Here is a 230,686-nt window from a genome sequence, read left to right as displayed (position 1 = left end):
TGAAAATGAAAGTGGTTTAGCATTAATTAAACCGATCCGCAGCTTGTTACCTAGTGCTAAAATTGTGTTGTTGACAGGATTTGCCAGTATTGCAACAGCGGTGGATGCTATTAAACTCGGCGCTGATAATTATTTGGCTAAGCCAGTTGATACACAAACGCTTTTGTCTACTTTACTTGATGGTAGCTCTTTACCTATCGAAACTCATACTATTGACGAAACTATTTTATCGGCAGAGCAAGTGGAATGGCAGCATATTCAACAGGTGTTAAAAGTTAACAAAGGTAATATTTCAGCCACCGCTCGTCAGTTATCTATGCACCGTAGAACGCTACAGCGTAAATTACAAAAAAAGCCTGTTACACAAAAAATATAACAGGCACAAAATAACACAAAACATTATAAGGGTGGAGTTGAGCAGTTAACCTACTTAGAGCATTAATTAAACTGCTAGTGTATTATTGCATAGCTTATCCAAATTCAAATGAGAAACATTAAAACTGCGACAAAATACCGCAGGTGAAGTTACTTTACTCATAAAGCAAAAGTCGTCATCGATTATTCTCAATATACACATATTTATTCGTTTTAATTGTTGATAATACTTAACTTAATCTCTATTCAAGCACTCTGAAATTAAATTGTTAAAGGTGTTAGGTAACAGCATCTTTACAAAATCCGCAATCTTTTAACTTATAAAAGTGGCGAGTTAGCACAAAACACTGTTTTTTTGCTTCTAGTTTGAGTAGATTAAAGCGAATTTATAATAATAAAGATGGATGTAATGGCTGTTTCAAGAGGAGAGTTTAGCTCTCGTTTAGGATTTATTATGGCTGCAGCGGGTTCTGCAGTGGGTTTGGGGAATATTTGGGGCTTCCCTACGCAAACGGCAAGTAATGGCGGTGCGGCATTTGTTTTAGTGTATTTGTTTCTAGCATTTACGTTAGCGTATCCTGCTTTTATGGCTGAGTTATTGATTGGCCGCTATGGTCAAGCGAATGCGGTCACATCGTTACAAAAAATGTCACGCACCCTGTTTCATAAGCGCTTTGCTTTCTTTGTCGGTTTTTCAGGTATTGTTTGTGCCGCATTAATATTAAGCTTTTATGGCATCATTGCAGGTTGGATGATGTCTTATGCGATTGAACCTGTTTTAACAATTACAGGTATTAACAGCGGTGCTGAATGGGTGATCACTCAATCTTTACCACGTAATATTTTATTTACTGGTCTATTTATGTTTTTAACCATTTTTATCATACGTCGAGGCGTTGAAGATGGTATAGAAAAATGGTCAAAACGTTTAATGCCAATGTTAATTACGTTATTAATATTGTTAATTGCCTATGTTTTTACCTTAGAAGGTGCCGATGAAGGCTTGCTTGCTTATCTTAGCCCTGACATTTCAAGAGTATTAGAACCTGGTTTATTGATTAGCGCATTAGGACAGGCGTTCTTTTCATTATCATTAGGCACCAGTGTGATGGTTATTTATGGCTCTTATATTTCTAAAAAGGAAAATTTAGTAACTTTGGGTGCTCAAGTTACCTTAATTGATGTATCTATCGCTTTTCTAGCGGGCTTGTTAATTATACCTGCTATGTATGTTGCTCAGGCGCAAGGCGTTGCAATATTTGCTGAAGACGGTAGTTTAATATCTGGCTCAGGGTTAGTATTTACTGTCTTACCTGCACTATTTAATACGATGGGTTCAGGTGGCTTATTTGTTGGTTTCGCATTTTTCGTTCTAATGTCTATTGCTGCCCTTACTTCTTCTATATCAATGCTTGAAGGCCCTGTGTCATACATTGTAGAGCGCCATGATGTCGAGCGTAAAAAAGCAACAACGTTTGTCGGCATAATTATCTTTCTGATCAGTCTTGCGATTATAAGCAATATCGGTGTGATGTTAGATTTCGTGGCAATATTAGCTACTCAATATGGACAGCCAATTATTGCAATGCTTTGTTGTATTTTTGTTGGTTGGATTTGGCATCGCAATGAAATATTACAAGAAATTCAGCAAGGAAATGAACATGTAGGGTCAAGCTTCTTCTGGAAAATTTGGCCTTGGTATACTAAGTTTGTTTGTCCTACTGCTATTGCAATAGTGTTTATTCATTCCTTATAAGACACAAAACTCTGGACCCTAAAGCTTAGGGTCTAGTTCTTATTTTAGGCCAGTTAAGCGCCCAAGGTTTTCCCATATCCATTAATAGTTGAACGAGTGCTTGTTGAGTAAATAACTCACCGCTTTGTGGACTAGACATAAAATGGTAGCGTTGACCACAATAACTAAACCTTATAGCGTAGGCATGTAAATAGCCGCGATCTGAACGTTCGTTTGAATGGTAATAACTGTCGCCGATGATCGGAGCGCCAATACTATTGAGTGCAACTCTAATTTGATGGGTTTTACCCGTATGCGGTTTGAGAATAAATAAGCGGGTTTTAGACGCTAGAGTATAACTAAAAAATTGTGTAATCGCGGGGTTATTTTGACTACGTGTTAACTTCCACATACCACGGCGTGATTTCACCATGTCGCCTTTAATTAAACCTTGTTTTTTAACGGGCTTTTGGTCACTAAGTGCTAAATAATACTTCTCGATTGTGTGCTGCTCAAACTGTTGTTGAAACCATTGAGCACATGCCAAGGTTTTAGCAAAAATAATGAGACCTGATGTCATTTTATCTAATCTATGAACAGGATAAAGCACTTCAAGATTTAGTTGTTGCTTTACTTGATTAAACAATCCTTGACCTAGATCTGTTTCATCATGAAAATTAACACCTTCAGGTTTATCAATCACAACAAAATCAGTGTTATTATTGATCACTTCTATTGTTATTGAGCTATTATTAACTGACATTAGTTATAAGGCATTGCTAAAAGGTTATCCGCATTTTATCACAGCTTTTCGTTAAACGAATAAATGTGTTAAAACACATACCCAAAAATTATAACCACAAGTTGAACTAAAAAATTAAAAAATACGGTCTGAACAACAGTTAATCTACAATTTCATATATTTTGCGGTATACCGCCATTGAAATGTAATTTTTAACCCTTAAATCTAGGGTACTTACAAAAGCGTAACGCTAAAGGGAATATTTTGTCTCTATCATATACTGAACTACTTTCAGCTTTCGAGTTGGATGATAACATCGCTGCTTTAACTAATTCTGGTTATGGTATTGAACGTGAAGCCCTAAGAGTGTTGCCACAAGGTAAACTGTCAGATAAAGGTCATTATAAGGCGTTGGGTTCAACGTTAACCCATCCTAATATTACTACTGATTATGCGGAAACATTACTAGAATTTATTACGCCGGTGAGCCACTTGCCAGAGCGTACAATTGCACAGCTTGAAGATATTCAAAAATTTACCTTTGGCGAGATAAACGGTGAATTATTATGGCCCATGAGCATGCCGTGTTTTGTTGATTGTGAAAACAATATCGAACTTGCTTATTTCGGTGAGTCGAATATAGGCAAAATGAAAACGATTTATCGCCAAGGCTTAAAAAATCGTTATGGTAGTATGATGCAGGTAATTGCTGGTATTCATTTTAACTTTTCATTCTCACAAGATTTTTGGCTAAAATATCAATCATTTGAACAAAATGAACAACATTTACAAACCTATGTTTCAGACAAATACTTTGCATTACTTCGTAATTACAAACGTTTTTGTTGGCTTATACCTTATTTATACGGTAGCTCTCCAGCACTTTGTCCATCATTCTTAAAAAATAAGAAAACTGACTTACCTTTCAAAAAATCGTCTAAAGGCTATGTATATCTTGAACATGCAACATCGCTTCGCATGAGTGATTTGGGTTATACCAATAGTGAGCAGTCTTCATTGCATATTTGTTATAACGATCTACATGGGTATGTAAAAGGTGTTCAAGAGGCTATCAACATGTCTTCAGATAAATTTGCTGCAATCGGAGTAAAGGTTAATGGTAAATATCAGCAATTAAATGCTAATGTTTTGCAAATTGAAAACGAACTTTATGCTCCAATTCGCCCCAAACAGGTGGCTAAATCTGGTGAAAAACCTTCACAAGCGCTGTTAAATCGTGGTGTAGAATATGTTGAAGTACGTGCATTAGATGTAAATCCATTCTCTCCTACAGGAATAGACCTACAGCAAATGCTATTTTTGGAAGTGTTTTTGGCTTACTGTGCACTTCGCCCAAGCGACACATTAGATGCAGCACAGCAAGAGGTCTTAGATAAAAATATGGATGAAGTGGTTGTTCGGGGTAGAGACCCTGAATTACGCTTAAATGATGAGGGCGTTGAAAAGTCAATAACCGAATGGGGGCAAAGTTTATTTACAGAGATGGCTTCAGCAGCAGCTTTGTTAGATAAAGCTCATACTACACAGAAGTACTCAAAAGCATTAGCCGTAGAACAGGCTAAAATTATTAATCCTAACTTAACGCCTTCAGCAATATTGTTAAATTACTTAACGAAAGAAGAGGGAAGTTTAAGTAAGTTAGCACTAGATAAGGCCCAAGAGTATAAAGATTATTTACAAGCCCGTGATTATCAGTTCTACTCGCATGATTACTTTATCGAGCAAGCTCAATTGTCATTTGATAAACAGAAAGAAATTGAAGAAAGCGATAAAGTAAGCTTCGATGATTTTCTTAAAGGCTACTTTGGAAAGTGATGCTTAAATAGCTTGTTAAATTATTTATTTTTTACAGGTGTTGCTTACCTGTAATGTAAATAAAGCAATCTGTTTGAATTTTAGATAAAAAAAAGCGCGTAAGAAAACGCGCTATAAGAATAGAAAACAGTCCAAGGAAGTTAATTTGCTCTCGTTAATAAGACAAGTAAGACAAGTTTGAATTTTAAAAGTTCCAAATAAAAAAAAGCGCATTATTAAAATGCGCTATAAAAACATGAAACACTAAGGGAAATTAAGCCTCTCATAAAGTATGACTTCATACATCTCATTTAGTTCAAAAAAAAATAAATATTTTTAAACGCCCAAAAAAAAGCGCATTATTAAAATGCGCTAAAAACATGAAACACTAAGGAAATTAAATCTCTCGTAAGTTAAGAGTATGGATATTTCATTTAGTTCCACTTCTTTAATAATAATTAATCTGAATTCGGGATAAGCTAAGTACACCAAAGCTACGATTTAAACGTGATTTAATTGGTATTACATAAGTTCAACCTTGTATAAACACCAAATTAATCGCTGCAAAAATGCACAGTAAAGTTCAACACGCTCTAAGGTCTGGCTGAATATTTCTAAAAACAGGTAAAAAAAAAGCACGTAGTTACGTGCTTTAAAGCTCAAGGGAAATCATAAAATATGTCTTATAAAGTAAGACGAATGTAAACTAAATAAGTTCAAATTAATTAAAATTAATTAAAATTAATTTCAATACTGCATAATTTACTGATTTCTGGCATGATTAAGCCTTCAATGAAGTGGTTTCTGGGCTTAATAAAAACATGCTAAATAAAAAAGTGGTATTTTTAGCGAGTATTCTCGTTATAGGATTATCTAGCTGTGCGACCTCTCCGCCAAAAAACGCTGAAAATTTATGCGAAATATTTAAAGAACATAGAAGCTGGTACTTTGCCGCTAAAGATGTGCGCGATCGTTGGGGCGTACCTATTCATGTGCCAATGAGTATGATGTATCAAGAAAGCTCCTTTAAATCGAATGCTTTGCCTCCTAGAGACTACCTATTAGGCTTTATTCCATGGGGAAGGGTGAGCACTGCCTATGGTTATTCACAAGCTAAAACAATGACGTGGAATGACTATATCAAAGAAACAGGCAATTCAGGTGCAGACCGAGATGACTTTGAAGATGCAATAGATTTTATGGGCTGGTTTATATTTAAGACACAGCAAATTAATAAAATTTCTAAATGGGACGGTTATAACCAATACCTTAATTATCATGAAGGTTGGGGCGGGTTTAAGCGAAAAACTTATAAGAAAAAAGCTTGGTTAGTAAAAGTAGCTCGTACAGTAGACAATAGAGCACGTAAATATAGTGTTCAACTAAAGCGTTGTGAAGCCGATTTAAACAAAAGCTGGATATGGCGCTTGTTCTTTGGATAACTTTTTCAAAGCTACTTGCTTAAAGCTCATTTAGTGGCAAATTAAGTTGTTTTGTTACCTAGTCTGAAAGAATATGCAGAAATATAAAAGTATCAAAAAATATACCAAATTTTCTTATGTTTTTTATACAGCGCATTACTCATCTCAATTTTTATTTTACTTCAATTCTATCTGCATATTTCTTGCCAAAAACGCGATTTTTAGCGTAATTCAGCGCTAAGTCGCATGGCACATATAGTTTAAAAAAATGATAAAAAAAACGTGTTTTTTTGATAAATATAGTTTGCAAAATTAGAATGCTTTACCTGATTGGTCTTGACTTTGTTATCCACAGAAATTGTGGAAAATTAAATTATCGATCATAGCCTGTGGGTAACTTTGTTAATACTTTTGTAAGAAGTGTTAATTATCCACATAAGCATCATAGTTACCCCAGGTTGAAATTTTTGACTTTTTAAACTTGAATAAATAGCGAACGTAATAAGCTTTAATTATCGCGATGGCTTTTATCATAGTATTCAGGAATGACTCGAACTGTTTTGATCATGTTGTCGGTAACGTCAATTATTTCGACAGGATAACCCGCTATACGCACACTTAAATTAGCCTCAGGTATATCTTCTAAATGCTCAAGGATAAGCCCGTTTAAGGTTTTTGGTCCGCTAGTAGGAAAGTGCCAATTCATTTCTTTATTAACATCTCTTACTGTAGCACTACCATCAACAAGGTAGCTGTTATCGGGTTGTTTTGTTACCTCATCAGAGGTTGTTGGTGCCATTGTAGTGGTAAAATCACCTACAATTTCTTCTAAGATATCTTCCAATGTAACTAAACCTTGAATATCGCCATATTCATCGATAACTAGCCCTAAACGTTCTTTTGCATGCTGGAATTTAAGTAGTTGTACATTTAGCGGTGTACCTTCGGGAATAAAGTAGAGCTCTCTAACCGCCCTTAATAAGGTTGCTTTAGTAAATTGATTTTTAGATAAAAGTTTTAAAGCATCGCGCATGTGCACATAGCCGACAACGTCATCTATAGTGTCTCGATAAAGTAAAACTCGGGTATGAGTAGCTTGTGTTAATTGTTTTTGAATTTTTCGCCAGTCTTCATTAATATCAATGCCAACCAATTCACTGCGAGGCACCATAATGTCTTCAACAGTAACGTTTTCAAGGTCAAGAATTCCAACTAGCATGCTTTGATCACGCTCTGGTAGCATTACGCCCGCTTCGTTAACCACCGTCCTCAACTCTTCAGAGCTTAAGCTGTGCTGTTCGCGTTGTTCATGGCTAATTCCTAATAGCATTAATAGGCCATTAGTTATCCAATTAACGGCAACAACTAGCGGATATAGTACCTTAAGTAATACGGTTAAAATTATTGAGCTTGGGTAGGCTATTTTTTCTGGGTAGAGTGCAGCTAAAGTTTTTGGTGTGATCTCAGCAAAAACAAGAATTACTAATGTTAGTATTAACCCTGCATAAAATATCCCTGCATCTCCATATAAGCGCTCAGCGATAATTCCTGCAATAATTGATGCAAAAATATTAACTAAGTTATTTCCGATAAGAATTATCCCAATAAGTTTATCAGGTTGTCTTAACAGCTTACTTACACGGCGTGCGCCTTTGTGTTTTTCTTTCTCTAAATGCCTTAATTTGTAGCGATTAAGTGACATCATGCCTGTTTCAGAACTTGAGAAATAGGCCGAAATGAATATGAGTATGCCTAAAATGACAAACAACATATTGGTTGATATGGTTTCCAAACAGGGGTTCCTAATTTTACCTAATCAATGTACTAATACACTCGATAATCTCTTTATACCCTAAAAGCTAGTATAAGAGAAACTCTTTGACAAATCGACTGCCAAAATATGCCAATGTTAACAATGTTGTGGCAATTATTGTTAAAACAAGTACTCGGTGCCCACGCCAGCCTTTTTTAAAGTGTCCCCATAAAATCCAAGCATAAAATGTGAGCGCTATTATCGATAATACGGTTTTATGTGCATTATCTTTGCGAATAAAGTTTTCAATAAAAACAATGCCTAGAATTTGGCTTGCAAATAAACAAAACGTACCTATTGCAAGAATAATAAATAATTGTCCTTCAACTTGCATCAGTGGAGGCAGGTGATTAACAGCTAGTAAGTTTTTGCTTTTTAATTTCCAATTTATATAGGCCACTTGAAATGCATATAAGGTTGCAATAACAAGAACGCAGTATGCAATAAGCGCTAATGTGATGTGCGTAAATAAAATAGACTGCCCAGGCATAAGCGGTGTTTGGCTATGATGAGGAATGAAAATCATCGCTATTTGCCATATTCCAGCGAAACAATAAGCGACTGGTAAGAGTAAATTTACTTTATAACGTAAGGCCAATACGCTAACGGTTAAACATATAACTAAGCTTACTAAAGAGATAACATTCGGCAGCGCGAAATTAATTTGAGCTTGGCTAAAAATCAGTTGGTTGCTCGAGATCATATGCGCCAAAATCGACACACCAGCAACAGATAAAATTAAAATGAGGTTTGGGCCTTTAGTATGAAAGAGGCGAGTGACTAATAATGCAACACATATAAAGTAACCACACGCTGCAATTATCGCACTGATACTAAAAAGCTCCACTAAATTCTCCGCTATACAATAAGGTAATTATAAAATACTGCCTGATTTTATCAGAATAAAGTCACTAGGCTAGCGTTTTATTATTAATTAACCTGAATTCGGGATAAGCAAAGTTACTCAGTAAGCTATTTTTTAGCCTAGCTACGTTGAATTTGTTGCCAATAGCCCGCTATTGGATCAAAAAATTCGCCTTGATATTCACAAAACTATTAATATTGAGAAATAAAGGTTAGCTTTTTAAACAGTGAATAAAATTAAACTATTAAAAAATAATGTTTTATGTGAGAAAATCAACATTCATTAACCCGAGTTCAGGTTAATTAGCACAATGTTTAGTTTGATCTCAAAGATAATTACTTAAGCCTGGTCAGTAATTAATAGATTTTTGACATTCTGGGTTTTAGTTGTAATAGGTAAATATATACCCATATATCATACAAGGTGCTTAAATTAACTTGCCCTTGAACCAGCGGTTTGAGAAAGTAAACCAATAGGCACTCGAAAATTTACCCTTTCGCTTATTTATAGTGCGCGTATAATAGGGTGCTGTTTTATTTTTGTAATCAACCGCAGAGTTATTCATGTTTGAGAATCTTTCCGATCGTTTAACCAAAACGCTTAAAAATATCAGCGGCCGTGGCCGATTAACTGATGATAATATTAAAGAAACTTTACGTGAAGTCCGCATGGCTTTGCTTGAGGCGGACGTAGCTTTACCTGTAATTCGTGAATTTATTGCGAAGGTTAAAGAAAGTGCAGTGGGACAAGATGTTTCTAAAAGTCTTACTCCCGGTCAGGTATTCGTTAAAATAGTTCAAAAAGAACTTGAAATAGCGATGGGTGAAGTCAACGAAGCGTTAGACTTAAAAGCTACACCTCCAGCGGTAGTGTTAATGGCTGGTTTACAAGGTGCAGGTAAAACGACCTCTGTTGCCAAGCTATCTAAATACCTAAAAGAACGAGAGAAGAAAAAGGTATTGGTTGTTAGTGCCGACGTATATCGCCCAGCGGCTATCAAACAGCTCGAAACATTAGCAAAAGAGGTTGATGTTGAGTTCTTTCCAAGTGATATATCACAAAAGCCAATCGATATTGTAACTGCAGCGATAGATCATGCGAAAAAGCAATTTTTTGATGTGTTAATTGTTGATACCGCGGGTCGCCTTCATGTTGATGCTGACATGATGGGTGAAATACAGCAACTGCATGCGGCAATTAATCCTGTTGAAACCTTGTTTACTGTTGATGCCATGACAGGGCAAGATGCTGCGAACACGGCAAAAGCGTTTAATGATGCTCTGCCTTTAACCGGTATTATTTTAACAAAAACTGATGGTGATGCCAGAGGTGGTGCAGCACTGTCTATCCGACATATAACTGGTAAGCCAATTAAATTTATGGGGGTTGGGGAGAAAATAGAAGCGCTTGAACCGTTCCATCCTGACCGTATCGCTTCGCGTATTCTTGGCATGGGTGATGTATTATCACTTATTGAAGAAGTTGAGCAAAAAGTTGATCGTAAAAAAGCAGAGCAACTCGCAAAGAAAGTAAAGAGCGGTAAAGGTTTTGATTTAGAAGACTTTAGAGAGCAGCTTGTGCAAATGAAAAGCATGGGTGGCATGATGGGAATGATGGATAAGCTTCCGGGGATGGGCAATATTTCAGATAAAGTAAAAGATCAAATGGGCGATAAAGTCACCGTTCAAATGGAAGCTATTATTAACTCTATGACCCCAGGTGAACGTCAACGACCTGAAGTAATCAAAGGTTCTCGTAAGCGTAGAATTGCTGCTGGTTCGGGAACACAAATACAAGATGTAAATAAATTATTAAAACAATTTACCCAAATGCAAAAAATGATGAAAAAAATGTCTGGCAAAGGCGGTATGCAAAAAATGATGCGGTCTATGAAAGGAATGATGCCTCCTGGCGGAATGGGAGGACCAGGCGGCGGTATGTTTGGTCGTTAATTACTGTAAATATTTTTAAATTAATACCATAAGGTGCTTAACTCTTTTAAAGGTGTAAATGTCATTACTTTGAACATTACCTTAAAATAGTTGAGCGGTATATTAATGGTAGTGCAGCATGCAGTTGTGCTACCTTACCTTTACGTCGAATTTCCCTCACGTTTATTCTTGCATATTTTTTATTCATAGTACCGAGTAATACTTGCATTTCGTTTGAAAAAGCGTAGAATACGCGAGCTTTTCTGTTACCTGTGGTTTCAGAAAGTGTCTGGAAATTTTGTTTAACACTTAAATTATATAGAGGACGATATGGTTACCATTCGTTTAGCTCGTGGCGGCGCAAAGAAGCGTCCATTCTTTCAGGTTGTTGTTGCAGATAGCCGTAACTCTCGCGATGGTCGTTTCATCGAGAAAGTTGGTTTTTTCAACCCTTCAGCACAAGGTCAATCGGAAAAAATCCGTTTAGACTTAGACCGTGTCAACCATTGGGTTGGTCAAGGTGCAACTGTATCTGAACGTGTGGCCAAATTAGTTAAAGACGCTCAAGCAGCAGCTTAAATTAACTTTGGTAGGTTTTAGGAGTCATTGTGGAAGAAGTTAAAGAAATTATCCTTGGTAAAGTAGGTGCAGTCTACGGTATTAAAGGTTGGTTGAAGATACATTCATTCACCGATGAACAAGAAGCCATACTTGACTATTTTCCTTGGTCATTAAAATTAGGAAATAATACACAATTAGTAGAAATTACTGATTGGCGTAAACATAGCAACGGACTCATAGTGAAAGTGGGTGGAATTGATGACAGAGATCAAGCGCAAGCGTTGGTTGGCTCAGAAATTCTAGTCAAAGAAACTGCTTTGCCAGACTTACCGGAAGGTGAGTTTTATTGGCGAGACTTAATGGGAATGCAAGTTATAACTTCTTCAGGTTACGACCTGGGGACTGTTTCTGATTTATTAGAGACAGGCGCTAATGATGTACTGGTTGTGAAAGCAAACCGAAATGATGGCTTTGGTAAAAAAGAGCGTTTAATACCGTACCTTTTTGAGCAAGTTGTACAATCGGTAAGCATTGAAAACAAACAAATTTGTGTTGACTGGGATCCAGGTTTCTAACTTGTGAGTAACAGCGTTGAAAAAAGCAAGCTGTGGATAGGCGTTATTAGTTTATTCCCAGAAATGTTTGATGCTATTACTGAGTATGGGGTGACAGGCCGAGCAATTCGTAATGGGTTAATTGAATTTCATAAGTGGAATCCAAGAGACTTTACCCATGACCGACATCGCACTGTTGACGACCGACCTTACGGTGGTGGTCCAGGGATGTTGATGATGGTTCAACCGTTACGTGATGCCATTGTTGCAGCGAAACAAGCTGCAGTAGATAGTGGTGGAAATGCTAAGGTTATCTATTTATCACCTCAAGGACGGAAATTGGACCAAGCTGGTGTACATGAATTAGCACAGCATGACCGACTGATATTTATAGCAGGACGTTATGAAGGTATAGATGAGAGACTAATTGAGTCAGATATTGACGAAGAATGGTCTGTCGGAGATTACGTGTTAAGTGGTGGGGAATTACCTGCTATGAATGTAATTGATGCCGTAGCACGCTTTGTGCCAGGTGTATTAGGTCACAATTTATCTGCTGAGCAGGATTCATTTTCTGATGGCTTATTAGATTGTCCTCATTATACAAGGCCAGAAGTACTTGATACTTCAGCAGGGGATGTTAAATCAGTTCCTAAAGTGTTACTAAGTGGTGATCATGAACAAATTAGGCAATGGCGCCAATATCAGTCACTAGAAAGAACGTGGACTAGACGGCCAGAACTTTTAACTGACCTAGCTCTGACAGTAGAACAGGAAAAAATGCTAGCTTTAATAAAAGCGAAGCAGAGTACTGTTAATAACTGTGACACCTAGGAAGAAGGTAAATATGAGTAAAATTATTGAAATGCTCGAACAAGAGCAATTAAAAACTAATATACCAGCATTCGCTCCAGGCGATACTGTTGTAGTACAGGTTAAAGTAACAGAAGGTGAAAAATCACGTCTTCAAGCATATGAAGGTGTTGTTATTGCTGTTAAAAACCGTGGCATTAATTCAGCGTTCACTGTTCGTAAAATTTCGAATGGTGTAGGTGTTGAACGTGTATTCCAGACACATAGCCCAATTGTTGACTCAATTGAAGTGAAACGTCGCGGTGATGTTCGTCAAGCGAAATTATACTATCTTCGTGAGCGTTCAGGTAAATCTGCACGTATCAAAGAAAAATTGGCGAAAAGATAATTTATTATCCGCTCAATATTTCGTAAAGAAAGATTATAAAAAAAGCCTGAATAAGCAATTATTCAGGCTTTTTTGTTGTTGACTGTATAACTTTTCTTAAAGTATGAAAATACTTACTCGAGCTGTAGTTTTAACCGTTTCATTAATTATGTGATCTACTTTATACGCAGTGAAAACAGTCAAATACAAGACATATATTTTATAACTAGTTATTCAGGGCAATTAAGTTGCTGTATTGTCCACATAAGCTAGATCCATATAGCGATACTAATAAAATAAATAACGCAGCAGTTGATTGTTTTAGTCAGTAGAAATGATCACATAGTTAGTGAAATTTATTAATACTTAGCGAGTACTTTAACGGCATCAGTTACCGCCGCGTCGCTCACATAACCAATTGCATTTGGATCTTGGCTGACCAGCTTAATAACTTCAGCTTCATTATCTAACGCTTTTGGTGCTTGTCCTTTACCAGTGAAGATCAGTTTAGACCAATATGCTTTTATTTGACTTTCAGACTTACCCAGTACATTCTCAACAAAATCTGTTCTCGCCTGTCCACCCGATAAGTCTACTGGTACAGCTTGTGCTCCATCAGGAAAGGTTTTACTTTTTCCTAAGAATACTTTTTTTAAAGCACTTTCGTCTAAACTTGCATTATTTGATGGATGAACGATTATAGTTACAGCTGAGGCGTAAAAAGAAGTAAGCGACAGTACAACGAGCGTATGTTTTAATAATTTGTTCATTTTATTCTCCTAAAATTCGGTGTCTTTTTTAGCGCATAATTTGGGCTTATTAGGGTAATAGTCGTTAGTTTTGACAGTTGATTAATAACGTTAGACCTTAAAGCCTTTAGCAATAACTTCTAAATCGTTTGCTAGATGGGCTAAATCGCCGCTGACACTCGCTAACTCTTTTGATGCTTGATGCGTTTTAGCTGTGCTTGAGCTGATGTCATCAACATGTGTCACAATCTGTTTAGCTGAATCTGACTGTGCTTCCGTAGCGCTTGCAATATCGGCTGTCATTGAATTAATTTGAGCAACGGAACTGGTAATTTCTTTTAAAGATATCCCGGCTGCACTCACTTGTTCAACGCTGTTCTCAGCTAACTCTTTACCACTACTCATGGCATTTACAGCTTCTTTAGCCGCCGCTTGCAGTTTTTCAATTGTTGTTTGAATTTCTATCGTTGAATCTTGGGTTCTAGATGCTAGTGTTCTAACTTCATCTGCTACAACAGCAAAGCCTCGACCTTGTTCACCTGCACGTGCAGCTTCTATCGCGGCGTTTAATGCAAGTAAATTTGTTTGTTCGGCAATACCTCTGATTACATCTAAAATTACACCTACCTGATTTGCATCATTATCTAATTGGTCGATAACGTCTGAAGACTTTTCAACAGTTGCCGCAAGTTGATGAATAGTTGATACCGTTCTTTCAACCACTTCTGCTCCGTGGCTAGAGATTTTTGATGTTTCAGTAGAAGCTGATGCTGCCTGTGCGGCATTGTCAGCAACACTGTGAACACTAATATTTAAATTTTCTACAGCGTCTTTTGCATTTTGGGCACCTTGCTGTTGTGTCATGGTAATCGTGTTAGTTTGCTCAGCTGTAACACTAACTGTTGACGCCATTGTTGACAAAGGTAGGGCAATATCTACCACTTTTTTAATGGTAACTTGTAGTTTCTCAATAAAGCGGTTGAAGTAAATGACAAGTTCGCCCACTTCATCATTTGTTTTAGATTCTAATCTGATGGTTAAGTCACCTTCACCATCAGCCAGATCACGCAGAGAGTTTATTACATTGTTTAAAGAGGATGTGATACCTGCAATAATCGGAATTGCAGCACCAAAGAGTAAAGCAATAGTAATAAAACCCATTACATAGCCAGTGTTGACCAAATCCTCTGCAGATTCATTCGCATAAGAAATATCGCTCTCAAAAATTTCTACGTTTTTCTTATTGAATTGATCAACAGTAGCGGAGACCAGATCGAAAGCATCGCTCATTTCTTTTCCCATCTCAGGGAGCTTTTCATAGTTTATTGTGCCGTCTATCATTCCAAGTGATAAGGTTTTTGCTTGGCTATAATAGTTATCAAATTGGCTTTTCATTGTTTGTTTATCATTGCTAAACTCTGGAGAGATGGCGCCAATCTTATCAATGAGTTCATTAATGTGGCTCGCCAGTTTATTTGCTGTATCAATGGTATCTGCTTCTCCAGTAGTAACAGCACCGCTCAACATTTCAGAGATGCGCACAATTGAAACCGAAACCTCTTTTGAATATTGAACAACAGGAAACTGAACGTCTTTTGCTTTCGAGAGCATCTGTACGTTTTGATTCGCGGTTATAGTTGACAAAGAAAGGTAGAAAATAAAGCTTATTGACCCAATAATAGGGATTAAATAAATTTTCTTGGTTATCGATAATTTGTTTAAGAAATTCATAATTCTGATTCTAAAAAGTGTATCTAACTAAAAGATAGAACATATTTTTCAATTGTCTAAAAAATATTGTGGTTATTTCAACAGATTATTCATTGTATTTAATACCTTGATACATGAAAAGTCTATTTTAAAACATTGGTATTACAGAATAGTTTGCTAGTTTCTATAGCCCACATTATCGATAAATATTGCGAAGCTTTTTAACCTGAGTTAATGAAAGTTAGGTTATATTATTAAATGAAGCTAGGATTTAAGTGTTATTGATACCTATTTTACCTGAATTCAATAATTTAGCTAACTAAATACTAGGGCGCGTTGATCTTTGCTGTACATTTTTGCAGCGATTTATTTGGTGTTTATACAAGGCTGAACTTATGTAATGGGGTTGTTCCCCATAAATAAGTGAAAACGCCGTAGAAAAACCAAAGAGGCGCTGTCTTACGGATACGTTTAAACATGATTTACTTTTCGTTGCTTACACGGAAGTAGGTACTTAGCGTGAGCAGGACGCGGAAGCTGTCTAGCTCATTTATGTAGAATACTACACTTTATTCGCTACGCCTCAATTAAATCATGTTTAATTCGTACAAAATTTGTACTCGAAAGTTCAACACGCCCTAGAGTGTGTTGAGCATTGTGATAGAAATTATATACAAGTTAAACACTGTTAAATCACGGCACAGTCAACCAACTATAGCCTCTCTATATAAATGCACTAGTTAATCATCTTTAGCATAGTTATAGCGAGTAACACATTACATCAACTTTGCGACACAAAGTGCAATAATCGTAAACATGTACAATTTAACACACTGAACGGGTAGTTATAAAGTAAGTCGATGTGTGAATACATTTCTTTGACAGCGTTGTCATTGCTTTTTGCTAATGCAAATCTAAAACAACTTTAAGCGATCTCATACCCAATAATGCAATGCTATTCGACTTTAGTTGAGTAGGCGAATGATTTTAGTTGCTATATGATATTGGCATAACCAATTGAATGAGTTTTAGCAATCTCATGCTTTAAGCATATATTGTTTTAACCATTATAAATAATTACAGATTATAACAAGTTGAAATTGAAGGACTTCACATGAGAGAACTAAAAAGTTGTTATCCGGTGTTAGCACAATCAAAAGCTCACACTCATATTGATGCCGAAACCTATGAAACTATGTATAAGCAATCTATTGAGCAGCCAGATGCTTTTTGGGCCGAACAAGCCGATAAATTTCTTGATTGGTATCAGCCATGGGACGCAGTAAGCGAAGGTGATTTAAAAAATGCAGACATAAAATGGTTTTCCGGCGGAAAATTAAATGTTAGCTATAACTGTATTGACCGTCACTTACCGACAAAAGCAAATGATGTAGCAATAATATGGGAAGGAGATGATCCTAATGACGATAAGAAAGTCACTTATCAAGAACTACATGATAATGTTTGTCGCTTTGCTAACTTGTTAAGAGCGAGGGGTGTAAAAAAAGGTGATCGCGTTTGTATTTATATGCCAATGATCGTTGAAATTGGTTATGCAATGCTCGCTTGTGCTCGAATTGGTGCTGTTCATTCTGTTGTGTTTGGCGGTTTTTCTACTGAAGCAATTCGTTCTCGTGTGATAGATGCTGATTGCCAAGTTGTTATCACCTCAGATGAAAGCTTAAGAGGCGGGCGTGTGATTCCGCTAAAAGCGAATGTTGATGCTGCTGTAGCAGACTGCGACAATGTACACACGGTAATTGTTGTTGAGCGTACAGGCGGCGATGTGGCTTGGAATGATAAGATTGATATTAAATATCAAGAGTCGGTCGCTAATTTACCCGCTGTGTGTGAACCCGAAATAATGGACGCTGAAGACCCACTATTTATCCTGTATACATCTGGCTCTACTGGTACACCTAAAGGTGTATTACATACCTGTGGTGGTTATTTACTTTATGCCGCAATGACCCATAAATATGTATTTGATTATAAAGAGGGTGAAATCTATTGGTGTACCGCTGATGCTGGTTGGATCACAGGTCACTCTTATATCTTTTACGGTCCATTAGCTAATGGGGCAACGACACTCGTCTTTGAAGGCGTACCTACTTACCCAGATGCCGGACGTTTTTGGCAAGTCTGCGATAAGCATAAAGTTAACGTATTTTATACTGCGCCAACAGCTATTCGCGCACTTATGAGTGTAGGTGATGAATTTGTAACCAAATCTAAACTGTCATCTTTACGCCTTTTAGGCACCGTTGGTGAACCAATCAACCCAGAAGCGTGGCATTGGTATTACGAAGTGGTGGGTAAATCAAAATGCCCAATTGTTGATACGTGGTGGCAAACAGAAACTGGCGGCATTTTAATTACGTCGTTACCAGGTGCTGTGGATATGAAACCAGGTGCTGCTGGTAAACCATTTTTTGGTGTTAAGCCGGCTATATTTGATAAAGACGGCAATACACTAGAAGGTGAATGCGAAGGGTTACTCGTAATGACTGGCAGCTGGCCAGGGCAACTAAGAAGTGTATATGGTAATCATGAGCGCTTTTATGAAACTTATTTGAGCCAATACCCTGGTAATTACTTTACTGGTGATGGTGCACGTAGAGATGAAGATGGCTTTTATTGGATTACAGGACGTGTAGATGATGTGTTAAATGTGTCTGGACACCGTTTGGGAACAGCTGAAATAGAAAGCGCCTTAGTATTACATCCTGCTATTGCTGAAGCTGCAGTAGTTGGTTATCCGCATGAAATAAAAGGGCAAGGTGTTTATGCTTATGTCACCTTAATGGGGAATGCAACTGAATCAGACGCATTACTTAAAGAGCTAACAGAGTTTGTCGCTAATGAACTTGGCCGCTTTGCAAAGCCTGACTATATTCAGTATGCGCCAGGTTTACCTAAAACACGTTCAGGCAAAATAATGCGTCGTATTTTACGTAAAATTGCTGAAAATGATCTTGGTACATTAGGAGACACTTCTACCTTGGCAGATCCGACTGTTGTCGATAATTTAATCGCTAATAGGATAGTTCATCGTTAAGCTACATGCCCTAATAAAGTAAACTTTAAAAGCGTCTTTTGACGCTTTTTATTTTTATAACTTAAGCACACGCAGTCTGGGTTAAGTTGCTTTACTCAATAATGTTATTTAAGCGGTATCTGCGCTCTTTTTATCCTCAATAACAAAACATTGGTTTGTAAAAACATTTTGATAAGCGCTTTAATTCCATCTAGAGGCTGTATCAAAAGGGTTAAAGTCATAAATAATAATTTTTAATTAATTTATTGTCATAAAAATCAGGTGATTATCAACCCCGCTAACTCGAACAGAGGTTAAGTACTTTGCAAGTAGCTAAATAGCGTGTAAGATATTCATTACAAAGTAAGTAAACAAAAGTGTACAAAAGAAGAGCTTCATGTTTAAGCAAAATTATCAATATTATTTTTATTATCCTTTCTTTAGCTAAGCCCCGCTTTTAGCTTTATTCATCTATATTTAATTAAAACTCGCTGTAAAAATTGGAACACATTATGTCACAACAACACTCACAATCACCTGCTCATAAGAGTACGTTAAACGATATTCATGTTAATGCTGAAGAGGTGTTAATTACACCAAATGAGCTAAGAGAAGCATTACCTTTACCCGCTAAAGGAAGAGCTTTTGTTGAGTCAGCACGTGAAGTCATTTCTAATATTATTCATAAAAAAGATCACAGACTATTAGTGATTGCAGGTCCTTGTTCTGTGCATGACTTAGATGCGGCAAAAGAATATGCTAAAAAGCTGAAAGTACTACATGATAAATACCAAGACAGTTTATACATTGTAATGCGTGTATATTTTGAAAAGCCACGCACCACCGTTGGCTGGAAGGGACTTATCAATGATCCTCATATGGATGGAACGTTTGATGTAGAGGCAGGTTTAAAAATTGCACGAGAGTTATTGCTTTATTTAACAGAGCTCGGCTTGCCATTAGCCACTGAAGCTTTAGACCCTATTAGCCCACAATATTTAGCAGAGCTATTTAGTTGGTCTGCAATAGGAGCTCGTACAACAGAGTCACAAACACACCGTGAAATGGCTAGCGGATTATCTATGCCGATTGGCTTCAAAAATGGTACAAATGGGAGCTTAGATGTTGCAATAAATGCATTACAGTCTGCAGCGTCTTCGCATCGTTTTATGGGTATTAACCGTAAAGGACAAGTTGCGCTAATAAAAACATCTGGTAACCCTGATGGGCATGTAATACTTCGAGGAGGCTCGAAACCAAACTATGATGCCAAGAGTGTTACTTTGTGTGAAGACTCGCTTTCAAAACAAGGGTTAGTACCAGGTATTGTTGTTGATTGTTCGCATGGGAACTCTAATAAAGACTACCGCCGTCAACCGCTTGTGGCTGATAATGTTTTTGAGCAAATATGCAGTGGTAATAAATCGATCATTGGCATTATGCTTGAAAGTCATCTAAATGCAGGTAATCAAAGTGCAGATTTGCCAAGAAATGAATTAAAGTATGGTGTGTCAGTAACAGATGCTTGTATTAACTTTGCTGAAACAGAAGCCTTGATCGACAATGCAAGTAAAAAACTAGCAACGGCACTTAAGCAACGTATTATTAACTGCTAAATTAACTTATTAAAATTTAGAGCACTATATGGATACAAAGCAGGTAGCACAAAAGCTTTCAGCCTTGAGAGAGCAAATTGATGATATTGACAGCCAGTTGGTACAACTACTGGCTAAACGAAGAATAGTTACTACCAAGGTCGGTGAGCTAAAGTCCAAAGTTGGTATGCCGATATTCGCACCAGAACGTGAAACCGAACTATTAACTAAAAGAAGGGAACAAGCGAAAACTGTTGGCTTGTGCCCCGACTTAATTGAAGATGTTTTACGCCGATTAATGCGAGATTCATATGTTAGCCAAGACGCAAGTGGCTATCGGTGTGTAAATACTGATTGTAACAAAGTAGTTGTTGTAGGGGGAGCAGGTCAATTAGGGCACGTGTTTGTTGATCTTTTTCAGCGTTCTAATTACCAAGTGGCAATTTTAGAGCAAGATGATTGGCAAAATAGCGATACTATTCTAAATGAAGCGAGTTTAGTGATTGTTGCTGTGCCAATACGCTTAACCTCTCAAATTATTAACAAACTTAACAATTTGCCGAAAGAGTGTATTTTAGCTGATATCACTAGTGTTAAAGAGTCACCCTTATATGAAATGCTTAATATTCATAGCGGGCCAGTATTAGGCTTGCATCCAATGTTCGGTCCTGATGTATCAGGACTCATTAAACAAACCATTATAGTGTGTGACGGGCGCGGTGCTGATAAATATCAATGGTTGTTAGAACAATTTAGAGTATGGGGAGCCAAAACGTATTCAGTTGATGCAACAGCGCATGACCAAGCAATGTCTATGGTGCAAGTAATGCGACATTTTTCAACAATAGCCTACGGGTATCATTTAATGACAGAAGGCGCTGATATTGCGCAGCTTGTTGAAATGAGCTCACCCATTTATCGATTAGAATTAATTATGGTGGGCCGTTTATTTGCACAAGATCCAATACTTTACACTGATATTATTTTTGCAGATAAAGACAATGTCGCAATGATGAAACGTTTTGCTTATCGTTTTTTAGAGTTGCTTGAAGATGTAGAAATGTCTGACAAAGCAGCATTTGTTACTATGTTTAATCAAGTGGCTGATTGGTTTGGCGACTATGCCGAGTTATTTTTGCAAGAAAGTAAGGGCATGTTGTTAAAAGCTACCGAGCTTAAAAGAGATTAAATATTACCGCTTTTGCTAGCGTTAGATTTCTTGTAAAATCAATAAAATTTCACTTGCCTGAAATGGGTTAATTATGTTCTTAAACAATCGGATAAAAGTATTTCTTATCGCCTTGAGTTTTACTACTAATAGCTTTGCCAGTGTTGAAAAGCAAAGTGCCAATAAGCCAACAATGGCTATTGGTAATATTAACTCAGAACAATTATTATCCACTTACACAGACTTTAGCCAAGAGTTTGAAGCGTTTAGTGTATCTGAAGCTGAAATGAAACAAGTAGCCGCTTGGCCAAATACAGTAACGATAGATGTGTTTTTTGGCAGTTGGTGTCATGACAGCGTTCGTGAAGTTCCGCGATTACTTAAAGCGGTAAATAAACAAGTAAAAGTGAACTTAATCGGTTTAGACTACCTAAAATCTGAGCCGCTAGGACGAGCCTTACAAGCCGAAATTAAGTTTACACCAACATTTATTGTTTACTTAAATAATAAAGAATTAGGGCGAATTGTAGAGCGACCAACCGGTAGTTTAGTGACCGATATTGATAATTTAATTAAAACGGCAAGCTAGCCGTTTTTTATTGCTGTATTAATACTAAATATTTAACCTGAATTCGGGATAAGCTAAGTACACCAAAGCTACGATTTTTATGCGTATCTGCGTTGCCTGCATGGACGTAGGTACTTGGTTTTTGTCTGGAACTAAAAAAACCGTTAATTTGCTACTAATAGCCGGCTATTAGGTACACAAATCAGCCTTGAACCACACAAAACTTTTAGCATTGGTAGTAAAAGTGCACATAGAACTTGTGAAAAAAAATAATTTAAAGCATTGTAAAACATTACTTTTTCTTTTTTTTGCGCGCATCCATTATCCCGAGCTCAGGTTATTTAGCAAAAAATAAAGTTGATAACAAAAAACTTTACTCAATCACTTAAACAAACAATGTTTAGCGTAGTCTTTTGCTTCTGTAGCTGTCCAATCACCCTTTGGTTTCTCTTTTAATTGCTCACACCATGCTTTAGTGCCAACTTCTGGAGCGCATGCAACAATGGTGAAACAACATAAAAGTAGTAGGATAAGTTTTTTCATTTTTAACTCCATTTAATGGCTAGGTATTATTTATGTGGAATAAAGGTACTAGCAACATTGGCTATTTCGTCAACAGAGTGTTCTAAGGTTGCCATTTGCTCTGCAACAATATCTGTTTGTGACCATGTTTGTTCGATAGTTTGTTTAACAGCTAAAATATGATTGTTCATTTCATCAGAGATGACACTTTGCTCCTCTGCAGAGCTTGCTATTTGATTAGCTGCACTGTTCACTTTTTCTAATTGTTCGACCACTTGGGCTATTTTTATATTTGACGAGTCAGCAGTGGCGACACAGAGCTCTGCTTCTTCTTTATTTTTTTTCATCAAACTAACCCAGTCTTCAATAGTGGCTAACATTAGTGAGAGTCGTTCATGAATTTGCTTAGCAGAATCTTGAGTACGTGAAGATAAGCTCCTTACTTCATCAGCAACAACGGCAAACCCTCGGCCCTGTTCACCAGCGCGAGCCGCTTCTATTGCGGCATTTAAAGCAAGTAAGTTTGTTTGATCAGCAATTGATTGAATGTCTTCCATCAATTCGCCAACACTGTTGGCAGAGTCGGTTAAATTACCAGCGGAGGCTGAAGCACTTTCTACAGCAAGGGCTAAGTGTTTAATTTTACTGGTTGTATCAATTATGCCACTTTTGGCAAGCTCACACTGTTGATAGGTGTCGTCTAATTCATGTGCAACAGAAACTGTACTGTTTGCAATTTCAGACGTGGAGGCTTGCATCTGTTCCATTGCATGACCTAGTAACTCAACTTTGTCTTTTTGTTGGTGTAAATTATTACGAGTAAGCTCAATGCCTGATAATACTTTTGCTAGCACACTTTTTATTGGTGTAGCGGCATCTAAAGTGCGTTCTAAAATGGCTTTAAGTTTGGTTTTGATCATTGAGAAGTTAAAGTCGAAAACACTTGCAGTACCAGTACCAAAGTATACTTTTCGAGAGATAGAATCGTACACTTTTTGTAATTGTTGTGCCCTAATAGCCGTAGGAATTATGTCTTGCCAAAAGATTAGTATGGGGGCCATTGCGCTAAGTGCTGCAATAATGGAAGCAACGATGCCAAGTTTATAAAAAATAATACTTTGTGAAACGAGCGTCAGTAGCACTAAAAAGATAAATTTATGATTTTTGGTTAGCTCAAATGTGGTCCACGAGTTATTGTCATTCAGGCCTTGGTAAATTTTTTGTGCTTGTTTTATTCGAGGTTCAGTAGCTAATTGGCAGATGGTTTGGTAACCAATTATTTTACCCTGTTGGTACTGAGGGGTGATAAAGGCATCAAGCCACTGACTGGCACCTGTCGTGTCAGTAATTCGTAACAATCCTTGCCAAGAATAGCCTTTATTTAGCGTTTCTTGTAACTCTTTAAGTACGTAAGTTGGCATATCGTTATGAGTTAGCGAACTACTGCGCATGCTGAGTAGCTCACTCTCATTGTATTGTGTTAGCTGACAAAAATTATCATTAACATAAGTATACTGGCCAGTGGTGTCTGTTACGTAAATATATTGTACAGTTGACATGCTTTAGAACACTCTTCTTAAATTAACTAGTGCTTAAACCTTTAAGCTAAATTAGTGAATTAGGTTTAAAACTTGTATGAAATACCCACAGAAATATTAGCTTCCATAAATACACTGCTTTCAAATTTGGCATGACATTGCTCAGCTTGACAAAATAAAGTGTCGTCAGGATCAACTAATGTCGCATAGCCTCTAAGCTCGGTAACAAAAGAAAAGTTATCATTAATTTTATATTGGGTACCGATGGCAATGGTGGCTGAGCCATATAATTCTTCGTCGTAATCACTTTTGAAGTACGCCCCCCCTAAACCTATAGACAAGGTAGTAAGGTAGTTTTGCTGGCGAAACTGAGCAATACCATTAAAGTGGGTGTATAGTATATCAAGTGATTGTTTTTCTTGGTTAACATCACTAGTAAAGTCGTGATTAACAAAGTTGATTAATACTTGCCCTTGACCTGTCGGCGTATCTTGCCACGCAATACCTAAGCCTATATTTGTGCCACTTGAAAGCGATAGCGAATTATTACCGGTATTTTGTTCTAGATCAGAGCTACTCATTTGCCCTATCAATGGGGTTATTTCAAAATCAGTTGCTGATGATTTTGCACTTAGTAAGCTTAAACAAATAATAAATGCCGAAAGAAGGTGTTGCTTGGGCATGTTTTGGTATCCTTTTACTGATTTTAGCAGTCTAGATTACTATGGTTAGTGATGTTTTCAAGCTAAAAAATACTTTTATTAGGGTTTAATGATCTATCACAGTATTGTTGGAAGCATTAACATACGAACTTTAATAAGTAGGTTAACCACCATCAGTAATGCACATCACTGATGATGATTATTCTTTTACTTATCAAGTTTAATTACCAAATAACTTACCTAATTCTTTTTTAGCTTTGTCTTTAACTTTGTTTTGTAATTCTTCGTCGTTGAGCTTTTCTGTTAACTTGTCTTTTAATTTATCTTTAAGAATGTTTTTTTGCTCTTTTTTAGCTTCTTTCCAGATCATTGATAAGGCTTCTTTTACAATGTCAGAGCCAAGTTCACTTGCTGGAAGGCCTTCTGGACCACCAATATTTGTTAGATTAATATTAGGTAAGGTAACTTGATGTGCTTTATTGCCAAAAGCCGTTAAGTCAACGGTGAGGTTTGTATTTTCGAGAATAACTTTAGACACCGATATCTTAGGCTCAGCTCCTGTTGAAGCTGTTTTATCTTTTTGAGTGCTTGTGCCAATATTCTTATTAATAATATCTAACAGATCTTGAATATTCGAGTCGCCATTTTCTTTTAGTTGTACAAACGCTTGTGGTGCTTTAATAATAACAGCATCTATAACGATAGGGGTTTTAGTGAGACTTGATAGGTTTATATCAAGTGTGGTTTCCGCTAAGGTAAACGCATTAGGATAGTCGTATCCTGATGGGTTAGGGATTTTTAAACCTTTAATTGTGCCCGAACCTTCTGTTAATGCTATATCTACGGAGCTTACTTTTACTTGTTGCTCTGTAATATTTAAACCCACACTTTCAATTTGTGTTTTAACAAAGTCGTTGAGTGAGCCGTTAGCTAAAAACCATAGTGAACCGCCTAATAGGATAAGTACAACAACTAAAAATGTAGCGAGAATCTTCATATTTAAAAAACCTAAGTTAACGAGTGAATGAATAATAAGGTTATCTTAGCCTGATTTTAATGATTTTGCTTTATCAGGCATGAGAAAACCTTATATTTAAGTGTTGAAAGCACTACTAGGAACGCTTGTTGGATTAATATGCTCGATTGGGTAGCAGCCTAACACTTTGATAAAGTTAGTTTGTGGTGTAATTTCTGCGATAGCTTCTTGTAAAGCAATGCTTTTAATGTTGGCTTCAACATCAATATAAAACATTTCTTCCCAAGGTCTTCCTTGAATAGGGCGAGACTCTAACTTACACATATTTATGCCTTTATCTTTAAGTACTATTAAGCATTCCACTAACGCCCCAGGCTTTTGACCAGTTGCTAACACAATAGCTGTTTTTGCAGGTATTTGCTCAGCTACGTCAATAGCTTTTCTGGCAACTAAAATAAAACGGCTATGGTTTTCACTTTGGTTTGCTATTGATTTTTCCAAGGCGTGTAATTTGTATAGTTTTCCGCCTTCTTCACTGCCAATTACAGCAACTTCATCGCTTTGTAGTTCATAAGCTTGTGCCATTGCATCGGCAGTGCTTTCACAATATTCAATACGAATATTGTGTTGTTTATCTAAGAAATTACTACATTGGGTAAATGGTTGCCCATGCGCGTATATCGTTTTTATCTTATCTAAACGGGTATTTACTGCGGTTAACAGGCAGTGTTCAATAGGCTGTGTAATTTCGCCAACAATGGAAAGGTTGGTGTGCTGTAATACATCATAAACTTCGTTAATACTGCCAGAACTAGTGTTTTCAATTGGTAACATGCCATAGTCAACGTGGCCAGACTCAACTTGTGTCATTATTTCTGCAAAACTTTGACATCCAAATTCAATGATTTTTTCAGCTCTTCGTGAAAAATAACGATGGCTTGCAAGGTAGCTATAGGAACCTTTGTCACCTAAAAAAGCAACGCTTACTGTTGGCATTTCAATATTAGGATTAGCAAGTGTTTGTAAGTATGCTTGTTGATTTAACACAGAGTCTTCAATAATTGTCTGAAAAATACTGGTAACGTAATGTGCATCTAAACCTAATGTTTTACCTTGTTTTATAAGGCGAATAAGCAGTTCTTGTTCACGTTGTTGATCTCTTACTGGTCGAACTTGATGTGCCTTACTTTTAGCAACATTGAGGGTGAGCGAACGACGTTGTGCAAATAAACTTAATAAGTTTTGATCTAACTGGGTTATTTTTTCTCGTATTTTAGTTAAGTCTAGTTCTTCGTTCACGTTTATATTCCTACTTTATCACTTGCTACACAACATAAAAAAACCTCCAATTGGAGGTTTCGTCTTTAAAAAATTTATTCGACAAGAAACTCTCCCTTAGTAAACTAAGGAAAAAAGAAGAGAGTAAAGAGAAAAGTAAATATTCTGTCGTTCATTACCTTACTCTATCTAGGGTCTTGGTTTAGTTCAAGTGTTTATTTATCTATAATCTAAATAACTTAAGTAGAAATTAGCTATTAACTATTAACTATTAAGCCGAAGTTTACTTAAGCTTTAAATAGGTAAACATTGTATAACTATAGCCAGCGTGGTGCCAAAGCCGATAAACCACACTAGTGAACGCAAAGTTCCCCAGTTAAGTAGGTATAAAATGTGATAGCACAAGCGCGCAATAACATGAGTTATAGCAAGTTGTTCTATCAGGCTACCGGTATTATTGGTTGCTATTGCAAGTAACAGTGCTGGTGCAAACAGAATTAACGACTCAAAAGCGTTTTGATGTGCAGCTAAAGCTCTTGCGCCAAAACCTGTGAGTGTTGCTTGTTGAGCTCTAGGGTTATTGTTGTCATATCTCCCTAATTTATTTTGCGCATAAGCAACCGGCCCTTTACTGAGAATTGGCAGTAATATTGTAATAAACAAGCACCAAATTAATATTGACATAGTTTTTCCTTAGTAACTTACTAATGTTAAGTTGTATTGAGTTTTACCCGGTAAAAAAGGTGAAGCTGTCCCTTTTTGCCAGTCGCTATGTCCTTTTTTGTAAAAAGGACTCCATGGATGACTCGATTGACTTGTTGGCATTTGCATTATCCCCGAAGACTCATGTCCTGGAGATACAACCATGCGTTGTGATGCACCAAACGCACGGCCTTGTACTCTTGGCATATAACTATCGCCAGGTAATGCCACTTCTGGCATATCTAACCAATAACCAATTAAAGGTACGCCATTACTTAATGGGTGAGTAATGTTACTAACATTTTGTTGGCCCCAGGTTGCTTCATCTAACGATTGGTTTTCAGTCATTTTATTGATTACTTCTTTAAATGAATCAACAAAGAGCTGTTGCCAATTACTTGCAGGTAACGCGGTATAGTTAGTTGGTTTTTGGGTAATTAATTGCCACAAAGGCGTTTCAATTTGATGTGCTAGCACTGAGAAGTCAAAGCTTTCTGTTGTTGAAGAAAGTGTATCATTTAATTCGCTAAATAATTTATTTCTCAGTGTTATTCGAAAGTTTCGCACGATACGGTAGGCAACTGAATCGACAGAAGCTTTTAGCGTACTCTCCGATTCAATGATGTTTTTTGCTAGTGTCAGGTTGGGGAACTTTTCTAGTGTTTCATCTGTTAGTACTGTTGCCAAAATAAAGTTACGCCAGCGCTTTAAAAACAAAGCGTCATCGTCTAATGCAATAGCAAGTAAATCTTCTTCATTAAAGCGTTGTTTTTCAAAAAGTCGTTGTTTTATTTGGTGACTACGCGCACCCAGTGCATAACCACCGTTGCCAATTACTTCATACATTTTCCCGCCAACTACACGTGAATTAGCGGTCCACAAACGATCAGTGCTTGGGTTTAATACCTTAGGGTATGCCTGTGGTAACAGATATCCTTGCCAAGAGTAATCACCATTGGCCCATGAATGTGGTAAGTCACCAAAGTCAGTGGACTTTTTAGGAATAGCGCCCATAATCGTCCAGCCAATATTGCCCGCACTATCACCAACAACAAAATTTTGCTGAGGAATTCCTGACTTAGCAGCAACTTCTAATGCGTGTTCTGCTGTATGGGTATATTCTAAAGCTTGTGCGTAAAAGTTAACGGCTTGACGGTCGTGAGCTACCCAGCGATAAGCAAGTAAGTTATCAGCGTCCTTTGCACTAATAACAGGCCCCCAAATAGTTTCTTTTGAAATAAATTTAGTAGGTTCTTTGCCTTTAACAGCGATCATGTGACGTTGATAGGTAAACGCTTTATAGCCTTCTGGTGTTAAATATTTGCTTTTATCCGCATTTGTTTCAAGCGCAATAACATCGCTCCAGTCACCATAGCTATTGGTAAACCCCCAAGCAATATGCCCATTACTTCCCGTAACCATTAGCGGTGTTCCAGGTAGTGTTAGTCCAGTAATGTTAATTTGCTTATCCTTATAGGGGTAACTAAATGATGCTCTAAACCAAGTGTTAGGCACACTTAGGCCTAAATGCATATCGTTGGCAACAATAGCACTGCCTGTTTGGCTAATATTACCTGCTACTGCCCAATTGTTAGAGCCTGGCATTTGTTCTGTTTGGTAGTCGGCTAAAGTGGTTGAGTTATACGTTGAATTAGCATTGTTTGACGTTGAGGTTACATTTGGCCATGGTGACTTAGGTAATTTGTTCGGAGAAAAATCATTGCTATTATCAGTATTATCGATAGTGGCATCCCACTGGCTACCTTTGGGGGTTAAAAATGAAAACACTTCGCTACCTAATGATTGATATAAGGTAGCTAAGCTTTGTTCGCGCTTGCCTTTAGCCTCTTGCAAGTCGAGATACATACTCATAATAACTAGTACTGAATCCTCTTCCCGCCACTGCGCTGGCGTTTGTTGTAATAACAAATACTCAAAAGGAGGAGATTTAAGTGCATCTAACCCTGAATTTACGCCTTTAGCATAGGCTTTTAATAATGAGAGTTGCTCGTTGGGTAGGTGATTAATAATATCAATAGCGCGTTTTCTAAAATTATGTAAGCGATTAGACTTGTCGTAAGCTAGTGTCATATCGCCGAATAAACTTGATAATTCTCCAGCGGAGTTTTTTCTAAGTAAATCCATTTGAAAAAAACGTTCTTGTGCATGGATGAAGCCGGTCGCAGTAGCAAGATCTTCTCTATTATTAGCTGTAATTGTTGCAATGCCTTGTGCGTCTCTAGCAATATTAACGTCTGCTTTTAGCCCATAAACGTTTGTTTTACCTTCAAGTAATGGCAGGGAACCGTCTAATTGACTGTAAATCCAAGTAGTAATGATAGCAACAATAAGGCTAGTGATAAAAAGCACGGTAAGAGCTATTCGTTTAAGTGACATCATCTATCTGTTTTTGTTGTAAAATATCTTTGAAGATTAGCCTAGTTTTGCTGTTGAAACAATCAGTAAAATGTTACTAGAAGGCGGGGTGAGAGAAATAAAAGCGCCACTAAGTTTAATATTTGTTGAATTGTTGTTAAATTAAGCAGTTAATAGGTGGTTTAAAAGGCTTTTTGTGTAATAATTGAAGTCATTGTTAGATTTTAAAATAACAATATTTGAACCTTTTTATCAAAATTCAAATATTGCGATGTAGAAAAATAGCTCAATATAAGTAGATTATTTGTTTTCATTTTTAGCCTTATTTGAAATAATTTCCTTTGATATAAATATAACAATTCAGTGCATAGTTGAAGGAAAAGCTATTGTGAAAATAAATAAGTGCCAAGACCGATAGTTTAGAATGGTACTCCGCGGATTATAAAAATTATGAGTGATACAACACCTCGTTATGTTCAAATCGATAATTGGATATTTGAATTAAAAATGGTTAGGGCGTTAAAAGTAGATGAATACGGTAAACCATATTCTGCAATTGCTAATTGTAATATCAACGGCGAAAATATGTATGTTGACGGCTTACTAACAAAAGAAGACGAAGGAATAAGTAAAGAAGACTTTTTAACCTTTCTTAAGTTTTCAAAACAATTAGGATTAAAAGGTTTTTCTTATCATCGTTATCATAACGGTGAATCTTCAGTTAAAGATGCACACATTGATAAGTTAGATTCTTACGAAGACTTTGAAGCACCTGAAGAAAAAGTTGAAACTCAGCAGACAATTCGCTTAGTAAAATAATCTGCTTGCTTTTCAAATGGCAGTTAGAAGTGCTATTGCTATAGCACACTTCTTATTGCTGTTGTTTTAAGTGATTTTGCCTGTTAGTTTACTCATACCTTTGTGAATGAAATTATCAGTATATGGCAATTGTTAGCCCTTGGAAGCAAGACTTTCCTGTTTTTACTACATATCAAGAACTTTGTTATTTAGATAGCGCAGCCACTTGCTTAACACCTAAGCGAGTGGCCGATGCAATGCATTACTATCAATGTCACTTACACGCTAATAGCCATAAAGGCTTATATCAATTAAGTGCGAATGTTACGGCTCAAGTTGAAAAAGCGCGTGAGCGTATTGCAGAATTTATTGGTGCATCTGATCAAAACACTATTGTCTTTACTTCTGGCACGACAGAAAGTATCAACTTAATTGCTTATAGCTATATTGCCTCTAGATTAACCTCTGATAGCAATATTATTATTAGTGCTGCAGAGCATCACGCTAATTTATTGCCTTGGCAACGGTTATGTCAACAAACGGGGGCTTCATTAAGAGTTGCTCCGCTTGATCAATACGGTGTTATTGATATTGCTCAGTTAAAAGCTTTGGTAGATAGCCATACGGCTTTAATTTCTATTAGCCATAGTTCAAATGTTATAGGTAAGATAAACCCTGTCCAAAACATTTGTCAGTTTGGTCGACAAAGAAATATTATTACTGTTATTGATGGCGCACAAGCCGTTTGTCATGGTGGTATTAATGTGGAGGCTATTGGTTGTGACTTTTATGTTTTTTCTGGACATAAAATTTATGGGCCAACCGGATGTGGCGTTTTATATTGCCGTATAAACGTAATAGACCAAATGCAGCCTTATCAGGTTGGGGGTGGCGTTATAGATAATGTTACTTATGAGTCGAGCCGTTACTTATCAGGGCCGTTAAAGTTAGAGGCCGGGTCGCATAACGTAATTGGTATTATTGGACTAGTTGAAGCCATTAATTATTTAGACGATATTGGCTGGCCAGATATTACTCATTATTTAAAGACGTTAAGTGGTTATATGCAAAAGAGTTTATCTCAACTTAACGTGATAAAGCCTGTTGTACCCAATAGCTTTATAACCACTCACTTAGATACACAAGCAACGCCTTATCTTACGAGTTTTCAACTTGATAAAGTACATAGTCATGACGTTGCTAGTATGCTTGATAGTAAAAACATTGCAGTGCGAGCCGGACACCATTGCGCGCAACCCTTACACAAAGCATTAGGAATTAATACCAGTGTTCGTGTATCTTTAGGCTTATATAATGAACGCTCTGATATAGATCGGCTGATAGATGGTTTGGCTCAAACACACAAATTACTATTGATCGAGTAATATAATGGTTGAATCACAACAGTTAACTAACGATACCGCAATGCTATACCAACAGGCTTTGCTAAATCATCATAAATCGCCAGTAGGGTATGAACTTAAGTTTGATGTAAGTCTCAGCGCTGATGGTGTTAATGCGGCATGTGGAGATGAAATTGTTATTCAAGTTCAAGTCAATAAAGGTATTATTACTGCGCTTGGTTTTTCAGGTGATAGTTGTGCTATTTGCCGTGCGTCAGCATCAATGATGTGTCAGTACTTGATTAATTATTCGTTAGCAAAAACTCAAGTTACTATTGATAACGTTATCAATAATATAAACTCTGTAAACGATCACCACGCTAACTTTGAACCTGAATTACAGCCGCTACTTGCAGTTAGAAAATTTCCCATCAGAAAGCAATGTGCTATTTTACCTTGGAATACCTTAGCGCTGGCTATTTCAGCTAGCTGATTATCTAAATTAGACTGGAACTATCGAGTACAATAATGCAAGAAAACTGGCTGCAATTTATTCATTATTTTAATGTTAATGAACGTTATGTGCTTGCAACTATTTGTGCGACTAAGGGCTCTACTTATCGTAAAACCGGCACCATGATGCTGATTTCAGCAAATGGAAACTGTATTGGGTTGCTTAGCGGTGGTTGTTTAGAAGCAGATATCTGTTTACACGCGCAGCAGGCGCTTAATGATAACCAATCTCTTATTATTCAATACGATTTAAAAGCGGATAGTGAGTTGTTATGGGGCTTAGGCTTAGGGTGTGATGGCGCAATCGATATTTTATTACAGCCATTAACGCCAGAAAATAATCATCTAGACTTTGCTAAGGTTATATCGGCCGCTAAAACAAGACAACTAGGGGCTTATTGCCAAATAATAAATACCCTAAAACCAGCAGAAGCATACTTTACTAACACTACTGCTGGCTCAAGTGAGCTTGATGACTTTTTACATAAGCTAAACGCAAAATCTCTACATGATAGCCACATACTTGTAGTACCAATTATTCCACCAATTTCAGTTGTTATTTGCGGTGCAGGACCTGATGCAGAGCCAGTTGCTCAATTGTTATTACAAATGGGTTGGCAAGTAGAAGTATGGGATCATCGTCAGCAATATCTAGATCAGCCTTGCTTTTTGGGCTGCCAACGAAAAAAAATTCGTGCAGAGCATATTAGTGTACATGATTTTGATGGCTTTGATGGCGCAGTTGTTATGACACATAACCTTGAGTCGGATAGCGTTATAGTTGATAAAGCTTGGCAGTCATCACTTTCTTATATTGGTGTATTAGGGCCTAAAGGCCGCCGCGACAAATTAATTACACCTCTAACGTTAACAGAGTCTGAAATTGAGGGGCGATTATATGGGCCTATCGGATTAGATCTAGGCGGGAGAGGCCCGCAAGCGATAGCCTTGTCAATTGCTGCACAAATACAACTACACTTTAGCCAAAACGAAAAACGTAAACAAAACTGTTTCCCTTACATTTACCAAAGGTAATCTCATGAAACCTCTTGCTATTGTTGTTTTGGCAGCAGGATGCTCTAGTCGATTAGGGCAAAATAAACACTTAGTCAGTATTCAAGGGCAAGCGTTAATAACCAAGCAATGCCATGAATTATTACTACTTAATTTACCTATCTATTGTGTAGTCGGTTATCAGGTCGAGCAAGTAAGTGCTGCGCTAAAATCACTGCCGAAAGTTAATGTTTTAGAAAATAAATATTGGACAGAAGGGCTTGGTATTTCTATAGCTTGTGCGACCAAAGCATTACAATCTCAGTATGAAAACTTGATTTTTATACTGGGTGATCAATGGCAATTGAATGCAACTAATGTGCAAGAATTTATTGCCTCGCATAATTTTTCTGAAGACATTATTACTGTTGCTAGCAATCTACCAAGTAACTCAATAAACCAAGGGAAGATCTTACCTTCACAGGTTTCTCCACCCGTTATTTTTAATCAGCGATATTACCATCAATTGTGCTTGTTAGCGGGGGATAAGGGAGCAAAAGCTATAATATCAGCACATTTTTCCCGCATAAACGCGGTTCATTTTCCACAAGCATTTGTTGATCTTGATACTCCAGAACAATTAACTGCGCTAAGGGCACTTTATTCGCGTTAGTAAAGGTTATAGTTTGTTATTAAGGTCTACGCCCCTTGATTTTTGTTGTAGCTTTAAACTTAAAAATTAACTGAATCAAGTTTTTAAATTTCCATTTAGTTGTTAGAATAGCGCCCATTATCAATGTTTGGGTCTGTTAATTAGGATTACCATGGCATCACTTCAAGAACAATTATTAAAAGCAGGCTTAACCACTAAGCAAAAAGCGCGTCAAGCTAATGCTGATAAGCGTAAAAAAAATAAGCAAAAGCGCAGTGGAGCAAATGTGGAAGTTAGTTTGCAAGAACAAGTTAAGCAAGATCTTGAAAAAACAAGATTAGCAAAGCAAGAAAAAGACAACGCATTAAACGAAGAAAAGAAAAAACAGCTTGCGCAAAAAGAGCTACAGCAACGCATATTACAAATTTTAACGAGTCATCAATTTAAAGCGCCACAGGGCGAGTCAGTTTATAACTATAACTTTCATGGCGTTGTTAAAAAACTATATGTAGATGACGTAACCCATAAAGCTCTGGTTAATGGGCGTTTAGCGCTGTGTGGCTTAGATAATATGACTTATGTTGTTACTCGTGAGACTGCAGAAAAAATTTCGACGCTCGATAGTACTATTATTTTGGTTAAAAATGATAAAACAGAAGCAGAGCAAGTCGATGAAAGTGACCCTTACGCAGATTATCAGATCCCTGATGATTTAATGTGGTAATCAATACATTATTTTTAACAACTTTTTGCTGTATTAAACAGCGTAATTTAATTTTGGATTTCTATTTATGTTTATTATTCGCTGGATTGTAGGGCGCGTTATTTTAGTATTAAATTTTATTTTTTCACCGTCTTCACCTAAATTAAGCACAGAGCAACAAGCTGAACTTGACCAAAAACTTGCTCATTTAAGTTTATATCAGTTGCCCGCTTGCCCCTTTTGTGTAAAGGTTCGCAGAGCGATGAAACGTAACGGTTTTAATATTGAATTAAGAAATATTAACCAGCAACTTGCTTATCAAGATGAATTAATTAAGTTTGGCGGTAAACGCAAAGTGCCCTGCTTACGTATTGCCAATAAAGAGGGTACAGATACTTGGCTTTACGAGTCTTCTGATATTGTTGAATATTTAACACAATTTGCTGAAACTAAATCATAAAATTTACAGCATAGTGAATAATATTAGTCGATTGTCAGGTCTGTAATCTATACCCAAGCCAGCTCAATTCCAACTGTAACTCGTATCTTGAGGTGGTTTGGGTAAATACACCAAACTTAATAGGCTAATATTATGCGTATAAAAATCCCCAAAAGCTGGCAACTTACCGCAAACGATGTTACCGACGAATCAGTTTATCGTCAGCGTCGTACTTTATTAAAAAACATGGGGTTTTTAGGCGCAGGGGCATTAATGTCTACACCTGCCCATTCGTTAGATTGGTTCTCTAAATCAGCCAAAAAAACATTTATTACAGAGCCATTAACCTATCTGCCACAAAGCGATAAACAACAAATTCTAACCCCAGAAAGTAAAGTGATTAGTCATAATAACTTTTATGAGTTTGGTGCATCTAAAAGCGACCCAGTTAATAATGCACAGTCGTTTCAAACAAACCCATGGCAATTAACTATATCTGGGCAAGTTGAAAATAAAATAATCCTAGACTACGACGATTTAACACGCTTATTTGCCCTTGAAGAACGTATTTATCGATTACGTTGTGTTGAAGCGTGGTCGATGGTAATTCCTTGGGTTGGATTTCAATTGTCAACACTGCTCGCTAAAGCTAAGCCTTTATCATCGGCAAAATATGTTGCCTTTGAAACTCTTGAAGACCCAGAGCAAATGCCGGGTCAAGCAAGTCGAAGGCTTGGTGGTGGTATAAACTACCCTTATGTAGAGGGGTTACGTATTGATGAAGCTGAAAACCCACTGACATTAATGGCTGTAGGTTTATATGGCAAAACATTACCTCCACAAAATGGTGCACCTATTCGCCTTGTAGTGCCTTGGAAATATGGCTTTAAAAGTATTAAATCAATTGTTGGCATTACCTTATTAGATAAACAACCTCCGACTACCTGGAATCAATTAGCGGCCAATGAATATGGCTTTTATGCCAATGTAAACCCTGGGGTTGATCATCCAAGATGGAGTCAAGCTAGTGAACGCAGAATAACCACTGGAGGCCTGCTGGCGCGAAATCGTATTGATACCCAAATGTTTAATGGTTATGGTGAGCAAGTTGCTCATTTATATAAAGGTATGGATCTTCGGGCTAATTATTAATGCAAAGTCAGTTACGGCAAAAAATTATCGTTGTGAAAGCCGTTATTCATTGTATTTGTATATTGTTACTGGTGAATGAATACTGGCTTGCCCTTAATGATGGTCTTGGTGCTGACCCAGTTGAAGCAGTGTTACATTTTACCGGTATTGGTGCATTAAATTTATTAATTATTAGTTTGAGTATTACACCCGTTATACGCCTATTTAAGTTTACTTCGCTCATCAATTACCGACGGATGTTAGGGGTTTATAGCTTTGTTTATGCGCTGATGCATTTGCTGAGCTTTCTGGCTTTTGAGGTTCAATTTGATTGGCGTTTATTTATTACCGAAATTATTGAGAGGCCTTACATGACTTTGGGTATGGCTGCGATAGTTATTTTGTTGTCACTGACGTTAACGTCAACAGCTCGTGTGAAGCGTAAAATGGGTAAGTCGTGGCAGAAGTTACATAACTGGGTGTATTTAGCCATTATTTTGGCGAGTGTTCACTTTTATATGTCGGTTAAATCAGATGTGGTACAACCCATTATCTATGCGACAATTGTAGCCATTTTATTGTGGTTTCGTCGCAAAAAATTTCAAAAGTATCTTTAACCATCATTTTTAGCAATTCGTTACAACAGCTATGTTGATTATCATGTCTGCTATTTGTCCTAATTATTGGTCAACCTGTCGCAGAACACCGATTGAAAAGCCTTAATCTATTGCTCAGTGCGGTTATTCGTAATATTGTTGAATCCTAAAAATTTATAACGCTATTTCTATTTATCGCACCCATTCGATAAGCTATAAGGGAAAACTACTATGAATAAATATTTACCGTCATTATTAGTGGCGGCGGTGTCAGTTGCATTAACCGGTTGTTTGCAAACTGAAGCGCAAGATGAAAAAGTTGTCATTAATAAAAATCCTTATCCAAGTGCATACAAAGTATTACCGTCGCAAGTTACCTTAATTAAAAATGCTACCGTGTTAACGGGTACAGGCGAGCGTATTGATAATGCTGACGTATTAATGAATAACGGTAAAATTGTTCAAGTAGGCCAAAACTTATCTGATGCGAATGCCTTAGAAATTAATGCCCAAGGTAAATGGGTTACACCAGGTGTGATTGATGTTCATTCACATTTAGGCGTTTATCCTAGCCCTTCAGTTGAATCTCATTCAGATGGCAATGAAGCCACACAGCCTAATACTTCTGAAGTATGGGCAGAGCACGGTATTTGGCCACAAGATCCTGGTTTCCAAGCTGCAAGAGCAGGTGGGGTTACTACATTACAAATTTTACCTGGTTCGGCAAACTTATTTGGCGGTCGTGGCGTAACTTTGCGTAATGTGCCAAGCCATACTATGCAAGGAATGAAGTTCCCAGACGCCCCTTACGGCTTAAAAATGGCTTGCGGTGAAAACCCTAAGCGTGTTTATGGTGGCAAGAAAGTATCACCATCTACTCGTATGGGAAATATGGCTGGCTATCGTATGGCATGGGCTGAAGCAACTGAATATAAACGTGCTTGGGATAAATATGAGTCTGATTATGCTGCGGGTAAAAATCCAGAAGCACCTGCACGTGATATTGAGCTAGACACTTTAAAAAGTGTATTAGAAGGCGAAATTAAAATTCATAATCATTGCTATAAAGCTGAAGAAATGGCGATGATGATTGATTTGGGTAAAGAGTTTAATTACGACTCAGGAACATTCCACCATGCAATTGAAGGTTATAAAATTGCTGATCTTTTAGCTGAAAATGGTAATTGTGCGGCAATGTGGCCAGATTGGTGGGGCTTTAAAATGGAGGCCTTTGATATGGTTCAAGAAAATGTTGCCATTGTCGATGCTGCTAAAAACTCATGCGCTATTGTGCACTCTGACTCTGCCACTACTATTCAACGCCTGAACCAAGAAGCTGCTAAGGTAATGTATCGCGCAAATGATAATGGTTTTGAAATTAAACCAGAACATGCGATTACTTGGATCACAAGTAATGCAGCTAAGTCTTTAGGTCTTGAAGATACGGGCAGTTTAACTGCTGGTAAACGTGCCGATGTTGTTATCTGGAATAAAAGCCCATTCAGTATTTATGCACAGGCTGAGCAAGTCTTTGTTGATGGCGCCAAGGTTTATGATAGAAATGATGAAAAATATCAAGCGAAAAGCGATTTTATGCTAGGTCAGGAATAGAGGAATAACCATGAAAAATTTAACAATATTTAAATCTTCTCTTGTTGCGCTAGCGTTGGCGGCTGCTTCATCAGCTTTTGCTCAAAGTGTTGCTATTACAAATGCTACAGTTCACACCGTAACTGACCAAGGCGTATTAACTAATGCGACAGTTGTTATGGATAATGGTGTTATTACTGCCATTAACCCTGAAAGTGTTAGTGCAGATACTGTCATTGATGCCGAAGGGAAAATACTAACACCTGGTTTTATTGGAGTAATGAACCAACTAGGTTTGGTAGAAGTGTCTGCGGTATCTCGTACTAGAGATGCTGGTGATAAAAAGGCTGATATTACTTTTGATCCAAGTATTGCTTTTAACCCTAGATCAACGCTAATACCATACAGCAGAAAAGGCGGAATTACTTCTAACGTTGTAGCGCCTAGTGGTGGTGATGACATGTTTAAAGGACAAGCATTTGTTGCTGATTTATCAGGTAGCTTCGACAGTGTTATTGAAAAAAATACTGCTGTTATCATTGATTTAGGCTCACAAAGCCGAGGTTCGCGTGTACTAGCACTTCAGAAATTACGGGTTACCTTGGAAGATGCTAAAGATGACTTAGCAAAAGCGAAAAAAGCCAAAAGCAAAAAAGATGATAAAGCGAAAGAGCCTAAGCGCGACGAAAAAGTGATTAATGCATTACTTGCAGGTGAAACTCCGTTAGTTGCATACGCTGATCGTGCGACAGATTTACTTGAATTGATTAATATCAAAAAAGAATTTGGTGTAAACATTGTTGTCTCAGGAGGGGCTGATGCCGTGCTTGTTGCTAAACAGCTTGCCGAAGCAGAAGTTCCTGTTATTGTAAGCAGCATTAGTAACTTACCTAGCAGTTTTGATTCACTTCATTCGTCATTGGATAACGCTGCAAAGCTTAAAGAAGCTGGTGTTAAAGTGTTACTAACTATCAGTGGTGATACTCATAACTTGTACCAATTGCGTTTTGATACGGGTATTGCTGTTGCTAATGGTTTAGCCCAAGAAGATGCCTTAGCTGCTATTACAGCTAACATTGCTGATGTGTTTTCATTTAACGCGGGTCGTATAGCCGTGGGTAAAAAAGCAGATGTTGTTTTATGGACGGCAGATCCTTTTGAAATAAGTACTCAGGTTGATAAAATGTGGATTAACGGTGAGGAAGTAAGTACGCGTAGCCGTCAAGATGCACTGCGTGATCGCTATACCACACCTAGTAATATGCCGCGCGCATACACTAAATAGTTTATATTTCATCAGTTAACTTTAAGCCAAGGGTAACCTTGGCTTTTTTGTTTCTCTCACTGAAAGAGTTAATGAATTCTTTTAGCCTTTATTACACGCTATTACTCCATTACACTGATCATACATAATTAATATTAAGTGCTTTGTAAATGAGTTATATCACATTACTCACTAATGATTTTGGTAAAATTTCTCAATACCAGAAAGCTAATGGTATTGATATTCTTGAAATAAAACATCGCTTATGTGCGGCAAGCATAAGTTTATATGGTGGACAAGTGCTAAACTGGCAGCCTGTAGATCAATTGCCTGTTTTCTGGCTAAGTGATCGCAGTATTTATCAACCTGGAAAAGCAATAAGAGGAGGCATACCCATTTGTTGGCCATGGTTTGGTGCATATAAAGATGCGGGTAATCATGGTTTTGCCCGTCAAATACAATGGCACTTAGACGATATTAAATTAACAGAAAATGAAGTTGTATTAGTTTTTTCAACTGCAGGTGAAAACGTATCTCCATTTTGGCCACATGCATTTAAATTAGTACAGAAAATCTCATTTTCAACTGACTTTACTCAGCAGCTTACGATTGAAAATTTATCTGTTCAATCGGTAAAGTTTACCAGTGCATTACACAGTTATTTTAACGTAAGCTCTCCTAAAAATACGTCAATACAGGCGTTAAATAATGTGTTATTTGACGATAAAGTTTCTTTGTTGAATGATCAAAAAGATACGTTAACTAATTGTGTTGGCCCACTTGATCGAATTTATCATAATCAAAGTGTTCAACAGATTAAAGATATAGGTTGGCAACGAACGATAGAGGTTAAATCAACCCAGTGTGAGCAATGGGTTTTATGGAACCCTGGCCGTAAAATTGCTGAATCTATGACTGATATACATAAAGAGGGAGAAAATGAGTTTGTTTGTTTGGAGGCTGCTAATACAAAGTGGTTAACAATTGCAGGCCATGAAAGTATAACACTTGAACAAACCGTTTCTGTTAGTGCTAATAGCAATGTTACTCCACGATAAGGTGTTGATGAATTAACTGTTGGGTGAAGGCTGTTTTTAAATAAAAGCCACGAGGCAAGGTTAAAAAGGGCTCTCCTTTATGATTAAACGCTTTTGTTTTTGCACTGGCATTAGCCGCTTTGGGTCTTAACTGTAAAATATCACCATGTTTACCATTAATCTGTTCAACTTTTCCTAAAACAATCATATCTGTTAACTCTTGCCAGTCTTGAGCTAATTGCTGTTCTTGCTCTACGGAAGGTGACCAAATAAAAGGTGTTGCAACGATTCTTTCTGCTACAGGAATATGTCGTTCAGAAATAACAGGTACCCAAAGCACACGAGCTAACTTATTTTTCAGGTGACTATTTTGCCAAACAACCCCAGTTAAACCTATTAAGGGGGCAACACAAACAAAGGTGGTTTCAAGGGGTTTGCCTAGGTGGTTAATAGGTAGAGATTTTAATTCTATCCCTAACTCTGGAAAGTCTGGTTCAGGTTTAGAGCCAGCGCTAGCACCAAGCACATGCTCTAACAGTAGTCCTATCCATCCTTTTTCTTTAGTGAGGTTTTTAGGTACTTTAATACCCACCTGTGCAGCTATTTCGCCTAAGGTTAAGCCAGAAAGTGCCTGCGCCCTTTTTAAAAGTATTTGTTCGTTTTCTGGAGCACTGATAGATATCATAATTGTTTTTTGGGTCGCTGAAATTATTAAATTAATTGGATAAACCGATTGATTCACCATGGCTTATTATCCTGAGGGCAACATCATGTTGCAAGTATTGTTCGTTACCTTGTATCTATAAAGTAAAAACGCTTAAGCTTGTTGTTGTAGAATATAGGCTGTATCCAATAGATTGAAAATTAATTCTTTTTTATTACACTCATTCGGAGCAATTATTATTTGCTCAAAAGCCCCGTTTATGGAAGAATCAATTCATAACTAAAATTTACTAGGGGTTCCTGTGATAGATGCCGATGGCTATCGAGCCAATGTCGGCATAGTAATAATCAATGACAGGGGACAAGTATTTTGGGCCAGACGTAATGGTCAGCACTCATGGCAATACCCACAGGGTGGTGTAGATGATGGTGAATCAGCCGAACAAACTATGTATAGGGAGTTACATGAAGAAGTTGGCTTAAAACCTGAGCATGTGACAGTTGTTGCATCGACTAAACATTGGCTAAGATACAAATTACCAAAACGGTTAATAAGGCATGACAGTAAGCCCGTTTGTATTGGGCAGAAACAAAAATGGTTTTTGCTTAAATTAACCGCAAATGAGTCTGCGTTTGATTTAATTCACTCTGACCGTCCAGAATTTGACGATTGGCGTTGGGTTAGTTACTGGTATCCAGTACGACAGGTTGTTTCTTTTAAACGAGACGTTTATCGCAAAGTGATGAAAGAATTTGCTCCTCACACTATGCCTTATTATCGTCCAGAACGTCGTAAACGTAAAAATTGATTATTACTATGTTGTAATACTTACCCAGAAAGTAATCTAATTTCTATGGGTAAAATTATAGCTCGCTAAGTTGCGAGCTATAATTAATCCTCTTGGTATAGTGTAAGTAAAGTGGACTTTCTTTATAAGTATTAATATCTAACACCAAAGTGCTAGCAGAAAATTGCCGTATTACTCTCATTTAGTCTCATTAAATGATCATAGATTAACGTATTAATATCTTTTTACTTCGAGCAAAACTTCAAGGAAACTTATGCTAACAACCTTACGTCGAATAATTTTGGAGTTTAGCCAAGATAGTGAGCTAGAAAATGCTTTGCGCCGTATGGTAACTCGAATTAAGTTAGCAATGAATACGGATTGTTGTTCAATTTATCTTGCTGACTATCATCATCAACATTACATCTTAATGGCTTCAGACGGATTGGCTAAAGCCTCTCTTGGGCAAACAACAATTAACTTTAATGAAGGTCTTGTTGGCTTAGTAGGCCAACGAGAAGAACCTTTAAATATAGCTAATGCTAAAACACACCCTCACTTTTTTCATGTGCCTGAAGTGATGGAAGAAGCGCTAAATGCTTTTTTAGGTACGCCCATAATTCATCAACGTAAAGTGATTGGGGTACTAACTATTCAACAAAAAGCGACCAGAAACTTTAATGAAACCGAAGAAGCTTTTCTGGTTACTCTTGCTGCACAGCTTGCTACTTCATTGTCAAATGCAGAGGCTTCGGGCTTAATCTCAAAACCTAAACAAAATGGTCAATGGTTAAAACCATTAATGGGTGTCGCTGGTGCTGCTGGTGTTGCTATGGCGCCTATAATGGTAGTGCAACTCGTGGCAGACTTAAATACTATTGCCATTGAAAAATGTCAAAACATTCCTTATGAACAACAAAGACTTGAGCAGGCAATTAAAAAAACACTGTTAGACTTTCAAACAATGTCATCTCAGTTAGGAGAGATAATAACCGATAATAGTTTAGACATATTTGAAATGTACAAACAGTTGCTCGATTCGGCAAATTTAGGTGGAGAAATTAAGAAAAAAATTGACAAAAACTGGAGTGCAGAAAGTGCACTAAAGTTAGTTGTTGATAATTATATTTTACAATTTGAGAGCCTAGAAGATAGTTATTTGCGCGAGCGAGCTTCAGATATTAGAGATTTAGGGAATCGACTTTTACTCAACCTTCAGTCGCTTGATGCACAACAACAAGCTTCTCCTGAAGAGTTTATTTTACTGGCTAACGATGTTAGCGCTTCAATGGTTGCAGACTTTCAACATCAAGGGCTTAAAGCTATCGTCTCTTTTACTGGCTCAAATAACTCGCATGCCGCTATTTTAGCCAGAGCATTAGGCGTACCTGCTATTATGGGGTTAGAGCGAGTACCCGTAGGTAAATTAGATAAGCAAGTAGCCATTGTTGATGGCTACAATGGCGAGTTGTTTATAGCACCTAACGACGCCTTAATTCGAGAATATCAGCATTTAATTGTTGAAGAAGGAGAGCTGTTTGAAAAGGTTTTTAGTGTTAAAGACCTACCTAGTATTACCCCTGATGGTAAAGCTATAGAGTTACAACTTAATGCGGGTTTATCACAAGGCTTTGAACATTCTAAAGACAGTGGCGCTGTAGGAATTGGCTTATATCGAACAGAAATTCCGTTTATGGATCGCAGTTTTTTCCCATCGGAACAAGAGCAAACTCTACTTTACCAAAATGTATTAGCTGCTTTTCCTAAGCAGTCTGTAACTATGCGGACACTTGATGTTGGTGGCGATAAGTCGCTACCTTATTTTCCCATAAATGAAGATAATCCATTTTTGGGCTGGCGTGGTATTAGAATTACGTTAGATCATCCTGAAATATTTTTGGTGCAAGTGCGAGCGATGATGCGTGCTAATGTTGGTCACGGTAATTTAGAAATAATGTTACCGATGATTTCCAGTGTTTCAGAAGTTGAAGAAGCTTCTCGACTAATCAACCAAGCTTATTATGAATTGAGCTTAGAGCTTGAAGAAACAAATGACACGCCCATAGTAAAGCCTAAAGTAGGCATAATGATTGAAGTGCCAAGCAGTATTTTTCAACTTAAAGAACTCGCTGAAAAAGTCGATTTTTTCTCCGTGGGCAGCAACGATTTAACCCAATATTTGTTAGCGGTTGACCGTAATAATGCACGAGTGTCTAACTTGTATAGTTCGTATCATCCATCGGTTTTAAGAGCGTTAAATATGATTGCTGAGCAAGCGAACCAGTATCTAGTGCCATTGAGCTTATGTGGAGAATTAGCAAGTGAGCCTGCTGGTGCATTATTATTAATGGCAATGGGCTACGACAAGCTGAGTATGAACCCGCATAATATTTTGCGGATAAAATGGGTGATACGGCATGTTGAATTCAAACGAGCTAAAATTATATTATCTCATGCACTTACCTTTTCAAATGCTAAGCAAGTGCATAATTATTTAAATGAACAGTTAGAGCAACTTGGCTTGGGCGGATTTGTTCGCGCGGGTATGTAGTCATGATAGTTAGCACGTTAATATTTTGTATGTTGCTTGGATGTACTGCTGGATTCCTAGCAGGTTTACTGGGTATTGGTGGCGGATTAGTTATCGTGCCAGCATTAGTATATTTACTGCCTAGCTTAGGCATTCAGGCTGAACTTGTTATGCCTATTTCACTAGCCACTTCGTTGGCTTGTATTATGTTCACTACTATTTCAGCTGCTTGGGCACACCATAAAAACGCTAATATTCCTTGGGCTATTGCTCGTAAATTAATGGCGACAATTGCATTAGGCGCACTTATTGGTGCATACATTGCCGATGCACTTTCTAGCGCCACGTTAACAATAATTTTTGCATTTGCTGTTATTTTACTAGCAACATATATGCTGTTATCAATTCGTGTTGTTAAAGTTAAGCCTATGCCAAGTGATAAGATTATTGAGGCAATTGGCTTGTCTACAGGAACCATTGCCAGTTTAATGGGCATTTCTGGTGGTGCTATTTTGGTACCCGTATTAACTTATTTTTCAATGTCTATCCGCCATGCGATAGGTACTGCTACAATATGTGGTTTTGTCGTTGCCACATTTGGTGCAATGGGGTTTATTATCACAGGTATTGATCAAGAAAATTTACCTGAATGGAGCTTAGGCTACATTTATTTGCCTGCCTTATTAGGGGTGGTAACAACCTCATCATTATTTGCACCGTTAGGGGTTAAATTAGCAGGTAAATTACCCGTGAGAACCTTAAAAAAAATGTTTGCTGCTTTTTTGATTGTTGTAGCAATAAAAATGATATTCAAATAGCGCAATTAACGCGACAATACATTAGAAGTGACACGTAAGAGAAATCAATTATGAAACAATATTTAGCATTATGTCAGCGTATTATTGACGAAGGCACTTGGGTTGAAAATAAACGCACTGGCAAACGCTGCTTAACCGTTATCAATGCTGAATTAAATTATGATGTTGCGGCGAATGAATTTCCTATGATCACCACGCGTAAAAGTTATTGGAAAGCTGCTATTGCAGAATTGCTTGGCTACATACGTGGCTATGATAACGCGGCAGACTTTCGTGCGATAGGTTGTAACACATGGAATGCTAATGCTAACGACAATCAGGCGTGGTTAACTAACCCTCATCGTAAAGGTGAAGACGATATGGGTCGTGTTTACGGTGTTCAAGGGCGACGTTGGACTAAGCCCGATGGCGGTTTTGTTGATCAACTTAAAAAACTGGTTGATGACTTATCAAATGGCATTGATGACCGTGGTGAAATATTGTCTTTTTACAATCCAGGTGAGTTTCACATGGGCTGTTTGCGCCCATGTATGCATACACATACTTTTTCTTTATTAGGCGATACGCTTTATTTAACCAGCTATCAGCGTTCATGCGATGTACCGCTTGGGCTTAATTTTAACCAAGTTCAAGTGTTTGTTTTACTGGCATTAGTCGCACAAATTACTGGTAACAAACCTGGGCAGGCGTATCATAAAATTGTTAATGCGCATATCTATGAAGACCAATTAACATTAATGCGCGATGTACAATTAAAACGTGAACCTTTTGCTTCACCTAAGTTAATTATAAACCCTAAAATCAAGTCATTAAATGACCTAGAAACATGGGTAACTATGGACGACTTTCAGGTAGAAGGTTACGAGCATCACCCTGCTATAGCGTACCCGTTTTCGGTTTAAGTGTATTAAATTAATCTCACTAGCTATTTGACTATTTCTACTGGCTAAAACAATCAACCACTGCGTTGTTTATCTTATATTTATCCTGAACAACTAGTTATAAAAATAAACGCCTTGTATTTGACTATTTTTCCTGCGTATAAAAAAGTAGAACACTTAATTAATGAAACTGGTGTTATACCAGTTTCATTAAGGAGTGTTGAACTTTTCTGTATGTTTTTTCAGTAGCTTATTCGGTATTTATACAAGGCTGAGCTTGTGTTATTGGCGTTGTTCCCTTCAAATAAGTTGAATAATGAAAAGTTAATCAAAGGAGGTTTTTATCGTTATACTTTTATTCATTTTAGGGCACTGAAGAGACTCTTCAAGAGATTGAGTTAAGAGCTTATCCACTTGTAATTCAGACTCTACACTTTCATTATTGATAACTACCCAGCAATTACGAGACTTTATTTTTCCATAATAAAGTGCGGCATCAGCTAAGCTAATTAACTTTGACCACATACTTTGATTGGTCGTATTAATAAATGGGTACTTAACTACGCCAATCGTGCAGGTTACTTTAATGGGTTCAAAATTCGATATTTCAAAAAGCTCTTGATTGATAGAATTTAAGATTCTATCGGCCAATAAGTATATTTCACTTTCTTTATTCAACCGTGCTATATAAACAAACTCTTCCCCACCCCAACGAATAAACAAGTCGGAATCACGAATTGTTTGGTTAATTCTTCGGCTAATTTCAACTAACACTTCATCTCCAGCCTGATGACCATAGTTATCATTAACCTTTTTAAAATGATCAATATCAAAAATATAAATCCCTAAAGAAATATCTTTATCAGCTCGTCTCTCCCTTTCAATGTAAGCTAATTCGCGTTCAATATTTTGCTCTAAATATCGCCGATTACCCAAATTTGTCAGTGAATCCCTTATACTCATTCTTTGATATTGCTCTGCTAATTTCTTTTTTTGACGCCACTGAGATAGGATCAGTAAAACAAAGCAAACTAGAACCACAAAAGATGCAATAAACAATCTTTGCCGACTGGCGTGAGTATTATCTCTTTCTTTTTGTAACTCTTCTTTTTGTTTTAATACAATTGTTTTTAGCTCTGATTCTTTTTGTAGCCTTTTTAACTCGGTATTTGAAGCGGCACTTGAACCTCTGCTTTTGAGCTGCGGCTCAAGTTTAGAAACAAACAGCTGTTTAAACTTTTTTAAACCTTCAAATTGTATTTTTGGGTCCTTAATATCAGTTAGACTCTTATAAATATCAAGTTCAACTTCAATGGTTGTTTTAGGAGCTAAGTTAAAGCAACTGTTTAACGAATGTTTTTTATTCCATTGATATTAAGACAATTCTAAGTAACAAGACAAATAGCGATCTGCTACAGGATTATTTTTTTTACGCCCACCTAATTGAACCATGTAGTTTTTGGATCTATCAAACTGCTTGCTCTTTGCTGCTGCATATGCAGAAAAAACCAGCGAGCCAATTATAAACTTATTTTCTGAGGAATTTACTTTATCTAAATAAATGAGCGCTTTATTATATTGCTGTAAATGAAGAAGGTAGGAAATACCTGTGTTGTAATCTGCCAATTGAATATTTTCTTTATGCCAAGCAATATAGTTATCATCAGTTGCTGTTTTCAATGCTTTAACATTGTCTTCTCTAACTCTCTGTAATAACTGAATGCCTTTTTGAATGTATTTATCGTTCCCATGAACAATATAGTTACTGGCTGTATCTAACATTATAGTGGTGAGCAGTGGGCTATCGTCAGCTGGTGCTATAGAAAGCGCGGTTTCATAACTTGCATATGACCCGGCAATATCACCAAAATTTGACTGGCGCCACGCAATATTCATTAATACTCTTACCGCAGATAATACATCATTGTTTTGTTTTGCATCGTGTACTAACTGCAGTGATCTTGGTATGAATTCTTCATATTCAGGATAAACATATTTAATGCACACTTCGCGGAAATGAAAGTCATCCGTAAGCGGCTCAACCTCTTTGCAGGTTCGAATGCCAGTTTGTATTTGTTTATGATTAAAGTGGTTAAAAGCTTGCTCTCGCCTTAACAAATAAAGCTCCACAGGGCTAGTTTGTTTTTTTATTTGATCTTGTAACCACTGATGTCTTTGTTCGTATGTAAGCTCAGATACTGACCCAGGCAATTTGGGTAACTGTTTAACATCATTGTATGAAAAACTGGCAAATGCAGAAGTAGGTGCAAATAAAAGCATGCTTATAACTAAAATATGTCTTAGTTTATTGCTCATTAACAATATCTCAATGTTTAAGTTAAAATTAGTACTTGATTTCGCTGCTAAATTGAAAGTCAAATATCAGTATAGCAAAAATATTTGAGTTGTTTTTTTGCATAATTTGAACAACAGCTAGTTTTTAAAGCACTTACAAGTGGGGTTAATCTTAAAGTGACTATTCACTATTTAGCTACAGTTCTGGATAAGCTATATAGGTCAATGTCACGCTTTTAGGTGTACCTGTCTTGATTCTCTCAAAACGTATTACATTGATAATTAATAACATAAGAAAATACGATTAATTTACAATATGTAAATTAAAAATAGTGACTTTCGTCACTATCACCTCAATTAATTTTTAATGATCATAGTCCTCCATAAGATTAATTGGATAGACCTATGATTTACCGTTTACTGTTTATTTGTATTTGTTGTTTTAGCGCTGTATTTAAGCTACAAGCAACCGAAGCTCTAGTCAGTGCTCCTTTGTTAAAAAAATCCTTATATTATCTTGACCGTGATTTAGATAAAGCTGAAGATATTATTGTCAAGGCGCTTGAAGAAGCACCAGAAGATGCAGAGGTCAATTTCGTTTGCGGCCGAATTATGGGCAAGCAAGCAGAAAATACAATAATTTATGCATTAAGTTACGCTAAAAAGTCTCTGTCTTGTTTAAGAAAAGCAGTGAAACTTGAGCCTAGTGAAATACGTTATAAGCTTGGGTTATTGAACTTCTATTTAGGTGCTCCATCTATTGCTGGCGGTGATGTCAACCTTGCTCACGAGCAAGTGGCTGCAATATCAACGGTAGATGAGATGCAAGGCGCTAAAGCTAAAGTAAAATTTCTAATGGCTACAGAGCAAAATAAAAAATTGAAAGCTTATCTTATGAGCGCAAGAAAAAAATATCCAGATGATGCCGAATTTCATTTTCGCTCTGGCTTGCTATCTCAACAAAATAAAATGTATGAGCAAGCATATGAGGCTTTTAAAGCAGCAATACAAACGCATGAAGCTTCTTCTCATTACTTAAATGCGATGTATCAATTGGGTCGAAACGCTGTTTTGAGTAATTTATATATTGAAGAGGGCGCTGAAATGTTACAGATCTATATAAAAATACATAATATAAAAATGATATCCCTCCTGTTTCATGGGCTTATTTGAGGCTAGCGCAACTTTATAGCTTATTAAACAAACAAACTATGAAAGAAAAATATTATCATCTAGCTTACCAGAGTAGTGACCGAGAGTTACATCGAACCTTGAAAACGTTGAAAAAAGGTATAGGTCGATAATGATAAGTTATAAATTAGGCCACTCTACAAGAACTGTTTTACTGATATGGGTATTCGTTATTATTGTTGAAGTACCAATACGAATGTTAATCCAACCAGATCCTTGGTTGCTTCACCCTACGCATTGGTATTTTTCACAACCTACAAGGGTGTTAATTGAATTAACATTAGTGCTGATCTTATTGTTATGTATTAATAAATATTTCAGGGACTTATTAACTTTAGATAAGCGCAACCTTACTTTACTAATATATTCATCGGTTATTACAGTGTTGCTGTTTAGTATTTTGGAAAAAAATCAGATTAGCGAGAGTATTAACGCTCCTTTTACCACTATAATTATCTGGTTACTGACAGGATTTTTTGTTGGGGTTGGCCAAGAGTTAGTATACCGGGGAATACTTTATACTAGTCTGTTGTCTTTTATTTCAAGGTATTGGGCCGTTGGAATAACCACCATTTTATTTATAGTTGCGCCCTTACATTCAGTTCGCTTATGGAATTTTTATTTACAAGGAGAGCTCCAAATTATTGTTATTTTAGTGATGATTTATGCAGCAGTAGGAGTTTTTTTCCATTGGTTAAGATGTAAAAGTGATAGCATTATTGTACCTAGTGTTGCACACGGGTTGGGAAACGGTATTACTTGGCTCGCTGTTTTTTCATAAATATAGTTTGAAAATTAACTATAAGTCATCAGCTTTACTAAGTATGAGGCTAACAACGATTATTTTTTAAGTAACCTTAGCTCAGGTTAAGTAAGATAGACAAACCGGAAGGTATCATAGCGTAATGGCCAGCTGTAAAAACAATATAGATGTTGAAGTTTGGTTTGCATGGTTAACAGCTATCATTGTGGCAAGTTCTGCAATTGTCTTGATGTATAGTCATGATAAATATCCAATATGGATGTTGTTTTTAACCGCAACATGTTTTGTTTGCTTTATGATCGCTTGGCAACAAGTAATAAGTGACAATCATTTGTTACTTAGTATCAAAACTCGTTGGCTTTTGGTTGCAGGTCAATATTTTCTAGTCCTAGTCATTTTTTACATAGTCCCTTACGCTTACACTGCAATATTACTGACGTTATGGAGTGTTCAATTACCACTATTATTGTCGTTTCAAAAGTGTCTTATATGGTCGCCCATATGGTCACTTGCTGTGTGGGCACTATATGGCATATATTGGGGTGAAGAATATGCAGTACTTACTGCTACTCTATTTTGGACATTCAATGTTTTTGCATTGATCATGGTAAATATAGCTAATAAAGAAAAGCAAGCCCGTGAGGCTGCACAAAGGCTTAATCGTGAGCTGAGTATTAGCCAATCATTGTTAGCCGAGGCCAGTAAACAAAGTGAAAGGATTCGTATAGCGCGTAATATTCATGATTTATTAGGGCATCATTTAACAGCACTGACCATTAATCTTCAGGTTGCAGAGCGCTTATCTGATGGAGATGCCAAAGCTAAAGTAATTCAATGTTATAGCCTTGCTAAACTTTTGCTAGGTGATGTTAGAGATGCTGTTTGTGAAATTCGAGAAAAGTCTGATATAGATATATTCAAATCATTACTCTCTCTTAAAAACCAAGTAGATCAGATCGAAATAAATATTGATGTTGATGACTCTGTACTTATTCAAGATGTTTCTCTTGCCACTTTATTCATGCGATGTGCTCAAGAAGCTGTTACCAACTGTTTAAAGCATAGCAGCGCAACAACTATGTTTATCAAAGTGTTCAAAGAAAAGAGTGCTATTGGTATGCATATTTCTGATAATGGTTATGTTAGCACACCCATAGAGGTTGGAAATGGTTTACGAGGAATGCACGAGAGAGTGTCTGATTTTAAAGGTAATTTTACTTTCAATGGAAGTTTAAGTGGCTTTAATATTTTACTACTAATACCGGAGTCAGCTGTATGATAAAGGCTATGTTAGTAGAAGATCAGAAGTTGATAAGAGATGGAATAAAAAGCTTACTTGAGTTATCTGGACAAGTGACTGTTGTCGCAGAGGCCTCAGATGGCAAAACTGCATTAGCCCTGATTGACAAACATGAATTGGATATTATTTTGATGGATATTCAAATGCCTGTCCTAAATGGCATTGATACATTAAGACAAATGAGTATAAATGAATGTGATATTCCCGTACTTATTTTAACTACTTTTGATGATAAAGCGCTGATTAATGAGGCTATTAGTTCAGGCGCCTATGGTTATCTGCTAAAAGATGTTTCTTTAGAAGTACTTGTTACAGCTATACAGCAAGTAGTTAGTGGGAAAAAAATGATACAGCCTGCAATTACAGAGCGTTTACTTCAAGGCTTAAAAAATATGCCTAACTTAGATAATTCAGACTATAACTTATTGGAAAAACTAACTGAAAAAGAAAGTGAAATCTTACGTCTAATAGCTTCTGGTTATAATAATAGAGAAATTGCTGAAACAATGTGCAAATCTGAAGGAACAGTAAAAAATCAAGTCTCAGTTATTTTAGCTAAAATGGGAGTGAAAGATCGCACCCGAGCGGTGTTAAGGGCGATTGAATACGGGTTAATTGGTTAACAATCTAAGTTAGCAGAGAACAAGTAGCACAAGGTTAAATTTTTTATTAGCTATAGATGATTTTACTTTAGGGCGTGTTGATCTTTGCTGTACATTTTTGCAGCGATTTATTGGGTGATTATACAAGGCTGAACTTATGTAATGGGGTTGTTCCCCATAAATAAGTGAAAACGCCGTAGAAATACCAAAGAGGCGCTGTCCTACGGATACGTTTAAACATGATTTACTTTTCGTTGCTTACACGGAAGTAGGTACTTAGCGTGAGCAGGACGCGGAAGCTGTCTAGCTCATTTATGTAGAATAACGACACTTGATTCGCTACGCCTCAATTAAATCATGTTAAATTCGTACAAAATTTGTACTCGAAAGATCAACACGCCCTAGTATCTCGACTTTTAAATATTATTATTCGTTACTTTTGCTTTGATTTAGCTAGATGATGTGTTTTCTTATCAGGGAATTATGTGTCTTTCCAACGGTCTTTAATGGTTAAAATTTTATCGAGCTCTTGTTCAAACAAGACAACAAGGTCAGGATCAAAATGTTGCCCACTTTGTTCTTTAATAAAACCCATTGCTTTTTCAACGGGCCAAGCATCTTTATATGGTCTTACACTGGTAAGTGCATCAAAAACATCTGCAATTGCAACTATTCGTCCTTCAATAGGAATTTCCTCACCAATTAAGCCATTAGGGTAACCTTTACCATTCCATTTTTCGTGGTGTGTTAGTGCCACAACTTTAGCTAAAGTAATAAGATCTGAATCGTCTTCACCTAATATACTTGCTCCAATTTCAGGGTGCGTTTTCATAATTTCAAACTCTTCGTCGGTAAGCTTACCTGGTTTGAGCATTATGCTGTCGGGGATACCTATCTTTCCTAAGTCATGCATAGGTGCGGCATGAAGTAGGTTGTCGGCTCGATCTTCTGAAAAGCCATAAGCAAGCGCAATTACTTTTGAATAATGACTCATGCGCATCACGTGCATACCTGTTTCATTATCTTTATATTCAGAAGCATGCCCAAGCCGCTGTATGATTTGTAACCTAGTACGCCTAAGTTCATCTGCCTGTACTAGCGATAAGTGGGTTGCAACCCTAGCTTTTACCACTGCTGACGAAACAGGCTTGGTAATGTAGTCTACAGCGCCCACTTCTAATCCTTGTGCTTCGTCTGTATGATCATTTAGCGCTGTTACAAATATTACGGGGATCTTAGCTGTGGTTGGTTCTGCTTTTAATTGCTGGCATACGTCTAAACCTGTGATGTCTGGCATCATAATATCTAATAAAATGAGATTTGGTTTTTTACTCTGGGCTAAGCGCAAGGCTTCAGCGCCACTTTTAGCAAAAATCAAACGGTACTCTTCCTGCAGTACTTGTTTTAAAACACGTAGGTTTACGGGTTCGTCGTCGACAATTAAAATGGTTGCTTGTTGGTTATTCATCACACTACCCCTAAGTATTTTCGATGTGCTGAATCAGCGTTATAATATGCGTTGATGCAGATTCAAACTCAAAATCATTAAATGCGTTATATATTTGATTTATATCGGCAGAATGTTGTGAGTCTTTATATTCCATTAACGTTGTTAGCAACTCTTCTTCTACCTCGTTGTCTTTTGCTTTCTCAGTCAAAGCATTTAAAAGCGCTAAAAGCGAAGTATTATCTATCGCCTCTTTTGTACCTGTGTGAAGCTTACGTTCAGACCAGCTTACTATTTTTTCATTGAGTTGTTGTAAAGCCGTTGCAATTTTTGGATATATTTCGCTACATTGTTCTGGATGACTACTCACAACAGATTCAAGCTGTGTGAGTAAACGATGTAGACGTATTAAGGCTAAATTACCGGTTGTTCCTTTTAATGCATGAGCAATAGAAATTACTGTAGTCCAATTTTTATCAGAAATTTCATCATTTAATTTTTCAAATTTATCATTTTGGCTAGTAATAAAAGATTCAACTTGTTGATAATACTCATCAAGTCCACCCCATAAGGCAACGCCTTTAGTTTCATCTAGCAGTACATCAAGCCTTTGTTGGTGCTCAGCTAAAGGCAGTGAAGAAACTTCAATATCAAGAACTCGACCAATTTCATGGGTTAGTCGTGCGTAGTCAATCGGTTTATTGGCAAATCCTTGCATACCAGATTTTTCAGCTGCGAGTTTATCGTCTAGTAACACGCTAGCTGTTAATGCAATAATAGGTAATTGTGCTAAATTGTTAGATTTTTCATATTTTCTTCGCTCAATGGTAGCATTTAATCCATCTAAAATAGGCATTTGTATATCCATTAATACAATATCAATTTCAGTACAATCGGCCATTCTTACGAGGGCTTGCTGGCCATCTCTTGCCGTTACAACACAGTGACCATCTCGCTCAAGAAGTATACTCAGTAAGTCAATATTTTGTTGAATATCATCGACCACAAGTATTTTTAGCGGAGGCAACTTAACTTGTTCAATAACTGCGGTTTCGTCGCGTTGCTCTGCACAAGGTAATGGTATTTCAAAAGTAAAGGTTGTGCCTTTTCCTAGTGTACTTGTTGCATTAATGTCGCCATTCATTAGCTCAACAAGTTGTTTGCTAATTGTTGTACCTAATCCAGTGCCGCCAAAACGCCTGCTCATTGATGAATCTGCTTGCGTAAACGCATCAAAAATAGAGGAAATTTGCTGCGAAGTCATACCTATACCAGAATCTGCAATTTCAAACCTAACACGACCATCGGTAATAGGAAATACCGCAATAGTTACGCTTCCGTTTTCAGTAAACTTAATCGCATTACCAATCAAGTTAGTAAGTATTTGACGGATACGTTCAGGGCTTCCTAAATAAAACTTACTCAGTTTATGTGAAACGTTAGCGTTAAGTTCAAGGTTTTTATTGCGGGCTTGTAACCATAGCGTTGAAACAACGGCATCTATTTCTTCAACAAGTGAAAATCTGCGTAATTCAAGATCAAGCTTACCTTTATCGAGCTTAGCGCTATCGAGAATGTCATTTAATAGATGTAAAAGTGATTTTGCTGCATTATTAATTGTGCCCATGTGCTTGAATTGGTCTGATGTCAGCTGGCTTTCAAGTAATATGTCGCTAAAACCAATTATGGCGTTCATTGGTGTGCGAATTTCATGGCTCATATTTGCCATAAATGCGGCTCTTGATTCTGCAGCTAGCTCTGCTTTGTCTTTAGCTTCTCTAAGTTCTTGTTCCATATTTCTTCGTTCGGTAATATCCATAATAAAACCGTCTAACCAAATTTCACCACTGTCTTTATCTTTAACATGATTACCATATTCCATTACCCAGCGAGTTTCCCCAGATTTATTAATAATACGGTATTCAAGACTAAAAATGCCGTCGTTTAACGGGGTATTAAGTATCTCTTCTTTATCATCAGGGTGAAATAAGTCTGAAAGGTCCCGCTTCTTGTTTGGCGCCAAAAAGTCGCTAGCAGGATAACCAGTGATATCTTCTACCGCGTCACTTATAAATAATAGTGGCCAGTTATATTCATTTAAACAGCGATAAGCAATTCCGGGGATGTTACTAATTAATGATCTAAATTTTGCCTCATTTGATTGTAATGCTTTTTCCATTTTTATTCTTTGGCGAATATCAGACATAAAGCCAACAAAAAAGTGATTGTTAGCAAATTTAACATGGCCAACAGCAAGCCTAATTGCGATTAATGAACCATCTTTATGAAGCGCTTGTACTTCACGGCTTTTGCCAATTACTTTTGCGTCTTCGGTTAGGATAAATTGTTGAATATAACTGTCATGCCCTTTGCTATCAGGCTCTGGCATTAACATTTTTACGTTGTTACCAATAAGCTCTTCTGCTGTCCAGCCCAGCATGTGTTGTGTTGCTTTATTGACATTTTCAATAATACCGTCGCTATTAATAGTAATTATTGCATCAACAGCGGTGTCCATCATCGCACGTAGCCTATGTGCATTAATGCTTGCTTGGCGGGAAATATCTCTATATTTATAAATTAAATTTATGCCTAGCACTAAGGCCATAATAACAATGGTTGTTACCGAAACAATCAGCGCTAGATAGAAAGAAATCTCACTGTCCTGTGCACTTAATTCAAGCCCCGGCGGCATAACAAAACGCGACGCAGCCATACCGGTATAATGCATACCAGCAATGGCAAATCCCATGACTACACTGGCAATTAAATTGGCTTGCCATTCTTTTTGTTTTTTCCATACTCTAAGAAGACCTTCGCGAGTCCATAGCGATAACATTGCAAGCGAAACAGCTACGACAATCGACAAAATAAAGATACTTAAATCGTAGCGTAGTAATGGCGCCATTTGCATAGATGCCATACCTGTGTAGTGCATTGCGCCGATGCCAGAACCTACGAGTACGCCTTCAATAAATAAAGAGGTAATGCCTGTGTTTTTTTGCTGTAAATGATTTAAAGCAACCCATGAGGCGCCTACACTGGGTATTAAGGAAAGCAAAGTGAGTGAAAAGTTGTACTCTACTACTGTACATAAATCGAATGCTAGCATACCAATAAAGTGCATTGACCAAATACCACCACCAAGCGCAAAGCTGCCTATTAAAAGTGTGATGTGTTTGCGTTGATTTGAAATTTTTTCGGTTGATTGGCTAGCCAGTTGCAATGCCATAAATGAAGATAAAATAGCAATAAATAGTGATAGTACAACCATACCGCTATTGTAAGTGCCATAGATAAGTGTGCTATCAGGATAAATATTAAATTGAGCTATGATCCAATCAATCATATTTGAAGAGTCTCTATTTGTGTTGATTACAGAATAATACTAAGTGAGTTTATTAATGCAACAAGTTACTTGTATGCCTAAGACTTAACTAAATGCAAACCATACAAGCTTGTATAAAGTGTAGATGTTACAAAATTATAAACTATTGGACACTAGAGAGGGCTAACTGTATGCTTTAATAAAGTAAATTTAAAGATAAAGGTAGCCATGATAACGCTTATTTATAGGATAACAATTACTTACTTCATCGCTTCTTTTATATTCAGCCTTTTTGCATGTGTACATGCGGCTCCTCAACTAGTTATTAATGTTATTGACCAAGACCAACAACCTTTAGCTAATGCGGTAGTTGAGGTTCTACTAAAAAAAGAAACTACCGAAGCTAATGTCGAGTCTGCTAATCAATTAAGTAACACTCAAACTATACCCACTTATGTAATAGACCAGATAAATAAATCGTTTGTGCCTGAAGTGTTAGTGATACCTAAAAACAGTTTAGTGAGCTTTCCTAATAGTGACGATTTACGTCACCATGTATATTCTTTTTCAGCAGCTAAAACGTTTGAATTAAAGCTGTATGCAGGTAAACCCAAAAGCCCGTTGCTGTTTCCAGAAGAGGGGATCGTTGTTTTAGGCTGTAATATTCACGATGCCATGGTAGGCTATATTTATGTATCTAATGAAAAGCAGGTTGCTAAAACAGATAACAATGGGCTTATTCAAATAAACCAAGTATTCTCGCAAATTGAGCAGCTAAAAGTTTGGCACCCAAATTCAAGTAAAGGCGTAGATTACCGTAAAAGTTATAATAGTGCTGATTTAACCCTAGTAAATGGTCGTGTAACTATAACTTTTAATGTAAATGCACCAATGCCCAGAGATACTTTTGAGGATCAGTTCTCACATGCTTACTAGGTTCAGTTTAAAGTCACAAATTACCTGGTTATCAACAAGTTTAATTTTGATGACGGTAATCCTGCTTACGGCTAGTTACTGGTTTAGAATCGCAGATTATGCTGAAAGCCAAATTGAGCGACAAATGTACTTTGCTCAAAATGTACTGAACCAAAACTTATCTTCAAAAGAACAAGTTTTAATTACCGCTGCGAGTGTATTAGCCGCAGATTTTGGCTTTAAACAAGCGGTGGCTACAAGAGATAAAAATACTATTGATAGCGTACTGATAAATCATGGTAAACGCATTAAAGCCGATTTAATGATGTTATTGGATTTAGAAGGCAAACTGCTGACTACGGGGACAGCTGATCAATTTGCTAAAACCGATGTTGAAAATAGTATCCAAATATTACCGCTTCAAGGTGTTTACGCACAAATTTTGAGTATTGATGATAAAGTATTTCAAGTCATTGTAGTGCCTGTTAAAGCCCCAAGAGCTATAGCTTATGTTGTTATTGGCTTTGAATTTGATCAACTGGTTTTAACACAGCTTAAAGAGTTAGTGTCGCTTGAGCTTACTCTGATCAAAAACGATACTATTGTACAATCGAGCTTTGATGAAAGCGATATTGCTAATCAGCCATTACTTGAAAATAACCTTCAGTCAGAAAGCTTACTTTTATCTACATCCGACTACTTTCATCAAACGATTGCATTTGGCGGCTCAAGTGAGGTGTCTGTTGTACTTTCGGCATCGTTAGTTGAAATTCACCAAGATTTTAATCGACTTATTTCCTCTATTTTGGCTATTGCAATTGTTGTTATTGTGATTGCCATTGGTTTTTCTAGAATTTTATCAAGAGGTATTTCAACGCCGTTAACCATACTTATGAAACTAACTAAAAAAATAGGTAGTGGTAATTTAGATGTGCCTAAACTGACAAAAAGTTTACCAAGAGAATTTAGTGAACTTTATCAGGGGTTTTCAGTTATGGGGAGTGCTATTGAGCATCGTGAAGCTGAAATAAAATATCAAGCAGAGCGAGACTTATTAACGGGCTTATTCAATCGCCATACGATATTAACCCAAATAGAAGGCTATTTGCGCAATGACATCAATTTAGCTTTAGTCACTTTTAATATTAAAGCGTTTAAGGTGTTAAATGATACTGTAGGCGTTGCTAATGGTGATGCAATATTAAAAGAAATAGCTGATCGCTTGCAGGTTTTTATTGGAAAGCTAGATAGTCAAGTATCAGCCTATATGCTTGCGGCGAGAACTAATTCAGACGAGTTTTTATTATCTATACCGATGTCGTCAGTCGATAATGTTGAAAGCTTTATTCAATTATTGCAACTTGAGCTTGAGCGACCTTATTGGCTTGGTGACGTGAAAATTAATTTATCATTATACTTTGGTGTAGCTAATTCTGTTGAACACGGTGTAGAAGCTGAACGATTAATGAGACGTTCAAGCATGGCAGTTGCAGCTGCTGACGAAGAACAAGTGTTCGTTCGCTACTATCAACAAGGCGAAGATGAAGCATATCTCTACAAGATACGCTTAATTGATGAGCTAGAGTCTGCACTTGAAAGCGACAATAGCCCTTTGTTTATGAATTATCAGCCGAAACTCAACTTTAAAACAGGGGAAATTGACAAACTTGAAGCGCTGATCCGTTGGATTAATAAAGAAGGGGATTTTGTAAACCCTGAAATGTTTGTTGGGTTAGCTGAAAAAGCAGGGCTAATTGTGACATTAACCCGCTGGGTAATATTGCATGTAATTCAACAAATAGCACAGTGGAATAAAGCCGGTTATCATTTTCAGGTATCAATAAACTTATCGGCTCAAGATATACAACATGAGCAGTTTGTTGACTATTTACTTGATACGGTGAGGAAATATCAAATAGAAACAACGCAAATTACGCTAGAGCTAACCGAACGAGATTTAGCTGAAAATGAAGGGCTTGTAGCAACTAGGCTTACTTATTTAAAAACGCTAGGGTTTGAAATTTCAGTGGATGATTATGGTATTGGCCAGTCGTCGCTAGCAAAATTGAAAACTTTACCTGTTGATGAACTGAAAATTGATAAATGCTTTATTTTAACATTAGATCAGTGTGAAAAAGATCAAGATATTGTTTCATCAACCATTTTGCTCGGTCATAAATTAGGTTTACGTGTTGTGGCTGAGGGTGTTGAAAACAAAGAAAGCTTGGCGTTATTAACATCATTTAATTGTGATTATGCGCAGGGTTACTACTTGTCTCGACCACTCACCGCCGACAAACTTATTCAATGGTATGATAATTATGAATCGCTTATTTAACTACATTAGCATTAGCTTACTCCTGCTACCCACAATGTGTTTGGCTAATGGTAAAATTTTAGCAACACCTGGCGTGTCCCAGGTTGAGGGCTCTGCTGGGGGGGGACTAGTGCCATGGGCTCAGTTAGCAGGTTATGCAACAGAAGACGAATTAGCCTTTTCGGCATTTTGTACCAGAGCGACAGTACAAGACTTTCAATTAGATACTTGTGGTGCTCAAGTTAATTTTTATGATCGATTAGAATTATCATTTGCAGAGCAAAATTTTGATGTTGATCCTCTGTCTACCTCACTTTCTCAGCAAGTTGTTGGCGCAAAACTGCGTTTATATGGCGATTTAGTCTATAGTAATTGGCCGCAAGTATCTTTGGGTATTCAATATAAAACACTAAACACAGACGCAATTGCATATGCGCTAGGCGCACATGACAATAAAGGAATAGATCTTTATTTAGCCGCGAGCAAATTACACCTAGGCGCTTTAGCTGGCTATAACCTGTTGTGGAATGCTACCTTAAGGTATACCGAAGCAAATGAAATGGGACTACTAGGCTTTGGTGGCCCTAATGGAAACGGAGGTCTTCAAGCAGAGTTGTCAGGTGCGATATTGTTAAATAAACATTTAGCTGTTGGCGTTGAATATCGCCAAAAGCCTGATAATTTAGGATTAAATGAAAGTCGCTGGCGAGACCTTTTTATTGCATGGTTCCCTAATAAAAACATCAGTGTAACAATGGCCTATGTTGACCTCGACACTATTGCCGCACTCCCCAACCAAGACGGTTGGTATATTTCATTAACGGGGTATTATTAATGATTAAAATAACGACTAAATTAATAGCTAACCTTATCCGCTTTAGCGTAATTACTTCGTTAACTTGTTTACTGTTTGCATGCAGCAGTCACACAGAAAATGCGGAGCAAAATAATTTATACCAAGCACTAGGCCAACAACAAGGTATTGAACGTTTAGTTAGTATTTTTGTTAAAAAACTAGGTCAAGATAAACAAATATTCCCCTATTTCGCTAAGTCTAGCGTTAGCCATTTTAAACAAGGTTTTATTAGCCACCTATGTGATGTTTCAGGTGGTCCATGCCAATATGAAGGCGACAATATGGTTGATATACATACCGGTATGAATATCAACGAAGCTGACTTTAATCGAGTAGTAGAGTTGCTAGTTGAAGCAATGGAAGAAGCCGGTATTAACTACCCTACACAAAATAAGGTATTAGCTAAATTTGCGCCGCTTCGCGGGCAAGTGATTAAAATTTAGTAAGGTGCAGTAAACGTTATATTTAATAAATTATTGTATCGAGCGATGTTCATCGCTATTAGTGAGTTGTTTTTTTATACTAATTTTTACCTATTAAGTTCAAAATAATATTAAACTTGCCATTGGGTATTTAATGCTAAGCTTTGTTTTAAACATGTTAATGTTTTCTCCAAAGTAGCCGAACTTTTTTCGGTACGATATGTAATATAAATTGGGTAAGAAAATTCTGGCGAGCCTTTTACTTTTTGGAGTTTACCTGAGGCTATGTGATCAGCAATAACGCGTGTTCTAAAGTAGCCATTTCCACCATTTTTGAGCATGAATTTTAATGCTAATGGACCTAAGTTAAAACTTAATGAAGCTTGTCTTTTGTTGGGCAGTGCAGCGTCGTAATCTCTTCTAAACTCATTTCCCCAATCAATAAATAAGTCAGGCGTTTGCTTTTCAGATACCTGTACGTGAATAAGTTTTTCTTCAACAATTTGCTCAACGGTGAAACCAGAATAATAACAAGGCTGATGAAGCAATATAATATCTAATTTGTTTTTATCTAATAAATCAATTAGTTGCTCTACTTCTGTCACTTCAGTGCTAATATGAATTTCTGGAGCATTATAATTAACTGCGGTTATCCAATCTAACAGCAATGGGTTCCATAAACTGCTTTCCGTGCCAATACGAATTGCATCTACTTTACCTTTTGGTAGGGTTAGGTGCGCTTTAGCTTGCTCCCATGTTTGCACTAAACTATTAGCATAACTTGCGAATACTTCTCCTTCTTTTGTTAATTTTGCTCCTGCTCTGTTACGAATAAATAGCTGACAATCCAAGTTACTTTCTAGTGTTTTTATTCTTGCTGTTATGGTTGTTTGGGTAACATTAAGTCTATTGGAAGCTTCAATAAAAGTACCTGACCTCATAATGGCTAAAAAGGTTTTAGCGAGTTCTATATCCATTTTAATTTAACCTTTTACATTATAATTATTGCACTTAACTATCATTAATATTCATTATACATGAATTTAAAATGTAATTACCCTGTGCGCCTAAATTAACTACCTGAGTATTACCAGTGAATTTATATCGTTTTGGCCTGAGTTTAATGGTTGTTTCATTTTTGTTTGTTTTAACAGCAGTGTACTTATTATTTATTTCAGATATCATCCTTTCTTTTCCTTGGACGATGTTCTGGCATTTTACTATTTTGCTCACCGGATTATCGTTTAAATTATCCTATGTAATGATTTTAGTTTCTCAATCAAAGGATGACCCAACAACCAATTAAAGTGTAATCTACAATGAAGCTGTTTGATAAAACCCAAATGTATTATTTTTTATCAGAAACATTAAAATACCTAGGGATTGAAGCAAACAGCACATCTAAAACAGAGAAAGTTATTTCTGGTATTGGTGCAATGTTAGGCATATTGCTGTGTCAGTTGGTTACTTTGCAATATTTTGATAGCAATGAGTCACTTTTACTGATCGCCTCTATGGGTGCAACTGCTACCCTTATTTATGCACTTCCTCACGGGGCATTATCACAGCCTTGGAGTGTATTTGGCGGTCACTTTACCTCAGCAATTATTGGTATTTTAAGCTATCAATATATTCCAGAGTCATTAATTGCTAGTTCAGTTGCCGTTGGTGGGGCTGTGCTAGTTATGTATTTCTTAAGGTGTCTGCATCCACCAGGAGGGGCTACAGCATTGTTTTGTACGCAAGGTGGAGATACTGTTCATGCTTTAGGCTTTAACTTTTTAATCGAACCCTTATTACAAAATGTCATAATACTGATTGGTGTTGCTGTGCTCTTCAATGGTTTGTTTTCGTGGCGGCGTTATCCAGCACATTTAAATTTTCGTCATGTTAAAAGTCAATCTCCAAGCGTGTTAAGCCATGAAGACTTAAGTGCTGCATTATTACAGTCTGATTCGTTTGTTGATGTAAGTACTGAAGAGCTTGCAATTATTTTTGATAGGGCAATGACGCATGCCAACACCAATAATACCTATAAAAAATTACCCCTTAAACAAGCCTGCTTTTATAGCAATGGCGCGCTTGGCGAGGGCTGGAATATTAGAGAAATTATTAACATAAGCAACTCTACAGTTACATATAAAGTGGTTTTTGGTAAAGACAAGGGTGTTATAGATGAGTGTAGCCAGCGTAACTTTCGCAAATGGGCAAGGTTTGAAGTTGAATATGTGCAAGGCAGTTGGATAAAAACCATTTAGTCATAAGTGATTAATTACATTAATTGAGTATAAGTTTGTGGCATTTACATTGTGCATATTGAAATTGAATAGGTATATACCCAAGCCACCACAAGTGGCCGAATTCAGCATTTCACAGGTACTTAATATCAAGGCGTTACTTTGCAAAAATGGCAGTCCCTTTTAAAGAAGTAACAACGATGAGAGTAAGTACCTGTGAAACGCCTAAAAGGTTGGTTTAAAGCGATTTATACCGCGTTATTCATTTTAACAATAGAGCCACTATTACTTGCAATCAATGCCTTGCCTAAATCGCTTTTAATTCCAACTGAAACTCGCATCTTGAGGTGGTTTGGGTATAATCAGGTTTAAGTTTTGATAAAGCATGAAGGCTATGCCCTTCGACTTATCTTTAGTTGAGAATAAATGAATAATATTTTTTGGAACCAATTATTATCTTTATCAGATGAATTAGACTCATCAAACAGTGCGTTACAAGAAGAAAATATAGCGTCTTTAATTCATCATTTGGAATCTCTTTGTATTGCGCATGAGCGTTCTTTTGAACCTGCTGATGAGTTTGAAGAGTATGTGGTTTTGTCCCTATGTCGCTCAATTGCTAATAAGCTAAAAAATACGCCCTAGTACATTTGATTTATCATACAAATTATAAGTACGCTTAAAATATTGTCAGCCAGTATGTGTAAGTTATACTTGATGTGTGTCTCGATTAAGTAATTTTAGTGGAGGTTTGATTCAAGTTAAGAATGCTGCGACTTGGTGACGATAAAGGCATACCTAAAAGGCTAGCAGCCTCTTTAAAACCACTAGACTTTAACTGCAAAAACTACGAAGGTTATCAAGTGAATAATTAGCTTTAATTGCTGGGAATTACCCAATAATTTGCTTGGTTTTATTACAAATGAAATTGATACAGTAATAACTAACCTGAGTTCGGGATAAGCTAAGTACACCAAAGCTAAGATTTTCGCGCGTATCTGCGTATAATTTGCTACTAATAGCCAGCTATTAGATACACAAATCAGCCTTGATTCACACAAAACTTTTAGCATTGGTTGAGTTACAATGCACCTAGTACTTATAAAAAGTCACCTAAAGCACTGTAAACTATTATGTTAAGTGTTTTTATGCACATCCATTATCCCGAACTCAGGTTAACTAGGTTATGACAAACTATTGTAGAAACTAATATCTATATAACAAGTACTTAGTGGGGTATCGAAACAACATGGTTGTTAATTGCACAAGAATTAAAAATCTTTCTTCCTAAAGTTGGCAATGTTGTATATTATCGCGCTCCAAAAATTTACACTTTAACTTAGTTTATTTATATCACTTTAACCTTACTCGACAGGAGATAGGCAAATGTCAAAGGTATTAATTATTGGCGCTGGTGGCGTCGGAGGCGTGGTAACGCATAAATGTGCACAGTTACCTGAAATATTCTCGGAAATTGTACTTGCTAGCCGTACAGAATCAAAATGTAAGGCAATAGCGGAACAAGTTAACCGACCAATTAAAACTGCACAGATTGACGCGGATAATGTACCTGAGTTAGTTAAACTGATTAATGCAGAGAAACCGTCATTAGTGATCAATGTAGCTCTTCCGTATCAAGACTTAACCATTATGGATGCTTGTTTAGAAGCCGGTGTGCATTATATGGATACTGCCAATTATGAACCCCTAGATACTGCTAAATTTGAATATAAATGGCAGTGGGCATATCACGAAAAGTTTGAAAAAGCAGGTTTAACAGCGCTATTAGGTAGCGGTTTTGATCCTGGTGCGACTAATGTGTTTACGGCTTATTTAGCTAAGCATTATTTTGATGAAATTCATGAATTAGATATTATTGATGTTAACGGTGGTGATCACGGTTATCCATTTGCCACTAACTTTAATCCAGAAATTAATATTCGTGAAGTTACGGCTGAATGTCGCCATTGGGAAAATGGAGAGTTTGTTACAACGCCAGCAATGTCGAAAAAAGCTGAGTTTACTTGTCCTGAAGAAGTGGGTACTTTCAATATTTATCGTATGTACCACGAAGAGTTGGAATCGTTATCTAAGCACTATCCAACGTTAAAACGTGCACAATTTTGGATGAGCTTTTCAGATAACTACCTCAATCACCTTGAAGTGTTAGGTAATGTCGGCATGACAGGTATAGAAGAAGTCGAATATCAAGGGCAAAAAATTGTGCCTATCCAATTTTTAGCTAAGTTGTTGCCAGATCCTTCAAGTTTAGGACCTCGCACTAAAGGCAGAACCTGTATTGGATGTGTAGTACGTGGTGTAAAAGGTAGTAAAGAGCGTATTGTTTATATTTATAACATTTGTGATCATCAAGCATGTTATCAAGAAGTACAATCACAAGCTATTTCATACACAACTGGCGTACCTGCAATGATAGGTGCGATGAATATATTAAATGGTAACTGGGTAAAACCGGGTGTTTGGAACATAGAGCAATTTGATCCAGACCCATTTATGGACGCTATGAATAAGTACGGTTTGCCATGGAAAGTGGTTGAGCTAACTGACTTTAATTTAGACCAGTAGTTTCGCTAATAGTCGAGATAATACGATGCAGTTTACTGACTTTACTAAGCTAGACTTATCGCGTGTTCCTTCACCATGCTTTGTGGTAGATGAAGTGGCGATTGAGCGTAATTTAGCTATTTTACAGCAGGTTGCAAATGCCAGTGGCGCTAAAATATTAGCGGCACTTAAAGCATTTTCAATGTGGCATTTTGGCGATAAAACCTCGCAGTATTTAAGTGGTACTTGTGCTAGCGGTTTGCATGAAGCGCGCTTAGGGCAAGAGTTTTATCCAGGTGAAGTGCATGTGTTCTCTGCCGCTTATAGTCAAAGTGATATAGAAGAGTTATTAACTTTCGCTGATCACATTGTCTTTAATAGCTGTAATCAGTGGCAGCGTTTTCAGGTACAAATACAACAAGCTAAACAACTAAGACCCCAATTGCAGTTTGGTCTACGTATTAACCCTGAACACTCAGAAGGGGCCGTGGCCATTTATGACCCTTGCGCACCGGGATCTCGCTTAGGTATTACCTTAGATCAGTTAGACGAGTCTATGCTTGAAGGCATCAGTGGTTTACATTTTCATACCTTATGCGAACAAGCATTCGAACCCTTATCTCGCACTTTAGATGCGGTTGAAACAAAATTTGGTCATTTGTTAGCGCAAATGCAGTGGATAAACTTTGGTGGTGGTCATCATATTACCGCACCAGGTTATAATATCGATGGGCTGGTTGAAAGGATTCGCCAATTCAGCGAAAAATACCAAGTACAAGTTTATTTAGAACCAGGTGAGGCAATTGCCATAGGTAGTGGTGTGCTTGTTTGTGAAGTACTTGATTTAACTTTTAATCAACTAAACCAAGCTATCTTAGACACATCAGCTACATGTCATATGCCTGACACCTTAGAAATGCCTTACCGGCCAGATATTATTGGTGCAGGTGATGCTCAAGAGTACGCGTATACCTATCGCTTAGGTGGGTTAACTTGTTTAGCAGGTGATGTAATTAATGATTATAGTTTTCAAGCGCCATTAACCGTTGGGCAGCGTTTAATATTCAGCGACATGGCACATTATACTATGGTGAAAACATCAACATTTAATGGGACAAAGTTACCGGCATTAGCGGTATGGAATTCTACTACAGATCAACTTAAATTGATTAAAACCTTTGACTATCATGACTTTAAAAATAGACTGTCTTAGTAGTCGTATTTTCTATCAGTAAGTGTCCCAACTAAAGCGAATAAATTGATTATTCGCTTTTTTTTGTACTTTTAACTCATCGCGGTATACTTGTACAAGTTATTTATATTGTATACAATATTGGTTTTTTATGCTTGAGAGCCGTAGATGAATAAGCCTCGTTTTATAAAAACTATCGCTAGTTTACTGTCACTTACACTAATTTTCTTATCATTATCATGTAGCCAATCTTCGGTTATGTTACCTAATACAAACACACCACAGACTATATCTACATTAAGTGATCCTCTTATTGTTAACTTACTGGGTACTGACAATAATATGCTGTGGAGTGAAACGTTTAATCATTACGAAAAGGGCTTATTAAAGAAAGTAGCAAAGAGCATAGAAGAATTAGCGGTTGCAGCAGATATAAACAATCAACGCCTTGATAAACTAAGTTATTACTTACGTATATTTAGCAGTTTTGGCCCTGAAAATAATTGGCAAGCAGGCAGTGAAGTATCACTTAATAATGCCTTGATTGCGTTAACCGCAATGCCTAGCTTTTACCAAATAACTCCTAGCGCTGCTCGCTTACATGAAAATTATGCCGTTGCGTTATATCGATTGTATTTTCTTGAGTCGATGCAACCGTTAGTTACCGATCACATCACAGTATTATCACAGCTAATTAATTTATATAGCACCGATGCATTAATCGATGATGTAAGCGTAGATTATGCCATGTGGGAAATTTTACGCGCAGCGGCAATTCTGCCTTATGAAGCTAGGCGTAAAAATGAAGCAGCTTTCACTGCTGCAGTGCAAGGTAACGGTGATTTGGAAAGTGCGCTAGTAAATTTTATTTCTGCGCCTAATGCAATCAGAAAGGGTGATAACTGGCCTAAAAGTAATGCTTCTTGGGCTTTGGCTAATATCTATAATTTATATAATAAACAATATTGGAACGCCTATTATGCGTATTCGCTTGACGAGCAAATATTGATTGATAAAGGTAAGTTATCACTATCATACACAGAAAAAATGAAACAACTCGATGCTCAAGTATGGCAAGCACTTAAGAGTGATAGTACAACCCCATTAACACAAGTTAAACAGCAGTATAGTGTGCCATATTTGGTGAGTAGCTTTCGCGGTAAATCTGCTTGTGAAGAAAAAGCGCTTAAAGGTAAATGCTACTTACCAACACTTGAAGAAGCATTGCCTATCAAACATACATGCTCTTCAAGCCTTTATATTTTAGCGCAGTCGATGTCACAGGAAGAGCTTGAGACCAGCTGTGAAACTTTACTATCTCAAGAAGATTTTTTCCATCAAACATTAGCAACTCATCGCCAGCCCGTTGCCAACGATTTTAATGATAAATTGAGAGTGGTTATTTTTGATGATGCGGCGCAATATAATTTATATGGTCAGCTCACTTTCGATATAAATACCGATAATGGTGGTATGTATATTGAGGGTACACCTCAAAACCCAAATAATATTGCAACGTTTTATAGTTTTGAGCACTTTTGGATCAGGCCTGAGTTTGGCGTTTGGAATTTAAACCATGAGTATGTTCATTATCTTGATGGCCGGTTTGTTAAATATGATACCTTTAACCACTTTCCAAGTCATTTAGTGTGGTGGACTGAAGGCTTAGCAGAATACGTTTCAAAAGTGGACGCCAATGAGGCGGCTTTTAAAATAGTGGCGGAAAAAGACGAAAGCCATTGGCCAACGCTTAGCGAAGTATTTAGTACAGAATATAAAGATGGCACAGAAAGGGTTTATCAATGGTCTTATTTAGCTGTGCGTTTTATGGTTGAGCATCACCCTAATCAATATAGAAAAATGGCACACTTTTTAAAGACAGATTATTTTGATGGCTATAAAAAGTTATTAGACGTGGCAGGTGAGGAATATAGTAAGGAATTTGTGCAATGGTTGAGTACACACAAAGCCCAATTCACCGCATCTGCATCTGATCAAGAGCAACGGAAGCCACGTCAGCTATATCGATATACTTATAAAAACTATCTGAAACCCAAGTATTTAGTTGAAGATGAAAATCATATGATTTGGCAATATTGGCATGCGAATGTAATTAAAATAAAAGAATGAGGACCTTAGAGAATGAATGAAATATAAAGATCAACTCGTTGATCTTTATATCTTGAGAAAGGAACCTTTCTATCGTCATTGATAAATGTAGCATTTGAACTGGTACTATCTGTAGACTTTACCCATCGACCACTTTATTCTATAAAATATAAAGCAACTATGCTGTAATCGTTGCAGCACAAACAATATTAAGGTTATCCATGACATATGCCAATATTAGCGGTTGGGGAAAGTGTTTACCGCCTGCCGTATTAACCAATGATGATCTGGCGACATTTTTAGAAACCAGTGACGAATGGATCACCTCACGTACCGGTATGAAAGAACGTCGGATTTCACATGTAAATGTTAGTGAGTTAGCTTATGTTGCATGTCAGCGCGCTTTAGCGGCAGCAGGAAAAACACCACAAGACGTAGATCTAATTGTGTTTGGTAGCACCACTTTTGATGAAATTTGTCCTAATGCAGCGTCGAATGTACAACGTTTACTAGGGGCAGAAAAAGCTGCATGTATTGACGTAAGCACGGCTTGTACTGGCGGTATGTATAGTTTAACCGTTGCTAATTCTATGATCCGCAGCGGTGTTGTTTCTTCAGCACTTGTTATTGGCGCCGAATGTATCTCGCCTATTATGGACTGGACTAATCGCGATGTTGCCGTGCTATTTGGTGATGGAGCAGCAGCGCTATATTTAGAAAGTTGTGATGAAAAAACCGGGGTATTAGCTGAGTCGTTAGGTTGCTATGGTGAAGCACGTGATATTTTATCTGTGCACGGTTGGGGTATGAAATATGCTAATCAGCAGAAATATTTTGGTGAATCTAACTGGGCGTTTATAGGGCAAGAAATCTTTAAAAAAGCAGTGTCAGGTATGGCACAAGCTTGCGATAAGGTGCTAGAAAAGTCAGGAGTCTTAGCTGAAAATATTAATCTAGTCGTGCCTCACCAAGCTAATTTACGTATTATTGATACGTTAGTTAAAAAACTGAAAATGGATAAAGACAAGGTTTTTGTTAATATTGAAAAATACGGCAACATGTCGGCGGCTACCATCATGGTTGCACTTGTTGAAGCTGTTGAAGAGGGCAGGGTTCAGCCAGGAGATACTTTATTGATGCCAGCTTTTGGTGGCGGATTAACTTGGAGTGCTCATTTAATAAAGTGGGGCAATAGTATTACGCCTAGTGCATCCAGTGATGTTGAATTAGCTAAATGTAAGGAGTCGGGTTTAACTCTGGTAGAAAATATCATTAATAGTAAGGGCTAAAGAGTGTTTGCTAAGCTGATCAAAAGTTTATTTCCTTCATTGACGACTAAAAAAGTAGAAGCGAATTATCATTATTTCGAAGCTAGCCGTGCTGATGAAGTTGGGTTAGCTAAAAAAACTGTGGATGATATTCAAAAGCAGTTAAATACCAATGCTGAAAATAACACGTTAATCACTTCATCAGTCATTAAAAAAGCAGAGATCACTGACGCACAGAGGGAGCAGTTTTTTTCCTATTTATTTGGGGATGTGAACCAACAAAAAATATTAGATCCTTTGAGTGAATTTGTCAGTAATAAGATTGAAGCGTTATTAGTTTACCCCAGAGAATCACCGCAACCGATATTTAATGCATTACCCGTGTTACCACTTTCAATAACACTACTAATGAGTGAAATTAATAAACCAGACTTTGACGTTAATATTCTCATCAAAACTATCAGCCAAGAGCCTAGTATGGCTACAGAGGTGATAACACTAGCAAATAGTGCAGGTTTTCAGCGAAGTTCAAAACCTGTAACTGACTTAAAGTCAGCTTTTATGGCAATGGGAAGTAAAGGTTTATTGCAAGGCGTTATATACAGTTATTTAAAGCGATTTGTGCCTAGCCCTAATGTATATTACAAGCAGTTTGGTGACAAAATATGGCAGCATTGTTTGCAGTGTGGTGCCATAGCCCAAGCCGCTGTTGCAGATAGCGATATTAAAGAACAAGCTAATACCGCATACTTCGTTGGACTAGTGTGTAACTTAGGTGTGATGGTTATTTTTCAAATTATGATCGAAGCTTTCAGCCATGTAAGCCCTGATGAACAACCTAATACATTGGCTTTTCAATTATTAGTTGAACGATACGGTCAACGGTTGTCATTTGAAATTGCAAAGTATTGGCAACTGCCTGAGCCTATTCTCCGTGCTTTAGCGTTACAGCTTAAAATAAAACCAGAAACGCCAAGAGAAAAGGTGTTACCACAAAACCGTTTAGGTTTTTTTATTTATGAAGCTAATAAGCTAAGCGAATTACAAGCGCTTTGGCACAGTAAATTGATTGATGAACATGAACTAGAGCTTCGCAGTGACCACTACTTGAAGTCTCAAGAAATAAAGCGTTGTTATGAGCAATTTATAACGGTTAATTAAAACCATACTGTTCTATTTTTCACTCGCTTGTTAATTGCTTTTAAGTTGTTTCGCTTGTTTGGCAAGTTTTTTAAATATTAGCTGGATTTGTGCTTGTTCTTTCTCATTGAGTACAGACAGCAGCTCTTGCTCACGTTTTAGGGCTAATGGCACAAGTTGTTGATAAAGATCTTGACCTTTCTTGGTTAAATTCAGGAGTGAACAGCGCTTATCACCGTCGTGTACGCTTTTAACCAGAAGCTTTTGTGTAAGTAATCCACTTATGGCTCTACTTGTTGGCATTTTCTCTAAGTTGGCGCGCACACTTATTTCTTTTGCCGTAAGTAATTCGTTATTTCCCAGAACTGCCAATACACGCCATTGTTGTGGAGAAAGATCAAACTGGCCTGTATAAATCTGAGCGATATTATCGGTTACAAGTGCTTGTAAATGCGTAAGTTGATAAGGAAAAAACTGTTCTAATACAAGAATTGACATAGTCCATTGTTTACTAATGCTAACGATAGTGACTAATCTAACAAATATTTAACGAATGGTGTGATATAAATTCTAAAATTTAATTTGTTCTAATGACGACTATGCCATTCTAAATTGTCACGTCTTTATGCTAAATGCTGTAACATCACCAAAGCTGAGGTTAATACCAATTGAAGGAGACATTTTTTCAATTGGTATCACATAGTCATATGACTATGTAACCGATTTAGAGTCGCTAATAAGGAGAACGCATGCCACATTTTATTATAGATTGCTCAGAAAGTATTTTGTCTTCCCATAAAGAAAACGTTATTAACGAACAAATACATAGCTCTGCCTATTTAACGGGGTTATTTGATGAAAATGACATAAAAGTGAGAATACCAATTGAAAAAAATATTTGCTCATTCAGCGAGAATTAAAAGGCTTAAAGGCAAGGCACTGATCACAGATAATGGTTATTCTCGGTAACTGCTCCTGCGTTACCCTACTATCCCACTTCCATGTGGACCTTATCAAAATCAGTAACGCTGCGTATAAGCCTTTTAAACTCGCCCTTGGGAGCTCGTCAGAAAAGTGATAACTTTACAAATTGATTGGATGGAGAATACTACACCTGCACCAATTTGCTTTGTTCTAACTTCCCTGACGATGCTCTGAATTGGTCAAATAGTTATTTCAATTGGTATAAACCCTTATAAAACATATCTTGTCGGCAATAAAAAAGAAGACTTTATCCATGTGTTTTCTCATATTATGGAAGGTCGTTCAACTGAGCAAAAGACTGAACTCTCTAGATGTATTGTGCAAAAGCTTGCTGAAATGTTCCCTCATGTTCACAATATTGCAATGAATGTGCAAGACTTTGAAAAGGCAACATATACTAATAAGTCTATGTTATAAGTAATTTAAAGTTTATAAAGGAGGAAATTGCTATTGTGTAAAGTTTACAATCATCTCCTGAATTTTAGGCTGTATTTCCTGTAGTGATGAGTACAGTTTGATTTGGTTTTTAGCACGATCTAAATTATGGCTCTTATAATCGGTATGAAAATACTTATCTCCGTCTATAAAGTCAGTTAAAAACCTAATACCTATCATAAAAGGCAGAAGTTGAGCACCAATCACTAAACTTTGTTTTTCTAATACGCTAATTTTAGTATCTAATTCACCTAAATAACCTTGGGCTAACGCTGAGAGGATATCTTCTCGTACCTGCATCTTTTCAAGGTTTGTGCCGTCTTCTGGTAAGTTTGAACAGCAGGTTCTAACCATATCGCCAAAATCATGCATGATAAAACCTGGCATGCAGGTGTCTAAATCAATTACGGCTATTGGTTTGTTGTTATTGGCACTAAACAATAGGTTATTAATTTTAGTGTCATTATGGGTCACGCGTAGTGGTAGGTTGTGCTCAAGCGTCGCGACTTGTTCAATAAATTGATGCTGCGCAAAACAAAAAGCAACTAATTCAGAGCAAAGCGTTAAACGGTCACAAGAGTTTTTCTCTACTGCAGTTTGTAATTGTAATAACCGGTGATTCAAGCTGTGAAAATTTGGTATGATTGTTGTGAGTTCATGTGCTGGAAAATCACCTAGTGCGTAGGTAAATTTAGCAAAAGCATTGGCAACTTGTTGAGCCTGCTCTGGTGTCTCTACAACTTCAACCGTATAACAATTAGGGATGTACTCTATTGCTCGCCAATACTCATTTTCCACCAAAGAAAATACACTTTCTAGGTTGTTTTTAATTTGCCGCATTGGTGTTAATTGATATTGACCTTGTGCTTGTTTGCTTAGTAAGTGATTGTTAATAAGCTCGGCATTATTAATGACTTCAGCGGGTTTGCTAAAGACGTATGGGTTAATTTTTTGTAAAACAAAATTACCATTGATAGAGCGCACTAAAAAAGTACTATTAATTAAGCCATTACCTAAAGGCGCGACGGTACTATTGTTGAGTGAACAATGATAATGAGGAAGTACTTTATTTATCGCGGTGCGCTCTACTGCTTTGCTCATACGCATGTTCGAACTTCATTATTAACTAATGAAATAGCCCTTTACCTGTTAATATTGCGAGTTTTTTATCGACAAGATCTGAATCAGCGGCATATGTTACGCCAAACCATTCATCATGTGAAGTAAGTACTTCTACACATGCTTTTTTTTGTGCTAGTGCTTGCATGGCTGCATCGGGTAAAAAGCATTCATTAGTGTTGCTTGATAGTGTTAACGACTGTGTAATTAAATTGGCTAATACTGAAACAATACTTGGGTGAAATGACCAACAGTTCATTGAAACTAAAGCTAAGTTACTAATTTTTATCGATGTATCTTGAGTCGTATTACCAATAATATTGGTGTCGAGTTGACGAATGTTGGTAACCTCAGCAATATTGACTAATTGATTGTTTGTTGAAATGTTACATAAGCCTCTATTTACACCTCCGTGTTCAGAGAGCGTATTGCTTATTGGGTAACCAACTAGATAATGCTGCTTATTATTTTTTTTGTTAGCATTAAACAGCAACTCAAATGCATGTGCGCCGTAATAATCATCAGCGTTAATTACAGTAAAGTTTTCGTTAATTAATTGGTGGCAACACCAAAGAGCATGCGCTGTACCAAGAGGTTTTGTTCGCTCAATCGGAATTGACACTCCATTAGGTAAGTGCTGGTTACTTTGTATAACGGTATGATATTGGCTATCTGGATATTTACGGTAAAACGCCAGAGCCTCTATTTTATTTAGATGTTGATGCTGACAAACAATAATAAAATTTCGGTAACCTGCAGTGTAGGCATTATCGATATTGTAAGCCATCAAAGGGCGGTTTAAAGGCCCAAAGCCTGTAAGTTGTTTTGGGCCACCGAAGCGAGTACCGTTGCCAGCTGCTAGTATAATTAACGTTTTCAATGGATTTTCTTATTTCTTAAGTGATGATAGCCAAGGGTTTATTGGTTTGCCAATGGCCACGGGTAAAGTCAGGTATATCTTTACTATTACTTCTGTCGCGAACCGAGTCGGCACTTAACGGCATAACAGCAGACCAAGCCGCAGCATCATAGACGTCTTGATCTAACGCTTCACCATTACGCAAACAGTAAACCATGCGCCATAACATCAAAAAGTCCATTCCGCCGTGACCACCGTTACGTTGTGCTTCTTCCCCCATACGGAGCCATAATGGATGATCAAACTGTTGTTGCCATGCATCCATATTATAATCCCACTGATGAAAGCTTTGAAGTGTAGGCTCTCGTCCTTTTTTGCCCTTAGACAGCCATTGTTGGTGGGCCACAGCTAATTGTTCTTGATATACCTTATTTATTGCAACGGGTGTTTTTTCAAGTGCTATTCTATTGGGGAAACCTGAAAAAGCACCATTAGTACCTTGAATGTGATTATGACGAGAATAAGGCCGAGGTGTTGTAGTGTCGTGTTGCACCATAATACTTCTGCCTTTTGCTGTTTTGATCATCGTGGTATTCATGTCGCCGGCAATATAATTTAATTGATTTCTCTCATGATCAGCTGGAAACTCTCTTTGAGCGTATGCTTTTCGACCCATTGCAGGCGAACTTGTTGAGGTTAAGTAGTCGAAGCGATCACCTCTGTTAATATTCATGTACTGCGAAACAGGACCTAAACCATGAGTTGGATATAAATTACCATTGGTTTTAGTGTGCCAATGTGTTCGCCACGAACCCGTTTTTTCAGTGAGTTCTTTCATTTGCCAGCGCAACTCGTGGATATAAGCTGCTTCGCCATGTAATAGTTCACCAAAAATACCTTGGCGCACCATATTTAAAACCATTAACTCGTCGCGACCATAGCAAACATTTTCCATCATCATGCAATTTTTTTGCGTGCGCTCTGCGGTGTTAACTAACTGCCAGCATTCTTCAATGGTTGTTGCCGCTGGTACTTCAACAAAGGCATGCTTACCACTTTCCATTGTGTCTACTGCCATGGGGGTATGCCATCGCCATGGCGTTGAAATGATAATAATATCAATATCTTGGCGAGCTAGCATGTCTTTATAGGCTAAATCACTTTTGCTATAAATAGTTGGTTTAATCAAGCCTTGTTCATCAATATAGACCATGGACCGATTTAATACTTTTTCATTTGTATCACATATTGCTTTAATTTCAACGCCGTCTAGGTGGCAAAAATGTTTAACATGGCCATAACCGCGTTCGCCTACACCAATAAATCCAACACGGACAATATCCATTTTTGCTGTGATGAGCCCTGCAACATTACTTCCTTGTCTAGCTGAGTAACTATGGGGTTGTGAGCTAGCGCAGCCAGCGGCCATTCCCGCAGCTGTTAATGCCGCCATCGATTTTAAAAAGTTACGTCGGTTATCGGTACTCATAGCAGTCCTTATTAATTTGAAAGTTATTAGGGCGTGTTTGGTCACACTTCTACGTTAATGACTTTGCTTTTAATTTACAATAAATGAATTATTCGGTGTGTTGATGTTGCTGAGCAATAATAGTGAGTGAATTAACAATATTAGACTCTTCCTCATAAGCTAAAACAATTTCTCTAGTGAGTTTTATGCCTTCAATAGGCTTTAATACAATATCTTTGTGTTCTAAAACTTCAGGGTGAACAGGAACTAAAGCACAACCCAAGCCTGCTTTTACTAGTCCTATTGCATAATCTATTGTTTGGATTTTTGCTCGTATGTCTAATTCAATACCAGATAAGGCCAATGTTTCATTTAGTGCTTGCCATGCTAAACAAGGAGAACGTTCTATTGCTGCTATTTGATGAAGATGGCTAATAGAAATTTTATCTATCAACGACAACGGGTGATTACTCGGTAGTGCTAATACATAATCCTCTTGCCATAAACTTAAGTATTTTTCGTCACCCCTTAACTCCTCTTTTAATACAATTCTCGCATTAGCATCTTCTTGATGGGGAACCAGGGTTAACTCCATTGTAGGTTGAGAAGCAGTAAAGTCTTTTAACAGCGCACTCATTCTTTTTACCCCTAAACCACGAGTTACACCCAATAAGAATGTCGTTTTATCTTGCTTACGGATAAAACTTTGCTTAATTGCATCTGCTTGACCAAGCAACTTGGTGGCTAAGGGGTAAAGTTTCTCGCCTTGCTCAGTGATTTTTACACCGCGAGTATGTCGTATAAATAAGGTCTGTTTTAGCTCCAGCTCTAATTGACTAATTGCAGCCGATATTGAAGGTTGGGCAATAAAACAAGCTTTTGCTGCGCCACTAAAGCTTTGCTGTTCAACTACAGCGACAAAATATTTTAATGAACGTAGATCCATAGCACACATTTTAATTGATGGAATAACTCATTATAGTTAAAAGCTATATCAGGTAAAGAAAAATAATATTTTAACTTTGTCTGTGCTTTGATTACTCTTAGTTTAAGATAAATATAACGTTAACTGATTAGGAAATTACTATGTCTAGCTCTACATCTACTCGCCCAAGCTTTAATTGGCAAGATCCTTTATTACTTGATTCATTGTTGTCTGAAGATGAGCGTATGATCCGTGATAGTGCTCATCAATACTGCCAAGAAAAATTGATGCCTCGAGTGCTGGAGGCGAATAGAAATGAAGTGTTTGACGTAGAAATAATGAAAGAGTTAGGCGCGTTAGGCTTGCTTGGTTGTACTATTGAAGAAAAGTACGGCTGTGCTGGTGTGAACTATGTGACTTATGGCTTAGTAGCTCGCGAAGTAGAGCGTGTTGATAGTGGCTATCGTAGTGCCATGAGTGTGCAATCGTCATTGGTTATGCATCCTATTCACGCCTATGGCAGTGAAGAGCAGAAAATGAGGTATTTACCAAAGCTTGCAAGTGCAGAATACATTGGCTGCTTTGGTTTAACTGAACCAAATTCAGGTTCTGATCCAGCCAGTTTAGCTACCAAGGCGACTAAAGTTGACGGTGGCTATCGCATAACAGGCAATAAAATGTGGATCACTAACTCTCCTATCGCTGATATTTTTATTATATGGGCAAAACTAGAGGGTGTGATCAAAGGTTTTATTCTAGAAAAAGGCATGGAAGGATTATCAGCACCAAAAATTGAAGGTAAATTTTCTTTACGCGCATCAATTACCGGCGAAGTGGTAATGGATAACGTATTTGTGCCTGATGAGAATATGTTACCCCATGCTAAAGGTTTGTCTGGACCTTTTGGCTGTTTAAATAAAGCTCGTTACGGTATAGCCTGGGGAGCATTAGGCGCTGCTGAGTTCTGTTGGCATGGTGCGCGTCAATATACGTTAGATAGAGAGCAGTTTGGCAGACCACTTGCTGCAACTCAGCTTGTTCAAAAGAAGCTTGCAGACATGCAAACTGAAATAACAACAGGTTTATTTGCTTGCTTACAAGTGGGGCGTTTAATGGATGCGGGCACACTAGCGCCAGAAGCTATTTCTCTCGTAAAGCGTAACTCATGCGGTAAAGCATTAGAAATCGCGCGTACAGCACGAGATATGCACGGCGGTAATGGTATTAGTGACGAGTTCCATATTATTCGCCATATGATGAACTTAGAAGCGGTCAATACTTATGAAGGTACCCATGATGTGCATGCGCTTATTTTAGGGCGAGCACAAACGGGTATTCAAGCATTCTTTTAATTTTTGCTGATGCAGCAATTTCTATCTAGCCGTTACCTCTTTTATGGGGGTAATGGCTTCTAATAAGCTCAGTAAATGGAGTGATAATGTCTGATCGTAATCAATTATTAAAAGACGCCTTTATAAGTAAAGTGCTAGCAGGTGACTTACCTACTTTGAGTCAGCACCAACCACCAAAAAGCGTTGGCTTAACTCATGCTGACCTCATTGATTTATTTGAAACGCAAGTTATAAGTAGACACTTAGATTTACATTCTAGAGTAATGCAAAAGCAAGGACAAAGCTTCTACACCATAGGAAGTTCAGGCCATGAAGGTAATGCAGCTTGCGCTAAAGCATTTCGCTTAGATGATATGGCGTTTTTACATTATCGTAGTGGTGCTTTTGTTATCCAACGCAGTAAGAAAGCACCAGGTCAAACACCAATTTACGATATGCTACTCTCTTTTTCGGCCTCTAAAGACGACCCTATTTCTGGCGGGCGACATAAGGTTTTAGGCAGTAAATCATTATTTATCCCCCCACAGACTAGTACCATAGCCTCACATTTACCTAAAGCGATGGGGGCTGCATTTAGTATTGATTTAGCCAAACGTCTCGCTTTTGAAGGTGAACTTGCGAACGATAGTATTATTGTTTGTAGCTTTGGTGACGCGTCTCAAAACCATTCTACTGCACAAGGCGCGATAAACAGTGCGGCGTGGGCAAGTTATCAGTCGATACCTATGCCAATTGTGTTTGTGTGTGAAGACAATGGTATTGGTATTTCAACTTCAACACCAAAGGGGTGGGTGGAAGCCAATTACAAAAACAGAGCAGGGCTTGTTTATTTAACCTGTGATGGTTTAAACCTGATTGATACTTATCAAACAACCTTAAAAGCTGCTCATATTGCTCGCACTAAGCGTTGCCCAGTATTTTTACATATAAAACTAATTCGTTTATTGGGTCATGCAGGCTCTGATGCTGAGTTTGTCTATCGTAAACAATCTGAAATAGACAAAATAGAGCAACAAGACCCTCTATTACATAGCGCAGCTATCTTGCTTGAACATAACATTTTAGATGCAAAGAAAATTGTTGATATTTATCAAAAAACAGCGCAACGAATTGAAAATATAGCAGAGCGTGTAATTACAAAACCCAAATTAACCACCTCTGAAGAAGTGATGGCAAGTTTACTACCTGCAGGTATTGAAGCTGGAATGAGCAAGAACTCTAATAACTTAACCCAAGAAAAACGTTTAAGTTACTTTGCTCATGAAAAACATAATTTAAGTAAAAAGCAACATTTAGCAAAGCTTATCAATTGGACGTTAATGGATTTAATGGCAGAGCATAACGATATTGTTATGTTAGGTGAAGATATTGCTCGTAAAGGTGGTGTTTATAACGTTACAGCAAAATTACATGAGCGTTTTGGACAAAACCGAGTGTTAAACACTTTACTTGATGAGCAGTCGATTCTTGGCGGCGCCATTGGGCTTGCCCATAATGGATTTATACCAATTCCTGAAATTCAATTTCTTGCTTACGTGCATAATGCTGAAGATCAAATTCGTGGTGAAGCCGCCACATTATCTTTTTTCTCTAATCAACAATTTACTAATCCAATGGTGATTAGAATTGCTGGCTTAGCATATCAAAAAGGTTTTGGCGGTCACTTTCATAATGACAATTCGTTTGCGGTATTTAGAGATATTCCTGGTATCGTACTGGCTTGCCCGTCTAACGGTAAAGATGCAGTTGAAATGCTTCGTGCTTCGGTACGGTTAGCAAAAGAGCAGCAAAAAGTTGTTGTGTTTCTTGAACCTATTGCACTGTATATGGCGAAAGACTTACATGAAGAAGGCGATGGCTTATGGACCTTTGCTTACCCTGAACCAGAGCACGATGCACCGCCTGTTAATATGCAGGTGAGTACATACGGTAAAGGTAAAGAAGTCTGTATTTTAACCTATGGCAATGGGTACTTTTTATCACGGCAAGCTGAGAAAATACTTGCAGATAAACACATCCACTGCAGGGTAGTTGATTTGCGCTGGTTAGCACCACTTGATCAACAAGGAATTATTGACGAAGTATCTCAATGTCAGCAAGTACTCATTGTTGATGAGTGCCGCAAAACAGGTTCAATTAGCGAAGCCTTAATGGCGCTATTAATTGAAGCGAAACTTAGCTCTAAGCCTATAGAGCGTATTTGTGCCCAAGACAGCTTTATTCCTTTAGGTAGCGCTGCCTATGAAGTGTTACCTTCTTGCCAAGATATTGTTGATAAAGTCTCCCAAATGATTGAGAGCAATGGCAACAATAACCAAACAAGTATCACAAACAATAAAGGTGGCAAATGAGTAAAAAACAAACGGCTGTTGTTATTTGCCCAGGCCGAGGCACCTACAATAAAGAAGAGTTAGGCTATTTAAGCCGTTTTCATAGTGATAAAACTGAAATCATTTCAGTTATCGATAACTATAGAAAATCGCAAAAACAGCCATTGATCAGTGAATTAGATGGCCAAGCAAGCTACCAACTGCGTAAACATACCGCTGGCGAAAATGCTTCCGCCATAATTTATGGTTGTGCATTGGCAGACTATCACTCCATTGATTTGGATAAATACGACATTGTTGCGGTAACTGGTAACTCAATGGGGTGGTACATTGCACTTGCAGTTGCTAGTGCTTTAAACCCTGAAAATTCGATAGAGCTCATTAATACCATGGGCTCAATGATGAGTAATGGTGTGATCGGGGGCCAATTAATATATCCCATTGTTGATGAAAACTGGGTTATTAATCACAATACTCACCAAAGCGTAATGGCAAAAATGGCAGAGGTTAATCAAGTACAGGAGAATGAAGTTTATCTATCGATCAACTTAGGTGGCTACCTAGTTTTCGGTGGCAATAAAGCGGGTTTAAAAGCACTAGAGCAAAGCTTACCCCTAGTGCAAGACCGTTATCCAATGAACTTATTCAACCATGCTGCTTTTCATACCCCTTTGATGGATGACATCTCAAAACAAGCTAAATCAATGTTAAGCGCCGATAAGTTTACTGCGCCTAAAATTCCACTCATCGATGGCTTAGGTAATATTTGGCAACCGTATTCAACCGATACCAAAAAGCTCTATGATTACACCTTAGATACCCAGGTAACTAAAATGTATGACTTTAGTAAGGCCGTTGAAGTGGCACTAAAAGAGTTTGCACCGGATAAATTAATTATACTAGGTCCTGGTGCTACTTTGGGGGGCTCTGTAGCACAAAACTTAATAAAGCATCAATGGCTAGAAATGAATACTAAGTCTGATTTTATTAGCCAGCAAAAAGAAGACCCATTTGTACTTGCCATGGGGCTAGCAGAGCAAAGAAAATTAGTTGTTTAAATAACTCGAGCTTAGAGTCAATAGTAATATCGTCATTTTCAGTGTGCAACTTGCAACTGAAGGTGACGATATTTAACTAATCCTCCTGTTTATACCAATCTCACTAACTATGTGATCATTTATACTGGTTAAAACAATCAACTACTGCGTTATTTATTTTATAATTATCGCTACATGGATGTAGCTTATGTGGACAATGCAGGAGCATTATTGTCCTGAACAACTAGTTATGAAAATAAATGCCTTGTATTTGACTGTTTTCACTGTGTATAAAATAGATCACTTAATTAATGAAACTGGTATTAGTTTTGTTAAAAAGCTTATAATCATTGTTAATGATTTATTTCACTACAGGTGATGTTTTGAATACCAAAATATACAAACAAGTGCTTGCCCATACTGATGATTTATTAGCAGCTGTTCAAGCCGATAATCAACAAGAATTTGATCGCTGTTATACAGAGCTGAAACTACTTTGTGAAACACATGAAAACACCGACAAAGACCACCCTGTACAATGGGAAACACTAGCCGACTTTACCGATGACTTGGCATTAGCGATCACCATTTATCAACAAGCCTTAGTTAAAGCTGAAACCATTAATGATAAAGACTTTCGTTCATCAATTGGCTTTTCAATGGCTACGTTAAAAGTTGAGCTAGGCGATAATGCAGGGGCTATTGAAGATTTAGAAAAAGCTAAAACTAGTAGTAACAAAATAATTGATAAAGAATTGAAAGCAGAAATACATGACTTATTGGAAGAGCTTAAAGCGTTATAAATAGCGTTTTTCTAAACATAAATATCGTAGTTTTGACTTAAATTAGAGGTTATTCATGATCGAACTGTACACAGCAGCAACACCTAACGGGCAAAAAATATCTATTGCGCTTGAAGAAATGGGGCTTGAATATAACGTCCATCATCTTGACTTTAATCAAGCAGATCAAAAAAAGCCTGACTTTTTGGCAATAAACCCTAATGGCCGCATACCTGCAATTATCGATCGTGATAATGATGATTTTGTTGTGTTTGAATCAGGGGCCATATTAATGTACTTGGCAGAAAAAACTGGTCAATTTATTCCTGCTGATCCCAAAAAATATTCACAAGTTATACAGTGGTTAATGTTTCAAATGAGCGGTGTTGGCCCTATGATGGGGCAAGCAAATGTGTTCTACCGCTACTTTCCTACTAAGATCCCTGCAGCCATTGAGCGTTATCAAAAAGAAGCGAGAAGGTTACTTGAAGTGTTAGATACTCAACTTAGTAAAAATAGCTATATAGCAGGAAGTGAGTACAGCATAGCTGATATAGCTACTTGGCCATGGGCGCGTAGCTATGAATGGGGCGGTATTAGTATTGATGGATTAACGCATTTAAAACGATGGCTTGATGAATTAGCCATGCGTCCTGCATGTCAAATAGGCCTTTTAACGCCTCCACCATCAGATATGTCAGATGAAGAGCGTGCGAAGCAAATCAGTAAAATGGTAACCAATTAGCTAGTTTACCGCGATGAGCAACCATTATTTTGATTATCACTGAGTTAACTATTATAAAAGCAGCTTATGTGGCGCTGCTTTTTTATAAGTTAAGCACTTCTATTAGCGGCAATATGCGCTAGTGAAATAAGCGCTTGCTTGTATTGCGATTCAGGTAAAAAGTCTATCGCATTAATCGCCTTATCGGCTTCTTGCTCTGCAATTTTTTGAGCATAACGTAGCGAGCCTGTTTCATCCATTGCTTTTAGTATCGCTTCAAGGTTATCCATACCATTACATTTCTCAATAGCGTCTTTAATCAGCTGTGCCTGCTCAGCATTACCATGCTGCATTGCAAAGATAAGGGGTAATGTTGGTTTACCTTCGGCTAAGTCATCTCCAACATTTTTACCCATTGCTTGAGCATCTGCAGTGTAGTCCATAATGTCGTCTACGAGCTGAAATGCTGTACCAAGGTATTTACCGTAGTCAATCATCGCTTGTTCAGTTTTGGTGTCGTGATTGCCTATTACGGCCGCTAATTGTGTGGCAGCTTCAAATAATTTAGCGGTTTTACAATAAATAACCTGCATATAGCTTTCTTCGGTGGTGCTGGCGTCATTACAGTTCATTAGTTGTAATACTTCGCCTTCCGCTACAACATTAGTCACATCAGACAAAATATCCATTACGCGCATATTTTGTAGTTTCGTCATCATTTGAAATGAGCGAGTGTAAAGAAAGTCACCAACCAAAACACTTGCACTATTACCAAATAATGCATTGGCTGTTTCACGACCACGACGCATATCTGATTCATCGACTACATCATCATGTAAAAGCGTAGCCGTATGGATAAACTCTATAATTGCGGCTAGATCAATATGCTGATTACCTTTGTAGCCAAGTGCTCTAGCTGCTAAAATAGTAAGCATTGGACGCATGCGCTTTCCACCTGCATTAACAATATAAATGCCTAGTTGGTTTATCAATGCAACATCTGATTGTAATTGCGAGTAAATAAGGTCATTGACCAATGTCATATCTTGCTGCGCAAGAGATTGAATGTCTTTGATATTCATAAAACCTAACGATGAAATATACGAGTGAACGATGCGAAAAACTTGGTGCAAAGTTTACACCATTTTCATTGATAAAGAAGGTTTCTATTAAATGTTTCAAATATTAAATAATAAATGTTAATTCTACTTGCCATCCATTTATCCATCGAGTAGAATTCGCGCCCTATATTTTTAAATTTATGCGTTTAATAAATGAACGCAGTTCGGAGTAGCTATGTACGCGGTATTCCAAAGCGGTGGTAAACAGCATCGTGTAACTGAAGGCCAAATGGTTCGTCTAGAAAAAATTGAACTAGAAGTTGGTGCTTCAGTAGAATTCGATAACGTATTAATGATCGCCGATGGCGATAACATCAATGTAGGCGCGCCTTACATTGCTGGTGGTAAGGTTGTGGCTGAGGTTGTAAACCAAGGTCGCGCTGATAAAGTTAAGATTGTTAAATTCAAACGTCGTAAGCATTCACGTAAGCAAGCGGGCCATCGCCAATGGTTCACTGAAGTGAAAATTACTGGTATTAACGGCTAATTTAGGAGCGATTCAAAATGGCACATAAGAAGGCAGCAGGTAGTACCAAAAACGGTCGTGATTCAGAAAGCAAACGTTTAGGTGTTAAGCGTTTTGGTGGTGAATCAGTACTAGCAGGTAACATTATTGTTCGTCAACGTGGTACTAAATTCCACGCGGGTAACAATATGGGTATCGGTAAAGACCACACTTTATTTGCTTTAACTGACGGCAAAGTTCAGTTTGACGTTAAAGGCGCTAAAAACCGCAAATTCGTAAGTATTGTTTCTGAATAATAATACTTAACTCATTTGAAAAGCCCTGCGTTATAGCGGGGCTTTTTTTTTGGCTTGATCATAATAATATCAACACGCCCTAGATAATCTTCACTGAGCGAGCAATTATCTAACTCAATTGGTATAATTCGCGTATTAAGTAAAATTTAACTATGGATTATTATTGTTAGCGGTAAAAATCGCTTATAATACGAGCATAGTAATTATTTTGGAGTTTTTTAAAACACCATGAAATTTGTTGATGAAGTAGAAATTAGGGTTGAGGCTGGAGACGGTGGCAACGGCTGTGTTAGTTTTCGTAAAGAAAAATACATAGAATTTGGCGGTCCTAATGGTGGTGACGGCGGCGATGGCGGCGATGTGTACCTTATTGCCGATGAAAACCTAAACACGTTAATTGATTATCAATTTGAACGTTTTCATCGTGCAAAACGTGGTGAAAATGGTAAAAGCCGTGACTGTACAGGTAAAGGTGCTGACGATTTGTTTCTTAAAGTACCGGTTGGAACACGTGCAGTTGATATTGATACCGATGAGCAGTTAGGCGATTTAACTAAACACGAACAGAAGCTTTTGGTTGCCAAGGGTGGCTGGCATGGTTTAGGAAATACACGCTTCAAAAGTAGTACTAACCGAGCGCCTCGCCAAAAAACGAATGGTACACCTGGTGAAATTCGTAATATTAAATTAGAACTTCTATTGCTAGCTGATGTTGGTTTACTTGGTTTACCAAATGCAGGAAAGTCTACGTTAATTCGCAGTGTGTCAGCAGCGAAGCCTAAAGTGGCTGATTATCCATTTACCACACTAGTACCAAACCTTGGAGTAGTAAGGTTAAGTGCAGAACGTAGTTTTGTTATTGCGGATATTCCTGGGCTTATTGAGGGTGCTGCAGACGGAGCTGGTTTAGGAACGCAATTTCTAAAACATTTAGAACGTTGCCGTATTTTACTACATATTGTTGATATTATGCCTGTAGATGGCTCAGATCCTGCTGAAAATGCAAAAACAATAATTAGTGAGCTCGAACAGCACTCAAGTAAGTTAGCTGAAAAACCACGTTGGTTAGTATTTAATAAGCTTGATTTAATGTTTGAAGATGAAGCGAAAGAAATTACTGACAGAATAATTGAAGCACTCGATTGGCAAGGCCCGGTTCTGAGCATTTCAGCCTTTAATAAAATGGGGACTGATACTCTATGTACCCAAGTAATGGACTTTATTGAAACATTACCTGCGGTAGAAGATGAAGTAAGCCCTGAAGATAAAACTGTTGAATTCAAATGGGACACTTATCATCAAGACGCAGTTAGTGGTCTTGAAGATGATCTCGACGACGATGAAGACTGGGATGAAGACGACTATGATGTAGAAGTAGAATATCGTAGATAGTTTAAGTTATACTTAATTATGAAGGGCGTGGTATTAATACCGCGCCTTTTTTGTTTAAGAACTTGCCGTTATCACTTACACTATGTCATTAACTAATTTTGTTTATTACGGTAGGTTTTATGACTATCCTTTCAATGATTGTCGCTCATGCTGATAATCGTATTATTGGTAAAGACAACGATATGCCATGGCATTTGCCTGCTGATCTAGCTTATTTTAAAAAGACAACACTAGGTAAGCCTGTAGTGATGGGGCGTAAAACCTTTGAGTCCATTGGCCGTCCATTACCAGGTAGACAGAATATAGTGATATCACGAGATGCGAATTACCAAGCTGGTGGTGTTGAAGTCGTATCGTCAGTTGATATGGCGATATCGGCTGCTGGAGATGTTGATGAAGTTATGGTGATCGGTGGTGGAGCAATTTATCAGCATTGCATAGAAGCAGCTGATCGTTTATACATTACTCATATAAATGCTGTAATTGATGGTGACACTCAGTTTCCTGAATACGATACCGAGCAACAATGGAAGAAAGTGAGTAGTGAGTATCGTCAAGCTGATGAAAAGAATAAGTATGATCTCGACTTTTGTGTTTATCATCGTGTGTAATTTATGCTCTTTTCAATAACCTTTTAGTAGCTGGTATTTTATGTATCCTTTAACTTATATAGAGCCTGTATTTCGACCTCCAAGCGAGTGGAAAAGCTTAATCTTACAAGTCACTAATGGTTGCTCTTGGAATAAGTGCACTTTTTGTGAAATGTATACTAGCGAACAAAAAAAATTTCGTCCAAAAAAAATAGAGCTCATTGAACAAGAGATGCTTAAAGTGGCATCGTCTAACATCTCCGTTGGGCGGATATTTTTAGCTGATGGTGATGCTATGATGCTGCCATTTGAGCGGTTAAAAGCAATCTTGTTGCTTATTAAACAGTACTTTCCTCAGGTAACACGTGTGTCTAGTTACTGTTTGCCACGAAACCTAAGCAATAAAACCGTTGAGCAACTTACGCAATTGAAAGCGCTCGGCTTGAAGTTGTTGTATGTGGGCTGTGAAAGTGGTGATGACGAGGTTCTTCAATTTATTAATAAAGGTGAAACATTTGCAAGCTCGGTAGCCGCGCTAAATAAGGTTAAAGCAGCAGGTCTTAAAAGCTCAGTGATGATATTAAATGGCTTGGGTGGCTCAAAGTACTCACAGCAACATGCTATTAATTCAGCTAAATTGATGAATATATGCCAACCAGATTTTTTGTCTACACTGGTCGTTTCGTTTCCTTTGGGCCAGGAGCGTTTTGAGCAAGGTTTTAATGGAGATTTTTTTGCGCTGAATCAGCAAGAGTTGTTTCAAGAGATGAAAACGTTACTCGAACATTTGTCACTCGACAAAACCATATTTCGTTCTGATCACGCTTCAAATTATTTAGTATTAAAAGGCATTTTAGGGCAGGATAAATTAAGGTTGTTGGCACAAGTTAATGCGGCCATAACGTCACCTAGCCAAGTTGCTTTGCGTCAAGAGTGGCAACGAGGATTATAAAAAGTTAACCAGCACTAGGTTGAACGAGTGTTGGTAACATCAATATTTTAAAGGGTACTATCTGAGTCACAGCTTAGTCCATGCATTATGGCTATGGCACATTAGTGTTAAATTATTAGGGTAGATGAAGATTGAATAACCCTAGTTCTAGTAAGATATCAATTAAAGAGACTAATTAATTATGAGCGAAACAAATTCAACACTTAATACGTTTTTAAGTGCTTGTAAAGCATCACAAGTGTTATGGGCGCTACAAGATAAAGCGAGTGAAGACTGGGTTGTACTAGACTCAATTAATTTTGAAAATACTGAAGTAATGCCGTTATGGTCAAGTAAAGCGCTTGCTCAAACACACTGTATTGATGAATGGGAAAGCTATACTCCATGTGAGATCAGCTTATCTGATTGGTTTGAATTTTGGATAGAAGACTTAAATGAAGACGGCGTTATTGTTGGTATAGATTGGCAAGATAATGATCAAGAGTGCTTAGAAATGGAATTGTCAGAATTTACTCAGGCGTTAGCAGAAATTGAATCGTTAAAATAAAGTAAGTCTGAATTACAGCTTGATGGCCTGAAGGCCAACCTACACAGTGAGAGTAATGAGAATAGCTTGTAGGTCGGTGTTTACGCCGTCAAAAGAAGTAAGCTTGTAGGTCGGTGTTTACGCCGTCAAAAGAAGTAAGCTTGAGTATAGTTGATGGCCTTATCGGTAATTGCTCCTGCATTACCCTACTAAATAAGATTAGGTGCTAGGTTTCAGAACCTAGCACCCATTATTATTAAAGTTTAAACTCTCTAACTGATGATTGTAGCTCTTCTGCTAAACGAGCAACTTCGCTACTTGACTCAGCTGTTTGTTTAGAGCCTGCAGTAGTTTGTTCTGCGATTGCAACAATTGATTCCAAGTTCTCACTAATTTCATGCGCTACAACACTTTGTTCTTCAGCTGCTGTTGCTATTTGAGAGCTACGATCAAATGCTTCATGAACTGCATGAGTAATAGTTTCTAATGCAGCATTAGCTTCATCGCTTTGAGTAACACAATCTGCGGCTTGTTTCTTACCTGTTTCCATTACAGCTACAGCTTTTTGTGCACCACTTTGCAATACTTCGATCATGTTATGAATTTCTTGTGTAGACTCTTGTGTTCTACTTGCAAGAGTTCTAACTTCATCAGCAACTACAGCAAAACCACGTCCTTGCTCTCCTGCTCGTGCCGCTTCAATTGCTGCGTTCAATGCAAGTAAGTTGGTTTGTTCAGCAATACCGCGAATAACATCTAAAATACTGCCAATTGACGCGCTGTCTTGCTCAAGCTTATTAATTACAACAGAGGCAGCGTCTACTTCACGTGCAAGTAGCTCAATAGTTGCTTTGTTACGTTCTGAGATAACTTTTACGCGTTCTGCTTCGTCGTCTGCTTGTTTAATTTCACCTAGTGCATCATTAGCGCCTGATAATACGCTTTGTGCTGTACTACTCATTTCAGTGGTAGCTGAAGCTGCTTGCTCTACTTGAAGTCTTTGCTCTTCAATAGCCGTGGTACTTTGTGCTGTAACCGCTGATGTTTGTTCTGCAGCGGTAGCAAGTTGACTAGAGCGACTAACAATGCCGTGAATTAGCGTACGTAAACTATCAATTAGCGAGTTAATATTATGTGATAGAGTAGCAAACTCATCGTTACCACTTTCATCTAGCTTTCTTGATAAGTCACCAGAAGCAACCACATTAAGCATTTCATTAACACGTGTTAATGGGCGTGTAATACTAATTAAGGTTACCCAGGCAATGATGATAGCTAAACTAATTGAAATAATTAAAATGATAATTGTTTGGGTGGTACCGTTGGTTACTTGGTTTTCCACTAACTCACTAGTTTCTTTCGTTGTTAGGTTAGCCATATCTACTTGTTTAGTCAGAATAGCTTTGGCTTGTTCAATATCTGCATCTGAAGCTGCTAAACTAGATTCTGCATTGGCTAGAGCAGCTAATTGCATTTTTTTCAGTTGGTAGATACCACTGTTGCTCGTAATTGCTGTTTCTATCTGGCTCATAATATCACCAAACTCTTCGGCAATATCTTCTGCACCATTTGTGGTCAGCTCATTAATAATTTCTTTTGAAGCAAGGTTTACTTCGTTGTGAACTCGGCTTATTTCGCTTTCAATTAACTCTACAGATGAGGCATTTAAGCTATCACGGTATTCAAAACTGGTAGATACCAAACTATTAAAGGCTGTTTCAACTGATTCACCTAATGACAAAGCGCGTTGAAGCTTTGTACTAGCTAGCTTGTGATCGGCTAAATCTAACATCAGAGTAGCAGCATCATCAGCTTTTTCTTCAAGGGTATATATAGCTTCAATAAGGTTTAATCTGCCATTGATACTGTTTGTTCTGTTTTCGAAAACTAACGCTATGTTTTTTTCTAATGAATCATATACGCCATCAACTTGCTGTAGGTTATTGATAAGTTGCTTTTCGGTTTGTACTACAGCTTTCAAGTTCTTTAAACCAGAGGTAAAGCTTGATTGAAGCTCTTTGTAGGTTTCTTGGTTTTGGTTTAGCGCTTTTAAATCAGTTTGATAAAACGCTCTGAGGGTTAACCCGCCTATTGCAAATAAATCGTTTGCTAAGAGGTTACTTCCTTTTAAGGTTGGTATCGCCAATTCACTCTGGGTCAATGTCGCTTTTTGGATTGTATTTAGGTTGAAGTATGACATGGTACTTGATACCACAAGTAATATTGAAATAATGGCAAAGCCGCCAATAATTTTCATTGCTACCGTTAGGTTCATTAAGCTCACCTTTATTTGTACGTTAGTGAATATACAACATGAGTATATTCTTATTTCATGATATTAACTTTAAATCATAACGAGTAATATATCATCCCTAATCTTTATAAATCATTGTATTTATTTGTTGGTTACAACGTTTTTTATCGCTGCTTGGGTTGTTATTTCCCTATTTTCCCAATGAAGCAAAGTTAAATGCTCTCCCCAAACACAGCCAGTATCAAGTGCGTATGCATTTTTGTGTGAACATTTTCCTTGTAATGCCGCCCAATGACCAAAAAGCCAATGGCAATCATCTAATGGTTTAGCTAACTGAAACCAAGGTACTAAATCTGAAGGTGCCTGCTCTGGTGGTTCTTTACAGTTAAACTCAAGAGAGCCATCTAAGTAGCAATAGCGCATACGAGTAAATGCGTTAATTGTGTAGCGAAACCTTTGCTCGTCAGTAACAGCATTCCCCCATGAATTTGGCTGCTCGCCATACATTTTATTTAGCCATATATCACGCTCTGCACTTGAAAGTTTTTGTTGTGCAAGTAGTGCCTGTTCTTCTGCCACCTTAATGCTCCATTGTGGGCTTATACCGGCATGAGACATGTATACACATTCGTTGGGGAGCTTTCTAAGTAGCGGTGTTTGCGCAAGCCAGTTAGTTATTTTATTTAAGTTTGGGCTAGCAAGCAGTGGCGCTAGTTTATCTTGTTCTTTTACTTTTTTATGCCCCGCTATAACAGCTAATAAGTGTAGGTCATGATTTCCCAGTACTGCTTTAACACTATCGCCTAAAGACATTAAAAATTCGATGGTAGCGAGTGAATCTGGACCTCTTGCAACCATGTCACCGGCAACCCACAGTTGGTCATTGTGGGGATTAAAATTAACCTTGCCAAGAAGTGCTATTAATTCTTGAAAACACCCTTGTATGTCACCAACAAAGTAAGTGGCCATAAATTAATTAACACAGTAAGGTTGGGCTAATTGGAATAGTGGTATAGTGACTTTGATACTTTGATTGTTAGCTGTTTGCATCATATAGTAACCTTGCATCGTACCAAATGGCGTACTTAAATGGCAGCCACTGCTATACTGGTAACTCGCTCCTGCAGCTATTAATGGCTGCTCGCCAATAACACCATCACCTGAAACTTCAACTTCTTCACCTTCACCGTCGGTAATAAGCCAATAGCGAGACATTAGTTTAACGGCTTGTTCGCTTTGGTTGTTAATAGTAATGGTATAGCTGAAGACAAAGAGTGGCTTGTTATTATCAATTATTTGGGTAACAAATTGGCTCTTTACGCTAACTTCAATTTTATTTGCAAGTGTATTTAAAGTTGAGGGGGTCATATTACTCAGCTGGTGGGTTGTCAGTTATGTAGTTAGCGAGTTTAATAAAGTCGTCTAACGATAAATTTTCAGGGCGAATGCTAGGATCAATATTTAGTAATTCTAATTGCTCTGAGCTAATTAACTTTTTAAAACTGTTTCGTATAGTTTTACGTCGTTGGTTGAATGCAGCTAAACAAACGCGGTTTAAATCACTCAAATTTTTTACCGGATTTTTTATTTCAGTGTGCGGAATTAACCTAACTATGGCTGAATCTACCTTTGGCGCAGGGGTAAATGCTTCAGGACCTATCTCCATTACAGGTATAACTTGACACTGATATTGTGTCATTACCGATAAACGCCCATAAGATTTACAGTCTGGACCTGAAGCCATACGCTGAACCACTTCTTTTTGTAACATGAAGTGCATATCTTTAACTTGGGCTTTAAAAGTGAGTAAATGAAAAATTAAAGGCGTTGAAATATTATAGGGTAGGTTACCAAAAATACGTAAAGGGCGTTCGGGAGTTGCTAATTCAGAAAAGTTGAATTTAAGAGCATCTTGCTCGTAAATAGTAAGTTTTGGTGCTAAAAAAGGATGGTGTTTTAACCTGTGAGCAAGGTCTCTGTCTAACTCAACTACCGATAATGCACCAGCTCGATCAACAACTGGCTCTGTTAAAGCACCAAGGCCAGGACCAATTTCTATTAAGTTTTCACCTGGCTCTGGATTGATAGCGTCAACTATTTTACTAATTATCGCATCGTTATTAAGAAAGTTTTGACCAAATCTTTTTTTTGCTTGATGACCTAAGTGGACATTTTTTTTCATTGTTTAATGCTTAATTTTGGTTGTTAGCTAAGTCAATAGCGGTATTAATTGCTTGATAAAAACTACCGGGATCGGCATTCATTGTACCAGCAAGCTCTAAGGCAGTGCCGTGGTCAACAGAGGTTCTTATAAAAGGAAGCCCTAAGGTGATATTTACAGATGAGCCAAAACCTTTGTATTTTAATACAGGCAAGCCTTGATCGTGAAACATAGTTAAAATTGCATCGGCTTGTGATAGATACTTTTCTTGAAAAATTGTGTCTGCAGGTAAAGGACCAATTAAATTTATACCTTCGGCTCTTAGCTCATCTAGTGCAGGGATCACAACTTCAATTTCTTCGCGGCCTAAATGTCCATCTTCACCCGCATGAGGGTTAATACCACAGACATAAATTTGGGGTGTTTTAATACCAAACTTCTCAATAAGGTCTTTATTTAATATTCGAGTAACTTTTTGTAAGCGCTCACGTGTAATTGCTTTTGAAACATAAGCAAGGGGAATATGTGTCGTAACTAGCGCAACACGTAAACCTTCAGTAGCAAGCATCATTACAACATCAGAGCAGTTTGCCTGATGGGCGAAATATTCAGTATGGCCACTAAAGGCAATACCTGCTTGATTGATCAGACCTTTATGAACAGGGCCTGTAACTACGGCGTCGAACTCACCTGATATATTACCGTCACAAGCTAAGCGAAGCGTTTCTACTACATAATGACCATTTTCTGGATTTAATTGCCCTGGAATACAAGGCACATTTAATTCAGAAGCCAATATAGTAAGCGTGCCGGCTAATTGAGGTTTTGCTGGCGCACTTGGATCATATTTAGTTAGTGTTAGTGGTAGGCATAATTGCTTTGCTCGCTCCATTAAGAGCGAGGGAGAAGCAACCACTACAATTTGCACAGGCCACTCTTGCTGTGCTATTGCGATTACAAGATCAGGCCCAATACCTGCAGGTTCACCGGGAGTAATTGCAATACGTTTAGTCATAACTATTTGCTCGACTCAAAAACTTCAATATAGGCTTCATCTCGCAATTCTTTGATCCAACGAGTGCTTTCCATACCAAACTTACGTTGATATAACATTTGGTAAGCTTTATTTTCGTTCATTTGCTGTGTTGCATCTAGTGTGCGACGACCAGTTAACTGAGTTAAATGCCAACCAAATGAAGATCTAAAGGGTTTATGCATCTCATCAACTGATAAGCGGGCTAATGCATCTTTGAATGCTGGATCGTATATGCTTGGATCTGCCCAGCCTAAATCGCCACCTTTAACAGAAGTTGGACCTTCAGAATGCTCTTTAGCAAGCTCTTCAAAATCTGCTTCACCGGCAAGAATTTTATCCATAAATTCTTGCAGTATTGCTTCTGCTTTTGCTTCACTCAAAATAATAGAGGGTTTTATTAGAATATGGCGAGCTCTCACTTCTTCAACTTCAACCACTTGGCGGCCACGAATGTCTTTTACTTTAACAATACTAAAACCTAAACCGGTACGAATAGGGCCAATAATAGCGCCTTTATCTTTGCCTTCTATGATTTCAGAAAATAATGTTGGCATTTCATTAATGCTTTTCCAGCCCCAGTCTCCGCCTTCTAGTGCTCTGTCTCCACCTGATGAAGCAATAGCTATTTTTGCAAAATCGCTACCATTTTTAAGTAATTGAATAACTTTCTCAGCTCGGTCTTTAGCCTCATTCATATCTGCTTGTTTTGGCTCTGGTGGAAATTCAATTAAAATATGACCTAAATGATACTCGACATTGTTGTTTGTCTGTTCTTTCATTGCACTTAATAGGTTAGTCACTTCTTGTGGTGAAATGTAAATTCTGCGGCGAACGCTATTTCGCTTAACTTCACCTGTGATTAACTCAGTACGAATAGACTCGCGAAACTTTTCATATTCTACGCCGTCTTTTTCAACTGAAGCTCTAAACTGCTCTAAAGTTAAGTTATTCTCTTGGGCCATATTAGTGAGTGTGGTATCAAGTTGAGCATCACTTACCTGCACGCCCATGCGCTCACCAATTTGCATTACAAGTGTATCGTTTATAAGCTTGTCCATTACTTGAACACGCAAAGCGTTATCAGACGGTAAGTCTTGATTACTTTTTGCTGATTGCGCTTTAACTGTGTTGATTAAATCGTTAACTTCAGATTCAAGAACAACCCCTGTATTAACAATCGCTGCTACTTTATCAACAACCACTTCTTGGGCATAACTTATTGTGCTAGTACAAAGTAAAAATGCGTAGCTAATTAATTTTAATTTATTTTTCATGTAGGTAAATTTTCTTTATCTAATTATTGAGAAAGTAAGGACGCTTGTAGCCAAAGATACTCGCGTTAAACATGTCTTCTGTATTCACGGTAGTTTTACCCCCGCCCAATCCTTTAATGACGAACTGTAACATAAAACCACTGTCAAATTCATCGCGGTTTTCATTAATAAAGTCTTGTTCGTCAATGTTAGAGTTAATATGGCGATGATAAGCTAGGCGAATTGCCCAACAACAACTTTCATACTGTAATCCTAAGTAGCTTTCAAGGCTACGTTTGTTTTGTAAGTCTTCTGTTACACGGGCAACTAATTGCCAATCTTTATTCAGTTTATAGCTTGTTAGTACAGAAACTTGTTCAAGGTTCTTTCCTGAGACATTACTTGAGTAGCGATGGTTCAATTGAATTGTTTGATTATTTGAATATTGGTAATCTAAACTGCTCTGACTCTTGTTAGTGGTATTGGTTTTAGTGTTGTATTGTATGTCACTACTAAATTGCCATTTACGACTAAATTGCCAAAAAAATTCAGTCGCTAATGCTGATTCATCAGCTTCAACATTGTTGCCCGTAGTTAGATTGTCTTCATTGAGATAAACAATTCGACCGAGGCTTAGTCTGAATATTTCGTCGTTGCTTTCGGAAAATAACCGACTCGTTACCCCCCACGAATATTGGTTGGCTTGTGCTATTCTGTCTAAACCACTAAAACGTTTATCGCGGAATAAACCGCCGAAATCATCTTGTAGAACAGCAGTATCATACACGCCAATATTGCTTTGGTCTTTATTAGGGACATAAAGGTACTGTAATTGGGGCTCTAAGGTTTGTAAAAAACCTTTATTAAATAAAGAGATATTTCGCTCAAGGTTGATACCACCATGAAAACGTACTTTTGGTAACGTTCGGCTTACGCTTTCTTTAAGATTACTATTTATTGGAATACGTTTTTGTTGGTAATGTGTTTGTAACAATTTTAATTCAGACGTTAAAAACCAAGCAGGTGTTGATAACGGAAACAGTGCTCCAGCTTCAATATGATACCGCTCGGCTTCTGGAATACTTCGGTCACTCGATCTAAAACTGGTTAATTCTGAATAAACATCAAATTGACCATTTAAAAATGGTAAGGCAGTTGTGCTCTTAATTTCAATCTGAGGCAAGGTTTTATAGCTTGCTTTGTGATCACCTAATACCTCGAAATCTTGAAATTGCATTTTTGCTTGCCAAGTTTCACCAAAATAGGCTAATTCACCTATTTGGTACAAGTAGGCATCATTGGCATTGTACTGCTCGGTATCAATATCAACAAGGTAGTTATCATCACTAATAGTGGTGTAGTCAACATACGCTCTATAACGTTCTGAAAAGGTTCCTACATGTTCAAAGCGTGCTAGATAGCGAGGGTCTTGGTTAATCTTTAAATTGTTATCTTTATTTAAATATTCTAAGTTTATTTCACCAGACTGCTCACCTGACAAATAACGAAACTCGGTTAACAGTTGTAGTCCGCGTTTTGATATAAGACGGGGGGTAACGGTAGCATCCATATTCTCAGCTAAGTTAAGATAATAAGGGGCTTCAATCACCAGTCCTGATTTGTTCGATGACTTTATACTTGGGTAAAGAAAACCAGATTTTCGCTCATTAGTTACCGGAAATGAAATATACGGAATATACAGCACTGGCACATTAAACAGTTTTACACGGGCATGGTAGGCCTCGCCTAAATTTTCTTCCGCTGAAATATTTATTTCACTGGCTTGAATCTGCCAGTCAGGCACTTCGCCGTAACAGGTGGTAAAACTTGAGTCGATAAGGCTCATGGTACCATCTAAATTAACATAAATACTGGCGGCACTACCGTGACCAGGGTTACCAGTTAATTGATAGGCACTATTAAGTAATTGTGTTTCTTGGTTTTTCTCACTTGCAATTAATTGCGATGCAAAGACGTTCACGCCTTGGTTCTGAAAGTGAATATTACCAAGGGCAGAAATTTCTTCAGTTTCTCGGTTAATTTCTATTTCACTAGCGTTGATAGCGTGATCGTTATCCATTAAGGTGACACCACCTGTAAATGTTGCCCGTTTATTTTTTATTATTTGTGAGTTTTGTGAAAAAATAGTGAGGGCATTATTTTTATCATCAGGCTTGCGAGTATCAATAATGGGATAAATAGGTACCGGGCATGTTGCTAGGGTGTTATTAAGTGCTTTTGCTTCTTGGGCCGTAGATTGACTTAAAAAAAGTAAAGCTAACAGCGAAAGAGTATAACGAAAAAATAGCATTTAATATCCGATAAATAAGGTTTTGGAAAAAAGTACATAGAAAGATTGCATATTTTACCGTTAAATTCTGAAATAATATAGCAATTTTCTTTGTTCAATTAATTGGGTATATTGTGAAAAATAATTATGGAGTACTGGTTTGATCAATGATGTTCGTCAATCTCAGTTAATTGCTTGGCTCAGTGATGTGTTTTCAGCTGACAAAATACACTTATTAACAATGAACGGAGATGCTGGCTTTAGGCGGTATTTTCGTTTTAATCATAAAGAGCAGTCTTATATAGCGGTAGATTCCCCCCAAAAATGGTGCAACAACGTAGCGTTTACTAAGGTTCAGCATTTATTAATGCAAGCCGATATTCAAGTGCCTGAAATTGTTGTTCAAAATGAAGGTAAGGGCTTTTTTTGTTTATCAGATCTTGGTGATACGTTATTGGGTGATATTGTTAATCTAGATAATATGCACGTTTATTATCAGCAAGCAATTGATCTTCTACCTAGAATATCGTCACTACAGTGCGATAATTTTCCTGTTTTTGATGAAAGCTTCATACAAACGGAGTTATCAATTTTTGTTGAGTGGTTACTCAGTACCCATTTATCAATTGAGCTATCTGAAGTAGAAGCGCAAAAACTGAAGCAATGCTTCGATGTGTTAACAGCAAGCGCTTTAACTCAACCTAAAGTGACAGTGCATAGAGATTTTCATAGTCGTAATATTATGCAAACGGCAGATAAAAAACTTGCTGTAATTGATTTTCAAGATGCTGTTCATGGGCCAATTACCTATGATATTGTATCTTTGTTGCGCGATTGTTACTTAAAATGGCCAAACGAAAAAGTTCATGAGCTATTTAATTATTATATTAATTTACAAGCTACAAAGTATAATTTAACGGGAATTTCAGCTGAACAATGGCGTACTTGGTTTGATTTAATGGGAATACAGCGTCATTTAAAAGCGAGTGGCATCTTCGCAAGATTATATCATCGAGATAATAAACCAGGTTATCTAAAAGACATACCATTAACACTTTCGTATATTGTAGAGGTTAGCAAAGAGTATGATTCTTTAAAATTTCTAGCTGACTTAGTGAGTCAAAAAGTATTGCCAAAACTCGCGGGGATTTCCCCTAAAGGCATTAATTAATGAAAGCAATGATTATGGCAGCGGGTCGAGGGGAAAGACTTCGTCCTTTAACCGATCATACGCCCAAGCCATTAATAAAAGTCAACGGTATCGCGTTAATTGAATACCATATTATAAAGCTTGCTGCGGCAGGAATTAAAGATATTGTCATTAACTTGGCATGGTTAGGCGAAACTATAGTTAATGAACTTGGTGATGGTAGTCGCTGGGGAGTAAACATTAGTTATAGTTGGGAAAAACCCCATGCGCTTGAAACTGCTGGTGGTATTATAAAAGCACTCCCCTTACTTATAGAACCCGATGCGATAAATAAAGATCAAGAAACATTCTTAGTCATTAACGGTGATATATATTTTGATTATGACCTTAACCCTTTGCCCACATTAACGGGCGATGAACTTGCTCATTTATGGTTGGTGCCTAATCCAGCACATAACCCAGATGGGGATTTTGTGTTAGCAGAAAAAACCATCTCACCTGTTTTTACAAACGAAAAAACAAGCTATACATTCAGTGGTATCGCGTTATATAAAGCGGCTCTTTTTTATCAACTTAAGCAAAGTAATGCGGATAGTACAAACAAAATGGTGTTGAAATTAGGGCCTAAATTAAAAGAGTGTGCAGAAAAAGGGGTAATTAAAGGCTGCATATTAAACAGTTTTTGGATCGATGTAGGTACAAAAGAGCGCTTAGAACAAGTAAATACATATTTAGGAGCAAACAAGTAAAATGCGAATCTGGGGTAAAATATTTGGTTTTTTATTCGGCTTAATGCTCAGTAAAAATATATTTGGTGCATTGCTAGGCGCGTGGCTTGGTCATAAATTTGATAAAGGATTATCATTCGATTTTGATGCACTTAATCAAAAAAATGAAGGTCAGCGTCAACAAGTATTTTTTTATAGCACCTTCGCCATCATGGGTTATATTGCAAAAGCAGATGGTAGAGTATCTGAGCATGAAATTGCTTTTGCCAATGCATACATGGATAAATTAGGCTTAGATGCCACTTTAAGGCAGCAAGCTCAAGATGCCTTTAGTGAAGGTAAAATGGCTGGTTTTCCAATTGACCAACAATTAAAAACGTTAAAAAGAAATTGCTATAACCGACAAGATTTAATGTTAATGTTTCTTGAAATTCAGATCCAAGTGGCTTTTGCAGATGGTCAACTCGGTGATGAAGAACGAGCCGTTTTACATCATATAGCAAAACAGTTAGGTTTTTCAGTTAGCCAATTAGATCAATTACTTGAAATGATCATCGCTGGCGCTAAATTTAATCAAAATAGAGGTAATGTTAGTCAAGGCGGCAGTAAACAGCAGCTTGAAAATGCCTATAAATTACTTGGCGTTAATGCTGATGATAGCCCGCAAGTTATCAAGAAAGCCTACCGTAAACAAATGGCACAACATCACCCCGACAAGCTTGTTGCAAAAGGCTTACCGCCAGAAATGATGGAAATGGCAAATCAAAAAGCGCAAGATATTCAGTCAGCGTATGAATTGATTACTAAAAAAAGCTAATTTCAATTGGTATAATTTCAATTAAGCGCCTTGTTCGTCACTTTATTTAAATAAAATAAGGCGTAAAGTTGAAAGTAACTTTTTTATATCTGACTGTTTTGCCTACCTATAAATCAGAGTACTTAATTAGTGAAGCGGGTATAAGGTTATTGTAGCCAATACCGTAAGTGCCACTTTACCAACCTAAAGATGCTAGCCAACCATTTATTTCTTTAATTAATAATGCCTTAGGATAGCTACTTGGGGTAATGTTATGTAGCTGTTTTTGCCGATAATAAGCCTTCATTTCTTGTTTTACCGCATCTGCCCTTAACTGTGCCGCGCTTTTAACATTAATGTTATCGCGAAAAAGCGTTAGGTCGAGCACTGGGATAGGTAATTGAGTTATATTGAAAGCTACGGTTTTGTTGTCTTCTATTGTTGGCAAAAAGCTACTGAGTAAAATAAGTGCGGTGGGGAGCTCTGTAACTTCCTGTTGATAAATATTAGTTAATAACGCGCCGTTACTACCTTCTGATATAACGATAATAACACCAGGGTATTCTTTGGCCTGTTGGTGTATTTGCTTAAGCAATAATGCTAAGTCATCTTGGTAATCAATTAATGCTTTTTTATTGTTTTCAATACGCTTTTCACGTTCAATTGCGTGCGAAGGGTAGTTGCTTGGTTTTGCAGGTGGTTGAATAGTAATTGTGGTCCAACCTTGCTTGGGTAATTGTTGACGTAAAAAGTTAATCGCCTTAGAGCCCGTCGCATTTTTTTGCCAGTCTGGTAATAAAATCAGAACCCCTTTAGCCAGGCTTGTTTTATTTATTTCAAGTAAGGTGACATGCTCTTTCATACCTACGAGTATTGGTTTTACTATGTCGGGCTCAAGATAATGTTTAAGGTCTTCTTGTTGTTGTTTTAGAAAATTAATGGGGGCGACAATTTTTCGCTTTTCGTTTGTTAATTGCTCATTAGCGTTTTCGGTTTGATCGTTAGCTGCATTGCCAGGTTTTTTTTCATCGGCATTAGCCTTGGCTGATTGTTGTTCTGTTGTAGTTTTTTGCTCTAGAGCAACTTCATTCTCTTGTTGAGCTGAAACAGTAACGCTTGGCACAACAAAAAGAAAAAATAGCAGAAATAATTTGATAGGGGTCACGCAACGTTGAAACATGTTAGGCCTTATTTAAAAACACTACTGTATTATCGGCAAAGTACAATATAACTTAACACTGGCTTTAAGCGATACATTGAGTTTATACCAAGGTTAAATAAAAGGGCAGTTAACCTTAAAGGTTAATTTTTCTTGCGTTTTCGGATGCGCCAACGTTAAAACATTTGCATGAAGCTGTAAACGTGTACTCATTGCTAGAGCTTGTTCATGAGCGTACAGTCTGTCACCTAAAATAGGATGGCCAATTGATAACATATGTACTCTTAATTGATGTGAGCGCCCAGTAATAGGCGTTAAGCGAACTAGTGTACTGTTTTCTTGATAGTCAATAACGGCGTAGTGCGTTAGCGCTTTCTTGCCATTAATTTCATCAACTTTCTGCATTGGCCTATTTGGCCAATCACAAATTAGTGCTTTGTCTACTGTGCCAGTTTGCTGGGAAATATTGCCATAAACTCTAGCAATATAGCTTTTTTCTGTTAAACGTTTTTCAAATTGACGACTAATTTCAACATGAGCAGGTTTGTTCAGCGCCATAATTATAATGCCTGAAGTTGCCATGTCTAATCGGTGAACAATGGTAGCTGTAGGCAATACAGACTGTACTCTGTTTTGTAAGCAGTCTTGATGCTCTGCTAACCGGCCAGGCACGGTTAGCAAACCGCTGCCTTTATTCAGTACAACGATGTCATCATCTTGATAAATAATATCAAGATATGGCGACATTGGTGGCTGATAAATAAAATCAGGGTTTGCTGCCATTAGAGTGCTCTATTGGGTGAAAATAGCATTTAGTTACTCACCACAATTAGGCGTACAGCTTCAAATTTTAGCTGTGCGTGCATAATGTAATGGCTAAGTTCTTTTTGCTGTAAATTGATAAAGTCGAGTTCTTCTTGGCGAACACTTGGGTTTATCGCTTTTAATGCGGTTAAGCGTTGATGTTCTTGCTCAAGCTTCTCTGTCATGGTTGTTAAGGCTTTCGTTTGAATTGCTTCTACGAGTTGCTGGGCATGAGTTTCAGCTTTACCAACTAATGGTGTTATTTGATCTTTCAATGCTTTAACCAGTTGAAGGGCTATTTGTTTTTTCACAGGTGACAATTGTTGGTCAAGTACGTTTTCACTTACTTTATCAGCTAAATTGTTACCCGATTTATCAACTAATACTCTTAGCGGCGTAATGGGTAAATAACGGCCAAGTTGTAGCTTGCTTGGCGCCATTGCTTCAACGGTAAATAAGCACTCTAAGAAAAAGGTACCCGCTGGTAGTGCTGGGTTTTTCAGTAAACCTATCGTTGAATTACCCGTTTCATCTGACAAGACAAGATCCATGGCACCCTTTACCATGGGATGATCCCAAGTTAGTAAATGATAATCTTCACACGCTAATGCCGTATCTCTATTAAATGTAACCGTAGTGCCGTCTTCCGGTAAGTATGGAAAGTTAGCGCAAATCATATGTTCAGTAGGTTGTAATGCAATAGCATTGTCAGATTTGTCATCTTGTGCAATACCAAATACATCGAATACTTGGAACATATATTGAGGTAATTGAATGCCACTATCTTGAGCATTTATACGCTTAACCAGTTGTGTGGCTCTGCCTTGTCCAGAAGAGTTTAGCTCAAGTAGTTTATCTCGACCGCTTTCAAGCTCTTTTTTTATCGACAGGTGTAACGCTTTACAACTGTCAATTAATTGTAATTTTTCAGCTGATTGAGGATCAGCAGCAAGTGCGAGTTCAAATAACTGTTCATTATAAGCTTCGTAAACCGCTCGGCCAGTAATACAGGTGTTTTCAAAAGCATCTAAGCTTTGCTGATACCAATCAAATAATGTTTGTTGTGCGGAATCTTCAAAATAAGGTACATGTATTTTTATTGTGTCGGTCTGACCTATTCGGTCTAATCGGCCAATACGTTGCTCTAACAGATCAGGGTTGCTTGGTAGATCAAATAATACTAAGTGGTGCGCAAATTGAAAGTTACGCCCTTCACTACCAATTTCAGAGCATAGCAATACCTGAGCGCTGTCTTCATCTTGAGCAAAGTATGCAGCTGCACGGTCACGTTCAAAAATAGATAAACCTTCGTGAAATACCGCTGCACGCATCCCTTCTTTGGTTCTTAAAGCAGCTTCTAAATCAATTGCGGTTTGTGCATGTGCACAAATAACCAGGACTTTTTCTCTATTTAACGACTTTAATAGCTCGATTAAATAATTTACACGAGGGTCAATTTCATACCAGTTTTCATGGCTATCAAGAGCATATAAAATTTCAGGCGTATAAATATATTTAGCTTTGTTATTCGTGGCTATTGCTTCTCCACTTAATAGAAAATCTTCAATTTTTTCTTGATATTCAGCAGGTAAAACTAAAGGGTGTGCGTTAAGTTGTCTTTTGGGAAAACCTTTAATGGTATTACGACTATTTCTAAATAATATACGACCAGTACCATGGCGATCTAACAGTTGGCTCAGCAATTGTTGTCGTGCATCATCTTGTTGTTCGGCTGAGGTAAGCTGAACAAGCAAGTCACTAATGTTGCTTTCGCTTAACAGTGTTTTTAGCGTGTTTTCTTGTATGTTGGTAAGCGCCTCTTTACTGACAAGAGCATTTGCAGCATTGGCAACCTCAGTATAGTTTTGCTCTTCTTCAAGGAATTTTTGATAATCAAAAAAACGATCAGGATCGAGCAAGCGCAGACGAGCAAAGTGACTTTCATGACCTAATTGGTCGGGAGTTGCTGTTAACAGTAATACCCCAGGAATTGTTTGCGCGAGTTGTTCAATACATAAATACTCAGTACTGACATTGTCGACTTGCCAATTTAAGTGGTGGGCTTCATCTACTACCGTTAAATCCCATTCTTCAGCTATTAACGCCTCATACCATTGAGGGTTGTCGGTAATAAAAGCCAAATTTACTAACACTAATTGCTCTGAACTAAAGGGGTTCTCTTGGTCACTTTCTTGACATCTACTTTCATCAAAAATACTAAACTTTAAGTTAAAGCGACGAAGCATTTCTACTAGCCACTGGTGCATTAATGATTCGGGTACAATAATTAAAATTCGTTGTGCGCGGCCTGTTACTAATTGCTGATGAATAATTAAACCAGCCTCTATTGTTTTGCCTAAACCTACTTCGTCAGCAAGTAAAACCCTTGGCGCAAATCGAGTGCCTACTTCTTCAGCAATGTGTAACTGATGTGGAATTAAGCTTACACGCCCACCTATAAGGCCGCTAAGGTCGGATTGCTGTTGGTTAAATTGATGCTGTAAGCTGTCTTTACGTAATCGATACCAATCTAGACGATCGACTTGTCCGTTAAGCAGTCTGTCGTGGGGTTTATTAAATTTGATAAAGTGATCTATCATCACTTCTTTTAAACTTGTTTGCTCACCATTGTCTGAACGAATGCCGTGGTAAGTCACTAGCGCGTCTTCTTCAATTTTTTCTACGGTTAAGCTCCAACCATCATGGCTAGGAATTTTATCACCTTCATTAAAGATCACGCGTGTTAAGGGTGCATTTTCGATCGCATATTTTCTAATATCGCCAGTAGCGGTAAACATGATTGTAACAAAGCGACCTTCAACTGTGGTTACAGTACCTAATCCTTGATCTGACTCTCCATCACTAATCCAACGTTGACCAGGGTAAAACGACATAAAAAATAAACTCCAAAACTAGTTATTTGGCCCAATTGCGGTTAGGGCGAAAAAAGGGCGCTATGGTAACGTTAATCATAGTTGTGATCATTAAATAAATCTGTAAAAGGTGATATTTTAGATAAAAATTTTTTTAAATGAGTTACCTTTATAGGGTGGTAGGTCTAATTACTAGTATACGGAGCAAGTAAGTATGAGTGAATTTTCGAAGGCTTTTACAACATTTACTGTTCGTAGCTTATCAATAGTTTTAGCATTAATAGTAATGTTACTGGCAAACTTATCACATGCTAAGCAAGTCCAGATAACCGAAAAAGCCGTTTTAATTTCCTCTGTTTCTCTCGCCACAGGGAGCCGCTACTCACCATTTATTGATAAAAAATTACCCAATGGAGGTTGGTCTGCGTCAGTGATTAAAGCCGTTTTTAAGCAATTAAATATTGTTATTAGTATTGACGAGCTTCCTTGGTCTCGCGCTTTAAATAGTACTAAAGCTAACATTCACTATGGTGCTTTTCCCTTTGTGGAGACAAAAGATAGAAATAATGACTTTTATTATTCAGAGCCAATAAACTATGTGCCAATAGAAATTATTGCCAATGAAAAAGTTACTGCAACTACGGTAGAAGAGTTACAAAAGTATAGCTTTTGTTTGCCTTATGGTTACAGCTCTGCAAGCGACTTTTTTACTATACTTTCACCACAAAATATTACCCATGCGCCTACTACTAGAGACTGCTTAAATAAAGCTAATAATGGTTGGGCTGACATAGTGTTAGTCAATCAATATAATCAGGTATTGCATGAAAACCGATACACTCACCTAAAGGTGTTGCCCATCTCTGTTCAACACGAGCCGCTTTTTTTTATCGTTGCTAAAAGTCACCCTCAAGGAAAAAACCTCATTACCTTGTTTAATCAAGGTCTTAAAACGATTAAAGAAAATAATGTGCTCAATGAAATAAATAAACAATATGAAGCTTTGTTAAATAACCTGAGTTCGGGATAATGGATGTGCATAAAAAACATTTAAAACAATGTTTTACAGTGTTTTAGGTGACTTTTTATAAGTACTAGGTGCATTGTAACTCAACCAATGCTAAAAGTTTTGTGTGAATTAAGGCTGATTTGTGTATCTAATAGCTGGCTATTAGTAGCAAATTATACGCAGATACGCGCGAAAATCTTAGCTTTGCTGTACTTAGCTTATCCCGAACTCAGGTTAAATAGTAAATAACGTTAATACTAAGCTTATCAATCAGTTTAATTAACTCTTCATAAGTTAGGTTGCAATCATTGTTTAGTTGTAGTTATATTTTCGTATTCTATGAAATAGAGGAGCATAACTTAACAATAATTGTTGCGTAAGGTTTCATAAGAAATACAAAAACAAGGTATTTAGGTTGATCGTTACACAACATATTGATAGGGCTATGCATGGACTTTATAAGACTTTCATAAAGTACCTATTTATGCTTTCATGTTAATGTAGAAACAATTAACTATCTATATTAAATATTAAAAAGTATTCACATCTATAAAAAAATTACATTGAAAAGGAATTAAACAATGAAATTTAAAACTTACTCAAGTTTATTAATATTTATCTTATCTCTTTCAAATAATGCCTTTGCAGCTTCAGTACCTTTTAGTTGGTGCGATGAAGGGCGAGAGTGGACAAGTGGGACTGCCAACATAGAAGCTCAGGGGCCGGATTATGTACTAACAAATTCATCACGACAATTTGCTGGTGATACGAATTGGACTGCATCATTTGAGGATATTGACTTCTATTCTGATAATAACTTTGTGGCAACTGATAAAGCAAATATTGAAGGAAATGCTTATAAACATATAACCCTTACATCACGTGGATTATCTCATATTTCAGCTGTTTTAAGTACTGCATGTTCATATAAAAAGGTATGGGTGCATAATTCGCCAACAATCAGTAGTTCGAGCCTATCAGGTGTCAAACTATATCTACAACAGTCATTGGTAGCATTGATGAATATTCAAAAGCAGCAAGAGAAGGAGTTGGGGCAGTTATAGCTATAACATATGTTAATTTTTCATACTCACCCTCGCTGGTATATACCGAATACGTTTCTTCTGGTTCTCACTCATTTTCCCCTCCATATGATGGAGAGTATGAAGTAATAGCCAGCATTTCTGATGGTACATTTAGTAAATCTGTCCCTCTTGGAGTAACGTTATATGTAGGAGGTGTACCATGTTCAACTTGCGGTGGTTTAAATTAGCTTTACGAATGAACAAAATAAAATATATAACCTTGAGTGCGGTAATTTTTAGTTATTATCACATTAAAAAATAAAGGAATGATTAATGAAACAAATAATAATACTTGTACTGTTGACTATATTTTCAACTAATGCAGCAGCAAATAATTCACAAAATTTCTTTGTTGGGGCCTCTTATCTAAGCGCTGAAACAGATTGGCTAAATGACTCAGAATACAATTCAGGATATGATGTACATTTAGGCTATAACTTTACCTCAATGTATAAATTAGAATTAAGTTATTTAGATTTAGGTAGCAACAATATAAATACACTTGATTATAAATTTCCTATGGATTCAGGAGCTCTATCTGTTTCTGCAATTGTGAACTACCCTGTCGGGGATATTAACATAATAGGTAAACTTGGTACTTCTATCAAAGTAGTGAAATTCCTAGCCAATTAGAAAAGGAATTTAACTTTGATGATTCCTCAACAGGACTGGTTTTTGGAACAGGTGTTTCTTATTTTATGACCAAAGGTGTTGAATTAAAAGCAGAGTGGAATATTGCTCCCAATACTAATTTTGCGTCTATAGGTTTAAATTACCACTTTTAATATAGAGATTTAATTTTATATTGTAGGGATTGTAATATATGAAAGCCATACTAATAATTGTCGCTAGTGTTTTGTTGTTTGGTTGTACTTCTAATCAACTAAAAATATTTGCAGCGGAAGCTATTTCAGGAAGTGCCATTGGTTATAGTAAAGAAAGGTGTGGTGCTATTAAAGTAGCTTGCCCACTAGAACGTTACGATGAATGGAAAACATCAAATGGGAAGTTTGGTTGCTCTTGTGCTAGATAGACATCTTGCCTTTAATTAATCATCTAGGGAAACTCTCTGTTACGGGATACAATTTAATTGTAAAGTAAATAACAGGCAGCTCCCTTGTTAACTAGCGACTATGACAAAGTTGCTTGGTGTTAACAATGTAATATAAGTTAGCTCAAGGGCGTTCAGAATTACTCTGGCGGTTACTCCACCTCTAAGTGGGCTGGTTAGCCAAGTATAAGCCGGATTCTTAGAGTTTAACATTCATTCTTTATAGTATTTTGTTGAAGCCATCCTTATTCATTCATTTGAAGTTCTATCAAATCTGCTTGCCTGTTTGTGGTTAAACTGTCAGAGTTAATTGCTTCTTTGTGAGCTATGCTAACCAGCTTTCACTATTGAATTTGGGTGATACTTATGAAAAAAGATAATATGAATGAAGAAAAAACGCTTTATATCTTAGACACCAATATTTTACTCCATGAACCGTTCGCCTTCCTCTCATTTAAAGAGCACGACGTAATAGTGCCAATGACAGTATTAGAAGAGCTAGACTCAATAAAAGATAGAAAAAGAGACGTTAGTCGAGATGCACGTGTAGCAATTCGTGCATTAGAGGATGCATTAGCTAATGCCACACCTGAACAAGTGTTAGCTGGGGTTTCTTTACCCAATAGTAGCGAAAATAATGCCAGTGGTTGTTTGTCTATTTTTAATGACTTTGCCTTAGAACACGTAGTGGGTAATTTATCTTATAATCAGAACGATAACCGCATTATTAATACCGCTGTTCATATTCAAAACACACACACCAACAATAAAGTTGTTCTTGTAACAAAAGATATTAACATGCGTCTAAAAGCTAGAGGTGCAGGGTTAAAGCATGTTGAAGATTATCGAACTGATCAGCTAATTTCTGATATTCAATTTTTAACCAAGGGGTATCATAAATTTGATGGTGACTTTTGGGACAAAGTTAAAGACTGTGAAAGTGAAACAGAAGGCCGAAATACCACACATTATGTCAAGCGCGATATTTTACCTTCTGTCTACATGAACGAATATTTAATTGATGATGGTGAGCACTTTGCAGGGAAAATAACCGGTTACGATGATGAACGGCTTTCATTTGTAGATTTAAGTCGAGAGCGTTTATTATCAAAAAATGCTTGGGGAATAACTCCTAAAAATATATATCAAGGCATGGCAATGGATGCGCTATTAGACCCAACCATAGATTTAGTTATATTAACAGGCCCCGCAGGTAGTGGTAAAACAGGTATTACTGCAAGCTTTTTTTCAATATTTGTGCAGACCTATCTACAGACCTTATTCTTACTGAAAAAATTGAGTATTTATAACAGGCTAAGATCTAATCTCTCTAACATGTCATTAAGTTTGACTTAAAGAATAGAACCATTAATCAATAAATATAAATAACGGATTTAACCTGCAAGAAGGCACAAACAAAAATAATAAAGCTAAGGTAAATCTAAAATGCTAATTAATGAAAATCGTTCTCAAAGGAGAACTAAAATGAATAATCCAAGTGAAAATAGAAATCCAAGAGTATTAGATACATCGGCACTAGTTCATGATCCAAAGTCATTGCTCGCTTACAGTGAAGATGTATACATCTGTCTAACGGTTTTAGAAGAATTAGATAACTTAAAAGAGAGAACTAATAAATCGGTAAGTGCTGATGCTCGTGTATGTATCCGTATGCTTGAAGACATTATAAACGGGCACAGTGCAGAAGAAATGGAAGCAGGTATTCCATTGCCTTCTACTGAAACAGCTAAAAGAGGCAAGTTGTTCATTGGTATTGATACTCAATTGGACATGGCAAAAGAGTTAAAGCACACGATTGGTAGCGATGCTGACAACAGAATAATTAACTATGCACTGCATCTTCAGAAAGAGTTAGATAAAGACGTTACCATCGTTAGCCGCGACATTAATATGCGACTAAAAGCTCGAACTGTTGGTGTTATGGCCGAAGATGTATCCGTTGATAATCAAATCGCAGATATAGATTTGTTATATACAGGAGTACAGGCTTTTGAAGGTGATCTTTTTGATCGAATTGAATCAGATAAAGATTTCAAAGTCTCAGGAGAGGTTTATACATTTCCAATAAGCTTGTTCAATGATGAAGTTCAGCCAAACATGTATTGGTACGATGAAGCCGGACACATTGGCCGGATTTCAGAGGTAACAGACACTGAAGTTTTCACGAAGTTATTGCCGCGTAAGCAAGAAAAAGTATGGGGCATATTGCCTAAAAATCAGCGTCAGGCGGTAGCTTTAAGCCAATTAACAGACCCTTACTATGACTTAAATATCATCCTTGGTCCTGCTGGCTCCGGAAAAACTTTTTTGGCAGTTGCTTCGGCGCTGCATCAAGTATTGGAGTTGAAAAAGTACAAAAAAATCGTTGTGGTGCGCTCCAGAGACTTCATGGACGACGATCCCGGATTCCTTCCGGGGGATTTAACAGAAAAATCAATGCCTCTTCTAGCTGGCATTACAGATGCACTTATCTCGATGCACTCGGGTGATAATCATGAAGGAAATATTCATGCTACTGTTGAACATGTGATCGAAAAAGCCAATATAGAATTTACTAGCATGGCTTACTTTCGAGGCCGTTCAATAGACGATGCTGTTTTAATCATTGATGAAGCTCAAAACATGACACGTGCTCAGATCAAAGGGATGTTGAGTCGAGGAGGAAAGAACTGCCGTACTATAGTACTTGGCAACCTAGCCCAGATTGACGATAAGTTTGTCACACCCGCATCTTCTGGTGCAAGTGCGGCTGTTAATGTATACCGTCATTATGAAAAAGGATCAGTGCTGATTTTTGATGAAGTAGAGCGTAGTAGCTTGGCTGAATTCACTGAAAAGAACATGTAGATATTAAACTACAATTCACATTTCTTTATAATATTGCGACAATAGCCACTGCTTTTTGCAGTGGCTTTTCAGAGAAGCCAGTTTCCACACATGCGGACGAAATGGATTTACTCTGGTTTTAAAGATTAATCATACATTGAAGATGTAATGACTTAGGTGCTGTGGACCTTAGTTATTATGTTTTGGTGTGCGTATGTCTTTTGAATCAGAAGCGCTTATAAGTAATGTAAAGCGTCAGGCAAAGAGGTTGTCAAAAAAGTTATCAATTACCCTTGGACAAGCCCAAGAAGGGGTGGCTATTTGTCTGTATGGCTGTGACAGTTACAGCGATTTATTAGTAAAAATAAAAGCTGAATCTTTTGACAACCCATTGATAGCATTGTCTGCCCTCTCACCCAACTCGGAAATATTTTTAGTAAAAATATTAGCCAGCCACTTAGGTAGCATCATCGGAAATTTTGAAAAAAAATTTCCCGGCTCCAATATAAATGAAGAAATGGTCGTATCCCTATTTGGGCTTAGCTTTTCAGAGTTCAAACTCAAAATATCTACATAAATTTGTACAAATACGTAAGTTGTAATTTTGCTTTTTGGCTATATTATAAGATGAAGGCTGAACGGACAGCCTACGCCTACACATGTTTTTCGCCTGAAGAACGTGAACAGTGAAGCGGAGCATCCGAAAAAATTTGGTTATTTGAACAATAAATAAAGCAATGTGTTGGTAGGCCATTGTTTATTGAGAAGTTGTTTGGAGAACTAAATGATCTCACTTTATCAATTAAAGAATAAGCTTAACAAACAAGCAAAAGAGTTTGCTGAGTTATTAGAGTTTCCTGATCTTTACGCCCAAGGTTTGTGGGCTAGAGGTGTTTATAACAGCCCTCATTTTTCTGATACCCATAATTGTCTCACCGAGGTATTTGAACAGAAAAAGCTAGACTCAATTCTAAAGCACGATTCCCTAAAATACTTAATGATCAACGAATATGATGATCAAGAAATTATTGAGTCGCTTCATAAAGAAATTGAGTCAATGGCAAACCGTATCGAAAGCCTAATGCTGGTAGATATCAATACATTAGAGTTAGTTTCTGTGATATACCAAGTTTTAGGGTTGCCTGAAGATGCCAAGTTTATTGTAAATACAGGAGCAGACTTCCGCTTAGAGTGGCGACCATACTTTGATGCCTTTGATGATCCGTTGATAGTTCAATATGCAGATTTAAAAGTTCATGGTTGTTATTTCAGGCTCATAGCTTCAAAGTTTCCGTTTGAAAAGCTTTCCTTGGATAACATTAAAAAATACATGTACATCAATCATGTAAACCATGATGGTGAGTTCGAAGGCTGTATTTCTGAAGGCAATACATTTTCTAAGCATGAGCACTGGCTGGTGTTGACACTTGAATTATTCAGTAGCGGTAAAGTAAATAAGGCTCAGTTCAATCCAACAACCTTCAAAATCGAAGGTATGCGCTATTTGGTATATGGTTTCCCACTGATTCCTTCCTTTGTATCTGATTGGCACAAACCTGATTTATGTCTACGAGTCAAAAATCTAGATGGCGATCAGAAGTTCATTGTTCGTGTCGATCAGCAAGCTCTTGTTTTCCATGCACGCCGTGTCGATATCAATTTTTTTAACACCATCGATTATGAAAAATATATTTCGTTGTATCAGGCTAGCGTTCTGTCACATTTTGATGCTGACAACAATTTAATAAAAGTTAATGGAGTTAAGTACCTTAGTTTTTTTCGCCCGTTTTGCCTAGAAGATAAGAAGGAAGCACAAGCATGAGACCAAGAGTAAAACTAACTAACGCAACACTCATCTCAATTAAATCTGACTTAAAAGATAAGGTTGAACAGGTGCTTTACGCTACTTTTGCTGAGGATAGTAAGAACGGTAAAAAAGGTGAGGCTTTGTTCACCACGAAAGTCATGGAAGTAAACGGTCTTGAATATAGAACTTTTGGTGCGGATTTTTATACCTTAGATGCTGAACCCAAAGAGTTTGATGTAAATGTATTTGAATTCAATTTAATGCATGAGTGTATGTACTCTCCTAATGAGTTATTAGAGCTGAGAGAAATGCTCCCTGCTGGCTATTAGTAGGGAGTAACAAATGGGTAAAACATTTTTAAAGGATGCCTATATAGTCTCAGTCTATGACAATAAAAACTTTGAACAATCATTTCTTGGGGAGTTTTTATCTGGTGTTGTTATAGGTGATGAAACATTTAGATTTCGCCCTTTCGAACAAATAGTTTCTTCTCAAGTTGTGACTACAACTATGGTTGAAGGGGAACTAGAAGTTCTGACCCATAATGGAAGTTGCTATGTGATTGATACTAAGTATAAATTGTTTAAAGTTTCGACTGCTGAACTTAAAGTTATGAGGGCTGGTCCGTATTCACCTGAGCGTATACTAGAAATTAGAGAGCAACTAAAAAATTTGGATTAAACAAGAGAGAGTTTAAAACCAAAAATTTTTGTTTCTTAAGTTTATCTTAAGGAAGCCTATTTATAGTCAAGCTATTAGCAGTTGAAAGAGATTTCCAAATGCAAAATTTAGCTCAGACTTCATCAATACTCGCTCCTCAAAAAAGCAAGGATCGTGTTCCCTTCGACATGGATGTCTGTTTTTTTAGCAATGCTAAAAAAAGGGAAGAAATATCAACTTTTATTCGTGATGGTTACAAAAAAGCTTTTAACGCTGATATATCTGTCACCATGCCAGCGTTGCTTTATATTGAGGATAAAAACTTAAAAGCCGCCTTAGGTATGAGAGGGGGTAAAGATACTTTCTTTGCTCAGCAATACCTTGATAAGCCAATCATTGAGTGTGTTAAAGGCCACTTACCTGAAGTTGTTGTTGAGCAGCTTGTTGAAATTGGCAGTTTGTACAGCAATTCTAATCGATTCACTATTCCGTTATTCATGGTGACGGCAGCCACTTCATATTTGTTAGGCAAGAAAGCACTTATTTTGTGTGGTACTGAGCATGTACTTGATTTGCTGACTAAATCAGGCGTTGAGTTTTATAAGTTAGCCGATGCTAAAGAAAGTTATTTACAAGAAAGTACTGATAATTGGGGCACTTACTATCAAACAAATCCGCAAGTAGTGTCGGTATCACTAGAAGCGGTTATGGCCCTAATTGAAGAAAACAAGTTCTACAAAAAGTTGTTTCATCGTCTTGCCGGAAAAATAGAAACTACCTGTTTAAAAATGGTAGGTAAATTATGATATTGAAAGCGATATTTCAAAATGACCCTAATAGTGTTGCTATCGAAACACAAAGCAATACCGTTAGCTATGAAGAATTATCCAAGCAAGTTGAAAGCGTTCATAATTGGTTAGTTGATCATAACGTCAATGTCTTAGTTCTGGAAAGTGACAATGTACCTGAGTGGGTGTATATCGACTTAGCGTGCCAAAAAGCAGGTGTAGTGTTTATTCCTGTCCCGCCATTTTTTTCAAAATCTCAGATTGATAGTGTCATTGCACGTGTTGAACCTGACGTAATTATTCAACCTAAAGACAATTCAACGTTATGGGAAACGTTTATTTTTCCCGTCTACCAGTTCTCAAAATTTAAGCGCTCGAACAAAAGCAATATGCCTAAAGGCACCAGCAAAGTGACCTTTACTTCTGGCTCAACTGGGCAACCTAAGGGAGTATGTTTAAGTGTTGAAAATCAATTTAAAGTTGCGAATTCACTTGTTGAAAGAATAGGTATAAAACAGCCAAAGCACTTTTGTTTACTGTCATTTTCTACATTGCTTGAAAATATTGCGGGTATCTATGCTCCTCTGATGGCTGGAGGCACAATTTGTATTTATTCCGATAACGAAAGAGGCTTTAACGGTTCCTCGGTTACTTCACCTAATGCTTTGTTAAATGCAATTTCAAGTGTTAAACCAGAAACAATTATCTTAGTACCTGAATTACTCCAGTTTCTATTACATGCCAATAGCAGTGGTTGGCAGCTACCCAATTCGTTTAAGTTTATGGCATTAGGCGGTAGCAGAGTTGCTCCTTCGCTTCTAGCTAAAGCCGCTAAAATTGGATTTCCTGTTTTCCAAGGTTACGGCTTATCAGAATGTGCGTCGGTAGTGGCTTTAAATAGCAGTGAAGCAATCAATGACTTTTCAGCAGGTGAAGCGCTACCTCATTTATCAGTAGAGATTATTGACGGCGAATTAGTGGTTGAGGGCAATGTATTTCTAGGATACTTAGGGTTGCCTGAAACTTGGTATCAACAAAGCGTTAAAACTGGTGATATAGCATCAATTACTAACGGACGTATCGAAATTAAAGGACGCAAATCCAATCTGTTGATCAATTCATTTGGCCGAAATATTTCACCAGAGTGGGTGGAATCTGAATTATTGGCGACGAATGCATTTTCTCAAGTCGTGGTATTTGGCGATGCACAACCATCACTCGTCACTCTTATTTATCCAATAAATCGTGAGCTTACAAGTGAATTTCTAGCCACAGTTATTGACACAGTAAACCAATCACTTCCAGATTATGCACGTATTAAGCACTTTTATATTCTGGAACAACCTCTTTCATTAGAAAATGGGCAGCTAACATCGAATGGCCGCCCTAAACGAAATCAAATCTTAAACAACTTTTCCCAAGAAATAGCGGCGTTGTATCGCCAAAGCAGTGAGAAGGAAATTAACCATGAAATTATTTGAAAGATTACAAACAGAAACCGCTAATGAGCGCAATTATCTTAATTCTTCACCAATTATCAAGCGCTGCTTTGAAGGTGAAATATCAGTAGAAGATTATGTGAAGTTTTTAAGTCAAGCGTATCATCATGTAAAACATACCGTACCACTATTGATGAATGTCGGCGCGAAGTTGCCAGAGTCAAAGGAGTGGTTAAGAGAAGCGGTTGCGGAATATATTGAAGAGGAACTAGGTCACCAAGAGTGGATTTTAAACGATATTGCCGCATGTGGATTTGATAAAGGAATAGTTCGTCACAGCAAGCCGAATTTTAACACGGAGTTGATGGTTTCTTATGCCTATGACGCAATAAATCGAATATCACCACTTATGTTCTTCGGTATGGTTCATGTACTTGAAGGAACGAGTATTGCTTTAGCGGACAACGCTGCTGAGGTTATTACAGGCAAACTTCAATTACCACAAAGTGCTTTTTCATACTTAAGGTCGCATGGTGCACTTGATATAGAGCATGTCAAATTTTTTGAAAATTTGATGGATAAGATAACCGATAAAGATGAACAAGATATTATTGTCGAAAGTGCAAAACGATTCTATGTCTTATACGCCAATATTTTTAGAAGTTTAGACAATCCGGAAAAGCTTATTAGTGAGGAGAAGGCTCATGCAGCCTAAACATATTTGTCTTCTCACTGGTGCTACTGGAGGCATTGGTCAAGCGATAGCTCAGTTGTTTGATGCTCAAGGCTTTCAGTTAATTTTACATGGTAGAAATGAATTGAAGCTTGAGACATTGCAAAAGTCATTAAAAGGAAATCATCATATTATTTGTGGTGATTTAAATGATGCAGAGGTGCGCCGTGTACTTATTGACGAGGCGTTTGCAGATCTAGCACATCAACCAACCATGTTGATTAACAATGCTGGTATTTCTCAGTTTAAAAGTTTTGACGAGATACATGGTGATGATATCGAATCGCTCATCAGTACAAACTTGATCGCAACAATAGATTTTACTCGCCTATTTCTGTGTCGTGTAAAGGAAAGTAGCACGATAGTTAATGTCGGCTCTGCTTATGGGGCTATTGGATATCCGGGGTATTCACTTTATTGCGCCAGTAAATTTGGCTTGAGAGGCTTTACAGAAGCGTTAATGCGAGAGTTAGCTAATAGCGATCATAGGGTGTGTTATTTTGCTCCACGGGCGACGAACACCTCAATCAATTCAACAAGCGTTCAGCGAATGAACAGTGAACTGGGTAATAATTCCGACACTCCAGAATTTGTCGCGCAAGAGTTGTTAACGCTTATAAACAGTAAAAGTGCTCGTAAAACAGTTGGTTGGCCTGAAAAGTTTTTCGCCCGAATCAATGGCGTTTTACCTGAAGTTGTTGATAAATCGATTATTAAACAAACGAAAGAAATTCTTACCTTCGCAAGAGGAGAGCAATAATGAAGTACATTAAACATTTTTTAGCACTAAGTGCGATTTACTTTTCAGCAACTGTAATGGCTGATACTCCAAATGAATTTGATGATGCATTGTTAAAATTGCAGCAATCGTGGGCATCTGTCAATTATGAGTATGATGGTAAAGAACAAGAGGAAGTATTCGAAAAACTGAATTTAGAAGCAGAGCAACTTACTTTTAATTACCCTGAAAAAGCCGAAGCATGGGTATGGAAAGGCATCGTTGAGTCCAGCTATGCTGGGGCAAAAGGTGGTTTAGGGGCGCTTTCTTTGGCAAAAGCGGCGAAGAAGTCATTAGAAAAGGCTCTTGAAATAGATGATCAAGCACTGATGGGATCAGCCTATACTAGTTTAGGTACGCTTTATCATAAAGTACCCGGCTGGCCTATCGGTTTTGGTGATGATGATGGCGCTAAAGTAATGTTAAATAAGGCATTGGCTATCAACCCAGACGGGATCGACCCAAATTATTTTTATGGCGAATACTTATATGATGAAAGAGACTATAAGCAAGCGCTAGTTTATCTAGAGAAGGCAAAGCAAGCACCGCCACGTGGCACTAGGCCATTAGCTGATAAATATCGCCATGAAGAAATTGAACTATTGCTTGCTAAAGTGAACAAAAAACTGAAAAGATAGCAAAAGCATAGAGATATGGCTTATTTAAAAGAAAAAGAGGTTTGATGAGAGTACTGTTAGTCGAAGACGATAATCAATTAGCTAACGGATTAAAAGAGTCTTTGAGACATGAAGGTTATAGTATCGATCATGTCTCAAATGGCTCCGATGCCGTAACAGCAAATAAAACAAATCCTTATGATTGCGTAGTGCTTGATCTTGGCTTGCCCGACATTGATGGTCTTGACGTGCTCAAGTCTTTGAAAACATCTAGAAAAGTAACACCTGTATTGATTTTAACAGCCAGAGATGGTGTTGAAAGCAAGGTCAAAGGGTTAGATTTAGGGGCTGATGATTACTTAGCTAAACCATTTAGTATGCCAGAGTTATTGGCACGATTAAGAGTCATTGAGCGCCGAGCTGGGACGAATTCCTCTTCGATTATCTCACATAAGGCAGTATCACTTGATACGCAATCTCACACGCTGGAAGTTAACCAACAGCCTATAGGTTTTTCGCGTCGAGAGTATATGATCGTCAAATCATTAATGGAAAATATTGGTCGTATACAATCTAAAGAGCAGTTAGAAAATAAGCTTTACGAATGGGGGGAAGAAGTTGCCTCCAATACCATTGAAGTTCACATCAGTAACGTGAGAAAAAAATTACCGCCGGAATTTATAAAAACGGTTCGAGGTGTCGGCTACGTAGTGAGCAAAAATTAGATGACAATTAAACGCTATTTGTTAATTGTTATTTTATCTTCAATTGTACTAGCAACATTTAGTGCCGCGTTGCAAGGCTTTAAAGCGAGTAACCAAAAGCTAAACTTTGTATTCGATGGCGAAATGCGCTCAATTGCTTTTACCTTGAAAAATAGCCCAATAGCGCCAAGTGATTTTGACGTTGATACACATTCATCATTTGCTTTTCAAATTTGGAAAGCAGATAAGCTCATAGTTAAAAGTAAAAATGCCCCTAGTCAAAAAATAGCGAACTCAACTGAGGAATTTGGTTATAGAAGTTTTTTGGGTAACCACTGGCGCTATTTCTCTCTACTTGACGAGCACTCACATGTTATTGTTGCACAACCGATGCCGCAGCGAATTGAGTCAATTGAAGAGGTTTTACTAGAGGCTGTTTTACCTATTGTCATTGTTATTCCTATTATTGGCTTAATTGTATACTCTGCTGTTAATAAGGCTTTGTCACCCATTAGAACACTTTCAGAAAGCGTTATGCAGAAAGATGCATCAGATTTAACACCTATAAATATCGAAGCAAATACAACAGATTTAGAGCCAATTCAAAATACCATCAATGGTTTACTAGAGAGGCTTAATGCCGCATTTGAGCGGGAAAAAAGTCTAGCCAGTAATGCAGCACATGAACTAAGAACGCCTATTAGTGTGCTAAAACTCAATGCTCACAACCTTAAAATAGCATTTGAAGCAGAAAGTATTAAAGAGCAAAATATTGATGACCTAACAGCTAATACCGAAAGAATGGCACATGTCATTGAACAAGTGATCGCTCTTAACCGGACTACACCTGAGAACTTTGACGCAAAGAAAACACAATTTAATATTAGCAACCTCCTCCAAGAAGTCATTGCGAGTAATTTCAGTAAAATCGACTCACAAGGCCAGTCAGTTTCATTAAATGCGACTTCAATGAGCATTTTCGCTGATAAATTTTCATTGGAAACGCTATTTGACAACTTGATAAAAAATGCCATCAAGTACAGCGGTATAGGTGCTGAAATTCTAATATCAGCAACTAGAAATCGGGATAATATTACAATATCAGTTGAAGACTCTGGCCCCGGTATTCATGAAGATCAGTTAGATAAAGTTATGCAACGGTTTTATCGGGTCAAACATCATGAGCAAACAGGAAGTGGTTTGGGGCTATCGATAGTCAGTCATATCGTTGCTTTGCATAAAGGAAATGTCACTTTAGGGCGTTCATCACTTGGCGGTTTAAGAGTTGATATCGTATTGCCACATTTAGATATTGGGAATATCGATGCAGGCTAGATTGACAAAAATAATTGTACTTTCTGTTTCTCTTTGGGCTGCATTTAGTGTGTGGTCTAAACCTTTGGAGTTCCATATAACCCTGAAAGACCATGTGTTTACACCTTCACAAATTACTATTCCTGCTAATACGAAAGTAAAGCTAATCATTCATAACGAAGATGATTCAATAGAAGAGTTCGATAGCTTTGATCTAAACAGGGAAAAAGTAATTTTCCCAAACAAGAAAGGGCGTATTTTTATTGGCCCATTACCTGCTGGTCGATATGAATACTTTGGTGAATACTTCCCAAAAACTGCAAGAGGGATTGTTATTGTGGAGGATAGCAATGTTAATTAATACTGTGCTTCTTTTTATTAAAGATATTTTACCAATTTTTGTATTGCTGTCTTTCATTGTTGGGATAATTCCTGATATCAAAGCAAGTAAATTAGATTTGAGTTTTTATGCAGGAGGGATAATTTTTTCGGTTCTACTTATATATACTCAAATTGAAAATATTGGCGAGTTATTTAATGGTGATGGTATCGAAGTATTTTACTGCTTGACCAATAGCATAGTTTACATAAGTTTATTAGCAGTAACTCCATTACTAAGTAAACAATCAACACTGAATGCTGTTTTAAGATATTTACTCATAGTGGCGATCACTTTATTTACAGCCGCAAATCTATGCGAATTTTTTATCTATCTCTCAGCAATGGTTTCTAGTAACCAAACATTTATAAGCATGTTCATTGGTGGATTCTTTGGGCTTGGAATCTGCTTAAGCTTTAGTATTTTGCTTACTATTTTTTTAAGAAGCTCGTTAGCAAATATTAGCTGTCTGAAGCACTTTTTTTGGGTGTTATATCTGGCAGGTTTTGCAACTCAAAATGTTTACCTTCTCCAGCAAATCGATTTGGTAAGCACTAGCAGTACGTTATGGGACATCTCAAACTTTGTTGCTGATGCATCAGAGTATGGTTATTTACTCAATACATTAATTGGCTATAAGGCCGCACCAACGGCAGAATATGTAGTGACTTATTTCGCCAGTGTAGTGATTACATTGATGGTAATAATTTTGCCAGCTAAGAAGCTAAATCCTACAAATACACCTATTGTGAGGAACGAAAAATGAGAATATTGTCGATCTTCGCCTTATTATTTTGTTCACAAGTATTGGCTGACGGTATTGTCGTCGATAAAGTTTATCACCCTTATGTGCTGCCAAATGAAACGGAATTTGAATGGCGTTTGTTGTCAAGACAAACTGACGATGGAAACTTACTTGGTCAAAGGGTAGCGTTTGGTAAATCTTTAAATGAGTCTTTAATGCTAGAAGCTTATTTGGTTGGTGAAAAAACGGAAACTGAAGACTTTGGACTACAAGCCTATGAGGTAGAACTGCGTTGGATGGTAACCGAGCAAGGGGAACAATGGGCTGACTGGGGAATGCTATTTGAGCTTGAAAAATTGCATCAATCAGATGATTGGGAATTTACAACAGGTGTGCTTTTTGAGAAAGAATTTGGCCAAACTAGCTTAACAATGAATGCGTTTGTCGTTTACGAATGGGGTGAAAACCTAGAAGAAGAGTTTGAAACCGAGTTCCGATTAAAATATCGCTACCGCTGGATGCCGGAATTACAACCTGCAATTGAAATATACAGCGGAGAGGAGTTCTTTGGGATAGGGCCAGCATTTATGGGCATTTATAGAATCGATAGACAAAAGCAAGTGAAGTGGGAAGCTGGCTTTATTTCTGAAATATCTCAATCAGGTAAAGATCACAGCTTTAGGTTGGCATTAGAGTATGAATTTTAAACGAGGATGAAATTGTGCATTTAAGCGTAATCATATTTGCTATGATGGTGGCTGTATTTTCCTCACTTTTATTATGTAAAGTACGATACAAAAATAGAGCAATGACGTTAAAACAAGCTTACATAAAGCATGAAATGTTATTTGAGTTAACAGTAATATTTGGAACCTTTGCTGGCATACTTATCGATCTACTTATTGGAGATTCACTTGCAGTGAAGCTTGTCGCTGATACATTAATTATCCCACTTTTAGCTTTTGTTTTTATGCGTCCTTTTTTAAATATGAATGAGTAATTATTGCAATAATTTGAAAGTCTGACATCGATATAGCGCTGCCTAAACCAAAAAGCTTAAATTAAGCTTAACTATTACCCGAATCTTTCGGTAAAAACTTATACCCATTAATCATTGCAGAAACCAACCCAGACTTTTCTCGTCGCTCACCAAAACACCCAGAATATGCAATGGAATTAGTACTAATAAGGCATAAAATGCGTATAAATGAGTTGTAATAATAGGAGAACGAAATTCTCTAAGTTGCTTATAACGTTCATCATCAACATTAACCTTTGAATAAGGTTTGATTGCGTCAAGTTGAGTTTCGTTAACTGCAATGCTTTTAGCGAAGTGTTGCCCTAATGGAGGATAGTAGATGTCAGTCCCTGCTAATATTAATCCCGTCGCCATTTGAATTATCATTGCAATCAGCAAGGCTAGCACCATGAGCTTACCTAGCGGGTTATGGCCTGTGTAAGCCTGTTTTGGAGATCTCCTGAACTCTGTGAGTTCTTTTTTATACCCTTTCATAAATGGCAGAGTACGTGACCACTTTTCATTCGATGTGCCTATAAAGCCTATGACAAGCCGAATAATTAGGTTGATGGCAAAAATATAACCAATCGAAATATGTATGGTTTTAAGTAATATTTTGGCGTCTACCGTTACACCAAGTGTTTTACTATTAAAGATAATTAAGCCAATCACTATTAGTAAGCTAATTGTGATGACATTTATCCAATGAAAAAGCCTGATGCTTCTAGGCCACACATAAGTAAGTACTTTAGTTTTATTCATTACATTTCTCCTTTTGGGGTACATGCAATGGTTAATAGGTTGCTTGACCTATTGTTTTCTTACCCCACTATTAATGTTAATGATTATTTAAAGATTTTTCATCGGGCATGTGATTAATAAGCATAGGGCAAATGTACCAAATCAACATTGATTGGTTAATTATTATAAGAGAACCAATTGTTTTTGAAAGCCACGCTACCCCAAAGTGCGTGTGCAAGTGCTGTTTCGTTTTCTTGAACAGAACTTTGTCTAGGCTGCAATGACATTGAGGTTGGATCATAACTGAACCCTAAGGCAGGTTTATTGGGACGTAAGATCGTGGCCCCTGCCTCTGTTAGATATGCGAAATTACTTGCATATTGCATCATCGCACGTTGATGAATATTCTCGTTGGTTAAATCTTGCCCTATCATTGGCGAGTCGTTTGCAACCCCGATTAAAGATAATACTGTGGGAGCCAAATCAATTTGGCTGACGATTCGGTCGTCTTTTGCTGGCAAGTGTGTACTATTTAAGATTACGGCAGGTATATGAAAGTTGTTAATGGGCACCAAGTTTTTTCCCATAACTCTCGCATCGTGATCAGCCACAATTAAAAAAACGGTATCTTGCCAATAGGGTTGTGACTTCGCCTTACTTATAAACTCACCTAAAGCATAATCAGCATATTGAATAGCTTTATGTCTTAGCAACTCTTTACCATCGTATTTTAAAAGTTGTTCCTTCGAGTAATTAATGGGAGAAATAACATCTTGCGGAATCTCAAACGGATCATGATTACTGGAGCTAAAAATAAAACTAAAAAATGGCTTTCCCTGTTTATGGAGTTTTAACAATTCTTTATCTGTTTGTTTGAAAAGATCTTCATCACTTGCTCCCCATGAACCGACAAAAGCAGTCTCTTCAATATCGTCAAAATCGACTATATCGGTAAATCCATTACCTAAGAAAAAGCTCTTCATATTGTCAAAGTGGCTTTCTCCGCCATAAATAAATTGAGTGTTATAGCCGTTATCTTTAAGTAGATTGGCAATGGTAAAGAAATTCTTTTGTGACTTGTCTAGTTTAACCACAGCACGTGCTGGTGTTGGGGTAAAGCCAGTGATAACGGCTTCAACACCTCTTACCGAGCGTGTACCAGTGGCGTATAGTTGTTTAAATCCCCAGCCTTCGTTATATAACTTATCGATGTTAGGTGTTAGTTCAAGCCCGTCCAGTTCTGACACATATTGTGCGCCCAAACTTTCTTCTAAGATTATGACTAGGTTTTTCGGCTTACCGTGATAAGTAGGCTGACGAATGGCTTGAGTCGGTTTACTTTCGTTGTAGAAATTTTCGCTCTTTAGGCCCGTTTCATTTCTCACGATTGAAATCACTTTATCTTCATCCATTTTGCCATATATTTTTGCTGCACTTTTTTCATTTCCGATTGCTTTAATGGCATGGGCTACACTGTAGCTAGAATTTAAGGTAAGTGAGTTGACTAACGGATCTGTAGAGAAATAAACAAAAGAAGGGTTTATTGGGCGATGGTCAAATGTTCCTCTAGCAAATATTGCGGATAGTAATATGAATAAAATAGAGGCAGATACTTTTGATAATGATGAAAGCTTTGTTTCTAGGGTAAAACCATTGGCAAGTTTTTTAGCAATAGGGAAAATAATAAATTTCGAAATTAATATTAGTGAAATAGTAACAATAATAAGCTCATCCCAATGTCCGCTGACTAACATGCTAGCCACCTCCTTTGGGTATATGAGGTATTCAATAAATAGCCGATTTGGTCGTAACCCATATTCGTTTATAAAGGGTGGGGTTGCCAATTCGAGTAAAAAAATAGAAGTAAGAATAATTGCGAAGTAGGCCATAAAAATAATACGAAAGTGCTTATTAAATCTTGGAAGGTGTTGTGAAACGCTATGAATAAGCACGGGCAATATAAGCAAGTAGCCGATACTGCTTAAGTCAATCCTGAAACCATTAGTAAGAGTCATGGCTATATCTTGGTAAGTAGTAAAATGCTCTAGTTGCCAAAGAGTAAAGCCGAGCCTAAATATACTTAATGTTGCCAATATAAATAGGCTAAAAATGATTAATTGTGTTGTGAGTAATTTAAGTTGGTTTATCACAGATATTCTACTACTGATGTCTATTTAGCAGTAAAACTAACCGACAAACCTTAAGAAAAGCTTAAGCTACCTCTTCTTATTAAATCATTTAGGGAGTAGCCAATATAGGAGCGATAAAAATGAGGGGATCGTGATAAAACTAAATGAAAAAGTTAACAAATACATAGCAACCTCGCCTTTATTAATAAAAACAAGGAAGCAAAAGAAAGCAGTTATTACCCCAACAGCAATACTCATCACTAAACTAAAGGTAGTTGTTGCAGGTAGCTTTCTTTTATTTAGGATATAAAAGCGGTACATCGAGATTATAGAAGTCAAAATTGAAAAAGTTGAAAACCATAATATATGTACCTTGGAGATCATAGGATTACTCTGTTACTTATTGGATGAAAATTCAGGAAGACTTAACGCTTCATCTTTGAAAAATATTCGGCAAGTAACTTTATATCTGCATCAGATAAGTTTTTTGCCATTGCGTTCATTGTTGGATCTGTTCTATCGCCACTTTTGAAGGCTTTAAGTTGTTTTTCAAGGTATGCAGCCTTTTGACCCGCTAAATTAGGGTACATAGGAATCGTGGAAACTCCTGTAGCACCATGACACGCAACGCAAGCGGCTGACTTCTGTTTAGCAGCATTTGGATTAGCCAAAGCACCAAATGCTAGTAAAGATAAAATTAAAGAGCATATTAATTGAGATTTCATAGAGTTTCTCCAAAATGTTTAAATCAATTTATAGCGCTAATACCTTAAGGTAACCTTAAGGAGAAAATATCAAATCAAAACTACTAACCAAATTAAAACCGCCATGATAAAGCTAATCATGACAGCAGCAGATCCCAAATCTTTCGCTAAGCCTGACAGCGGATGGATTTCTGTTCCGACTCTATCAACAACGGTTTCAATTGCGGTGTTTACTATTTCAGTAAAAATAATAAACACCACAGATGTCAGCAATATTAAGCGCTCAGAGGCGGTAATCTCAAAAACAAACGTTATGGGAATACAGGCTATTAATAGCAATAATTCTTGCCTAAAAGCAGCTTCATTTTTTACCAGCCACTTCAATGCCCTGACTGAGTTACCAAAAGCTAAAAAAACACGTTTTAATCCTCGTGTTTTGGTGAATCCTAATTCGCTAGTCATTGCAACCTAATAACTCCCAATTCTCTGTTTTATTCCGAAAGCACTTTTTCACGCCAATCATCACCAAGCTTAGATTGAATATATTCACGAATAAGCTGCCTTACTTTTTGAGATGAATTCATATCTTCTAGCACACAAAGCTCTTCTAAAGCTTTTTTCTTTTTAGGGTCTATTAAAATCGTCAATCTAGCAGTTCTGTTTTCCATGTCTGTCACTCGTTAATGGTTATTATCATTTGATTATAACGTTTTCTCATTAGTAGAAGCTAACAAAGTTACTTATCAAGGGTTGAAAATAAAAATAAAATTACAATATAGTTACAATGTCATTATAATAAAACTTACATCAAATTATATTTCAATGGTATTTTGTCATTGTGATTTGCACTGAAGCTTATAGGAGAAATTACGGTGCTCGATTTATCTATCCCAATGGTGGTTTCGGCTGCGATTTTGTTTTTAACATTCTTCGGTATTTTTACTGAACACTTTCATGGCATACATAGAGCTAAGTTTGCAATGGCTGGTGCTGGAGCCATTATTATTGCGGGGCAAGTACTTGGGTTTTACTCTCCAGAACTTGCCCTAGAAGCCATTGATTGGAACGTAGTATTTTTACTAGCGATTATGATGATCATTGTTTCGATAATGATGACGACAGGCGGTTTTGAGCATTTGGCTTCTTATCTAGCTAAATTAAGTAATGGCTCTCAATTCAAATTAATTGTCCTGCTTGGCACAGCAGTGACCCTGTTGTCATTGATTCTTGATAATGTGACAACGGTTATTATCTTTGGGCCACTTATTATCCTTATTTGCCGAAATATGAATGTATCCCCCATTCCTTATTTACTAGCGGCGGCTTTGTTATCAGACACAGGTGGCGTAGCAACCTTAGTGGGCGATCCGCCAAACTTAATGATCGGTTCAGCGGCTGGTATTGACTTCAATACGTTCATTATTCACATGGGGCCTCCAGTGTTACTGGCTTGGATCGGCATTCTACTTTCGATGAAATTCTTGTTTGGCAAAGAATTAGGGCAAGCTGTGACTAACGTTGTTGAGCAAGAACTAGAGTATAAAAATAAAAAGCTTTGGTATAAGTCGATTGGTGTACTTTGTTTTATGGTGGTGTTATTTGTTTTTCATCATCATATTGGCTGGGAGCCTTGGATGGTCGCGGCAGCGTCTTTAACTATTTTACTTTTTATAACGCGTTCAATTGACCTAGAAAAAGTTACTCAGCATATTGAAACGCCACTTTTAATGTTTTTTATTTCATTATTTATCGTTATAGGCGGCGTCGAGCATTCTGGATTACTACACCACTTTGGCGCGATGTTTAAGCCATTAATACTAGAACATCCTGTTATTGCCGCATTGGTTTTATTGTGGGTTGCAGCAATACTGTCTGCGCTGATTGATAATATTCCTTTTACCGCCGCTATGATCCCAGTTCTTCTAACTTTACAAAACGAAGGCGTGAATGTTAGCGTAATGTGGTGGGCACTAGCTATGGGAGTTGGAATGGGAGGTAATGGTTCCCATATTGGTTCTACAGCTAATGTTTACATAGTCACCATTTCTGAACGATTAGCGAGAGAAACTGGGAATCCTGATTACGCCATTTCACCGGGATTGTGGCTAAAAAAAGGTACTCCAGCTATGCTTATAACATTAGTGCTGTGTAGTATTTTTATTTGGTTTGGTTACGATTTCTTGTATGTTGATTTGTGACCAATTAGGACTATAAATGAAATTAATTTCTAGTTGCTTATTTTTTACCTATTTTGTGCTTGCGACCTTTACAGGGTCGCAAGGCGCTAGCTATGGTCAGCAATTTCAGCAATTAGATAGCTCAATTAATGTTTGTACTTCGAATGATTCCGAGTCAATCGATAATGAAGAGTCAGAGAAAAAGTATTTATCGTCGCAAAGCATTACCCATAAAACCAAGCAAGCAAGCTTTGAACCCTTTACTTTCTTTATTTCACATCTAGAAATAGCGTTAAGCCATTACTCAATTAGAGCACCACCAAAAACTTTGTACTCTTAAACAAAACGGGAGCTTTTCCCAAATTTAATAATTTATTAAGGTACAAAGACATGACTCAATTATCTTTAAACAAATGTGATCGCGTGTCACAAATCGAATGGCCTACTCAGCAAACTCAAGTGTCTCTGCAAAGTAAGGCAATTGAAATAGTAACTGATTTTCAAAAAAATAGACCGTTAGTGATTGATAGCAATACTAAAGCGGTTGAAGCTGAATATTTAATGAAAAAGGCTCACGTAAAATTGAAGTTGGTACTGGACGAAAATGATCAGTTTATTGGAACGTTAAGTTTTAATGATTTAAACAATCAAGAGATCATCAAAAAAGTTGCATCTGGCGATTCAAGGGCAGACCTTCGAGTCAGTGATTTCATGAAAACTAAATCAGTGCAGAATTCTCTTGATTGGCGAGCACTTGAAAGTGCGAGCTTACGTTCATTAATCCAGTTCTTAGCAAGTTCCAATGATCAACATATTTTGGTGAGAAATAATGAAGGCTCAACAATCAGAGGATTGATATCAGCTTCCGATATCGCTAGAGCACTTCATTTAAACGTTAACCTTAATATGCCTGTCAGTTTTAAATTGATAAGTGAAACAGTTAACACACTTGATCAAAATGCTGCATAGTGCTTTGTTCTGCTCAAAACTCCCTTGCATTCTAATCAATGCAGGGGAGTTCTGATGTTAGTAATAGTTACAAAATACAAAAGTCGTCAGCTCGACGAGCTGCGAAAGTTGGCAAGAAACTTAAAGAATCGTTTGTATAGTAAGTCAACTAAGTTAGAAATCATTTGCTCTTATGAGCCGTTGACGGAGAGCTTTCACATTATAGCCAGATTGTTTTTATTTGGAGAGTTGAGTAGGACTAGTATTGCCATAGATGGCTGTGAAAGAATCTCTTTTTTAAAGGCACTCAAGGATGTTTTAAATTTAAATTGATAACGACTTGGAGTTTGACATGATTACAATCAATGTAGACTACCCCAAAGCAAATATAGAAGTCTTTCGAAGCTTGCTTCGAGGATTTATAGATAATCAAATCAAGAAGAAAAGTCATGTTGTTGTAAATTTTGAAAAGCTAGAAGAACATAATTATAGGTGCACTATGATCATCTATCATGAGGATGTGGAGCATAGCAGAAAAAGTCATGAGGCGGACTCAGAAGTGGATGCCTTTACTGAAGTCATTTGTTCTTTGGGGCGGCAGTATAAGTGAAACGTATGAAACTTTATTTTAAATTACTGTATTTATTGTTTTTGACGATATTGGTCATCTCTTTAGATCAATATACAAAGTTTTTGGCGATTGAATTCTTGTCAGAGAAAGATACACATAATTATTTTTACGACGTATTCCGACTGAGCTATGCCGAAAATTCAGGAGCCTTTTTAAGTTTAGGAAGTGGCTTGCCAAAGGAGCTTAGGTATCTGATTTTTAGTGGCTTAGTAGTTGTGTTTTTAGTTGGCTTAGCTATTCATCTCATTTCGAATTTAAGATCTCATCCGAATTATTTAGCTGGATTAACTTTTATTCTATCTGGCGGTGTAAGTAACTTATATGACCGTTTGCAATACGGCGGTGTTGTAGTGGATTTTATGAATTTGGGTATTGGTACTTTTAGGACAGGAATTTTTAATGTTGCGGATATCGCTATAATCATTGGTGTGGTCATAATCACATTCTCCGTAAACATAAAAAGCCAAACATCTACCATAAGTCCAATGAAAGTGAACTAAAAATGATATTTTATTTCGTTCATGTACGAAATGTATTTAATGGACTTTCGTTCATTTAATTGTTAAGGTGTACGAAAGTTACAGGTTTCGTACATATGAAAGTTGGTTTTGCAAGAGTTTCAACTAAAGAACAAGATTTGAATGTTCAACTGTCCAAGTTGGACGTTCAGGGCTGTGAAAAAATATTCCAAGGCAAACAGTCTGGTGCTTCGATTCGAAATGAAGAAAAGCTTAAGGAACTCATCGACTTTATCAGGGAAGGTGATGAAGTTATTGTTACTCGCCTCGACCGTTTGGGACGGTCGTTAAAATCTATTCTTGAGGCAATTGAAAGTATCCACAAAAAAGGTGCTTGTTTAAATATTATTGACGGTTCTCTCAATACCAAAAATGATAATCCGTTTGCCACCGCCATGATCAACCTATGTGGAGTATTCGCTCAACTTGAGCGGGATCTTATAAAAGCTAGAACCGCAGAAGGTCGCGAAGAAGCAAAAGCTAAAGGCAAACACATGGGCAGATTGCCTGCATTGTCAGACAAAGAAGCGAAAGAACTATATAAAGATAAATTATCTGGTGAATCGATTTCTGCATTAGCGAAGAAATATTCTGTTAGCCGCCCTACGGTTCATCGAACTATTGAAAGAATGGAACAGAAAAATAATAAATAAAAGGAGATGTTATGTGGTCTGATAAAGAATCAAAAATTGACTTCTTAAATTTTAATGAAACGGCTGAGTCGATTAAAGATCTTATAACTGAAAAGGAATTAATGCCTATTAGCATCGGTGTCTTTGGTGATTGGGGCGCAGGAAAATCGACGATTCTTGAACTTACCAAAGCATCTCTGGAAAGTGATGAACAAGAATATATCCAAGTACATTTCGATGCATGGACTTTCCAAGGATACGATGATGCTAAAGCGGCGTTACTAGAAACAATTGCATCCACTTTAGTTAAAAAAGCAGCAGATGATAAAAATCTAAGTGCAAAAGCAAAAGAGTTTGCTGGACGTATAGATAAGATCAGGCTGATGGGGATACTAATGGATGGCGGTGCGGCATTAGCTGGTATACCAACTATGGGTGGCATACAGAAGTTTATGGGGCTATTCAGTGGTGGCGACGATGGTGAATTGGATATTGGTGATGTAAAAGGTGCTGTCGATGGCGCTAAGGATGTCGCGAAGAAAAACAAAGGTTTGATCAAAGATAAGAAATCATTCTCACCTCCTAAAGAAATTAAAGAATTCCGAAAGGCATATTCTGATCTGTTAAAGGAGTTTGATAAGCCACTTATTGTCTATGTCGATAATTTAGATCGCTGCTCTCCATTTAATGCTATATCGACCCTTGAGGCGATCAGGTTATTTCTATTTTTACCCAATACTGCATTTGTTATTGCTGCCGATGAGGACATGATCCGCTTGGCAGTGCCTGAGTATCACAAAGGTGCATCTCAACGACATCAAACTGATTATTTAGACAAGCTTATTCAAATTCCTGTGCATGTACCAAGACCCGGTGTCCTTGAGATTAGGGCATATTTAATGATGCTTACTGCTCAAGACCACGGCGTTACCGATGCGCAATTAGAAACGATAAGATGTGCCCTTGAAGAGTCATTAAGGCTGTCGTGGAAACAACCACAAATTACCGTTGATGAGCTACTTCAAGATCACGAGATTGAAAAGCATTCCGAACTCAGAAGTAAATTTGTAGTTGCTGAACAGTTAGCTCCATTATTGGCTGAATCTACAAACATTAACGGCAACCCTCGCATAGTAAAACGATTACTCAATCAAGTTAAGATGAGAAAGAAAACAGCTCACCGTCGAGGAATGCAGCTAGATGAAAAAACCATCACTAAGCTGGTGATTTTTGAGAGGTGCTTAGGTACTCAGGCTACCAACAAGCTTTATGAATTAATTGATAAGGAAAACGGATATCCAAAAGTATTAGCAGATCTCGAAAATTCAGAAGTCGAATTTGACGAAATTAAGTTACCTGAAGAGTGGAAACTCGACCTAGCTTTTATTGATAAATGGTCAAAATTACCTCCAATGTTTACTGAGATGGATTTGACTCCGGCGGCGTACCTGAGTCGAGAAAGCATTCCAATGGGCGCTGTTAATGCGGTAATGTCGGGAGCTGCTCAAAAACTCGTAGAAGAATTAATGAAGCAAAAGGTAAGGGTTAGTGGCGTTAACTCTACTGCGATTACCACAACTCCGAAGGAAGAATACATGTCAGTCATGGATGGTTTGATTGAAAACTTTAAGTTGATTGGTGATTGGACCGAAAGACCTACAGGCATTTATGGAGCGGTGCTACTTGCCAAGCAGGATGATAAATGTTGCTTAAGTCTTCTTACATTTTTAAAAAGCTTGCCCCGCCAAAGGTGGCTTAATCCAATTTTAAAAGAACTAGAGGGAACTAAGTAATATGGGTACGTCCGCATCGTCAACAGGACCGAATAACAAGAGTCCGTTAATTCCATCGTGGGCAGAGCAAGGAGATCCCGTCACAGTTGAACCTGCATCAGGTACTGATGGGGATGATCAAATAGGCTCTGACAATAATCAAGCTGGAGATCAGAATGACAATAGCAACGATATTGACAATGACAAGGTTCAACAAGAAATTGGTGATTCGCCAACAGTAACGCCGCCTCCAAATAGGTTTGCCAGTGCCAGAAGAGCATTTGGTAAGTACGCTCAAACAGGTGGATCAACTTCGGATCTAAGGCGTTCATTAAAAAGTTACTCTAGAAAAGGCTCTGGCGGAGGTAAAAGCACCAGTCGGAGACTAGCAAGTGGCATAACTGCTGGTTCTGGATTGCTTGGTGTCATGCGTGGCGACACCGTAACGATTAATAATCAAAGCTTGTCATTAGGTGATTTAACTGGGTTATCGACTGACCAAGCAATTGACAAAATTGCTAGTCATTTAGCACCTGATAATGCCGATTCGGATGCTGTTAGAGTTGCGTTAGATTACGCGTTAGAAGAAGCGCTACCCGATATTGAAGAATTTGATCCTAACAGTTTTACCGACGAAGTTATCCAAGAAGCCATAGGCTGTTATTTAACAGATCTTATATTTCAAGATGTTGTAGAAGGAATGGGCAGAGCTTGGTTTCACGTTGAGCCTGCAAGCAAGCATCATCAAATGGAAGTTGAATTAAGGGAATTAATAAAAGTGATCACACAAGAGCAGTTAGACAAAGTAACTAATGGCAACCCCAGTACTATTAGCAAAGAAAATATTACTAAAATTCAAGCCGATGCTATTGCTATGACGGTTGATGAATGGGAGAGCTTTGATGACTAACTTTTATTTTAACCATGACCCAGCTAACTTGCCTGATTTTTCTGACGATTGTCATCCTGTCCAGATGTTCCATACGCATCAAAATGACATCACTAAGCACAGCTTAGTGTCAAAACAATTACTACAAACAGTTCGTGATTTAGGATTGAATGTAGATGCTGATGCAATAGATCTGATAACAATTGCAACTGCCGTTACCGCCGCTGATACGTTTGAATTGAGGGATAATGCAGAAAATGCATGGGCTAGGAAAATGCATTTGCATGTTCCTGTTACCGATGAGGATATGTGGAATTTTGTAGAGCCTGAACTAAGTTCTTTGCTCAACTTTCTTACAGGCGATCAATGGCAGTTTACGTTTGAAAAAACAACTATGGCAATGCCAGCTCCTAAGAATAGTGAACAAGCGAAAACCAAGGCAAAATCACTAATTGGACTCAACTCTGTTTGCCTTTTTTCTGGTGGTCTTGATAGCGCAGTTGGTGCAATTGACATTTTAAACGGAGAGTCAGATTTAAAGCCTCTTTTAGTTAGCCACGCTTATCGTGGTGATGGTGCGAAACAGGAAGATATTAAGCATTTATTATCCCCGCCATTCGGCGAATTGTCCTATTCAATGTCTCCTCATATTATCAAGCATTTAGAAGGTAAAACTGACATTAGCATGAGGGGAAGAAGTTTCAACTTCCTAGCTATGGCGGTACTTGGTATATCAGCCTTAAGAAATGCTAATTGCGATAGCAGTATTGAAACTATTGTCGTCCCTGAGAATGGCTATATTTCTATAAATCCACCGCTTACCAGAAGACGGATTGGTAGCCATAGTACTAGAACTACTCATCCTAATTTTCTAAGCAGGCTTGAATCTTTGCTTAGAGACACTGGGTTTCATGTCAAATTTGTAAACCCCTATCAATTCAAAACTAAAGGTGAAATGTTAGCGGAATGTGTTGATCAAGACGCAATTGAAAAAGCAGTTCCTCTGAGTGTTTCATGCAGTCATTGGCACAGAGAACATAAACAGTGTGGGCATTGTGTACCTTGTCTTATTCGAAGAACGTCAGTTTTCCATGCAGGTTTTACACAAGATGCGCCATACAAGACAAAGCGGTTGAGAGGGCTTATCAAAGAAAAAGATACTCGTGATGATCTGCAAGCGGTTCAAACGGCCATTATTCGTTTGAAACAGACTGATAATTATCGCTCTTGGCTTCGAAAGTCAGGACCAATACCACAAGATAAAGATATACGAGAAAAACTAGAATCAACTATTAAGCGAGGATTGGCAGAGGTTGAATTATTTCTCCAAGCGGATAAATCGTCATGATGGATCTTCATTGCCACGTTGACTTATACCCTGATCACCAAGAAGTATTGAACGACATAAAAAGCAGTAATTATTATGTGCTATCAGTAACAACAGTACCTTCAGCTTTTGAAGGTACTGTTCAGTTAACAAGTGACATAAAGCACTGTAAAACAGCTTTGGGGCTGCACCCTCAACTTGCTCATTTAAGAAAAAATGAATTAGCACTATTCGATAAGCTAGTTGATAGAACTAGATATATTGGAGAAATTGGACTGGATGGCTCAAAAGGTTACGCTGATTATTTGGATGATCAATTAGAGGTTTTCACACATATTTTGAAGAAATGTGAAGGCTTTGATGACAAAATACTAACTATCCATAGTCTTAACGCGACTGATCAAGTACTTGAACAACTTAAGTTACACTCCAATGCTGGTACTTCCATTCTTCATTGGTTTTTAGGAACAAGGAAGCAAGTTTTAGAAGCCGTCGAGTTAGGCTGTTTCTTCTCTATTGGCCCAGCTATGATTAACTCAGCTAGAGGCAAAAAAGTAATATCGTGGATACCTCAAGATAGGGTTTTACTTGAAACTGATGGACCTTTTGCCAAAGTGGCGGGGAATATTCTGTTTCCCTCAAGTGTTGGCACTGTTACTGAATATCTGGCTGAAATTTGGTGTAAAAATAAGGCTTCGGTAATAGAGCGATTGTCAGCAAACCTTAGGTGTTTAACTTCAGTTGGGTAAAGAATTATATGTTAGGTGATCTCAGAACAAGTTTATTCAGGTTTAATCGTTTTGTTTGAAGTATTTGTATTAGCTATAGCACTCAGTATGGACGCGTTTGCAGTATCCATAGGCTTAGGTTCCAAAAAAGTAGTGAATGCTGAAAAGCTTTTTTTAAAAGCCGCTGCTTACTTTGGTTTTTTCCAAGGATTCATGCCTATTCTAGGCTATTACAGCGGCAAAGGGTTATCATCTTGGATTGAAGATTATGCACCTTGGATAGCTTTTATCTTGCTATTATTTATCGGTGGCAAAATGATTTATGAGTCCCTATCCGAAGGAATTGAAGAAGATATTGCGAAAGTTACTCATCGGGTGCTACTTGTTCTCGCCATTGCTACTAGTATTGATGCTATGGCCGCAGGTTATGCAATCACTTTGCTTGAAGTAGATATACTCTTAGCCTGCTTGATAATAGGCATCACGACGTTTGCGTTTAGCTGGATTGGAGTGAATATCGGCGAAAAAAGTGGCGTATGGCTTGAATCTAAAGCAGAACTTTTTGGTGGTTTAGTGTTAATTGCAATCGCATTTAAGATGTTACTTGGTTGACACAGAACCACCGAATACTAGGCTACTTACCTGAGCAACAATCACTGCCCTCTTGAATTGGTGGGCACTTAACTGTTCCATAAGAGCAATAAACGCAACAATCGCCTTTTAACGGTTTAAGCAACGTTTTACAGCTTTCGCATTCGTAGTACCACTGGCAAGCATTTGTAGGCATAGTCTCAACCTTACTGAAACCGCACTCTGGACAGGTTATCTTCGATTCTAACACTATACCTTGCATACAGCTTCCTTAATGGGCTTAACAATATCTAAAATAGACATTACGACCATCCAGATGATCCCAAAATAAAATAGATAAGTGCTCCAATTGTATTGCCACAAAGGGTACAGGGTTAACAATACAGCAATTGGACCAATGACACTTAAAACTCCTCTCAATGAATCTCGATGTTGATACCAATTATAGAAATTAACTAACAACGCTAGTGAAGCAAATAATGGCAATAAGGTGTTAACCGCTATCCCTTCAAAATGTGAAAGAAAACCTAATCCAAGAGCAGATGCCAATGAGCCGAGCGCAGGAAAACATGCTGTGCAGCTAAGGGCGGCTAGCCAAACGCCACCAGAACCTACTTTATCTAGAATTTTATTGATCATAACTATTTACCTCAATTTTTAAGGTAGTATAAACTCCGTACATAAGTACGGGGTCAATAGCTATTTAAGTGAATTTATTACCGGGCAGGATTGAGGGTCTTGATTGGCCTTGCAAGAATCAGTCATATCTTGAATTACTTTCTCTAACCGTTGTAAGTCATTGATCTTATCTCGTATAAGTTGAAGTTTTTGTAATCCCAATGATTCAACTTCAGCGCAATTACTGCTTAAAGACATCAGTGATTCTATCTCTTTTAGCGTAAATCCTAATGCTTTAGCTTTGAGGATAAACTTGAGTTGACTGGCATGAGTTTCGTCATACTTTCGATAACCCGATTCTGGTTTTGGTGGCTGTTCTATTAAACCTTGGCGCTCATAGAAACGGATGGTTTCAACGCTAATTTTAAGTTCTTTGGCAAGCTTACCTATGGTTTTCATAAACAGACTCTTCAATCAATAAGTGCCATTATACCAGTATTCAAAATTGACCTTAATGTAGAAGAAATAATTATCTCAATTATTACTTTATCTATTGAATGTTATCAGTCACGGTTATGTAATTGCTAACCGTGACGATTAATATTCAGTATACTAACGTACTTCATCAGTACGGTGCGCAGCACGTAATAGGCTTATTATGTCTTCTGTGTCAATGTTCTCATCCACTAATGCTTGTTGCAGAAGTACACTAACTTCAGGAGATGGAGACAAGTTTTCGAGCTTCATATTTGCTAAAGCTTGCTTGAGCGTGTGTGGCTTTTTTATTTTCACTGATTATAGCCTTAAGCTTGCGTATTCAAAAAAACTCCAAAACTAGAATTGAAATCTACTATAGGTTTTGTTTGCCGCCAAATAATAACCTTTCAACGGTTACTATTTTGTACTCCTATCAAAAGTAACCTCTCATAGGTTACTTTTTCAAAAACTCAATCGTAAGCACCACTTCTTAGCATTTGAACTGGAGAGTCTATGACCCTCACTCTATACTATAACTACTCAGGGCGAACTATAGAGGTTTACGATGAATAAGAAACTTGAATTCAAGTACCCAAAACTTAGTGACGTTCTCGACTCATTAGAATCCGATACTACAAGCTTTGACTATGCCGTTTCGAAAGATAACGAGTCCGATGATAAAATATATACATTTGAAACTCATCCTTTTTATTCGCAGGTTGGTGATCTAGGAGATCTTGAGATCCCCGGTTCAGATATTTACTAATTAATATCGCCATCTTTTAGTTGGCTTTGTAGCTTTTGAATTTCTAATAACAGTGCCTGATTCTCTGCATCTTTTTGCTCTGCGCTTTCTATCGCTTTTTGCCTTTCTAACTCAAGGCGAGTTTTATCTGATTCTAGCTCACTAATTTTTAATGACTTCTTAAAAGATTCAGTTTGTTGCATCGTTCTTTTACGACTCGAAATATAGTCTTCTAGAGAGCCGGAGCTACGATGGGTCATCTCTTTTTCCATCTGAAGTGCAATTGCGGTTTCATTGGCACTAAAGCCTAGCTCTATTGCAGCGTCCAAATGCTTATCAAGGCTATCGCCTGAAAATTTATGGCGTAATGAGTATATCGATTTACCTTTAGGCCAGCCAAGTTCTGTGGTGATTTCACTGAAGACCTTGCTGATATTTTCCGCCGTTAATGGTTTATAGTTGTTGGGGTCTATGAACAAATGACCATCGTAGTTGACAGTATCAATGTTGGTGAGAAACTCTTCTAAATCATTCTCAATAAAATTCCTGACAGCGAGTACCGTAGAGAATCTAAAGCTCACTGGCATGGTATTTCCTTGCTTAGCCAGCTTTGGAACAATTGATAAACTATCTTGCTTGTTGAGGAAGAATTCTCTTTCGATGATTTCTTTAGAAAATTGAAGTCTACGATAGCTACTAACAGAAATTGGGCGGCTACCCGTTTCATTCATGATCTGCGCAATTAAGAGTAGTGACGCTCGCTCATAGCCCTGATATTCATTAACTATGTAATTATTTAGTTCTTCTAGCTCATACTCACTTGCATCTTTTCTGTTTCGACTTCTGGTATCACAATCTCTATATAATTCTGGATAAAGTGAATTATTATTTGGCTTTTCATTTCTAGATACGGCAATTTCCTTCAAAAGTAATGATGATGTTATCTGATATGAAAACTTATTGGCCGGATCAAAACCAAGAATATTTGGGTGATATGTACCTTGCTTTTGTACCCAATGATAAAAGTTATAGATTGGCATCAAAAAATCACTGTTGACAGTTTGCTTGGCAACGTTTTCATTACCTCTGTAGCGTGAATCTGCCGTTGTTTCATTTAAACAGAATGCCCTAAATTCCCTCATCCGTGAGTCGTTCATTTCAAGCCAGCTTAGTTTATGTTTGCCAGAGTTTAAGAATTTAAATAATCGTCTGATAGCCTTTCGATAAGTACGCTTAGTTTTAGGATCTCTATCCAGCTCAATGATAAAATCTGTCGGTGCCCAAAGAACCTCTCCGCTTATATCTTGGTAAACATAATGATCTCGACGATCATAGCGTACCTTTGTTTCAGTAATACCGTTACTCATCTGAAACCTCCAGTTTAAGCGGAACACCACAATGTCTTTTAGCGCTAAACTCTGTGGCATCAACCGTGTTGATTAATTGACTCCTCTTGCCGATAAATAACATCGACTCTTTAGATGCGTTTATACATGTGTAAAGCCATGATTTATCAATCAAATAGAAATTATCCAAAATAACCAAGGAATGATTAAATTGATTACCCTGAACCTTGTGCGCCGTAATTGCATAACAAAGAGCAATGCTTTCAATATCTTCTATAGACAAATCGATACAATCACCGCCAATCTCTATTTTCATCCAACAGTCACGCCCATATGCAACGACAGGCTTTTCGTAAACTTCTACTATGTTTGCCAACGTACCAACCGATACATCAATAAATTTATTAGGTTTAGCAAAAATAATAGGTTCCCCTGCGTAGAAAACAGATTCACCAATTTCTAGCTTTGCTACTTTTTTCCGGTCAAAACGAATCCGCTGAACCTGAGAATTTATGTCATCGCACAATTGTGGGTTAGAACAAATGATCTTAGGTACATCACTTAACATTGAAGCCAATTCGAACCAAATATTGGTCGTAATGGTACTAAGCATCTCGTGATATTTATCTTCAGTATGGTAAATACTTAGGCTTTGCTCTTCTGACACGTCAAATGCAGGAATAGCATCAAATACTGATGATGCAGCGCCACCAATTAAAGAGCTATACAGCCGTTGGATATCAGACTGGGACTCGGCACCTTTCACTTCAATTAACTCTGTTAGGGCTTCATCTTTTAATTCAACAGCCTGTTTGAAAAACGATCCCGGACCTATAGGAGGTAATTTAAATTTATCACCAATAAAGCAAATGTGAGCGTTAAGAGGAATAACCTTTAAAAGTTTATACAGTGTTAACATATCAACCGAATTTGAATTTTCTATCAGGATAAGTGCCCCAGACAATGCGCCTTTTAGGTTTCGCTTTTTTGCCTGTGAAATGAAGCGATTAATTGACTCTCCCTTTAAATTAGGCAGTAAAGCGTCTCCATTACAAACAACTGAGTTAACTTTCCAAACGTTAATACCGTTATTAAGGCATATATCAATGATGATCTGGGATAGCAAAGACTTTCCTGTTCCAGCTTCCCCGACAATAAAAGAAACTGGTTGATTAAAGGCATTACCTAATGCCTGTAACTGAAGAGGATTCAGTACAACATTGTTGTGATCTAATATTGACAACGTTTCGTCAAACGCCAACGAATTTGTATCAAATAGCTGCTTTGTCATAGATAAACGCTTGTGAAGCAATGTGTTAATTGCCTTCTCAATCGCCTGATGACCTAAGATTTGGATAGTGTTATTTTGTTTGTTGAAACAAAGCGTTTGAAAAGCGCTTTTTTCAATTTCATTTAAATCAAATACAATACCAGCCTCATTCAGCTCAGCTTTGACTTCATTAGCAGGCAGTGCCATATCACCGTTATTACTGAATGACGAATACAGTATTGATTCAATAAACGAAATCGCTCTACGCTTGTCGTTTAAATTGATATCAAAATTAGCTCTTAATTTTTTGTCTAGTGATTTCCATGTCCGCTTTGCAGCATTTACAGAGGTTATAGGATAGAGCAGATATGGATTCTTTTTTATCAGGCTACTTGCGTCATGTCCTAATAGCTGACGAGTCGTTTCAACATACTCAACTGGTAAATTGTGTCGTTCAAAAAATAGATTTAATTCAGTTTCACCAACAGCCTTAGCCCAACCATCACAAAGATTTTGAGCCATAACTGGTGAGATTTTTAGCTTTTTACAGTTAGATAACTTTTTAGCTGAGTAACTTTGTAAAACTGCAATTAAATCTTCACCAAAAGCGACCTTAAGTTTCTTGGTCCAATAGCTATTTATACCGACAAAATGAGCGTTGTAGATAAGAAAATCACAAAGAACATCTGTTGAAATATCTGCGCTGGGGTGCTGCTTTATAGCCTCATCAACAATGAACTGTGAGCCATATTCTTTATCAAAGAAATAATCACCAGTCACCCTCCAGATTTCCCCTGTTTGTGGGATTGAAGTGATCGTACCGAATTCAGCCTTAACGACTATTTTTTCACGTGCAATCTTTAATAAAAATATAGATGAAATACCACGTTTATCTTGTGTATGGTGCCGAACTAAAGTGACTACGCCTGTTAATTGCTTAACATCTTCGTGAAATGATATATTGCTTATTTGCATCACACGTCACCATCATCCAAGTAAAGCTTTGGAATATACCGACCTGTCGCCAACAAAAACTCTTCTGAAGCCAGATCTATTTGAATTGAGTTAAGCTGGGTCTCCAATGCCTTAAGTTTCAATTCAAGCTCACTATTGGAGAGCATATTTTCTATATTTTCTTTTGCGGAACTTTCTTCTTCAACATCATCAGGCACCTCAACCTCAAGCACTTTTTGTTTTTGAACTAGCTTTTCTATTGGACCATCAGGATCAAATAATTTTTGTAGATCTTCATTCGTATCAAGCGTTGATTTAGGCACATTATGCATCTTGAAAATTTGAGTCTTGTTTACCCTACCTTGATACAAAGGGATAACAGGCGAAGTTTTTACCCAATCTGCTATCTTTTTAGCATTCTGTTTACCGATATCCTGAGAAGATTTTCTGCGCTTATTCACCATGATTTACTTCCCCGGAAAATCAATAATAGAGGTGCTCTCGTCAGCAATTTCGTAGTCGATACCATGTTCATCTAAAAGCTTTTTTAGCTTTGCATTTTCGATGCTAAGTTGCTTGTTCTTTAGATCAGACTGCTTAAGTTGTTTTTTCTTTAGATCAAGCTGTGATTTTATAGACAACCGGACACTTTCAATCTGGTTTTCTAACGTGCTGTTTTCTTCTTCCAAGTGTTTGTTAGTCACTCGAAGTTCAATTAATTCATACGCTAATCCCTGATGATTAGCTTCAGATATTTTTAGCTCTTCCTCTAGCTCTTGCAGAGCATTCTTTTCTTTAGCGTTGCTTTGCAGCTTGGCCTTAAATTTCAGCCTCTCCCAAAGGTTAAGTTTATTATCGTCGCCATAAATTCTGAGTTTTAAGCCCGTTGGTATTGCATCCAGAGACTTTGCAGATGTTGTATATGGCGGAATATCATATTGCTTAACAACATCTTTGCTATTTTGTTTACCATTCCACTTTCTAAGTCCTGTAGGGCTGGTAGGGAAGAATTCAAGAACGTACTTTCCCTTGTCATCAATCTGTCTATTGCCATTAACAAGTACAAAGGGGATTCCATTGGCTGCCCACTTTTCAAGTATTTCTACTTTTCTCTCAATGCGCTCAAAGGCTTCTTTTTGTTGAGGGTCTTGGGTTTGATTTGTCTTAGCCATTAGGTTGCTCCCCTTGGAAAATACTCTTACTTCTTTTCATTGTGCGTTCATGGCTTTCAATTAAAATCTCTAAATTAGCGCTTTGTTCCTTAGCTCGCATACGTTCAACAGGGAGCGTCAAATAATCAGCTTGGACTGCCTTTAGCGCGATTAAGTCTTCTTTCATAATATCAAGCTGGGTTCGTTTTACTTCTTGGTATGCACAGCCTTTACACACAGATGGTTCACAAGGTGCCTTATGCTTTTTAGCTTCTCCCTCTTTTTTATGGCAAGTAGCATGTGGTTTAGGTTTGTGTTTGTGGCCTCTAGCATCCAGCACTTGAGCCATTTCATTACTTTTTTCTTCGTCAGGTAATTCGCTAAAGCCTTTACCGTACTTGTCTTTGGTATAGTTGTTGAACCTGACACTCTTTTGTAAAACGCGGTAAACCTTTTTCAAATAAGAAGTATATTTACCTGCCATTTCTTCGGTGCCCATAAGTAGAGTCAGAATATCTTTTGCCGTTGTTTCAACACCTACTTCAGCAATGATTTTATCTAGAGCCTTATTTTCTTCTTTTATCGCAACGGTTGATTCAGCTTTCTCATTTCGAGTCAGCTTGGTTTTATGATGAAGTTGCTCATGCGTTTCTCTAGCGGCAGGCTCCGTCACATAAACAGTTGTTTCTTCGGGATCAACATGTCCTAGCTGGTGACATAATGCCAGTAAGTCTGCGTTTTTATACTGATAATGGTAAATAACAGCGTAGATACGTCTGAATGGGTGGCTTGACATGTCCACTTCAGCATCACCTAGCATCATTTTTAAGAAGGCGTTGCCAGTGATCTTTGAATCTTTACCCTTATTAAAATGATATTTATAGTGTTTGAAGTTACCTTGTTCATCAATTCGAAAAGTTGGCACATTAAATAAACCGTCAACATCAACAGCGGCCCATGCTTTTTTCAATTTGATTAAACATTGAATTGCTTTAGTGCTACCGTTATTAGTTGTGTACCAACGGCGCTCACCATTTTTTTCGTTATAAAAGCATGCCTGATACCAATTGAATTTTTTATCTTTGCAGCGGAAGAACTCTTCCGTAATACCAATAAGAGGGTGCTGGATTTCGGCTTGTCTTCTTGCGTTGTAAGTCTGCAATATGACATAACATGCGGTCATCAATAACGTGATTACCTCGGTTACAGAGAACGCCTTAGAGTCTTTATCTGAAGCGGTTAAACTCGATTTATGGATTTCAATGCCTAGCAGTTTTTCAAGCTCCTTAACTTTTTTAGAGCTAACTAAAAACTCAGGAAATCTACCTTCAGTCAGTGTTCGATGACGAAGCCCTTCATCAAGATATTGGTTTTTTAAGCTGGTAATCTCATTCACCAAAGAGATTATTTTTGAGGAGTATTCATATACCCAAAGGTGTGAACCGCCCAATAGATCAACAACATGCTCTAAATCCAAATTTTTCGTGCGACCAGCTACTTTACCTAGTTTTTTAGAAAGCTGGTTAGGGTTAGGAAAAGGAATAAACTGCATCCGATCTTCATTATCTAGTTTTGCAAACCTATTCCAAGTACCAAACCAGTTATTTAAAGATTTAACGGCTGGTTGAGAAGGTGCAGGTGCGCCTTTGGATGCTAAACGAGCACCGACTTTAACTCCCTTTGATTTTAGGTGTTCTGTTACTTTTTGGTAAACACTAGTTGGAACTTGATTTTCAAGACTAACCGCACCGATACATTGGGCAATCTTAGGTACTCTTATACTCGTTACTTTAGAGTTTTCGTTATTACCGTCTTTGATTAAAAATGGCTCTAGTTCGTCATTCTCGATTAACAAATCGACAAATGAATTAACTCGTTCATGCAAGGCTAGTGTTGCTGGAATACCACCTTCTTTGAGCGTTACTTTCATCTTATCGATTTGCTTTTGATTTACTCCATTTAGTACGAGATGACCATGTAAGCACATATATTCAATGAATTGCGCTGCAACGTTAACTTGCGACATTACCCCAGTTTTTACAAATGTCGGCGTATGTTTAGCTCTGTTTGCATAGATATCGATGATTTCAACAAGTGCCTTGGCATAGTCAGGGTAAACCAAAATAGGCACTGGGTGCTGCCACCCCGCAGCACCGGGAATCCATATATCACGCAGATCTACAGATCCTTTTTGCAATACCGTTTCATTGGCTTTAGCACCAGTTATCTTTGCATGATAATGTAACACTGTACCTTCAATAGCGAGTTTTTCATCTGTAACTTGCAACAGTTTTGCATTTTCTAAAAGTAGATCGTCATGCTCTTCCAGTATGTCTTCTGGCTTAATATCTTCTAAGAATTGGTACTTAAGATTACTGTTCATTTTCTAATCTCCCTTTAGCGTCTTTGAACATTAGAGGATTGGATAGCTCTACATACTTCACTAAACCAAACGTAAATCGCATGTCTGGTGCAATATACTCATCAAAATATTCTCTACCATGCTTTGCCAACAGCACCTCACCACGTGCTATGTAATAAGCTTGATGTCGCAGGGTTCGTACAAATTCATCAACCCCCAGTTCAACGCGATTGAACTCGCAACCTTCTCCTGAATGGCATTTTCGACCTTTACAAATGCTATCTTGCTTAGATTTATCAACAGCAGCGAAGATATCTGTGCAAGATGAACCGTCTGCTAAAATGAACCAATCTGGCAATTCTTCTTTATGATCCGCTGGTGCTACGATCAAATCCTCGTCAATGTTGCTACGATCTAAGCCGTATTTCTCTATTGATGCTTCTTTATGTCTAAACTGAACGGTTGTCTCAAATTTTCGCTGAAAATCTGCATTGTTGGCTTCATATTCAATCACGGCGATAGGGTGCGTTAGATAAGCAGAAGTTACTCTACTGGTTGCATGATTCCGCTCTCGTTGTGAATTAACCAAGCTACCGTCGATACCTTTTCTAAGATTCATTTGATGTTTGGCTAATAACTCCATCCGAAAATACGGTAGGGTGTAGTGATCACGTAGCCTGTCGATAACACCTGCCGATAGGAAATTTAGCTTTGTCGAACCCGGAGTATCCCAAATACTTTCTGGGTGAAAGCCCATTCGTACCATGTTGTCATGATGCTGGATAAGAAAGCTGATCACCTCACGAATTTCTTTTTCATGTGGCTCAATCGTAACAGGCGTAGTCTCTTTACCTACTTTTTCTTTGAAGCCAGCAAGTACAAAAGGCCCTTCTGGTATTTGCTCCGGCAAATTTGCACGAGTCAACGTAGCTATTACATCTTTATTCCAAGTGGTTCTGATAACTAATCTAATAAAGCACATAAGAAGAACATTTTTTGGCAAAAATATGCCTGACCAAAAAAAATCTCTCATACCTGTACTTGAGTTGGGAAACCAGTGTTTCACATAAGTTGGGATTAACTCAGATTTTTGAGAGCAGTAAGTTGAGTCTGATGTGCCAATGGATAGTTGGTGCCGAAGGTAAGCTCCCATCACAACTTCAGTTGTAAATTCTTTTCTAATGGCACTCACTTGTGACTTTAAAATAAACCGACCTTCGTCAACCTGATTATCTTTAACTAGAGCAGTAACGTCTTCTGGGATATCTTTGATGTGAACCCCATTTTCGTCTTTTTCCGTATAAGTGTTAAAAGTAGATACAAGCTGTTTATAACATTCAACTTCTTTCTTACACGCATTTAGTATCTGGTTAATTGGCTTTTCAAAGTACGCTTGTACATTTTTTCTTAACTCTGATAGCGATTGTTGTTGATTTTGAATAGGGCTGGGTAAAACATCACCATTTTCATCAACAGGCTCAATTAGCTTTTGAGCATTCATTTCGTCAGAAGCACTAAACCGAGAATTAAAACCACAGTTTTTTATATCAATCAGGCCGTTGATTTTACCCGCGTGATTACTTAAGAATGTGCGTAGACCTTGGCTTCTAGGAGCCTTTAATTGTATATCCTGCTCATCGATGATGTCTTCAAGTTGAGCAAAACCCAACCTGAAATCTCGCTGTTCTAATTCAGACAAGGGGCTGGTAAGGATATGCTTGATTTGTGCCGACTCTAATGAGGTATCTATGACATAGCCCAAAGTTCGCTCTATATCAGATAACGATGGGGCAGGCATTGGCGTGGTCGCTGTGTGAGTTTGTAGGTTGTTCAATGCTGTAACCAGAACGCTATTTGGCTTTAACAATGGCGCTAACTTAGTAAGGTTAAACTTTACAGTGACATCATACTTTTTACCGTTAGCTTTGGAATAACCTTGAAAAGCCATAGTGTTAATTTTGTCTTTTGGATTAATAGTCGAATCAATCTCAAAATCTTTTAGTAACCTTCCACTTTTAGTTGGGGTTTCGCATAGGTTGAGAAAGTCACGAATGAGTTGCAGCTTTTCTTGCTTCTTATTTGGGAAATGTTCGGTGATTAATGACTCTAGTTCTATTAAGCCTTTGGAAACATTATAAGCAATCAAGTCTTCGGGCTTTTTAGCTAATAATAATCTCGCGTCACTATATCCCTCTTGCTGAATCAGCATCAAGATTTCTATTAGGTCAGTTACGTTGCCCGTATCGACAGCGCTGGTTTCTGATATTTTTTCGAGCTGATTAAAACAATTCTCGCCTACACCTTCCAACGGCAGGATGGATGGTAGTTGGAATGAATCAACAATGTGCTCATAGTTTTTACATTGTATTTTAAACAGTGGCTTAAACTTTAACTGACCTGAGCTGTTAAAGTTGGTTTTGAAAAGGTCTTTCGCTTTATTTAGTTCAGGAGCAGTTAGTCCATGATCAAAGAGCTTCTGTCTAAACAGTGTACTTAGCTGATTCAACTTTCTATTTGGTAAAGCCTTATGTAAGTTTTTCTCAAAATCGATTAGCGCCTCGTTAACTCCTGTTGGTGTTAATTTTTTTAATGGCTTGTTAAGCAAAATCTTTATTTCAGAATTTTCAGGCCACTGATCAATTTCGCGTAACAACTTTTTGAAGCCTGCGATGACGGAGTATTCAAAGGGCTGTTCTTTTGAAGCGTTTTCTAAATTGATCAGAAGATCGTGTAAAACCGAGTCTTTAACAAATAGATTTGGCAAAGTGTCGGGATCAATAACGGTAAACTTAATCTTATTTTTTACATCAATGGTAAAAAGATCGATGTTAGGATTTTTTTTAAAGTCTACATTTGTTGATAATAGTGTTTCATATGCTAATTCTGTCGCATTAAATCCATTTTCTATGGGGGCACTGAATGAATTGAAAAAGTTTCTGACTGCGGTGCTGTAGCTTTTGGCTCTGCTCAAAGGAAAGCTGTTTACTAATGCTAGCTCAACTGACTTGTAACCTTGGATAAGATCTTTGATGGTTATAGTCTCTGGTTTACTCACTAATAAATGGATTAATGCTTGGTGCTCTTCTTCGTCAGTATTTATCAGTTGCAGTAACTTTGATATCGCTAATCGTAAATTGTAATGCGCAAGAGATGAGGTTTTTTCGTTTTCATCATCCCATTTTGAGCTGATTAAACAATGTTGTAAAAAGCTGCTTTTTGGGGCTAAGCTTTGGAAAATTGTATTGTCGATGTTGAGGATGCTTTTATTTTTATAGTTTTTCATGGGGCTAATTTAGGTATACCTTAAAATTTATATCGACTTTTAGATAAATGAACGTAAATAATAGCATTTAATCGGTCGGTCGGTGTGTCTATTTTTAATTTATAATACCTTAAAACCTTATTAGCATTAGCATCGGCCCTTGAACAAGTGGTTGAAAGAGGGCTTTATGATAAAATTATTGTTACTAGAAGCACACCTGAGATTGCCGAATCAATAGGCTTTTTACCCGGTACGGAAGAAGAAAAAATGGCGCCTTGGCTAGCTGCAATAACAGATTCTTTAGAAGTACTGCATAAGCAAGACGAAAACATGAAAGGCATCTTGAACTATATAATGGACAAAGCGAACATTCAGTTTAAGTCGGTTAATTTTATGCGCGGTAGAAGTATTCAAAATGCTTTTGTATTGCTTGATGAGTGTCAAAACTTAACGGCATCTCAGTTAAAAACAATTATTACTCGCTGCGGCGAAGGGACTAAAATTGTTTGTTCAGGCAACTTAGCACAAATTGACAGTAATTATTTAAACGCTTTAACATCAGGGTTAACTTATATTGTTGAGCGTTTTAAAGACTTTCCTGGAAGTACTACTGTTAATCTTAATGGTGTTGTACGTAGTAAATTAGCTGCCTTTGCGGAAGAAAATTTATAAGTGCACAGTGAGTTATGAACACTGTGTAGCCTGAGCTAAAGTTAATGTATAGCGTTAGTATTTATTAGGCCCTAGTTGGGTTAGGGCTTTTATTTATATAACTTGGATTATTGTGCTTTTTTAATTGACGCTGTTGCCTCTTTAATGATTGATACGCTTGAATGGATCACAATAACGGCAATAATGCTGCCTATAGCCCAATCTGGCCAAGCGGTGTTTAATCGTGCAACTAAAAACGCTGATAACAATACCCCAATATTGGCAAGCATATCATTGCGGGAGCAAATCCAACTGGCTTTTAAATTAACGTCGCCTTGTCTAAATTTAAATAATAAAACAAAGCAAGTAATATTAACAATAAGGGCGATAAAACCCACGGAAAACATTAACTCAGATTGAGGTTCGCTGCCAAACCATATTCGTCTTGCCACATCAACTAACACCAGTAAGCCAAGTGATAATTGTAAGTAACCATTGGTTAATGCTGCACGACCTTTATAAAGTAGGCTTTTGCCAACGGCATATAAGCTCAGTGAATAAACTGCAGCATCTGCGAGCATATCTAACGAGTCAGCAAGTAACCCGCTAGAGTTTGCCAACCAACCTGCAATAAACTCGACGATAAACATGGTGAGGTTTAGTATCAGTACTATCCATAATAACTTTCTCTGGCTAGTATTTTTTGCTTCAGTGGCACAACAGTTTGGCATAGTAGATATTACTTAAGTTGAATAGGTTATCGATTTAAGTCATCATAAACGTTACTGTAAGTGGAAGGTCAAGTATTTTGAAAATAAGTCAGCTGGCTAAATTAACTCGCGTTGTTAGTAAAACAATTCGTTATTATGAAGATGTTGGTCTATTGCCAAAAGCTAAGCGTTGCGCTAATGGTTATAGAGATTACACCGAGGCAGATGTAGAGCGTTTGATTTTTATTCGACGATGTCGCGAACTGCAAATACCCCTTGAGCAAATTAAAATGTTAATTAGTGCTCAATCGGATAATAGTTCTTCCTGCAAAGAAGTAGATTTAATGATCGAGCAACAATTAGATAATGTCCGAAAAACCATTAATGAACTTACCTTACTCGAAAAAACCTTACACTCTCTAGCTGTGTCTTGCCCAAATGATAGTGTAGGTGAATGTGAAATATTGAAAAGTTTGAAACAATAATAACCTAGTCTTTTGAGTGGAGCGGGTATATATCTGTCGCTTTCATAGGTTTGTGTTGTCAGCTAACAACTTAGCGCAGGTAATACCAATCTCACTAACTATGTGATCATTTCTACTGGCTAAAACAATCAACTACTACGTTATTTATTTTATAATTAGAACAACTAGTTATGAAAATAAATGCCTTGTATTTGACTGTTTTTACTGCGTATAAAATAGATCACATAATTAATGAAACTGGTATAATTGATATAAAATGCTATTGAATGTAAAGTTTATGGGTGGAATATAAATAAAATAGCAGGGACTTATGAGTTGGAAGCAATTTCACTTCAAATGCAGGTTTTTTCTTCAAAAAATTAATGAAGGCCAAACACTTAATCAAACCAGTCAGTTATTTGAACAGTCTAATTTAACGACTTTATATGCTAAAAACGATTTAACCAGCATACAAAAAGAATTATTTGATAAAGTATTGAATCTTTCTAGTAGGGAAGATGCTCAAAGGGCATTAACCATTCTATCTTCGATTGATCTCGCTGAAAGTTTAACCTCGTCAAAAGTATATAAATCTATCATGGCCAAATTAGGTTATTTAGAAGCTATTTCCGTCGTTTTTATTGTTTTTATTTCTATTTATAAGGCGTTTGTCTTCCCTGTTTTTTCTAGCCTTGTTCAACAATATCCAAGTATTGGCAGCAATACTTTTGAATTAATGCCATTTGTTTGGGGCCTAGGGTTAATATCTGCAGCGTTTACTTTAATCGCTACATTTTTATTTCGAAAATACGTTAAAAACATAGACAAGTTTATTATTAAACTACCAAGTAATAAAATAACGTTCTTTATTCCCCAAAAAGCGCTGAACGAAATTATTAAGTTAAACAAAATTATTAAATGCTCGTTTAGTAAAAATAGCGCTGATGATGACTTTAGCGACCAACTAAATGCTGTGAACAACATGGGGCTTGATGAATCTGTAGAGCTTAGTTCACTATTTGCACATCACTCAGAACAACTAGAAATGATAATACAACAGCAAGCTAAACGAATGCTTACCATATTTTATACGGTTTTGACGTTAGCCATTGCCTTTTATATTTTACAAGTTTATGACCCAATCTTTAAGCTCGGAGCTATTATCCAATGACAAAGTTAATGAAAAAATCACTGAATAAGGTAAAAGGATTTACACTAATTGAATTAATGATAGTGGTATCTATTATTAGTATCTTGGCTGCAGTAGCATTACCGCAATATCAAACCTACACCATTAAAGCACATGTGGTTGAGGCATACTCTTATGCAGGTAATATCAGACAGCCGATAACTGAATATTATGGTGAGCACTTAAGTTTTCCAATTAATAATAAAGAGGTAGGTTTACCTTTACCTGATAAGCTAATTTCTAACAAAATTACCCGAGTAGAGGTGGTTAATGGCGCTTTTCATATTACGTTGGGTAATAAAGTTCCGCAGCCGCTACAAGGAAAAATACTAACCTTTAGGCCTGCGGTAGTAGAAGGAAGCCCGTTAAGTCCAATCTCTTGGTTGTGTGGGTATTCAAAACCAGTAAAAGGGATGAAGGCAATTGGTGACAATAAAACCAATTTAACGATAGAAATGCTTGCTGGCGACTGCACTTAACAGGTTCTTATCTTGAATAGGCTTATAAAATAACTTAGTGCGAACTTAGACAGATATTTTTAAAATAGTGGTTAAATCACTTTTTGAATCCTTGACTAAATCGGCTAACGTGTACTCTTTTAGTACCTCAAGAAATGCATTAGTTGCACTGTTAAGTATTTGTTTAAACTTACATGAAGGTAATACTAAACATTGCTGTTTTTGGCAGTCAACCACCTCTAATGTACTCTCAAGTAACATTACAATATCGCCAATATTTATGTGCTTGGGGGCCTTGCTCAAATAAAAACCACCGCCTTTACCTCGTCTGGTTTCTATAACCTTGGCTTTACCGAGTTGATGTACTATTTTGTTCACGTTATTTCTTGAAATGTTATAGATCTCGCTTATAGCATCAATACTCGCGCGCTCGTTAGCGGGTAATAGTGCTAAATACATTAAAATTCTAATACCGTAATCAGTATGACGGGTGAGTTGCATTATGCTTCCTGTATCTCGTTTATTTGATCAAGTAGGCTGGCTTTAACGTTAGCGATTAAGCCATCTTGATCTTAGTTTAATAAATATTGTTAAGACAACCACCTGACAGATAGTTTTCTAAGTTTGATTCTTGGTAGTCATGCAGAGAATAACTAATTAATAGCCTTTGTGTTTCGAACTTTGTACCTGCATTGACCTTTAATTCTGTTAAAAGGTTAGGGTCTGTTGATCTTTCATTTTAGCCTCTGCTATAGACTATTTTTTAAGATAACAAGGCGAAAATGGTGCAATGTAGTCATTCTCGGCTTTGGCATCCTGCGTCGCTCTACCTTCTGCATCCGTGCAGTCGTACTTTAACCACTTTTAACGATGTTAGGTTGAAAAATAGTCATAGCCCTTTGGGTTGCCTTGAAAAAGCGTCACTCTTTGTTACTTAATGTGCATTTGGAACAACCAAACATTACATTAAGTGCCTCGACTGTCATCTTTTTCAAATGCAACAGAGCTATAAACTGAAAGATCAACAGATCCTAATCATTTTTTAATGATAATCATAATTACTTATCTTTAATATACATTTGACATGCATCATATAGTAGGTATAACATAAAGTACATATTAAATGTATCTTATGTTTGTTAGATTTAGTAATTGATTAAGGAAGAAAAAATATGAATAAACGAGCAACAGACGTTGTTATTATTGGTGCTGGGCCGGTTGGGCTATTTCAAGTATTTGAATTAGGTTTACAAGGGCTTAAGGCGATTGTAATTGATAGTGTTCCAGAAATTGGTGGTCAGTGTTCGCAGTTGTATCCGGAAAAACCTATTTATGATATTCCTGCAATTCCTATGGCTTCAGCCCAATCAATTGTTAATGACTTAGCAAAACAAGCATCACCTTTTAAGCCAGAGTATTTACTGTCACAAAAAGTGATTGATATTGAGAAAGTAAGAGACGATTTGTTTTATGTTAAAACAGATAAGTCTGTGGTGGTTGAATGTCGAGCCGTTATTATTGCTGCTGGTAGTGGTGCATTTGAACCAGTGCGCCTAAAAGTAAAAGGTGTTGAAGTTTTTGAAAATAAACAGCTTTTTTATAGCGTTAAAGATAAAAACCGATTCGCAAACAAAAATGTTGTAATTTTAGGTGGTGGCGATAGTGCATTTGACTGGGCGTTGACGCTACAGCCTATTGCAAAAAGCGTATTGTTAATCCATAGAAGTAGTAACTTTAGGGCGGCTAAAGCGAGTGTAGTTAAAATGGAGCAGTTGTGTGATAACTATGAAATGCAGTTTTTAAGCGGTCAAGTTGTCGATTATCAGCAAGAGGACGGATTGCTGAGTAAGATCATAGTTCAATCGTCGGGTATTAAACGCACTGTTGAGCTTGATCACTTATTAGTGTTTTTTGGTTTGTCACCTAAAATTGGACCAATAGCAAACTGGCATTTAGCCATGAATCATCATCAAGTTTGTGTTGATACAGAGAAGTTTCAAACGTCAGTTCCTGGTATTTATGCGGTTGGAGATATTAATTATTACCCAGGGAAAAGAAAGCTAATACTGAGTGGTTTTCATGAGGCGGCATTAGCGGCATTTGCTATAAAACAATCTATGGATACATCTAAACGCGTTGCAACGCTTTATACAACGACAAGCCCTATATTGCATAAATTGATTAACCCTGAGGAGATGCTAGTTGATTAAATTGGTTGGGTGTTACAGCCTTTTATTCTTTAATTATAGGGTGTTGTAATTTGATTAAAGATTCTACTGCAGACTGTTGGCACTAGTGATAAAAAAACGCTCCTAATTTCGCAGAATTTACGTATGATAGTCAATGGCCTGTTGAACTTTCATTTTATATTCCACTGTAAACGAAAATTCAATAGAGCCTAATATCATTTATTAAGCGAGAAGGACTATGCTAATAACCAGAATATCTATCATTCTTATTTCTATGTTATATAGCGTCAATTTGTTTGCACAAACTAAGGTTGACGTTATTGCAGTAGAGTATCCTCCATTTCTAACATTATCAAAAAAGAATTATGGCACATCGATTGAACTGCTAAACAAAAATAAATTAACTTCAAATTTTTCTTGGGTGCCTTTATTTTATCCTCCAGCTAGAGCTAATAAACTTGTTTACTCAGGGCGTTGGTGCGCTAGCTTTTATCCGCCACCGCCTAGCGAAAATATAATAAGGTATACATTAAGTGAAGAAAATGTGCGAATTGGCTTAGCGCGTTTACACCAGCCAGTTGAGTTTTTTTGGCAGTCTATCTCAGAACTGAAATCACACTCTATTAGTTTGTTAAGATCAAGCGATAAATCAGATTTTATTAATAGATTAAAAAGTGAAAATATTTCTATTAACTATGTAGAGTCGGTTGTAGAAGCCATTGATATGGTTTTGTCGGGCAAAGTTGATTATGCGATGATTGATAATATAGCGTTTAATGAATTAGCTGAAAAAAATAGATTGCAATTTTCATCGTCTTATTTTTTTGAAACACAAATCGATATATATTTTAATAAACAGTGTGAACAGTTAAAACCTTTAATAGAATCTATTCCCCTTAAGGATTAAAGCTGTGCAATGAAAGTTTCTTTTAGAATATATTTTTGATCTTTGAAGTGTCATATTGTAGTAAGTAATTTATGAGTTTATTTAAGTTGTATGTTAAATATTAAGTCAAAAAATCAATTAGTTTCTAGTTATCACACCTCTATTATTTTGGTGTTTTTTGTTTTGGTTTTAACAGCGTTTGTTCTAGCTTGGATGAAATACACAGAAGAGCTTGATCTATATAAAGAAAATCAATACCTGCAACTTAATAAAGAGATGCTCTTTTTAAATAATGTGTTATCTCAGTCAGTGAATGCACTTGCAGGTATGCGCGATTTTGCTAATTATTATTTAGACAACCCCACTGAGCTAGCAGCAACCCTGCCAACATTAGTGCAAGACAAAGAGCGCTTTTATCTAAAAAGAGCTGAACATGATGTGATTAATTACCGTCAGCCTTTAAATGTAAATATTACAGGGGTAGGACAATTATCGTCATTAACACCTGAAGTAAAGCAAGAGTTGATTATGGCACATGCTTTGGCGCCCGCTTTTATAAGTGCAGAGAAGTCGAACACTGAAGCAAATTGGTTTTACTATGTTTCTTTTTCAAAGTTTATTAGTTTATACCCTTGGATAAATAGAGATACATGGCAGTACTCTGCTCGCACTACAGTTAACCCTCATATGCAGAGTATTAAGCAGGCGGTAAAGCGTGAAAAAAAATTCTATTGGTCAATCCCCTATGACGATGCAGCAAATAAAGGCCTAAGTACAGCGCTAGGAGCTGCAGTTTTTCGTGGTGATAAAGTTGCTGGCGCAGTTGTTATTGATATAAGTTTAGGTAAAATTCATGAGAAACTAACCTCTATTGATTTTCCGGATCATGGTTTAGCTATTATTGATAAAAATGATAATGTTTTAGTACATAAAACGTTAGGAAATAACAAAATTAATGCTAATTCTAACAAGAACAAACACCCTAACTTACCTTCAGCATTAACTAACTTGGCGTACCAACAATTTTTTGAAAGCAGTAAAGGTATAAAAGTAGGGCATTACTTTGTTCAGCATATTAGAGTACCCGTTAACGACTGGGTCATCGTAAAATACCAACCTTATGCTGATGTAGTGCAAAAAGTAACAGGTCAATTTATCAATAGTTTATTTCTATCAATCTTCGCCTTGTTAGTGCTGCTAACAATAATTTATTTTGTTACGCGCAGAACATTTATTAAACCAACTCAGCAATTTATATCGCACATAGAACATAGCGCTAAAGGTGACCATGGTAAAGTTAAACCGCCAAAGGGTTGGGCACATTGGTTTCAGTTAGTTGAAGATATTTTTAGTCAAAATAGAAGTTTATTACAACAGCTAAAAGACCAAAACAAAGTGTTAGATCTTCGTGTAAATGAAAAAACACAAGCTTTGAGAGAGAAAAGTGAACAGCATCAACATGACTATGCCATTTTACGCTCTGTTATGGATGCGATACCTGATTTCTTAATTTTTAATGACCTTAATCATAGGGTTATTGGTTGTAACTTAGCCTTTGAAAAACTAGTTGGTGTTAGCGAAAGTAAAATATTGGGTGGAAATGCAGGAGAGCTATTACCAAATGAGTTAGGCCAGTTATTAAACAGTAAGCAACATTCTAATATCAATGGTAGAGGCACAATTAACGTAATTGAAACACTAGAAAATACTTATGAAGTATTAATTGAGCAGTTTTACAACAGCGAAAAAGTGTTACTGGGGACTATTGTAATCATCAGGGATGTTACTGAAAGAACAGCTATTACATCAGCGTTAGAACAAGCAAAAGTACAAGCTGAGAAAGCTAACCTTGCTAAAAGTCAATTTCTTGCCAATATGAGCCATGAAATTAGAACACCAATTAATGCGATTCAAGGCATGCACTTCTTGCTGACCCAATCTGGGTTAACGAGTGGCCAAAAAATTCACTTAGATAATGCTGAAGTCGCCTCAATGTCTTTATTACATTTGGTAGATGAATTACTAGATTTAGCAAAAATTGAATCGGGTAATATGACCATTGTCAAAGCAAGTAGCAGTGTTGACCGTATCGTTAACCAAGCAATTAAACTTAATATCGGTACGGCTTTGCATAAAGACTTAACAGTAAATGTTGATATTAAACACAATGTTCCTCAGCAAGTAATGACCGATGAGATGCGTTTAGTACAAGTATTATCAAACTTACTCAATAACGCAGTTAAATTTACCGCTAAAGGAAAAATACAAGTAGTTATCGAAAATACAGCACAAGAAGACAAAACAGCGCTAGTGAAGTTTTCAGTAAAAGATACAGGTATTGGTATAGCAAAAGAGAAGCAAACTTATTTATTTGATGCATTTCGCCAAGCGGATGAATCTATGACCCGTCAATACGGCGGTTCAGGCTTAGGCCTTTCTATTTGTCGAGAAATAGTTGATTTATTAGGTGGTGATATAACTATTAATAGTGATATTAACCAAGGGGCTGAATTTAGCTTTGTGTTACCACTTAGTATCGACACACAATCTACTAATAGATTAGCACTTGAGACAGAACATGCATTTGTTAGTGTGGCAACTGAACTGCCAGACTGTTTTCCTACTAACTTAGCACTTAATCATCATTCATTCCTGAAAGTAGAACAATTAGCAGATATTGTAAAACACCCGAAACTAGCTACGTCTTTACCTTTAGTGATTTTTATTGACACAGCATTACTAGATACCCAAAAATTCGACCAGATCACAGCACTCATTACCAATAGTAACGTTAATGTAAGCCTTTTCGTATTGTGCCAAAATTCATATAAGGTACCTAATAGTAGCGCGCTTTCATGGTTCGATAAATATCAATTACCTTATACAGTTTGCGAGCAGCCTATATATCGCTATTGTTTATTGCATGTTTTTGATGAACTTAGAAATGGTGTTAATAATAATGACGTACGTGCTTTTATACCTAAACTTACCGATAGTGAAAGCATAGCACCTGAGCCAAAAGCAGACTTGTCAGGCATAACAGTAATGCTAGTTGAAGATAATTTAGTCAATCAATTAGTTGCTAAAGAGTTATTAGTAAGCATGCAAGCTGAAGTAATTATTGCTGATAATGGACAAATTGCGCTTGATTTATTATCCCAAGCACAGCAGGTTGATGTTATTTTAATGGATATTCAAATGCCGGTAATGGACGGATTAACAACTGCTCATGCAATACGAAAAAACCCTAAATATGCCGACCTACCTATTATAGCTATGACAGCACATGCGCAAGAAGAAGATAGAAAGCAAAGTTTTGATGCCGGTATGAATATGCATATTGCCAAGCCTGTAAAAGCGGACCTTTTGCTCAATAGTATTTTGTCATTTTTTGACAAAACCTAATGCCTACTCTTTTAGTAATTCAATACTATAATGCCCACTTAATATCGTATTTTTAGTGTCACTGCTTAATTGACCTACATTCATTAGTCTTGGTCCAGTTGGATCTGCGAGTAAGTATGTTGTACCTTCAAATAACACCGTTGTTTCGTTGCCTTGTGCGGGCACATCTATCCCGAATATCGCGTGATTATCAATAAAAATTAATGCTATTTTAATTCGTGGCATTAACGCTCTTAGCATGGCAACAGTTAAAGTGACTTTACTGTCGCAGTCTCCTTTGTTTTCCCATAACAAGCGCAACGGCGTATTAAAACCAGCGCCAGAAGAGGTAGCTCTTGACTGTAATGTTTCATAGGGAATGCTTTGAACAAAGCCTAGAATAAAATTGGTAACCTTTCGAATGTTTTTAACGGTAACCTTTTCAAGAATAACAGGCTTAAGTGATTGTAAGTCATCAACCGATTCATTCGCTATTTTAACGTGGTTTGGCTTAACACCGCTTTTATTATTCATGGTAAAGAGGTGGTAAAAATTTTTATCTAGATATTCCTGAGTAAACTGCTGCTCAAGTTTGGCAATTTGCTGATAAGCTTTGTTTACTTCTGAATTACTGTCGCCTGTAATTTCAACATGCAAACCGCCACTTTGCTCTGAGAATGTCGCTTGAATATTATCGATTGGGTTATCACGCCAATACTTCTTAAGTGAAAGCTTTACAAATTCATTAGCCATTTTAGGCTTGTAGTTTTTAAAAGTACGAAAACGAGAGAATAAATTTTTTCTGGGGAGTAAAAACTCAATAGATTGTTTTTCTTGATTGATATCTAGCCAACGATATTTAAATAAATAGTTATCGCCTCGCTTTAATTTACTAAATGACAACTGTTCAGCAGCAGAACCTACCGTAAACAGCATAGAGAGTAATAGCGCGCTAATATAATAAATACCATTTAATTTCATGGTTTTATTATAACGCTGCTTTTCTTATCTGCAAAAATCTTTTATTAAAATGGTTCAGCAAATAGTTGCATTCGTTAAAGAAAGTACCTGTTTAGCATGTGACAAAATTGTATTTCGTTCGTGTTTATTAATAGCTAAACTTGCTTGCTGTGCAACAAGCATCCGTGTTTGTAATTGAATAAATGCGCGTTGTTCATTATTTGGGTTTTGTTGTGCAATTGCTTTTAAAGTGGTTAATAGTTGAATACTGATGGTGATATTATTACTAGACTCAAAGCGTATTTGATTAAATGCCGCATTTGCAATATCGGTAAATGATAATTCGTTAGTAATTAATCTTAACTTACCTGATGAGTCATAAGTATAGGGCGATGGAAAGTAAGTTCGGGTCAGACTACAAAGTACAGAGCCAAGTTTATCGATGCATGTTATCGCTGTGTAAGGGTCATTTATTCCAGGAGAAAGTGCTCTAAGTGCGATTTCGACTAATTGATGAATTGCAAACTTTGGATCCTGTACAGGTGTTCGACATGATCCTAACACTATATGTTGTTCTATCTTATTAAAAAGTGCTGGTTCAATTTCGTTATCACTGTATATCACTCCAATAACCGAAGTACTTACGACAAAGTCTCCAGGGGATATATGTAAGTTAATAACAATATTCACCTCAACTGCTAGCTTAAGTAATTTCTCTTGATCAATTAATTGAACATAACCATCTGTAGATGCTTTAATTTCATGATAAGTATCATCTTCAAATTTAGTGTGACTATTTTCACTATCTAAGGTTTCTACTTGTTCTTGGTGTTCACTAGAAGGAAATATTTTATCGATATTTTTTTTGAGCTCACAATAAACATTATCGATAACAACATCGGCTTGAATTGACTTAGCAACATGGTGAATGAAATATATAAGCACGCAAACACTTGTGCAAGTCATACCTAGTGCCATTAGCCAGCTTACACCGGGTTTAAACGTATAAGGCGTATTAAAACTGATCGCACAGAAAATAAAAACACAAAAAAGAAAGGTTGAAATAAACATGCCTAAAACAAATTGTGTACTGGTATCCATCATGAAGTTTCGCATCAACCTTGGCCCAAACTGAGATGAAGCAAGCGTTAAGGTTACAATAGTGATAGAAAAAGCAATACTGGTTACTGTTACCATCGCAGCTGAAATAGTGCCAAGCAGAGACCGCATAGCGTTTATATCAGTGCTGTATAGTAAAGACAGCGAAGGGTAGTTTTTAATTGTGATGGTTACGTCTATATATACAGCTAACACAGCGAAACAAAGAGTCATAAAAATCATAACGCTAGGAATTAACCAAAAATTAGTACGCGCTTTTTCGAGAAGTGGTGCTATTTTTATATTCATTTGATCAATATCCTAGTAGAGCTAATTATTGTTTTAAATATCACTGTTTTTTATATTTTTATGTGAAGTGATTAAGCTTAATTCGGTGCTTGTTTACCCGTTAGTGCAATTCTCATCGCGGACTCAACATCAATGTCTAATGGTGTAATAGACTCTTTATCAATGTAAAGAGTGTAACCGCCAATTTGATAACTTAACGGGATATAAACACCAACCTTGTCTTTATCATTAAAAATATTTTTATCGCCGTCATGTGTTGTAATAAAACCAATCAAATGTATCTTCTCGGTCAGTTGCACAGATACAACACTTTGCATTTTTTGGCGCTGGCCAATATTGATCAGATTAACTGCGTCTTGAATACCGCCATATATTGTTTTAACTACGGGGATTCGTTTTATTATGTTATCCCCCCACTTAATCAACGCTTTTACGATATAAGCATTAACTGCCATACCAACGAGTAACATAACAAGTAACCCTGCGATTAATCCCATACCAGGAAAGTAATATTCAGGCGGAATTAACGGAGTGAGAATACTCTCAAATGAGGTGATTAACCAAATAAGGAAATAGAGTGTTAAAGATATGGGTAATAGGGCTAAAAGACCTTGAATTATTAATATACTGATTCTTTTAATCATGTGAACTCCTTTTAAGCTGCCATTTGAACATAGGATCACAAGCCCCATATTTTATAATTAGTGATAGCTAAGTTTATTTATCAGTGCTGACGCAACTAACTGCTTTAATTACCAAGCATTATTCATTAGATAAGTAGTAGCGAATAAAATTGTAATTTTTACTCATTTTAGTGAAAAATTTACCTAGACTGGTGATTTTTATTTGTCTACACAGCTATTAACCTCAGTACATTGCAAAAAAGGTGCCGATAGTTGTGCAGACAAGAGTTCACGAGTAATCAACGCAGAACCACACTACTTTCATCTTGAAAATGGCTGTATATCAGCTTCATACTGTTATTTATAAGGAAATTGGCACCTTATTTGCTCATCTCATAAAGATGTGATTAATTTAACTGTGTTAATCACATCTATTAGTGCTGATATAATAAAAAGTTGCTGATTTTATTGGGTAAATAACAGTAAAGTAGTATTACTCGCTGTAATTTACTTAAGCGGCGATGTTTAGGATGCTTAACACTAAGCATTGTAAGGAGCCTAATAAAGAAGTGAATCTAGAAAAAAATCACTATATAGGTTGTTAATATGGTGATAATTAGGACCTATTGATATTTCAGTTCATCGATCCCTCGCATTTGAAAAAGCAGATGAAATATTACTTTTAACTTTAGTAAGGTGTACTAAGGAGTAAATAGTGGATAATTTTTTGGGTTTAGACCTTAGGTTGATATGGTTTCATCTATATCAATTGGGAATTACTTTTATGTTGTCATTACCTTTAGCCATTAATCGAGAAAGTGATTCTGCCGGAGCCGGTTTACGTACCTTTCCGCTGGTTGGTATTTCTTGTTGCGCATTTATTTTAGTTGCTATGCAAGTGTATGAAGAACCCGATGCGCAGGCTAGAGTAATGTATGGCATTATAACGGGGATTGGCTTTATAGGTGGAGGCTCTATCGTAAAAGATTCAAATAACGTACATGGTACTGCCACAGCGGCTAGTATTTGGTTAACCGGGGCGCTTGGTGTTTCAGTGGCTTATCAACGCTATGAAATTGCAATTGTACTGAGTATTGTTGGCTTTATGGTTTTTCAGTTGTTAAAGCCTTATAAGCAAAAGAAGGAATAGCTGCTAATATTAATCCTTTACTTTTGTGTATATTTCGCTATATTCAAACGGTTGTTTAAATTAGTTGTTTAATACTATTTCAAGTTGGAGAGTTTTATGGCCGAATATCGAGTTCCGTTAAAAGATATGAATTTCTTACTACACGATGTTTTTAATGTTGGAAGTTTATGGCAAAATTTGCCTAATCTTTCAGAGCACGTTGATGTAGAAACGGCAGATGCAATACTACAAGAGTGTTCCAAAATCGCGGAGCAGGTCATTGCACCAATTTCTCGACAAGGAGATGAAATAGGTGTCAGCTTTGACAATGGCAAGGTAACAACAGCGCCAGGTTATAAAGAAGCATTCAAAACATACGCTGAAGGTGGCTGGACAGCACTTGGCGGTGATCCAAACTATGGCGGCATGGGCATGCCGAAAATGATCACCGCGTTTCACGAAGAGATGCTTTGCTCTGCTGATATTTCATTTAGTTTGTACCCAGGTTTAACTGCTGGTGCAGCGCTTTCTGTTGCAAAACATGGCAACGAAGAGTTAAAACAGCGCTATTTAACGCGTATGTATGCTGGTGACTGGGCGGCAAGTATGTGTTTAACTGAAGCGCATGCTGGTACCGACCTAGGTATGATCAGAACTAAAGCTGAGCCCCAAGATGATGGCAGTTATTTAGTAACAGGTAATAAAATATTTATTACCGGTGGTGAGCATGACTTAACCGAAAATATTCTTCATTTAGTGCTGGCAAAGTTGCCAGACGCACCTGCAGGCCCTAGAGGTATTTCATTATTTTTAGTGCCTAAACATCAAGTAAATGATGACGGTTCGCTTGGTGAGTTCAATAATGTTTCTTGTGGCTCAATTGAGCATAAAATGGGTATACATGCCTCTGCAACGTGTGTCATTAACTTTGATGGCGCAAAAGGCTTTCTGGTAGGTGAATTAAACAAAGGCTTGGCCTGCATGTTCACTATGATGAACTTTGAACGTGTTGGTGTTGGCATTCAAGGTTTAGGCGCAGCTGAACGTTCATATCAAAACGCATTAGAATACGCTAAAGACCGTATACAAAGCCGTTCGTTATCAGGGGTGAAATCACCAGATAAAGCCGCAGACTCAATTATGGTTCACGGCGATGTGCGTAGAATGTTGCTTGATATGAAAGCTAAAAATGAAGGCTCACGTGCGCTTTCTGCGTATATCGCAATGCAGCTTGATATTGCCACATTTGGCGAAGGTGAAGCACAAACTAAAGCTGATCAGCTGGTAGCGCTAATGACACCAATTGCTAAAGCATTTTTTACTGACTTAGGCTTTGAAAGTGCAGTAGCAGGCCAGCAAGTTTTTGGTGGTCATGGCTATATTCGCGAATGGGGTCAAGAGCAACTTGTTCGAGATACTCGAATCGCACAAATTTATGAAGGAACTAACGGCATTCAAGCGATGGATCTACTCGCACGAAAAATTGCAGGTTCAAAAGGAGCCATGCTGAAAGTATTTACTGAGGAAGTGAAGCAGTATATTGCACAAACTTCTAGTGATGAAATGCAAGAGTTTATCGTGCCATTAACCGAAGCTTTAAATGATCTTGAGAACATTACAGAGCAGGTATTAGTGAAAGCACAAACTAATGTTGAAGAGCTAGGATGTGCAGCAAATGACTACCTCCATTTGTTTGGTTATACGGCAATGGCTTATGTGTGGGCAAAAATGGCTCAGGTAGCTTTAGCAAAACAACCTTCTGATGATGATTTTTATCAAAGTAAAGTACTAACGGCTAGATATTACTTCGCTCGTTTATTACCTCGTAGACACTCGTTAATCGCCACAATAAATGCTGGCCCAGAGCCAATGTTTGCAATTGATGAAGCATTATTTTAATTTGAAAGTTAATTAAACCCCTAGGTAAAGTCTCTTCAATGTAATTGAAGAGACTTTTTTTATGAAACTTTACGGCTCGACTAGTTCGCCTTATGTTCGCCGGATCAGACTGTATTTAATTAAGCTGTCGTTGGAAGATACAGCAGTTGAATTTATTAACTTAGATATTTTTAATCAAGAAGACCGAGCACTACTTACTGCAAGTAACCCTGCACAAAAAATTCCTGCCTTAATTGATAATGAGCTATGTATTTATGACTCACGTGTTATTTATCGGTATTTAGCTGAAAAATATCAGCAACCATCACTTACTTGGCAACAAGAAAACTTGCTCACGTTAATTGATGCGGCCAACGACTCAATGGTTTCAATGTTACAACTTACACGCTCAGGCGTGGATGTTAACCAAGACAGTTTATTTTTTAATTTACAACGCGAACGAGTAGAACAAGTAATGAATTATTTAAATAAATCCGTTGAAAATGGTGAGTTTACACAATGGAATTATGTCGCTATTTGCTTGTTTTGCTTACTTGACTGGTTAGCTTTTAGATCGCTATACAATTGGGAAAAGTATAGCGATCTAAAACGTTTTTATGAAAGAGTTAACACACAACTTGGTGTAAATAAAACAGATCCTAGACTTGCTTAAAAAGAGTAACTAGTGCCAATTAATGCCATGTTAAGGTTGTTGTCGCTGACAAGTGGGCTCTGCATAATGTCTTTATCAAGCATTGTTGAAGTAAAAGCGCCAATGACTGTCCATTTAGAAGAAAGTTCGTAAGTGCCTACTACACCTAGTGTAGTATTTTTTGCTTGATAGTCGATTAGAGAGTGGCTTTGTTCTAATGGTGTTTTATTACCAAAGTAATAGTTTACGTTATGCTCACTTAATGTTTCTACCTTTGCCGTTATAGCAATATTAAAAGAAGACTTTTCAATAAGTGTGTAAGCTCCTTGAAGATAAAACTTACCGCTATCTTTAATATTGCTATTGTCGGTAATTAAAGCCGTTTCCATGCTAAAACGGCCATAATTAAATGCAGCATTTAAACCTTGAGGCCCAGAGCCTAAGGTATTACCTAACTGTTCAGGAAATTCAACGTTGTTTGAAATTAGTCGCCCCAACCAAACATTAGCTTTTTTATTTTGATAGAACCAATGACCCGCTCGTTTGTAACTGGTGTTACTTTGGAAATGATCGTCATTCGTATCGTAATAACTTAATATAATTGTTTCATGCTGAGCTGTAACTTGCTCTGGAATTGAAATGGCAGCTAGCCCCAATTGCTGTGAAAAGCTAGTGGCTTTTATAGATTTAGGTTTGTTAGCTGAGTCGTTCCAAGCTTGTGACACAACAGGGTATGCTAACAACAAAATAATGAAAAAACAGCGCATATTACCCCTCCACAAAATATTAGATTCATATTAACTATAGCTAATAAAATATTAATGTTTAATAAAATGTTGAAAACTATTGCTTAAAAATCCTAAGTAATTAATTTTAGATGTTTTATTAGGGCGTGTTGTTCTTTGTTGTACTCTTTTGCAGCGATTTGTTTGGTGTTTATACAAGGCTGAACTTACGTAATGGGATTATTCCCTATAAGTAATTGTAAACGCGTTGGAAAAAACCAAAAAAGCGCTGTCTAGCTCATTTGTGTAGAATAACGACACTTTACTTGCTACGCCCAAATTAAATCATGTTTAATTCATACTTTAAAGTTTAACACGCTCTGATTAATTTGGTGTTAAACGAAAATAGTTAACGTTGATTGATAATTTAAAACTAAAGCTATTAATACATTAAGTGTTTTTTACGAGGAATGTTTTAGCATTAAGAACATTGATGTATACTTGCGCTCTTATTTTTCGTTAGGAACTCGCGTTGTTAGCCTTAGTTCGTATTATTTTAATGGCATTAGCCATCGTTATTATTTCAATAGCTTCGTGTTGCTATAGTTTGCTTAGACCTTTTCACCGAAACAATGTTTTTCATACAGCTAAAGTTATGGGGAAAGTGTCAAAGATACTTGGTTTAACCGTAGAGGTTCGTGTTCCAGAGTCAGTTAAGCATTTGTCGCCAGTTGTATATATTTGTAACCATCAAAGTAGTTACGATATTTTTACTGTTAGTAATGCTGTTAGACCAGGAACGGTAAGTGTAGGTAAAAAAAGTTTAAAATGGATCCCATTTTTTGGTCAAATGTATTGGTTAACTGGTAATATTTTGATTGATCGTAACAATAAGAATAAAGCAATGAACACAATTGCACTAACTGCCGCAAAAATACGTGAAAAACAGTTGTCAGTTTGGTTGTTTCCAGAAGGCACTCGCAGCAATGGTAGAGGCTTGTTACCTTTTAAAACAGGAGCATTTCGAACAGCCTTACAAGCAGGTGTGCCAATAGTCCCTATTTGTGCTAGTGATTTACATGATAAAATTCATTTAAATAGATGGAATAACGGTAAGCTTATTATTGAATACTTACCACCAATTTATTTAGATGAGGTTAACAATGAAAAAATTAGAGCGGTAGCTAATCAAACCCATCAGTTAATGGCTGCTAAAATCAAAGAAATTAGTGCACAAGCGCATAAAACAGATTAAAGAGATTGGTTATGAATGATGAAGATTTAGCACAATGGTTTGAGCATACTGAAGAGTTAATTAATGCGTTAATTGAAGACGGCACTAACGAAGAAGTTCATCATACTATTGAACATCACTTTTCAAGCCCAGATTTTGACCTACTAGAAAAAGCTGCAATAGCAGCATTTAAAATGGGTTTAGAAATAGAAGAGCCAGAGGAAGCAGAACTTGAAACTGGCGAAAAAGTTTTTGCATTTGATATTATTACCGAGCAACCGCTTGATATTGATATTATTAATGACGAGACTAAAACTATGTTTGAATTAGCTAAAATTAATAACGTAGATTATGACGGTTGGGGTACCTACTTCGAAGAGTAAATTTACGCAGATAGGCTATTTAACCTGAGTTCTGGATAACGGATGTACGAGTAACACCAATAAAGTTATATTTTTTAATTACTTATTATAGAACGAACGTGTTGCTTATGTAGTTATATATCAATGTTATAAGTGTTGAGTGAATCAAGGCAAGTTTGCGAACCTAATAGCGAGCTATTAGTAGCAAATTAACGGTTTTTTAGTTCCAGACAAAAATCAAGTACCTACGTCCATGCAGGCAACGTAGATACGCGTAAAAATCGTGACATTGACGTGCTTAGCTTTTTGTTTATAGTGACTTTATATCGTTAATTTAAATAATATACCAATCTCACTAACTATGTGAGCATTTCTACTGGTTAAAACAATCAACTCCTGTGTTATTTATTTTATAATTAGAACAAGTAGTTATGAAAATAAATGCCTTGTATTTGACTGTTTTCACTGCGTATAAAATAGATCACTTAATTAATGAAACTGGTATTACCCTATACTCAGCGCTGTTTAGCAATAATATACAGTGAATTAACCTGGTATTACTTTGCTGGTAGAGTCTCTAACAACAAGCTGTGGTGTGTAACTTCTCGTGATATGGTTTACAGAGAGCTTACGGCAAGTAGCAATTAACAGGTTTGCGGCATTTTCTGCAATTTCAGATGTCGGTTGATCTGCGGTGGTTAACCTAGGCCATGTTTGCCGCGAGAATGGACTATTTTCAAAACCTGTAATTGACAGCGCTTCAGGGATTGCTATGCCCATTAAGCGAGAAACAAATAATGCACCCGCGGCTATCTCATCATTACAAGAAAAAATGGCACTCGGCTTTCGAACCGAAGTAAGTAGCTGCTTGGCACCATCAACACCTGATTCAAACGAGTATGTCCCTTGAATAATTAGCTGTTCATCAATTTCTATATTATTATCAGCCAGTGCTTGCTTATAGCCTTTTAACCTTTCAACTGTTGATTTATGCTCAGCTTCACCTGCAATAAAAGCAATATCTTTGTGCCCTAAATCAATTAGATGTTGGGTAATACTCACTGATGCTTCAAAATCATTAACCATAATGCAAGGTGCAAGGTCATCAGGCTTTTCATTACCTGAAATAATACGAACTACATCAACATCTAATGTAAGTAGATGTTTAACAAACTCAGGGTTTTCTGAAAAGGGAGGGGTTAGGATCAAGCCTGCAATACGAGAGTGTTTTATCATATTGGTAACTACTTCAAGCAAATTACTTGATTTAGCACTACAAGGGTGAATAAGTAGTTCAAAGCCTTGCTTCTTGCACGCTTGTAAAATACCGTTTTGCATATCAATAATATAGTAAGCATTTGGATTGTCGTAAATAAAAGCAATACTAAACGCTTTACTGCCCGCTAAGTTTCTGGCCGCTAGATTAGGTTGATAGTTAAGCGCCTCAACCACCGCCATCACTTTTTCTCGTGTGGGTTGTCTGACCGAAGGCTCATTATTCATGACTCTTGAAACTGTTTTTATTGATACACCAGCTTGTTTGGCAACGTCATTAATTGTCGCTTTCATCTATTTTTATAGCCTTAGAGAGTTATTCGTGTGTTTTCATGTTCTACTGTGACGCTGAAGTGTTATAGAGTATGTTTTTATCGAAAGTTCAGCAACTACTTATTTATTGTGGCTTGAATAATATTATCTACTCGTTGGATAGAATTATTTTTTGCTAAACGCCATGTAAAAATTATTAAATTTTAAAGAATTACAGTATTTTTTATCGTTTGTATATTAATTGGTGACAGCGTTGTCATTTTGTGTTTAAAGTATAAGTTGATAACTGATCAGCTATTGCACTTAACAGGAAAGAATTTGCAATCGTTACAATAAACATAGTTCGCTAACGAGGAAAGGTATTAGCGATATTTTTCTTTAAAGGTTAAATTAAAGCTTTGTTTGATTGTATTGGTACTTATATTTTGAATTAGAAGGTAAATATGTCACAAACAATTATGGAGAAAGAAGCTAAGCAAGCGCCTGAAATTATCAAAGCGCAGCTTTTAGCAAATAAAGAACTCGTGCAAAAAATAGGTGCTACATTACGAGATGTAGACCCTAAAATGGTGATGATGATTGGCCGGGGTTCTTCTGATCATGCAGGAGTATTTGCTAAATATCTTATTGAAATTGAAGCGGGGATACCAACCTTTGCCGCCGCTCCCTCAGTATCTAGCGTGTATGGCAAACAACTTAAACTATCGCAAGCGCTTGTCATTGTAATTTCCCAATCAGGTCGAAGCCCTGATATTATTGCCCAAGCTGAAATGGCAAAAAAAGCTGGAGCCTATTGTATTGCTTTAGTTAATGACGAAAGTTCACCACTTAAAGATATTGTTGACCAAATATTACCGCTTAAAGCGGGGGCTGAAGTGTCAGTTGCAGCAACTAAAAGTTATTTAGCAACGCTATCTGCACTATTACAATTAACCGCTTATTGGACAGAAAATAAAACGTTAATTGAAGCATTAAATACACTTCCTTCAGCTTTGCAGGCAATTATTGATTCAGAAAGTCAATTAACTGCAAAAGCTATTGATGGTGTTAAAAATATGGTCGTGCTAGCGCGAGGTTTAGGCTTCGGTGTCGCTAAGGAAATGGCACTTAAATTAAAAGAAGTAACAAGTATTCACGCGGAAGCATTCAGTAGTGCAGAGTTTTTACATGGGCCAGTAACTTTAGTTGAGCAAGGACTCGCTATTTTAAACTGTGCAGTAGAAGATGAAAGCGCTCCCTCTCATCAAGCACAAATAGATGAAGTAGAACAACGCGGCGCTACGCTTATGCACCTAAGACAAACAGACAAAGAAGTACATCCACGTTTAGCGCCTTTATTGGTTTTACAACGCTTTTATATTGACGTTGCTGCTGTAGCTGTATCGCGTGGTTTTAATCCAGATGAGCCTAAAGGGCTTAAAAAAGTAACACGGACACTATAATGAAACAGTTAAGACTTCATGCAACACGATTATTTGATGGTCATCAATTTACTGAACATCAAGTATTAACTATTGATAATGGCGTAATAACAGCTATTGATAACGACATTACAAATATTGACTATGTGTTAGAAGGGTTAACTGTACCAGGATATATTGATCTACAAGTTAATGGTGGTGGTGGTGCATTATTTAACGACTCTCCCTCGTTAGATAAAATTAAACGCATCATCACCTCCCATTCACAATTTGGTACAACGGCAATGTTACCAACGCTAATCACCGATAAAATAGAGGTGATGAAGCAGGCCGCTGATGCAATGGCTGAAGCTATAGCGGCTAAAGTACCAGGTATTATTGGTATTCACTTCGAAGGTCCACACCTTTCTATTGCCAAAAAAGGTGCACATACAGCTGACTTCATCCGCCCAATTTCTGATGAAGAATGGCAAGTTTTATCTAGGAAAGACATAGGGGAAATAATTGTAACTTTGGCACCTGAAACAGTTTCTACTGATGATATTAAACGTATGCTCAAACTGGGCATTAAAGTATGTTTAGGCCATACCAATGCTGATTATAAAACAGCTCAAGCAGCAGTAGATGCAGGTGCCGATGGTTTTACGCATTTATTTAATGCAATGTCGCCGATTCAAGGACGTGAGCCAGGTGTTACTGGTTGTGCGTTGTTAAATGACAGTGCAAGCTGTGGCATTATTATTGATGGTCACCATGTCGATTATGCAAGCGTAAACTTAGCACTAAAAACTAAACCTGCAGGGACGATATTTTTAGTGACAGATGCAATGCCACCAGTGGGAACAACCGACACAGAATTTGCGTTCTTTGATCGCACTGTTTACTTAAATGATGGCAAACTAACATCAACAACAGGGGAGTTAGCAGGTTCGGCATTAGATATGGCAACTGCTGTTGCTAATACTCACTTTGAAGTTAAGGTCAGTTTGGATGAAGCAATTAGAATGGCAAGCTTGTATCCTGCAAGTTATATAGGTCAGGATGCAGTACGAGGAACATTAACTACAGGCAAGCAAGCAGATTTTGTTGTGCTTGACGATAAATTAACCGTAAAGTCAACATGGATAGCGGGGCAGGTCGTATATTCAGCTTAGTATCGCTAAGCTCACTCAATACTTAAGCTAATAAAATTACTATATAAAAATATAACAATAAAGCAATAGATGGGGAAGTAATGAACATGACAATAACAAACGAGAAAAAGCATAGCAGCGTACTGCCGATGGCCATAGTTGCTGTACTCTTTTTTATTTTGGGTTTTGCAACCTGGTTAAACGGTTCGTTAATGCCTTATTTAAAACAAATACTACAATTATCGCCATTTCAGGCATCATTAATTATTTTTTCATTTTATATTGCCGTCACATTTACCGCATTACCATCAGCTTGGGTTATTCGTAAAGTAGGCTATAAAAATGGTATGGCACTTGGGATGGGCGTAATGATGGTTGCAGGGTTACTATTTATTCCTGCGGCTAAAACTCAAATTTTTGCTTTGTTTTTGTTAGCGCAATTGATTATGGGGACAGGCCAAACATTATTACAAACTGCGGTTAACCCTTATGTTGTTCGCATTGGACCTGAAGAATCTGCAGCCGCTCGTGTAAGTGTTATGGGCATTTTAAATAAAGGCGCTGGTGTGGTAGCACCTATGGTATTTACTGCACTAATTCTGAGTAATTTTACTGGCACCGTTGGCACAGAGCTTACTCAAGTAAAGATTGATGAAATGGCAAATGGGTTAGTTTTACCCTATTTAGGTATGGCGGTATTTATTGGTTTATTAGCTTTAGCGGTAAAAAAATCACCATTGCCAGAGTTAATTCAAGAAGATAAAGAAAGCAGAGGTGAAGGACAACTTAAAGCCGCCTTATCTGTTCCAAGTTTGTTTTTGGGTGTTATCGCATTATTTTTTTATGTTGCTGTAGAGGTTATCGCTGGTGATACCATTGGTACTTTTGCTCTTTCCTTAGGTATTGAAAACTATGCAGTAATGACCTCGTATACTATGATCTGCATGGTGCTTGGTTATACTTTAGGCATTATTACTATTCCTCGGTTTATCTCTCAACCTACAGCATTAACCATCTCAGCTATTTTGGGTATTTTACTCACAGTGTTAATTATTTTTGGCGATAGTACTTCATTTGTTATCGCTAATGCATTGTTGGTACCTTTTGGTGGTGCACAACTACCTGATACCTTGATACTTATCGCTTTCTTAGGTTTAGCTAATGCAATTGTATGGCCTGCTGTATGGCCTTTAGCATTGTCTGGTTTAGGACTACTGACTAGCACGGGTTCAGCATTACTAATTATGGGAATTGCAGGTGGTGCGTTTGGGCCATTGTTTTGGGGGTTAGCAAGTGGTACATCGCTAGGTCAACAAGGGGCTTATGTTGTTATGTTACCTTGCTATATATTTATACTATTTTATGCCGTTAAGGGCCATAAAATGAAGTCTTGGAAATAACTTAACAAACATTAGCAGTTAAACAAGGTTAACGGTTATAAAATAAGTAGATGTTAGCGACAATAAATAACTTTAAAAGTAAAATATCTCACTAGGGCGTGTTGAACGATCTAAGTTGATCGACCCTAGATCTTGCATCTAGGTTTTTATCTTTTAATAAAGTAAGATGATGGCCTCAAAGCCAACCTACAAAGCGGGAGTGGGTTGTAGGTCGGTATTTATGCCGACAAAAGAAGTAAGTTTGAGTATCGTTGATGGCCTTATCGGTAATTGCTCCTAAATCACCCTACTACCGCCATCCTTGGCGGCAAAGGCCAACCTACAAAATTAAAGTTATATTGTAGGTTGGTATTAACTGCCATAATCAACAGACTGAAACCCAGGTTTTAACCGTTATTTAATTGTTCTTCGCTATATGTTGGCATTTCATGACCTTCACCTAAAGAGTCTGCAATTTCCTTAGGCATGTAGTTCTCATCATGCTTAGCAAGTACTTCACTTGCTGTCAGTAATTTAGGCTCTGTTAAGGTGCCATTGGCAATAATACCTTGGCCTTCGCGGAATAAGTCAGGCAAAATACCATCAAACTTAATAGTGACAGTTTCACCTTTGTTAGTGAGGTCAAATTGTACTTTTAAGTTATTTGGATCACGTTTAACACTGCCTGGCACAACTAAGCCACCAACACGAATACGTTGGCCTATAATTGGCTTTATACCTGAATCATCTTTACCGTTGACAATTTCACTAGGGGTATAGAATAGATCAATGTTTTGACTTAATGCATAAAGTACTAAGCCTGTGATCACACCAATAGCGGCAATAACAGCAATAACGATAGTCAGTCGCTTTTTACGACGTGGATTCATGATATAACCTCTTCAGATTTACGAGTAGATACAGATTGTTGCTGCATTTTAGCAGCTTGCTTTAATTTTTGTTCGCGTAGTTGGCGTTTTAGTATGTTTTGTTTAACTTGTTTATCTTTTTGTTTGCTTGAATAGATTAAACCAATTAATAAAGCAAAAGTGATCCCAAAAGATAACCAAACATAAAATCCATGATTTCCCATCGCAATAAAGTCATTTATATTAGTAAATTGCATTATTTAGACTCTCTTTGTTCAACTAATTCTTTAACCCAAGGTCGCATTGCGTTGCGCGCTAATACTTCAGTACGAAAGCGTATCGATACTATCCAACCAACAAAAAAAACAAAGCCAAAAAAGCACACCACAAATGGCCAATACATTTCTGAAGACATTGATGGTGCGCCAAGCTTGGTCACCGTTTGTCCTTGATGAAGCGTATTCCACCACTCAACAGAGTATTTAATAATTGGGATATTAACCACACCAACTAATGTTAATATACTGGCTGCTTTACCCCCTTGGTTTTTATCACTAAACGAGCTATGCAGAGCGATAACACCAAGGTATAAAAAGAGTAATATAAGTTCTGAAGTTAAACGCGCATCCCAAATCCACCATGTTCCCCAGGTAGGTCTTCCCCATGCAGCTCCTGTAATTAAGGCTATAGCGGTAAATACTGCGCCAACAGGAGCAATGGCAGCAACTGACGCATCAGCTAATTTTAATTGCCATACTAAGCCACAAAAAGCAATTACAGCCATGGTTGTGTATATGCTTAAAGAAAGAATAGCGGTAGGTACGTGAATATAAAAAATTCTAAAACTATCACCTTGTTGATAATCTGCAGGTACAAAAAGTAAAACCCATACTAATCCTATGCACATAAGCACAGTTGTTAGCAGCTTAAACCAAGGAATTAATTTACCTGTAAAGTGATATGACACTTCAGGGTTTGCATAAGGATGTAGCCATTTCCACATGTTAGTTTGTACTCACTTTTAATGCAGCAGATACTGCTAATGGTGCTAGAGTTAAGGAACCAATAAGTAATGCTCCAATTATAGCAAGTTGACCGCTATAGGGTAAGTTCATTGCAGCGGTATCGATCGCACTGGTAGCAAATATCAGTACAGGAATATATAAAGGTAAGATCAATAAACTTAACAAAACCCCGCCTTTTTTTATGCCCACTGTTAATGCTACGCCAATCGCACCAATGAAACTTAATATTGGTGTTCCAATTAATAAAGTTAAAAATAAAGCACCATAGCTGTTTTCATCTAAATGTAATAATACAGCAAGTAAAGGCGCTACAATAATAAGCGGTACACCAGTTAACAACCAGTGTGCAGCAATTTTACCAAGTACTAAAATAAAAACAGGATTAGGGCTTAATAATAATTGTTCTAGTGAACCATCGTTGTAATCTGATTTAAACAATCTATCAAGCGATAATAAAGAGGCTAATAAAGCGGCTACCCAAATAATACCTGGTGCTATTCGTGCTAAAGTATTTGGCTCTGGACCTATGCCCAATGGAAAAAGTGTGATCACAATAATAAAAAATAATAAGGGGTTAACAATGTCGTCTTTGTGGCGTAAGGCGATAGTAATGTCGCGCTTAAACACTAATAAAAATGCCTTGCTATAAGATAAACTTTTTGTTGTTAAATGTGCTTGGTTAGTTAAATTATTCATGAGTTAGCCGGTAATACCCTATTTAGAAAAAACGATATTCGAGCGTTATTTTTCTAAATAACGAAGGTGCTAAAGATAAGTCTTGGTGAGTGGTTAAAATAACACACCCTCCTCGTTTTGCATGATCAATAAATAGTTGTTCTATTTTTTTTACACCTACTTTATCAATAGCAGTAAATGGCTCGTCTAAAATCCATATAGGTGCTGTGCTTTGCCATAATTTGGCTAAGGCTATTCTGCGGTGCTGACCAGCACTTAAGTGACTTGCAAGCGCATCTTCAAAACCTAATAAACTAACCTCGGCTAATGTTTCTTCTGCACAAATACTTTCAAGTCCACTTAGCGCTAAATTAAATTCAAGGTTTTCTTGGGCGGTCATTTCACCTTTAACACCAGGTAGGTGCCCCAAGTATAAAAGGTTTTGATGATAGGTATCTTGTACATTTGTAATTTTGTGTTGTTTAAAATAAACGTCACCTTCATAGGGAGATGAAAGGCCAGCTAAAATCCTCAATAAACTCGTTTTTCCAGCACCGTTTGGCCCTTCAACTTGTACAATATCACCAGGATTAATAGTAAAAGAAAGTGCTTCAAATAAAATACGTTCTTCTCTAATACAAGTTAGTTGCTTTGCTGTTAATAACGCTGTTGGAGTTGTTGGCATGAATATTATGTTTTAATTATTAGCGAAAGATTATGAATGAGGTAATTCTACAACACATAAGCTTAATTTTATTGATCTTGATCCTACTATAGAAAAACAAAATATCCTATCATTCGCCTATCAAGACTTTTGCCTTGATAATAGGAATTATTGTAATTTAGTTGAATATTTATATAGGACCTTTGCTTCGTTATGTGTTTATTGCACATTATAACGGATAATGTCTTAGTTATATCCAACAAGCATTGTTATTATAATTTGGCTAAAGCCTCTTTATTCTTTGCTATGTAGACGTTTATTGCGAATAATCAATAACCTTAATGATTATTATGTAAGAAATAATTACATTGCTTAAAAATTATTAAAACAATGCTAGAATTGCTGCACTTTTTACGATCTCATATCTTTTCATTTGAGAGCAAAATTAATACTAAAGTTTTCTATGTTGTTATTATATAGAATTCGGAGACCTTTATGATACCTGAGTTAGGGCATTTCGCCTTAGTTATTGGACTCGCTTTTGCTATTTGCTTAAGCATAATTCCCCTCATTGGTGTGCATACTAATCATGCACAACTTACGCGATACGCTAAGCCGCTAACCTTTGGTATGTTTGCGTTTACCTCTATCAGTATTATTATTCTAGGCTATAGTTTCGTAATTGATGACTTTTCAGTACGATACATCGCTAGTCACTCTAACTCGCATTTACCTTATTATTTTAAAATAAGTGCGGTTTGGGGGGGACATGAAGGTTCTTTATTACTATGGGTATTTTCTTTAACAGCTTGGACCGCAGCAGTTGGCAAATACAGCAAAGGTATTGATGACGCTTTTATTGCTCGAGTATTAGCGGTATTAGGCATGGTTGCTGTTGGCTTTATGCTTTTTACATTATTAACTTCAAACCCATTCGATAGATTATGGCCAGTTGTGCCTAGCGAAGGGCGTGACTTAAACCCGTTATTGCAAGACGTTGGCTTAATTATTCATCCGCCAATGCTATATTTGGGTTATGTTGGTTTTTCTGTCGCATTTGCTTTTGCTATTGCGGCTTTAATGGCGGGAAAATTAGACTCTGCATGGGCTCGCTGGGCTAGACCTTGGGTAACTGCAGCATGGATATTTTTAACCTTAGGTATTGCGTTAGGTAGTTGGTGGGCATACTACGAACTTGGTTGGGGCGGTTGGTGGTTCTGGGATCCAGTTGAAAACGCCTCTTTTATGCCATGGTTAGTAGGTACTGCACTATTACATTCATTGGCTGTTACTGAAAAACGGGGGGCTTTTAGAAACTGGACCGTTTTACTGGCAATATTTGCATTTAGCTTGAGCTTGCTTGGGACATTCTTAGTTCGTTCAGGTGTGATCACCTCGGTGCACTCTTTCGCATCAGATCCAACGCGAGGTTCATTTATTTTAATGTTACTTGCTATTGCCGTTGGTGGTTCACTAATACTTTATGCTTTTCGCGCGTCAAATGTTTCTAGCTTTAGCCGCTTTGCTTTTTATTCGCGTGAAACGGCTCTATTGGTTGCGAATATTATCTTAGTTGTAGCAGCAGTAACCGTGTTACTTGGTACTATTTATCCACTTATTGTGGATGCTTTTGGCTTAGGTAAAATCTCGGTTGGTCCTCCATATTTTAATGCGGTTTTTATTCCTATTATGAGCTGTTTATTTTTAATTATGGGTATTGGACCACTTATCCGCTGGAAAAAAGCTAAAAAAGGTGAGCTAAGAAAACAAATTAGCAAGCCGTCGGTTATTAGTTTAATACTGGGTTTATTATTCCCCGTTATTTATGGTGGAGAGTTTAATTGGCTCGTTGCTATGGGAATGACCTTAGCCTTCTGGGTAAGCTTAGTGGTAATTAAAGACTTTAGAAACCAAGCTAAAAAAGCAAAAGGATACGACATCCGAAATGTTGGGCTAAGCCAATGGGGTATGACAATTGCTCATATGGGCATTGCTGTTACTATTGTTGGTATAACCATAGTATCGATGTATGAGAAAGAAGTTAACGTTAAAATGTTTATCAACGATAGCGTAAATGTTGCTGGATATGACTTTGTTTATAAGGGAATAAAACCCGTACAAGGCCCTAACTACTCTGCTGACCAAGGACAAATTGAGGTCTACCTAAACGAAAATTACGTTAGCACACTTAAACCTGAGCGTCGTACCTATTTAGTGCAAACCATGGGAATGACTGAAGCGGGAATTGACCCTGGATTGTTTAGGGACTTATATGTTGCCTTAGGCGACCCATTACCTGATAACGCATGGGCAATTCGAATTCACTACAAACCGTTTGTTCGTTGGATTTGGCTAGGTGCCATATTTATGGGTATTGGTGGCCTTTTCGCAATGGCTGACAAACGTTATCGTCGACGTAAATCAACAACGGTTGAAGAGAGTAATTCATCAGTAACTTTAAAAATTGAAGCGGAGAGCTAAACTTCATGAATAAATTGATTCGTTTAATTCCTCTAATTTTATTTATTGCGCTAGGAGCAGTGTTATATAGAGGGTTGTCGCTTAACCCACAGGAATTGCCCTCCGCGTTAATTGATAAAAAAATGCCGAGCTTTGAGTTAACACAATTACTAAATCCTGAAGTTACATTAACAGAGCAAGATCTTAAAGGTCAGATAGTGCTATTAAATGTTTGGGGTACTTGGTGTGTATATTGTAAATATGAACATCCATACCTAGTTGATATAGCAAAAGGTGGCCGCGTTTCACTTTATGGGCTCAACTACAAAGACGATAGAGCAGATGCAACGCAGTGGCTTAGTGATTACGAAAACCCTTATATATTCTCAATTTTTGATGATCTTGGAAAGTTGGGTATTGAACTAGGGGTTACTGCAGCACCTGAAACTTTCGTTATTGACCAAGCTGGCGTTATCCGTATGAAACACGTTGGTCCTATCGATGCAAAAGTATGGAAAGATAAGTTTTTGCCGTTAATCGAAATACTTGAAAAAGAAAATCAAGGAATTAGCTGATCATGAATCGTTTAGTCATTTTTATAGCGTCAATTATATTTGCATTTAATGTGTCGGCTTTTACTTCTGATACCTACACCTTCGATGACGAAGTGACTCAAATACGTTATAACGCATTAGTAAAAGAGCTTCGTTGTCCGAAATGTCAAAATCAAAACTTAGCTGATTCAAACTCGCCTATTGCTGCAGATTTACGCCGCGAAGTTTATGAACTGTTACAGTTAAATAAGTCTGATGGAGAAATTGTAGACTTTATGGTGGAGCGTTATGGTGAATTTGTACTGTATCGTCCTAAATTCTCTGCTTTAACGTATATTCTATGGTTTGGTCCGGCTATTTTATTGTTTATTGGTGTAGTGATCGTAATGTTTGTATTAAAAAACAGCGCCAAGAAAAAACAGCCACAGCAGTTATCAACTGCCCAAAAAAATAAACTTGAACAAATACTAAAAGACAAATAACTCATGCCTGAATTTTTTATAATTGCTTTAATTTTTATTGCGCTTACTTTATTAGTTGTATGGTTACACTTTATCAGACAAGGAAAGCAGCCTGAAAAAGCTGATAATAGCCTTCGAGATGAAATCAATGTTAGGCTTTATCATGAGCATAAAGCTGAAATTGAAAAAGACTTTTCCCAAGGCAACATAGATCAAGAAAGCTATGGATATTTATTAGCAGAACTTGATCAGAGCTTATTACAAGATATTGAAAAAAACGAGTCTGAAAAAAATACGATAGACGCGAAAGCCAAACGATTATCAATACTTTGGCCAATAGGTTTGTCGATTTTTATTGTTGCTTTTAGTGCATATTATTATCAGCAGCATGGTGCCTACCAATTAGTGTCAAGCACACCAAAAATGAGCGCGGACAACGAGCAATTAAGTGCAGAACAAGCTGCATTTGTTGAACTACAAAAGATAAAAGCAGAACTGGATAAAGATCCTGAGAATGCCGACTTATGGTATAGCTATGGCCAAGGCCTTGTTGGCACGCGCCAATTTGACCAAGCACAAGCAGCTTTTGATAAAGTAATGACACTTGAAGGTGAGAAAGCAGATATCTATGGGGCAAAAGCGCAGGCGAGTTATTATAAGGACCAACAAAAACTAACAGCTGAAGTTAAGGGTTTTATTGATAAGGCATTAAGTATTGACGCTAAAGACCCGTCAACTAATATCTTGTTAGGAATGAACAGCTTTTTAGAGCAAAACTTTCAAGAAGCGATTGGCTTTTGGCAGATAGTCGTTGACGATAATAGAAGTAATGTCAATGTAGAAGCGCTTAAACAAGCAATTGGTGAAGCTAAAAATCGTATGATGCTAAGCCAAACCCCTGCTTCTGATACTAGTGCAGTAAACGATACCAAAGTAACGGTTAGCGTGAGCTTATCAGCAAGCCTTGAAGAGCAGTTAGCACAGAGTGAAGATAAAGTAGTCTTTATTTATGCAATACCAACGCAGGGGCCACGTATGCCGCTTGCTGCGATTAAACTGAAAACTAGCGACTTACCAGTAGAGGTAACACTAACAGACGCTAATGCAATGACACCTCAAGCTAAATTGAGTGATGCCACTACAGTACACTTATATGCAATAGTGTCTCTTGATGGCGGTGCAGGTATTAAATCTGGCGACTTTAAAGCTGAAATAACGAATGTTGATGTAACGAATGACAAAACTCACTCGTTAGTGATCGATAAAGTCGTTGAGTAAGTAATATATATACCCCACGTTACTTTATTTAGCGTGGGGAAGAAAATTTAAAGTAGATAAGACTATAAAAGGTAGTTAATTCATGTCACGGTTTTTAGGTCGTACTAAAAGTATTCATCAAACAAAAGCAAAAACAGCAATTTTACTGACTAACTTGGGTACGCCTGAAGCACCTACAGCAAAAGCGTTACGCACATACCTTCGTGAGTTTCTATCTGATCCACGTGTAGTAGAAATTCCTCGATTAATTTGGCTGATGATTTTACATGGCATTATTTTACGAATTCGGCCTAAAAAATCAGCTAAGCTCTACGAGACTATTTGGACAGAGGAAGGCTCTCCTTTACTGGTGATCGGTAAAGCCTTAACCAACAAGGTCAATCAAGCAATTAGCGCCAAATATCAAGACGAAGTCGTTGTGGATTTAGCAATGCGATATGGTGAGCCCAGTATTAGTAAAGCGTTAGATAACTTCCAACAACAAGGCGTGCAAAACATAATTGTATTACCGCTTTATCCACAATATGCTGGACCAACTACCGGGTCGACTTTTGATGCGGTATTTAATTCAGTTAAAACGTGGCGCTGGATACCGTCAATTCACTTTATTAGTAGTTATCATGATCATCCGCTTTACATAAAAGCATTAGCTAATAGTGTGAATGAGCATGTTGCTCAATTTGGTAAGCCAGATAAGTTCGTATTATCTTATCATGGCATGCCTAAGCTCTTTTTAGATCAAGGTGACCCATATTATTGTTTTTGTCATAAAACCACACGTTTACTTATAGCAGAATTAGGTTGGCAAGAAGGCGATTATATTATGAGTTTCCAGTCACGTTTTGGTAAAGCAGAATGGTTAAAACCCTACACCGACGAAACATTGGAGACACTCGCTCAGCAAGGAAATAAACATGTTGCTATTATTAGCCCTGCTTTCAGCGCTGACTGCTTAGAAACGCTTGAAGAACTCGCCCACGAAAATAAAGAAACTTTTATTGAGGCAGGTGGTGAAGAGTATCATTACATAGGTGCTTTAAATGATCGCGACGACCATTGCCAAATGGTGTTAGATATTGTTGAACAGCACTTACCCGTTAATGACAAATAAAAATGACAGTATATAAAAAGCGTTTTGCTTTAGATAAACCTTATTACCAAGAATGTTTTGAACAGTCAGTTGCGCCATTAGCATTTCATCAAGCTTATTTAAAAGCCGCAATATTACTAATACTAGGCGGCGCGCTAGTACTTTTTAGCGAAATAAACCAATACGCTGCTTGGTTTATATTTTCTTTAGGCGTTGTTGAGGCCATAGCACAATACTATCGAAAGCCTTGGTGGGTTATGCGACAAATGTTAAGTCGTGCAGCTAAAGGTGATGTTGATTTAACCATCGACGAAGTCAATATTCATACAAAATCTTTCTACCATGAACAAACTATCGCCTGGAACGCAATAACCGGGTTAACAGAGACTTCAAAAGGCTGGATAATTATTCATAATGAAGGGCGAACCTATATATCAAAACAGCATTTGAATGATGATATTAATAAACGTTTAATACAAAAGTCAGCAGAGAGTAGATTTTGATACGTTAAAATCTGGCTAGAGCCTGTTGATTTTTGTGGTATAAATCCAAAGGGCCACGAGCGTATTTCTGATATTTCTATACTGTTAGCATTTTACTGAGTAGAATAACCTGAATTCGAGATAAGCTAAGTACACCAAAGCTACGATTTTTATGCGTATCTGTGTTATACCAATCTCACTAATTATGTGATCATTTCTACTGGTTAAAACAATCAACTACTGCGTTATTTATTTTATAATTATCGCTACATGGATGTATCTTATGTGGACAATGCAGGAGGACGAAATAATCTAAAATATTGCAAAGTATGGCTTTTATACGCGTTAAACGTACATCTATTATCCCGAGTTCAGGTCAGATTAACTTAATGGCAAAAGTGGTGCCTAGTACAAATATCAAACTAACGGTTGCCAAATCATAGACCAACACGCTCCAAAGCAATCTCATATCAGTGAAATGAATATCAACAACTGCTTTTGCACTTAGATGACCAGAGTAGGGATTATTTGACTTTTTATGGTATGAATTTTCAACAATAAATCATTTAAATCGAAAAAACCGTTATTTTTAGGGACAGACTTCCACAAAACCCCACAATTTCATCAACTTCCTTAAAAGCCTTAATTTTAGTAGTGATCACGCTACTCAAATTAGTAAATCATTGCTTGACATCACTTCACTTTACTCACTAAACTGTAACAATGTGGAAAAAAGTGGGAAATAGTGGATCTTAAAGATTCAATTATAAAAATAAGGTTATGTTCAGAGGCACTAGCGCAATTACGCTTGATACTAAAAATAGAATCACGATACCTACAAGGTACCGCGAGGAGCTATTTGCCGATTGCCAAGGAAAAATGGTCTGTACAGTTGATATTCAACACCCTTGTTTACTCCTTTACCCACTTCCTGAATGGGAAGAAATCGAACTAAAGCTTTGTGGGTTATCAAGTATGAATCCACAAGAGCGAATACTACAGCAAGTATTATTAGGTAATGCATCAGACTGTGAAATTGATAAGAGTGGCCGCTTATTAATTAATGGTCCGTTAAGACAACATGCCAGCTTAGAAAAAAATATTATGCTAGTAGGGCAACTAAAGAAATTTGAAATTTGGAGCGAAAGCGCGTGGCAAGAGCAGATGCAGCAAGGCATTGCGAAAATACAGTCAGGTGAAATAGAGCTTACAGAACGATTACTTGATCTGTCCTTATAACAAACAAAAATTTTTATTAAAAAATGGCGTTTATTCAAATGCAAAAAGATAAGTCTCACATTTCGGTATTGCTTGACGAAGCAATTACCGGACTCTCGATCAACCCAGACGGTATATATATCGACTGCACCTTCGGTCGCGGCGGCCATTCGGGACTAATTCTCTCTCAACTTTCAGAACATGGCAGACTTATTGCCATCGACAGAGATCTCAGTGCAATTAAAGCAGCGGAAAAATTTGCTGATGATGCGCGGTTTTCAATTGAGCACCAAGGGTTTGCTGAACTAGATGCTATTGCTGAAAAGCTTGGCCTAAAAGGTCAGGTAGACGGTGTTTTAATGGATTTAGGAGTTTCGTCGCCACAACTTGATGAAGCTGAACGTGGTTTTAGCTTTATGAATGATGGCCCGCTTGATATGCGTATGGACATTACTAAAGGGCAAACAGCTGCACAATGGTTAGCAAAGGCAGATGTAGAAGATATTAGCTGGGTATTAAAAACTTTTGGTGAGGAAAAACATGCATGGCGTATTGCGAATGCCATTGTTGATACTCGTGAAGAGTTTCCGTTAACTCGTACCGGTGAATTGGCTGCGTTAATTAAAAAAACAGCACCGCAAAGAGAAATAAAAAAACACCCTGCTACCCGCTCTTTTCAAGCCATTAGAATTTATATTAATAGCGAGTTAGAGCAAATAGAAAAGGCTCTAGCTGCATCGTTAGATGTGCTTAAAGAGGGTGGACGTTTAGTGGTGATCAGTTTTCATTCGCTTGAAGACCGCATGGTTAAACAATTTATGAAAAAGCATTCACAAGGTAAGCAAGTACCAAGAGGTTTTCCTATGAGTGAGGCTGAATTAAACAAAGGAAAAAAACTGAGTTTAGTGGGTAGAAAATTAAAACCGTCTCTACAAGAAGTAGAAGATAACGTGCGCTCGCGTAGTTCTGTAATGCGCGTCGCACAAAGGTTGGCTGATTAAGTAATGGCGACAAAAAAGGTCGTGCTAGCATTCGATATCTGGCATGACATTCAGCGTCATTTTTTAGTTTATGTGTTGTTGCTGATGGTTGTTGCGTCGGCATTTTCGGTTATTTACTTAACCCATTTAAATCGTCAAACAACAGTTAAGTTGGAAAACTTGTTAACAGACCGTGATGAATTAGATGTTGAGTGGCGCAATTTATTACTTGAGCAAAACAGCTTAGCTGAACACAGCACAATTGAAAGTAAGGCAAAAAATCGACTTCAAATGAAACGCCCAAGCGTAGATTCTGAAATCATTATTAAAATAAAATGAGTAACAACGTGAGCAAAAAAGCAATAAATTACAAACCAAAAACAGTAGCATGGCGTTTTTACGTTGTGCTTTCTGTTGTGGTGTTAATTTATGTTAGCTTAGCGGCTCGTTCGGCTTATATACAAGTTGTAGAGCCTGATATGTTGAAACAGCAGGGCGACTTACGTTCATTACGCATTTCTGAAAATGAAGTACATAGAGGTGCAATAGTTGACCGCAATGGTGACGAACTTGCCGTTAGTGTACCTGTTCAAACAGTATGGGCTGATCCGAAAACCGTTATTGAACAAAATGGTTTAGCAATGGTTGAACATTGGCAAGCATTAGCAGATGTACTGGATCAAAATGTAATAGAGTTAAAGAATCGTATTACTGAAAATCCTCGCCGTCGATTTGTTTATGTAGAACGTCAACTGTCTCCAGCAATGGCTACTTATATAAAACAGCTTAAAATTCCTGGTATATTTCTGCGAAAAGAGTCTAAACGCTTTTACCCAACGGGTGAGATAAGTGCGCATGTTGTTGGTTTTACTGATATAGACGATCAAGGTATTGAGGGCATTGAGAGTGTTTATAACAAGCTACTGACCGGTGAAAGTGGCAAAAAACGCTATAGAAAAGATGCTAAAGGCAATCCAGTTGAAATAATTGAGGATATTGAATCTAGTCCTCCTAAAGATCTAGTACTTAGTATTGATCAACGTATACAAGCTCTTGCTTATAAAGAGTTAAAGGGCGCAGTTCGAGCGTTCAAAGCAACATCTGGTTCTGTTGTTGTTACTAATGTACATACAGGTGAAGTGTTAGCGCTAGTTAATAGCCCTTCATACAACCCCAATAACCGATCTGGTGTTGCAGTGCATAGGCTACGAAACCGTGCGATAACTGATTTCTACGAGCCCGGCTCAGCGATGAAACCGTTAACGGTATTATCAGCTTTAGAATTTGGTGAAGTAAAAGCTAACAGCATGATAGATACAAGCCCTGGTTGGATGCGTATTGGTGGAAGAAGAATAAGCGACCCAATTAATCGCGGTAAAATGTCGCCAGAAGATATATTAATTCAAAGCTCAAACATGGGAACGTCTAAGTTAGCGTTATCATTACCAAAAGATTTTTTTCTTGATAAGTTTTTTGAAGCAGGGTTTGGCGAGCAAACAGGTATTGAGTTGATGGGAGAGAGTAGCGGCATTATGCACCAACGCCAACGTTGGTCACAGTTTGAATTGGCCACGCTTTCTTATGGAATGGGGGTTGCTACTACACCGTTACAACTTGCTAGGTTTTATTCGACCTTAGCCAATGGCGGTATTAAAACAGCACTGACTATATTAAAACGCGATAAAGACACTAATGTAATTTCTGTTGAAGACAGCGAACGTGTGTTTTCACAGAAAAATAGCTTAGCGGTAGTTAACATGCTTGAATCTGTGGTTGATGAACATGTTAAACGAGCCAAAGTAGAAGGCTATCGCGTTGGTGGAAAAACAGGTACCGCTTTTAAAGCGATGGCTGGGGGGTATGGTAATGATTATGTTGGCTTGTTTTCTGGTATTGGGCCAATTTCACATCCAGAAATTGCAGTTGTAGTTGTTATCAATGAACCTGGTGGTGATTTATACCATGGTGGTGAAGTTGCTGCGCCGGTATTCTCCCGAGTGATGAAAGGCGCATTGCGACTACTGAATATTGCACCAGATGCTAATAGCCAAACTGTTGTACTAGGCCAAGGCGCCATTTCAACTACTGAGGTATTGAATAAAAATCAAAAAGGGGAGTTAACTGATGCATAACTCTCATCCTATTAATAACGCTTTAACTCACTTTGCTATTACTGTTGCCGAAACAATTGTACTGAATGCAACAAGCAAACTGGTTAATGACAGTCGCCAACTTGTAATGGGCGATGTTTTCTGTGCTGTTATTGGTTCTCAAATTAATGGTCGAAAATTTATCCCTCAAGCATTAGCACAAAATGTTGCGCTAATAATTGCAGAGTGCGAAAGCGAACAAGGTCATGGTGAAATTGAAACTGTCACTACAGCAAATGGTAGTAGTATATTAATCATTAATATTTTTCAATTAAACCAACATTTATTTGATCTTGCGAGCCAGTTTTATAATTACCCGCAACGTAAGCTTCAACTTATTGGCATTACAGGTACTAATGGTAAAACGAGCATAAGCCAACTTACCGCTAAATTACTCTCAACGTTAAACAAGCCTTGTGCAGTTATTGGTACTAATGGTGCAGGTTTGGTTGATGCACTTACGGAAATTGAAAATACAACGCCAGGCTCAACCGAACTAGTAACTTGGTTAAAGTCGTTTGAGCAAGAAAAGATAACGCATGTAGCAATGGAAGTGTCGTCACATGCACTTGCACAAAAGCGTGTGAGTGGCGAATTATTCGATATAGCGGTGTTTTCAAACTTATCACGTGATCATCTTGACTATCACGGCACTATGGAAAGCTACGCAGAAACAAAATATCAAATATTTACTCAGCAAGCTGATCAAATTGCAATAATCAATGGTGATGATAATCAAGCATCAAAGTGGCTAAGTAATTGGCCAGCGTCTCAGCCTGTAATTGTATACGGGCGTAGCGATCTTATAACCCAATATGTAGCATATGCCAAAGCAAGCGATATTAGCCACAGCCAGAAAGGCGCTTGCTTTACCTTAAGCACGCATCTTGGTGAAATTGAAATTCAAAGTCCACTATTGGGTGATTTTAATATTGACAACTTACTTGCGGCTATTGCGGTACTTATGGCTAATAACGTGAGATTAACTGAAGTGGCTTCAGCGGTTTCTTTATTAACACCAATAACTGGGCGTATGGAAGCTTATTTCAACAAAAACGCACCAACAACAGTGGTTGATTATGCACATACGCCTGACGGGTTAAAAAATGCATTACAGGCTTGTCGTCAGCACTGCAAAGGTCAGTTATGGGTAGTATTTGGCTGTGGCGGCGACCGTGATAAAGGTAAGCGCCCATTAATGGGGCAGGTAGCGCAGCAAATGGCTGATAAGATTGTGCTTACTAATGATAATCCGCGTACTGAACAGCCTCAAAATATAATTAACGATATTTTAGCTGGGTGTAAAAATACAGCTGAAATTACAATTGAATTAAACCGACAATTAGCCGTTGAGCAAACAATAAAATCAGCTAAAGCGGGCGATGTTGTCTTGTTAGCAGGTAAAGGGCATGAGAACTATGTCGTTATCGGTACAGAAAAAGTGCCATACGATGAACGCGCTTTAGTTAAACAACTTTATTTAAGCGAGACTTTGATATGATCCCATTACGCTTATCTGAAATTGCACATGCGCTAGACGGGCAATTAATTGGCCAAGATATTACCATTAACCAAGTTACCACCGACAGCAGAACATTATTAGTAAACGATCTGTTTTTGGCCCTTAAAGGCGCTAACTTCGATGGTCATCGTTTTATTGAACAGGTTGTTGATAAAGGCTGTAGCGCTCTAATTGTTGACCACCAATGTAATGTCAATGTGCCACAAATCATTGTGGCTGATACCCATAAAGCATTAGGAATGCTCGGTGCATTCGTACGTTCTCAGTTATCATTAAAAGTAGTTGGTATAACGGGTAGTAGCGGCAAAACAACGGTAAAAGAAATGGTCGCCGCAATTTTGTCACGTTTAGGTAATGTTTTGGCCACACAGGGTAATTTTAATAATGATATTGGTGTGCCTTTAACTTTATTGCGTCTTGACACTGCCCATGACTATGCCGTGATTGAACTCGGTGCCAACCATATGGGTGAAATTGCATATACTTCTACATTAGTGCAACCAGATGTTGCCATTATTAACAATATTGCTGCAGCTCATTTGGAAGGCTTTGGTGATCTTTGCGGTGTTGCACGCGCAAAAGGTGAGATTTTTGAAGGCCTGAAAACTAATGGCGTTGCTATTTACAACAAAGACTGTCGTTATGCCAACAAATGGCAATGGCGATTAGTTGATAAAGATGTTCGCCGTTTTTCATGTGTTGACGAGTCTGACTGTTATAGCGCTAATATCATTTTAAATGAAGATGGCTGTGCTACGTTCAAGTTAAATACTCATGTTGGTAATGTTTATATCGAATTAACAGTACCTGGCAAACATAACGTGTGTAATGCAGTTGCAGCAGCAACTATTGCCTTAGAGTTTGGTGCCAGTTTAGATGATATTCGCTTAGGCTTAGCTGAAATGGCACCAGTAAAAGGGCGTTTAAACCTTCATCACTTGCCTAATAATATTAAACTAATCGACGATACTTATAATGCTAATGTTGAGTCTATAAAAGCCGCTACAGAGTTGCTCGCAAGTTACCCTGGTCGTCGCATTTTAATTATTGGTGATATGGGAGAGTTAGGGGCTAATGCGCGCACGTATCATCAAGAAGTAGGTGAACACGCCGCAACTTGCAAAGTGGATGACTTATTAACACTTGGTGTGTTAAGCCAAAGTACATCAGATGGTTATAATCAAAAGTCAGGTAAAAAAGCGTATCATTTTAGTGAAAGAACACCACTAATGACACAATTAAAGTCGTTGCTTACCGATGAAGAGCAGCAAGTATCAATTCTTGTGAAAGGCTCACGCAGTGCTCACATGGAATATGTAGTAAACGATATTATACAGTGGTGTGAAAACCCAGTAACAGAGGAGAAAGTCTAATGTTACTTTGGTTAGGCGAATATTTAACCCAATACTATAGCTTTTTTAATGTTTTCTCGTATTTAACGTTTAGAGCAATAGTCTCTACATTAACAGCGTTAGGTTTAGCGTTATTTTTTGGTCCTAAATTGATCAGAGCATTACAAAAAATGCAGATCGGACAAACAGTAAGAGACGACGGCCCTGAAAGTCACTTATCAAAGTCAGGTACGCCGACTATGGGCGGAATATTAATTTTAGCTGCAATCGTTATCAGCGTATTGCTTTGGGCTGATTTGAGCAATAGATATGTTTGGGTGGTACTTTTTGTGGTATCGAGTTTTGGCATTATTGGTTTTGTTGATGACTACCGCAAAGTTGTACGTAAAGACTCTAATGGGTTAATTGCACGTTGGAAGTACTTTTGGCAAACCGTTATTGGCTTGGGTGTGGCTTTTTTCTTATATGCTAGTGCTCAATCCCCGCAAGAAACAGCCTTAGTGCTACCTTTTGTAAAAAATGTAATGCCACAACTAGGTATGCTTTATATATTTTTAGCGTATTTCGTTATTGTAGGTACTAGTAATGCAGTTAACTTAACTGATGGCTTAGATGGATTAGCTATTGTACCCACGATAATGGTAGCGGGCGCTTTTGCCGTATTTGCTTATGTAACTGGTAACGTTAATTTCTCAAGCTATCTCAATATTCCTTATATACCACTAACGAGCGAGCTGGTAGTAGTTTGCACTGCTATTGTTGGAGCTGGTTTAGGTTTTCTCTGGTTTAACACTTATCCCGCGCAAGTTTTTATGGGCGATGTTGGCTCTTTAGCACTAGGTGCTTCGTTGGGTGTTATTGCGGTATTAGTTCGTCAAGAACTCGTGTTATTTATTATGGGGGGGGTGTTTGTAATGGAAACAGTCTCCGTTATTTTACAGGTAGGTTCCTATAAATTACGCGGTCAGCGAATATTTAGAATGGCACCAATACATCACCATTACGAATTAAAAGGTTGGCCAGAACCGAGAGTAATTGTGCGGTTTTGGATAATTTCATTGGTCTTAGTATTAATAGGGTTAGCAACGCTTAAATTGCGTTAACAGGATAAAATGACTAGGTTAGAGCAAGTAATTGCAACGTTAATAAACAAGAATATTATTGTGTTAGGCGCAGGCTTAACCGGTATTTCTTGCATGCGTTTTTTAAAAACGCATGGGCTTAACTTTGCTGTTATTGATAGCCGCGACAATACTCTGAATCCAGCTGAGTTTAGTAAAGATTATCCTCAGTGTAATTTATACCAAGGTGAATGGCACTTTGACTTAATTGAAAAGGCTGAAGTTATTTTACTTAGCCCAGGTATCAACATTGAAGCTCAAGGTATTGCTAAACACATTAACACCAATTGTAAAGTGATGGGCGATGTTGAACTGTTTTGTCAAATCAATGAAAAACCTGTGGTGGCAGTAACGGGCTCTAACGGTAAGTCTACCGTTGTTTCACTATTAGCTCATGTAGGCAAAGCTATCGGTAAAAATGTAGGCTTGGGTGGTAATATTGGTGTGCCAGTGCTAAGTCAATTAACCAATAATGTGGAAAGCTTTATTTTAGAGCTTTCAAGTTTTCAGTTAGAGCATATATCAAGCTTAAAGGCACAAGGTGCTTGTGTGTTGAATGTAAGTGATGACCACCTTGACCGTCACAAAACGTTAGCCAATTACGCGATAATTAAAACACAGATATACAATCAATGTCAGGTGGCAGTATTTAACCGCCAAGATAACTTAACCAGAGTTAACAATATTAACGAAGCAACTCAATTAGTTAGCTTCGGCACTGATGAACCATCAGAAGGTGATTTTGGTTTAAAAAATGAGCATGGTGAGTTTTTCTTAATGCAAGGCACTAAGGTGTTAGTACCATTATCTCAATTGCCTTTAGCGGGCCTACATAATGCTGTTAATTATCTAGCGGTATTGGCACTAGGGCAAAGCTTGTCGTGGCCAGTCAATGACATGTTACTTCATTTACAAAGTTTTAACGGTTTAGCTCATCGTTGTCAGCGTGTTAATACTAACGATGGTATCAGCTGGATAAATGACTCAAAAGCAACCAATGTTGGCGCATCAGTAGCCGCGATAACAGGTTTAGCACCAACTTTAGCGGGTAAAAAGCTTATTTTAATTGCTGGTGGTGAAGGCAAGGGGGCAGACTTCTCGCCATTGAAAGCATTGTTTGCCGAACACGTTTCTAAGATATATGTATTAGGTAAAGACCGAGCGAAAATAGCACAACTAAGCGAAAAAACAGAAATTGTTAATACCGTACAAGAAGCGGTAGAACATGCAAAGAAGATAGCTTGTGAGGGCGATATCGTCTTGTTATCTCCTGCGTGTGCCAGTATTGATATGTTTCGTAACTATGAAGAACGTGGCCAAACATTTGTTAATGCCATTAACGCTAACATTAGGGAGGCTAGTTAATGATTACTGTCGCTAGTCACTTTAATTGGCCAAACATTAAGTTACCTCAATGGATGATACCCAATCATTATACGGTTTCAACATTTGATCGTACTTACGTTTTGCTTGTGATCTGCATGTATATGATTGGCTTAGTAATGGTTGCTAGCTCTTCTATGCCTATCGCTGAGCGTTTATTTGATAATCCATTTCATTTTGTTATTCGTCATATGATTTACATAGGGCTAAGTATTTTTATTGCCGCACTTAGTTTACAAATTCCTATGGCTTTTTGGCACAAGCATAGCTTTAAATTGTTATTTTTAGCGATGTTGTTACTACTAATAGTATTACTTGTTGGGCGTACCGTAAATGGCTCAACCCGTTGGATAGTGCTAGGGCCTATTACTATTCAAGCAGCAGAGCCAGCGAAGTTGTTTTTATTTTGTTACCTCTCCGCTTACATGGTTAGACGCCGTGATGAGGTAATGGAGAATGTAAAAGGCTTTATCAAGCCATTAGTTGTGTTTGGTGTATTAGCAAGTTTGTTATTGCTACAACCCGATTTAGGTACAGTTATTGTTATGTTTGTAACTACCTTCGGCTTGTTGTTTTTAGCTGGTGCAAAACTGTGGCAGTTTATCAGTGTTGCAGGTGTTGGATTAACGGCTATTGGTGCGCTTGCGTACTTTTCTCCTTATCGTTGGGCTCGAGTAACTAGTTTTTTAGACCCATGGAAAGACCCTTTTGGTAGCGGTTACCAGCTAACACAGTCATTAATGGCTTATGGCCGCGGAGAGTTACTAGGTCAAGGTCTAGGTAATAGTATTCAAAAGTTAGAATATCTTCCTGAAGCACATACAGATTTTGTTATGGCTGTTGTGGCTGAAGAGTTTGGATTTGTTGGTATTGCTTTAATTTTAGTATTAAGCATGGCATTAGTGATTAAAGCACTTTTACTCGGGCGTACGGCCATTAATAAAGAAAAATATTTTGAAGGTTTTTTTGCTTACTCCATAGCTATTTGGATCAGCTTCCAAGCCGCAGTTAATGTTGGTGCTAGTTCAGGAATAGTGCCTACAAAAGGGTTAACTATGCCGCTAATAAGCTACGGTGGCAGTTCAATGATTATTATGACACTAGCTGTTGTCGTGCTAATTCGTATTGATCATGAAATACGTTTACAAAGCATTCAGGCAACATCTAGTCATGGAAAAAACAGAAGTAAAAAAGGTGCGGAAAAATGAGTGAAGTAAAAGCACCGACATTATTAATTATGGCTGGTGGCACCGGTGGTCACATTTTTCCAGGTATTGCTGTTGCACAACACTTACAGCAACAGGGCTGGAATATTCACTGGTTAGGAACAGCAAAACGAATGGAAGCGACATTAGTGCCAGAACACGGCTTTAAAATCTCGTTTATTAATATCGCGGGCCTACGCAATAAAAATTGGAAGGAATGGTTAAAAACTCCGTTTAAGCTAATGCAGTCAGTTATTCAGTCAATGCGTGTTATTCGAGAAGTTCAACCTGACGTAGTGCTTGGAATGGGCGGGTATGCAAGTGCACCTGGCGGATTTGCTGCATGGTTATTAGGTAAACCCTTAGTATTACATGAGCAAAACGCAGTAGCGGGTTTAAGTAATCGTTTTTTATCGTTTTTTGCAAATAGGGTATTAAGTGCTTTTCCGGGGGCGTTCAAAGAGGGCGATAAATTTGAAGTGGTCGGTAACCCATTGCGTAGCGACATTATTGCCATTGAAAATGTTGTTCCAGTTGAGCCAAGCACCACTAAAAAAGTCTTAGTGGTAGGCGGGAGTTTAGGGGCGCAAATTTTAAATACTGTTGTGCCACAAACTGTAAACCAAATAAAAATACAACACTTAAATGTATGGCATCAAACAGGCAAGGGTAACCAAGAAAGCGTTTTAGAAAGTTACCAACAATATGGATTAAGTGAAGAACAAATTAAAGTGACAGAATTTATTGAGAATATGGCAGAAGCTTATCGTTGGGCTGATGTAGTTGTTTGCCGTTCAGGCGCACTTACGGTATCAGAATTAGCGATGGCGGCAAAACCGGCTATTTTTGTGCCTTTACCCCATGCAGTTGACGATCATCAAACCCAAAATGCAGCATATTTAGTTGGGGTTGGTGCAGCCAAACTTATTCCTCAAAGAGATTTTAATGGCACAAGTTTAGCTCAAATGCTTAATAGTCTGTTTATTTCCGACAAAGTGTTGCAATCAATGTCAAAGGCCGCACATAACGCTGCTCATGCTGATGCAACGATAAAAGTAGCTCAAGCTTGTGCACAACTAGTTCAAAGAAGAGTAAGTTAATGAGTAATATAAACCGTAATATGCAACCGATTAAAATACCTGAAATGCGTCGTGTTTCGACGATACATTTTGTTGGTATTGGTGGTGCAGGAATGGGTGGTATTGCTGAGGTACTCCTAAACGAAGGCTATACAATAACGGGCTCTGATATTGGTGAAAACGCGGTTGTTAAGCGGTTACGAACTTTAGGTGCTGAGGTAACAATCGGTCATCATCAAAATAATATTAAAGGCGCGAGCGTTATTGTTGTATCTACGGCAATTGATAAAAACAATCCTGAAATAGCTGAAGCCGCCAAACTACGTATTCCTGTTGTTCGACGTGCTGAAATGCTAGCTGAATTAATGCGTTTTAGATACGGTATTGCTATCGCAGGTACTCACGGAAAAACAACAACAACTAGCTTAATTGCCAGTGTGTTTGCACAAGGACAATTAGACCCTACTTTTGTGATAGGTGGTTTACTCAATAGCGCAGGTACCAATGCGCGTTTAGGATCAAGCAAATATTTGATCGCAGAAGCTGATGAAAGCGATGCGTCATTTCTGCATTTGTATCCGATGGTGGCTGTGGTTACCAATATTGATGAAGACCATATGGAGACGTATCAGGGTGACATTGAGAAGTTGAAAGACACCTATATTGAGTTTATACACAACCTACCATTTTATGGCTTAGCAGTTGTCTGTATAGATAGCCCGATTGTGCGTGAACTTTTACCTCGTATTTCGCGTCAAGTCATCACTTATGGCTTTTCTGAAGATGCTGATGTTAAAGCAACACATTATTATCAAGACGCAGGAATGAGTTATTTTACTGTTAGTCGCGAAGGACATTCAACACTGGAGTTAAGTGTTAACTTACCAGGCCAACATAATGTCTTAAATGCTTTAGCAAGTATCGCGGTAGCAACCGATGAAAACATTAGTGATGAAACTATTGTTAAATCATTGTCAAAATTTGCTGGCATAGGTCGACGATTCGAACAACTTGCTAACTTATCTACAGAGAAAGGCGAGATGGTGTTGGTTGATGATTATGGTCATCATCCAAGAGAAGTACAGGCAACGATTAAAGCCATGCGCAGTGGTTGGCCTGAAAAACGTCTAGTTATGGTATTTCAACCACACCGTTATTCTAGAACCCGCGATTTATATGAAGATTTCGTTGAGGTGTTATCTGAGGTTGACTGTCTGTTTCTGCTTGATGTTTATTCTGCAGGTGAATCTGTAATTCCAGGGGCTGACAGCAAAAGTTTAGCTCGCAGTATTAGACAGCGTGGTCAAATTGAACCGATTTATGTCAGCGATCCGGAACAACTAGCTGGTCTGATTCATGCACAATTGCAAGATGGCGATATGCTGATAACACAAGGTGCTGGCAATATTGGCGTTATTGCTCGTAAGTTAATAGACCATCCATTGTTAAAAGGCACACCTGATTTTAAAGCGGGAGGCCAGCATGAATAACCACTTATCTGAAAAAATTGCTGTACTTTATGGTGGTAATTCAGCTGAGCGCGACGTGTCTTTGCGCTCTGGCGCTGCGGTAGCAAAAGCATTAACACAAGCAGGGTTTGTTGTTGAATTAATTGACACCAAAGATTATTGCTTGAGTGACTTGTCACAAAAGAATATTGATAGGGTCTTTATTGCATTACACGGGCGTGGCGGTGAAGACGGGTGTGTTCAAGGCGCACTTGAATATATGAATATTCCATATACTGGCTCTGCCGTGCTGGGCTCAGCACTGTCAATGGATAAAATTCGCTCTAAGCAAATATGGCAAGCGGTAAGTTTACCGACCGCAAGTTTTGCTATTGTTAAAAAAAATGAATACCAAGCGAAGCAAGCACATGAAGTACTAAATCGTTTGGGCGGTGTAGTAATGGTTAAGCCCGCTAATGAAGGTTCAAGCATTGGAATGGCAAAGGCGAGTAATAATGAACAACTCAATAACGCATTAACTGCTGCCTTTGAGTTTGACAATGAAATATTAGTGGAGTCTTGGATTGAAGGCCCAGAATTCACAGTAAGTATTTTAGGTGAGCAAGCACTACCCGCTATTCGTATGGAAACACCTAATGAGTTTTATGATTATCAGGCGAAATATCAGTCGACAACAACTCAGTATCATTGCCCAAGTGGTTTGTCAGAGCAAGATGAAAGTGAATTACAAACCTTGGCATTAGCTGCATTTAAAGCTACTGGTGCAAGTGGTTGGGGGCGTGTTGATGTGATGCGCAACTTACAAGGACAGTGGCAATTACTCGAAGTAAATACCGTGCCAGGTATGACAGAAACGTCATTAGTACCTAAAGCAGCTAAGGTGTTTGGGTTAAATTTTGTCGAATTAGTAACACGTATTGTTGAATTAAGTAAACAGGAATCACAGTAGTTATGGCTAAGCAATCGCACACTTCAGTTAATGAAGTACAAAGTACACAACTGCACTGGTCATTTTGGCTAGGTGTTGGTTTCTTTGTCGTTGTGATTGTCTCGTTACTGTCGTTTTCTTGGTTAGTTACAGAGCGCCTTTCAGCGGACGAATCAGCTCCAGTTACCTCGGTAAGTATTAGCGGAGAAATGTCATATACGGTGCCGAAAGATATAGAAAAGGCAATTGAAAATATAAACTTAGGTAATTTTTTTAAAGTAGATGTAAATAGAGTGCAGCAACAAGTTACCGAATTACCATGGGTGTATTCAGTATCAGTAAGAAAAAAATGGCCGAACGAATTAAAAATCTATGTAGTTGATCAAACGCCCATTGCCTTTTGGAATGGTGATTTTTTAATAAATCATTACGGTAAAGCGTTTCAAGCTGATATAAGTCGCGTTAAACATAAGTTACCGGCATTTTTTGGACCAGAAGGTAGTGAGTTAATTGCACTAGACAATTTTCAAAAGTTAAATAAGCTACTCGATTTTAGCGAACTAAGTATTGACGAATTAGTTTTGTCAGAACGTTTTTCATGGTTATTAACCCTAAATGACGGCGTTGTTTTAAATTTAGGACGAGAAAAGCGTAATGAGCGGATACAGCGATTTATTGATGTGTATCCGCAAATAAAGGCACAAAGCGAAGAAAATAAGCAAGTTGATTATGTTGACTTACGTTATGACACAGGTTTAGCAGTTGGTTGGAAACCTTTTTTAGCAAATACAATAGAAGAAAAAAGAGCTTAACATTAATGGCAAAAGCTAATGAAAGAAACCTCATTGTAGGTTTAGATATCGGCACATCAAAGATCTCAGTTGCAGTGGGTGAAATAACTGCGGATAACAAATTGAGCATTGTTGGGGTAGGTAATCAACCATCTAGAGGTATGGATAAAGGTGGTGTAAATGATTTGAATTTAGTTATTCAATCAATTCAGCGCGCAATTAATGAAGCTGAATTGATGGCTGATTGTCATATAACCTCTGTTTATTTAGGTATTTCAGGCAAGCACATTAGCTGTCAGAACGAAAATGGCATGGTGCCAATTAACGATAAAGAAGTAGTACAAGAAGACGTTGATAATGTGATTCATACAGCACGATCAGTGCCAATTTCTGCAGAGCGCAGAATGTTACATGTATTACCGCAAGAATTTAGTATTGATTGCCAAGATGGGATAAAAAGCCCTATTGGTATGTCAGGCGTAAGAATGGAAGCGAAAGTTCATATTATAACTTGTGCAAATGATATGGCGAAAAACATTGTTAAATGTGTAGAGCGCTGTGACTTAAAAGCAGACCAACTCATTTTTTCTTCATTAGCATCAAGCTATGCGGTATTAACTGATGATGAAAAAGAGCTAGGTATTTGTGTTATTGATATTGGCGCAGGCACGATGGATATTTCAGTATTTACTGGTGGAGCACTCAGACATACCGCGGTTATTCCTGTTGCAGGGAACCAAGTAACCAGTGATATTGCAAAAATATTTAGAACGCCATTAAGTCATGCCGAAGATATAAAAGTTAAGTATGCCTGCGCATTACGTCAGATGGTTAGTATGGAAGAAAATATCGAAGTACCAAGCGTAGGTGGACGACCAGCAAGATCAATGTCACGTCATACATTGGCTGAAGTAGTTGAACCAAGGTATCAAGAGTTATTTGAATTAATACAAGAAGAAATACGTGAATGCGGACTCGAAGACCAAATAGCTGCTGGGTATGTGCTAACTGGTGGAACAGCAAAAATGGAAGGCGTAGTTGAATTTGCTGAAGAAGTTTTCCAAATGCCAGTTAGAGTTGCACAACCAAAAGATATTTGTGGGCTTAAAGAATATGTAAATGACCCAGCATACGCCACCGTTGTTGGCTTATTACATTACGGTATGCAAGCGTCAGAGTCACAGGTAAAAGAAAGTAAAGCTACAGATGGTGTTGTAAGTATTGGTACACGCATTTTGGCTTGGTTTAAAGGTGAGTTTTAATTTATTTTGCTTAGGCAAAATTTATTTAAGTGTAGTACCAATTTCATTAATTAGGTGACTTGTTTTTAACCAGTAGAAATAAGCATAAAGTTATTGGGATAGGTATAGAGTAGTTTTGGTGGAACAAAACATAATAATCGGAGAGTAAAAAATGTTTGAATTAATGGAAGATCATAACGAAGAAGCAGTAATAAAAGTAATTGGTGTTGGCGGTGGCGGCGGTAATGCTGTTGAGCACATGGTACTTCAGTCAATTGAGGGGGTTGAGTTTATCACAGCCAACACCGACTCACAGGCTTTACGTAACTCTTCAGCTAATGTTACTTTGCAATTAGGTAGTGAAGTTACTAAAGGTTTAGGTGCTGGTGCTAACCCAGAAATTGGCCGTAGAAGTGCCGAAGAAGATCGCGAAGCAATAAAGCAAACGCTAGAAGGTGCTGATATGATCTTTATTGCTGCTGGCATGGGGGGAGGAACTGGTACAGGTGCAGCGCCAGTGGTTGCAGAAATTGCCAAAGAAATGGGTATTTTAACCGTTGCAGTGGTAACAAAACCATTCCCATTTGAAGGTAAAAAACGCATGAATTATGCGGATCAAGGGATTGAGTTTTTATCTAAAAATGTAGACTCATTAATTACAATTCCTAATGAAAAATTGTTAAAAGTATTAGGTCCAGGTACAAGCTTGCTTGACGCATTTAAAGCAGCAAACAATGTTTTATTAGGTGCAGTACAAGGAATTGCGGAACTTATTACACGTCCAGGACTCATAAATGTCGACTTTGCGGATGTTAAAACAGTAATGTCTGAAATGGGTACTGCAATGATGGGTTCAGGCACTGCAACAGGTGAAGACCGCGCTGAAGAAGCGGCAGAAGCAGCAATATCAAGCCCGTTACTTGAAGATGTAGATTTAGCAGGTGCGCGCGGTATTTTAGTAAATATTACTGCAGGAATGGATATCAGCATCGACGAATTTGAGAAAGTGGGTAATGCAGTTAAAGCTTTTGCTTCTGAAAACGCAACGGTAGTTGTAGGTGCAGTAATTGATCCAGAAATGACTGAAGAGCTAAGAGTAACAGTAGTTGCTACAGGCATTGGTGCAGAGCGTAAGCCTGATATCACTTTAGTTAATCCAGCACCAGTTTCAGAGCCTATTGCGGTTGGTCAAGAGTTTATTTCGTCTCCACAAGCGGAGCCAAATACAATGACAGCAACAATGCCAGAAGCAAATGCTCAAGTACAAAAAGTACAAGCGGCAGACTTAGATAATTACTTAGATATTCCTGCTTTTTTACGTAAGCAAGCTGATTAATAATCAAGCTAAGTAGTTATAATAAATTTGTTGCGTGATGCAATATAACAGAGGTTTTGATTTTATAGTGCTTTTTTGCTATATTATGCGCCCGCTGAATTCAGTTGGTGGATGTATAGTGACTAGAAAGCTTATTAAGGCTAATTATGATTAAACAACGTACAATTAAAGAAAGCGTTTCAGCTATCGGTGTAGGTTTACACAAAGGTGAAAAGGTGCAATTGACTCTCCGTCCTGCCGCGCCTAATACAGGTATTGTATTTCGCCGTGTTGACTTAGACCCTGTTGTCGATATTAAAGCGACCCCAGAAGCTGTGGGCGAAACAACCATGTGTACGTGTTTAGTTAATGGGCAAGGCGTGAAGATTTCCACCGTCGAACACTTGCTTGCAGCTGTAGCAGGGATGGGCATTGATAATTTAATTATTGATGTTGACTCACCTGAAATTCCAATTATGGATGGCAGCTCATTACCTTTTGTATATTTATTACAATCAGTTGGCATAGAAACCTCTAATGTTGCTAAACGCTTTATTCGTATTAAAAAAACAATTCGAGTAGAAGAGGGTGATAAGTGGGCAGAGCTAAAACCTTATGAAGGGTTTAGAGTAAATTTTGCAATAGACTTTGATCATCCTGTTATAGCCAAAACTGGCCAATTCATGAGTATGGACTTATCAAGCTGTTCTTTTATTAAAGAAATTAGCCGTGCCAGAACTTTTGGATTCGTTAAAGATATTGAGTTACTCCGATCTCATAATTTAGCGCTAGGTGGAAGCTTAGAAAATGCGATTGTTTTAGACGAATACCGCATGCTTAATCCAGATGAACTTCGTTATGACGATGAGTTTGTTAAGCATAAGATACTTGATGCAATTGGTGATTTATATATGTGTGGATCAAGTATTTTAGGTGAGCTAAACGCCTATAAATCTGGACATGCGTTAAATAACATACTATTACGCGAAGTTTTTAAGCAAACAGATGCTTGGGAATGGGTAACTTATGAAGATGAAGCTAAAGCACCAATTCAATTTCAAGAAGTCGGTGCAAGCGCATATTAATAAGCGTTTGTTATGTTGAAAAAGACCTTTAAAGGTCTTTTTTTGTTTTTATAGCAAAAAAATTCTTGATAAAAGCTTCGCCTGTAAGATATTTACTACAGAAACTCTAGTAGATGGGCAATTTTGCAGTACATGACTACTAAATGTAATGATGGTATTATCGCTAATTGCGCTAACATTAGCTTACCACCGCCATCTTTAGCGGCAAAGCACGACCTGCAAAAGAATACTAAAATGAAATGTAGGTCGGCATTTATGCCGTCAGATAAATTATACTTCTCAATCACAACTAACTAATCGTAACGCTTGATGGGCTGAAGCCCAACCTACAAAATAATACTCATATGAAATGTAGGTCGGCATTTATGCCGTCAGATAAATTATGCTTTTCAATCACAACTAACTAATCGTAACGCTTGATGGGCTGAAGCCCAACCTACAAAATAATACTCATATGAAATGTAGGTCGTCATTTATGCCGTCAGATAAATTATGCTTTTCAATCACAACTAACTAATCGTAATGCTTGATGGGCTGAAGCCCAACCTACAAAAGAATACTCATATGAAATGTAGGTCGTCATTTATGCCGTCAGATAAATTATACTTCTCAATCACAACTAACTAATCATAATGCTTGATGGGCTTATCGGTAATTACTCCTGCATTACCCTACTACCGCCATCCATGGCGGCAAAGCCTAACCTACAAAATAATACTCATATGAAATGTAGGTCGGCATTTATGCCGTCAGATAAATTATGCTTTTCAATCACAACTAACTAATCATAATGCTTGATGGGCTTATCGGTAATTGCTCCTGCATTACCCTACTACCGCCATCCATGGCGGCAAAGCCCAACCTACAAAAGAATACTCATATGAAATGTAGGTCGGCATTTATGCCGTCAGATAAATTATGCTTTTCAATCACAACTAACTAATCGTAACGCTTGATGGGCTGAAGCCCAACCTACAAAATAATACTCATATGAAATGTAGGTCGTCATTTATGCCGTCAGATAAATTATACTTCTCAATCACAACTAACTAATCATAATGCTTGATGGGCTTATCGGTAATTGCTCCTGCATTACCCTACTACCGCCATCCATGGCGGCAAAGCCTAACCTACAAAAGAATACTCATATGAAATGTAGGTCGGCATTTATACCGTCAGATAAATTATGTTTTTCAATCACAACTAACTAATCGTAACGCTTGATGGGCTTATCGGTAATTGCTCCTGCATTACCCTACTACCGCCATCCATGGCGGCAAAGCCTAACCTACAAAATAATACTCATATGAAATGTAGGTCGGCATTTATGCCGTCAGATAAATTATGCTTTTCAATCACAACTAACTATCATAATGCTTGATGGGCTTATCGGTAATTGCTCCTGCATTACCCTACTACCGCCATCCATGGCGGCAAAGCCTAACCTACAAAATAATACTCATATGAAATGTAGGTCGGTCTTTAGGCCGTCAAATAATAACAATTTGAATAGTTCTAGCTTCTGTTTTTATCAGCCAAACTAGCTAATTTGAGTAATTTTTGTTTTAGGCTTTTAGGTGCACTTGCGGCAACTTCACTTAACTGTAGTGCAGTTGCCGATGAAATATACTGTGTTTTTATTTTTTCATCTGATACTGGTGTTGGATAACACTTTTTACTGCGATAAGGTGATACTTTAATGGTCACTTGCGTAAATAAGTGATCAGTAGCAAGGGAAAGTTGTTGGCAAATTTTTACTCGTTCAAATTGCAATCGCTGTGCCCAAATAGCAGAATTAACTTCAATTACTAAAGTATTTTGGGTGAAATTGGCAATTTGCCATACTTCTGCTGGTAGGTCGGGGCAACTTTGTCGTACAATGTCAGCTAATATTTTTAAAGAGTTGGTTTTTTTTGCAATTTGTGCCAAAGTGCCTGACGTTTCAGAAAACAAGATTGACATATCTATTGGTTTTTTTGATTTCTGAGCCATATAATTAACCCTATATAAAGTGAAGCCGCTAGATAATAACTATGAGTTTAACATTACTATACCGAGGAAAAAACGTTAGATTTCTAATGAAGTTAAATAAACTCCATTGGATGTCAGCAGCGCTCGTATTTGCACTCATTTCTGGTTTTATCATTCATTTATTACTTACTTCAGAAGCGCAGCCTCAAACGCCACTATACACCTTTACTGATAGCAAAGATTCTTACGATATTGAACTAAAAGAAAAAAGCCAACAAGTTACCGCCTTAACGATAAAGTTAGCTGAACTCCAAAGCCAAGTATTACGACTCAATGCCTTGGGAGACAGGTTAGCTGAACAAGCGAATATCCCCGAAAATGAATTTAATTTTTCTGAATTACCACCTAGTGGTGGACCTATGATCCAATCGCATGTAAACCAAACATTATCTGCATCAGCATTATTTAGTGACGTTCAAGCACTTGAAACAGAATTACAGCTTAAAGAAAAACAATTAAAACTACTTGAATCTTTAACTTTTGGTCACCATATAGAAAACACAAGTTATTTATCTGGTCGCCCAATTAAAAAAGGTTGGCTCTCATCTTATTATGGGGTTAGAAAAGACCCATTTAATGGTCGCCCAGCAATGCACAAGGGTGTAGACTTTGCAGGGAAAGAGAACACACATGTAATTGCAACAGCCGCTGGTGTGGTTTCTTGGGCAAGCGAGCGTTATGGTTATGGGCAGTTAATTGAAATTGATCATGGTAAGGGTATAAAAACACGCTACGGGCACAATAAAGAATTATTGGTCAATGTAGGTGATGTGGTTAATAAAGGTCAATCTATTGCGCTCATGGGAAGTACGGGGCGTTCAACAGGGCCTCACGTTCATTATGAAATATTGCGTAACAATAAGCATATAGACCCCGTGAAATACGTTTATCGTAAAGCCAAATAACCTGTAAATTGCATTTTTTTGGTGATCGGCTTGCCGATCACTTTTATTTTAGTACGGAAGATCTTCTTCTAAATATGGTTTAACAAAGATGTTTGTAAATATAATGACAAAGCTGTTTGGTAGTCGTAACGACAGATTACTAAAACAAATGGGCAAAGAAGTAACGAAAATTAATGCCTTAGAGCCTGCAATGGAAGCGCTCTCTGATGACGAATTAAAAGCAAAAACAACAGAGTTTAAAGAGAGAATAAGTCAAAAAGAAAGCTTAGATGATATTTTACCTGAAGCCTTTGCTGTAGTAAGAGAAGCAAGTAAGCGTGTTTTGGGCATGCGCCATTTCGACGTACAGTTGATAGGTGGTATGGTTCTAAACGATGGTAAAATTGCAGAAATGCGTACTGGTGAAGGTAAAACCCTCACCGCAACATTACCTTCATATTTAAACGCATTATCTGGTCAAGGTGTACATGTAATTACCGTTAACGATTACTTAGCTTCTCGTGATGCAGACTGGAGTAGACCCTTATTTGAATTTTTAGGTATGACCGTTGGTTGTAATATCGCGGGCATGGCGCAGCCAGATAAACAAGCTGCTTACGACTCTGATGTTACTTATGGTACAAACAATGAGTTTGGTTTTGATTACCTACGTGACAACATGGCTTTTTCGCCCGAAGAACGTGTTCAAAAACCATTAAATTTTGCTGTAGTTGATGAAGTTGACTCAATTTTAATTGACGAAGCAAGAACACCGTTAATAATTTCAGGACAAGCAGAAGATAGCTCAGAGCTTTATCGCCAAATTAACCTTATTGTTCCTACACTTGAACAGCAGGAAGAAGAAGATAAAGAAGGTGAAGAAAGTACAGGTGACTTCACTGTTGATGAAAAATCAAAGCAAATTTACTTAACCGAACGTGGCCAAATTCGCATTGAAGAAATCATGCAAGAGAAAGGCTTGATTCAAGATGGCGATTCATTATTTTCAGCCAGTAATATTACTTTACTTCATCATGTAATGGCCGCACTTCGTGCACACAAGCTTTTTCAAAAAGATGTCGACTACATTGTTAAAGACGACGAAATAGTTATTGTTGATGAACATACCGGCCGTACAATGGAAGGCCGTCGTTGGTCAGAAGGATTACACCAAGCTGTAGAAGCTAAAGAAGGTGTAAAAATTCAGAATGAAAACCAAACGCTTGCATCTATCACCTTCCAAAACTTTTTCCGTTTATACAATAAGTTGTCGGGTATGACAGGTACTGCAGATACTGAAGCGTTTGAATTTAACCATATTTACGGTCTTGAAACTGTGGTTATGCCAACAAACCAGCCAATGATCCGTAAAGATTTACCTGATTTAATCTATTTAACTGCTGAAGAAAAATACGAAGCAATTTTAGCTGATATTCAAGACTGTGTAGAACGAGGTCAGCCTGTGCTTGTGGGTACTATCAGTATTGAAACTTCAGAATTTCTTTCTGCTTACTTAAAAAAATCGAAAATAAAACACAAAGTATTGAACGCTAAATTTCATGCCCAAGAAGCAGAAATTGTTGCAGACGCTGGCAAAGTAGGCTCAGTAACTATTGCAACTAATATGGCCGGCCGTGGTACTGATATTGTACTTGGTGGTAATTTAGATGCGATGATCGCTAAGATCAAAGATCCTACAGCAGAAAAAATAGCAAAAGTTAAAGAAGAGTGGAAAGAGCAACACCAAAAAGTACTTGATTTAGGTGGTTTACATATTGTTGCTACAGAGCGTCATGAATCTCGTCGTATAGATAACCAGCTGCGCGGCCGCTCAGGTCGCCAAGGTGATGCAGGTTCAACTCGTTTCTACTTGTCAATGGAAGATGGGTTAATGCGTATATTTGCTTCTGAGCGTATTACTAATATGATGCGTAAACTTGGCATGGAGCGTGGTGAAGCAATTGAACATCCTTGGGTCACCAAAAGCATTGAAAACGCACAACGTAAAGTGGAAGGTCGTAACTTTGATGTGCGTAAGCAATTATTAGAATTTGATGATGTTGCTAATGATCAACGTAAAGTAATTTATGAGCAACGCAATGAATTAATGGAAGAAGCTGATATTAGCGAAATCATCGACAATATCCGTAAAGATGTAGTGACGGGTCTTATTAATCAGCATATTCCACCACAGTCATTAGAAGAAATGTGGGATATACCAGGGTTAGAAGATCGTATTAAAGGCGAATTAGCGCTTGAAATGCCTATTGCACAATGGCTTAAAGAAGATAGTAAGCTACACGAAGAAACCTTGCGTGAAAAAATACTTGAAGTTGCGACTGAAGCTTATCGTGAAAAAGAAAAGCAAGTGGGTGCAGACGTATTACGTCAATTCGAAAAAGCAGTGATGTTACAGAGCTTAGATTCTCATTGGAAAGAGCACTTGGCTGCTATGGATCATTTGCGTCAAGGTATCCACCTACGTGGTTATGCACAAAAAAATCCTAAGCAAGAATATAAGCGTGAATCATTTGAACTATTTTCTGAATTATTAGAGAACTTGAAGTTTGATGTGATTGGCGTGTTGAGTAAAGTACAGATTAAAGCTGAGTCAGATGTTGAAGCCGTAGAAGAGCAACATCGTAAAGCTGATGAGGCGCCTAAAGAATATACGCATGAATCAGCAAGCTCATCAACACAAGATCAAGGTATTGCAAGAGTAGGACGTAACGAGCCATGTCCTTGTGGTTCAGGTAAGAAATATAAGCAGTGTCATGGCAAATTAACATAAACTTGCCACCGTACGTGAAGTAATTAATGCCAATCTTATGATTGGCATTTTTATATCAAAAGGTAAATATAATGACTAAGAAACGCGTTCATGTTGCCGTTGGCGTCATACTTGCTGATCAACAAGTTTTTTTAACAAAGCGTGCTGATAATGTTCACCAAGGTGGCAAGTGGGAATTTCCAGGCGGGAAGGTTGAAGCAAACGAGACAGTATATCAGGCGCTGTCTCGTGAGCTTAAAGAAGAGATAGGTATAGAAGTACTATCATGTATACCTTTAGTAGAAATATCGCATGACTATGTTGATAAAAGCGTTTTATTAGAAGTATTTATCATCGATAACTATCTAGGTGAGCCTAGCGCACAAGAAGGGCAGCAAGAAGCTTGGTTTGAAGTCGCAACATTATCGACCCTTGACTTCCCTGCCGCAAATATTGAAATAATTAATAAGTTGAAAGGTTGCTGATAGTTTATCGGTAATTGCTCATGCATTACCCTATTAGGCCTATTATCGGCACTCTTGGCGGCAAAGCCCAACCTACAAGGTAAATATATTGTAGGTCGGCGTTTACGCCGTCAATTATAATAAGCTAAATAACTACTGATGGGCTGAAGCCCAACCTACAAGGTAAATATATTTTAGGTCGGCGTTTACGCCGTCAATTATAACAAGCTAAATAACTACTGATGGGCTGAAGCCCAACCTACAAGGTAAATATATTTTAGGTCGGCGTTTACGCCGTCAATTATAACAAGCTAAATAACTACTGATGGGCTGAAGCCCAACCTACTAGGTAAATATAATGTAGGTCAGCGTTTACGCCGTCAATTATAATAAGCTAAGTAACTACTGATGGGCTGAACCCTAACCTACAAAGTAAATATAATGTAGGTCGGCGTTTAGGCCGTCAATTATAATAAGCTAAATAACTACTGATGGGCTGAAGCTCAACCTATCGGTTAAAAGGTATTACTCTGGCTCAACAAAAAACTTATTTTGTTGAATAAACTGATCTTCTAACGCATCAAGCATTTCTTCGCTTAACTCAACATTTTCTTGTATAGGTTGAGATATTTTATGCCCTTCATCTGCCCATTCACCTAAGTCAATTAATTGGCATCTTTTACTACAAAAAGGGCGGAATTCACTCTCGGGTAACCATAAAACCTGATTGTTACAGGTTGGACATGAAACTTTTAGTGTCATAATATTACTCTCATAACATTTAAATATTTTTAGATAGCTTGGCGTTTAATCCGACAAGTTAAATTTATTATTTCTATGGGCTTATCGGTAATTGCTCCTGCATTACCCTGCTACCGCCATCCGTGGCGGCAAAGCCCAACCTACAAAAAAATAGATCTGCTAAACAAATGTAGGTCGGCGTTTACGCCGTCAAAGAACGTCAATACTATTGATTAAGTTATCGCTAATTGCTCTTGCATTACCCTACTAAGCCTACTACCGTCATCTTTGGTGGTAAAAGCCAATTTACTTGTAACGAACCTTTACATTACTGCTCGTATTAACTCAGTCTATTAAGTTACTTGCTCGCCCTCATTAACAGCGTGCTAATTCAAAATCAGTAGATTGGCTATAATATCGTTTACCAAGTTGCTCGCATGGTGCCATAAACCGTATTGAATACCTAAACTTATTACCGCTTACTGTTGGATAATAAGGTGCATTGTGTGCAACCCTTATCCGCAGTAATAAAACACCTTCTCCACTATCTTGATAAAAACCACTCTCGGATGAAATAGGCTCAAATAACACGCGTTGGCGTATAAACTTTAAAATTAATGCTAGCGCTTTATCTATTTGGTTGAACAGATTCAACCAACTACTCATGCTTTGTTCAATACTTGTTCCGGGTTGGTTTAACCAAAACTGTAATTGCGGTAGGTCAAAGCTACAATTTCCACCTTGTATCGCGTAGCGTTGCTTCAAACTCATTAAGAACTGGTCGTTTTTAACTTGGCACCACTGCGGGCTTTTTGCCCGTAAATGACAAATGAGCTCTACTACATTTTTTAAATTTTCTTGTAATGCACTATCGTTAATTTCAGGTGATTTAGACCATATAACTAAGTTTTGTTCAAGCTTCTCTAAGTCTTTAATTAAATCACCACGAATATCGTTACGCTCTAAGGTATCAATAATCGAAAACATTGCGTTAAAGTATATGTGATAGCTAACCTTTGCATCTACAGTAATACTTGCTTTTAGCTGAGTAAACATTTGCTCAAGTTTAAGGTAGCTTCTTATACGCTCATTAAGAGGATGTTCATATAAAATATTTTTGATATTATTTAGGGTCTGTTGCTCTATCATTTCACTCTCAGCTATCGGTATTCTTTAAGGTAACAAGGCGGACACTACGCGATGTAATTGTAGTCAGCTCTGACATAATGTGTTGCTATAATTGGAGCAACTATTAAGTGGTAATTTAACGGTGCTAAGCATTTAACCAACTGCACATTACCTCAGGACTTAGTTGCTATCTTTTTAAATGCAACACAATGCCAAAATGAAAGACCATAGGTCACAACCCTAATGGAATTCATCAATATACTAACGAGGGATGGGCTAAATGGCTAATACTTTCACTAAAAAGCTTTTTATTCAGCTATTTTACTATTTTCTAGGTATTTTTGATGTAATAGGCGCACGTTTTCTTCTAATTTAGCTAGATCAGTATCATTATTATTAATAATATCGTCGGCCGCTTGTTGCCGAGAATGTCGTGAAATTTGGCTATTAATAATAGCACGAATCTCTACCTCACTGCTTTTGTCTCGTGTTAGTGTTCTTTTAATTTGTATTTCTTCACTTACATCAACAATTAACACGCGATCAACTAAGTGTTGAAGGTTATTTTCTAAGAGTAACGGTGCTACAAGTAAACAGTAATCACTAGGGGCTTGTTCAAGGGCTTGTATTATATTCTTTCGAATTAGTGGGTGTAATAAGTTATTAAGCCATAACTTATCTTTAGAATTGCTAAATATGCGTGTTCTCAGCTTGGTACGGTCTAATTCACCCGTTGGCAATAAAAAATTTTCACCAAAGTATTCAATAATGAGAGTGAGGGCTTCAGAGCCTTTAACCACAACATCACGGGCGATTATGTCTGCATCTATCACACTAACGCCGTGTTGTTCAAATAGCTTTGAAACCGTTGTTTTACCACTGCCGATCCCGCCACTAAGCCCTACAATATAGTTTGCCATAATTTATAGTCTGTTTTTATATAATAAAGCTTAAATACCACTGCCAAATACCTTCACCCCAAAGTAAGGTTATCCAACCGGCAACAGCTAGGTATGGACCAAATGGAATCGCCTGCTCTCGTTGATGACCTTTAAAAGCCATTAATGATAAGCCAACAATTGCACCAACAAGCGATGCCATTAAAATTAACAAAGGAAGTAATTGCCATCCCATCCAAGCACCAAATACTGCGACAAGTTTAAAGTCGCCATAACCCATGCCTTCTTTACCCGTAATTAATTTAAATAGCCAAAAAATACTATATAAACTCATATAACCGACTGCAGCACCAATTACGGATTGCTCTAATGGTATATATAAACCATTAATATTAACTAAAAGCCCTAACCAAAGTAATGGTAGTGTTATCTGATCGGGCAACAGCATAGTATCAAAATCGATCATGGTTAAAGCGATTAAGCCCCAAGTTAATATTATTAAAAAGAAGGTTTGTTCCGATACGCCATATTGGTAAGCAATTATTACACTAAATAAGGCTGTGGCGGCTTCAATTAATGGATAACGAATTGAAATAGCGTTTTTACACTGGCTACACTTACCTTTAAGTATTAACCAGCTAAGTACTGGAATGTTTTCATAAAACTTAATTGGGTGTCCACAACTAGGGCAGGTTGAATTAGGCTTAGAAAGTGTTAATGGCTTTACGTCTTTTGCCGGAATATCTTTGATTTCGTCAGCTAAAAACTCGCGACACTCCTGATACCATCCAAGTTCTAACATTTTAGGAAAACGATATATAACAACATTAAGGAAGCTACCGATAAGTAACGATAAAATAGCGACAAAGCTGTAAAAATAGGCTGGACTTTGATCAAAGGTGTTAATTAATGTTTCAAACACAGGAATGCCTTAAATGTTAAATGGTTGGTTTGTAAGTTGAACTTTTCCACCAAGGATAGCGGTAGTAGTGCAATGCAGGAGCAATCATTGATAAGCTCATTAAAATTTCCAACTTTTATTTATTTGACGGCATAAATGCCGACCTACATTATCTATTTTTACCTGTTGTTTTGTAGGTTGGGCTTCAGCCCATCGATAATCATTAAACTTAGTGGTATTGACGGCATAAATGCCGACCTACATTATCTATTTTTACCTGTTGTTTTGTAGGTTGGGCTTCAGCCCATCGATAATCATTAAACTTAGTGGTATTGACGGCATAAATGCCGACCTACATTATCTATTTTTACCTGTTGTTTTGTAGGTTGGGCTTCAGCCCATCGATAATCATTAAACTTAGTGGTATTGACGGCATAAATGCCGACCTACATTATCTATTTTTACCTGTTGTTTTGTAAATAGACTTTAAACCACCATACCAATTTGGAATATGGGTAAGTACATCGCTATAATTAATCCGCCAATAACTACACCAAGAACGGCCATTATTAAGGGCTCGAGTAAACTAGTTAACGAGTCTACTGCATCGTCAACTTGTTGCTCATACACGGTAGCAACTTTAGAGAGCATATCGTCGACAGAGCCAGACTCTTCACCAATAGCAACCATTTGAATTACCATATCAGGGAAAATTGCACAGTTACGCATGGCTAAATTCATTTGCATACCAGAGGTAACTTCTGCGCGTATTTCTAAAATAGCATCTCTAAACACTGCATTACCTGAAGCTCCAGCGGCAGACTCTAATGCGTCGGGTAACGGAACACCAGCAGCAAATGTAGTTGATAAGGTACGGGCGTAACGAGCAACGGCTGCTTTTTCTAATAAATCTCCAACTACAGGGAGCTTTAGTATTTGTTTGTCAACACTGTCTCTTAAACTTTGGCTATTACGATGAGCACGTTTAAATAACCAGAAAGATGCAAAAATTGCACCTAAGCCGATATACCAATAAGCTTGCATAAACTCTGATATCGCAAGTACTAATAACGTAAAAGCTGGTAATTCTGCACCGAAACTATCAAAAATTTCTTTAAATACTGGCACCACAAAAATAAGTAAGACCGAGGTAACAATTGCTGCAACCACTAGAACAGCAATAGGATAGGTCATCGCCTTTTTAATTTTTGCTTTTAAAATTTCAGCTTTTTCTTTATAAGTCGCTATTCGATCGTAAATAGTTTCAAGCGAGCCTGATTGCTCGCCCGAGCTAACTAAATCGCAGTATAAATCATCAAAATAGCGTGGGTGTTCGCGCAAACAATCAGATAATGGAATACCCGAAGAGAGTTTATTACCTATATCGGCCATTAATTTTTGTACATTGCCATTGTTATGGCCAGAACCAATCATTTCAATGGTTTGTACTAAAGGTACACCGGCTGAAAGCATGGTTGATATTTGACGTGTTATTAAAGCAATATCCATTGGGGTAATTGCTTTATCGCCACCCATGCCAAATAGTGGTTTTCCTTTCTTTTTAACTTTACCCGGTGTAACGCCTTGTTTTCTTAACTGGGCTTTAAGCTCCTGCAAACTTTTAGCAGAAAGTTCACCGCCTACTTTTTTACCTTTACGGTTAACTCCTTGCCAAATAAAAACGTCAAGCGCTTTTACTGCCGGTGTTTTCATTGCTTTGGAAACTGCCATAACACTTCCTAGTTAGTTATTATTCTACATTTATAGTATCAAACTGGTATCCGTAGGTTTAGCCTTTTGGTAATTATTAAGCTTACTTTTTTGACGGCATAAATGCCGACCTACATTATCTATTTTTCACCTACCATTTTGTAGGTTGGGCTTTGCCGCCACGGATGGCGGTAGTAGGGTAATGCAGGAGCAATTACCGATAAGCCCATCGATAATTATTAAACCTACTATTTTGACGACCTACACTATATTTATTACGTTTTTAACCCTTACGCACTCGTTACACGGTTAATTTCTTCTAAACTTGTCATGCCTTGCATAGCTTTGATTATGCCTGATTGACGCAGATTGTTAAAACCTTCTTTTTGGCACTGTGCAGCAATATCTAGTGAGTTTCCACCTTCCATAATAATACTGGCGACTTCTCCACTTATTTTTATTACTTCATAAATACCTACGCGGCCTTTATAGCCTCCAGTACAATGTTCACAGCCTACCGCTTTAAATAGTTTTACTTCATCGACCTTGTCTTTAGGAAACCCCTGATTAATTAATTCTTGCGCGGGAATTTTTTCTTCTATTTTACATTGTGTACAAAGGCGACGAGCAAGGCGTTGGGCAATAATAATACTCACAGAGCTTGCTACGTTGTATGAAGGCACGCCCATATTTAATAGGCGTGTTAGGGTTTCAGCTGCTGAGTTTGTATGTAAGGTTGATAAAACTAAATGCCCTGTTTGTGCTGCTTTTATTGCGATTTCGGCCGTTTCTAAGTCTCGAATTTCACCTACCATTACAATGTCGGGATCTTGTCGTAAAAAAGATCTTAGTGCGCTTGGAAAAGTTAAACCTGCTCTTACATTAATTTGAACTTGGTTAATACCTTCTAAGTTAATTTCTACTGGATCTTCAGCCGTTGATATATTTCGCTCTTGGGTGTTTAAAATATTTAAGCCAGTATAAAGCGATACCGTTTTACCAGAGCCTGTAGGGCCAGTCACTAATATCATTCCTTGTGGCTGAGCTAATGCGTCCATGTATATTTTCTTTTGCTCAGGGTCGTAACCTAACATGTCGATACCAAGCATTGCGCTTGACGAGTCGAGAATACGCATTACTATTTTTTCACCCCACATAGTGGGCAGGGTACTCACACGAAAGTCGATAGATTTTTTGCGCGATAACGCCAGTTTTATACGCCCATCTTGTGGTACTCGTCGCTCGGCAATATCGAGTTTAGACATTACTTTTAGTCGCGCTGCCATTCTAGAGGCTAAAGCAATAGGGGGTTTTGCCACTTCGGTTAATATACCATCAACGCGAAAGCGAATACGGTAACTTTTTTCATAGGGTTCAAAATGTAAATCAGAGGCGCCTTTTTTAATAGCATCAAGTAAAATTTTATTAATATAAACAACAATCGGGGCATCGTCTTTATCACCCGTAGCACTTGTAGAGTCATCATCATTTTTATCTTCATGAACATCAATGTCTGCTAGTTCATCGGCGTCCATCTCACTAATATCAAGGGCACTGCTTTCGTCTTCTAATACCTTATCAATGCACTTATGTAATTCTTGTTCACTGGCAAGAATAAGTTCTGTGGTATAGCCAGTATTAAATTGTATCTCTTCTAAGGCGTCTAAATTAGTGGGGTCTGACATGGCAACAAAGAGTACTTTACCGCGTAAAAATAGCGGCAGCGCGCCGTGTTTACGCACCAATTTCTCATTACGAACACCCTCGGGCACTAACGTGGTGTCAAATTCAGTTAAGTCGATTACCGGGTAGCCAAAACTTTGAGATAATATAGTGGCGATGGCATTGGCATTATAGTTTTTATCTTCAACTAAAAAGCGGACAAAAGGTTTTTTTTGCTGAATAAAGTCTGCACTGATCTGGTCTACCATTTCAGTAGGAATTAAATTATGCTTTGACAGTGCTGATAGCAAACTGGATTGTTGGTGAAGACCTTTCATAACGCCTTGAATAAACTAAGTTCTCTATAAAACTAGTGTAACCTAAGATTGAATAAAATGGCAAAGTTTCTGTTTTAATGAATAAAAAAAACAATGGGTAAGAGTCTAATCCCTATTGATCGCCTTTGATTTTCTCTGACTCCTTGAGCCAACTTTGATTATTTTCAGGCAATAAAAAAGCCCCTAAAGGAGCTTTCTATTAAGTAAGAAAAGGGATTAATGTATAGCAAATCAACTTACACTTATCCCTTGGGTTTCCTTAACAAAGGTCAGTAGGGTTACAAGCTGTTGTCCAAACGGGAGCCGTACCAGGTGCTTGTGCTGTACTTAAGGTGTATGTTTCTGTACCAGCTAAGCCGCCATATGCAGCAGCAGTTACAACCAAATCACTACCATCCCAAGTTAAAGCTGATACTGCCGGAGCAGCTGTAGCTGATGCAGCTAGTGGTATTCCGTCAGTACCTAAGGTAGCACAACCTGCAGATTTAGTTTGAAAACATACTTCAATTGCAGACTTATAGGCGGATGTAGCTAAAACAACTTCTGTAAAAGTTGCCTTTTTCGTATATGTTTGATAAGCCGGCAACGCAACCGCTGCCAAAATACCGATAATCGCTACAACGATCATCAATTCAATTAGTGTAAAGCCTTTTTGGCCAGTTTTTGCTGTTGCTAAGTTTTGTAAAGTTTTTTTCATAATCAGTACATCCATACTATTAATTACGGGGGCTAAATAGATACTGCGCTAAAACGTTTAAAATGTAAAATATTGTTTCGCTTTTTTTTTAATTATTTTACAAGTCACTAATATTTAAGCACTTATTTTTTTGTAATTGGTTAAAAAATAACATATTCGTTAACCTGTTACTTATAAACTATAACGGCATTTACTAAAAAATCCAATAAAAAACAAAGGTTCTTAGTTCTAGAGCTTTGTATTGAGATAACAAAGTCTTAGATTGCTTTTGTTTTAATTTTTATATTGTACTGCTTTATTTTAATCGCATTGAAAGGTCTATTGCATTAACGTGTTTGGTTAATGCCCCTACTGAAATAAAGTCGACACCTGCTTTAGCATATTGCGTTAAAGTGGCTAAGGTCATATTGCCTGAGGCTTCTAGTTTAGCTTGCCCTTGGGTAATTTTTTCACGCAGCTCAACGGCTTGCTCGATCATCTCTGGGCTAAAATTGTCGAGCATTATAATATCGGCCTTGGCATTTAGTGCTTGAGTTAACTCGTTAATAGACTCTACTTCTACTTCAACTGTTTTATTGCTGTGATTACTTCTAGCCGTTGTTATTGCTTGCTCTATTGAACCACACGCTGCGATATGGTTTTCTTTAATTAAAAAAGCGTCGAATAAGCCAATTCTATGATTTACGCCGCCGCCGCATTTTACTGCATATTTTTGTGCGCTGCGCAGCCCTGGTATTGTTTTTCGGGTATCAAGTAACTTTGTTTTTGTATTTGCTAAACAGGCTACATAATGCTGTGTGGTGGTTGCTGTACCTGAAAGTAGCTGTAAAAAGTTTAATGCACTGCGCTCGCCTGTGAGTAATATGCGTGAATTACCTGATATTTCAAAAAGTGGCGTGTTCGCTTTTACGGTGTCGCCGTCTTCAACAAACCATGTAATAGTTGTTGGTTTAGTTTGTTGGTATGCGTTATCTAGCACTTTAAATACTTGGTTTACCCATTCAACGCCACACACTACGCAGTTTTCACGCGTAATAATGGTAGCTACAGCCATACTGTTTTCTGGAATTAACTCGGCTGTTATATCAAGTTGGCTATTGAGCTGCCCAATTGACGATATACCTAAGTCTTCACACAAGGCGATATTCACTGATTGTTCGATGTCTTTGATAAAAGATGTTGTATGTGATGGCGTTAACATTTAATTACGTTCTCTTAATATTAGTTGTTTACCCGTTTGGCTAAATTCTACTCTTTTTAATGCGCTCATACCCAGTAGAATTTCATCAGACTTCATTCCAGGGTTAATATGCGCGTCGACATTATAAAGGTAAATATTACCAATGCTAAGCTGATCTATGCGGGTGTGGTAAATTCGTACTTGGCCGTTAGCGGTATTTGCAATACCTTGACCTGAAGTTGTTAAGTGCAGCTGGTCGGCGATATGTGCAGGAATAGACACTTGTGTAGCGCCGGTATCAAGTAAAAAGGTAACAGGAACTTCGTGAATAGTGCCAGATGACACATAGTGACCTTGGCGATTTTGCTGCAATATTACTTCAGCATTGCCTTGTGCATTCAATGAGTATTGTGGGCGACTATTTGGGTTTATTTGTTGCTCTAGTGCCGACTGAAAGAAAAAAACGAGTAGAGCAAGCACAACTATCCATGCGAGCCAGATAAAATATTTACCAAGTTTTGCGGTAGGGTCACTATTGCTCATGATTCTCTTATTTGTTGATTACTCTTTTTAGTTAACGGATTACCGCTACATTTTAACCACTGAAAAACTACAGATAAAGTAGGGTGCTTAGCTAAAAACAGTAATAGTTATATAGTAAGGATGTTGCTATTTCAGTTTATAGCAGTGACTAAAATAAAAAATTAACAGATCCTAGCTTATCGTTCTGGGTCTATTGTATTATGATTTTACTGATAAATCAGATGAAATAATGAATTATTGTTTTGATTAATACTATAAACACGTCTACACACAACAATTTAGCGGCTAGTTTTAACATAGTTAATGGTTGGTTGAGTGAAGCTAAAAAAATAGCATCGCCTTATTGTGATGCAAGACCTGAGCAGGAGAAGGTCTCGTTGTTAGTGGTGCATAATATATCATTGCCCCCAGGCGAGTTTGGTGGCAGCTATATTACTGATTTATTCTTAGGTCGACTTGATGGCAGTGCGCACCCTTATTTTTCTTCTATATATACACTGAAGGTTTCAGCACATTGTTTAATACAGCGTGACGGGGCAATTATTCAGTATGTATCGTTTAATGATCGCGCGTGGCATGCTGGTGTTTCTCAATTTAAAGACAGAGAAAAATGCAATGATTTTTCTATTGGCATTGAGCTAGAAGGTACTGATGCAATTCCTTATACTGATGCACAGTATCAGCAGCTTAGTAAATTAACAAAGGTAATAACGAATACTTATCCTGATATTTGTGAGAATATTGTTGGGCATTGTGATATTGCACCAGGGCGAAAAACTGATCCGGGTGATATTTTTGATTGGCGTTACTTCCGGTCATTACTGAACCAATTAGGTTAATTGATATATCTTTTAAGGGAATGTTATGAGTTTAATCAGCTTATTGATTGCACTAGGCGCAGAGCGTCATTTGTCTTCACCTATATGGCAGTTTAATTTTTATTATCAGCATTATCTAAGGTTGTTTAATCGCATCTCATGGATTAATTCAAGCAAGAGCAGCGCAAGCGATAATGATGGTGAAACAGCAACAAGCTCAGTTATTGCTAATACGTTGTTTATCGCTATACCTGTGGTTGCTTGTTATTTGATTATAGAGGCCCTTGATAATAGCTTGCTCTATTTGATCGTTTCTACCTTAGTCTTAATTGTTTGTTTTGGATGTATTCAAACACGTAACTGTTACAAACAATATTTATTAGCTGCATTTAGAGGTGAACCAACCACTTGTGAGCTTCATCATTTACAGTTGCTACAAGATAAAAACTTAATGGATATGGGTTTTGGGCAAAGTTTAGTGTGGTTAAATTACCGATACTTTATTGCGATTATGATCTTTTTTGTTTTATTTGGCGCCCCAGGAGCGTTAGCTTATCGATTATTGACTAAAATTACTGAACAAAACAATACAGCAGTTGAAAGTGATGATATTGGCTCAGACCTTAATAAAGATGTAGCGGCTGATATTCAGCGCTCTGAATTACCGCATGCGCATAATCAAGCGATCAGTGTATTTAGTCAAAAAATACTCTTTTGGCTTGACTGGTTACCCGTAAGAGCTGTTGCTTTTTGTTATATGCTAGTAGGACATTTTTCTAAAGCTATGCCAGTTTGGTTAGATGATGTTTTTAATATAGAAAAATTACCTCATGTGCTTTTAGTCGATGTGGCTGAAGCATCAGAAGACTTTATGATTGAGCAAGGAGATTGTACTGCAGAACCTTGTTTATTAGTGCGTTTAGCTAAACGAACCTTGTTATTATGCTTAGCTGTTATTGCACTGCTAATATTGACAGGTGTATTGAGTTAATTTGTTTTGTAGATTGGGTTTTACAGCTAAGGGTAGCGGTAGTAGTAGGTTTGGTCGGATGATGTAAGAGCAATTGCCGATAAGTGCATTAATAGTATTGACGTTTTTGACGGCGTAAACGCCGACCTACATTTATTTAGCTGAACTGTTTATGGTCGGGCGGCTTTGCCGCTAAGGGCAGTGCTAGTAGTAGGTTTGGTCGGATGATGTAAGAGCAATTACCGATAAGTGCATTGATAATATTTACGTTTTTGACGGCGTAAACGCCGACCTACATTTATTTAGCTGAACTGTTTATGGTCGGGGGGCTTTACCGCTAAGGATAGCGGTAGTAGTAGGTTTGGTCGGATGATGTAAGAGCAATTACCGATAAGTGTATTAATAGTATTGACGTTTTTGACGGCGTAAACGCCGACCTACATTTATTTAGCTGAACTGTTTATGGTCGAGGGGCTTTACCGCTAAGGATAGCGGTAGTAGTAGGTTTAGTCGGATGATGTAAGAGCAATTACCGATAAATGCATTGATAATATTGATGTTTTTGACGGCGTAAACGCCGACCTACATTTATTTAGCTGAACTGTTTATGGTCGAGGGGCTTTATCGCTAAGGATAGCGGTAGTAATAGGTTTAGTCGGATGATGTAAGAGCAGTTACCGATAAGTGTATTGATAGTATTGGCGTTTTTGACGGCGTAAACGCCGACCTACATTTATGTAAATGCCGACCTACAATACCTCTCTTTTTGTTGATATATCACAATGTTTCTGTTGAAAATTCCACCATTTGAACTATGTTGTATTTACAATACGATATAAATTTGTTATTTTTTACATCAAATTTACCATTGGTAATACCAATTTACCTTTGCTTTGTTGTTTGTGTTAGCCATTTTGTGTTCTGTAATTATAAGTACTTATGACATTAAAAAATATTAAACAGCCTTTGAAACAAGCCAAGCTTTCTGATGTGATTTTATCGCAGCTTGAAGAGATGATTTTGGACGGTGGTTTAGTGGCAGGTCAAAAGCTACCACCGGAACGAGAGCTGGCTGTTCAGTTTAATGTGTCTCGCCCTTCTTTGCGTGAAGCCATTCAAAAACTTGAAGCAAAAGGTTTGGTTAACCGTCGCCAAGGTGGTGGCACTTTTGTTTGCGACAATATTTTAGCTGGCTTTGCCGATCCTCTTTTCAATTTGATGTCGCAAAATTATGAATCTCAATTTGATCTCCTTGAATTTCGTCATGGTATTGAAGGTATGTCTGCATATTATGCTGCTATGCGCGGTACACAAGAAGATTTTGACGAAATACAACTAAGGCATGAGGCGATTGGTAACGCCCAGTTAGATAATGACTACAAAGAAGAAGCGGTAGCCGTTTTTGAATTTTATTTAGCGATATGTGCAGCTTCTCACAACGGCGTTATTTTGCATTTAGCGCGCAGTATGGCGGCATTATTAATTGATAATATTGAACAAAACTTAACCATTTTAGCGCAGCGACCCGATATATTCGCAAAAATAGCTGATTACCGTACCAGATTAATGACTGCTATTTTGAGTGGTCAACCGCAAAAAGCGTGGGGTGCAAGTCATCGTCATCTCGCATTTATTGAAGAAGTCTTGCTGAATATAACGCAAGAGCAAAGTCGCATGCAGCGTTCAATGCGCCGTATGCATAAAATTTAACAGGTAAGCGAATAATAAGCATTGATAGCTAAAGTTAACTATCAATTAATTTATAGCAACTATATATAACTAAAGATATGGAGACTAAGTAAACATTATGTCTGAGCTCCCAAATATTGATATTGATTCATTAGAAACCCAAGAGTGGTTAGAGTCGATGGAAGCCGTTTTGGAAAATGAAGGTCCTGAACGCGCACATTATTTATTAGAAAAGTTAATTGACCATGCTCGTCGTAGCGGTACTCATTTACCTTTCGATGCGACTACTGCTTATGTGAATACTATACCGCCAGGGCAAGAACCTCACATGCCGGGCGACTTAACCATTGAAGCGCGTATTCGTGCAGCAATTCGTTGGAACGCGCTAATGTTAGTATTACGTGCTTCTAAAAAAGATTTAGATCTTGGTGGTCATATTGGTAGTTTTGCCTCATCTGCAATGTTGTACGATGTGGGTTTTAACCATTTCTTTAAAGCTGCATCACCAGAAGATGGTGGCGACTTTATTTTTGCACAAGGTCATATTTCACCGGGTATTTATGCACGCGCCTTTATGGAAGGACGTTTTACTGAAGAACAAATGAATAATTTCCGTCAAGAAGTTGATGGAAAAGGGTTATCTTCTTACCCACATCCACACTTGATGCAAGACTTTTGGCAATTTCCAACCGTATCTATGGGTCTTGGCCCATTACAAGCTATTTATACGGCACGCTTCTTAAAGTATTTAACCGACCGAGGCATTAAAGACTGCTCGGGGCAACGAGTATATGCCTTTCTTGGAGACGGCGAAACTGATGAGCCAGAATCATTAGGTGCTATTGGTTTAGCTGCGCGTGAAGGCCTAGATAACTTAACCTTTATTGTAAACTGTAATTTACAGCGCTTAGATGGACCAGTACGTGGTAATGGTAAAATTATACAAGAACTTGAAGGCTCATTCCGTGGCGCTGGTTGGGAAGTAACTAAGGTTATTTGGGGAAGTTATTGGGATCCATTAATTGCTCGTGATACTTCAGGTAAATTATTGCAGTTAATGAATGAAACCGTTGATGGTGAATATCAAAACTGTAAAGCGAAAGGTGGCAAGTACACTCGCGAAAAATTCTTTAATAAATACCCTGAAACAGCGGCTATGGTTGCTAATATGTCAGACGATGATATTTGGCGTTTAAACCGTGGTGGTCATGATCCAATTAAAGTGTATGCAGCTTATGATAAAGCGATTAAAACAAAAGGACGTCCGACCGTTATTTTAGCTAAAACTGTTAAAGGTTATGGTTTAGGCTCAGCAGGTGAAGGCCTTAACATTGCGCATAATGTTAAAAAAATGGATGTTGAATCAGTTAAATATTTCCGTGATCGTTTTAATATGCCAATTAGCGATGACAAAATTGCTGATCTCCCTTATTACAAGTTTCCGGAAGACAGTGCTGAATTTAAATATATGAAAGCACGCCGAGAAGCGTTAGGTGGCTCTTTACCTGCGCGACGTAAGCAAGCTGATGAAAGTTTAGAAATCCCACCGTTAAAAGTGTTTGATGCGGTATTAAAAGGCTCTGGTGATCGTGAAGTTTCTTCTACCATGACCTTTGTTCGTATACTTAATAGTTTATTAAAAGATAAGAAAATTGGTAAGCGCATTGTGCCAATTATTCCTGATGAAGCACGTACTTTTGGTATGGAAGGTTTATTTCGTCAAGTAGGTATTTATGCCAGTGAAGGGCAAAAATATATTCCTCAAGATTCTGATCAAGTAGCTTACTACCGTGAAGATATAAAGGGGCAAGTGTTACAAGAGGGTATTAATGAATTAGGTGCTATGGCTTCATGGGTAGCATCGGGAACGTCTTATTCAACCTGTAACGCAACCACTATTCCGTTTTATATCTATTATTCAATGTTTGGTTTTCAACGTGTTGGAGACTTAGCATGGGCAGCGGGTGACAGTCAGGCTCGTGGTTTCTTACTAGGTGCAACGGCAGGTAGAACAACACTTAACGGAGAAGGTTTACAGCATCAAGATGGTCATTCGCATGTACAAGGCGGCTTAATTCCTAATTGTATTACTTATGACCCAACTTACGGCTATGAAGTTGCAGTGATTATTCGTGACGGCTTGCGTCGTATGTATGAAGAAAATGAAAATATTTTCTATTACTTAACATTAATGAATGAAAACTATCAGCACCCTGCAATGCCTGAAGATAAAGATATTGCAGATAAAATTATTAAAGGTATTTATAAGCTAGAAACAGTTAAAGCGAAAAAGCCAGTAGCTAACGTGCAATTATTAGGTTCAGGCACAATATTGCTGCAAGTGAGAGAAGCTGCAAAAATTCTAGCGAATGATTATAAAGTGTCGAGTGATGTTTACTCGGTCACCTCGTTTAATGAATTGGCTCGTGAAGGCCAAGAAGTAACTCGTCAGAATATGTTAAACCCTGAAGCTAAACAAAAGGTTGCGTATGTAGGACAAGTTATTACTAAAGAGAAGGGACCTGCGATTGCAGCAACTGATTATATCAAAGCTTACTCTGATCAAATTCGTGCGTTTATTGATACCGAATACCGTTGCTTAGGCACTGATGGTTTTGGCCGAAGTGATAGCCGTGAGAACTTGCGTCGTCACTTTGAAGTAAACCCTGCTTATATTGTTGTAGCGTCATTATTTGAATTAGCTAATCGCGGTGATATTGAGCGAAGCGTTGTTAGTGAAGCGATTAAACGCTTTGATATCGACACTAAAAAACTTAATCCACTTTACGCTTAACTGAGACTGGAGAATTAACATGTCAGATATTCAACAAATTCTAGTCCCTGATGTAGGCGGCGATGAAGTTGAAGTAATTGAAATTTGTTTTGCTGTTGGCGATACACTTGAAGCAGATGAAGGTATTGTTACTGTTGAAACCGATAAAGCCTCAATGGATATTCCTGCTCCAATGGCAGGAGAACTCGTTGCAATTAAAGTTGCTGTTGGCGACAAGATTAAAGAAGGTGACTTAATTGCCGAAATGAAAGCTGCAGGTGGATCAACAACTGATGCTAACAGTGCAACCGAGGAAAAAGCTGAAGAGTCAGCTGAGCAAGTTCAAGCACCTGCTGAAAGTGAGAAGGTAGCTGAAACTAAAGAAGATGCGCCAGTTGCAACTGGAAATAGCGAAGTAATTGAAATTTCTGTGCCCGATATTGGGGCTGATGGTGAAGTTGATGTTATTGATGTATTAGTAGCTGTAGGTGATGAAATTGCAGTTGAAGATGGTTTGATCACTTTAGAAACTGATAAAGCAACAATGGATGTGCCTTCATCTCATGCCGGTATTGTTAAAGAAGTATTAGTTGCTACGGGAGACAAGGTCAAACAAGGCTCACTTGTTATTAAACTTGAAACTAACAGTGGCGCACCTGCTGCGATTGAGCAACCTGAAGCGGTGGCAGAAACGGCTGAACCTGAAGTCAGTGCAGAAAGTACTTCTACGGCTCCGCAAAAGTCTGCACCTGTGCCGCATCATCCTCAGGCAGGTTCATTTAAAGAGTCTAAAACTATTTATACATCTCCGTCTATTCGTCGTATAGCGCGTGAATTTGGTGTGGATTTAACCTTGGTTAAAGGCTCAGGTCCAAAAGGAAGAATTCTTAAAGAAGACGTGCAGTCTTATGTTAAATATGAACTATCTCGCCCTAAAGCTAATGCCGGTAGTAGCGTAGCTGCTGGCGAAGGTGGTTTACAAGTGGTAAGTGCTAAAACTATTGATTTTGCTAAATTTGGTGAAATTGAAACGAAGCCATTATCACGTATACAGAAGGTATCTGGTCCATTTTTACATCGCAATTGGGTGACAATTCCACATGTTACACAATTTGACGAAGCCGACATTACTAATGTAGAAGCATTTCGTAAAGAGCAGAATATAGTATGCGAGAAGCAAAAGCTGGGTTTTAAAATTACACCATTAGTTTTTGTATTAAAAGCCGCTGCAGATGCACTTAGAGCTTTTCCTACGTTTAATTCAAGCCTGAATGAAGACGGTGAAAGTTTAGTGTTGAAAAAATATATTCATATTGGTGTTGCCGTAGATACACCTAACGGGTTAGTTGTGCCAGTAGTTCGAGATGTTGATAAAAAAGGTATTTATGAACTGTCTAAAGAGCTATTAGAGATCAGCATTAAAGCGCGTGAAGGTAAGCTCAAAGCAATAGATATGCAAGGTGGTTGCTTTACTATTTCTAGTTTAGGAGGCATTGGCGGAACAGCGTTTACGCCTATTGTTAATGCACCAGAAGTAGCTATTTTAGGTGTGTCAAAATCTGAGATTAAACCTAAGTGGAATGGTAAAGAGTTTGAACCTAAATTAATGCTCCCATTGTCGATGTCTTATGATCATAGAGTTATTGATGGTGCGCTTGCAGCTCGCTTTACCGTACACTTGGCCGGAGTGATGAGTGATATTCGTAAGCTTATTCTATAAAAGTTTATGAGAACTGCTTAAATAAGTAGCAGGAATGTGATTAATGCAATTGGTCACATTTTGCTACTTTGCTTTTAAAAAGCTCGATTAATGATGGCGATTTTCATCGATTTTCAGTACACTTCGAGCCAGAAATACAATAATTTATTATTACTTGTTGCGATTAAATAAACTAAACGGAACAAGTTACCAAACAACAAGCAATTTTGAGGTTAGCATGAGTAACGATATTAAAACTCAAGTAGTAGTTTTAGGAGCAGGCCCTGGCGGTTATTCAGCAGCATTTCGTGCGGCTGATTTAGGCCTAGATGTAGTATTAGTAGAAAGTCGCGCAACATTAGGTGGCGTATGTTTAAACGTGGGTTGTATCCCATCAAAAGCTTTGCTTCATGTGGCCAAGGTTATTGATGATGCAGCGGCTATGGCATCTCATGGGGTTACTTTTGGTAAGCCGAAAATTGATTTAGATAAAATTCGTGGTTGGAAAGAAGACGTGATTGGCCAATTAACCACAGGTTTAAATGGCATGGCTAAAGCGCGTAAAGTAAAAACAGTAACAGGCTTTGGTAAGTTTACCTCAGATAAAACTTTAGCAGTTGAAGGCCCAGAAGGTAATAGTACTATTACTTTCGACAATGCAATTATTGCATGTGGTTCTTCTGTAATCGACTTACCTTTTATTCCTAAAGATGACCCGCGGGTAATTGATTCTACTGGTGCTTTGGAATTGGAAGATGTGCCAGGTGAAATGCTAGTACTTGGTGGCGGTATCATTGGCTTAGAAATGGGCACTGTATATTCAGCGCTTGGTTCTAATGTGTCAGTGGTAGAGTTTGCAGACCAATTAGTACCTGCTGCAGATAAAGATATTGTTAAAATTTATACCAACTACAACAAGAAAAAGTTCAACATTATGTTGTCTACTAAAGTTGTGGCAGTTGATGCTAAAGATGACGGCTTGTACGTTACATTTGAAGGTAAAAAAGCACCAGCTGAGCAAGTGCGTTATGACAAAATATTAGTTGCTGTTGGCCGTAAACCAAATGGCCATTTAGTTGCAGCAGATAAAGCAGGTGTAAATGTAGATGAGCGTGGTTTTATCAACGTTTCTAACGAATTACGCACTAACGTAAGTAATATATTTGCTATTGGTGATGTTGTAGGGCAGCCAATGCTAGCTCATAAAGCCGCACACGAAGGTCACGTAGCTGCTGAAGTTATCGCTGGTAAAAAACATGTATTTGATCCTCGCTGCATTCCTTCAATTGCATATACAGATCCAGAAATGGCTTGGGTTGGTGTTACAGAGCGTGAAGCTAAAGAACAAGGCTTAAATATCGAAGTGGCTAACTTCCCGTGGGCTGCTTCTGGTCGCGCTATTGCTTCAGCACGCACTGAAGGTAAAACTAAGATGATCTTTGAAAAAGAAACGGGTCGTGTGCTTGGTGGTGCTATTGTAGGTATCAACGCTGGCGAAATGCTTGGCGAAATTTGTTTAGCTGTTGAAATGGGGGCTGATGCAGAAGATGTTGCGTTAACCATTCATGCTCACCCAACGTTAAATGAGTCAATTGGTATGGCCGCTGAAATATTTGAAGGCTCTATTACTGACTTACCTAATGCAAAAGCAGCTAAAAAGAAAAAATAAATACTTTTTAGCAAAGATCAACACGCGCTAATCGTAAAATTATTAAAGCCAGCATTTATGTTGGCTTTTTTTTTCGGATAAAGTATATCATTTGCAGAAATTGTCTTTGTTTATTGTTATTCTTAGTATAGATAGTAAACATTCTATGAGTTATACCAATTGAAAAAAGTCGTACTTTATAGCAGTAATAACTGCTCTCATTGTGATAAAGCTAAAGCGTTTTTAGCGCAACATAACGTTACTTTTCGTTTATGTAATGTAAAAACACCTGCCGGACAAAAGGAGCTGGCGAAAGCAGGCTTTCGGTCAATACCCGTGATTAAGGTAGCAGATGAATATATTGTTGGATACAATGAAAAACAGTTAAAAAAGCTATTAGCACTTTCTTAGTGATAATTTAGTGAGAATTTAATGAGTTTAATAAAAAGAAAGAGAGTACTTTTATTAGGGCTAGTTTATTTATGCTTTTCTTTATTCGCTATAGCAAGCGATGATTTAAGCTCTAAAGACTTTGAACGGGGACTATTTAAAGAACCTTTTCAAGTGTACCAACAACTTCTTCTACAAACTCCTGACAAGTTAAATAAAGACGCTTACCTATGGTGGCTTTTACGTAAAGCACAAGCCGAACACTTATTGTACTTGTACGATGAATTCGAAGTTTCCATTAATAATGCCCTTAATTATATTGATGAAACTACTCCTTTATTAATACAAAGCCGCTTTAACTTATTTCAAGGCGTTGTATACCGAAATAAAGGTGAATATAATAAAGCGCTTGAATATTTAGCTAGTGCGCTTGAGCAAGCTAAACGAGGTGGCTATGAAGCACCTTATATTCAAGCTAAATTAGAGAATGCATTCACTCAAGGTGTTGCTGAGTTATTTGAAGTGTCATTAACTGACATGCAAGAAGCTTATGTAAAAGCTTATGGCTTAAATGATCAGTTTTTAATCGCCTTTATTAATGAAACCTATGGCGCTATTTATGGCTATATGTTCGATTACGACAAGTCTATTCAGTACTATAGTAAAGCTCTTGAAAGTTATGAGCAACTTGGTTACAAAGCGCATATTGCCGAAGCCGTTTATGGCCTAGCAACAACCTATCGCTACTGGAAAAAGTATGATTTAGCAATTACCTACTTTGAACGTTATCGTGAAATTTCTACTTATACTCCCAATGAAGAAATTAGTTTCTATGCGGCATATGGCTTAGGAATGACGCTTGCTGAAAAGGGGAGTTGTGATAAAGCTTTAGAGGTTATTGATTTAGCGTTAGCTAAAAAGGGGGTGATTGATTACAACAGCGAACTTTTGAAAAACAAAGCGATTTGCCTAATACAGCTTGACCGTGTGGAAGAAGCTGAAAATGCCTTAAATAAAGCTAATCGGTTATTTGAATCTATGCCTGATTTAATGGGAACAACATGGCAACTTGAAACCTTGAAAATAGCAAGCCAAATTGCTAAGTCTAAAAAAGAATATGAACTAAGCTATCAGCTGCTAGATGAATATTATCAAAAATATACCGAGGTATTATTAAAAAACTCGACCGATCGATTATTCAAAGTTAGAGCTGATATGGAGCTTAAACGACAAGATGTTGAAAAGTCGTTAGCATTGCAACGCAATAAAATTGAGTCATTAAAAGAAGAGTCGTTAGAGCATAAACATACTCAGCAACAATACATTGTTATTTTTCTTTTGATGATTATCGTGGTTATTATTACTGTGATTGTTATTCAGCGACGTAACAATAATAAAATGCAACTGTTAGCCATAACTGATCCGCTGTCAGGGCTTTATAATCGTCGCTATATCTTTAATTACTTGGATAAAACCTTAGCAGGTATGTCTGCGCAGAAAGGGGCTTTATCAGTAATGTTAATAGACATTGATAACTTCAAAGAAATAAACGATAAATATGGCCACCCTACAGGGGATTATGTTATTCAAAAAATAGCAGAAATAGGGCAAGAAATATTGCGTACCGGCGATGTTATGTCGCGTATAGGTGGTGAGGAGTTTTTATGCGTGCTACCAAGAGCAACTGAACAACAAGCAAAAGAAGTAGCTGAGCGCTTATTAAAGGCAATAGCAGAATTTCAATTTCAGTATAAAAATAATGATCCTATTCATCTTACCGTCAGTATTGGTATATCAAGTTTTAGTGAAAGCAGTCAGAGTTACGATATTATCTACTCTCAAGCTGATAAAGCGCTTTATCAGGCTAAAGCTAAAGGCAAAAATTGTATTGTTTTGCATTAATATACACCAATTTAATTCATAGGTGAGTTGATATTGTTTGGCTGATGGGGTCGAGCAGAATTAGCGTTAATAGGTTGTTAGCGCAATGAAGGACTTTTTTTGAGTAATACCTCACTAGACAATTTAGCCATAAAGGCTATTGAACTTCTCCAATGTTTTCTTGGTAAGAAGCAGCTTACGGCCCATATTCATTTTGAATTAGAAGGCTGCGTTCGCTCAAACACTAAAAAAACAGTAACAATCGATTTTGCGCAAATAAATAAAGCGATTTCCGCCCTCGGTATTGAAGGGGAACTGGTCCCAGAATACTGGCGAAATCAGTGGGAGTTTGTGTCTATTTTTGCAGGGCAATCTCCGTTAAAAGAAGCGCATAACTTAACTAAAATTATGTATATTCTCCCTAGGCTGTTTAGGCAACAAGGAATTGAACACGTGCTAATAAACCCTGTTATTTGGGGGGGAGATCAAGCAGAGCTGTTACTAGGTAGTAAAAATATTTTTCAAGGGTTGAATAAATCAATTCATATTCCTAATGCTATACAAATTAATGTAAGTATTAGTGATGCAAATGGTAATAACCTTATCGCAACCACTGCTTTAGGTGAGTATTTGCAACAATGCTTTATTAATACCAGCTTTGATTGTGCTTTATTATTTTTACCGGAGCATGATGCCTTTGAGCGATTAAAACTTAAAAGTGACT

Annotated in this window: 211 protein-coding genes and 2 pseudogenes (2 of these 213 cut by a window edge); 142 read left to right on the top strand and 71 right to left on the bottom strand. The window is 37.5% G+C overall.

Annotation, left to right across the window (positions count from 1 at the left end; translation table 11 throughout):
• Together QUD79_RS14010 and QUD79_RS14005 are read left to right on the top strand one after the other, a co-directional pair.
• Positions 1 to 376: the 3' portion of a response regulator transcription factor gene (locus tag QUD79_RS14010; protein ID WP_184420925.1), read on the top strand. It extends 164 nt beyond the left edge of the window; only the last 376 of its 540 coding nucleotides appear in the window; its start codon lies beyond the left edge, outside the window; its stop codon occupies positions 374 to 376.
• A 408-nt stretch (positions 377 to 784) separates the two neighbouring features.
• Positions 785 to 2,131, top strand: coding sequence for a sodium-dependent transporter (locus QUD79_RS14005; RefSeq protein ID WP_184420927.1), 1,347 nt, complete (start codon positions 785 to 787; stop codon positions 2,129 to 2,131).
• 25 nt (positions 2,132 to 2,156) lie between these two features.
• On the opposite strand, the gene QUD79_RS14000 is transcribed toward QUD79_RS14005, so the two are convergent.
• Positions 2,157 to 2,873: a TIGR01621 family pseudouridine synthase gene (locus QUD79_RS14000; RefSeq protein ID WP_184420929.1), complete on the bottom strand. Its 717-nt coding sequence runs from the start codon at positions 2,871 to 2,873 to the stop codon at positions 2,157 to 2,159.
• Positions 2,874 to 3,116: 243 nt separating this feature from the next.
• Between QUD79_RS14000 and gshA the strand changes: the two genes are divergently transcribed.
• Both gshA and QUD79_RS13990 read left to right on the top strand, forming a co-directional pair.
• Complete coding sequence (gene gshA / locus QUD79_RS13995; protein WP_184420931.1) at positions 3,117 to 4,688, top strand: glutamate--cysteine ligase; 1,572 nt, start codon at positions 3,117 to 3,119, stop codon at positions 4,686 to 4,688.
• An 800-nt stretch (positions 4,689 to 5,488) separates the two neighbouring features.
• On the top strand, positions 5,489 to 6,109 hold the full coding sequence (locus QUD79_RS13990) for a transglycosylase SLT domain-containing protein (RefSeq protein WP_184420933.1): 621 nt from the start codon (positions 5,489 to 5,491) through the stop codon (positions 6,107 to 6,109).
• Between the two features lie 487 nt (positions 6,110 to 6,596).
• On the opposite strand, the gene QUD79_RS13985 is transcribed toward QUD79_RS13990, so the two are convergent.
• Both QUD79_RS13985 and QUD79_RS13980 read right to left on the bottom strand, forming a co-directional pair.
• Positions 6,597 to 7,880, bottom strand: coding sequence for an HlyC/CorC family transporter (locus QUD79_RS13985; protein ID WP_184420935.1), 1,284 nt, complete (start codon positions 7,878 to 7,880; stop codon positions 6,597 to 6,599).
• A 67-nt stretch (positions 7,881 to 7,947) separates the two neighbouring features.
• Positions 7,948 to 8,748 carry a cytochrome C assembly family protein gene (locus QUD79_RS13980; protein ID WP_286288763.1) on the bottom strand — a complete coding sequence of 267 codons (801 nt, stop codon included), beginning with the start codon at positions 8,746 to 8,748 and terminating at the stop codon, positions 7,948 to 7,950.
• A gap of 581 nt (positions 8,749 to 9,329) precedes the next feature.
• Here QUD79_RS13980 and ffh point away from each other — a divergent pair.
• The 5 genes from ffh to rplS all read left to right on the top strand — a co-directional run bounded on the left by ffh (position 9,330) and on the right by rplS (position 13,013).
• On the top strand, positions 9,330 to 10,718 hold the full coding sequence (ffh, locus tag QUD79_RS13975; protein ID WP_184420937.1) for a signal recognition particle protein: 1,389 nt from the start codon (positions 9,330 to 9,332) through the stop codon (positions 10,716 to 10,718).
• A 309-nt stretch (positions 10,719 to 11,027) separates the two neighbouring features.
• Positions 11,028 to 11,276 carry a 30S ribosomal protein S16 gene (rpsP, locus tag QUD79_RS13970; RefSeq protein WP_184420939.1) on the top strand — a complete coding sequence of 83 codons (249 nt, stop codon included), beginning with the start codon at positions 11,028 to 11,030 and terminating at the stop codon, positions 11,274 to 11,276.
• A gap of 26 nt (positions 11,277 to 11,302) precedes the next feature.
• Positions 11,303 to 11,833 (top strand): ribosome maturation factor RimM, encoded by a 531-nt coding sequence (gene rimM, locus QUD79_RS13965; RefSeq protein ID WP_184421824.1) that lies wholly within the window; start codon positions 11,303 to 11,305, stop codon positions 11,831 to 11,833.
• 30 nt (positions 11,834 to 11,863) lie between these two features.
• Positions 11,864 to 12,646 (top strand): tRNA (guanosine(37)-N1)-methyltransferase TrmD, encoded by a 783-nt coding sequence (trmD, locus tag QUD79_RS13960; RefSeq protein ID WP_184421827.1) that lies wholly within the window; start codon positions 11,864 to 11,866, stop codon positions 12,644 to 12,646.
• Positions 12,647 to 12,659: 13 nt separating this feature from the next.
• Positions 12,660 to 13,013, top strand: coding sequence for a 50S ribosomal protein L19 (gene rplS, locus QUD79_RS13955; RefSeq protein ID WP_184420941.1), 354 nt, complete (start codon positions 12,660 to 12,662; stop codon positions 13,011 to 13,013).
• 338 nt (positions 13,014 to 13,351) lie between these two features.
• On the opposite strand, the gene QUD79_RS13950 is transcribed toward rplS, so the two are convergent.
• Together QUD79_RS13950 and QUD79_RS13945 are read right to left on the bottom strand one after the other, a co-directional pair.
• Complete coding sequence (locus QUD79_RS13950; RefSeq protein ID WP_184420943.1) at positions 13,352 to 13,762, bottom strand: type 2 periplasmic-binding domain-containing protein; 411 nt, start codon at positions 13,760 to 13,762, stop codon at positions 13,352 to 13,354.
• A gap of 90 nt (positions 13,763 to 13,852) precedes the next feature.
• The gene (locus QUD79_RS13945) at positions 13,853 to 15,352 is read right to left on the bottom strand and encodes a methyl-accepting chemotaxis protein (RefSeq protein ID WP_286288755.1); all 1,500 of its coding nucleotides are present in this window, start codon (positions 15,350 to 15,352) and stop codon (positions 13,853 to 13,855) included.
• A gap of 1,213 nt (positions 15,353 to 16,565) precedes the next feature.
• On the opposite strand from QUD79_RS13945, the gene acs reads away from it, so the two are divergent.
• From acs to QUD79_RS13925, 4 genes are all read left to right on the top strand, one after another.
• Positions 16,566 to 18,509 carry an acetate--CoA ligase gene (acs, locus tag QUD79_RS13940; protein WP_184420947.1) on the top strand — a complete coding sequence of 648 codons (1,944 nt, stop codon included), beginning with the start codon at positions 16,566 to 16,568 and terminating at the stop codon, positions 18,507 to 18,509.
• 491 nt (positions 18,510 to 19,000) lie between these two features.
• Positions 19,001 to 20,104, top strand: a complete 1,104-nt coding sequence (locus QUD79_RS13935) for a 3-deoxy-7-phosphoheptulonate synthase (RefSeq protein ID WP_184420949.1) — start codon at positions 19,001 to 19,003, stop codon at positions 20,102 to 20,104.
• A 28-nt stretch (positions 20,105 to 20,132) separates the two neighbouring features.
• Entirely contained in the window at positions 20,133 to 21,272 is a 1,140-nt protein-coding gene (gene tyrA / locus QUD79_RS13930) for a bifunctional chorismate mutase/prephenate dehydrogenase (protein WP_184420951.1), read from the top strand.
• Between the two features lie 73 nt (positions 21,273 to 21,345).
• Positions 21,346 to 21,840: a TlpA family protein disulfide reductase gene (locus QUD79_RS13925; protein WP_184420953.1), complete on the top strand. Its 495-nt coding sequence runs from the start codon at positions 21,346 to 21,348 to the stop codon at positions 21,838 to 21,840.
• A gap of 360 nt (positions 21,841 to 22,200) precedes the next feature.
• Here the strand turns inward: QUD79_RS13925 and QUD79_RS13920 are convergent, their stop codons facing one another.
• The 7 genes from QUD79_RS13920 to QUD79_RS13890 form a co-directional block, all read right to left on the bottom strand.
• The gene (locus tag QUD79_RS13920) at positions 22,201 to 22,362 is read right to left on the bottom strand and encodes a DUF3012 domain-containing protein (RefSeq protein ID WP_184420956.1); all 162 of its coding nucleotides are present in this window, start codon (positions 22,360 to 22,362) and stop codon (positions 22,201 to 22,203) included.
• A gap of 26 nt (positions 22,363 to 22,388) precedes the next feature.
• Positions 22,389 to 23,900 (bottom strand): methyl-accepting chemotaxis protein, encoded by a 1,512-nt coding sequence (locus QUD79_RS13915; RefSeq protein ID WP_184420958.1) that lies wholly within the window; start codon positions 23,898 to 23,900, stop codon positions 22,389 to 22,391.
• Positions 23,901 to 23,965: 65 nt separating this feature from the next.
• The gene (locus QUD79_RS13910) at positions 23,966 to 24,562 is read right to left on the bottom strand and encodes an outer membrane beta-barrel protein (protein WP_184420960.1); all 597 of its coding nucleotides are present in this window, start codon (positions 24,560 to 24,562) and stop codon (positions 23,966 to 23,968) included.
• Positions 24,563 to 24,761: 199 nt separating this feature from the next.
• On the bottom strand, positions 24,762 to 25,538 hold the full coding sequence (locus QUD79_RS13905; protein WP_184420962.1) for an AsmA family protein: 777 nt from the start codon (positions 25,536 to 25,538) through the stop codon (positions 24,762 to 24,764).
• 96 nt (positions 25,539 to 25,634) lie between these two features.
• Positions 25,635 to 26,816 (bottom strand): prephenate dehydratase, encoded by a 1,182-nt coding sequence (pheA, locus tag QUD79_RS13900; RefSeq protein WP_184420964.1) that lies wholly within the window; start codon positions 26,814 to 26,816, stop codon positions 25,635 to 25,637.
• 273 nt (positions 26,817 to 27,089) lie between these two features.
• Positions 27,090 to 27,479 carry an MAPEG family protein gene (locus QUD79_RS13895; protein ID WP_184420966.1) on the bottom strand — a complete coding sequence of 130 codons (390 nt, stop codon included), beginning with the start codon at positions 27,477 to 27,479 and terminating at the stop codon, positions 27,090 to 27,092.
• A 9-nt stretch (positions 27,480 to 27,488) separates the two neighbouring features.
• Positions 27,489 to 29,897, bottom strand: coding sequence for a penicillin acylase family protein (locus tag QUD79_RS13890; RefSeq protein ID WP_184420968.1), 2,409 nt, complete (start codon positions 29,895 to 29,897; stop codon positions 27,489 to 27,491).
• A 426-nt stretch (positions 29,898 to 30,323) separates the two neighbouring features.
• Here QUD79_RS13890 and QUD79_RS13885 point away from each other — a divergent pair, with 426 nt between their 5' ends.
• The 12 genes from QUD79_RS13885 (at position 30,324) to QUD79_RS13830 (ending at position 40,953) form a co-directional block, all read left to right on the top strand.
• Positions 30,324 to 30,692 carry a hypothetical protein gene (locus QUD79_RS13885; RefSeq protein ID WP_184420971.1) on the top strand — a complete coding sequence of 123 codons (369 nt, stop codon included), beginning with the start codon at positions 30,324 to 30,326 and terminating at the stop codon, positions 30,690 to 30,692.
• A gap of 122 nt (positions 30,693 to 30,814) precedes the next feature.
• Complete coding sequence (locus tag QUD79_RS13880; RefSeq protein WP_184420973.1) at positions 30,815 to 32,056, top strand: aminotransferase class V-fold PLP-dependent enzyme; 1,242 nt, start codon at positions 30,815 to 30,817, stop codon at positions 32,054 to 32,056.
• A 4-nt stretch (positions 32,057 to 32,060) separates the two neighbouring features.
• Entirely contained in the window at positions 32,061 to 32,507 is a 447-nt protein-coding gene (locus tag QUD79_RS13875; RefSeq protein WP_184420975.1) for an iron-sulfur cluster assembly scaffold protein, read from the top strand.
• A gap of 35 nt (positions 32,508 to 32,542) precedes the next feature.
• On the top strand, positions 32,543 to 33,562 hold the full coding sequence (locus QUD79_RS13870; protein ID WP_184420977.1) for an XdhC family protein: 1,020 nt from the start codon (positions 32,543 to 32,545) through the stop codon (positions 33,560 to 33,562).
• Positions 33,563 to 33,566: 4 nt separating this feature from the next.
• The gene (locus QUD79_RS13865; protein WP_184420979.1) at positions 33,567 to 34,193 is read left to right on the top strand and encodes a nucleotidyltransferase family protein; all 627 of its coding nucleotides are present in this window, start codon (positions 33,567 to 33,569) and stop codon (positions 34,191 to 34,193) included.
• A gap of 151 nt (positions 34,194 to 34,344) precedes the next feature.
• Positions 34,345 to 34,896: a DUF2058 domain-containing protein gene (locus QUD79_RS13860; protein ID WP_184420981.1), complete on the top strand. Its 552-nt coding sequence runs from the start codon at positions 34,345 to 34,347 to the stop codon at positions 34,894 to 34,896.
• 67 nt (positions 34,897 to 34,963) lie between these two features.
• A complete protein-coding gene (locus QUD79_RS13855; RefSeq protein ID WP_184420983.1) occupies positions 34,964 to 35,335 on the top strand; it encodes a glutaredoxin family protein in 372 nt (123 codons plus the stop codon).
• Positions 35,336 to 35,467: 132 nt separating this feature from the next.
• Complete coding sequence (msrP, locus tag QUD79_RS13850; RefSeq protein WP_184420985.1) at positions 35,468 to 36,466, top strand: protein-methionine-sulfoxide reductase catalytic subunit MsrP; 999 nt, start codon at positions 35,468 to 35,470, stop codon at positions 36,464 to 36,466.
• Positions 36,466 to 37,062: a protein-methionine-sulfoxide reductase heme-binding subunit MsrQ gene (gene msrQ, locus QUD79_RS13845; RefSeq protein WP_184420987.1), complete on the top strand. Its 597-nt coding sequence runs from the start codon at positions 36,466 to 36,468 to the stop codon at positions 37,060 to 37,062. The genes msrP and msrQ overlap by 1 nt, the downstream gene beginning before the upstream one ends.
• Before the next feature lie 210 nt (positions 37,063 to 37,272).
• Positions 37,273 to 38,652 (top strand): amidohydrolase, encoded by a 1,380-nt coding sequence (locus tag QUD79_RS13840; RefSeq protein WP_184420989.1) that lies wholly within the window; start codon positions 37,273 to 37,275, stop codon positions 38,650 to 38,652.
• Between the two features lie 10 nt (positions 38,653 to 38,662).
• Positions 38,663 to 39,916, top strand: a complete 1,254-nt coding sequence (locus QUD79_RS13835) for an amidohydrolase family protein (RefSeq protein ID WP_184420998.1) — start codon at positions 38,663 to 38,665, stop codon at positions 39,914 to 39,916.
• Between the two features lie 149 nt (positions 39,917 to 40,065).
• Positions 40,066 to 40,953 carry a D-hexose-6-phosphate mutarotase gene (locus QUD79_RS13830; protein ID WP_184421000.1) on the top strand — a complete coding sequence of 296 codons (888 nt, stop codon included), beginning with the start codon at positions 40,066 to 40,068 and terminating at the stop codon, positions 40,951 to 40,953.
• Here QUD79_RS13830 and mutH read toward each other — a convergent pair.
• The gene (mutH, locus tag QUD79_RS13825; RefSeq protein ID WP_184421830.1) at positions 40,940 to 41,617 is read right to left on the bottom strand and encodes a DNA mismatch repair endonuclease MutH; all 678 of its coding nucleotides are present in this window, start codon (positions 41,615 to 41,617) and stop codon (positions 40,940 to 40,942) included. The genes QUD79_RS13830 and mutH overlap by 14 nt on opposite strands.
• Before the next feature lie 280 nt (positions 41,618 to 41,897).
• On the opposite strand from mutH, the gene rppH reads away from it, so the two are divergent.
• The 4 genes from rppH to QUD79_RS13805 all read left to right on the top strand — a co-directional run bounded on the left by rppH (position 41,898) and on the right by QUD79_RS13805 (position 46,633).
• Positions 41,898 to 42,404, top strand: coding sequence for an RNA pyrophosphohydrolase (rppH, locus tag QUD79_RS13820; protein WP_184421001.1), 507 nt, complete (start codon positions 41,898 to 41,900; stop codon positions 42,402 to 42,404).
• A 253-nt stretch (positions 42,405 to 42,657) separates the two neighbouring features.
• Positions 42,658 to 44,934, top strand: coding sequence for a phosphoenolpyruvate--protein phosphotransferase (gene ptsP / locus QUD79_RS13815; RefSeq protein ID WP_184421004.1), 2,277 nt, complete (start codon positions 42,658 to 42,660; stop codon positions 44,932 to 44,934).
• A gap of 2 nt (positions 44,935 to 44,936) precedes the next feature.
• A complete protein-coding gene (locus tag QUD79_RS13810; RefSeq protein WP_184421006.1) occupies positions 44,937 to 45,731 on the top strand; it encodes a sulfite exporter TauE/SafE family protein in 795 nt (264 codons plus the stop codon).
• Positions 45,732 to 45,781: 50 nt separating this feature from the next.
• Positions 45,782 to 46,633, top strand: a complete 852-nt coding sequence (locus QUD79_RS13805; protein WP_184421008.1) for a thymidylate synthase — start codon at positions 45,782 to 45,784, stop codon at positions 46,631 to 46,633.
• Positions 46,634 to 46,936: 303 nt separating this feature from the next.
• Here the strand turns inward: QUD79_RS13805 and QUD79_RS13800 are convergent, their stop codons facing one another.
• Both QUD79_RS13800 and QUD79_RS13795 read right to left on the bottom strand, forming a co-directional pair.
• Positions 46,937 to 47,575 (bottom strand): GGDEF domain-containing protein, encoded by a 639-nt coding sequence (locus tag QUD79_RS13800; RefSeq protein WP_184421010.1) that lies wholly within the window; start codon positions 47,573 to 47,575, stop codon positions 46,937 to 46,939.
• Between the two features lie 411 nt (positions 47,576 to 47,986).
• Complete coding sequence (locus QUD79_RS13795; protein WP_286288723.1) at positions 47,987 to 48,892, bottom strand: hypothetical protein; 906 nt, start codon at positions 48,890 to 48,892, stop codon at positions 47,987 to 47,989.
• A 507-nt stretch (positions 48,893 to 49,399) separates the two neighbouring features.
• Between QUD79_RS13795 and QUD79_RS13790 the strand changes: the two genes are divergently transcribed.
• The 4 genes from QUD79_RS13790 (at position 49,400) to QUD79_RS13775 (ending at position 52,784) form a co-directional block, all read left to right on the top strand.
• Positions 49,400 to 50,080 carry a tetratricopeptide repeat protein gene (locus QUD79_RS13790; RefSeq protein WP_286288720.1) on the top strand — a complete coding sequence of 227 codons (681 nt, stop codon included), beginning with the start codon at positions 49,400 to 49,402 and terminating at the stop codon, positions 50,078 to 50,080.
• A 130-nt stretch (positions 50,081 to 50,210) separates the two neighbouring features.
• The gene (locus QUD79_RS13785) at positions 50,211 to 50,879 is read left to right on the top strand and encodes a CPBP family intramembrane glutamic endopeptidase (RefSeq protein WP_184421016.1); all 669 of its coding nucleotides are present in this window, start codon (positions 50,211 to 50,213) and stop codon (positions 50,877 to 50,879) included.
• Between the two features lie 124 nt (positions 50,880 to 51,003).
• On the top strand, positions 51,004 to 52,140 hold the full coding sequence (locus QUD79_RS13780) for a sensor histidine kinase (protein WP_184421018.1): 1,137 nt from the start codon (positions 51,004 to 51,006) through the stop codon (positions 52,138 to 52,140).
• A gap of 8 nt (positions 52,141 to 52,148) precedes the next feature.
• On the top strand, positions 52,149 to 52,784 hold the full coding sequence (locus QUD79_RS13775; protein WP_246454842.1) for a response regulator: 636 nt from the start codon (positions 52,149 to 52,151) through the stop codon (positions 52,782 to 52,784).
• A gap of 460 nt (positions 52,785 to 53,244) precedes the next feature.
• Here the strand turns inward: QUD79_RS13775 and QUD79_RS13770 are convergent, their stop codons facing one another.
• Complete coding sequence (locus QUD79_RS13770; RefSeq protein ID WP_184421022.1) at positions 53,245 to 54,231, bottom strand: response regulator; 987 nt, start codon at positions 54,229 to 54,231, stop codon at positions 53,245 to 53,247.
• A gap of 10 nt (positions 54,232 to 54,241) precedes the next feature.
• Positions 54,242 to 57,559, bottom strand: a complete 3,318-nt coding sequence (locus QUD79_RS13765; protein ID WP_184421024.1) for an MHYT domain-containing protein — start codon at positions 57,557 to 57,559, stop codon at positions 54,242 to 54,244.
• Positions 57,560 to 57,766: 207 nt separating this feature from the next.
• Between QUD79_RS13765 and QUD79_RS13760 the strand changes: the two genes are divergently transcribed.
• Genes QUD79_RS13760 through QUD79_RS13745 form a run of 4 tightly spaced genes read left to right on the top strand, consistent with a single transcriptional unit; the run spans position 57,767 to position 62,069 of the window.
• Entirely contained in the window at positions 57,767 to 58,474 is a 708-nt protein-coding gene (locus QUD79_RS13760; protein ID WP_184421025.1) for a methylamine utilization protein, read from the top strand.
• Positions 58,464 to 60,791: a bifunctional diguanylate cyclase/phosphodiesterase gene (locus tag QUD79_RS13755; RefSeq protein WP_184421027.1), complete on the top strand. Its 2,328-nt coding sequence runs from the start codon at positions 58,464 to 58,466 to the stop codon at positions 60,789 to 60,791. The genes QUD79_RS13760 and QUD79_RS13755 overlap by 11 nt, the downstream gene beginning before the upstream one ends.
• Positions 60,775 to 61,605, top strand: coding sequence for a DUF3034 family protein (locus QUD79_RS13750; RefSeq protein ID WP_184421029.1), 831 nt, complete (start codon positions 60,775 to 60,777; stop codon positions 61,603 to 61,605). The genes QUD79_RS13755 and QUD79_RS13750 overlap by 17 nt, the downstream gene beginning before the upstream one ends.
• Positions 61,605 to 62,069 (top strand): group I truncated hemoglobin, encoded by a 465-nt coding sequence (locus tag QUD79_RS13745; protein WP_184421031.1) that lies wholly within the window; start codon positions 61,605 to 61,607, stop codon positions 62,067 to 62,069. Before QUD79_RS13750 ends, QUD79_RS13745 begins: the two co-directional genes overlap by 1 nt.
• Before the next feature lie 110 nt (positions 62,070 to 62,179).
• Here the strand turns inward: QUD79_RS13745 and QUD79_RS13740 are convergent, their stop codons facing one another.
• The gene (locus QUD79_RS13740; RefSeq protein WP_184421033.1) at positions 62,180 to 63,025 is read right to left on the bottom strand and encodes a LysR family transcriptional regulator; all 846 of its coding nucleotides are present in this window, start codon (positions 63,023 to 63,025) and stop codon (positions 62,180 to 62,182) included.
• Between the two features lie 342 nt (positions 63,026 to 63,367).
• Here QUD79_RS13740 and QUD79_RS13735 point away from each other — a divergent pair, with 342 nt between their 5' ends.
• The 7 genes from QUD79_RS13735 to QUD79_RS13705 all read left to right on the top strand — a co-directional run bounded on the left by QUD79_RS13735 (position 63,368) and on the right by QUD79_RS13705 (position 72,580).
• Positions 63,368 to 64,306: an HPP family protein gene (locus QUD79_RS13735; protein ID WP_184421036.1), complete on the top strand. Its 939-nt coding sequence runs from the start codon at positions 63,368 to 63,370 to the stop codon at positions 64,304 to 64,306.
• Positions 64,307 to 64,711: 405 nt separating this feature from the next.
• Positions 64,712 to 64,930 carry a hypothetical protein gene (locus QUD79_RS13730; protein WP_184421038.1) on the top strand — a complete coding sequence of 73 codons (219 nt, stop codon included), beginning with the start codon at positions 64,712 to 64,714 and terminating at the stop codon, positions 64,928 to 64,930.
• A 741-nt stretch (positions 64,931 to 65,671) separates the two neighbouring features.
• Complete coding sequence (locus tag QUD79_RS13725; RefSeq protein ID WP_184421040.1) at positions 65,672 to 66,871, top strand: saccharopine dehydrogenase family protein; 1,200 nt, start codon at positions 65,672 to 65,674, stop codon at positions 66,869 to 66,871.
• A 25-nt stretch (positions 66,872 to 66,896) separates the two neighbouring features.
• Positions 66,897 to 68,063: a carboxynorspermidine decarboxylase gene (gene nspC, locus QUD79_RS13720; RefSeq protein WP_184421042.1), complete on the top strand. Its 1,167-nt coding sequence runs from the start codon at positions 66,897 to 66,899 to the stop codon at positions 68,061 to 68,063.
• Positions 68,064 to 68,210: 147 nt separating this feature from the next.
• Complete coding sequence (locus QUD79_RS13715; RefSeq protein WP_184421044.1) at positions 68,211 to 70,172, top strand: collagenase; 1,962 nt, start codon at positions 68,211 to 68,213, stop codon at positions 70,170 to 70,172.
• 200 nt (positions 70,173 to 70,372) lie between these two features.
• Positions 70,373 to 71,440: a ketoacyl-ACP synthase III gene (locus QUD79_RS13710; protein WP_184421046.1), complete on the top strand. Its 1,068-nt coding sequence runs from the start codon at positions 70,373 to 70,375 to the stop codon at positions 71,438 to 71,440.
• Positions 71,441 to 71,443: 3 nt separating this feature from the next.
• The gene (locus QUD79_RS13705) at positions 71,444 to 72,580 is read left to right on the top strand and encodes an HDOD domain-containing protein (protein WP_184421049.1); all 1,137 of its coding nucleotides are present in this window, start codon (positions 71,444 to 71,446) and stop codon (positions 72,578 to 72,580) included.
• Positions 72,581 to 72,610: 30 nt separating this feature from the next.
• Here QUD79_RS13705 and QUD79_RS13700 read toward each other — a convergent pair whose 3' ends face one another.
• Positions 72,611 to 73,057 (bottom strand): MarR family winged helix-turn-helix transcriptional regulator, encoded by a 447-nt coding sequence (locus tag QUD79_RS13700; RefSeq protein ID WP_184421051.1) that lies wholly within the window; start codon positions 73,055 to 73,057, stop codon positions 72,611 to 72,613.
• Positions 73,058 to 73,308: 251 nt separating this feature from the next.
• Here QUD79_RS13700 and QUD79_RS13695 point away from each other — a divergent pair, with 251 nt between their 5' ends.
• Both QUD79_RS13695 and QUD79_RS13690 read left to right on the top strand, forming a co-directional pair.
• Entirely contained in the window at positions 73,309 to 73,479 is a 171-nt protein-coding gene (locus QUD79_RS13695; RefSeq protein ID WP_184421053.1) for a tautomerase family protein, read from the top strand.
• A 319-nt stretch (positions 73,480 to 73,798) separates the two neighbouring features.
• On the top strand, positions 73,799 to 73,960 hold the full coding sequence (locus QUD79_RS13690) for a tautomerase family protein (protein ID WP_221435099.1): 162 nt from the start codon (positions 73,799 to 73,801) through the stop codon (positions 73,958 to 73,960).
• Positions 73,961 to 73,990: 30 nt separating this feature from the next.
• Here the strand turns inward: QUD79_RS13690 and QUD79_RS13685 are convergent, their stop codons facing one another.
• From QUD79_RS13685 to QUD79_RS13670, 4 genes are all read right to left on the bottom strand, one after another.
• Positions 73,991 to 75,085, bottom strand: coding sequence for a phosphotransferase enzyme family protein (locus tag QUD79_RS13685; protein ID WP_286288702.1), 1,095 nt, complete (start codon positions 75,083 to 75,085; stop codon positions 73,991 to 73,993).
• Between the two features lie 19 nt (positions 75,086 to 75,104).
• On the bottom strand, positions 75,105 to 75,977 hold the full coding sequence (locus QUD79_RS13680) for a nucleotidyltransferase family protein (RefSeq protein WP_184421057.1): 873 nt from the start codon (positions 75,975 to 75,977) through the stop codon (positions 75,105 to 75,107).
• Between the two features lie 16 nt (positions 75,978 to 75,993).
• Positions 75,994 to 77,445 (bottom strand): Gfo/Idh/MocA family protein, encoded by a 1,452-nt coding sequence (locus QUD79_RS13675; protein ID WP_184421059.1) that lies wholly within the window; start codon positions 77,443 to 77,445, stop codon positions 75,994 to 75,996.
• A gap of 88 nt (positions 77,446 to 77,533) precedes the next feature.
• Positions 77,534 to 78,370, bottom strand: coding sequence for a LysR family transcriptional regulator (locus tag QUD79_RS13670; RefSeq protein ID WP_184421061.1), 837 nt, complete (start codon positions 78,368 to 78,370; stop codon positions 77,534 to 77,536).
• A 140-nt stretch (positions 78,371 to 78,510) separates the two neighbouring features.
• On the opposite strand from QUD79_RS13670, the gene QUD79_RS13665 reads away from it, so the two are divergent.
• The 5 genes from QUD79_RS13665 (at position 78,511) to QUD79_RS13645 (ending at position 84,595) form a co-directional block, all read left to right on the top strand.
• On the top strand, positions 78,511 to 79,701 hold the full coding sequence (locus QUD79_RS13665; RefSeq protein ID WP_184421063.1) for an acyl-CoA dehydrogenase: 1,191 nt from the start codon (positions 78,511 to 78,513) through the stop codon (positions 79,699 to 79,701).
• 86 nt (positions 79,702 to 79,787) lie between these two features.
• Positions 79,788 to 82,052 carry a thiamine pyrophosphate-dependent enzyme gene (locus tag QUD79_RS13660; RefSeq protein ID WP_184421065.1) on the top strand — a complete coding sequence of 755 codons (2,265 nt, stop codon included), beginning with the start codon at positions 79,788 to 79,790 and terminating at the stop codon, positions 82,050 to 82,052.
• Positions 82,049 to 83,089, top strand: coding sequence for an ACP S-malonyltransferase (locus tag QUD79_RS13655; RefSeq protein WP_184421067.1), 1,041 nt, complete (start codon positions 82,049 to 82,051; stop codon positions 83,087 to 83,089). Before QUD79_RS13660 ends, QUD79_RS13655 begins: the two co-directional genes overlap by 4 nt.
• 362 nt (positions 83,090 to 83,451) lie before the next feature.
• Entirely contained in the window at positions 83,452 to 83,871 is a 420-nt protein-coding gene (locus tag QUD79_RS13650; RefSeq protein ID WP_184421069.1) for a tetratricopeptide repeat protein, read from the top strand.
• Positions 83,872 to 83,926: 55 nt separating this feature from the next.
• Entirely contained in the window at positions 83,927 to 84,595 is a 669-nt protein-coding gene (locus QUD79_RS13645; RefSeq protein ID WP_184421071.1) for a glutathione S-transferase family protein, read from the top strand.
• An 89-nt stretch (positions 84,596 to 84,684) separates the two neighbouring features.
• Here the strand turns inward: QUD79_RS13645 and ispB are convergent, their stop codons facing one another.
• Complete coding sequence (ispB, locus tag QUD79_RS13640) at positions 84,685 to 85,656, bottom strand: octaprenyl diphosphate synthase (protein ID WP_184421835.1); 972 nt, start codon at positions 85,654 to 85,656, stop codon at positions 84,685 to 84,687.
• Positions 85,657 to 85,870: 214 nt separating this feature from the next.
• On the opposite strand from ispB, the gene rplU reads away from it, so the two are divergent.
• From rplU to QUD79_RS13610, 6 genes are all read left to right on the top strand, one after another.
• Positions 85,871 to 86,182: a 50S ribosomal protein L21 gene (gene rplU / locus QUD79_RS13635; protein WP_184421073.1), complete on the top strand. Its 312-nt coding sequence runs from the start codon at positions 85,871 to 85,873 to the stop codon at positions 86,180 to 86,182.
• A gap of 17 nt (positions 86,183 to 86,199) precedes the next feature.
• Positions 86,200 to 86,457 carry a 50S ribosomal protein L27 gene (gene rpmA / locus QUD79_RS13630; protein ID WP_184421075.1) on the top strand — a complete coding sequence of 86 codons (258 nt, stop codon included), beginning with the start codon at positions 86,200 to 86,202 and terminating at the stop codon, positions 86,455 to 86,457.
• A gap of 228 nt (positions 86,458 to 86,685) precedes the next feature.
• Positions 86,686 to 87,849, top strand: coding sequence for an Obg family GTPase CgtA (cgtA, locus tag QUD79_RS13625; protein WP_184421085.1), 1,164 nt, complete (start codon positions 86,686 to 86,688; stop codon positions 87,847 to 87,849).
• Between the two features lie 119 nt (positions 87,850 to 87,968).
• Positions 87,969 to 88,460, top strand: coding sequence for a type 3 dihydrofolate reductase (gene folA / locus QUD79_RS13620; RefSeq protein ID WP_184421087.1), 492 nt, complete (start codon positions 87,969 to 87,971; stop codon positions 88,458 to 88,460).
• 40 nt (positions 88,461 to 88,500) lie between these two features.
• Entirely contained in the window at positions 88,501 to 89,391 is an 891-nt protein-coding gene (locus QUD79_RS13615) for a radical SAM protein (RefSeq protein WP_184421089.1), read from the top strand.
• A 181-nt stretch (positions 89,392 to 89,572) separates the two neighbouring features.
• On the top strand, positions 89,573 to 89,938 hold the full coding sequence (locus QUD79_RS13610; RefSeq protein ID WP_184421091.1) for a DUF2750 domain-containing protein: 366 nt from the start codon (positions 89,573 to 89,575) through the stop codon (positions 89,936 to 89,938).
• 235 nt (positions 89,939 to 90,173) lie between these two features.
• Here the strand turns inward: QUD79_RS13610 and QUD79_RS13605 are convergent, their stop codons facing one another.
• From QUD79_RS13605 to QUD79_RS13575, 7 genes are all read right to left on the bottom strand, one after another.
• The gene (locus QUD79_RS13605) at positions 90,174 to 92,192 is read right to left on the bottom strand and encodes a HAMP domain-containing methyl-accepting chemotaxis protein (protein ID WP_184421093.1); all 2,019 of its coding nucleotides are present in this window, start codon (positions 92,190 to 92,192) and stop codon (positions 90,174 to 90,176) included.
• A gap of 120 nt (positions 92,193 to 92,312) precedes the next feature.
• Positions 92,313 to 93,140, bottom strand: a complete 828-nt coding sequence (locus tag QUD79_RS13600; RefSeq protein WP_184421095.1) for a symmetrical bis(5'-nucleosyl)-tetraphosphatase — start codon at positions 93,138 to 93,140, stop codon at positions 92,313 to 92,315.
• Positions 93,141 to 93,143: 3 nt separating this feature from the next.
• Positions 93,144 to 93,539 (bottom strand): Co2+/Mg2+ efflux protein ApaG, encoded by a 396-nt coding sequence (gene apaG, locus QUD79_RS13595; protein ID WP_184421097.1) that lies wholly within the window; start codon positions 93,537 to 93,539, stop codon positions 93,144 to 93,146.
• 1 nt (position 93,540) lies between these two features.
• Positions 93,541 to 94,353: a 16S rRNA (adenine(1518)-N(6)/adenine(1519)-N(6))-dimethyltransferase RsmA gene (gene rsmA, locus QUD79_RS13590; RefSeq protein ID WP_184421099.1), complete on the bottom strand. Its 813-nt coding sequence runs from the start codon at positions 94,351 to 94,353 to the stop codon at positions 93,541 to 93,543.
• A gap of 10 nt (positions 94,354 to 94,363) precedes the next feature.
• Positions 94,364 to 95,347: a 4-hydroxythreonine-4-phosphate dehydrogenase PdxA gene (gene pdxA / locus QUD79_RS13585; protein WP_184421101.1), complete on the bottom strand. Its 984-nt coding sequence runs from the start codon at positions 95,345 to 95,347 to the stop codon at positions 94,364 to 94,366.
• A gap of 2 nt (positions 95,348 to 95,349) precedes the next feature.
• Entirely contained in the window at positions 95,350 to 96,642 is a 1,293-nt protein-coding gene (surA, locus tag QUD79_RS13580; protein ID WP_184421103.1) for a peptidylprolyl isomerase SurA, read from the bottom strand.
• Between the two features lie 19 nt (positions 96,643 to 96,661).
• A complete protein-coding gene (locus tag QUD79_RS13575; protein WP_184421111.1) occupies positions 96,662 to 98,932 on the bottom strand; it encodes an LPS-assembly protein LptD in 2,271 nt (756 codons plus the stop codon).
• A gap of 139 nt (positions 98,933 to 99,071) precedes the next feature.
• Between QUD79_RS13575 and QUD79_RS13570 the strand changes: the two genes are divergently transcribed.
• From QUD79_RS13570 to djlA, 3 genes are read left to right on the top strand one after another with little or no spacing between them, the layout of a single operon-like run.
• Positions 99,072 to 100,082, top strand: a complete 1,011-nt coding sequence (locus QUD79_RS13570; RefSeq protein ID WP_184421118.1) for an aminoglycoside phosphotransferase family protein — start codon at positions 99,072 to 99,074, stop codon at positions 100,080 to 100,082.
• Positions 100,082 to 100,810, top strand: coding sequence for an N-acetylmuramate alpha-1-phosphate uridylyltransferase MurU (murU, locus tag QUD79_RS13565; protein WP_184421120.1), 729 nt, complete (start codon positions 100,082 to 100,084; stop codon positions 100,808 to 100,810). Before QUD79_RS13570 ends, murU begins: the two co-directional genes overlap by 1 nt.
• A gap of 1 nt (position 100,811) precedes the next feature.
• On the top strand, positions 100,812 to 101,606 hold the full coding sequence (gene djlA, locus QUD79_RS13560) for a co-chaperone DjlA (RefSeq protein WP_184421122.1): 795 nt from the start codon (positions 100,812 to 100,814) through the stop codon (positions 101,604 to 101,606).
• 175 nt (positions 101,607 to 101,781) lie between these two features.
• Here djlA and QUD79_RS13555 read toward each other — a convergent pair whose 3' ends face one another.
• The 3 genes from QUD79_RS13555 to rapA all read right to left on the bottom strand — a co-directional run bounded on the left by QUD79_RS13555 (position 101,782) and on the right by rapA (position 106,442).
• Complete coding sequence (locus QUD79_RS13555; RefSeq protein WP_184421124.1) at positions 101,782 to 102,765, bottom strand: DUF3530 family protein; 984 nt, start codon at positions 102,763 to 102,765, stop codon at positions 101,782 to 101,784.
• Between the two features lie 93 nt (positions 102,766 to 102,858).
• Complete coding sequence (locus QUD79_RS13550) at positions 102,859 to 103,527, bottom strand: RluA family pseudouridine synthase (RefSeq protein ID WP_184421126.1); 669 nt, start codon at positions 103,525 to 103,527, stop codon at positions 102,859 to 102,861.
• A gap of 29 nt (positions 103,528 to 103,556) precedes the next feature.
• Complete coding sequence (gene rapA, locus QUD79_RS13545) at positions 103,557 to 106,442, bottom strand: RNA polymerase-associated protein RapA (RefSeq protein WP_184421128.1); 2,886 nt, start codon at positions 106,440 to 106,442, stop codon at positions 103,557 to 103,559.
• Between the two features lie 193 nt (positions 106,443 to 106,635).
• Between rapA and QUD79_RS13540 the strand changes: the two genes are divergently transcribed.
• The 21 genes and pseudogenes from QUD79_RS13540 (at position 106,636) to QUD79_RS13440 (ending at position 123,377) form a co-directional block, all read left to right on the top strand.
• Entirely contained in the window at positions 106,636 to 107,451 is an 816-nt protein-coding gene (locus tag QUD79_RS13540; RefSeq protein WP_184421130.1) for a substrate-binding periplasmic protein, read from the top strand.
• 560 nt (positions 107,452 to 108,011) lie between these two features.
• Positions 108,012 to 108,494: a hypothetical protein gene (locus QUD79_RS13535; protein ID WP_184421132.1), complete on the top strand. Its 483-nt coding sequence runs from the start codon at positions 108,012 to 108,014 to the stop codon at positions 108,492 to 108,494.
• Positions 108,495 to 108,788: 294 nt separating this feature from the next.
• On the top strand, positions 108,789 to 109,148 hold the full coding sequence (locus QUD79_RS13530; RefSeq protein WP_184421134.1) for an outer membrane beta-barrel protein: 360 nt from the start codon (positions 108,789 to 108,791) through the stop codon (positions 109,146 to 109,148).
• Positions 109,149 to 109,338: 190 nt separating this feature from the next.
• Positions 109,339 to 109,548, top strand: coding sequence for a hypothetical protein (locus QUD79_RS13525; protein WP_184421136.1), 210 nt, complete (start codon positions 109,339 to 109,341; stop codon positions 109,546 to 109,548).
• Between the two features lie 384 nt (positions 109,549 to 109,932).
• Positions 109,933 to 110,793, top strand: a pseudogene (locus QUD79_RS13520) (PIN domain-containing protein); the annotation flags it as partial.
• Positions 110,794 to 111,051: 258 nt separating this feature from the next.
• On the top strand, positions 111,052 to 112,434 hold the full coding sequence (locus QUD79_RS13515) for a PhoH family protein (RefSeq protein ID WP_184421140.1): 1,383 nt from the start codon (positions 111,052 to 111,054) through the stop codon (positions 112,432 to 112,434).
• 193 nt (positions 112,435 to 112,627) lie between these two features.
• A complete protein-coding gene (locus QUD79_RS13510; RefSeq protein ID WP_184421142.1) occupies positions 112,628 to 112,990 on the top strand; it encodes a hypothetical protein in 363 nt (120 codons plus the stop codon).
• 207 nt (positions 112,991 to 113,197) lie between these two features.
• A complete protein-coding gene (locus tag QUD79_RS13505; RefSeq protein WP_184421144.1) occupies positions 113,198 to 114,235 on the top strand; it encodes a hypothetical protein in 1,038 nt (345 codons plus the stop codon).
• Positions 114,232 to 114,549, top strand: a complete 318-nt coding sequence (locus tag QUD79_RS13500) for a hypothetical protein (protein WP_116001666.1) — start codon at positions 114,232 to 114,234, stop codon at positions 114,547 to 114,549. The genes QUD79_RS13505 and QUD79_RS13500 overlap by 4 nt, the downstream gene beginning before the upstream one ends.
• A 13-nt stretch (positions 114,550 to 114,562) precedes the next feature.
• Positions 114,563 to 114,901, top strand: coding sequence for a hypothetical protein (locus tag QUD79_RS13495; RefSeq protein ID WP_184421912.1), 339 nt, complete (start codon positions 114,563 to 114,565; stop codon positions 114,899 to 114,901).
• A gap of 98 nt (positions 114,902 to 114,999) precedes the next feature.
• Positions 115,000 to 115,686 (top strand): thermostable hemolysin, encoded by a 687-nt coding sequence (locus QUD79_RS13490; RefSeq protein WP_184421146.1) that lies wholly within the window; start codon positions 115,000 to 115,002, stop codon positions 115,684 to 115,686.
• Positions 115,683 to 117,149 carry an AMP-binding protein gene (locus QUD79_RS13485; RefSeq protein ID WP_184421147.1) on the top strand — a complete coding sequence of 489 codons (1,467 nt, stop codon included), beginning with the start codon at positions 115,683 to 115,685 and terminating at the stop codon, positions 117,147 to 117,149. Before QUD79_RS13490 ends, QUD79_RS13485 begins: the two co-directional genes overlap by 4 nt.
• A complete protein-coding gene (locus QUD79_RS13480) occupies positions 117,136 to 117,822 on the top strand; it encodes an iron-containing redox enzyme family protein (protein ID WP_184421149.1) in 687 nt (228 codons plus the stop codon). Before QUD79_RS13485 ends, QUD79_RS13480 begins: the two co-directional genes overlap by 14 nt.
• Positions 117,812 to 118,600, top strand: a complete 789-nt coding sequence (locus QUD79_RS13475) for an SDR family oxidoreductase (RefSeq protein WP_184421151.1) — start codon at positions 117,812 to 117,814, stop codon at positions 118,598 to 118,600. Before QUD79_RS13480 ends, QUD79_RS13475 begins: the two co-directional genes overlap by 11 nt.
• A complete protein-coding gene (locus QUD79_RS13470) occupies positions 118,600 to 119,256 on the top strand; it encodes a tetratricopeptide repeat protein (RefSeq protein ID WP_184421153.1) in 657 nt (218 codons plus the stop codon). The genes QUD79_RS13475 and QUD79_RS13470 overlap by 1 nt, the downstream gene beginning before the upstream one ends.
• A 44-nt stretch (positions 119,257 to 119,300) precedes the next feature.
• The gene (locus tag QUD79_RS13465; RefSeq protein WP_184421155.1) at positions 119,301 to 119,960 is read left to right on the top strand and encodes a response regulator transcription factor; all 660 of its coding nucleotides are present in this window, start codon (positions 119,301 to 119,303) and stop codon (positions 119,958 to 119,960) included.
• Positions 119,961 to 121,274: a sensor histidine kinase gene (locus tag QUD79_RS13460; RefSeq protein WP_184421157.1), complete on the top strand. Its 1,314-nt coding sequence runs from the start codon at positions 119,961 to 119,963 to the stop codon at positions 121,272 to 121,274.
• Positions 121,264 to 121,614, top strand: coding sequence for a cupredoxin domain-containing protein (locus QUD79_RS13455; RefSeq protein WP_184421159.1), 351 nt, complete (start codon positions 121,264 to 121,266; stop codon positions 121,612 to 121,614). Before QUD79_RS13460 ends, QUD79_RS13455 begins: the two co-directional genes overlap by 11 nt.
• The gene (locus tag QUD79_RS13450) at positions 121,604 to 122,398 is read left to right on the top strand and encodes an FTR1 family protein (RefSeq protein WP_184421161.1); all 795 of its coding nucleotides are present in this window, start codon (positions 121,604 to 121,606) and stop codon (positions 122,396 to 122,398) included. Before QUD79_RS13455 ends, QUD79_RS13450 begins: the two co-directional genes overlap by 11 nt.
• Positions 122,395 to 123,084: a hypothetical protein gene (locus QUD79_RS13445; protein ID WP_184421163.1), complete on the top strand. Its 690-nt coding sequence runs from the start codon at positions 122,395 to 122,397 to the stop codon at positions 123,082 to 123,084. The genes QUD79_RS13450 and QUD79_RS13445 overlap by 4 nt, the downstream gene beginning before the upstream one ends.
• Before the next feature lie 14 nt (positions 123,085 to 123,098).
• A complete protein-coding gene (locus QUD79_RS13440; RefSeq protein WP_184421165.1) occupies positions 123,099 to 123,377 on the top strand; it encodes a hypothetical protein in 279 nt (92 codons plus the stop codon).
• Positions 123,378 to 123,488: 111 nt separating this feature from the next.
• Here the strand turns inward: QUD79_RS13440 and QUD79_RS13435 are convergent, their stop codons facing one another.
• From QUD79_RS13435 to QUD79_RS13415, 5 genes are all read right to left on the bottom strand, one after another.
• The gene (locus QUD79_RS13435; RefSeq protein WP_246454843.1) at positions 123,489 to 124,157 is read right to left on the bottom strand and encodes a cytochrome b/b6 domain-containing protein; all 669 of its coding nucleotides are present in this window, start codon (positions 124,155 to 124,157) and stop codon (positions 123,489 to 123,491) included.
• A 155-nt stretch (positions 124,158 to 124,312) separates the two neighbouring features.
• Complete coding sequence (locus QUD79_RS13430) at positions 124,313 to 125,890, bottom strand: LTA synthase family protein (RefSeq protein WP_246454844.1); 1,578 nt, start codon at positions 125,888 to 125,890, stop codon at positions 124,313 to 124,315.
• A gap of 800 nt (positions 125,891 to 126,690) precedes the next feature.
• Entirely contained in the window at positions 126,691 to 126,990 is a 300-nt protein-coding gene (locus QUD79_RS13425) for a c-type cytochrome (protein WP_184421168.1), read from the bottom strand.
• 69 nt (positions 126,991 to 127,059) lie between these two features.
• The gene (locus tag QUD79_RS13420) at positions 127,060 to 127,431 is read right to left on the bottom strand and encodes a diacylglycerol kinase (protein ID WP_184421170.1); all 372 of its coding nucleotides are present in this window, start codon (positions 127,429 to 127,431) and stop codon (positions 127,060 to 127,062) included.
• 29 nt (positions 127,432 to 127,460) lie between these two features.
• A complete protein-coding gene (locus QUD79_RS13415) occupies positions 127,461 to 127,637 on the bottom strand; it encodes a ribbon-helix-helix protein, CopG family (RefSeq protein ID WP_184421172.1) in 177 nt (58 codons plus the stop codon).
• Positions 127,638 to 127,841: 204 nt separating this feature from the next.
• On the opposite strand from QUD79_RS13415, the gene QUD79_RS13410 reads away from it, so the two are divergent.
• From QUD79_RS13410 to QUD79_RS13360, 11 genes are all read left to right on the top strand, one after another.
• Positions 127,842 to 129,167: an ArsB/NhaD family transporter gene (locus tag QUD79_RS13410; protein ID WP_221435101.1), complete on the top strand. Its 1,326-nt coding sequence runs from the start codon at positions 127,842 to 127,844 to the stop codon at positions 129,165 to 129,167.
• A gap of 16 nt (positions 129,168 to 129,183) precedes the next feature.
• Complete coding sequence (locus QUD79_RS13405) at positions 129,184 to 129,486, top strand: hypothetical protein (protein ID WP_184421174.1); 303 nt, start codon at positions 129,184 to 129,186, stop codon at positions 129,484 to 129,486.
• A 50-nt stretch (positions 129,487 to 129,536) separates the two neighbouring features.
• Positions 129,537 to 130,115: a CBS domain-containing protein gene (locus QUD79_RS13400; protein WP_184421184.1), complete on the top strand. Its 579-nt coding sequence runs from the start codon at positions 129,537 to 129,539 to the stop codon at positions 130,113 to 130,115.
• Between the two features lie 331 nt (positions 130,116 to 130,446).
• Entirely contained in the window at positions 130,447 to 130,704 is a 258-nt protein-coding gene (locus tag QUD79_RS13395; RefSeq protein WP_184421186.1) for a hypothetical protein, read from the top strand.
• Between the two features lie 5 nt (positions 130,705 to 130,709).
• Complete coding sequence (lspA, locus tag QUD79_RS13390) at positions 130,710 to 131,225, top strand: signal peptidase II (RefSeq protein ID WP_246454858.1); 516 nt, start codon at positions 130,710 to 130,712, stop codon at positions 131,223 to 131,225.
• Positions 131,226 to 131,320: 95 nt separating this feature from the next.
• On the top strand, positions 131,321 to 131,896 hold the full coding sequence (locus QUD79_RS13385) for a recombinase family protein (protein ID WP_184421190.1): 576 nt from the start codon (positions 131,321 to 131,323) through the stop codon (positions 131,894 to 131,896).
• Positions 131,897 to 131,907: 11 nt separating this feature from the next.
• Positions 131,908 to 133,668 (top strand): KAP family P-loop NTPase fold protein, encoded by a 1,761-nt coding sequence (locus QUD79_RS13380; protein WP_184421192.1) that lies wholly within the window; start codon positions 131,908 to 131,910, stop codon positions 133,666 to 133,668.
• Between the two features lies 1 nt (position 133,669).
• Positions 133,670 to 134,557: a Qat anti-phage system associated protein QatB gene (locus tag QUD79_RS13375; RefSeq protein WP_184421194.1), complete on the top strand. Its 888-nt coding sequence runs from the start codon at positions 133,670 to 133,672 to the stop codon at positions 134,555 to 134,557.
• The gene (gene qatC, locus QUD79_RS13370; RefSeq protein WP_246454845.1) at positions 134,532 to 135,884 is read left to right on the top strand and encodes a Qat anti-phage system QueC-like protein QatC; all 1,353 of its coding nucleotides are present in this window, start codon (positions 134,532 to 134,534) and stop codon (positions 135,882 to 135,884) included. Before QUD79_RS13375 ends, qatC begins: the two co-directional genes overlap by 26 nt.
• Positions 135,881 to 136,612, top strand: a complete 732-nt coding sequence (gene qatD, locus QUD79_RS13365) for a Qat anti-phage system TatD family nuclease QatD (RefSeq protein ID WP_184421196.1) — start codon at positions 135,881 to 135,883, stop codon at positions 136,610 to 136,612. The genes qatC and qatD overlap by 4 nt, the downstream gene beginning before the upstream one ends.
• A 51-nt stretch (positions 136,613 to 136,663) precedes the next feature.
• Positions 136,664 to 137,203: a manganese efflux pump MntP gene (locus tag QUD79_RS13360; protein ID WP_184421848.1), complete on the top strand. Its 540-nt coding sequence runs from the start codon at positions 136,664 to 136,666 to the stop codon at positions 137,201 to 137,203.
• A gap of 22 nt (positions 137,204 to 137,225) precedes the next feature.
• Here QUD79_RS13360 and QUD79_RS13355 read toward each other — a convergent pair whose 3' ends face one another.
• The 4 genes from QUD79_RS13355 to QUD79_RS13340 all read right to left on the bottom strand — a co-directional run bounded on the left by QUD79_RS13355 (position 137,226) and on the right by QUD79_RS13340 (position 138,592).
• Positions 137,226 to 137,444, bottom strand: coding sequence for a GDCCVxC domain-containing (seleno)protein (locus QUD79_RS13355; RefSeq protein WP_246454846.1), 219 nt, complete (start codon positions 137,442 to 137,444; stop codon positions 137,226 to 137,228).
• A complete protein-coding gene (gene merC, locus QUD79_RS13350; protein WP_184421199.1) occupies positions 137,432 to 137,821 on the bottom strand; it encodes an organomercurial transporter MerC in 390 nt (129 codons plus the stop codon). Before merC ends, QUD79_RS13355 begins: the two co-directional genes overlap by 13 nt.
• 60 nt (positions 137,822 to 137,881) lie before the next feature.
• Positions 137,882 to 138,259, bottom strand: a complete 378-nt coding sequence (locus QUD79_RS13345; RefSeq protein WP_184421201.1) for a MerR family transcriptional regulator — start codon at positions 138,257 to 138,259, stop codon at positions 137,882 to 137,884.
• A gap of 153 nt (positions 138,260 to 138,412) precedes the next feature.
• A complete protein-coding gene (locus tag QUD79_RS13340; RefSeq protein WP_184421203.1) occupies positions 138,413 to 138,592 on the bottom strand; it encodes a hypothetical protein in 180 nt (59 codons plus the stop codon).
• Between the two features lie 250 nt (positions 138,593 to 138,842).
• Here QUD79_RS13340 and QUD79_RS13335 point away from each other — a divergent pair, with 250 nt between their 5' ends.
• Positions 138,843 to 139,043 (top strand): hypothetical protein, encoded by a 201-nt coding sequence (locus QUD79_RS13335; protein ID WP_184421205.1) that lies wholly within the window; start codon positions 138,843 to 138,845, stop codon positions 139,041 to 139,043.
• Here QUD79_RS13335 and QUD79_RS13330 read toward each other — a convergent pair.
• The 6 genes from QUD79_RS13330 to QUD79_RS13305 are packed head-to-tail and all read right to left on the bottom strand — an operon-like array spanning position 139,040 to position 149,388.
• Complete coding sequence (locus QUD79_RS13330) at positions 139,040 to 140,389, bottom strand: hypothetical protein (RefSeq protein WP_184421207.1); 1,350 nt, start codon at positions 140,387 to 140,389, stop codon at positions 139,040 to 139,042. The two genes, QUD79_RS13335 and QUD79_RS13330, sit on opposite strands and share 4 nt — an antisense overlap.
• On the bottom strand, positions 140,382 to 142,613 hold the full coding sequence (locus QUD79_RS13325; RefSeq protein WP_184421209.1) for an ATP-dependent DNA helicase: 2,232 nt from the start codon (positions 142,611 to 142,613) through the stop codon (positions 140,382 to 140,384). The genes QUD79_RS13330 and QUD79_RS13325 overlap by 8 nt, the downstream gene beginning before the upstream one ends.
• A complete protein-coding gene (locus QUD79_RS13320; RefSeq protein WP_221435102.1) occupies positions 142,613 to 143,056 on the bottom strand; it encodes a hypothetical protein in 444 nt (147 codons plus the stop codon). Before QUD79_RS13320 ends, QUD79_RS13325 begins: the two co-directional genes overlap by 1 nt.
• Positions 143,057 to 143,059: 3 nt before the next feature.
• Positions 143,060 to 143,764 (bottom strand): hypothetical protein, encoded by a 705-nt coding sequence (locus QUD79_RS13315; protein ID WP_184421210.1) that lies wholly within the window; start codon positions 143,762 to 143,764, stop codon positions 143,060 to 143,062.
• The gene (locus tag QUD79_RS13310) at positions 143,757 to 146,126 is read right to left on the bottom strand and encodes a hypothetical protein (protein WP_184421212.1); all 2,370 of its coding nucleotides are present in this window, start codon (positions 146,124 to 146,126) and stop codon (positions 143,757 to 143,759) included. Before QUD79_RS13310 ends, QUD79_RS13315 begins: the two co-directional genes overlap by 8 nt.
• Positions 146,116 to 149,388, bottom strand: coding sequence for a hypothetical protein (locus QUD79_RS13305; RefSeq protein ID WP_184421215.1), 3,273 nt, complete (start codon positions 149,386 to 149,388; stop codon positions 146,116 to 146,118). Before QUD79_RS13305 ends, QUD79_RS13310 begins: the two co-directional genes overlap by 11 nt.
• A 111-nt stretch (positions 149,389 to 149,499) precedes the next feature.
• Here QUD79_RS13305 and QUD79_RS13300 point away from each other — a divergent pair.
• A pseudogene (locus QUD79_RS13300) lies at positions 149,500 to 150,039 on the top strand (PhoH family protein); the annotation flags it as partial.
• 107 nt (positions 150,040 to 150,146) lie between these two features.
• Here QUD79_RS13300 and QUD79_RS13295 read toward each other — a convergent pair.
• Entirely contained in the window at positions 150,147 to 150,749 is a 603-nt protein-coding gene (locus tag QUD79_RS13295) for a cation efflux transmembrane domain-containing protein (RefSeq protein WP_184421217.1), read from the bottom strand.
• 77 nt (positions 150,750 to 150,826) lie between these two features.
• On the opposite strand from QUD79_RS13295, the gene QUD79_RS13290 reads away from it, so the two are divergent.
• From QUD79_RS13290 to QUD79_RS13280, 3 genes are all read left to right on the top strand, one after another.
• Positions 150,827 to 151,213 (top strand): Cd(II)/Pb(II)-responsive transcriptional regulator, encoded by a 387-nt coding sequence (locus tag QUD79_RS13290; protein WP_184421219.1) that lies wholly within the window; start codon positions 150,827 to 150,829, stop codon positions 151,211 to 151,213.
• A gap of 310 nt (positions 151,214 to 151,523) precedes the next feature.
• Positions 151,524 to 152,363 carry a hypothetical protein gene (locus tag QUD79_RS13285; RefSeq protein ID WP_184421221.1) on the top strand — a complete coding sequence of 280 codons (840 nt, stop codon included), beginning with the start codon at positions 151,524 to 151,526 and terminating at the stop codon, positions 152,361 to 152,363.
• Positions 152,360 to 152,860: a pilin gene (locus QUD79_RS13280; protein WP_281401776.1), complete on the top strand. Its 501-nt coding sequence runs from the start codon at positions 152,360 to 152,362 to the stop codon at positions 152,858 to 152,860. The genes QUD79_RS13285 and QUD79_RS13280 overlap by 4 nt, the downstream gene beginning before the upstream one ends.
• 45 nt (positions 152,861 to 152,905) lie before the next feature.
• Here QUD79_RS13280 and QUD79_RS13275 read toward each other — a convergent pair whose 3' ends face one another.
• Positions 152,906 to 153,340 (bottom strand): RrF2 family transcriptional regulator, encoded by a 435-nt coding sequence (locus QUD79_RS13275; protein ID WP_184421223.1) that lies wholly within the window; start codon positions 153,338 to 153,340, stop codon positions 152,906 to 152,908.
• 671 nt (positions 153,341 to 154,011) lie between these two features.
• Here QUD79_RS13275 and QUD79_RS13270 point away from each other — a divergent pair.
• The 3 genes from QUD79_RS13270 to QUD79_RS13260 all read left to right on the top strand — a co-directional run bounded on the left by QUD79_RS13270 (position 154,012) and on the right by QUD79_RS13260 (position 159,319).
• On the top strand, positions 154,012 to 155,049 hold the full coding sequence (locus QUD79_RS13270) for an NAD(P)/FAD-dependent oxidoreductase (RefSeq protein WP_184421225.1): 1,038 nt from the start codon (positions 154,012 to 154,014) through the stop codon (positions 155,047 to 155,049).
• A 217-nt stretch (positions 155,050 to 155,266) separates the two neighbouring features.
• Positions 155,267 to 155,935 carry a type 2 periplasmic-binding domain-containing protein gene (locus tag QUD79_RS13265; protein ID WP_286288616.1) on the top strand — a complete coding sequence of 223 codons (669 nt, stop codon included), beginning with the start codon at positions 155,267 to 155,269 and terminating at the stop codon, positions 155,933 to 155,935.
• 90 nt (positions 155,936 to 156,025) lie between these two features.
• Positions 156,026 to 159,319 carry an ATP-binding protein gene (locus QUD79_RS13260; RefSeq protein WP_184421229.1) on the top strand — a complete coding sequence of 1,098 codons (3,294 nt, stop codon included), beginning with the start codon at positions 156,026 to 156,028 and terminating at the stop codon, positions 159,317 to 159,319.
• 3 nt (positions 159,320 to 159,322) lie between these two features.
• Here the strand turns inward: QUD79_RS13260 and QUD79_RS13255 are convergent, their stop codons facing one another.
• The 3 genes from QUD79_RS13255 to QUD79_RS13245 form a co-directional block, all read right to left on the bottom strand.
• Entirely contained in the window at positions 159,323 to 160,279 is a 957-nt protein-coding gene (locus tag QUD79_RS13255) for a hypothetical protein (RefSeq protein WP_184421231.1), read from the bottom strand.
• Positions 160,280 to 160,333: 54 nt separating this feature from the next.
• Complete coding sequence (locus QUD79_RS13250; protein WP_184421232.1) at positions 160,334 to 161,665, bottom strand: DUF2254 domain-containing protein; 1,332 nt, start codon at positions 161,663 to 161,665, stop codon at positions 160,334 to 160,336.
• Between the two features lie 77 nt (positions 161,666 to 161,742).
• Positions 161,743 to 162,309, bottom strand: a complete 567-nt coding sequence (locus QUD79_RS13245) for a DUF502 domain-containing protein (RefSeq protein WP_184421234.1) — start codon at positions 162,307 to 162,309, stop codon at positions 161,743 to 161,745.
• A 694-nt stretch (positions 162,310 to 163,003) separates the two neighbouring features.
• Here QUD79_RS13245 and QUD79_RS13240 point away from each other — a divergent pair.
• The 3 genes from QUD79_RS13240 to QUD79_RS13230 all read left to right on the top strand — a co-directional run bounded on the left by QUD79_RS13240 (position 163,004) and on the right by QUD79_RS13230 (position 165,968).
• Positions 163,004 to 163,438 carry an MgtC/SapB family protein gene (locus QUD79_RS13240; protein ID WP_286288611.1) on the top strand — a complete coding sequence of 145 codons (435 nt, stop codon included), beginning with the start codon at positions 163,004 to 163,006 and terminating at the stop codon, positions 163,436 to 163,438.
• Positions 163,439 to 163,534: 96 nt separating this feature from the next.
• The gene (locus tag QUD79_RS13235) at positions 163,535 to 165,316 is read left to right on the top strand and encodes an acyl-CoA dehydrogenase C-terminal domain-containing protein (protein ID WP_184421236.1); all 1,782 of its coding nucleotides are present in this window, start codon (positions 163,535 to 163,537) and stop codon (positions 165,314 to 165,316) included.
• A 61-nt stretch (positions 165,317 to 165,377) separates the two neighbouring features.
• The gene (locus QUD79_RS13230; RefSeq protein WP_184421238.1) at positions 165,378 to 165,968 is read left to right on the top strand and encodes a glutathione S-transferase family protein; all 591 of its coding nucleotides are present in this window, start codon (positions 165,378 to 165,380) and stop codon (positions 165,966 to 165,968) included.
• On the opposite strand, the gene QUD79_RS13225 is transcribed toward QUD79_RS13230, so the two are convergent.
• Entirely contained in the window at positions 165,965 to 166,714 is a 750-nt protein-coding gene (locus tag QUD79_RS13225) for a MipA/OmpV family protein (protein ID WP_184421239.1), read from the bottom strand. The genes QUD79_RS13230 and QUD79_RS13225 overlap by 4 nt on opposite strands.
• Positions 166,715 to 167,204: 490 nt before the next feature.
• On the opposite strand from QUD79_RS13225, the gene QUD79_RS13220 reads away from it, so the two are divergent.
• Together QUD79_RS13220 and rraB are read left to right on the top strand one after the other, a co-directional pair.
• Complete coding sequence (locus tag QUD79_RS13220) at positions 167,205 to 167,927, top strand: 1-acylglycerol-3-phosphate O-acyltransferase (protein ID WP_184421241.1); 723 nt, start codon at positions 167,205 to 167,207, stop codon at positions 167,925 to 167,927.
• A gap of 11 nt (positions 167,928 to 167,938) precedes the next feature.
• Positions 167,939 to 168,289, top strand: coding sequence for a ribonuclease E inhibitor RraB (gene rraB, locus QUD79_RS13215; RefSeq protein WP_184421244.1), 351 nt, complete (start codon positions 167,939 to 167,941; stop codon positions 168,287 to 168,289).
• 525 nt (positions 168,290 to 168,814) lie between these two features.
• On the opposite strand, the gene QUD79_RS13210 is transcribed toward rraB, so the two are convergent.
• The gene (locus QUD79_RS13210) at positions 168,815 to 169,837 is read right to left on the bottom strand and encodes a LacI family DNA-binding transcriptional regulator (RefSeq protein ID WP_184421247.1); all 1,023 of its coding nucleotides are present in this window, start codon (positions 169,835 to 169,837) and stop codon (positions 168,815 to 168,817) included.
• A gap of 422 nt (positions 169,838 to 170,259) precedes the next feature.
• Here QUD79_RS13210 and nagB-II point away from each other — a divergent pair, with 422 nt between their 5' ends.
• The 3 genes from nagB-II to nagP all read left to right on the top strand — a co-directional run bounded on the left by nagB-II (position 170,260) and on the right by nagP (position 173,770).
• On the top strand, positions 170,260 to 171,258 hold the full coding sequence (gene nagB-II, locus QUD79_RS13205) for a glucosamine-6-phosphate deaminase NagB-II (protein ID WP_184421250.1): 999 nt from the start codon (positions 170,260 to 170,262) through the stop codon (positions 171,256 to 171,258).
• The gene (gene nagA / locus QUD79_RS13200; RefSeq protein WP_184421252.1) at positions 171,258 to 172,391 is read left to right on the top strand and encodes an N-acetylglucosamine-6-phosphate deacetylase; all 1,134 of its coding nucleotides are present in this window, start codon (positions 171,258 to 171,260) and stop codon (positions 172,389 to 172,391) included. The genes nagB-II and nagA overlap by 1 nt, the downstream gene beginning before the upstream one ends.
• 86 nt (positions 172,392 to 172,477) lie before the next feature.
• Complete coding sequence (gene nagP / locus QUD79_RS13195; RefSeq protein WP_184421255.1) at positions 172,478 to 173,770, top strand: N-acetylglucosamine MFS transporter NagP; 1,293 nt, start codon at positions 172,478 to 172,480, stop codon at positions 173,768 to 173,770.
• A 386-nt stretch (positions 173,771 to 174,156) separates the two neighbouring features.
• On the opposite strand, the gene ccmE is transcribed toward nagP, so the two are convergent.
• From ccmE to ccmA, 5 genes are read right to left on the bottom strand one after another with little or no spacing between them, the layout of a single operon-like run.
• Positions 174,157 to 174,639, bottom strand: coding sequence for a cytochrome c maturation protein CcmE (gene ccmE / locus QUD79_RS13190; protein WP_184421273.1), 483 nt, complete (start codon positions 174,637 to 174,639; stop codon positions 174,157 to 174,159).
• Positions 174,636 to 174,875: a heme exporter protein CcmD gene (gene ccmD / locus QUD79_RS13185; RefSeq protein WP_184421276.1), complete on the bottom strand. Its 240-nt coding sequence runs from the start codon at positions 174,873 to 174,875 to the stop codon at positions 174,636 to 174,638. The genes ccmE and ccmD overlap by 4 nt, the downstream gene beginning before the upstream one ends.
• The gene (locus QUD79_RS13180; protein WP_184421279.1) at positions 174,875 to 175,621 is read right to left on the bottom strand and encodes a heme ABC transporter permease; all 747 of its coding nucleotides are present in this window, start codon (positions 175,619 to 175,621) and stop codon (positions 174,875 to 174,877) included. The genes ccmD and QUD79_RS13180 overlap by 1 nt, the downstream gene beginning before the upstream one ends.
• Before the next feature lies 1 nt (position 175,622).
• Positions 175,623 to 176,339: a heme exporter protein CcmB gene (gene ccmB, locus QUD79_RS13175; protein WP_184421282.1), complete on the bottom strand. Its 717-nt coding sequence runs from the start codon at positions 176,337 to 176,339 to the stop codon at positions 175,623 to 175,625.
• A gap of 22 nt (positions 176,340 to 176,361) precedes the next feature.
• The gene (ccmA, locus tag QUD79_RS13170) at positions 176,362 to 177,003 is read right to left on the bottom strand and encodes a cytochrome c biogenesis heme-transporting ATPase CcmA (protein WP_184421285.1); all 642 of its coding nucleotides are present in this window, start codon (positions 177,001 to 177,003) and stop codon (positions 176,362 to 176,364) included.
• Between the two features lie 474 nt (positions 177,004 to 177,477).
• On the opposite strand from ccmA, the gene QUD79_RS13165 reads away from it, so the two are divergent.
• From QUD79_RS13165 to lpxC, 22 genes are all read left to right on the top strand, one after another.
• Complete coding sequence (locus QUD79_RS13165; protein ID WP_184421287.1) at positions 177,478 to 179,463, top strand: heme lyase CcmF/NrfE family subunit; 1,986 nt, start codon at positions 177,478 to 177,480, stop codon at positions 179,461 to 179,463.
• Positions 179,464 to 179,468: 5 nt separating this feature from the next.
• Positions 179,469 to 180,017 (top strand): DsbE family thiol:disulfide interchange protein, encoded by a 549-nt coding sequence (locus QUD79_RS13160; RefSeq protein ID WP_184421289.1) that lies wholly within the window; start codon positions 179,469 to 179,471, stop codon positions 180,015 to 180,017.
• A gap of 2 nt (positions 180,018 to 180,019) precedes the next feature.
• Complete coding sequence (locus QUD79_RS13155; protein WP_184421291.1) at positions 180,020 to 180,478, top strand: cytochrome c-type biogenesis protein; 459 nt, start codon at positions 180,020 to 180,022, stop codon at positions 180,476 to 180,478.
• Positions 180,479 to 180,481: 3 nt separating this feature from the next.
• Positions 180,482 to 181,735 carry a c-type cytochrome biogenesis protein CcmI gene (gene ccmI, locus QUD79_RS13150; RefSeq protein WP_184421293.1) on the top strand — a complete coding sequence of 418 codons (1,254 nt, stop codon included), beginning with the start codon at positions 180,482 to 180,484 and terminating at the stop codon, positions 181,733 to 181,735.
• Between the two features lie 82 nt (positions 181,736 to 181,817).
• A complete protein-coding gene (gene hemH, locus QUD79_RS13145; protein WP_184421295.1) occupies positions 181,818 to 182,846 on the top strand; it encodes a ferrochelatase in 1,029 nt (342 codons plus the stop codon).
• Positions 182,847 to 182,848: 2 nt separating this feature from the next.
• Positions 182,849 to 183,328, top strand: a complete 480-nt coding sequence (locus QUD79_RS13140; RefSeq protein WP_184421298.1) for a YcxB family protein — start codon at positions 182,849 to 182,851, stop codon at positions 183,326 to 183,328.
• A 759-nt stretch (positions 183,329 to 184,087) separates the two neighbouring features.
• Positions 184,088 to 184,546 carry a division/cell wall cluster transcriptional repressor MraZ gene (mraZ, locus tag QUD79_RS13135; protein WP_184421300.1) on the top strand — a complete coding sequence of 153 codons (459 nt, stop codon included), beginning with the start codon at positions 184,088 to 184,090 and terminating at the stop codon, positions 184,544 to 184,546.
• A gap of 38 nt (positions 184,547 to 184,584) precedes the next feature.
• Complete coding sequence (gene rsmH / locus QUD79_RS13130; RefSeq protein ID WP_184421303.1) at positions 184,585 to 185,526, top strand: 16S rRNA (cytosine(1402)-N(4))-methyltransferase RsmH; 942 nt, start codon at positions 184,585 to 184,587, stop codon at positions 185,524 to 185,526.
• A 3-nt stretch (positions 185,527 to 185,529) separates the two neighbouring features.
• The gene (gene ftsL, locus QUD79_RS13125; RefSeq protein WP_184421306.1) at positions 185,530 to 185,844 is read left to right on the top strand and encodes a cell division protein FtsL; all 315 of its coding nucleotides are present in this window, start codon (positions 185,530 to 185,532) and stop codon (positions 185,842 to 185,844) included.
• Positions 185,841 to 187,637: a peptidoglycan D,D-transpeptidase FtsI family protein gene (locus QUD79_RS13120; RefSeq protein ID WP_184421308.1), complete on the top strand. Its 1,797-nt coding sequence runs from the start codon at positions 185,841 to 185,843 to the stop codon at positions 187,635 to 187,637. The genes ftsL and QUD79_RS13120 overlap by 4 nt, the downstream gene beginning before the upstream one ends.
• Entirely contained in the window at positions 187,630 to 189,156 is a 1,527-nt protein-coding gene (locus QUD79_RS13115) for a UDP-N-acetylmuramoyl-L-alanyl-D-glutamate--2,6-diaminopimelate ligase (protein ID WP_184421310.1), read from the top strand. Before QUD79_RS13120 ends, QUD79_RS13115 begins: the two co-directional genes overlap by 8 nt.
• Positions 189,153 to 190,550: a UDP-N-acetylmuramoyl-tripeptide--D-alanyl-D-alanine ligase gene (gene murF, locus QUD79_RS13110; RefSeq protein ID WP_184421313.1), complete on the top strand. Its 1,398-nt coding sequence runs from the start codon at positions 189,153 to 189,155 to the stop codon at positions 190,548 to 190,550. The genes QUD79_RS13115 and murF overlap by 4 nt, the downstream gene beginning before the upstream one ends.
• A complete protein-coding gene (gene mraY, locus QUD79_RS13105; RefSeq protein ID WP_184421316.1) occupies positions 190,550 to 191,632 on the top strand; it encodes a phospho-N-acetylmuramoyl-pentapeptide-transferase in 1,083 nt (360 codons plus the stop codon). Before murF ends, mraY begins: the two co-directional genes overlap by 1 nt.
• A gap of 9 nt (positions 191,633 to 191,641) precedes the next feature.
• Positions 191,642 to 193,015 carry a UDP-N-acetylmuramoyl-L-alanine--D-glutamate ligase gene (murD, locus tag QUD79_RS13100; RefSeq protein WP_184421319.1) on the top strand — a complete coding sequence of 458 codons (1,374 nt, stop codon included), beginning with the start codon at positions 191,642 to 191,644 and terminating at the stop codon, positions 193,013 to 193,015.
• Between the two features lie 53 nt (positions 193,016 to 193,068).
• Positions 193,069 to 194,241, top strand: coding sequence for a cell division protein FtsW (gene ftsW / locus QUD79_RS13095; protein ID WP_246454859.1), 1,173 nt, complete (start codon positions 193,069 to 193,071; stop codon positions 194,239 to 194,241).
• Entirely contained in the window at positions 194,238 to 195,338 is a 1,101-nt protein-coding gene (murG, locus tag QUD79_RS13090; RefSeq protein WP_184421325.1) for an undecaprenyldiphospho-muramoylpentapeptide beta-N-acetylglucosaminyltransferase, read from the top strand. Before ftsW ends, murG begins: the two co-directional genes overlap by 4 nt.
• Positions 195,338 to 196,807 (top strand): UDP-N-acetylmuramate--L-alanine ligase, encoded by a 1,470-nt coding sequence (murC, locus tag QUD79_RS13085; RefSeq protein ID WP_184421328.1) that lies wholly within the window; start codon positions 195,338 to 195,340, stop codon positions 196,805 to 196,807. Before murG ends, murC begins: the two co-directional genes overlap by 1 nt.
• On the top strand, positions 196,800 to 197,735 hold the full coding sequence (locus tag QUD79_RS13080; protein WP_184421331.1) for a D-alanine--D-alanine ligase: 936 nt from the start codon (positions 196,800 to 196,802) through the stop codon (positions 197,733 to 197,735). Before murC ends, QUD79_RS13080 begins: the two co-directional genes overlap by 8 nt.
• Positions 197,736 to 197,737: 2 nt before the next feature.
• Positions 197,738 to 198,526 (top strand): cell division protein FtsQ/DivIB, encoded by a 789-nt coding sequence (locus QUD79_RS13075; protein WP_184421334.1) that lies wholly within the window; start codon positions 197,738 to 197,740, stop codon positions 198,524 to 198,526.
• Positions 198,527 to 198,531: 5 nt separating this feature from the next.
• Positions 198,532 to 199,767 (top strand): cell division protein FtsA, encoded by a 1,236-nt coding sequence (ftsA, locus tag QUD79_RS13070; RefSeq protein ID WP_184421336.1) that lies wholly within the window; start codon positions 198,532 to 198,534, stop codon positions 199,765 to 199,767.
• 151 nt (positions 199,768 to 199,918) lie between these two features.
• Positions 199,919 to 201,082, top strand: coding sequence for a cell division protein FtsZ (gene ftsZ / locus QUD79_RS13065; RefSeq protein ID WP_184421339.1), 1,164 nt, complete (start codon positions 199,919 to 199,921; stop codon positions 201,080 to 201,082).
• A 146-nt stretch (positions 201,083 to 201,228) separates the two neighbouring features.
• Positions 201,229 to 202,146, top strand: coding sequence for a UDP-3-O-acyl-N-acetylglucosamine deacetylase (lpxC, locus tag QUD79_RS13060; protein ID WP_184421342.1), 918 nt, complete (start codon positions 201,229 to 201,231; stop codon positions 202,144 to 202,146).
• A gap of 1,515 nt (positions 202,147 to 203,661) precedes the next feature.
• Here the strand turns inward: lpxC and QUD79_RS13055 are convergent.
• The gene (locus tag QUD79_RS13055; protein ID WP_184421345.1) at positions 203,662 to 204,138 is read right to left on the bottom strand and encodes a DciA family protein; all 477 of its coding nucleotides are present in this window, start codon (positions 204,136 to 204,138) and stop codon (positions 203,662 to 203,664) included.
• 86 nt (positions 204,139 to 204,224) lie between these two features.
• On the opposite strand from QUD79_RS13055, the gene QUD79_RS13050 reads away from it, so the two are divergent.
• From QUD79_RS13050 to mutT, 3 genes are all read left to right on the top strand, one after another.
• Complete coding sequence (locus QUD79_RS13050) at positions 204,225 to 205,082, top strand: M23 family metallopeptidase (protein WP_246454847.1); 858 nt, start codon at positions 204,225 to 204,227, stop codon at positions 205,080 to 205,082.
• A gap of 88 nt (positions 205,083 to 205,170) precedes the next feature.
• Positions 205,171 to 207,852: a preprotein translocase subunit SecA gene (secA, locus tag QUD79_RS13045; protein WP_184421351.1), complete on the top strand. Its 2,682-nt coding sequence runs from the start codon at positions 205,171 to 205,173 to the stop codon at positions 207,850 to 207,852.
• 71 nt (positions 207,853 to 207,923) lie between these two features.
• Positions 207,924 to 208,316 carry an 8-oxo-dGTP diphosphatase MutT gene (gene mutT, locus QUD79_RS13040; protein ID WP_184421354.1) on the top strand — a complete coding sequence of 131 codons (393 nt, stop codon included), beginning with the start codon at positions 207,924 to 207,926 and terminating at the stop codon, positions 208,314 to 208,316.
• A 504-nt stretch (positions 208,317 to 208,820) separates the two neighbouring features.
• Here the strand turns inward: mutT and yacG are convergent.
• The 9 genes from yacG to QUD79_RS12995 form a co-directional block, all read right to left on the bottom strand.
• Positions 208,821 to 209,057 carry a DNA gyrase inhibitor YacG gene (gene yacG / locus QUD79_RS13035; RefSeq protein ID WP_184421357.1) on the bottom strand — a complete coding sequence of 79 codons (237 nt, stop codon included), beginning with the start codon at positions 209,055 to 209,057 and terminating at the stop codon, positions 208,821 to 208,823.
• Positions 209,058 to 209,411: 354 nt separating this feature from the next.
• Positions 209,412 to 210,185, bottom strand: coding sequence for a cell division protein ZapD (zapD, locus tag QUD79_RS13030; RefSeq protein WP_221435103.1), 774 nt, complete (start codon positions 210,183 to 210,185; stop codon positions 209,412 to 209,414).
• 287 nt (positions 210,186 to 210,472) lie between these two features.
• Entirely contained in the window at positions 210,473 to 211,084 is a 612-nt protein-coding gene (coaE, locus tag QUD79_RS13025; protein WP_184421360.1) for a dephospho-CoA kinase, read from the bottom strand.
• A 16-nt stretch (positions 211,085 to 211,100) separates the two neighbouring features.
• On the bottom strand, positions 211,101 to 211,985 hold the full coding sequence (locus QUD79_RS13020) for a prepilin peptidase (protein WP_286288564.1): 885 nt from the start codon (positions 211,983 to 211,985) through the stop codon (positions 211,101 to 211,103).
• Between the two features lie 465 nt (positions 211,986 to 212,450).
• Positions 212,451 to 213,695: a type II secretion system F family protein gene (locus tag QUD79_RS13015; protein WP_184421363.1), complete on the bottom strand. Its 1,245-nt coding sequence runs from the start codon at positions 213,693 to 213,695 to the stop codon at positions 212,451 to 212,453.
• Positions 213,696 to 213,964: 269 nt separating this feature from the next.
• Positions 213,965 to 215,674: a type IV-A pilus assembly ATPase PilB gene (gene pilB / locus QUD79_RS13010; RefSeq protein WP_184421364.1), complete on the bottom strand. Its 1,710-nt coding sequence runs from the start codon at positions 215,672 to 215,674 to the stop codon at positions 213,965 to 213,967.
• Between the two features lie 259 nt (positions 215,675 to 215,933).
• Complete coding sequence (locus QUD79_RS13005) at positions 215,934 to 216,371, bottom strand: pilin (protein WP_184421366.1); 438 nt, start codon at positions 216,369 to 216,371, stop codon at positions 215,934 to 215,936.
• Positions 216,372 to 216,666: 295 nt separating this feature from the next.
• Positions 216,667 to 217,572, bottom strand: a complete 906-nt coding sequence (nadC, locus tag QUD79_RS13000) for a carboxylating nicotinate-nucleotide diphosphorylase (protein WP_184421368.1) — start codon at positions 217,570 to 217,572, stop codon at positions 216,667 to 216,669.
• Positions 217,573 to 218,094, bottom strand: coding sequence for a retropepsin-like aspartic protease family protein (locus QUD79_RS12995; RefSeq protein WP_184421371.1), 522 nt, complete (start codon positions 218,092 to 218,094; stop codon positions 217,573 to 217,575).
• A 296-nt stretch (positions 218,095 to 218,390) separates the two neighbouring features.
• Here QUD79_RS12995 and ampD point away from each other — a divergent pair, with 296 nt between their 5' ends.
• The 9 genes from ampD to QUD79_RS12950 all read left to right on the top strand — a co-directional run.
• Complete coding sequence (gene ampD, locus QUD79_RS12990) at positions 218,391 to 218,933, top strand: 1,6-anhydro-N-acetylmuramyl-L-alanine amidase AmpD (RefSeq protein ID WP_184421865.1); 543 nt, start codon at positions 218,391 to 218,393, stop codon at positions 218,931 to 218,933.
• 25 nt (positions 218,934 to 218,958) lie between these two features.
• A complete protein-coding gene (gene ampE, locus QUD79_RS12985) occupies positions 218,959 to 219,903 on the top strand; it encodes a regulatory signaling modulator protein AmpE (protein ID WP_184421375.1) in 945 nt (314 codons plus the stop codon).
• Between the two features lie 933 nt (positions 219,904 to 220,836).
• Complete coding sequence (pdhR, locus tag QUD79_RS12980; protein ID WP_385958420.1) at positions 220,837 to 221,592, top strand: pyruvate dehydrogenase complex transcriptional repressor PdhR; 756 nt, start codon at positions 220,837 to 220,839, stop codon at positions 221,590 to 221,592.
• Between the two features lie 97 nt (positions 221,593 to 221,689).
• Positions 221,690 to 224,365 (top strand): pyruvate dehydrogenase (acetyl-transferring), homodimeric type, encoded by a 2,676-nt coding sequence (aceE, locus tag QUD79_RS12975; RefSeq protein WP_184421381.1) that lies wholly within the window; start codon positions 221,690 to 221,692, stop codon positions 224,363 to 224,365.
• Between the two features lie 19 nt (positions 224,366 to 224,384).
• Positions 224,385 to 226,064, top strand: coding sequence for a dihydrolipoyllysine-residue acetyltransferase (aceF, locus tag QUD79_RS12970; protein WP_184421384.1), 1,680 nt, complete (start codon positions 224,385 to 224,387; stop codon positions 226,062 to 226,064).
• Between the two features lie 217 nt (positions 226,065 to 226,281).
• Positions 226,282 to 227,712 (top strand): dihydrolipoyl dehydrogenase, encoded by a 1,431-nt coding sequence (lpdA, locus tag QUD79_RS12965; RefSeq protein ID WP_184421387.1) that lies wholly within the window; start codon positions 226,282 to 226,284, stop codon positions 227,710 to 227,712.
• A 159-nt stretch (positions 227,713 to 227,871) separates the two neighbouring features.
• Entirely contained in the window at positions 227,872 to 228,102 is a 231-nt protein-coding gene (locus QUD79_RS12960) for a glutaredoxin family protein (protein WP_184421390.1), read from the top strand.
• Positions 228,103 to 228,123: 21 nt separating this feature from the next.
• Positions 228,124 to 229,983 carry a tetratricopeptide repeat-containing diguanylate cyclase gene (locus tag QUD79_RS12955; RefSeq protein ID WP_184421393.1) on the top strand — a complete coding sequence of 620 codons (1,860 nt, stop codon included), beginning with the start codon at positions 228,124 to 228,126 and terminating at the stop codon, positions 229,981 to 229,983.
• A 99-nt stretch (positions 229,984 to 230,082) separates the two neighbouring features.
• A protein-coding gene (locus tag QUD79_RS12950; protein WP_184421396.1) for a hypothetical protein crosses the window boundary here: on the top strand, positions 230,083 to 230,686 show its 5' portion. 539 nt of this gene lie beyond the right edge of the window; only the first 604 of its 1,143 coding nucleotides appear in the window; it begins with the start codon at positions 230,083 to 230,085; its stop codon lies beyond the right edge, outside the window.

The sequence above is a fragment of the Thalassotalea piscium genome (assembly GCF_030295935.1).
Lineage (GTDB): Bacteria > Pseudomonadota > Gammaproteobacteria > Enterobacterales > Alteromonadaceae > Thalassotalea_B > Thalassotalea_B piscium.
This window is presented reverse-complemented; position numbering and strand designations above follow the sequence as displayed.

What these genes read in the sequence shown, in the direction of transcription:
- QUD79_RS13765 (WP_184421024.1), bottom strand. Translation starts at nt 57,559, where the DNA reads ATGATTGATTGGATCATAGCTCAATTTAATATTTATCCTGATAGCACA.
- QUD79_RS13610 (WP_184421091.1), top strand. Translation starts at nt 89,573, where the DNA reads ATGAGCGAAACAAATTCAACACTTAATACGTTTTTAAGTGCTTGTAAA.
- QUD79_RS13515 (WP_184421140.1), top strand. Translation starts at nt 111,052, where the DNA reads ATGAATAATCCAAGTGAAAATAGAAATCCAAGAGTATTAGATACATCG.
- murD (WP_184421319.1), top strand. Translation starts at nt 191,642, where the DNA reads ATGACTAGGTTAGAGCAAGTAATTGCAACGTTAATAAACAAGAATATT.
- QUD79_RS13430 (WP_246454844.1), bottom strand. Translation starts at nt 125,890, where the DNA reads ATGTTAGTCAGCGGACATTGGGATGAGCTTATTATTGTTACTATTTCA.
- QUD79_RS13880 (WP_184420973.1), top strand. Translation starts at nt 30,815, where the DNA reads ATGGCAATTGTTAGCCCTTGGAAGCAAGACTTTCCTGTTTTTACTACA.
- QUD79_RS13800 (WP_184421010.1), bottom strand. Translation starts at nt 47,575, where the DNA reads ATGAGTATAAGGGATTCACTGACAAATTTGGGTAATCGGCGATATTTA.
- QUD79_RS13685 (WP_286288702.1), bottom strand. Translation starts at nt 75,085, where the DNA reads ATGCGTATGAGCAAAGCAGTAGAGCGCACCGCGATAAATAAAGTACTT.
- QUD79_RS13550 (WP_184421126.1), bottom strand. Translation starts at nt 103,527, where the DNA reads ATGGCAGCAAACCCTGATTTTATTTATCAGCCACCAATGTCGCCATAT.
- tyrA (WP_184420951.1), top strand. Translation starts at nt 20,133, where the DNA reads ATGGATACAAAGCAGGTAGCACAAAAGCTTTCAGCCTTGAGAGAGCAA.
- QUD79_RS13400 (WP_184421184.1), top strand. Translation starts at nt 129,537, where the DNA reads ATGACTCAATTATCTTTAAACAAATGTGATCGCGTGTCACAAATCGAA.
- QUD79_RS13740 (WP_184421033.1), bottom strand. Translation starts at nt 63,025, where the DNA reads ATGGATATAGAACTCGCTAAAACCTTTTTAGCCATTATGAGGTCAGGT.
- rplS (WP_184420941.1), top strand. Translation starts at nt 12,660, where the DNA reads ATGAGTAAAATTATTGAAATGCTCGAACAAGAGCAATTAAAAACTAAT.
- QUD79_RS13745 (WP_184421031.1), top strand. Translation starts at nt 61,605, where the DNA reads ATGATTAAAATAACGACTAAATTAATAGCTAACCTTATCCGCTTTAGC.
- mutH (WP_184421830.1), bottom strand. Translation starts at nt 41,617, where the DNA reads ATGATATCTATCAGTGCTCCAGAAAACGAACAAATACTTTTAAAAAGG.
- QUD79_RS13525 (WP_184421136.1), top strand. Translation starts at nt 109,339, where the DNA reads ATGAAAGCCATACTAATAATTGTCGCTAGTGTTTTGTTGTTTGGTTGT.
- ftsA (WP_184421336.1), top strand. Translation starts at nt 198,532, where the DNA reads ATGGCAAAAGCTAATGAAAGAAACCTCATTGTAGGTTTAGATATCGGC.
- aceE (WP_184421381.1), top strand. Translation starts at nt 221,690, where the DNA reads ATGTCTGAGCTCCCAAATATTGATATTGATTCATTAGAAACCCAAGAG.
- QUD79_RS13355 (WP_246454846.1), bottom strand. Translation starts at nt 137,444, where the DNA reads ATGCAAGGTATAGTGTTAGAATCGAAGATAACCTGTCCAGAGTGCGGT.
- rpmA (WP_184421075.1), top strand. Translation starts at nt 86,200, where the DNA reads ATGGCACATAAGAAGGCAGCAGGTAGTACCAAAAACGGTCGTGATTCA.
- rsmH (WP_184421303.1), top strand. Translation starts at nt 184,585, where the DNA reads ATGCAAAAAGATAAGTCTCACATTTCGGTATTGCTTGACGAAGCAATT.
- mraY (WP_184421316.1), top strand. Translation starts at nt 190,550, where the DNA reads ATGTTACTTTGGTTAGGCGAATATTTAACCCAATACTATAGCTTTTTT.
- QUD79_RS13270 (WP_184421225.1), top strand. Translation starts at nt 154,012, where the DNA reads ATGAATAAACGAGCAACAGACGTTGTTATTATTGGTGCTGGGCCGGTT.
- ftsL (WP_184421306.1), top strand. Translation starts at nt 185,530, where the DNA reads ATGGCGACAAAAAAGGTCGTGCTAGCATTCGATATCTGGCATGACATT.
- QUD79_RS13080 (WP_184421331.1), top strand. Translation starts at nt 196,800, where the DNA reads ATGAATAACCACTTATCTGAAAAAATTGCTGTACTTTATGGTGGTAAT.
- ccmD (WP_184421276.1), bottom strand. Translation starts at nt 174,875, where the DNA reads ATGCAATTTACTAATATAAATGACTTTATTGCGATGGGAAATCATGGA.
- QUD79_RS13475 (WP_184421151.1), top strand. Translation starts at nt 117,812, where the DNA reads ATGCAGCCTAAACATATTTGTCTTCTCACTGGTGCTACTGGAGGCATT.
- QUD79_RS13665 (WP_184421063.1), top strand. Translation starts at nt 78,511, where the DNA reads ATGTCTAGCTCTACATCTACTCGCCCAAGCTTTAATTGGCAAGATCCT.
- QUD79_RS13235 (WP_184421236.1), top strand. Translation starts at nt 163,535, where the DNA reads ATGGCCGAATATCGAGTTCCGTTAAAAGATATGAATTTCTTACTACAC.
- QUD79_RS13540 (WP_184421130.1), top strand. Translation starts at nt 106,636, where the DNA reads ATGAGTGAATTTTCGAAGGCTTTTACAACATTTACTGTTCGTAGCTTA.
- QUD79_RS13255 (WP_184421231.1), bottom strand. Translation starts at nt 160,279, where the DNA reads ATGAAATTAAATGGTATTTATTATATTAGCGCGCTATTACTCTCTATG.
- QUD79_RS13920 (WP_184420956.1), bottom strand. Translation starts at nt 22,362, where the DNA reads ATGAAAAAACTTATCCTACTACTTTTATGTTGTTTCACCATTGTTGCA.
- djlA (WP_184421122.1), top strand. Translation starts at nt 100,812, where the DNA reads ATGCGAATCTGGGGTAAAATATTTGGTTTTTTATTCGGCTTAATGCTC.
- ffh (WP_184420937.1), top strand. Translation starts at nt 9,330, where the DNA reads ATGTTTGAGAATCTTTCCGATCGTTTAACCAAAACGCTTAAAAATATC.
- mraZ (WP_184421300.1), top strand. Translation starts at nt 184,088, where the DNA reads ATGTTCAGAGGCACTAGCGCAATTACGCTTGATACTAAAAATAGAATC.
- QUD79_RS13890 (WP_184420968.1), bottom strand. Translation starts at nt 29,897, where the DNA reads ATGATGTCACTTAAACGAATAGCTCTTACCGTGCTTTTTATCACTAGC.
- QUD79_RS13555 (WP_184421124.1), bottom strand. Translation starts at nt 102,765, where the DNA reads ATGTTTCAACGTTGCGTGACCCCTATCAAATTATTTCTGCTATTTTTT.
- QUD79_RS13655 (WP_184421067.1), top strand. Translation starts at nt 82,049, where the DNA reads ATGAGTAAAAAACAAACGGCTGTTGTTATTTGCCCAGGCCGAGGCACC.
- QUD79_RS13325 (WP_184421209.1), bottom strand. Translation starts at nt 142,613, where the DNA reads ATGCAAATAAGCAATATATCATTTCACGAAGATGTTAAGCAATTAACA.
- QUD79_RS14000 (WP_184420929.1), bottom strand. Translation starts at nt 2,873, where the DNA reads ATGTCAGTTAATAATAGCTCAATAACAATAGAAGTGATCAATAATAAC.
- ftsW (WP_246454859.1), top strand. Translation starts at nt 193,069, where the DNA reads ATGATACCCAATCATTATACGGTTTCAACATTTGATCGTACTTACGTT.
- QUD79_RS13530 (WP_184421134.1), top strand. Translation starts at nt 108,789, where the DNA reads ATGAAACAAATAATAATACTTGTACTGTTGACTATATTTTCAACTAAT.
- QUD79_RS13945 (WP_286288755.1), bottom strand. Translation starts at nt 15,352, where the DNA reads ATGCTCTCGAAAGCAAAAGACGTTCAGTTTCCTGTTGTTCAATATTCA.
- msrP (WP_184420985.1), top strand. Translation starts at nt 35,468, where the DNA reads ATGCGTATAAAAATCCCCAAAAGCTGGCAACTTACCGCAAACGATGTT.
- QUD79_RS13840 (WP_184420989.1), top strand. Translation starts at nt 37,273, where the DNA reads ATGAATAAATATTTACCGTCATTATTAGTGGCGGCGGTGTCAGTTGCA.
- ccmA (WP_184421285.1), bottom strand. Translation starts at nt 177,003, where the DNA reads ATGCCAACAACTCCAACAGCGTTATTAACAGCAAAGCAACTAACTTGT.
- QUD79_RS13830 (WP_184421000.1), top strand. Translation starts at nt 40,066, where the DNA reads ATGAGTTATATCACATTACTCACTAATGATTTTGGTAAAATTTCTCAA.
- coaE (WP_184421360.1), bottom strand. Translation starts at nt 211,084, where the DNA reads ATGGCAAACTATATTGTAGGGCTTAGTGGCGGGATCGGCAGTGGTAAA.
- QUD79_RS13575 (WP_184421111.1), bottom strand. Translation starts at nt 98,932, where the DNA reads ATGCTATTTTTTCGTTATACTCTTTCGCTGTTAGCTTTACTTTTTTTA.
- QUD79_RS13425 (WP_184421168.1), bottom strand. Translation starts at nt 126,990, where the DNA reads ATGAAATCTCAATTAATATGCTCTTTAATTTTATCTTTACTAGCATTT.
- acs (WP_184420947.1), top strand. Translation starts at nt 16,566, where the DNA reads ATGAGAGAACTAAAAAGTTGTTATCCGGTGTTAGCACAATCAAAAGCT.
- QUD79_RS13605 (WP_184421093.1), bottom strand. Translation starts at nt 92,192, where the DNA reads ATGAACCTAACGGTAGCAATGAAAATTATTGGCGGCTTTGCCATTATT.
- nagB-II (WP_184421250.1), top strand. Translation starts at nt 170,260, where the DNA reads ATGTCACAAACAATTATGGAGAAAGAAGCTAAGCAAGCGCCTGAAATT.
- QUD79_RS13420 (WP_184421170.1), bottom strand. Translation starts at nt 127,431, where the DNA reads ATGACTAGCGAATTAGGATTCACCAAAACACGAGGATTAAAACGTGTT.
- QUD79_RS13770 (WP_184421022.1), bottom strand. Translation starts at nt 54,231, where the DNA reads ATGAATAACCAACAAGCAACCATTTTAATTGTCGACGACGAACCCGTA.
- ispB (WP_184421835.1), bottom strand. Translation starts at nt 85,656, where the DNA reads ATGAATATCAAAGACATTCAATCTCTTGCGCAGCAAGATATGACATTG.
- QUD79_RS13860 (WP_184420981.1), top strand. Translation starts at nt 34,345, where the DNA reads ATGGCATCACTTCAAGAACAATTATTAAAAGCAGGCTTAACCACTAAG.
- QUD79_RS13140 (WP_184421298.1), top strand. Translation starts at nt 182,849, where the DNA reads ATGACAGTATATAAAAAGCGTTTTGCTTTAGATAAACCTTATTACCAA.
- ptsP (WP_184421004.1), top strand. Translation starts at nt 42,658, where the DNA reads ATGCTAACAACCTTACGTCGAATAATTTTGGAGTTTAGCCAAGATAGT.
- QUD79_RS13165 (WP_184421287.1), top strand. Translation starts at nt 177,478, where the DNA reads ATGATACCTGAGTTAGGGCATTTCGCCTTAGTTATTGGACTCGCTTTT.
- secA (WP_184421351.1), top strand. Translation starts at nt 205,171, where the DNA reads ATGTTTGTAAATATAATGACAAAGCTGTTTGGTAGTCGTAACGACAGA.
- QUD79_RS13795 (WP_286288723.1), bottom strand. Translation starts at nt 48,892, where the DNA reads ATGCTTTTATTTGCACCTACTTCTGCATTTGCCAGTTTTTCATACAAT.
- QUD79_RS14005 (WP_184420927.1), top strand. Translation starts at nt 785, where the DNA reads ATGGCTGTTTCAAGAGGAGAGTTTAGCTCTCGTTTAGGATTTATTATG.
- cgtA (WP_184421085.1), top strand. Translation starts at nt 86,686, where the DNA reads ATGAAATTTGTTGATGAAGTAGAAATTAGGGTTGAGGCTGGAGACGGT.
- QUD79_RS13535 (WP_184421132.1), top strand. Translation starts at nt 108,012, where the DNA reads ATGAAATTTAAAACTTACTCAAGTTTATTAATATTTATCTTATCTCTT.
- QUD79_RS13905 (WP_184420962.1), bottom strand. Translation starts at nt 25,538, where the DNA reads ATGAAGATTCTCGCTACATTTTTAGTTGTTGTACTTATCCTATTAGGC.
- QUD79_RS13405 (WP_184421174.1), top strand. Translation starts at nt 129,184, where the DNA reads ATGAAATTAATTTCTAGTTGCTTATTTTTTACCTATTTTGTGCTTGCG.
- QUD79_RS13225 (WP_184421239.1), bottom strand. Translation starts at nt 166,714, where the DNA reads ATGCGCTGTTTTTTCATTATTTTGTTGTTAGCATACCCTGTTGTGTCA.
- QUD79_RS13615 (WP_184421089.1), top strand. Translation starts at nt 88,501, where the DNA reads ATGTATCCTTTAACTTATATAGAGCCTGTATTTCGACCTCCAAGCGAG.
- QUD79_RS13210 (WP_184421247.1), bottom strand. Translation starts at nt 169,837, where the DNA reads ATGAAAGCGACAATTAATGACGTTGCCAAACAAGCTGGTGTATCAATA.
- nagP (WP_184421255.1), top strand. Translation starts at nt 172,478, where the DNA reads ATGACAATAACAAACGAGAAAAAGCATAGCAGCGTACTGCCGATGGCC.
- QUD79_RS13460 (WP_184421157.1), top strand. Translation starts at nt 119,961, where the DNA reads ATGACAATTAAACGCTATTTGTTAATTGTTATTTTATCTTCAATTGTA.
- apaG (WP_184421097.1), bottom strand. Translation starts at nt 93,539, where the DNA reads ATGACCCCCTCAACTTTAAATACACTTGCAAATAAAATTGAAGTTAGC.
- ccmE (WP_184421273.1), bottom strand. Translation starts at nt 174,639, where the DNA reads ATGAATCCACGTCGTAAAAAGCGACTGACTATCGTTATTGCTGTTATT.
- msrQ (WP_184420987.1), top strand. Translation starts at nt 36,466, where the DNA reads ATGCAAAGTCAGTTACGGCAAAAAATTATCGTTGTGAAAGCCGTTATT.
- QUD79_RS13505 (WP_184421144.1), top strand. Translation starts at nt 113,198, where the DNA reads ATGATCTCACTTTATCAATTAAAGAATAAGCTTAACAAACAAGCAAAA.
- QUD79_RS13260 (WP_184421229.1), top strand. Translation starts at nt 156,026, where the DNA reads ATGTTAAATATTAAGTCAAAAAATCAATTAGTTTCTAGTTATCACACC.
- QUD79_RS12995 (WP_184421371.1), bottom strand. Translation starts at nt 218,094, where the DNA reads ATGAGCAATAGTGACCCTACCGCAAAACTTGGTAAATATTTTATCTGG.
- QUD79_RS13835 (WP_184420998.1), top strand. Translation starts at nt 38,663, where the DNA reads ATGAAAAATTTAACAATATTTAAATCTTCTCTTGTTGCGCTAGCGTTG.
- QUD79_RS13005 (WP_184421366.1), bottom strand. Translation starts at nt 216,371, where the DNA reads ATGAAAAAAACTTTACAAAACTTAGCAACAGCAAAAACTGGCCAAAAA.
- QUD79_RS13695 (WP_184421053.1), top strand. Translation starts at nt 73,309, where the DNA reads ATGCCACATTTTATTATAGATTGCTCAGAAAGTATTTTGTCTTCCCAT.
- pilB (WP_184421364.1), bottom strand. Translation starts at nt 215,674, where the DNA reads ATGAAAGGTCTTCACCAACAATCCAGTTTGCTATCAGCACTGTCAAAG.
- QUD79_RS13375 (WP_184421194.1), top strand. Translation starts at nt 133,670, where the DNA reads ATGGGTACGTCCGCATCGTCAACAGGACCGAATAACAAGAGTCCGTTA.
- QUD79_RS13810 (WP_184421006.1), top strand. Translation starts at nt 44,937, where the DNA reads ATGATAGTTAGCACGTTAATATTTTGTATGTTGCTTGGATGTACTGCT.
- nadC (WP_184421368.1), bottom strand. Translation starts at nt 217,572, where the DNA reads ATGTTAACGCCATCACATACAACATCTTTTATCAAAGACATCGAACAA.
- qatC (WP_246454845.1), top strand. Translation starts at nt 134,532, where the DNA reads ATGAATGGGAGAGCTTTGATGACTAACTTTTATTTTAACCATGACCCA.
- QUD79_RS13780 (WP_184421018.1), top strand. Translation starts at nt 51,004, where the DNA reads ATGGCCAGCTGTAAAAACAATATAGATGTTGAAGTTTGGTTTGCATGG.
- QUD79_RS13510 (WP_184421142.1), top strand. Translation starts at nt 112,628, where the DNA reads ATGTCTTTTGAATCAGAAGCGCTTATAAGTAATGTAAAGCGTCAGGCA.
- QUD79_RS13735 (WP_184421036.1), top strand. Translation starts at nt 63,368, where the DNA reads ATGAAGCTGTTTGATAAAACCCAAATGTATTATTTTTTATCAGAAACA.
- QUD79_RS13380 (WP_184421192.1), top strand. Translation starts at nt 131,908, where the DNA reads ATGTGGTCTGATAAAGAATCAAAAATTGACTTCTTAAATTTTAATGAA.
- lpxC (WP_184421342.1), top strand. Translation starts at nt 201,229, where the DNA reads ATGATTAAACAACGTACAATTAAAGAAAGCGTTTCAGCTATCGGTGTA.
- murF (WP_184421313.1), top strand. Translation starts at nt 189,153, where the DNA reads ATGATCCCATTACGCTTATCTGAAATTGCACATGCGCTAGACGGGCAA.
- QUD79_RS13075 (WP_184421334.1), top strand. Translation starts at nt 197,738, where the DNA reads ATGGCTAAGCAATCGCACACTTCAGTTAATGAAGTACAAAGTACACAA.
- QUD79_RS13805 (WP_184421008.1), top strand. Translation starts at nt 45,782, where the DNA reads ATGAAACAATATTTAGCATTATGTCAGCGTATTATTGACGAAGGCACT.
- nagA (WP_184421252.1), top strand. Translation starts at nt 171,258, where the DNA reads ATGAAACAGTTAAGACTTCATGCAACACGATTATTTGATGGTCATCAA.
- QUD79_RS13455 (WP_184421159.1), top strand. Translation starts at nt 121,264, where the DNA reads ATGCAGGCTAGATTGACAAAAATAATTGTACTTTCTGTTTCTCTTTGG.
- QUD79_RS13275 (WP_184421223.1), bottom strand. Translation starts at nt 153,340, where the DNA reads ATGCAACTCACCCGTCATACTGATTACGGTATTAGAATTTTAATGTAT.
- QUD79_RS13855 (WP_184420983.1), top strand. Translation starts at nt 34,964, where the DNA reads ATGTTTATTATTCGCTGGATTGTAGGGCGCGTTATTTTAGTATTAAAT.
- QUD79_RS13280 (WP_281401776.1), top strand. Translation starts at nt 152,360, where the DNA reads ATGACAAAGTTAATGAAAAAATCACTGAATAAGGTAAAAGGATTTACA.
- QUD79_RS13755 (WP_184421027.1), top strand. Translation starts at nt 58,464, where the DNA reads ATGCTTACTAGGTTCAGTTTAAAGTCACAAATTACCTGGTTATCAACA.
- QUD79_RS13265 (WP_286288616.1), top strand. Translation starts at nt 155,267, where the DNA reads ATGCTAATAACCAGAATATCTATCATTCTTATTTCTATGTTATATAGC.
- QUD79_RS13395 (WP_184421186.1), top strand. Translation starts at nt 130,447, where the DNA reads ATGATTACAATCAATGTAGACTACCCCAAAGCAAATATAGAAGTCTTT.
- QUD79_RS13115 (WP_184421310.1), top strand. Translation starts at nt 187,630, where the DNA reads ATGCATAACTCTCATCCTATTAATAACGCTTTAACTCACTTTGCTATT.
- QUD79_RS13700 (WP_184421051.1), bottom strand. Translation starts at nt 73,057, where the DNA reads ATGTCAATTCTTGTATTAGAACAGTTTTTTCCTTATCAACTTACGCAT.
- QUD79_RS13775 (WP_246454842.1), top strand. Translation starts at nt 52,149, where the DNA reads ATGTTAGTAGAAGATCAGAAGTTGATAAGAGATGGAATAAAAAGCTTA.
- aceF (WP_184421384.1), top strand. Translation starts at nt 224,385, where the DNA reads ATGTCAGATATTCAACAAATTCTAGTCCCTGATGTAGGCGGCGATGAA.
- QUD79_RS13730 (WP_184421038.1), top strand. Translation starts at nt 64,712, where the DNA reads ATGAATAATATTTTTTGGAACCAATTATTATCTTTATCAGATGAATTA.
- lspA (WP_246454858.1), top strand. Translation starts at nt 130,710, where the DNA reads ATGAAACTTTATTTTAAATTACTGTATTTATTGTTTTTGACGATATTG.
- nspC (WP_184421042.1), top strand. Translation starts at nt 66,897, where the DNA reads ATGCAGTTTACTGACTTTACTAAGCTAGACTTATCGCGTGTTCCTTCA.
- QUD79_RS13155 (WP_184421291.1), top strand. Translation starts at nt 180,020, where the DNA reads ATGAATCGTTTAGTCATTTTTATAGCGTCAATTATATTTGCATTTAAT.
- QUD79_RS13925 (WP_184420953.1), top strand. Translation starts at nt 21,346, where the DNA reads ATGTTCTTAAACAATCGGATAAAAGTATTTCTTATCGCCTTGAGTTTT.
- QUD79_RS13910 (WP_184420960.1), bottom strand. Translation starts at nt 24,562, where the DNA reads ATGCCCAAGCAACACCTTCTTTCGGCATTTATTATTTGTTTAAGCTTA.
- QUD79_RS13310 (WP_184421212.1), bottom strand. Translation starts at nt 146,126, where the DNA reads ATGAACAGTAATCTTAAGTACCAATTCTTAGAAGATATTAAGCCAGAA.
- QUD79_RS13885 (WP_184420971.1), top strand. Translation starts at nt 30,324, where the DNA reads ATGAGTGATACAACACCTCGTTATGTTCAAATCGATAATTGGATATTT.
- QUD79_RS13670 (WP_184421061.1), bottom strand. Translation starts at nt 78,370, where the DNA reads ATGGATCTACGTTCATTAAAATATTTTGTCGCTGTAGTTGAACAGCAA.
- rplU (WP_184421073.1), top strand. Translation starts at nt 85,871, where the DNA reads ATGTACGCGGTATTCCAAAGCGGTGGTAAACAGCATCGTGTAACTGAA.
- surA (WP_184421103.1), bottom strand. Translation starts at nt 96,642, where the DNA reads ATGAAAAATAAATTAAAATTAATTAGCTACGCATTTTTACTTTGTACT.
- QUD79_RS13295 (WP_184421217.1), bottom strand. Translation starts at nt 150,749, where the DNA reads ATGCCAAACTGTTGTGCCACTGAAGCAAAAAATACTAGCCAGAGAAAG.
- QUD79_RS13715 (WP_184421044.1), top strand. Translation starts at nt 68,211, where the DNA reads ATGAATAAGCCTCGTTTTATAAAAACTATCGCTAGTTTACTGTCACTT.
- murC (WP_184421328.1), top strand. Translation starts at nt 195,338, where the DNA reads ATGAGTAATATAAACCGTAATATGCAACCGATTAAAATACCTGAAATG.
- QUD79_RS13660 (WP_184421065.1), top strand. Translation starts at nt 79,788, where the DNA reads ATGTCTGATCGTAATCAATTATTAAAAGACGCCTTTATAAGTAAAGTG.
- QUD79_RS13385 (WP_184421190.1), top strand. Translation starts at nt 131,321, where the DNA reads ATGAAAGTTGGTTTTGCAAGAGTTTCAACTAAAGAACAAGATTTGAAT.
- QUD79_RS13645 (WP_184421071.1), top strand. Translation starts at nt 83,927, where the DNA reads ATGATCGAACTGTACACAGCAGCAACACCTAACGGGCAAAAAATATCT.
- yacG (WP_184421357.1), bottom strand. Translation starts at nt 209,057, where the DNA reads ATGACACTAAAAGTTTCATGTCCAACCTGTAACAATCAGGTTTTATGG.
- zapD (WP_221435103.1), bottom strand. Translation starts at nt 210,185, where the DNA reads ATGATAGAGCAACAGACCCTAAATAATATCAAAAATATTTTATATGAA.
- QUD79_RS13990 (WP_184420933.1), top strand. Translation starts at nt 5,489, where the DNA reads ATGCTAAATAAAAAAGTGGTATTTTTAGCGAGTATTCTCGTTATAGGA.
- QUD79_RS13055 (WP_184421345.1), bottom strand. Translation starts at nt 204,138, where the DNA reads ATGGCTCAGAAATCAAAAAAACCAATAGATATGTCAATCTTGTTTTCT.
- QUD79_RS13015 (WP_184421363.1), bottom strand. Translation starts at nt 213,695, where the DNA reads ATGGCAGTTTCCAAAGCAATGAAAACACCGGCAGTAAAAGCGCTTGAC.
- mutT (WP_184421354.1), top strand. Translation starts at nt 207,924, where the DNA reads ATGACTAAGAAACGCGTTCATGTTGCCGTTGGCGTCATACTTGCTGAT.
- QUD79_RS13725 (WP_184421040.1), top strand. Translation starts at nt 65,672, where the DNA reads ATGTCAAAGGTATTAATTATTGGCGCTGGTGGCGTCGGAGGCGTGGTA.
- QUD79_RS13120 (WP_184421308.1), top strand. Translation starts at nt 185,841, where the DNA reads ATGAGTAACAACGTGAGCAAAAAAGCAATAAATTACAAACCAAAAACA.
- QUD79_RS13415 (WP_184421172.1), bottom strand. Translation starts at nt 127,637, where the DNA reads ATGGAAAACAGAACTGCTAGATTGACGATTTTAATAGACCCTAAAAAG.
- QUD79_RS13935 (WP_184420949.1), top strand. Translation starts at nt 19,001, where the DNA reads ATGTCACAACAACACTCACAATCACCTGCTCATAAGAGTACGTTAAAC.
- QUD79_RS13445 (WP_184421163.1), top strand. Translation starts at nt 122,395, where the DNA reads ATGAGAATATTGTCGATCTTCGCCTTATTATTTTGTTCACAAGTATTG.
- QUD79_RS13915 (WP_184420958.1), bottom strand. Translation starts at nt 23,900, where the DNA reads ATGTCAACTGTACAATATATTTACGTAACAGACACCACTGGCCAGTAT.
- QUD79_RS13050 (WP_246454847.1), top strand. Translation starts at nt 204,225, where the DNA reads ATGAAGTTAAATAAACTCCATTGGATGTCAGCAGCGCTCGTATTTGCA.
- QUD79_RS13500 (WP_116001666.1), top strand. Translation starts at nt 114,232, where the DNA reads ATGAGACCAAGAGTAAAACTAACTAACGCAACACTCATCTCAATTAAA.
- QUD79_RS13950 (WP_184420943.1), bottom strand. Translation starts at nt 13,762, where the DNA reads ATGAACAAATTATTAAAACATACGCTCGTTGTACTGTCGCTTACTTCT.
- QUD79_RS13895 (WP_184420966.1), bottom strand. Translation starts at nt 27,479, where the DNA reads ATGTCAATATTAATTTGGTGCTTGTTTATTACAATATTACTGCCAATT.
- QUD79_RS13485 (WP_184421147.1), top strand. Translation starts at nt 115,683, where the DNA reads ATGATATTGAAAGCGATATTTCAAAATGACCCTAATAGTGTTGCTATC.
- QUD79_RS13865 (WP_184420979.1), top strand. Translation starts at nt 33,567, where the DNA reads ATGAAACCTCTTGCTATTGTTGTTTTGGCAGCAGGATGCTCTAGTCGA.
- folA (WP_184421087.1), top strand. Translation starts at nt 87,969, where the DNA reads ATGACTATCCTTTCAATGATTGTCGCTCATGCTGATAATCGTATTATT.
- QUD79_RS13870 (WP_184420977.1), top strand. Translation starts at nt 32,543, where the DNA reads ATGCAAGAAAACTGGCTGCAATTTATTCATTATTTTAATGTTAATGAA.
- pdxA (WP_184421101.1), bottom strand. Translation starts at nt 95,347, where the DNA reads ATGACTAAACGTATTGCAATTACTCCCGGTGAACCTGCAGGTATTGGG.
- ccmB (WP_184421282.1), bottom strand. Translation starts at nt 176,339, where the DNA reads ATGAATAATTTAACTAACCAAGCACATTTAACAACAAAAAGTTTATCT.
- QUD79_RS13335 (WP_184421205.1), top strand. Translation starts at nt 138,843, where the DNA reads ATGAATAAGAAACTTGAATTCAAGTACCCAAAACTTAGTGACGTTCTC.
- QUD79_RS13305 (WP_184421215.1), bottom strand. Translation starts at nt 149,388, where the DNA reads ATGAAAAACTATAAAAATAAAAGCATCCTCAACATCGACAATACAATT.
- rpsP (WP_184420939.1), top strand. Translation starts at nt 11,028, where the DNA reads ATGGTTACCATTCGTTTAGCTCGTGGCGGCGCAAAGAAGCGTCCATTC.
- QUD79_RS13245 (WP_184421234.1), bottom strand. Translation starts at nt 162,309, where the DNA reads ATGATTAAAAGAATCAGTATATTAATAATTCAAGGTCTTTTAGCCCTA.
- rraB (WP_184421244.1), top strand. Translation starts at nt 167,939, where the DNA reads ATGAATGATGAAGATTTAGCACAATGGTTTGAGCATACTGAAGAGTTA.
- qatD (WP_184421196.1), top strand. Translation starts at nt 135,881, where the DNA reads ATGATGGATCTTCATTGCCACGTTGACTTATACCCTGATCACCAAGAA.
- ftsZ (WP_184421339.1), top strand. Translation starts at nt 199,919, where the DNA reads ATGTTTGAATTAATGGAAGATCATAACGAAGAAGCAGTAATAAAAGTA.
- QUD79_RS13435 (WP_246454843.1), bottom strand. Translation starts at nt 124,157, where the DNA reads ATGAATAAAACTAAAGTACTTACTTATGTGTGGCCTAGAAGCATCAGG.
- QUD79_RS13480 (WP_184421149.1), top strand. Translation starts at nt 117,136, where the DNA reads ATGAAATTATTTGAAAGATTACAAACAGAAACCGCTAATGAGCGCAAT.
- QUD79_RS13450 (WP_184421161.1), top strand. Translation starts at nt 121,604, where the DNA reads ATGTTAATTAATACTGTGCTTCTTTTTATTAAAGATATTTTACCAATT.
- QUD79_RS13320 (WP_221435102.1), bottom strand. Translation starts at nt 143,056, where the DNA reads ATGGTGAATAAGCGCAGAAAATCTTCTCAGGATATCGGTAAACAGAAT.
- QUD79_RS12955 (WP_184421393.1), top strand. Translation starts at nt 228,124, where the DNA reads ATGAGTTTAATAAAAAGAAAGAGAGTACTTTTATTAGGGCTAGTTTAT.
- QUD79_RS13345 (WP_184421201.1), bottom strand. Translation starts at nt 138,259, where the DNA reads ATGAAAACCATAGGTAAGCTTGCCAAAGAACTTAAAATTAGCGTTGAA.
- ccmI (WP_184421293.1), top strand. Translation starts at nt 180,482, where the DNA reads ATGCCTGAATTTTTTATAATTGCTTTAATTTTTATTGCGCTTACTTTA.
- QUD79_RS13330 (WP_184421207.1), bottom strand. Translation starts at nt 140,389, where the DNA reads ATGAGTAACGGTATTACTGAAACAAAGGTACGCTATGATCGTCGAGAT.
- QUD79_RS13470 (WP_184421153.1), top strand. Translation starts at nt 118,600, where the DNA reads ATGAAGTACATTAAACATTTTTTAGCACTAAGTGCGATTTACTTTTCA.
- lpdA (WP_184421387.1), top strand. Translation starts at nt 226,282, where the DNA reads ATGAGTAACGATATTAAAACTCAAGTAGTAGTTTTAGGAGCAGGCCCT.
- QUD79_RS13785 (WP_184421016.1), top strand. Translation starts at nt 50,211, where the DNA reads ATGATAAGTTATAAATTAGGCCACTCTACAAGAACTGTTTTACTGATA.
- QUD79_RS13710 (WP_184421046.1), top strand. Translation starts at nt 70,373, where the DNA reads ATGACATATGCCAATATTAGCGGTTGGGGAAAGTGTTTACCGCCTGCC.
- QUD79_RS13750 (WP_184421029.1), top strand. Translation starts at nt 60,775, where the DNA reads ATGAATCGCTTATTTAACTACATTAGCATTAGCTTACTCCTGCTACCC.
- QUD79_RS13875 (WP_184420975.1), top strand. Translation starts at nt 32,061, where the DNA reads ATGGTTGAATCACAACAGTTAACTAACGATACCGCAATGCTATACCAA.
- rsmA (WP_184421099.1), bottom strand. Translation starts at nt 94,353, where the DNA reads ATGAAAAAAAATGTCCACTTAGGTCATCAAGCAAAAAAAAGATTTGGT.
- QUD79_RS13250 (WP_184421232.1), bottom strand. Translation starts at nt 161,665, where the DNA reads ATGAATATAAAAATAGCACCACTTCTCGAAAAAGCGCGTACTAATTTT.
- rapA (WP_184421128.1), bottom strand. Translation starts at nt 106,442, where the DNA reads ATGTCGTTTTACCCTGGTCAACGTTGGATTAGTGATGGAGAGTCAGAT.
- murG (WP_184421325.1), top strand. Translation starts at nt 194,238, where the DNA reads ATGAGTGAAGTAAAAGCACCGACATTATTAATTATGGCTGGTGGCACC.
- QUD79_RS13230 (WP_184421238.1), top strand. Translation starts at nt 165,378, where the DNA reads ATGAAACTTTACGGCTCGACTAGTTCGCCTTATGTTCGCCGGATCAGA.
- hemH (WP_184421295.1), top strand. Translation starts at nt 181,818, where the DNA reads ATGTCACGGTTTTTAGGTCGTACTAAAAGTATTCATCAAACAAAAGCA.
- QUD79_RS13495 (WP_184421912.1), top strand. Translation starts at nt 114,563, where the DNA reads ATGGGTAAAACATTTTTAAAGGATGCCTATATAGTCTCAGTCTATGAC.
- QUD79_RS13490 (WP_184421146.1), top strand. Translation starts at nt 115,000, where the DNA reads ATGCAAAATTTAGCTCAGACTTCATCAATACTCGCTCCTCAAAAAAGC.
- QUD79_RS13315 (WP_184421210.1), bottom strand. Translation starts at nt 143,764, where the DNA reads ATGGCTAAGACAAATCAAACCCAAGACCCTCAACAAAAAGAAGCCTTT.
- murU (WP_184421120.1), top strand. Translation starts at nt 100,082, where the DNA reads ATGAAAGCAATGATTATGGCAGCGGGTCGAGGGGAAAGACTTCGTCCT.
- QUD79_RS13675 (WP_184421059.1), bottom strand. Translation starts at nt 77,445, where the DNA reads ATGAGTACCGATAACCGACGTAACTTTTTAAAATCGATGGCGGCATTA.
- QUD79_RS13160 (WP_184421289.1), top strand. Translation starts at nt 179,469, where the DNA reads ATGAATAAATTGATTCGTTTAATTCCTCTAATTTTATTTATTGCGCTA.
- QUD79_RS13760 (WP_184421025.1), top strand. Translation starts at nt 57,767, where the DNA reads ATGATAACGCTTATTTATAGGATAACAATTACTTACTTCATCGCTTCT.
- ampE (WP_184421375.1), top strand. Translation starts at nt 218,959, where the DNA reads ATGAGTTTAATCAGCTTATTGATTGCACTAGGCGCAGAGCGTCATTTG.
- QUD79_RS13285 (WP_184421221.1), top strand. Translation starts at nt 151,524, where the DNA reads ATGAGTTGGAAGCAATTTCACTTCAAATGCAGGTTTTTTCTTCAAAAA.
- QUD79_RS13180 (WP_184421279.1), bottom strand. Translation starts at nt 175,621, where the DNA reads ATGTGGAAATGGCTACATCCTTATGCAAACCCTGAAGTGTCATATCAC.
- QUD79_RS13600 (WP_184421095.1), bottom strand. Translation starts at nt 93,140, where the DNA reads ATGGCCACTTACTTTGTTGGTGACATACAAGGGTGTTTTCAAGAATTA.
- merC (WP_184421199.1), bottom strand. Translation starts at nt 137,821, where the DNA reads ATGATCAATAAAATTCTAGATAAAGTAGGTTCTGGTGGCGTTTGGCTA.
- QUD79_RS13465 (WP_184421155.1), top strand. Translation starts at nt 119,301, where the DNA reads ATGAGAGTACTGTTAGTCGAAGACGATAATCAATTAGCTAACGGATTA.